The 227,405-nt window shown below is 73.9% G+C and carries 187 protein-coding genes and 4 pseudogenes (1 of these 191 running past the window's edge); 78 read left to right on the top strand and 113 right to left on the bottom strand.

The window, feature by feature from the left end; all coding sequences use genetic code 11:
* The 4 genes from C4U44_RS25250 to rhaI all read right to left on the bottom strand — a co-directional run.
* On the bottom strand, positions 1-390 hold a 390-nt coding region (locus tag C4U44_RS25250), incomplete at its 3' end, for a (Fe-S)-binding protein (RefSeq protein ID WP_146088335.1).
* 50 nt (positions 391-440) lie between these two features.
* Positions 441-1,850 carry a rhamnulokinase gene (locus C4U44_RS25255; RefSeq protein ID WP_103888495.1) on the bottom strand — a complete coding sequence of 470 codons (1,410 nt, stop codon included), beginning with the start codon at positions 1,848-1,850 and terminating at the stop codon, positions 441-443.
* A gap of 260 nt (positions 1,851-2,110) precedes the next feature.
* Positions 2,111-4,150, bottom strand: coding sequence for a bifunctional aldolase/short-chain dehydrogenase (locus tag C4U44_RS25260; RefSeq protein WP_103888310.1), 2,040 nt, complete (start codon positions 4,148-4,150; stop codon positions 2,111-2,113).
* 115 nt (positions 4,151-4,265) lie between these two features.
* Positions 4,266-5,432 (bottom strand): L-rhamnose isomerase, encoded by a 1,167-nt coding sequence (gene rhaI, locus C4U44_RS25265; protein ID WP_103888311.1) that lies wholly within the window; start codon positions 5,430-5,432, stop codon positions 4,266-4,268.
* A 354-nt stretch (positions 5,433-5,786) separates the two neighbouring features.
* Between rhaI and C4U44_RS25270 the strand changes: the two genes are divergently transcribed.
* The gene (locus tag C4U44_RS25270; RefSeq protein WP_146088336.1) at positions 5,787-8,720 is read left to right on the top strand and encodes a hypothetical protein; all 2,934 of its coding nucleotides are present in this window, start codon (positions 5,787-5,789) and stop codon (positions 8,718-8,720) included.
* Positions 8,717-9,253 (top strand): hypothetical protein, encoded by a 537-nt coding sequence (locus C4U44_RS25275; protein WP_103888313.1) that lies wholly within the window; start codon positions 8,717-8,719, stop codon positions 9,251-9,253. The genes C4U44_RS25270 and C4U44_RS25275 overlap by 4 nt, the downstream gene beginning before the upstream one ends.
* Before the next feature lie 42 nt (positions 9,254-9,295).
* Here C4U44_RS25275 and C4U44_RS25280 read toward each other — a convergent pair whose 3' ends face one another.
* The gene (locus C4U44_RS25280; protein WP_103888314.1) at positions 9,296-9,694 is read right to left on the bottom strand and encodes a VOC family protein; all 399 of its coding nucleotides are present in this window, start codon (positions 9,692-9,694) and stop codon (positions 9,296-9,298) included.
* Between the two features lie 115 nt (positions 9,695-9,809).
* On the opposite strand from C4U44_RS25280, the gene C4U44_RS25285 reads away from it, so the two are divergent.
* A complete protein-coding gene (locus tag C4U44_RS25285) occupies positions 9,810-10,874 on the top strand; it encodes a helix-turn-helix transcriptional regulator (RefSeq protein WP_103888315.1) in 1,065 nt (354 codons plus the stop codon).
* On the opposite strand, the gene C4U44_RS25290 is transcribed toward C4U44_RS25285, so the two are convergent.
* The 12 genes from C4U44_RS25290 to C4U44_RS25345 all read right to left on the bottom strand — a co-directional run bounded on the left by C4U44_RS25290 (position 10,871) and on the right by C4U44_RS25345 (position 25,652).
* A complete protein-coding gene (locus C4U44_RS25290; RefSeq protein ID WP_235032337.1) occupies positions 10,871-11,761 on the bottom strand; it encodes an HpcH/HpaI aldolase/citrate lyase family protein in 891 nt (296 codons plus the stop codon). The genes C4U44_RS25285 and C4U44_RS25290 overlap by 4 nt on opposite strands.
* Entirely contained in the window at positions 11,758-13,107 is a 1,350-nt protein-coding gene (locus C4U44_RS25295; protein ID WP_200823396.1) for a CaiB/BaiF CoA transferase family protein, read from the bottom strand. Before C4U44_RS25295 ends, C4U44_RS25290 begins: the two co-directional genes overlap by 4 nt.
* A gap of 108 nt (positions 13,108-13,215) precedes the next feature.
* Complete coding sequence (locus tag C4U44_RS25300) at positions 13,216-14,121, bottom strand: ribokinase (RefSeq protein ID WP_235032357.1); 906 nt, start codon at positions 14,119-14,121, stop codon at positions 13,216-13,218.
* Between the two features lie 152 nt (positions 14,122-14,273).
* Positions 14,274-15,926 carry an ADP-ribosylglycohydrolase family protein gene (locus C4U44_RS25305; RefSeq protein ID WP_103888317.1) on the bottom strand — a complete coding sequence of 551 codons (1,653 nt, stop codon included), beginning with the start codon at positions 15,924-15,926 and terminating at the stop codon, positions 14,274-14,276.
* A 206-nt stretch (positions 15,927-16,132) separates the two neighbouring features.
* Positions 16,133-17,278: an ADP-ribosylglycohydrolase family protein gene (locus tag C4U44_RS25310; protein WP_103888318.1), complete on the bottom strand. Its 1,146-nt coding sequence runs from the start codon at positions 17,276-17,278 to the stop codon at positions 16,133-16,135.
* Positions 17,275-18,645 (bottom strand): ADP-ribosylglycohydrolase family protein, encoded by a 1,371-nt coding sequence (locus C4U44_RS25315; RefSeq protein ID WP_103888319.1) that lies wholly within the window; start codon positions 18,643-18,645, stop codon positions 17,275-17,277. The genes C4U44_RS25310 and C4U44_RS25315 overlap by 4 nt, the downstream gene beginning before the upstream one ends.
* A complete protein-coding gene (locus C4U44_RS25320) occupies positions 18,642-19,790 on the bottom strand; it encodes an ADP-ribosylglycohydrolase family protein (protein WP_103888320.1) in 1,149 nt (382 codons plus the stop codon). Before C4U44_RS25320 ends, C4U44_RS25315 begins: the two co-directional genes overlap by 4 nt.
* Positions 19,791-20,005: 215 nt before the next feature.
* A complete protein-coding gene (locus tag C4U44_RS25325; RefSeq protein WP_103888321.1) occupies positions 20,006-21,331 on the bottom strand; it encodes an ABC transporter substrate-binding protein in 1,326 nt (441 codons plus the stop codon).
* Entirely contained in the window at positions 21,331-22,236 is a 906-nt protein-coding gene (locus C4U44_RS25330) for a carbohydrate ABC transporter permease (protein ID WP_103888322.1), read from the bottom strand. The genes C4U44_RS25325 and C4U44_RS25330 overlap by 1 nt, the downstream gene beginning before the upstream one ends.
* The gene (locus tag C4U44_RS25335; protein WP_235032338.1) at positions 22,233-23,198 is read right to left on the bottom strand and encodes a carbohydrate ABC transporter permease; all 966 of its coding nucleotides are present in this window, start codon (positions 23,196-23,198) and stop codon (positions 22,233-22,235) included. Before C4U44_RS25335 ends, C4U44_RS25330 begins: the two co-directional genes overlap by 4 nt.
* Entirely contained in the window at positions 23,195-24,343 is a 1,149-nt protein-coding gene (locus C4U44_RS25340) for a LacI family DNA-binding transcriptional regulator (protein WP_103888323.1), read from the bottom strand. The genes C4U44_RS25335 and C4U44_RS25340 overlap by 4 nt, the downstream gene beginning before the upstream one ends.
* Before the next feature lie 175 nt (positions 24,344-24,518).
* Entirely contained in the window at positions 24,519-25,652 is a 1,134-nt protein-coding gene (locus C4U44_RS25345) for an ArsR/SmtB family transcription factor (protein ID WP_103888324.1), read from the bottom strand.
* Between the two features lie 59 nt (positions 25,653-25,711).
* Between C4U44_RS25345 and C4U44_RS25350 the strand changes: the two genes are divergently transcribed.
* Positions 25,712-26,917 (top strand): MFS transporter, encoded by a 1,206-nt coding sequence (locus C4U44_RS25350; RefSeq protein ID WP_103888325.1) that lies wholly within the window; start codon positions 25,712-25,714, stop codon positions 26,915-26,917.
* Positions 26,918-26,988: 71 nt separating this feature from the next.
* Positions 26,989-27,309 (top strand): hypothetical protein, encoded by a 321-nt coding sequence (locus tag C4U44_RS25355; protein ID WP_103888326.1) that lies wholly within the window; start codon positions 26,989-26,991, stop codon positions 27,307-27,309.
* 47 nt (positions 27,310-27,356) lie between these two features.
* On the opposite strand, the gene C4U44_RS25360 is transcribed toward C4U44_RS25355, so the two are convergent.
* The gene (locus tag C4U44_RS25360) at positions 27,357-28,559 is read right to left on the bottom strand and encodes a PP2C family protein-serine/threonine phosphatase (protein WP_235032339.1); all 1,203 of its coding nucleotides are present in this window, start codon (positions 28,557-28,559) and stop codon (positions 27,357-27,359) included.
* 106 nt (positions 28,560-28,665) lie between these two features.
* Between C4U44_RS25360 and C4U44_RS25365 the strand changes: the two genes are divergently transcribed.
* A complete protein-coding gene (locus tag C4U44_RS25365; RefSeq protein ID WP_103888328.1) occupies positions 28,666-29,169 on the top strand; it encodes a MarR family winged helix-turn-helix transcriptional regulator in 504 nt (167 codons plus the stop codon).
* A 155-nt stretch (positions 29,170-29,324) separates the two neighbouring features.
* Here C4U44_RS25365 and C4U44_RS25370 read toward each other — a convergent pair whose 3' ends face one another.
* The 17 genes and pseudogenes from C4U44_RS25370 to C4U44_RS25445 form a co-directional block, all read right to left on the bottom strand.
* The gene (locus C4U44_RS25370) at positions 29,325-29,807 is read right to left on the bottom strand and encodes an STAS domain-containing protein (protein WP_103888329.1); all 483 of its coding nucleotides are present in this window, start codon (positions 29,805-29,807) and stop codon (positions 29,325-29,327) included.
* Positions 29,808-29,909: 102 nt separating this feature from the next.
* On the bottom strand, positions 29,910-30,947 hold the full coding sequence (gene hypE / locus C4U44_RS25375; RefSeq protein ID WP_103888330.1) for a hydrogenase expression/formation protein HypE: 1,038 nt from the start codon (positions 30,945-30,947) through the stop codon (positions 29,910-29,912).
* A 262-nt stretch (positions 30,948-31,209) separates the two neighbouring features.
* Complete coding sequence (gene hypD, locus C4U44_RS25380; protein WP_103888331.1) at positions 31,210-32,334, bottom strand: hydrogenase formation protein HypD; 1,125 nt, start codon at positions 32,332-32,334, stop codon at positions 31,210-31,212.
* A 161-nt stretch (positions 32,335-32,495) separates the two neighbouring features.
* A pseudogene (locus C4U44_RS43650) lies at positions 32,496-32,768 on the bottom strand (HypC/HybG/HupF family hydrogenase formation chaperone); the annotation flags it as partial.
* A gap of 106 nt (positions 32,769-32,874) precedes the next feature.
* Complete coding sequence (hypF, locus tag C4U44_RS25390) at positions 32,875-35,295, bottom strand: carbamoyltransferase HypF (protein WP_103888332.1); 2,421 nt, start codon at positions 35,293-35,295, stop codon at positions 32,875-32,877.
* The gene (gene hypB, locus C4U44_RS25395; protein WP_103888333.1) at positions 35,292-36,143 is read right to left on the bottom strand and encodes a hydrogenase nickel incorporation protein HypB; all 852 of its coding nucleotides are present in this window, start codon (positions 36,141-36,143) and stop codon (positions 35,292-35,294) included. Before hypB ends, hypF begins: the two co-directional genes overlap by 4 nt.
* A gap of 3 nt (positions 36,144-36,146) precedes the next feature.
* The gene (hypA, locus tag C4U44_RS25400) at positions 36,147-36,608 is read right to left on the bottom strand and encodes a hydrogenase maturation nickel metallochaperone HypA (RefSeq protein WP_103888334.1); all 462 of its coding nucleotides are present in this window, start codon (positions 36,606-36,608) and stop codon (positions 36,147-36,149) included.
* Between the two features lie 184 nt (positions 36,609-36,792).
* A complete protein-coding gene (locus tag C4U44_RS43655; protein ID WP_407642888.1) occupies positions 36,793-36,897 on the bottom strand; it encodes a DUF6893 family small protein in 105 nt (34 codons plus the stop codon).
* On the bottom strand, positions 36,891-37,544 hold the full coding sequence (locus C4U44_RS25405; RefSeq protein ID WP_103888335.1) for a hydrogenase maturation protease: 654 nt from the start codon (positions 37,542-37,544) through the stop codon (positions 36,891-36,893). Before C4U44_RS25405 ends, C4U44_RS43655 begins: the two co-directional genes overlap by 7 nt.
* A complete protein-coding gene (locus C4U44_RS25410) occupies positions 37,541-39,022 on the bottom strand; it encodes a hypothetical protein (protein ID WP_103888336.1) in 1,482 nt (493 codons plus the stop codon). The genes C4U44_RS25405 and C4U44_RS25410 overlap by 4 nt, the downstream gene beginning before the upstream one ends.
* Complete coding sequence (locus C4U44_RS25415; protein ID WP_103888337.1) at positions 39,019-39,735, bottom strand: DUF6084 family protein; 717 nt, start codon at positions 39,733-39,735, stop codon at positions 39,019-39,021. The genes C4U44_RS25410 and C4U44_RS25415 overlap by 4 nt, the downstream gene beginning before the upstream one ends.
* Complete coding sequence (locus C4U44_RS25420) at positions 39,732-40,496, bottom strand: DUF5947 family protein (protein ID WP_407642889.1); 765 nt, start codon at positions 40,494-40,496, stop codon at positions 39,732-39,734. The genes C4U44_RS25415 and C4U44_RS25420 overlap by 4 nt, the downstream gene beginning before the upstream one ends.
* Entirely contained in the window at positions 40,493-41,038 is a 546-nt protein-coding gene (locus C4U44_RS25425) for a hypothetical protein (protein WP_103888338.1), read from the bottom strand. The genes C4U44_RS25420 and C4U44_RS25425 overlap by 4 nt, the downstream gene beginning before the upstream one ends.
* Positions 41,035-42,822 carry a nickel-dependent hydrogenase large subunit gene (locus tag C4U44_RS25430; RefSeq protein WP_103888339.1) on the bottom strand — a complete coding sequence of 596 codons (1,788 nt, stop codon included), beginning with the start codon at positions 42,820-42,822 and terminating at the stop codon, positions 41,035-41,037. The genes C4U44_RS25425 and C4U44_RS25430 overlap by 4 nt, the downstream gene beginning before the upstream one ends.
* A 98-nt stretch (positions 42,823-42,920) precedes the next feature.
* Entirely contained in the window at positions 42,921-44,006 is a 1,086-nt protein-coding gene (locus C4U44_RS25435; RefSeq protein ID WP_103888340.1) for an NADH-quinone oxidoreductase subunit B family protein, read from the bottom strand.
* A 388-nt stretch (positions 44,007-44,394) separates the two neighbouring features.
* Positions 44,395-45,009 (bottom strand): MerR family transcriptional regulator, encoded by a 615-nt coding sequence (locus C4U44_RS43485; RefSeq protein ID WP_103888341.1) that lies wholly within the window; start codon positions 45,007-45,009, stop codon positions 44,395-44,397.
* 76 nt (positions 45,010-45,085) lie between these two features.
* On the bottom strand, positions 45,086-46,117 hold the full coding sequence (locus tag C4U44_RS25445; RefSeq protein ID WP_103888499.1) for an MDR family NADP-dependent oxidoreductase: 1,032 nt from the start codon (positions 46,115-46,117) through the stop codon (positions 45,086-45,088).
* 312 nt (positions 46,118-46,429) lie between these two features.
* On the opposite strand from C4U44_RS25445, the gene C4U44_RS25450 reads away from it, so the two are divergent.
* The 3 genes from C4U44_RS25450 (at position 46,430) to C4U44_RS25460 (ending at position 48,663) form a co-directional block, all read left to right on the top strand.
* On the top strand, positions 46,430-47,116 hold the full coding sequence (locus C4U44_RS25450) for a helix-turn-helix domain-containing protein (protein WP_160145093.1): 687 nt from the start codon (positions 46,430-46,432) through the stop codon (positions 47,114-47,116).
* A 148-nt stretch (positions 47,117-47,264) separates the two neighbouring features.
* The gene (locus C4U44_RS25455) at positions 47,265-48,140 is read left to right on the top strand and encodes a universal stress protein (RefSeq protein WP_103888343.1); all 876 of its coding nucleotides are present in this window, start codon (positions 47,265-47,267) and stop codon (positions 48,138-48,140) included.
* 76 nt (positions 48,141-48,216) lie between these two features.
* On the top strand, positions 48,217-48,663 hold the full coding sequence (locus C4U44_RS25460; protein ID WP_103888500.1) for a GNAT family N-acetyltransferase: 447 nt from the start codon (positions 48,217-48,219) through the stop codon (positions 48,661-48,663).
* Between the two features lie 144 nt (positions 48,664-48,807).
* On the opposite strand, the gene C4U44_RS25465 is transcribed toward C4U44_RS25460, so the two are convergent.
* Positions 48,808-49,656 (bottom strand): transglycosylase SLT domain-containing protein, encoded by an 849-nt coding sequence (locus tag C4U44_RS25465; RefSeq protein WP_103888344.1) that lies wholly within the window; start codon positions 49,654-49,656, stop codon positions 48,808-48,810.
* Positions 49,657-50,206: 550 nt separating this feature from the next.
* On the opposite strand from C4U44_RS25465, the gene C4U44_RS25470 reads away from it, so the two are divergent.
* Positions 50,207-51,160, top strand: a complete 954-nt coding sequence (locus C4U44_RS25470; protein WP_103888345.1) for a TIGR03620 family F420-dependent LLM class oxidoreductase — start codon at positions 50,207-50,209, stop codon at positions 51,158-51,160.
* 36 nt (positions 51,161-51,196) lie between these two features.
* Here C4U44_RS25470 and bla read toward each other — a convergent pair whose 3' ends face one another.
* From bla to C4U44_RS42005, 6 genes are all read right to left on the bottom strand, one after another.
* Positions 51,197-52,183, bottom strand: a complete 987-nt coding sequence (bla, locus tag C4U44_RS25475) for a class A beta-lactamase (RefSeq protein WP_103888501.1) — start codon at positions 52,181-52,183, stop codon at positions 51,197-51,199.
* Positions 52,184-52,321: 138 nt separating this feature from the next.
* Positions 52,322-53,845 (bottom strand): diaminopimelate decarboxylase, encoded by a 1,524-nt coding sequence (lysA, locus tag C4U44_RS25480; protein WP_103888346.1) that lies wholly within the window; start codon positions 53,843-53,845, stop codon positions 52,322-52,324.
* An 11-nt stretch (positions 53,846-53,856) separates the two neighbouring features.
* Positions 53,857-54,225: an SAV_915 family protein gene (locus tag C4U44_RS25485; RefSeq protein ID WP_235032341.1), complete on the bottom strand. Its 369-nt coding sequence runs from the start codon at positions 54,223-54,225 to the stop codon at positions 53,857-53,859.
* A 211-nt stretch (positions 54,226-54,436) separates the two neighbouring features.
* Positions 54,437-54,790 carry a hypothetical protein gene (locus tag C4U44_RS25490; protein WP_103888347.1) on the bottom strand — a complete coding sequence of 118 codons (354 nt, stop codon included), beginning with the start codon at positions 54,788-54,790 and terminating at the stop codon, positions 54,437-54,439.
* 68 nt (positions 54,791-54,858) lie between these two features.
* A complete protein-coding gene (locus tag C4U44_RS25495) occupies positions 54,859-56,034 on the bottom strand; it encodes a baeRF3 domain-containing protein (RefSeq protein ID WP_103888348.1) in 1,176 nt (391 codons plus the stop codon).
* A 34-nt stretch (positions 56,035-56,068) separates the two neighbouring features.
* Positions 56,069-56,245 carry a hypothetical protein gene (locus C4U44_RS42005; protein WP_200823397.1) on the bottom strand — a complete coding sequence of 59 codons (177 nt, stop codon included), beginning with the start codon at positions 56,243-56,245 and terminating at the stop codon, positions 56,069-56,071.
* A gap of 229 nt (positions 56,246-56,474) precedes the next feature.
* Between C4U44_RS42005 and C4U44_RS25500 the strand changes: the two genes are divergently transcribed.
* From C4U44_RS25500 to C4U44_RS25510, 4 genes are all read left to right on the top strand, one after another.
* Entirely contained in the window at positions 56,475-56,714 is a 240-nt protein-coding gene (locus C4U44_RS25500; protein WP_235032342.1) for a hypothetical protein, read from the top strand.
* 69 nt (positions 56,715-56,783) lie between these two features.
* Positions 56,784-56,951 (top strand): hypothetical protein, encoded by a 168-nt coding sequence (locus tag C4U44_RS42010; protein ID WP_200823398.1) that lies wholly within the window; start codon positions 56,784-56,786, stop codon positions 56,949-56,951.
* 407 nt (positions 56,952-57,358) lie between these two features.
* The gene (locus C4U44_RS25505) at positions 57,359-59,179 is read left to right on the top strand and encodes an RICIN domain-containing protein (protein ID WP_103888349.1); all 1,821 of its coding nucleotides are present in this window, start codon (positions 57,359-57,361) and stop codon (positions 59,177-59,179) included.
* 58 nt (positions 59,180-59,237) lie between these two features.
* Entirely contained in the window at positions 59,238-60,008 is a 771-nt protein-coding gene (locus C4U44_RS25510; RefSeq protein WP_103888350.1) for a DUF3472 domain-containing protein, read from the top strand.
* 87 nt (positions 60,009-60,095) lie between these two features.
* Here C4U44_RS25510 and C4U44_RS25515 read toward each other — a convergent pair whose 3' ends face one another.
* The 7 genes from C4U44_RS25515 to C4U44_RS25545 form a co-directional block, all read right to left on the bottom strand.
* Positions 60,096-62,186 (bottom strand): iron ABC transporter permease, encoded by a 2,091-nt coding sequence (locus tag C4U44_RS25515; RefSeq protein ID WP_103888351.1) that lies wholly within the window; start codon positions 62,184-62,186, stop codon positions 60,096-60,098.
* Positions 62,187-62,190: 4 nt separating this feature from the next.
* Positions 62,191-63,186 carry an ABC transporter substrate-binding protein gene (locus tag C4U44_RS25520; protein ID WP_103888352.1) on the bottom strand — a complete coding sequence of 332 codons (996 nt, stop codon included), beginning with the start codon at positions 63,184-63,186 and terminating at the stop codon, positions 62,191-62,193.
* Positions 63,183-63,989, bottom strand: a complete 807-nt coding sequence (locus C4U44_RS25525) for an ABC transporter ATP-binding protein (RefSeq protein ID WP_103888353.1) — start codon at positions 63,987-63,989, stop codon at positions 63,183-63,185. The genes C4U44_RS25520 and C4U44_RS25525 overlap by 4 nt, the downstream gene beginning before the upstream one ends.
* Before the next feature lie 124 nt (positions 63,990-64,113).
* The gene (locus C4U44_RS25530) at positions 64,114-65,211 is read right to left on the bottom strand and encodes a DNA polymerase Y family protein (protein ID WP_235032343.1); all 1,098 of its coding nucleotides are present in this window, start codon (positions 65,209-65,211) and stop codon (positions 64,114-64,116) included.
* The gene (locus C4U44_RS25535; RefSeq protein ID WP_103888355.1) at positions 65,208-68,771 is read right to left on the bottom strand and encodes a DNA polymerase III subunit alpha; all 3,564 of its coding nucleotides are present in this window, start codon (positions 68,769-68,771) and stop codon (positions 65,208-65,210) included. Before C4U44_RS25535 ends, C4U44_RS25530 begins: the two co-directional genes overlap by 4 nt.
* 268 nt (positions 68,772-69,039) lie before the next feature.
* Positions 69,040-72,882, bottom strand: coding sequence for a S8 family serine peptidase (locus C4U44_RS25540; RefSeq protein ID WP_235032344.1), 3,843 nt, complete (start codon positions 72,880-72,882; stop codon positions 69,040-69,042).
* A 227-nt stretch (positions 72,883-73,109) separates the two neighbouring features.
* Positions 73,110-74,303 carry a helix-turn-helix domain-containing protein gene (locus C4U44_RS25545; RefSeq protein WP_103888356.1) on the bottom strand — a complete coding sequence of 398 codons (1,194 nt, stop codon included), beginning with the start codon at positions 74,301-74,303 and terminating at the stop codon, positions 73,110-73,112.
* Here C4U44_RS25545 and C4U44_RS25550 point away from each other — a divergent pair.
* The 3 genes from C4U44_RS25550 (at position 74,302) to C4U44_RS25560 (ending at position 77,090) form a co-directional block, all read left to right on the top strand.
* A complete protein-coding gene (locus C4U44_RS25550; protein ID WP_103888357.1) occupies positions 74,302-75,411 on the top strand; it encodes a carboxylate-amine ligase in 1,110 nt (369 codons plus the stop codon). The genes C4U44_RS25545 and C4U44_RS25550 overlap by 2 nt on opposite strands.
* Positions 75,412-75,645: 234 nt before the next feature.
* Complete coding sequence (locus tag C4U44_RS25555; protein ID WP_103888358.1) at positions 75,646-75,969, top strand: plasmid stabilization protein; 324 nt, start codon at positions 75,646-75,648, stop codon at positions 75,967-75,969.
* A gap of 140 nt (positions 75,970-76,109) precedes the next feature.
* A complete protein-coding gene (locus C4U44_RS25560; RefSeq protein WP_160145094.1) occupies positions 76,110-77,090 on the top strand; it encodes a serine hydrolase domain-containing protein in 981 nt (326 codons plus the stop codon).
* Between the two features lie 190 nt (positions 77,091-77,280).
* On the opposite strand, the gene C4U44_RS25565 is transcribed toward C4U44_RS25560, so the two are convergent.
* Both C4U44_RS25565 and C4U44_RS25570 read right to left on the bottom strand, forming a co-directional pair.
* Positions 77,281-77,748 carry an SAM-dependent methyltransferase gene (locus tag C4U44_RS25565; protein ID WP_103888360.1) on the bottom strand — a complete coding sequence of 156 codons (468 nt, stop codon included), beginning with the start codon at positions 77,746-77,748 and terminating at the stop codon, positions 77,281-77,283.
* A gap of 95 nt (positions 77,749-77,843) precedes the next feature.
* Entirely contained in the window at positions 77,844-79,217 is a 1,374-nt protein-coding gene (locus tag C4U44_RS25570) for an MFS transporter (protein ID WP_235032345.1), read from the bottom strand.
* 250 nt (positions 79,218-79,467) lie between these two features.
* Between C4U44_RS25570 and C4U44_RS25575 the strand changes: the two genes are divergently transcribed.
* Positions 79,468-80,166, top strand: a complete 699-nt coding sequence (locus tag C4U44_RS25575) for an alpha/beta fold hydrolase (protein ID WP_103888362.1) — start codon at positions 79,468-79,470, stop codon at positions 80,164-80,166.
* A 42-nt stretch (positions 80,167-80,208) separates the two neighbouring features.
* Here C4U44_RS25575 and C4U44_RS25580 read toward each other — a convergent pair whose 3' ends face one another.
* Together C4U44_RS25580 and C4U44_RS25585 are read right to left on the bottom strand one after the other, a co-directional pair.
* The gene (locus C4U44_RS25580; protein WP_103888363.1) at positions 80,209-80,769 is read right to left on the bottom strand and encodes an EF-hand domain-containing protein; all 561 of its coding nucleotides are present in this window, start codon (positions 80,767-80,769) and stop codon (positions 80,209-80,211) included.
* A 136-nt stretch (positions 80,770-80,905) separates the two neighbouring features.
* Complete coding sequence (locus C4U44_RS25585; RefSeq protein ID WP_103888364.1) at positions 80,906-81,262, bottom strand: hypothetical protein; 357 nt, start codon at positions 81,260-81,262, stop codon at positions 80,906-80,908.
* Between the two features lie 203 nt (positions 81,263-81,465).
* Between C4U44_RS25585 and C4U44_RS25590 the strand changes: the two genes are divergently transcribed.
* Positions 81,466-81,924, top strand: coding sequence for a hypothetical protein (locus C4U44_RS25590; RefSeq protein WP_103888365.1), 459 nt, complete (start codon positions 81,466-81,468; stop codon positions 81,922-81,924).
* Positions 81,925-82,031: 107 nt separating this feature from the next.
* Here C4U44_RS25590 and C4U44_RS25595 read toward each other — a convergent pair whose 3' ends face one another.
* Positions 82,032-83,318, bottom strand: coding sequence for a CynX/NimT family MFS transporter (locus C4U44_RS25595; protein WP_103888366.1), 1,287 nt, complete (start codon positions 83,316-83,318; stop codon positions 82,032-82,034).
* Positions 83,319-83,373: 55 nt separating this feature from the next.
* Between C4U44_RS25595 and C4U44_RS25600 the strand changes: the two genes are divergently transcribed.
* The 4 genes and pseudogenes from C4U44_RS25600 to C4U44_RS43660 all read left to right on the top strand — a co-directional run.
* Positions 83,374-84,150 (top strand): AraC family transcriptional regulator, encoded by a 777-nt coding sequence (locus C4U44_RS25600; RefSeq protein ID WP_103888367.1) that lies wholly within the window; start codon positions 83,374-83,376, stop codon positions 84,148-84,150.
* Positions 84,151-84,323: 173 nt separating this feature from the next.
* On the top strand, positions 84,324-84,518 hold the full coding sequence (locus tag C4U44_RS41185; protein WP_146088337.1) for a hypothetical protein: 195 nt from the start codon (positions 84,324-84,326) through the stop codon (positions 84,516-84,518).
* A 76-nt stretch (positions 84,519-84,594) separates the two neighbouring features.
* Positions 84,595-85,179 (top strand): DinB family protein, encoded by a 585-nt coding sequence (locus tag C4U44_RS25605; RefSeq protein ID WP_103888368.1) that lies wholly within the window; start codon positions 84,595-84,597, stop codon positions 85,177-85,179.
* Positions 85,180-85,287: 108 nt separating this feature from the next.
* A pseudogene (locus tag C4U44_RS43660) lies at positions 85,288-85,407 on the top strand (IS5/IS1182 family transposase); the annotation flags it as partial.
* 96 nt (positions 85,408-85,503) lie between these two features.
* Here C4U44_RS43660 and C4U44_RS41195 read toward each other — a convergent pair.
* On the bottom strand, positions 85,504-85,695 hold the full coding sequence (locus C4U44_RS41195) for a hypothetical protein (protein WP_146088338.1): 192 nt from the start codon (positions 85,693-85,695) through the stop codon (positions 85,504-85,506).
* Between the two features lie 568 nt (positions 85,696-86,263).
* Here C4U44_RS41195 and C4U44_RS25615 point away from each other — a divergent pair.
* The gene (locus tag C4U44_RS25615) at positions 86,264-86,818 is read left to right on the top strand and encodes a hypothetical protein (protein ID WP_146088339.1); all 555 of its coding nucleotides are present in this window, start codon (positions 86,264-86,266) and stop codon (positions 86,816-86,818) included.
* A gap of 89 nt (positions 86,819-86,907) precedes the next feature.
* On the opposite strand, the gene C4U44_RS25620 is transcribed toward C4U44_RS25615, so the two are convergent.
* From C4U44_RS25620 to C4U44_RS25630, 3 genes are all read right to left on the bottom strand, one after another.
* Entirely contained in the window at positions 86,908-87,369 is a 462-nt protein-coding gene (locus tag C4U44_RS25620; protein ID WP_103888371.1) for a hypothetical protein, read from the bottom strand.
* Positions 87,370-87,660: 291 nt separating this feature from the next.
* The gene (locus C4U44_RS25625) at positions 87,661-88,056 is read right to left on the bottom strand and encodes a hypothetical protein (RefSeq protein ID WP_103888372.1); all 396 of its coding nucleotides are present in this window, start codon (positions 88,054-88,056) and stop codon (positions 87,661-87,663) included.
* 56 nt (positions 88,057-88,112) lie between these two features.
* A complete protein-coding gene (locus tag C4U44_RS25630; RefSeq protein ID WP_103888373.1) occupies positions 88,113-88,631 on the bottom strand; it encodes a GNAT family N-acetyltransferase in 519 nt (172 codons plus the stop codon).
* A gap of 828 nt (positions 88,632-89,459) precedes the next feature.
* Here C4U44_RS25630 and C4U44_RS25635 point away from each other — a divergent pair.
* Positions 89,460-91,247, top strand: a complete 1,788-nt coding sequence (locus tag C4U44_RS25635) for an adenylyl cyclase (RefSeq protein WP_103888374.1) — start codon at positions 89,460-89,462, stop codon at positions 91,245-91,247.
* An 89-nt stretch (positions 91,248-91,336) separates the two neighbouring features.
* Here the strand turns inward: C4U44_RS25635 and meaB are convergent, their stop codons facing one another.
* From meaB to C4U44_RS25660, 5 genes are all read right to left on the bottom strand, one after another.
* The gene (gene meaB / locus C4U44_RS25640) at positions 91,337-92,323 is read right to left on the bottom strand and encodes a methylmalonyl Co-A mutase-associated GTPase MeaB (RefSeq protein WP_103888375.1); all 987 of its coding nucleotides are present in this window, start codon (positions 92,321-92,323) and stop codon (positions 91,337-91,339) included.
* Positions 92,324-92,330: 7 nt separating this feature from the next.
* A complete protein-coding gene (scpA, locus tag C4U44_RS25645; RefSeq protein WP_103888376.1) occupies positions 92,331-94,538 on the bottom strand; it encodes a methylmalonyl-CoA mutase in 2,208 nt (735 codons plus the stop codon).
* A complete protein-coding gene (locus C4U44_RS25650; RefSeq protein ID WP_103888377.1) occupies positions 94,535-96,376 on the bottom strand; it encodes a methylmalonyl-CoA mutase subunit beta in 1,842 nt (613 codons plus the stop codon). The genes scpA and C4U44_RS25650 overlap by 4 nt, the downstream gene beginning before the upstream one ends.
* Positions 96,377-96,474: 98 nt before the next feature.
* Entirely contained in the window at positions 96,475-98,325 is a 1,851-nt protein-coding gene (locus C4U44_RS25655; protein ID WP_235032347.1) for a glycoside hydrolase family 76 protein, read from the bottom strand.
* 324 nt (positions 98,326-98,649) lie between these two features.
* The gene (locus tag C4U44_RS25660) at positions 98,650-99,585 is read right to left on the bottom strand and encodes a DUF3048 domain-containing protein (protein WP_103888379.1); all 936 of its coding nucleotides are present in this window, start codon (positions 99,583-99,585) and stop codon (positions 98,650-98,652) included.
* A 384-nt stretch (positions 99,586-99,969) separates the two neighbouring features.
* Between C4U44_RS25660 and C4U44_RS25665 the strand changes: the two genes are divergently transcribed.
* The 3 genes from C4U44_RS25665 to C4U44_RS25675 all read left to right on the top strand — a co-directional run bounded on the left by C4U44_RS25665 (position 99,970) and on the right by C4U44_RS25675 (position 103,011).
* A complete protein-coding gene (locus C4U44_RS25665; RefSeq protein WP_103888380.1) occupies positions 99,970-100,614 on the top strand; it encodes a dihydrofolate reductase family protein in 645 nt (214 codons plus the stop codon).
* A 75-nt stretch (positions 100,615-100,689) separates the two neighbouring features.
* On the top strand, positions 100,690-101,412 hold the full coding sequence (locus tag C4U44_RS25670; protein WP_103888381.1) for an SOS response-associated peptidase: 723 nt from the start codon (positions 100,690-100,692) through the stop codon (positions 101,410-101,412).
* 150 nt (positions 101,413-101,562) lie between these two features.
* The gene (locus tag C4U44_RS25675) at positions 101,563-103,011 is read left to right on the top strand and encodes a glycoside hydrolase family 43 protein (protein ID WP_103888382.1); all 1,449 of its coding nucleotides are present in this window, start codon (positions 101,563-101,565) and stop codon (positions 103,009-103,011) included.
* Positions 103,012-103,145: 134 nt separating this feature from the next.
* Here the strand turns inward: C4U44_RS25675 and C4U44_RS25680 are convergent, their stop codons facing one another.
* Both C4U44_RS25680 and C4U44_RS25685 read right to left on the bottom strand, forming a co-directional pair.
* Entirely contained in the window at positions 103,146-106,139 is a 2,994-nt protein-coding gene (locus C4U44_RS25680) for a poly(A) polymerase (protein ID WP_103888383.1), read from the bottom strand.
* On the bottom strand, positions 106,139-107,974 hold the full coding sequence (locus C4U44_RS25685; protein ID WP_103888384.1) for an RNA ligase family protein: 1,836 nt from the start codon (positions 107,972-107,974) through the stop codon (positions 106,139-106,141). The genes C4U44_RS25680 and C4U44_RS25685 overlap by 1 nt, the downstream gene beginning before the upstream one ends.
* A 276-nt stretch (positions 107,975-108,250) precedes the next feature.
* Here C4U44_RS25685 and C4U44_RS41620 point away from each other — a divergent pair, with 276 nt between their 5' ends.
* The 8 genes and pseudogenes from C4U44_RS41620 to C4U44_RS25725 all read left to right on the top strand — a co-directional run bounded on the left by C4U44_RS41620 (position 108,251) and on the right by C4U44_RS25725 (position 117,145).
* Entirely contained in the window at positions 108,251-108,340 is a 90-nt protein-coding gene (locus tag C4U44_RS41620; protein ID WP_160145095.1) for a potassium-transporting ATPase subunit F, read from the top strand.
* Complete coding sequence (gene kdpA / locus C4U44_RS25695; protein WP_103888386.1) at positions 108,340-110,028, top strand: potassium-transporting ATPase subunit KdpA; 1,689 nt, start codon at positions 108,340-108,342, stop codon at positions 110,026-110,028. The genes C4U44_RS41620 and kdpA overlap by 1 nt, the downstream gene beginning before the upstream one ends.
* Positions 110,029-110,107: 79 nt before the next feature.
* A complete protein-coding gene (kdpB, locus tag C4U44_RS25700; RefSeq protein ID WP_103888387.1) occupies positions 110,108-112,186 on the top strand; it encodes a potassium-transporting ATPase subunit KdpB in 2,079 nt (692 codons plus the stop codon).
* Positions 112,187-112,291: 105 nt separating this feature from the next.
* Complete coding sequence (locus C4U44_RS25705; protein ID WP_103888388.1) at positions 112,292-112,825, top strand: potassium-transporting ATPase subunit C; 534 nt, start codon at positions 112,292-112,294, stop codon at positions 112,823-112,825.
* A gap of 22 nt (positions 112,826-112,847) precedes the next feature.
* Positions 112,848-113,990 (top strand): universal stress protein, encoded by a 1,143-nt coding sequence (locus C4U44_RS25710; protein ID WP_146088340.1) that lies wholly within the window; start codon positions 112,848-112,850, stop codon positions 113,988-113,990.
* An 86-nt stretch (positions 113,991-114,076) separates the two neighbouring features.
* Positions 114,077-115,609, top strand: a pseudogene (locus C4U44_RS42695) (ATP-binding protein); the annotation flags it as partial.
* 38 nt (positions 115,610-115,647) lie between these two features.
* Positions 115,648-116,343, top strand: coding sequence for a response regulator transcription factor (locus tag C4U44_RS41625; RefSeq protein WP_160145097.1), 696 nt, complete (start codon positions 115,648-115,650; stop codon positions 116,341-116,343).
* A 97-nt stretch (positions 116,344-116,440) separates the two neighbouring features.
* Entirely contained in the window at positions 116,441-117,145 is a 705-nt protein-coding gene (locus tag C4U44_RS25725) for a response regulator (protein ID WP_103888391.1), read from the top strand.
* Positions 117,146-117,249: 104 nt separating this feature from the next.
* Here C4U44_RS25725 and C4U44_RS25730 read toward each other — a convergent pair whose 3' ends face one another.
* The gene (locus C4U44_RS25730) at positions 117,250-117,906 is read right to left on the bottom strand and encodes an endonuclease (RefSeq protein WP_103888392.1); all 657 of its coding nucleotides are present in this window, start codon (positions 117,904-117,906) and stop codon (positions 117,250-117,252) included.
* Positions 117,907-118,091: 185 nt separating this feature from the next.
* Between C4U44_RS25730 and C4U44_RS25735 the strand changes: the two genes are divergently transcribed.
* Together C4U44_RS25735 and C4U44_RS25740 are read left to right on the top strand one after the other, a co-directional pair.
* Positions 118,092-119,288: an epoxide hydrolase family protein gene (locus C4U44_RS25735; protein WP_103888393.1), complete on the top strand. Its 1,197-nt coding sequence runs from the start codon at positions 118,092-118,094 to the stop codon at positions 119,286-119,288.
* Between the two features lie 148 nt (positions 119,289-119,436).
* Positions 119,437-120,273 carry an alpha/beta fold hydrolase gene (locus tag C4U44_RS25740; protein ID WP_160145098.1) on the top strand — a complete coding sequence of 279 codons (837 nt, stop codon included), beginning with the start codon at positions 119,437-119,439 and terminating at the stop codon, positions 120,271-120,273.
* A 72-nt stretch (positions 120,274-120,345) separates the two neighbouring features.
* On the opposite strand, the gene C4U44_RS25745 is transcribed toward C4U44_RS25740, so the two are convergent.
* The gene (locus C4U44_RS25745) at positions 120,346-120,942 is read right to left on the bottom strand and encodes a dihydrofolate reductase family protein (RefSeq protein WP_103888395.1); all 597 of its coding nucleotides are present in this window, start codon (positions 120,940-120,942) and stop codon (positions 120,346-120,348) included.
* Between the two features lie 191 nt (positions 120,943-121,133).
* On the opposite strand from C4U44_RS25745, the gene C4U44_RS25750 reads away from it, so the two are divergent.
* A complete protein-coding gene (locus tag C4U44_RS25750; RefSeq protein ID WP_235032348.1) occupies positions 121,134-122,165 on the top strand; it encodes a sigma-70 family RNA polymerase sigma factor in 1,032 nt (343 codons plus the stop codon).
* A gap of 58 nt (positions 122,166-122,223) precedes the next feature.
* Here the strand turns inward: C4U44_RS25750 and C4U44_RS25755 are convergent, their stop codons facing one another.
* Positions 122,224-122,886, bottom strand: a complete 663-nt coding sequence (locus C4U44_RS25755; protein ID WP_103888396.1) for a peptidoglycan recognition protein family protein — start codon at positions 122,884-122,886, stop codon at positions 122,224-122,226.
* 145 nt (positions 122,887-123,031) lie between these two features.
* The gene (locus tag C4U44_RS25760; RefSeq protein ID WP_103888507.1) at positions 123,032-123,892 is read right to left on the bottom strand and encodes a DUF427 domain-containing protein; all 861 of its coding nucleotides are present in this window, start codon (positions 123,890-123,892) and stop codon (positions 123,032-123,034) included.
* A gap of 173 nt (positions 123,893-124,065) precedes the next feature.
* On the opposite strand from C4U44_RS25760, the gene C4U44_RS25765 reads away from it, so the two are divergent.
* Entirely contained in the window at positions 124,066-125,826 is a 1,761-nt protein-coding gene (locus C4U44_RS25765; protein WP_103888397.1) for an MOSC and FAD-binding oxidoreductase domain-containing protein, read from the top strand.
* Between the two features lie 20 nt (positions 125,827-125,846).
* Here the strand turns inward: C4U44_RS25765 and C4U44_RS25770 are convergent, their stop codons facing one another.
* Both C4U44_RS25770 and C4U44_RS25775 read right to left on the bottom strand, forming a co-directional pair.
* Positions 125,847-126,305 (bottom strand): nuclear transport factor 2 family protein, encoded by a 459-nt coding sequence (locus C4U44_RS25770; RefSeq protein WP_103888398.1) that lies wholly within the window; start codon positions 126,303-126,305, stop codon positions 125,847-125,849.
* Positions 126,306-126,414: 109 nt separating this feature from the next.
* A complete protein-coding gene (locus tag C4U44_RS25775; protein ID WP_103888399.1) occupies positions 126,415-127,026 on the bottom strand; it encodes a GNAT family N-acetyltransferase in 612 nt (203 codons plus the stop codon).
* Between the two features lie 193 nt (positions 127,027-127,219).
* Here C4U44_RS25775 and C4U44_RS25780 point away from each other — a divergent pair, with 193 nt between their 5' ends.
* Positions 127,220-127,666, top strand: a complete 447-nt coding sequence (locus C4U44_RS25780; protein WP_103888400.1) for a nitroreductase/quinone reductase family protein — start codon at positions 127,220-127,222, stop codon at positions 127,664-127,666.
* A gap of 78 nt (positions 127,667-127,744) precedes the next feature.
* On the opposite strand, the gene C4U44_RS25785 is transcribed toward C4U44_RS25780, so the two are convergent.
* A complete protein-coding gene (locus C4U44_RS25785; RefSeq protein WP_103888401.1) occupies positions 127,745-128,569 on the bottom strand; it encodes an enoyl-CoA hydratase/isomerase family protein in 825 nt (274 codons plus the stop codon).
* A 121-nt stretch (positions 128,570-128,690) separates the two neighbouring features.
* The gene (locus C4U44_RS25790; protein ID WP_103888402.1) at positions 128,691-129,572 is read right to left on the bottom strand and encodes a GNAT family N-acetyltransferase; all 882 of its coding nucleotides are present in this window, start codon (positions 129,570-129,572) and stop codon (positions 128,691-128,693) included.
* Positions 129,573-130,045: 473 nt separating this feature from the next.
* Between C4U44_RS25790 and C4U44_RS25795 the strand changes: the two genes are divergently transcribed.
* Positions 130,046-130,636, top strand: a complete 591-nt coding sequence (locus tag C4U44_RS25795) for a peroxiredoxin family protein (RefSeq protein WP_103888403.1) — start codon at positions 130,046-130,048, stop codon at positions 130,634-130,636.
* A 53-nt stretch (positions 130,637-130,689) separates the two neighbouring features.
* A complete protein-coding gene (locus C4U44_RS25800; RefSeq protein WP_103888404.1) occupies positions 130,690-131,076 on the top strand; it encodes a nuclear transport factor 2 family protein in 387 nt (128 codons plus the stop codon).
* A 60-nt stretch (positions 131,077-131,136) separates the two neighbouring features.
* Here the strand turns inward: C4U44_RS25800 and C4U44_RS25805 are convergent, their stop codons facing one another.
* Together C4U44_RS25805 and C4U44_RS25810 are read right to left on the bottom strand one after the other, a co-directional pair.
* Positions 131,137-132,297, bottom strand: a complete 1,161-nt coding sequence (locus tag C4U44_RS25805; protein ID WP_235032349.1) for a TDT family transporter — start codon at positions 132,295-132,297, stop codon at positions 131,137-131,139.
* A 198-nt stretch (positions 132,298-132,495) separates the two neighbouring features.
* Positions 132,496-132,990 (bottom strand): Lrp/AsnC family transcriptional regulator, encoded by a 495-nt coding sequence (locus C4U44_RS25810; RefSeq protein WP_103888405.1) that lies wholly within the window; start codon positions 132,988-132,990, stop codon positions 132,496-132,498.
* Positions 132,991-133,063: 73 nt separating this feature from the next.
* Between C4U44_RS25810 and C4U44_RS25815 the strand changes: the two genes are divergently transcribed.
* Complete coding sequence (locus tag C4U44_RS25815; protein ID WP_103888406.1) at positions 133,064-134,074, top strand: DMT family transporter; 1,011 nt, start codon at positions 133,064-133,066, stop codon at positions 134,072-134,074.
* Here the strand turns inward: C4U44_RS25815 and C4U44_RS25820 are convergent.
* On the bottom strand, positions 134,026-135,024 hold the full coding sequence (locus C4U44_RS25820) for a GlxA family transcriptional regulator (RefSeq protein ID WP_103888407.1): 999 nt from the start codon (positions 135,022-135,024) through the stop codon (positions 134,026-134,028). The two genes, C4U44_RS25815 and C4U44_RS25820, sit on opposite strands and share 49 nt — an antisense overlap.
* Before the next feature lie 82 nt (positions 135,025-135,106).
* Here C4U44_RS25820 and C4U44_RS25825 point away from each other — a divergent pair, with 82 nt between their 5' ends.
* A complete protein-coding gene (locus C4U44_RS25825; protein ID WP_103888408.1) occupies positions 135,107-135,550 on the top strand; it encodes a winged helix-turn-helix transcriptional regulator in 444 nt (147 codons plus the stop codon).
* Between the two features lie 131 nt (positions 135,551-135,681).
* Here the strand turns inward: C4U44_RS25825 and C4U44_RS25835 are convergent, their stop codons facing one another.
* On the bottom strand, positions 135,682-136,089 hold the full coding sequence (locus tag C4U44_RS25835) for an ester cyclase (RefSeq protein ID WP_103888409.1): 408 nt from the start codon (positions 136,087-136,089) through the stop codon (positions 135,682-135,684).
* Positions 136,090-136,442: 353 nt separating this feature from the next.
* Between C4U44_RS25835 and C4U44_RS25840 the strand changes: the two genes are divergently transcribed.
* The 4 genes from C4U44_RS25840 to C4U44_RS25870 all read left to right on the top strand — a co-directional run bounded on the left by C4U44_RS25840 (position 136,443) and on the right by C4U44_RS25870 (position 141,261).
* Positions 136,443-137,234, top strand: a complete 792-nt coding sequence (locus C4U44_RS25840) for an NAD-dependent epimerase/dehydratase family protein (RefSeq protein WP_103888410.1) — start codon at positions 136,443-136,445, stop codon at positions 137,232-137,234.
* Positions 137,231-138,271 (top strand): glycosyltransferase family 2 protein, encoded by a 1,041-nt coding sequence (locus C4U44_RS25845; RefSeq protein WP_103888411.1) that lies wholly within the window; start codon positions 137,231-137,233, stop codon positions 138,269-138,271. The genes C4U44_RS25840 and C4U44_RS25845 overlap by 4 nt, the downstream gene beginning before the upstream one ends.
* Before the next feature lie 79 nt (positions 138,272-138,350).
* Positions 138,351-139,667: a condensation domain-containing protein gene (locus tag C4U44_RS25850; protein ID WP_103888412.1), complete on the top strand. Its 1,317-nt coding sequence runs from the start codon at positions 138,351-138,353 to the stop codon at positions 139,665-139,667.
* 1,204 nt (positions 139,668-140,871) lie between these two features.
* On the top strand, positions 140,872-141,261 hold the full coding sequence (locus C4U44_RS25870) for a hypothetical protein (protein WP_103888414.1): 390 nt from the start codon (positions 140,872-140,874) through the stop codon (positions 141,259-141,261).
* 114 nt (positions 141,262-141,375) lie between these two features.
* On the opposite strand, the gene C4U44_RS25875 is transcribed toward C4U44_RS25870, so the two are convergent.
* The 12 genes from C4U44_RS25875 to C4U44_RS25930 all read right to left on the bottom strand — a co-directional run bounded on the left by C4U44_RS25875 (position 141,376) and on the right by C4U44_RS25930 (position 169,262).
* On the bottom strand, positions 141,376-142,080 hold the full coding sequence (locus C4U44_RS25875; RefSeq protein ID WP_103888415.1) for a hypothetical protein: 705 nt from the start codon (positions 142,078-142,080) through the stop codon (positions 141,376-141,378).
* Between the two features lie 34 nt (positions 142,081-142,114).
* A complete protein-coding gene (locus tag C4U44_RS25880) occupies positions 142,115-142,546 on the bottom strand; it encodes a hypothetical protein (RefSeq protein ID WP_235032350.1) in 432 nt (143 codons plus the stop codon).
* 309 nt (positions 142,547-142,855) lie between these two features.
* Positions 142,856-151,093, bottom strand: a complete 8,238-nt coding sequence (locus C4U44_RS25885; protein ID WP_103888416.1) for a non-ribosomal peptide synthetase/MFS transporter — start codon at positions 151,091-151,093, stop codon at positions 142,856-142,858.
* Complete coding sequence (locus C4U44_RS25890; protein WP_235032351.1) at positions 151,087-154,173, bottom strand: non-ribosomal peptide synthetase; 3,087 nt, start codon at positions 154,171-154,173, stop codon at positions 151,087-151,089. Before C4U44_RS25890 ends, C4U44_RS25885 begins: the two co-directional genes overlap by 7 nt.
* Positions 154,170-155,894 (bottom strand): non-ribosomal peptide synthetase, encoded by a 1,725-nt coding sequence (locus C4U44_RS25895; RefSeq protein ID WP_103888418.1) that lies wholly within the window; start codon positions 155,892-155,894, stop codon positions 154,170-154,172. The genes C4U44_RS25890 and C4U44_RS25895 overlap by 4 nt, the downstream gene beginning before the upstream one ends.
* Positions 155,895-156,124: 230 nt before the next feature.
* Positions 156,125-157,708, bottom strand: a complete 1,584-nt coding sequence (locus tag C4U44_RS25900; protein WP_235032352.1) for a phospholipase C — start codon at positions 157,706-157,708, stop codon at positions 156,125-156,127.
* Between the two features lie 29 nt (positions 157,709-157,737).
* Positions 157,738-160,932 carry an NHL domain-containing protein gene (locus C4U44_RS25905; RefSeq protein WP_103888420.1) on the bottom strand — a complete coding sequence of 1,065 codons (3,195 nt, stop codon included), beginning with the start codon at positions 160,930-160,932 and terminating at the stop codon, positions 157,738-157,740.
* 247 nt (positions 160,933-161,179) lie between these two features.
* Positions 161,180-161,995 (bottom strand): LysM peptidoglycan-binding domain-containing protein, encoded by an 816-nt coding sequence (locus C4U44_RS25910; RefSeq protein WP_103888421.1) that lies wholly within the window; start codon positions 161,993-161,995, stop codon positions 161,180-161,182.
* 519 nt (positions 161,996-162,514) lie between these two features.
* Positions 162,515-164,278, bottom strand: a complete 1,764-nt coding sequence (locus C4U44_RS25915; protein WP_103888422.1) for an MDR family MFS transporter — start codon at positions 164,276-164,278, stop codon at positions 162,515-162,517.
* Positions 164,275-164,853, bottom strand: coding sequence for a MarR family winged helix-turn-helix transcriptional regulator (locus C4U44_RS25920; RefSeq protein ID WP_103888423.1), 579 nt, complete (start codon positions 164,851-164,853; stop codon positions 164,275-164,277). Before C4U44_RS25920 ends, C4U44_RS25915 begins: the two co-directional genes overlap by 4 nt.
* Before the next feature lie 173 nt (positions 164,854-165,026).
* Entirely contained in the window at positions 165,027-168,194 is a 3,168-nt protein-coding gene (locus C4U44_RS25925; protein WP_235032353.1) for an N-acetylmuramoyl-L-alanine amidase, read from the bottom strand.
* Positions 168,195-168,392: 198 nt separating this feature from the next.
* Positions 168,393-169,262, bottom strand: coding sequence for an oxidoreductase (locus C4U44_RS25930; protein ID WP_103888425.1), 870 nt, complete (start codon positions 169,260-169,262; stop codon positions 168,393-168,395).
* A gap of 110 nt (positions 169,263-169,372) precedes the next feature.
* Here C4U44_RS25930 and C4U44_RS25935 point away from each other — a divergent pair, with 110 nt between their 5' ends.
* Together C4U44_RS25935 and C4U44_RS25940 are read left to right on the top strand one after the other, a co-directional pair.
* Positions 169,373-170,020 carry a TetR/AcrR family transcriptional regulator gene (locus tag C4U44_RS25935; protein ID WP_103888426.1) on the top strand — a complete coding sequence of 216 codons (648 nt, stop codon included), beginning with the start codon at positions 169,373-169,375 and terminating at the stop codon, positions 170,018-170,020.
* 176 nt (positions 170,021-170,196) lie between these two features.
* On the top strand, positions 170,197-170,493 hold the full coding sequence (locus C4U44_RS25940) for a DUF3303 family protein (protein WP_103888427.1): 297 nt from the start codon (positions 170,197-170,199) through the stop codon (positions 170,491-170,493).
* A 49-nt stretch (positions 170,494-170,542) separates the two neighbouring features.
* On the opposite strand, the gene C4U44_RS25945 is transcribed toward C4U44_RS25940, so the two are convergent.
* Positions 170,543-171,634, bottom strand: a complete 1,092-nt coding sequence (locus tag C4U44_RS25945; RefSeq protein ID WP_103888428.1) for a BUD32 family EKC/KEOPS complex subunit — start codon at positions 171,632-171,634, stop codon at positions 170,543-170,545.
* A gap of 116 nt (positions 171,635-171,750) precedes the next feature.
* Between C4U44_RS25945 and C4U44_RS25950 the strand changes: the two genes are divergently transcribed.
* From C4U44_RS25950 to C4U44_RS25960, 3 genes are all read left to right on the top strand, one after another.
* Entirely contained in the window at positions 171,751-172,491 is a 741-nt protein-coding gene (locus tag C4U44_RS25950; protein WP_103888429.1) for a hypothetical protein, read from the top strand.
* Positions 172,488-172,700 (top strand): hypothetical protein, encoded by a 213-nt coding sequence (locus tag C4U44_RS25955; RefSeq protein WP_103888509.1) that lies wholly within the window; start codon positions 172,488-172,490, stop codon positions 172,698-172,700. The genes C4U44_RS25950 and C4U44_RS25955 overlap by 4 nt, the downstream gene beginning before the upstream one ends.
* A 67-nt stretch (positions 172,701-172,767) precedes the next feature.
* Positions 172,768-173,172: an SgcJ/EcaC family oxidoreductase gene (locus tag C4U44_RS25960; RefSeq protein ID WP_103888510.1), complete on the top strand. Its 405-nt coding sequence runs from the start codon at positions 172,768-172,770 to the stop codon at positions 173,170-173,172.
* Positions 173,173-173,224: 52 nt separating this feature from the next.
* Here C4U44_RS25960 and C4U44_RS25965 read toward each other — a convergent pair whose 3' ends face one another.
* The 5 genes and pseudogenes from C4U44_RS25965 to C4U44_RS25985 all read right to left on the bottom strand — a co-directional run.
* Complete coding sequence (locus tag C4U44_RS25965) at positions 173,225-173,731, bottom strand: DUF3291 domain-containing protein (protein ID WP_103888511.1); 507 nt, start codon at positions 173,729-173,731, stop codon at positions 173,225-173,227.
* Between the two features lie 44 nt (positions 173,732-173,775).
* A complete protein-coding gene (locus tag C4U44_RS25970; RefSeq protein WP_103888430.1) occupies positions 173,776-174,414 on the bottom strand; it encodes a helix-turn-helix transcriptional regulator in 639 nt (212 codons plus the stop codon).
* A gap of 113 nt (positions 174,415-174,527) precedes the next feature.
* Positions 174,528-175,205 carry an HAD family hydrolase gene (locus C4U44_RS25975; RefSeq protein WP_103888431.1) on the bottom strand — a complete coding sequence of 226 codons (678 nt, stop codon included), beginning with the start codon at positions 175,203-175,205 and terminating at the stop codon, positions 174,528-174,530.
* A gap of 125 nt (positions 175,206-175,330) precedes the next feature.
* Positions 175,331-175,945 (bottom strand): dihydrofolate reductase family protein, encoded by a 615-nt coding sequence (locus tag C4U44_RS25980; RefSeq protein WP_103888432.1) that lies wholly within the window; start codon positions 175,943-175,945, stop codon positions 175,331-175,333.
* A gap of 132 nt (positions 175,946-176,077) precedes the next feature.
* Positions 176,078-177,185: pseudogene (locus C4U44_RS25985) on the bottom strand (arabinofuranosidase catalytic domain-containing protein); the annotation flags it as partial.
* Positions 177,186-177,811: 626 nt separating this feature from the next.
* Here C4U44_RS25985 and C4U44_RS25990 point away from each other — a divergent pair.
* Positions 177,812-178,618, top strand: coding sequence for an SMI1/KNR4 family protein (locus C4U44_RS25990; RefSeq protein ID WP_103888434.1), 807 nt, complete (start codon positions 177,812-177,814; stop codon positions 178,616-178,618).
* 73 nt (positions 178,619-178,691) lie between these two features.
* Here the strand turns inward: C4U44_RS25990 and C4U44_RS41005 are convergent, their stop codons facing one another.
* Both C4U44_RS41005 and C4U44_RS25995 read right to left on the bottom strand, forming a co-directional pair.
* A complete protein-coding gene (locus tag C4U44_RS41005) occupies positions 178,692-178,985 on the bottom strand; it encodes a DUF4240 domain-containing protein (RefSeq protein ID WP_107503995.1) in 294 nt (97 codons plus the stop codon).
* A 257-nt stretch (positions 178,986-179,242) separates the two neighbouring features.
* A complete protein-coding gene (locus C4U44_RS25995) occupies positions 179,243-180,109 on the bottom strand; it encodes an aldo/keto reductase family oxidoreductase (protein ID WP_407642890.1) in 867 nt (288 codons plus the stop codon).
* 101 nt (positions 180,110-180,210) lie between these two features.
* On the opposite strand from C4U44_RS25995, the gene C4U44_RS26000 reads away from it, so the two are divergent.
* The 5 genes from C4U44_RS26000 to C4U44_RS26020 all read left to right on the top strand — a co-directional run bounded on the left by C4U44_RS26000 (position 180,211) and on the right by C4U44_RS26020 (position 184,866).
* The gene (locus C4U44_RS26000) at positions 180,211-181,074 is read left to right on the top strand and encodes a LysR family transcriptional regulator (protein WP_103888436.1); all 864 of its coding nucleotides are present in this window, start codon (positions 180,211-180,213) and stop codon (positions 181,072-181,074) included.
* Positions 181,075-181,427: 353 nt separating this feature from the next.
* On the top strand, positions 181,428-181,868 hold the full coding sequence (locus tag C4U44_RS26005) for a MarR family winged helix-turn-helix transcriptional regulator (protein ID WP_103888437.1): 441 nt from the start codon (positions 181,428-181,430) through the stop codon (positions 181,866-181,868).
* Positions 181,869-181,898: 30 nt separating this feature from the next.
* Positions 181,899-183,635 carry an MFS transporter gene (locus C4U44_RS26010; RefSeq protein ID WP_103888438.1) on the top strand — a complete coding sequence of 579 codons (1,737 nt, stop codon included), beginning with the start codon at positions 181,899-181,901 and terminating at the stop codon, positions 183,633-183,635.
* A 92-nt stretch (positions 183,636-183,727) separates the two neighbouring features.
* Positions 183,728-184,297 carry an isochorismatase family cysteine hydrolase gene (locus C4U44_RS26015; RefSeq protein ID WP_103888439.1) on the top strand — a complete coding sequence of 190 codons (570 nt, stop codon included), beginning with the start codon at positions 183,728-183,730 and terminating at the stop codon, positions 184,295-184,297.
* Positions 184,294-184,866: a YbhB/YbcL family Raf kinase inhibitor-like protein gene (locus C4U44_RS26020; protein ID WP_103888440.1), complete on the top strand. Its 573-nt coding sequence runs from the start codon at positions 184,294-184,296 to the stop codon at positions 184,864-184,866. Before C4U44_RS26015 ends, C4U44_RS26020 begins: the two co-directional genes overlap by 4 nt.
* Before the next feature lie 99 nt (positions 184,867-184,965).
* Here the strand turns inward: C4U44_RS26020 and C4U44_RS26025 are convergent, their stop codons facing one another.
* On the bottom strand, positions 184,966-185,547 hold the full coding sequence (locus C4U44_RS26025; RefSeq protein ID WP_103888441.1) for a cysteine hydrolase family protein: 582 nt from the start codon (positions 185,545-185,547) through the stop codon (positions 184,966-184,968).
* A gap of 607 nt (positions 185,548-186,154) precedes the next feature.
* On the opposite strand from C4U44_RS26025, the gene C4U44_RS26030 reads away from it, so the two are divergent.
* Complete coding sequence (locus C4U44_RS26030; protein ID WP_103888442.1) at positions 186,155-189,163, top strand: beta-galactosidase; 3,009 nt, start codon at positions 186,155-186,157, stop codon at positions 189,161-189,163.
* A 102-nt stretch (positions 189,164-189,265) separates the two neighbouring features.
* Here C4U44_RS26030 and C4U44_RS26035 read toward each other — a convergent pair whose 3' ends face one another.
* Genes C4U44_RS26035 through C4U44_RS26055 form a run of 5 tightly spaced genes read right to left on the bottom strand, consistent with a single transcriptional unit; the run spans position 189,266 to position 195,782 of the window.
* Positions 189,266-191,230: a DUF2264 domain-containing protein gene (locus C4U44_RS26035; RefSeq protein WP_103888443.1), complete on the bottom strand. Its 1,965-nt coding sequence runs from the start codon at positions 191,228-191,230 to the stop codon at positions 189,266-189,268.
* Positions 191,231-191,246: 16 nt separating this feature from the next.
* Complete coding sequence (locus tag C4U44_RS26040; protein WP_103888512.1) at positions 191,247-192,302, bottom strand: LacI family DNA-binding transcriptional regulator; 1,056 nt, start codon at positions 192,300-192,302, stop codon at positions 191,247-191,249.
* Positions 192,303-192,348: 46 nt separating this feature from the next.
* Positions 192,349-194,001, bottom strand: coding sequence for an extracellular solute-binding protein (locus C4U44_RS26045; protein ID WP_103888444.1), 1,653 nt, complete (start codon positions 193,999-194,001; stop codon positions 192,349-192,351).
* 42 nt (positions 194,002-194,043) lie between these two features.
* Positions 194,044-194,931 carry a carbohydrate ABC transporter permease gene (locus C4U44_RS26050; protein ID WP_103888445.1) on the bottom strand — a complete coding sequence of 296 codons (888 nt, stop codon included), beginning with the start codon at positions 194,929-194,931 and terminating at the stop codon, positions 194,044-194,046.
* Entirely contained in the window at positions 194,928-195,782 is an 855-nt protein-coding gene (locus C4U44_RS26055) for an ABC transporter permease (protein ID WP_103888446.1), read from the bottom strand. Before C4U44_RS26055 ends, C4U44_RS26050 begins: the two co-directional genes overlap by 4 nt.
* Positions 195,783-196,460: 678 nt before the next feature.
* Between C4U44_RS26055 and C4U44_RS26060 the strand changes: the two genes are divergently transcribed.
* From C4U44_RS26060 to C4U44_RS26085, 6 genes are all read left to right on the top strand, one after another.
* The gene (locus C4U44_RS26060) at positions 196,461-199,196 is read left to right on the top strand and encodes an exo-rhamnogalacturonan lyase family protein (RefSeq protein WP_103888447.1); all 2,736 of its coding nucleotides are present in this window, start codon (positions 196,461-196,463) and stop codon (positions 199,194-199,196) included.
* A gap of 45 nt (positions 199,197-199,241) precedes the next feature.
* Positions 199,242-200,360, top strand: coding sequence for a GDSL-type esterase/lipase family protein (locus C4U44_RS26065; protein WP_235032354.1), 1,119 nt, complete (start codon positions 199,242-199,244; stop codon positions 200,358-200,360).
* Positions 200,361-200,420: 60 nt separating this feature from the next.
* Entirely contained in the window at positions 200,421-201,578 is a 1,158-nt protein-coding gene (locus tag C4U44_RS26070) for a Gfo/Idh/MocA family protein (protein WP_103888448.1), read from the top strand.
* A gap of 14 nt (positions 201,579-201,592) precedes the next feature.
* Complete coding sequence (locus tag C4U44_RS26075; RefSeq protein WP_103888449.1) at positions 201,593-202,954, top strand: right-handed parallel beta-helix repeat-containing protein; 1,362 nt, start codon at positions 201,593-201,595, stop codon at positions 202,952-202,954.
* A gap of 51 nt (positions 202,955-203,005) precedes the next feature.
* Positions 203,006-203,929, top strand: coding sequence for a DUF6807 domain-containing protein (locus C4U44_RS26080; RefSeq protein WP_103888450.1), 924 nt, complete (start codon positions 203,006-203,008; stop codon positions 203,927-203,929).
* A gap of 130 nt (positions 203,930-204,059) precedes the next feature.
* The gene (locus C4U44_RS26085) at positions 204,060-204,965 is read left to right on the top strand and encodes an acyl-CoA thioester hydrolase/BAAT C-terminal domain-containing protein (protein WP_235032355.1); all 906 of its coding nucleotides are present in this window, start codon (positions 204,060-204,062) and stop codon (positions 204,963-204,965) included.
* Here the strand turns inward: C4U44_RS26085 and C4U44_RS26090 are convergent.
* Positions 204,949-205,647: an alpha/beta fold hydrolase gene (locus C4U44_RS26090; RefSeq protein ID WP_103888515.1), complete on the bottom strand. Its 699-nt coding sequence runs from the start codon at positions 205,645-205,647 to the stop codon at positions 204,949-204,951. The genes C4U44_RS26085 and C4U44_RS26090 overlap by 17 nt on opposite strands.
* A gap of 79 nt (positions 205,648-205,726) precedes the next feature.
* On the opposite strand from C4U44_RS26090, the gene C4U44_RS26095 reads away from it, so the two are divergent.
* The 6 genes from C4U44_RS26095 (at position 205,727) to C4U44_RS26120 (ending at position 211,017) form a co-directional block, all read left to right on the top strand.
* Positions 205,727-206,323 carry a TetR/AcrR family transcriptional regulator gene (locus C4U44_RS26095; RefSeq protein WP_103888451.1) on the top strand — a complete coding sequence of 199 codons (597 nt, stop codon included), beginning with the start codon at positions 205,727-205,729 and terminating at the stop codon, positions 206,321-206,323.
* An 81-nt stretch (positions 206,324-206,404) separates the two neighbouring features.
* A complete protein-coding gene (locus tag C4U44_RS26100) occupies positions 206,405-207,583 on the top strand; it encodes a 4-hydroxybenzoate 3-monooxygenase (RefSeq protein WP_103888452.1) in 1,179 nt (392 codons plus the stop codon).
* A 162-nt stretch (positions 207,584-207,745) separates the two neighbouring features.
* Positions 207,746-208,831, top strand: coding sequence for an aromatic ring-hydroxylating dioxygenase subunit alpha (locus C4U44_RS26105; RefSeq protein WP_103888453.1), 1,086 nt, complete (start codon positions 207,746-207,748; stop codon positions 208,829-208,831).
* Positions 208,828-209,079, top strand: coding sequence for a hypothetical protein (locus C4U44_RS26110; RefSeq protein WP_103888454.1), 252 nt, complete (start codon positions 208,828-208,830; stop codon positions 209,077-209,079). The genes C4U44_RS26105 and C4U44_RS26110 overlap by 4 nt, the downstream gene beginning before the upstream one ends.
* Positions 209,080-209,104: 25 nt before the next feature.
* Positions 209,105-210,088: a PDR/VanB family oxidoreductase gene (locus tag C4U44_RS26115; protein ID WP_103888455.1), complete on the top strand. Its 984-nt coding sequence runs from the start codon at positions 209,105-209,107 to the stop codon at positions 210,086-210,088.
* 146 nt (positions 210,089-210,234) lie between these two features.
* Complete coding sequence (locus C4U44_RS26120) at positions 210,235-211,017, top strand: IclR family transcriptional regulator (protein ID WP_103888456.1); 783 nt, start codon at positions 210,235-210,237, stop codon at positions 211,015-211,017.
* A 102-nt stretch (positions 211,018-211,119) separates the two neighbouring features.
* Here the strand turns inward: C4U44_RS26120 and C4U44_RS26125 are convergent, their stop codons facing one another.
* Entirely contained in the window at positions 211,120-212,580 is a 1,461-nt protein-coding gene (locus tag C4U44_RS26125; protein ID WP_103888457.1) for an aldehyde dehydrogenase family protein, read from the bottom strand.
* 405 nt (positions 212,581-212,985) lie between these two features.
* Here C4U44_RS26125 and C4U44_RS26130 point away from each other — a divergent pair, with 405 nt between their 5' ends.
* Positions 212,986-214,569, top strand: coding sequence for an MFS transporter (locus C4U44_RS26130; RefSeq protein WP_103888458.1), 1,584 nt, complete (start codon positions 212,986-212,988; stop codon positions 214,567-214,569).
* A gap of 192 nt (positions 214,570-214,761) precedes the next feature.
* Here C4U44_RS26130 and C4U44_RS26135 read toward each other — a convergent pair whose 3' ends face one another.
* Positions 214,762-215,898: an epoxide hydrolase family protein gene (locus C4U44_RS26135; RefSeq protein ID WP_103888516.1), complete on the bottom strand. Its 1,137-nt coding sequence runs from the start codon at positions 215,896-215,898 to the stop codon at positions 214,762-214,764.
* Positions 215,899-216,177: 279 nt separating this feature from the next.
* Here C4U44_RS26135 and C4U44_RS26140 point away from each other — a divergent pair, with 279 nt between their 5' ends.
* Positions 216,178-216,930 carry a metallophosphoesterase gene (locus tag C4U44_RS26140; protein WP_103888459.1) on the top strand — a complete coding sequence of 251 codons (753 nt, stop codon included), beginning with the start codon at positions 216,178-216,180 and terminating at the stop codon, positions 216,928-216,930.
* A 63-nt stretch (positions 216,931-216,993) separates the two neighbouring features.
* Here the strand turns inward: C4U44_RS26140 and C4U44_RS26145 are convergent, their stop codons facing one another.
* The 6 genes from C4U44_RS26145 to dnaK form a co-directional block, all read right to left on the bottom strand.
* Positions 216,994-217,941, bottom strand: coding sequence for an NADP-dependent oxidoreductase (locus C4U44_RS26145; protein WP_103888460.1), 948 nt, complete (start codon positions 217,939-217,941; stop codon positions 216,994-216,996).
* Positions 217,942-218,097: 156 nt separating this feature from the next.
* Entirely contained in the window at positions 218,098-218,859 is a 762-nt protein-coding gene (locus C4U44_RS26150) for an SDR family NAD(P)-dependent oxidoreductase (RefSeq protein WP_103888461.1), read from the bottom strand.
* Positions 218,856-219,287, bottom strand: coding sequence for a VOC family protein (locus tag C4U44_RS26155; RefSeq protein WP_103888462.1), 432 nt, complete (start codon positions 219,285-219,287; stop codon positions 218,856-218,858). The genes C4U44_RS26150 and C4U44_RS26155 overlap by 4 nt, the downstream gene beginning before the upstream one ends.
* A 158-nt stretch (positions 219,288-219,445) precedes the next feature.
* Positions 219,446-220,540, bottom strand: a complete 1,095-nt coding sequence (locus C4U44_RS26160) for a CapA family protein (RefSeq protein ID WP_265737340.1) — start codon at positions 220,538-220,540, stop codon at positions 219,446-219,448.
* Positions 220,541-220,624: 84 nt separating this feature from the next.
* Positions 220,625-221,230 carry a nucleotide exchange factor GrpE gene (gene grpE, locus C4U44_RS26165; protein WP_103888463.1) on the bottom strand — a complete coding sequence of 202 codons (606 nt, stop codon included), beginning with the start codon at positions 221,228-221,230 and terminating at the stop codon, positions 220,625-220,627.
* A complete protein-coding gene (gene dnaK / locus C4U44_RS26170) occupies positions 221,227-223,149 on the bottom strand; it encodes a molecular chaperone DnaK (protein ID WP_103888464.1) in 1,923 nt (640 codons plus the stop codon). Before dnaK ends, grpE begins: the two co-directional genes overlap by 4 nt.
* Positions 223,150-223,462: 313 nt before the next feature.
* Here dnaK and C4U44_RS26175 point away from each other — a divergent pair, with 313 nt between their 5' ends.
* Both C4U44_RS26175 and C4U44_RS26180 read left to right on the top strand, forming a co-directional pair.
* A complete protein-coding gene (locus tag C4U44_RS26175; protein WP_103888465.1) occupies positions 223,463-223,666 on the top strand; it encodes a DUF1918 domain-containing protein in 204 nt (67 codons plus the stop codon).
* Between the two features lie 501 nt (positions 223,667-224,167).
* Positions 224,168-225,475 (top strand): MFS transporter, encoded by a 1,308-nt coding sequence (locus C4U44_RS26180; protein WP_235032364.1) that lies wholly within the window; start codon positions 224,168-224,170, stop codon positions 225,473-225,475.
* A gap of 130 nt (positions 225,476-225,605) precedes the next feature.
* On the opposite strand, the gene C4U44_RS26185 is transcribed toward C4U44_RS26180, so the two are convergent.
* Positions 225,606-226,508 carry an alpha/beta fold hydrolase gene (locus C4U44_RS26185; RefSeq protein ID WP_200823401.1) on the bottom strand — a complete coding sequence of 301 codons (903 nt, stop codon included), beginning with the start codon at positions 226,506-226,508 and terminating at the stop codon, positions 225,606-225,608.
* A 393-nt stretch (positions 226,509-226,901) separates the two neighbouring features.
* Between C4U44_RS26185 and C4U44_RS26190 the strand changes: the two genes are divergently transcribed.
* Positions 226,902-227,405, top strand: the 5' portion of a protein-coding gene (locus C4U44_RS26190; protein ID WP_200823402.1) for an alpha/beta fold hydrolase. It continues 480 nt past the right edge of the window; the window shows 504 of its 984 coding nt (coding positions 1-504); its start codon is at positions 226,902-226,904; its stop codon lies off the right edge, out of view.

Genomic DNA, 227,405 nt, shown 5'->3' on the forward strand with positions numbered 1-227,405 from the left:
GACGTCGGTGACGCCGAGGATGTCGATGAGGAATTCGGTGAGTTCGTAGGTGCGGGGGGTCAGGGAGGCGGCGGCGTCGGCGAGTTGGGTGCCGCGGCCTTCTGCGTGGGCTTTGGCGCCGATGCGGGGGTAGTTGTCGCGGATCATCGCGGCGCAGGAGCCGGAGGGGGTGACGATGTAGTCGTAGCCGTGGAAGGCGTGGGCCATCCGGCGGACGAGGGGTTCGGTCTCGTGGCGGTAGCCGGTGTTGAACTGGGGCTGTCCGCAACAGGTCTGGGCGGGCGGGAAATCCACCTCCACCCCCAACCGCTCCAGGAGCCGGACGGTGGCCCATCCGGTGCTCGGGTACAGCGCGTCGTTGACGCAGGTGAGGAAGAGGGCGACGCGCATGCGGCTCCTTCGGGGTACGGGACGGCTGCGGTCGGGGGCGCGCGGCGGTCTCAGGCGAGGCCGACGCGGGCGCCGGCGGCGGCCCAGGCGCGCTGGTCGCCGCCGGGCCGGTAGTGCCGCAGGTGCTGGGTGCCGGCCACCAGCCGGCGCATGGCGGCGCGGTCGTCGACGAGGCCGTGGGCGCGGGCCTGCACGAGGATGTTGCCGAGGGCGGTGGCCTCGGTCGGTCCGGCCACCACCGGCAGCCCGAGGGCGTCGGCGGTGAACTGGCACAGCAGGTCGTTGCGGCTGCCCCCGCCGACCAGGTGCACGACGTCGAGGTCGCGGCCGGAGAGCTCCGCTGCCGCGCGCAGCGTCGCGCGGTGCGCCAGCGCCAGGCTCTCCAGGATGCAGCGCACCATGGCGGCCTGGTCGGCGGGCGCACGCTGTCCGGTGCGCTCGCAGTAGGCCGCGATCCGGGCCGGCATGTCGCCGGGCGCCATGAACTCCGGCGCGTCCGGGTCGATCAGCGCGGCGAACCGCGGCGCTTCGGCGGCGCGGGCCAGCAGCGGTGCGAGGTCGGTCGGCAGTCCTTCGGCCTGCCAGGTGCGCAGCGTCTCCGACAGCAGCCACAGTCCCATGATGTTGCGCAGGAACCGGAAGGTGCCGTCGATGCCGCGCTCGTTGGTGAAGTTCGCCGCCCTGGACGCCTCCGTCACCACCGGGTCGTCCAGTTCGAGGCCGGCCAGCGACCAGGTGCCGCAGGAGATGTAGCCGAAACCGGGCCGGTCGGCCGGTACCGCGGCGACCGCGGAGGCGGTGTCGTGGGAGGCCACGGTCACCACGGGGGTGCCCTCGGCCAGGCCGGTCGCCCGCGCCACCTCCGGCAGCAACGGGCCGGCGAGCTCGCCGGGGTGCCGGATCGGCGGGAACAGCCGCGGGTCGAGGCCGAGCCGTCCGATCAGGTCGCCCGACCAGGTCCCGGTCCCGGCGTCGAGCAGGGCGGTGGTCGACGCGTTGGTCAGCTCCGCGCCGACGGTGCCGGTCAGCCAGTGCACCAGCAGGTCGGGGATGAGCAGCAGGGTGCGGGCGGCGCCGAGTTGGGCGCTGCCGCGGGCGGCGGCGAGCTGGAAGACGGTGTTGAACGGCAGGTGCTGCAGCCCCGTCACGCGGTACAGCTCCTCGGCCGGCACCGTGTCCCACACCCGCGGCGCCGTGTCCTGGGTCCGGGTGTCGCGGTAGTGGTGGGGGTTGCCGAGCAGCCTGCCGTCGGTGTCGAGCAGCCCGTAGTCCACCGCCCAGGAGTCGACCCCCACCGACGCGACGCCGCCGGAGCGGGCCGCTTCCCGCAGCCCGTCCAGCACCCCCTGGTACAGGCCCAGGACGTCCCAGTGCAGGCTGCCGCCGACCTGGACCGGGCGGTTGGCGAAGCGGTGCGCCTCGCTGAGGTCGAGGTTCGCCGGGCCGACCCGGCCGACCATGACGCGGCCGCTGGTGGCGCCGAGATCGGCGGCGGCGAACGCGGACGGGAAGGCGGAGGAGGGGCTGGGGGGCACGGTGGTTACCTCGGGTGCGGTTCGGAGCGGTTCGGGGTGGCTCGGTACGGCGCCGAGCGGGGCGGCGGGGAGCGGTGTCGCGGGCGGTACGGCGGTGGACGGAACAGCGGTGAACGATGCGGCGGTCGGCGGTACGACCGCGCGGCGCGCGTACGGACGGTGCCGTACGCGCGCCGTGCGAACGGTCAGCGCAGGAACGCCGCCGCGACGCCCGCGTCCACGGGGATGTGCAGGCCCGTGGTGTGGGTGAGGTCGCCGCCGGTCAGCGCGAACACCGCGTTCGCCACGTGCTCGGGCAGCACCTCCCGCTTGAGCAGGGTGCGCTGGGCGTAGAACTCGCCGAGCTCGGACTCCTCGACACCGTAGACCGCCGCGCGCTGGGCGCCCCAGCCGCCGGCGAAGATGCCGGAGCCGCGGACCACGCCGTCGGGGTTGACACCGTTGACGCGGATGCCGTGCCCGCCCAACTCCGCCGCGAGCAGCCGGACCTGGTGCGCCTGGTCGGCCTTGGTCGCGGAGTACGCGATGTTGTTGGGGCCGGCGAAGACCGCGTTCTTCGACGCGATGTAGACGATGTCGCCGCCCATCTCCTGCTCCGTCATCACCTGGGCCGCCTCGCGGGAGACCAGGAACGAGCCGCGGGCCATGATGCCGTGCTGGAGGTCCCAGTCCCTGGCGGTGGTCTCCAGCAGCGGCTTGGAGATGGAGATGCCGGCGTTGTTGACCACCAGGTCCACCCCGCCGAAGGCGAGCAGCGCCTCCTCGAAGGAGGCCGCGATCTGCTCCTCCGAGGTGACGTCCACGGTCACCGCGACGGCCTTGTCCGGACCGCCCAACTCCTCCGCGACCGTGCGGGCGTTCGCCGCGTCGAGGTCGGCGACGACCACGCAGGCCCCCTCGGCCACCAGCCGGTGCGCGATGGCCTTGCCGATGCCGGAGCCGGCCCCGGTGACCAGCGCGATCCGGGTGGCCAGCGGCTTGGGAGCCGGCATGCGGCGCAGCTTGGCCTCCTCCAGCTCCCAGTACTCGATCCGGAACTTCTCCGACTCCTCGATCGGCCGGTACGTCGAGACCGCCTCGGCGCCGCGCATCACGTTGATCGCGTTGACGTAGAACTCGCCGGCCACCCGGGCGGTCTGCTTGTCCTTGCCGTAGCTGAACATGCCGACGCCCGGGATGAGCACGATCGCCGGGTCGGCGCCGCGCATCGCGGGGGAGTCGGGTGCGGCGTGCCGCTGGTAGTAGGCGGCGTACTCCGTGCGGTACTCCGCGTGCAGCTCCCGCAGCCGGGCCTTGGCCTCCTCCAGCGGTGTGGTGGGCGGCAGGTCCAGCACCAGCGGGCGGACCTTGGTGCGCAGGAAGTGGTCCGGGCAGGAGGTGCCGAGCGCGGCCAGCCGGGGGTGCTCGGCGCGGGAGAGGAAGTCCAGCACCTCGTCGCTGTCGGTGAAGTGGCCGACCTGCGGGCGGTCGGCGGAGGCCAGACCGCGCAGCAGCGGGGCCAGCGCGGCGGCCCGCGCCCGCCGCTCGCCGGCCGGCAGCGGCGCGAAGCCGTCGCGCGTCGGGCCGAACGGCTCGGCCTTGCCGCGCTGCTGGAGGAAGGTCTCGGCGGTGCGGATGATGTGCAGCGAGTTGCGCTCGCACTCCTCGCTGGTCGCGCCCCACGCCGTGATGCCGTGGCCGCCCAGCACGCAGCCGATCGCCTTCGGGTGGTCCTTCTTGACCGCGGCGATGTCCAGGCCGAGTTGGAAGCCCGGCCGCCGCCACGGCACCCACACCACGCTGTCGCCGAAGCACTCCTTGGTGAGCGCCTCGCCGTCGGCCGCGCAGGCCAGCGCGATCCCCGAGTCGGGGTGCAGGTGGTCGACGTAGGCGGCGTCGACCAGGCCGTGCATCGCGGTGTCGATCGAGGGCGCGGCGCCGCCCTTGCCGTGCAGGCAGTAGTCGAACGCGGCGACCATCTCGTCCTCGCGCTCCACGCCCGGGTAGACCTCGGTGAGCGCACGCAGCCGGTCCAGCCGCAGGACCGCCAGGCCCGCCTCGCGCAGCGTGCCGAGGTCGCCGCCGGAGCCCTTGACCCACATCAGCTCGGTGTCGGCGCCGGTGACCGGGTCGGGCGCGGTGCCCTTCGCGGAGGTGTTGCCTCCCGCGTAGTTGGTGTTGCGCGGGTCGGCGCCCAGCCGGTTGGAGCGCGCGAGCAGGTCGGCTGCCTCGGGGGAGAGGGTCATGACGGTCGTCTTCCTTCGGGTCCGTGTGGGGTTCCGGGTCGGGTTCCGTGTGGAGTTCCGGGTCGTGGGGCGAGCGGGTCCGGGCCGGGGCCGGCCGGTGCGGCGCCGGCCGGGGTCACGCGCCCCAGCCGGCCTGGGTGCCGCCGACCCGGTCGGCGACGATCCGCTGCTGGTGGCCGGAAGCACGGTAGGCCGCCAACGGGTCCGGGTCGAGGCCCTGTTCGGCGCGGACCTCGGCGAGCAGCGGCCGGACGTCGGTGTTGTACGCGTCCATCAGTACCGCGTTGCCGCCCAGCACGTCGCCGGCCGCCTGCGCGGCGCGCAGCGCGTCGAGATCGACCAGCAGCGCCTTGGCGGTGGCCTCCTGGACGTTCATCACCGAGCGGATCACCGCGGGGATCTTGCCCTCGATGTTGTGGCACTGGTCGAGCAGGAACGCCACCCCGGTCTCGGGCGCGAAGCCGCCGTTCTTGGCGACCTCGTGCAGGATCCGGAACAGCTGGAACGGGTCGGCCGCGCCCGCCATCAGGTCGTCGTCGGCGTAGAAGCGGGAGTTGAAGTCGAAGCCGCCGAGCTTCTTCTGACGCAGCAGGAACGCCACGATGAACTCGATGTTGGTGCCCGGCGCGTGGTGCCCGGTGTCCACCACGACCTGCGCCCGCTCGCCCAGGGCAAGGCAGTGCGCGTAGGAGGTGCCCCAGTCCGGTACGTCCGTGGTGTAGAACGACGGCTCGAACAGCTTGTACTCCAGCAGCATCCGCTGCTCCGCGCCGAGCCGTGCGTACACCTCGGCGAGTGCCTCGGCCAGGCGGTCCTGGCGGGCGGTGATGTCGTCCTGGCCGGGGTAGTTGGTGCCGTCGGCGAACCACAGCTTGAGGTCCCGCGAGCCGGTGGTGTCCATGATGTCGACGCACTCCAGCAGGTGGTCGACGGCCTTGCGGCGCACCTTCGGGTCGGGATGGGCCACCGATCCGAGCCGGTACACGTCGTCCTGGAAGGTGTTCGCGTTGATCGCGCCCAGCCGCACGCCGCGTTCCTTCGCGTGCCGCGCGAGGGCCGTGTAGTCCTCGACGCGGTCCCACGGGATGTGCAGCGAGACCACCGGGGCGACCCCGGTCACTGCGTGCACCTGCGCGGCGTCGTCCACCTTCTCGAACGGGTCCCGGGGCACGCCCGGCTCCGCGAAGACCTTGAACCGGGTGCCCGAGTTGCCGTACCCCCACGACGGGGTCTCGATCACCTGGGACTTCAGCGCCGTCTTGACCGCCCGCAGCTCAGGCATGCGGGGCCTTCCGGGGAGACCTTGAAATGAATCGATTCACGGCTTGAACATAAGTGTCTGCCGCAGCGCTGTCAAGACATCCGCCGACCGATCCACGGCTGGTGGAATCGGCCTCTACGGCAGGGTGTTCGGTGCCGTCGGGCGACCGCTCCCGGGCGGATCCAGGGGGAGCGCGATGAATCATTTCACGCCGGGGGCGCGCGGGCGGCGCGCCGCGCGGGTTGTGGGGGGCGTTGCGCGAGTGGGACGCTGGGCGCGGCGAGCCGGCGACGACGCGGGCGACCGGCGCCGTCGCGCACGGGCCTGGTGGCGGTGGGGCGAACGGTGCGGGCCATCGACACGGGGGACGGGGTCGTGGTGAACGCGAATCGGTTACGGGCGGACCGGTGGCGGCGGGAGCGGACGGTAGGGCGCCCGGGCGCCCGGGCCTGGCTGCACGCGTGCGGAGTTCTGCTGCTGACCCTGTTCTTGACCGTCGGCATGGCACCGCAGGGCGTGGCCGGGGGGAAGGCGTCCCCGAAGGCCACGGCGACGGCGAAGAAGCCGGCCACGAAGAAGCCGCGCTCTCCCAGCGCAGAGGGCACCGATCTGTCCAAGACCTCCACCAACCCCCTGCTGAGTCCCGCGCTCCTGCCCGTCGAGAACCTGAGAATGGCCCTGTACGAGAACCTCACGGACGACAGGGAATCGGCCTTCAACCACGCGCGCAACGGTGCCGTCGTCTTCCTCAATCCCTTGCTGCTCACGCCCGGGCAACGCGACAAACTGAACTCCTACGTGCCGAACTACGGCCACACCGCCGCCTGGGCCGTTTCCGTCGCGCTGCTCGATCCGCTGAAGGAATACCTGTCACCTGACGTCGTCGACCAGTTGGAGAAGGCGGGCTACCCGCACCTGTACACCCTCTCCGCGCTGAACACCCCGACGAAATCCAAAGGGGAGGACGCTGCCAAGGGGGTGCACTCCGAGCCGACGCTCCAAGGACTGCTCGACGAGCTCGACATCCCCTGGCAGGCGATAGCCCTGGCCGGTTCCGAGCGCCAGCAGTGCGGCCAGTGCGCCCCGCTCTACCACCCGGAGACGCCGCTGGTCTTCGGACGCGCGTACGGCCTCAGCGCGGCGGATATCGCGCAGGAGAAGCAGCTGATCGCTGTCGCACGCCAGCAGGCCGCGGCCAAGGGGGCGTCCGAGAAGGTCGCGCAGGAGCGCGTCGAGAAAGTGTTCGACCAGAAGCGTGACACCCGCAACGGCAAGGCTCTGGAAAAGTTGTCGACCGACGTCAGCGAGGCGCGGAAGAAGCTGGAGAGCCAGCCCGGCAAGGTGAAGCGGCTCTTCGCCACTCCGTCGCAGTCCCCCTGCCAGAAGGCCGGTGCCCTGCCGCAGTCCGGGGGCGGGGGCGGCGGGGGCTCGCCGGACCTCGTCCTCGCGGCGGCCACGATCCGGGCCGCCGGGCCCTGCGACGGGGAGGACGACGAGTCCGCGGGCGCCGCGAACTCCACCGGCCTCGGCCCGGCCCTCACCCAGCAGGACCTGGCCAACGGCGGCATCGACTTCTCCACGCTGGAACTGCGCTACCTCGCCGACCCCGGGGACGGCAGCGGCCTGCAGTACTCCTTCAGCGCCGGCCTCGATCCGATGCACGGCGACAACCGCCGGACCACCGGCGCCTCGGCGGCGAGCCTGAGCTCCGACGCGTTCTTCACGTGGCTGGAGCTGAACCCCTCCGCGTTCTGGGTCAACCTCAACCCCACCGAGCCGGACCGGATCGTCGACAGCAAGCTGGGCCGTACCGACGCCGGGCGGATCATGCTCCAGGCCGACCTGGGGATGAAGAAGAGCATCGGCAAGCTGATCCACCCCGACTCCGCGCTGGGCCGGCAGTTCTGGGGCCGGATGGCGGGCACCTGCATGTCCTACCGCACGTGGATCGTGCCCGAACCGGCGAAGGTGCACCAGGACGGCGACAAGCTCTACATCCTCGACGCCCCCCTCAACGTCGAGATGGAGACGCAGTACCTCAAGGTGAAGGGCACGGCCGCCGCCGCGTCGTGCCCGAAGCAGGACAAGGCCACCGAGACGCACAACGAGCAGCTCTTCCGCAGCCTGGTGCTGCCCGAGCTGAAGAACGAGATCAACACCGCGCCCGAGTACGCCGATCTGCGCCGCGTCTACCTCGCCCGGGTCGCCGCCGAGTGGTATCGCGACCTGAGCGCGAGCAAGCACACGGCGTACGGCGACCTCGTCGACAAGGGGGACATCGACGACTGGACCACCGCGACGAGCTGGAAGCCCACCGACACCTTCCACGCCTACGTCGACTCCTACACCAAGGGCGAGTTCAACGTCACCCGCAAGACCACCGAGGGCGACACGGTCTCCACCCGTACCTACGTGTACGGCGGGGTCGACCTGACCAAGGTCCCCTTCCAGAAGGTGAGCGACAGCAGCTTCAAGAAGCAGTACGCCCACCTGCCCAAGAGCGTGGGCCAGTCGCTCGACCAGCCCGCCACGGACACCGCTTCAAGCACGGTGTGGCTCGGCGCGCCCACCCCCAAGCAGGTCGCGGCGGCCACCGCGCACCACGGCATCTCCGCCCGCTCCTTCGTCCCGGTGATCCGGCTGCTCCCCGAACTGGCCCTGCTCGTCCTGGTGGTGGTCTTCTGGCGGCGCCGCCGGCTCGCCGCCGCCGGGCCGTCTGGCCGCGGCGGGCGGTTCCGCCGGGCCGGCCGCACCTCCCATCGACCCCGCGACCGCACCCGCACGCGGCCGTGGGCGAGGCCGCGCGAGAAGGCCCGCAGCTCCGGGCCGGGACCGGCGCCGGGGCGCGGCGCGGAGCCGTCGCGGGTCGTGTCGCGGCCGGTGAGCGCCGTGCACGCCGCCCGCCCGGACGGCGCCGTGAAGGTGCCGCCGGGCACGGCGAAACCGGCGGCACCCGGCCCGGAGCCGCTGCCCGCCGCCGGGCACTTCACCCTCGACCACCTCGCGCGGGTCGTCCGCCACCTGGCCCGCCCCGAACTCGACCGCTTCGGGCCCAACGACGCGATGGTCACCGGTATCCGCCAGGCCCTGACCGCCGGGCGCCCGCTGGGCGAGGGCGAGGTCAACTTCCTGCGCCACCAGCTCACCGAGAGCGCGCTGATGGACGGCGGCGCGAGCGCCGAGGACGCGTACGAGGCCGCGCTGCGCAGCCACCCGGCGGCCCGCAACTACAGCCCCGAGGTGATCGACCGGTTCCCCGAGCTGTTCAACAACGCCTGGCGCCGCGCCTGGGGGATGGACCCGCGATGATCGTCAGCAGGCTGGGCGGGCGGCGTGCCGCGATCCGCCCCGAGGAGAACTCGGCCGTCTTCGCCGGCCCGCACACCGCGCGCCGCGAGCGGCCCGGCTCCGGCCGGCGCGGCCGGCCGGCCCGTACCGTCCTGGAGGTGCGCCGGTCGTACGGCGGGATGACGATGCGGGCCCTGCTCGGCGGCGCCTTCGTGCCCGGCGCGCCCGGCACCGGCACCGTGTTCGAGGTCCGGCACGGCACCCCCTGGGAACCCGGCGAGTCCGGAACCTGTCGCAGCGAGCTCGGCACGCCGCTGGTCGCCGGGCTGCCCTCGGACTTCGCCACCGCGGTGCTCGACGCCCTGGCGGGCACGCCCGCGGACCCGCCACTGCCGCCGGGAATCCTGCGGGTGGACCGCGCGGCCTTCGACCCCCTCGCCTCCAGCGAGGCGGCGTTCACCCTCACCGCGGCGCTGCTGCGCCAGGCCACGGACGCCCTCGCGCGCGGCGGCGACGCCATCGCGGTGACCCGGGCCGCGCTGAACCGCTGGTGAGCCCGCGGCGCGCGTCCGGCCCGCGGGTGGCCGGCGCCGGCGTCACCGACCGAACTTCGCGAGAGCCGCAGGGGTGACCGGGCTGAAGAAGTTGACCAGGTTGCCGTCGGGGTCGCGGAACAGCAGCGACCGGTTGCCCCAGGGCATCGTGGTGGGCTCGTTGACGAAGTCGGCGACGACGCCGGTGAGGTTCCGGTGGACGCGGTCCACGTCGTCGACGAGGAACTCGATGATCACGCTGTGGTTGTCGGCCGGGCGGGCGGAACCGGGTGCGAACAGCGGCACCGTGCGGGTGCTGCCGATGGCCAGGGTGGCGCCGGGGGTGGTGAGCTCGGCGAAGTCCTCGGTGGACCAGACCGCTTGCACCCCCGTGGCCTTCTCGTAGAACGCGACGAGGCGTGCGATGTCGCCGGTGATGATGCGGAGCGAGACGAGGTCCATGGTGTTCTCCGTAAGTGTCGGGCGGCCCGGGAGCCGGACGGGTCGAGCTGTTGCCTGCGCACGCTAGCCGCAATACCGGACAGAATCGGTCCGGTATTGCGGCTAGGCTCGGAGCATGTCCCGACCCACCGGCCGCGTGCTCACCCTCCTGGAGTTGCTGCAGTCCGGCGGCGTCCGGACGGTTGCCGAACTGGCCGACCGGCTCGGCGTCGACGGCCGCACCGTGCGGCGCTACGTGGACCACCTGATCGACCTCGACGTGCCCGTCGAGGCGGTACGCGGCCGATACGGCGGCTACCGGCTCGGCGCCGGCTACCGCCTGCCCCCGCTCATGCTCGGCGACGACGAGGCGCTGGCGGTGCTGCTCGGCCTGGTCGCCGGGCGCCGGGCGGGCCTGATGACGGCAGCGGACACGGCGGGCGAGACGGCGGCGGCCAAGATCCGCAGGGTGCTGCCCGAGCGCGTCGCCCGCCGGCTCGACGCCCTCCTGGAATCCCTCGCCTTCACGGATGCCCCCGGCGCGTTCGCCACCCCCGACGTCGAGGTGCTGCTCACCCTCGCCGACGCGGTCCGCCATCGCCGGCCGGTCGCCCTCACGTACACCGACCGCGACGGCCGGCGCGGCGCACGCACGCTGCACCCGTACGGGATCGTCGCCCACGCGGGCCGGTGGTACGTCCCGGGCACGGACCCCGGGATCGGCGCGGACCGGACCTTCCGGCTCGACCGCATCGAGGGCGCGCGGACCCTGCCCGGCTCGTTCGAGGTGCCCGCGGGCCCCGATCCGGCCGAGCGCGTGCTGTCCGGGTTCGCGACGGCCGCGTACCGGCATCAGGTGACCCTGCGGATCCACGGGACGGTCGCGCAGATCCGCGCCCGGCTCCCCGCCGGTGTCGCGAGCGTGGACGGCGTCGACAGCATGGACAGCATGGACGGCATGGACGGCATGGACGGGGCCGCGCCGTCGGCAGCCGCGGACCCGGCGGCCCAGCGCTGGCGGCGCGTCGAGCTGCGGGCGGAGCACCTCGACTGGCTGCCGCCGGTGCTCGCCTCCCTCGACCGGCCGTTCGTCGTCGAACGCCCGGCGGAACTGCGCGACCTCGTGCGCGCGTTCGCCGACCGCCTCGCGTCCTGCGCCGCGCCGCCGGACAGCGGGGAACCGCCGCCGGACCCCGCTTAGCGGTACGCCTCCGCGCGGGAGGCCAGCGCCAGGATGCGCCGGGCGCCCGCCACCACCGCGGGGTCCACGAAGCGGCCGTCGGGGAGGGCGAGCGCGCCGGGGGTGGCGGCGGCCGCCTCGACGGTCTCGCGGGCGGCGTCCACCTCGCGGGGGGAGGGGAGGTACGCGCGGGCGATGACCGGCAGCTGGCGCGGGTGGATCGCCGCGCGGCCCAGGAAGCCGAGCGCGCGGCCGCGCCGGCAGGAGGCGCCCAGGCCGTCGAGGTCGCGCACGTCCGGGTAGACGGACTGGGCGGGCGGGGCCAGCCCAGCCGCCCGGGCCGCCACCACCGCGCGCACCCGGGGCCAGGCCAGGCCCTCCTCGTCGGTGATGCCGAGGTCGGCCCGCAGGTCGGCCTCGCCCAGCGCCAGCCCGCGGACCGCCGGATCCGCCGTGGCGATGGCGAAGGCGTTCTCCACGCCCAGTGCCGACTCCAGCAGCGCGTACAGCCCGGGCGCGGCCGCGTCCGGCCCGGCCGCCCGGCGGTAGGCCGCGAGCACCGCCGCCACGTCGCCCGGCCCCGCGACCTTGGGCAGCCGCAGCCCGCCCAGGCCCGGCAGCCCGGCCAGCGCCGCCAGGTCCGCCGCGAACAGCGGTCCGTCCAGCGCGTTGATCCGTACGTGCACCGCCACCGGGCCGGGCACCGGTGCCGCCAGCAACTCGGCCGTGGCGGCCCGCGCGTACTCCTTGCGGGCCGGGGGGACCGCGTCCTCCAGGTCGACCAGCACCACGTCGGCGCCCGAGACCAGCGCCTTCGCGACCACGTCGGGGCGGTCACCGGGGGCGTACAACCAGGTCAGGGGAGTGCCGATCCGGTCGGTCCCGGCGCGTTCGAGGTCGGTGCTCACAGGGCGCCCTCCTGCCGCAGCGCGTCGATCCGCGCACCGTCCAGGCCGAGTTCGGTGAGGACGGCGTCGGTGTCCGCGCCGTGCGGGCGCCCGGTCCAGCGGATCGCACCGGGCGTACCCGACAGCCGGAACAGCACGTTCTGCATCCGCATCGGCCCCAACTCGGCGTCCTCCACGGACGCCACCGTGCCCAGCGCGCCGTACTGCGGGTCGGTCATGACGTCCCGCACGTCGTAGATCGGCGCGACCGCGGCCTGCGCCTTCTCGAAGGCGGCGATCACCTCGGCCCGGTCGTGCCCGGCGATCCAGGCGCCGACGGCCGTGTCGATCTCCTCGGCGTGCGCGGCCCGCCCGGTGCCGGTGGCGAACCACGGCTCGTCGACGAAGTCCGGTCGGCCGACCAGCCGCATCACCCGCTCGGCGACGGACTGCGCGGAGGAGGACACCGCCAGCCAGGCCCCGTCGGCCGTGCGATAGGTGTTGCGCGGCGCGTTGTTGGTGGAGCGGTTGCCCATCCGGGGCTGGACGTAGCCGAGTTGGTCGTACCAGATGAGCTGCGGGCCGAGCACGGCGAGCATCGGCTCGATGATCGCCATGTCCACCACCTGCCCGGCGCCGGTACGGTCGCGGCCGGCGAGCGCGGCCATCACGGCGTACGCGGTGGCGAGCGCGGCCACGGAGTCGGCGAGGCCGAACGGCGGCAGCGTCGGCGGCCCGTCGGGCTCGCCGGTCGCCGACGCGAACCCGCTCATCGCCTCGGCGAGCGTGCCGAAGCCGGGGCGCGCGGAGTACGGACCGAACTGCCCGAACGCCGTCACCCGCGCCAGCACCAGCCGGGGGTTGGCCGCCGAGAGCTCCTCCCAGCCCAACCCCCAGCGCTCCAGCGTGCCCGGCCGGAAGTTCTCGATGATGACGTCGGCGGACGCGGCGAGCTTCAGCAGGACCTCCCGCCCGCCGGGCGTCGAGAGGTCGAGCGTGATCGTGCGCTTGTTGCGGCCCAGGTGCTTCCACCACAGGCCCACGCCGTCCTTGCTCGGGCCGTGGCCGCGGGAGGGGTCGGGCTTGTGCGGGTGCTCGACCTTGACGACGTCGGCGCCGAAGTCGCCGAGGAGCGTCGCCGCGCTCGGGCCGGCGAACAGCGTGGCCAGGTCCAGGACCCGCATCCCTTCCAGCGGCCCGCCGGCGGGCGCCGGACCCGGCACCGCCGCGGCGGGCTCGGTCCGCGGCACCGGCACGGCCGGGCCGGGCACGGCCGGGGCCGCGGGGGCGTGGGTGGGGGCGTCGGACGGCGGGGTGGGAACGCGGGACCCGTCCTCCGGGCCCGGACGCGTACGGGGGTGGTGCATGGAAGCTACCTCTGGTTCTTCGGCTTCGGCTGGTGCTGTGGCTTCGGCTGTGGCTTCGGCTTCTGGCGGATGTGCCGGGCCGCCGGCGGGGCGGGCGCGGCGGCCTGGTCAGGTGGCAGCGGGCGGGCCGGCCTCGTTGGCGCGGCCGCGGGCACCCGCGGCAGCCCGCGCGTCGATCTCCGCGCGGACCGGCATCGAGGACGACGCGCCCTCGCGTTCCACCGACAGGGCGGAGGCGGCCGTCGCCCACTCCAGCGCACGTGCCGTCGGCCGGCCCTCGCCGAGCGCGACCGCGAGGGCGCCCACGAACGTGTCGCCGGCCGCGGTGGTGTCCACCGCCTTCGCCGGGAGCGCCGGCACGGCCAGCGGTTCGCGGCCCCGGGCGGCGTACAGGCAGCCGGCCGCACCGAGCGTCACCACCACCTCGGGCACCGCCTCCAGCAGGACGCGGGCCGCGGCGCGCGGATCCGACCGCCCGCTGAGCGCGGCGGCCTCGTGCTCGTTGGGCACCAGCAGGTCGGTCACCGCGAGGAGTCCGTCCGGCAGCGGGCGGGCCGGAGCCGGGGTCAGCACGGTCCGCACGCCGTGCCGGTGCGCGGCCCGCGCGCCCGCCAGCACGCCGTCCAGCGGCAGTTCGAGCTGGAGCAGCAGCGCGCCGGCCGCCGCGATGACGTCCTCGTCGCCGTCGGCGAGCCCGGTCACGGTGCCGTTGGCGCCCGGCACCACCACGATCGCGTTGTGGCCCTCGCCGTCGACCACGATGTGCGCGATGCCGCTCGGGCCCGGCACCGTACGCAGCGGGCCGGTGCCGACACCGGCGCCGTCGAGTGCGGCACGCAGCCGCGGGCCGAAGTCGTCCTCGCCGACGGCGCCGACGAAGCACACCGACCCGCCCGCCCGTGCCGCGGCGATCGCCTGGTTGGCGCCCTTCCCTCCGGCGACGGTGCGGAAGGACTCGCCGGTGACGGTCTCGCCGCGTGCGGGCGCCACCCGGGTGTAGGCGGCCAGGTCCATGTTGGCGCTGCCCAGGACCACGATCCGGGCGCGGGGCGGGGCTTCGGAGGTGTGGCTCCGGCCCGCGTGGCCGGGTCGTCCGGCGGCCCGTGGGGTGCCGGTCGCGCCCGTGGCGCCCGCGCCCTGGCCGGTGGCGGCGGTCGGATCGGTGCTCATCGGATGCCTTCCTCGGGGGTTCCCAGGGGGGAGGTGCGGCCGGTGGGGGTGTCGTGCCCGGGACGGTCCTGCCGGTGCGGGTCCTGCGTGGGCCGGTCCTGCCCGGGCGGCAGGACGGCCAGCGCTGCCGTGCGGCGGGCGAGGGCGTCGAAGCCGATGCCGTCGAACCCGCCGACCGTGCTGGCCAGCCGGTTCTTCAGCGGCCCGGTCCACTCCCCGGGCAGCGCGGCGGGCGAACCCGCCAGCAGCCCGGTGAGGGAGCCGGCCGTCGCGCCGTTCGAGTCGGTGTCCCAACCCCCGGACACCACACGGCAGATGGAGCCGGCGAAGTCGCCCTCGGCGTGAGTGAGGGCCGCCGCGAGCAGCGCCGCGTTGGGCAGCACGTGCACCCAGTGGTGGTCGCGGTAGCGGCGGTGCAGCTCGTCCACGACGGAGGCGAAGCCCTCCGGGGTGCCGGTCGGCTCGGCCCGGGCCAGCTCGATGCCGGACCGGACCGCCGCGGACAGCCTTGACCGGCGCGGCACCACCTGGAGGCCCGCCGCCAGGCACGCGTGCACGTCCGCGCCGCCGCCGGCCGCGCGCGCGACCGCCGCGGCGGCGAACATCGCCCCGTACACGCCGTTCGCGGTGTGGCTGAGCACGGCGTCGCGCCATGCCTCGTCCGCCGCCGCGGCCGGGTCAGCCGGCCGGGTCCAGCCGAAGACGTCCGCGCGGATCAGGGCCCCGATCCACTCCCGGAACGGGTTGCGCCAGGTGGCCGTGCGCGGCGGTTCGAGACCCGCCAGCAGGTTCCGGTACGCGATCCGCTCGGCGGTGAACGTGCGGCCCGCGGGCAGTTCGTCCAGCCACAGGGCCGCCACGTCCCGCGTGGTGAAGCCGTGGCCGTGCGCTTCCAGCAGCATCAGGCCCAGCAGTGGGTAGTTGAGGTCGTCGTCCTCGGGCATCCCGTCGATGTTCTCGGCGAGCGAGGTGGGGCGGCTGCGGCGGTTCCACGGGTAGCGGGCGGCGATCTCCGGGTCGAGGCCGATCTCGGTGAAGTAGCCGTGCACCGGCCAGTTCCCGGTCGACGCGGCGATCGCCCGGATGCCCTCCAGTGGCAGCTTCTCCACCGGCTTGCCCAGCACGCATCCGACCGCGCGGCCCAGCCAGCCCGCCTCCAGCCGCTCGGCCAGCTCCCGCGGCCGGTCCACCGGGCGCACGGTGGCCGGCGGGCCCGCGGCGGCGTGGACGCCGGCCAGGCCGGTCGGCTCCTGCTCCGCCAACGGCGAGTCCTGCGCGGCCAGTTCGTCCAGCAGCGTGTCCGCCAGCGCCCGCAGCCGGGAGTCCCCGGGCCCCGGCGAGGCCCCGGCCCGCTCCGGTGCCAGGTGCCCGCCGGCGGCCAGCCACCGTGCCTGCACCGCGCTCGCGTCCCGCCCGTCCTCCCCGGCCTGCCGCAACTCGTGGCCCACGAGGTCCTCCGGCTGCACCCAGGTCAGCCGCAGCTCTTCGCCGAAGCGGTTCTGCGGGGAAGCCGCGGCGCCGCCGTCCTCCCGGCCGGTCCCGGATTTCGGGTTGCCGGGGGTGGAACGGGCCGCTGTCGGGCGTTCGTTGCCGTTCGCGGCGGTGCGAGCCGACCCGGGGCGCGCCTCATCCCCCTCGGAACCGGTCATCGCCGGGCGCTCGTTGCCGTTGGCCGCCGTGCTCGCCGACCCGGGGCGCGGCCCGCCCGCTGCGGAACCTCCCTCCGCAGGGCGGGTGTTGCTGTCCCGGTGGGCGGGGCCGGTACCCGGTGCCGGTCGGGCGGAGGGCCCGGATGCACCGGCGGGCGCGGCGCCCGGGTGCGGGACGGGCGGCGGACCCTCCGCGGAGCGGCCACTCATCGGACGTCCGCCAGCGCGGTGAACGCGGCTTCGTGGGCGCGGCGGCGGGCGGTGTCGCGGCCGAACACCTCACGGGTGACGGCGGCGAGTTCGGCGGCCGGCGTGTGCAGGTCGAGGCGGCTGGCACGCGCCACCTCGTCGCTCCAGCCGGCGGGCACCGCGCCGGTGCCGCCGAGCGCGCCGGCGATGGCGCCGCTCATCGTGGCGATCGAGTCGCAGTCCCGCCCGTAGTTCACCGATCCGAGGACGGCCGGCTCGAACGAGCCGCCCGCCACCAGCAACATGCCCAGTGAGACCGGCAGTTCCTCGATGGAGTGCAGCCGGGACGGACGCCGCGCGCCGAGCGACGGCTCGCGGTAGCGGGGCCCGACCGTGTCGAACGGGGCGACTGCCTCGCGCAGCGGCACCAGCGCCTCCTCCCAGTCGTCGAAGCCGGTGGCGCGCTCGCACACCGCCTCGATCGCGGCGCGGGTGCCGTCCTTGGCGAGCGCCAGCGCCGCCTCGACCACGGAGGTGGCCGTCGCGCCCGGCGTGAACGCCGCGGCGACCGCGGCGGCGAACACCCCGGCGGCCTCCCGCCCGTAGGAGGACTGGTGCGGCGCGGCCACCTCCAGCGCCTCGGCGTAGGCGGCCGCGGGGTTCCCGGCGTTGACCACGCCGACCGGCGCCATGTACATCGCGGCACCGCAGTTGACGATGTTGCCGACGCCCGCCTCGCGCGGGTCGACGTGGCCGTAGTGCAGCCGCGCCACGATCCACTTCTCGGCCAGGAAGATCCGCTGGAGTGGAAGTGCCTCGGCCTCCAGTTCCGGAATCCACCGGGGTGTGCCGATCAGGTCGGGCACGAGGTGGTCGGCCACGCTGTACGCGTCGAGGTGGTCGCGGACCGTGGTGTAGACCCGCACCAGCGCGTGCGTCATGAGGGTGTCGTCGGTGACGTGCCCGTCACCCTTGTGGTAGGGCGCGATCGGGCGCGCGGTGCGCCACTCCTCGTGGAACGGGCCGACGATGCCGCGCACCCGGCCGCCGTGCCGCTCGGTGATCTGCTCGGGCGTCCAGCCCTCGACCGGGCCGCCGAGGGCGTCGCCGACAGCGGCACCGACGAGGCAGCCGGTGATGCGGTCCTCCAGCGTGAGTTTCATTTGCTTCCGGGTCCTTCCGTGACGGGCGTGGCGGGGGCGGTCGGTGCCAGAGGCGCCGGGGTGGGCGGGGTGGGCGGGACGGCGGGGGAGGCGCCCCGCGCGGCGGCGGGCGGGGCGTACGGATCGGCGTCGGGTTCGACCCCGGCCAGGCGCCCGGCGAGGTCCACGAGGTCGGTTCCGGCCAGCCGCGGCAGCGCGCAACCGGCCAGCGTCCGGCAGGTCTCCCGCCACGAGGCGGGCAGCTTCGCGGCGCCGGCCAGGGCGCCGGCGAGCGCGCCGGCCAGGGCGGGCGCGGAGTCCGCCACCCGGGACAGGCAGGCCGCGGACGGCACCGCCTCCTCGACCGCGCCGTCGGCGGCCAGTACCAGGGCGAGCGCCACCGGCACCGTCTCCGCGGCGGCGATGCCGTAGCTGTAGACGTGGTCCACGATCTGGTGCTCCAGCAGCGGGACCAGGCCGAACGCCTGGGCGTGGCCGCCGGGTTCGGCGGCGCGCGCGGCCCTGGCAAGCGCGACCGCGTGCTCGGCGTTGCGGGAGATCTCCGAGCCGGCCGGCAACTCGCGCAGCGCGGCCCGGACGCAGTCGGCCGCGGGAGCACCGGCCAGCGCGAGCGAGACCGCCGCGGCCATCGCCCGGGCGCCGTGCACCCCGTCCTCGTCCTGCGTGTAGCGGGCGTCGTACTCCGCGAGGTCGGCGGCGGCGGCCGGGTCGCCCGGGTGCACCACGGCCAGCACGCAGGCGCGCCCGCAGGCGGCGTCGTCGAAGAAGTGCGGGTTGTCGTGACCGGTGGCGGGCGGGCGCAGCCCCGTCGCCAGGTTGCCGAGCCCGGCGCGCACGGAGATGCGGGCGCGCAGCGGGATCACCGCGGACTCCACCTCCGACGCCCGGGCCGCCGCGGTGGAGATCTCCGCGGCCAGCGACATCCAGGCCAGGTCCACCGCGGCCCGCACCCGGCGGTCACGGCTCAGGTCGCTCAGCTGCGCACCGCGCGCGGACAGCACCGACTCGGCGGTGAACGCCGCCCATTCGGCGTCGTCCGACGGCCCCAGCCGCAGCGGCTCGGGCGGCTGGTTCAGCGCGATCGGCACCGGCAGGGTGGTGGTCGCGTTCTGCTCGGCGAAGGTGTCCAGCTCGCGGGTCAGTCGCCGGGTCCACTCCGGCATTCGCGCGGCCCGGTGCCGCGCCGCCGGCCAGCCGGCGGCGTCGCCCGCGGCGAGGCCGAGCAGCAGCCCTTCGACGCGGTCGCGCGCCACGCAGTCCGAGGGCGTCCGCGCCTGCGTCCGGGTCTGCGCCTGTGCCTGTGTCAGGGCCTGCGCGCCGTGCGGGGCCTGCGCGGGGACCGCCTCCTGCCCGGTACGGGGGGTCATGACGCCACCTGGTGGGCCGCGCCGGCGACCGGCTCCTCGGGGGCGAGCAGGTCGGCGATGTCGCGGACGTGGTAGCCCGCCATCGACGGCAGGCAGCTTCCGGTGACCGGCTTGATCGCGTCCGACCAGCGCGCGGGGATCGCGCCCAGGCCGCCGAGGGTGCCGGCGAGCGCGCCCGCGACGGCGGCGGTGGTGTCGGCGTCGCGGCCCATGTTGACCGCGGTGAGCACTGAGCCGGTGAAGTCGCCGCCGGCCAGGGCGAACGCGCCGAAGGCGAGGCCGACCGCCTCGGGTGCGAGGTCGGTCCAGGGGTAGCCGCCGATGACGACGGCCGAGCGCAGCGCGCGCTCGCGGTCCAGCACGCTCAGCGTCGGGTCGAGCCGCACCCGGCGGGCCACGGTCACCGCGCGCCGCAGCGAGCGGGCGGTCCAGGAGTCCTCGGGCACCACGGACAGCGCGGCGGTGATCACGGCGGTGCAGTCCCCGCCGGTCATCGCCGCGGCCACTCCGGCCGCGACCGCCTGGCCGCCGTAGATCCCCTCGCCCTCATGGCTGACGGTCCCGTCGATCGCCACCAGCCGGGCGGCCTCGGCGGGGCGGCCCGCGGCGAACACGCCGTAGGGCGCCGCGCGCATCGCCAGACCGTCGCTCCACGCGTGCCGGTGCTGGGCGGTGATGGGTGAGGCCAGGCCTCGGCGCAGGTTCTCCAGGGTGCCGCGCTCGCTGAACCCGGCGCCGCGGAACGCCCCTTCGTCGCGGTCGGCGATCCACACGTGCCAGGCCGCCTCGACGTCGCCGGTGGTGAGCGCGGCGCCGTAGCGGGCGAGCAGCAGCCCGGAGAGGATGGCGTACTCGGTGTCGTCGGTGCCCGCCGGGTCCTCGCTGACGAAGTCCTCGATACGGCCCCAGCGCCGGCGGATCTGCGACGGCTTCATGTTCTCGGCCGGCGCCCCGAGGGCGTCGCCGACGGCCAGCCCGGTGAGCGCGCCGCGCGCGTGGTCACGGGAGCTGCCGGGGACGGGACGCGGGCGGCCGGTGCCGCCCGGTGGAGGGGCGAGGGCGGTGCCGGTGGCGCCCGGTGCGGTGGGTGCACCGGAGGGACCGCTTGCGTCAGAGGCGCTGGGTGAGGCGGGAGTTGTGCTCATGCCGTGCCATTTCCTGGTGAGTACTGCTGCGTGGAGCGTGGGTTGGGTGCCCTGCGGATGCGGGCCCCGGGCGGCGGGCGCGGCGGCCGGAGCGCTCTGCGGAACACGGTGTGCGGACTCCTCGGGTGTGGATACGGATCCGGAGAGGGAGCGGATACGGGTCGTGGGGCGGGGGCCGGAGGGGCGCGCCCGGCGTACGGGCGCGCCCCGCGGCGTCATTCCCGGTAGCGCTCGAAGACCCGGTTGCCGTCGCGGACCAGCTTTCCGCGCAGCGAGTCGAGCCCTATCGCGCCGCTGTAGTACTGCTGGAGCGCCGGCGTGGCGATCTTGTCCGACCACTCGGGGTACCCGCGCGAGCCGAGCGCGGGTGACGCGGTCAGATGGCTGGCCAGCGCCATGCCGGTGCTCCACCCGAGCTTGGTGGTGGTCAGCGACGGGTCGCGGAGCGCGGCGGTGCCGGTCGGCGGCATCCAGTCGCCCTGCGCGAGCTGCACCAGGTGCGGGGTCTGCGTCATGAAGTCGATGAACTCCACCGCTGCCTGCTGGTGCTTGCAGGACTTCGCCACCGACAGGGTCTGCGGGCTGACCCCCTGGGCCCGCCCGCCGTCGGGCGCGTGCGTGCCGACCGGCAGCGGCAGGGTGACCCAGTCGAAGTTCTTGGGAGCCTGCTGCTGGATCTGCTGCCGGTAGGAGAAGTCCAGCGGCAGCATGGCGTACCGCCCGGCGAAGAAGCCGGGCAGGACGTCGCCGCCGCCGAGCGCCAGCGCGCTGGACGGCGCGGACCGGTCGGTCCTCACCTGCCGGCGGACCATCTCGGCGAAGGCCGAGTCGGCGGTGCCGAACCGCACCTCGGTGTGGCCGCTGCCCTCGTCCTTGTAGAGGATGCGGCCGCCGGTGGTCAGCGACAGGTTCAGCGTCACGGACACCGGCGAACTCATCGGCCAGGCCGTGCCGTACCGCTCGGCGGAGCCGCCGCCGTGGTGGGACAGCTCCCGGCAGATGTCCTCGAACTCCTGCCAGGTCCACGGGTGCGTGTCGTCCGGCAGCCGTACGCCCGCCTTGACCAGCAGCGTCCGGTTGGCGATCAGCACCCGCGGCTCCTGGAGGAACGGCACGCCGTACACCCCGCCGTTGAACCGCGCGGTGTCCCAGGTGGCCTGCGGGATGCGGCTCTTCAGGCCGGCGGGCAGCAGGTCCGTCAGGTCGGCGAGGTAGCCGCCGAACCCGAAGTCGGTGAGGTCGATCCCCTCGTCGTGGATGATGTCCGGCGCGGCCCCGCCCTCGAAGGAGGTCAGCAACTGGTCGTGGACGTCGTCCCAGCTGCCCTGGACGTAGCGGACCTGCACCTCGGGGTGTCGCTGGTTCCACTGCGCGACCAGGGCCTTGTTCGCCTTCACCGACTCCGTCTGCCAGGCCAGCGACAGGAAGTCCAGCCGCGGCACGCCCGAGCCGGCGGAGGAGCCGCAGGCCGACAGCAGCGACCCGGAGCCGGCCACCGCGGCGGTGGCCGCGGCGCCGGTCAGAAAGGTACGGCGGCGCATCAGCCCTTCACCGCCCCGGTCATCATGCCGCCGACCAGGCGGCGCTGCAGCAGCGCGAAGAACAGCAGGCTGGGCAGGGTGGCCAGCACCGACGCGGCGGCGAGCGGGCCGAGGTCCGCGGCGCCCTCGGCGCCCAGGAAGTGGGTCAGGATCACGGACATCGTCTGCTTCTCCGGGGACTTGAGCAGGACCAGGCCGAAGAAGAACTCGTTCCACGCGGTGACGAAGGAGAACATCAGCGTGGCCACCAGGCCCGGGGTCAGCAGCGGCAGCACCACGCTGCGCAGCGTGCGGGCGCGGCTGCACCCGTCGATCGCGGCGGCCTCCTCCAGCGAGACCGGCACCGCCTTGACGTAGCCCTGGAGCATCCACAGAGCGAACGGCAGCGTCCACACCACGTAGACCAGGCCGAGGCCGAGCCGGGAGTCGACCAGGTGCAGGTTCTTCAGCACCATGAACAGCGGGATGATGATCAGCACCAGCGGGAACATCTGGCTGACCAGGATCCAGCCGGTGCCGGCCCGGCTGACCAGCGACCGGAAGCGCACCATCACGTACGCCGCGGGCACCGCGATCGCCACCGACACGACCGCGGAGATCCCGGCCACCATCAGGCTGTTGAGGGCCGCGTGCAGCAGCGGCTGCTCGTCGAACGCGGTGCGGAAGTTGTCCAGCGTCGGGTGCTTGGGCAGCCAGGTCGGGTGCACCGAGCCGAGTTCCTGCGGGGACTTGAAGGCGGTCGACACCAGCCACAGCAGCGGGAAGGCGAGGAAGACCACGTAGCAGAGCAGCGCGAGGTACTGCCCCGCGCGCCCGGCCCGGCGGCGGGCCTTGCGACGTCCGGCGCCCGCGGACGCCGGGGGAGCGGGTGCGGCGGTCACGCCGGCCGCGTCGGTCGCGCTCATGACTCGTCCTCCTTCAGGCGGTTGCGCAGGAACACGGCCAGCAGCACGGCGATCACCGCGACCATCACCAGGCCCATGGCCGCCGCGTAGCCGAACTGGCCGTAGCGGAAGGCCTCGTCATAGGCGAAGAGCATCGGCAGCTCGGTCTTGCCGCCGGGTCCGCCACTGGTCAGCACGTAGACCAGGCCGAAGGAGTTGAAGTTCCAGATGAAGTTCAGCGCGGTGATGGACAGCACCACCGGCTTGAGGGTCGGCCAGGTCACGGTGGTGAACCGGCGCCACAGCCCGGCGCCGTCCAGGCTCGCGGCCTCGTGCAGTTCCAGCGGGACGTTCTGCAGGCCGGCCAGCAGCACCACGGTGGTCTGCGGCATGCCCGCCCACACGCCCACCACGATCACCGCGGGCAGCGCGAGCGACAGGCTCGACAGCCAGTCGGTGGTGCCGTCGGTCAGATGCAGGTGGTGCAGCGTGTTGTTGAGGATGCCGGCGTCCGGGTTGTAGACCAGCCGCCACATGATGCCGACCACCACCTCGGGCATCGCCCAGGGCACCAGGGCCAGCGTCCGGGCCAGCCAGCGCAGCCGCAGGTTCTGGTTGAGCAGCAGCGCCAGGCCCAGCGACATCAGGAACTGGAGCACGGTGACGCACACCGCCCACAGCAGGCCGATCCGGAACGACTGCCAGAACAGCGAGTCGAGCCTGAGGTCCTTGAAGTTGGCGATGCCGTTGAAGGACGTGGCGTGGGTGACGCCGGACTGGGCGTCGGTGAAGGCGAGCGCGATCCCGTACAGCAGCGGGCCCACGCTCAGCACCAGCACCGGGATCAGCGCCGGCAGCAGCAGGAACCAGCCGTCCTTGTCCAGACCGAGCACCTTGCGCCGCGCGGCGGTCGAACGCGGCGGGGGAGTGCCCGCGCCCCGCCCGGTGCCGCGCCGCAGCCGCAGCGTCGCCCCGGCGCTCACGACGCACTCACCGATGCGGATGCGGACGTGGCGGTAGTTCCTGAGCCGGCGCCGCGACGGCGCCCCGGATCGGGATCGGGATGGGCCCGGGGATCGGAAGCGCGGTCGCGGTCGTGGTCGTAGTCCGGCTGGTCGTACGCAGTGGAGCCGCGTACGACCAGCCGGGCCGCGACGGTCTCGCACCGCACGTCGTGGTCCTCGCCGTCCAGCCGGGACAGCAGCATCTCGGCGGCGATCCGGCCGCGTTCGGCCGAGCCGAGGTCCACGCTGGTCAGCGCGGGGTGGCTGGCCCGGGCCAGCTCGCTGTTGTCCATGCCCGCCACCGCCAGATCCTCGGGTATCCGCAGGCCCCGGTCGTGGGCGGCGTGCACCGCGCCCAGCGCGAGCTGGTCGTTGGCGCAGAAGACGCTGTCGATGCCGGGGGCGGCGTCCAGCAGCCGGTGCATCGCCGCGGCGCCCGCGCTGATGTCGAACTCGGTGGTGACGGTGAGCGCCGGGTCGTGCTCCAGGCCGGCCTCGGCCAGCGCGGTGCGGTAGCCGAGGCTGCGGTTGCGTCCCGGCACGGTGTCCGCCGGGCCGTTGATGAAGGCGGTCCGGCGCCGCCCGCTCGCCAGCAGGTGCCGCATCGCGAGCAGCGTGCCGGACACCGAGTCGGCGCGCACGCTGTCCACCGGTGCCTCGTCGGGCAGCGACCCGATCACCACCACCGGCCGCGCCGCGGCGGCCATGACGTCCAGGTGCTCGCCGGTCACCCGGATCGGCACCAGGATCAGCCCGTCGCTGGTGCGGTCGGCCAGGCTGCGCACGACGTCCAGCTCGTCCTCGGCGACGGCGTCGGTGGAGTGCAGCAGCAGACGGTAGCCCAGCGGCTTCGCGGTCGCCTGTATCTGGCGGACCATCGAGACGTAGACGGGGTTCCCCACGTCGGGCATCGCGAAGGTGAGCTGCCGGGTGCGGCCGCCCTTGAGTGACCTGGCCACGCCGTTGGGCACGTAGCCGAGTTCCGCGGCGGCCTGTTCGACCCGCCGGACCGTGTTGGGGCGGGCGCCGTGCCCGTTCAGCACCCTCGACACCGACGCGATCGAGACCCCGGCCCTGGCGGCGATGGTCTCGACGGTCGGCGGTCCGGCGGCCGAAGTCGTCATGATCGTCCTTTCTGCTGAACCGGCAACCGAACTGTAAACGTTTACAGTTCGCTCCTGACAAGCCCCTCTCGGGGAGTGGTTTCCGACATGTTGCGCGGATGTTTCGTTGATCGTCAATGAGATGTGGTCTGAATCACACGCATGAGGGAGGCGCTGTCACGCGGCCGACTGACCGTCACCTACGCTGCGCGCGGATCAGCGTCTCGCCCGCGGGGGTGCGGTAGTAGAGCACCGACCGCCCCGCGCGGCGGCGTTCGACCAGCCGCGCGGCGAGCAGGATCTTCAGGTGGCGGCCCACCGAGCCGAGCCCCTGGCCGGTGAGGGCGACGAGCTGGGTGGTGCTCTTCGGGCTGTCCAGCAGCGTCAGCACCGCCGCCCGGACCGGCCCGAGCAGCGCGCCCAGCGCTTCGGGCGCGGACCGCACACCTGTGTCGAGCAGGGCGCCGGAGCACGGGTACACCACGGCGTAGCAGGCACGGCCGCCGGGCGCGGGGTGGTGGCCCCGCTCGCTGAGCGCGTCCTGATCAGGCTGATCCGACTGGTCGGGCTGGTCCGGCTGATCCGTGTCCTCGTTCGCCTCCGGGCCCGGCACCTGGCCGCCGGGCAGGTTCCAGCTGACCCAGCCGCGTGCCTGGGTGACCGGCACGAACACCATCCGCGCGCCGGACAGTTCGCGCGGCGGCCGGTCGTACGCGTTGATCTGCAGCCGGTTCCCGCCGAGCCAGCGCATGCCGGGCCGCATGTCGGCGACGGCCGCGGCCCAGCCGCCCCGGCCCAACTGCCCGGTGCGCGCCACCATGTCGGCCTCGATGACGCGCCGCCTGCGCGCCCAGTCCGGGCGTACCGCCTCCCGCCAGAGCCACTCCAGCAGGTCGGCGCTCCGGCCGGCCAGGTCGGTGCGGTCGGCCAGCGCGCCGGGCAGCGGCCCGTCCAGCGTCACCGCGAGGTCCGTACGGACGCGCGCGGCCGGGACCTCGCGCACCTGCGCCAGCTCGCGCCGGAAGAGGGCGTCCCCGGCCGCCCCGCCCCCGTCGCGGTCCGCCCCGGCGTCGTCGTCCCCCGGTGCCGGAATGAGGTAGTCGGCGATCCAGCGCGGGCCCAGGGCGGCGCGCACCAGCAGCGCGGTGATCGGGTCGGCGGCCAACCGCGCGCGGTAGGCGGGCAGATGGGTGTGCAGCCAGGCGCGCTCGACCGGGTGTGCGGCGCTCTCGGCGGCCAGCGAGATCAGGCAGGCGGTGGTCTCGGCGAGCGGCGACACCACGAAGCGGCTGCCCGCCAGGGTGTCCGCGCTGACCTCCCACCAGCCCATGGTTTCTCCTCCCCGCGAAAGATTAACCCCGGGCCCGGGTCCGCCCCGACGCTTCGGTCATGCGCTCCTACCGACAGCTCTTCGCGACCCCGGAGTTCGCCCCGCTCTTCGCGACCTCCTCGGTACAGGTGGCCGCCCAGACGGTCAGCGGGCTGGCCCTCAGCATCCTGGTCTACGGCAGCACCGGCAGCCCGCTGCTGGCCGCGCTCGCCATGTTCGGCCCCTGCCTGGCCCAGGTGGCCGGCGCGGCCACGCTGCTGTCGGCGGCGGACCGGTTGCCGCCGCGCGCGGCGACGGCCGGGCTTGCCCTGGTCTTCGCGGTCGCCACCGCCGCCCAGGCGGTGCCGGGCCTGCCGGTCGGGGCGGCCTTCGCGATCCTGCTCGCCGAGGGGCTGGTCGGCTCGCTCGGCGGCGGTGTCCGCTACGGGCTGCTCAACGAGATCCTGCCCCGCGACGGTTACCTGCTGGGCCGCTCGGTGCTCAACATGTCCGTCGGCGCCCTGCAGATCGTCGGGTTCGCCGCGGGCGGCGCGCTGGTCGCCGTGCTCTCCGCGCGCGGCACCCTCCTGGTGTCCGCCGCCCTCTACCTCGCCGCCGCGGCCGTCGCCCGGTACGGCCTCGGCCCGCGCCCGCCGCGCGCCGCCGACCGGGCCTCCCTCGGCCGTACCCTGCGGACGAACGCGCTGCTCTGGTCCTCCCGGCCCCGCCGGGCGGTCTACCTCGCGCTGTGGGTCCCCAACGGCCTGATCGTCGGCTGCGAGTCGCTCTACGTCCCCTACGCACCCGACCACGCCGGACTGCTCTTCGCCTGCGCCGCCCTCGGGATGCTCGCGGGCGACACCCTCACCGGCCGCTTCGTGCCGCGCCGGGTGCGGGAACGGCTCGGCGCGCCACTGCGGTTGCTGCTGGCCGCGCCCTACCTCGTGTTCGCCGTCCACCCCGTGCTCCCGCTCGCGCTGGCCGCGGTCGTCCTCGCCTCGGTCGGCTACTCCGCCGGACTGCTCCTCCAGGAGCGCCTGATGGACCTCACCCCCGAGGAACTGGGCGGGCACGCGCTGGGGCTGCACTCCTCGGGGATGCTCACCATGCAGGGGGTGGGCGCCGCCCTCGCCGGGGGCGTCGCCCAGTGGCTGTCCCCGGCCGCCGCGATGTCCGTGATGGCCGCCGCGTCCGTCGCCGTCACCCTCTGCCTCGCCCCGTCCCTGCGGTTCCGCGGCGCCCGGTCCGCCGCGGCGGCCCCGGCCCCGGCGGATGCCGCGGCCTGAGTACCCGTACTCAGGCCCCGCTGCCGCGCGAGGAGGACGATCGCAGAAGCCACGACACGGGGGTGGGTGGGATGTGGATCCTGTGGGGCCTCTTCGGGGTCGCGCTCCTCTGCGACCTCGCCGTCCGGGTCTTTTTCGTCCACCTGGTCCGGCTCTCCCGCCGCGGCGTGTCGGGCACGGAGATCATCGCGGAGGCGCTGGCCCCGGTCCTGCGTGCGGTGCTCGCGCTGCGGCTCGCGGGGATCGCCGCCGCCTTCCTGCTGGCGGCGGGCAGCGGCGGGGCCGGTTCGGTGGTGGTCCTGGGCGTCGGCTGCCTGTGGAGTGCCGTGACCGTGGCGGAGATCGTGCCGCTGGTGCGCGGCGGGTGGCGGAGCCGGCATCCGCGGGGGTAGCCCGAGCGGGGCGGGGGCGGCCGGCGCGCCCCCGGGTCGGCAGGCCGTCAGGGGCGGTCTGCTACCTCCTCGGGTGACTGGTGCGGCTCGCGTCCGTGCCAGTCGAGGCAGACCACCATCGCGTCGTCCTCGGGTTCGGGGGAGCCGCGGTGCGTGGTGAGCTCGCGCAGGACGGCGCGGGGCACCTGGGCGGGAGGCAGCAGCCGGGTGCTGGTGATCGCGCGGGCGAGCGCGCGGTCGCTGTAGCGCTCGCCGGCCGGCGACAGCACGTCGTACACGCCGTCGCTGACGAAGAGCAGCCGGTCGCCGCTCTCCAGCCGCAGGTGCTGCGTGGTGTAGACGGTGTCCTCGAACATGCCGAGCGGGAGCTGGGCCTCCAGCGGGATCGGCTCGACCTTCCGGGCGCGCAGCCGCCACACCTTGGGCGAGCCGGCGTCGATGACCTCGACCTCCCCGGTGGCCAGTTCGAACCGCAGCAGCAGCGCGGCGAGGTGCGCCCGGCCGGAGTAGTGCCCGTACACGGCCTGGTCGCCGAGGAACGCCTGGTCGGCAAGGGACAGGTCGGCGCGCCGGGCGTTGCGCAGCGCGTGCACCGCGAGGCTGGTGAGCAGCGCCGCCTCGACGCCCTCGCCCATGCCGTTGGTGACGGTGAGCGTCAGGTGGTTCCCGGACGCCGTCCAGTCGAAGTTGTCGCCGTGGATGGCGTACGCCGGCTCCAGGCCGCCGCCGATGTCGTACTCCGGCCGGGAGCAGGAGCGGGCGGGGAGCAGCTCCCACTGCATCTCGGCGGCGAGGGTGAGCCGCTCCGCCCGGCGTGCCTGGCGGTACAGGTCGGTGTCCCGCTCGGCGACGAAGATCTCGTGCCCCAGCACCTCGGCCAGCTCGGCCAGTTCCGGCTCGGCGGCCAGGTCGTACGCCTCCTCGGGGAACCGCACCGACAGCACGCCGACCCGGTCGCCGCGCACGCTGATCGGCAGGTACGCGGTGAGCACTCCGGTGCGCCGGTCGGTCTCGGTGTGCACGCGCTGGGCGCCGAAGGCGCGGCCGGCCGGGCTGGAGTGGATCGGCAGCGGGTCGGTGGAGGTCGGAGCCGCTCGCACAGGTTGCAGTATGGTCAGGGCGTAGTCGGCCATGAGCAGGTCGACGTCGACGGCCGCGTAGTACGTGACGAGCGCGCCCCGGGCCGCCGCGAGAAGTGCGTGGGGTGCGGCGCCGCGCAGTTCGCGCTCCGCAGCCGTGAATCTGTCCACCGGTCGGTTACCGCCTGTTCGAGAGTAGGGAAGCCGAAAAGAAGGAGGAGGGACATCTGTGCCCCGGCGACTGACAAGGCAGTTGGGAAGTGCCACAGTTGAGGGCATGCGTTCCGGGATCTCCTCCAGCGGAGACCGCGACGCCGCCGCCCACGCGGCCCGCGAGGTGATCGAGCTACTCGAAGTGCTGTGGACCCAGGACCGGGACCTGACCTCGACGGCCCCGGTGTCCGCGTCGCAGTTGAAGGTGCTCTACGTGCTGGACCGCGACCGGGGGATCAATCTGCGCACGCTCGGCGAGTTGCTGGGTTCGGCGCCGTCGTCGGTCAGCCGGATGTGCGACCGGCTGCACGCGGTGGGCTTCATCGAGCGCTCGCTCAGCTCCGCCAGCCGCCGCGAGCTGGAACTGCGCCTGTCGGTGCGCGGGGAGAGCTACCTCGCGGAGCTGCGCGCCCGCCGCGAGGCGTCCTTGCTGCAGATCATCTCCGCCATGCCGCCCGCCGAGCGGGTCGCCCTGGTGGCGGGCCTGAACGGTTTCCGTTCCGCGATGGCCGACCTGGCCCCCCGCGAGGACGGCCCGCCGCAGAGCGGAGCGGTGGAGACCGCGTAGCCGGGTCGGTGACGGTCCGGTCCGCGGCCGCGTGGCGAGCGCGGGACGAAGGATCACCATCCGGCTGCCTCCTGGCCTCGATAGCGTCGGCGCCTTCCGGCCGAACGGACCTGACGTACGGGCGGGTGCTGTCGCAGCGGACCGCTCCCGGGAGATCACCTCCGGAAACGGCGGAGACGCTCTCGGCCACCGTGTGCCCCGTCGCCGGCCCGCCATGCCTGCGAGCCGCCGTCGCGGTGCAGGGAGGCGCACCCGGTCCGGCGGGGAAGGAGCGCCGTCGCGGCCTCCTCGACGGTGTCGAAGACCGGCAACAGGTCGCGGATGCCCGCGACGTGCAGCAGGCGCTCCACCCACGCGGTGGGCCGCACCACTGCCACGGCGGTCTCCCGCCGGGTCCGCATCAGCAGGTTCAGCGTGCTGGAGTCGCAGAACGACACCTGGCTCATGTCGAAGAGCACCGGCGTCCCGCCGTGCCGGAGCGCCTCGGCCACCTGGTGCCGCACCGGCGTGATGCCGTCGAGGTCGATCTCGCCGCGCAGCACCAGCACCCAGACGCCGCCCAGGGGGTAGGAGGCGGCCACACCGTTCTCCGACGGCATGCGGTCGGGGTTGTCGCACGCTTCCGGAATTGTTGCCATGCGGCAACTATGCCGTACGGCGTCACCCCGCGTCACGGCGAGGCGGTCGTCCGCGCGCCGCGCACCGCCGCGCGACCTGCGTCGGACCGCCTCGCGCACGGCTCAGCAGATGCGGGGCAGTTGCTCGCCGATGGGCAGGTCGACGACCCGGGTGCCGCCCAGGCCGGTCCGCGCGACGACCATCCCCGGGTGGTCGGGCACCGCCTCGCCGATCACGCAGGCCTGCGTGCCCAGCGGGTGCGCCCGCATCGCCGCGAGTACCGCGTCGGCGTGCTCGCGCGGCACAAAAGCGACCAGTTTGCCCTCGTTTGCGACATACCAGGGGTCCAGGCCGAGGATCGCGCACGCGTTGGCGACCTCCGGCGGCACGGGGACCGCGCGCTCCCGGACCACCACCCCCGCGCCGCTCGCTGCCGCGATCTCGTTGAGGGACGCCGCCAGCCCGCCGCGGGTGGGGTCGCGCAGGACGTGCAGATCGGGCGTGACCGCGAGCATGGCGTCGACCAGGCCGCCGAGCGGCGCGCAGTCGCTCTCGATCTCGACGCCGAACTCCAGGCCCTCGCGCACGCTCATGATCGCCACGCCGTGCACGCCGAGCGGACCGCTGACGATCACCACGTCGCCGGGCACCACCCGGTCCGGGCGCAGGTCCACCCCGGGCGGGATGAGGCCGATTCCCGCGGTGTTGATGTAGACGCCGTCGCCGTGGCCGGCCTCGACCACCTTCGTGTCCCCGGTGGCGATCTCGACGCCCGCGGCGCGTGCGGCCGCGCCCATCGCCCGCGCGACCCGCGCGACGACGGGCATCTCGACCCCCTCCTCCAGGATGAACCCGCAGGACAGGTAGGCGGCCCGCGCGCCGCTCATCGCGAGGTCGTTGACGGTGCCGTTCACCGCGAGGTCGCCGATGCTGCCGCCGGGGAAGAACAGCGGCCGCACCACGAAGGAGTCGGTGGAGAACGCCAGCCGCGCGCCGCCGAGGGTCACCGCCGCCGCGTCGCCGAGCTGCCGCAGCACCTCGCCGCCGAAGGCGGGCGCGAAGACGTGCTCGACCAGTTCCGCCGACATCGCGCCGCCCCCGCCGTGCCCCATCACCACCCGCGGCTGGTCGCGCAGCGGCGCCGGACAGCTCCACGCCATCAGGTCCGGGACGGGCCCGGCGGGAGTTCCCGGGACGATGGGGGTCACCGGGCCGCCGGGAGCGCCGGGCGCGGGAGCGGACGGCTCCGGCACGGAGGGCGCCGGTGCGCCCGGTCCGGGGACGCCCGGTCCGGGGACGCCCGGTCCTGGGACGGCGGGTTCGGGTACGGAGGGTGCCGGTGCGTGCGGCTCGGGTACGGACGGTGCCGCCGGGTCCGGGGAGTTCGGCCGGTCCTCCCGGGTCTCGCGTGCGCGGGTCGTCTCAGCCAACGGGGCTCGCCTCCTTGCGGGCGGGGGCGGTGTCGAGCCGCCGGTAGAGGTAGTACGCGGCGCACGCGCCCTCGCTGGAGACCATCGTGGCGCCCAGCGGGTTGCGCGGCGTGCAGGTGGTGCCGAAGGCCGCGCACTCGTGCGGCTTGATCAGCCCCTGGAGCACCTCGCCGGCCCGGCAGGCCGCCGGCTCCAGGGTGTGGATGCCGGTCACCGCGAAACGGTGCTCCGCGTCGAACTCCCGGTAGCGCGACGACAGTCGCCACCCGCTGTCCGGGATCACGCCGATCCCGCGCCACGCCCGGTCGCCGACCTCGAAGACGTCGGCGAGCATCGCCTGCGCGGCGGGGTTGCCCTCGTCCCGCACCGCGCGCGGGTAGGCGTTCTCGACCCGGTGCTCCCCGCGTTCGAGCTGCGCGACGGTGCGGCGGACGCCCTCCAGGATGTCCAGGGGCTCGAATCCGGTGACCACGATGGGCACCCGGTGCCGCTCGGCGAGGGACGGGTACTCGCCGGTGCCCATCACGCTGCACACGTGCCCCGCGGCGAGGAAGCCCTGCACCCGGCAGTCCGGCGAGCGCATGATCGCCTCGATCGCCGGGGGGACCCGGACGTGCGAGACCAGCATGCTGAAGTTGCGGATGCCGAGCCTGCGGGCCTGGTACACCGTCATCGCGTTGGGCGGTGCGGTGGTCTCGAAGCCGATGCCGAAGAAGACCACTTCCTGGCGCGGGTTCTGCTGGGCGATCCGCAGCGCGTCCAGCGGCGAGTACACCACCCGCACGTCGCCGCCCTCGCCGCGCACCCGGAACAGGTCCCGGTCGGTGCCGGGCACCCGCAGCATGTCGCCGAAGGAGCAGAAGATCACCCCGGGCCGCGACGCGATCTCCAGTGCCTTGTCGATCACCTCCAGCGGGGTGACGCACACCGGGCAGCCCGGGCCGTGGATCAACTCGACCTTGTCGGGCAGCAGTTGGTCGATGCCGTGCCGGATGATGGTGTGCGTCTGGCCGCCGCACACCTCCATCAGCGACCAGGGCCGGGTCACGGTGGCCGCGATGTCGTCGAGCAGCCGGCGGGCCAGCTCGGGGTCCTGGAACTCGTCGATGTACTTCACTGCCGAACCTCCTGCGGTACCGGCCGGCCCTCCGCGGGACCGGCCGCGCTGTCCTCGTCCCGGGTCCGGTCCCCGCCCCGCGACCCGTCCGCGCCGTCCGCGCGGTGCGCTCCGTCCGGCCCGTCTGCGTTCCGCGCCTCGTCCTCGCCGGCCCACGGGTGGTCCGCACCCGCGGCTGCCGCCTCCCAGGGGTCGCCGAACTCCTCCTGGAGCAGCCCGAGCGTGGCGAACAGCTCCAGGGTCTGCCGCGCGGACTCCTCGTCCAGGCGCTGCAGCGCGAAGCCCACATGCACGATCGCGTACTCGCCGACCTGGAGGTCCGGCAGGTACTCCAGGCACACCTCCTTGATCACGCCGCCGAAGTCGACGCTGGCCATCCGGGTGCCGTCCCGGTCCTCGATCTCCAGCACTCTGCCGGGCACCGCCAGGCACATGGGGCTCTCCTCGCTCGAAAGGGGTGTGATCCGCGGGGTGTTCGGTGGTCTCGGGGGTCGTCGCGCCCGGGGGCGCGGGAGTGCGCAGTGCGCGGGGCCGGCGCGCTCAGCCGGCGGGTCGCGTCGTGGCGGTCGCCGCCCGCGCGGCGACCATCAGCTGGCCGAGGGCCAACCCCCCGTCGTTGGGCGGTACATGGCGGTGCCGCAGCACCGTGAAGCCGTCCGCGCGCAGCGAGGCGGCGCACGCCGAGGACAGCAGCGCGTTCGCGAACACCCCGCCGGTCAGGGCGACGGTGGTCAGGCCATGCCGCTCGCGTGCGGCCGTGCACCAGGCGCCCACCAGCGCGGCCACCGCCCGGTGGAAGCGGGCCGCGACGAGTGCGGGGGCGGTGCCTGCGCGCACGTCGGCGGCCACCGCGGCCAGCACCGGCCCGGGGTCCGCGACGAGTTCGGCGCCGGCCCGGGAGTCGTGCTCGGCCCGCAGCGCGAACGCGTACCCCGGCCCGTCGTCACCCTCGGGTGCGCACATGGCTGCGGCCTCCCACTCCATGGCCGCCTGTGCCTCGTACTCCGCCAGGTGGCACACCCCGGCCAGGGACGCGACGGCGTCGAACAGCCGCCCCATGCTGGAGGTCGGCACGCAGTTCAACCCGAGGTCCAACTGCCGGTCGAGAAGGTGGAGTTCGTCCGGCGGGCAGGCAGCGGTGCAGGGCAGGTCGGCGTCCCAGGGCAGGCCGGCGGCCCGCAGATGGGCCAGTGCCATCCGGTACGGGCGGCGTACGGCCGCGTCGCCGCCCGGCAGCGGGACGTAGCCGAGCCGCCCGAACCGGCGGTGGCCGTCGTAGTCGGCGAGCAGCACCTCCCCGCCCCACACGGCGCCGTCGTCGCCGTACCCGGTGCCGTCGAAGGCGACCCCGATCACCTGCCGCGTGCCGTCCAGCCCGTGCTCGGCCATGGCGGCGGCGACGTGCGCGTGATGGTGCTGCACCCGCGCCAACGGACGGGCGCCGGCGCTGCGTTCGGCCCAGTGGGAGGAGCGGTAGCGCGGGTGCCGGTCGGCGGCCAGGTGCTCGGGCCGGACCGAGGTGATCGACTCCAGCTGCCGCTCGGCCCGTTCGAAGGCGCGCTGCGTGGCCAGGTCGTCCATGTCCCCGATGTGGGCGGACATCCATGCCTTGCGGTCCTCGCCGAGGCAGAAGGCGTTCTTGAGATCCCCGCCGACCGCCAGCGCCGGCCGCACCGGCAGCGGCAGCGCGACCGGCAGCGGCGCGTAGCCGCGCGAGCGCCTCAGCATCGTCGGCTCCCCGTCGCAGACCCGCACCACCGAGTCGTCGCAGGGCACGTGGATCGGCCGGTCGTGCGCCAGCCACGCGTCGGCGATGCCCGCCAGCCGCTCGCGGGCCTCGGCGTCGCCGGTGACGATCGGCTCGCCGGACAGGTTGCCGCTGGTCATCACCAGCAGCCGCGGCCCCGGCGGGTCGCCGGGCAGCCCCAGCAGCAGATGGTGCAGCGGCGTGTAGGGGAGCATGACGCCCAGGTCGGGGCTGCCGGGCGCCACGTCGTCGCAGATCCGCGCACCCGGCCGGCGCCGCAGCAGCACCACCGGCCTTTGCGGCCCGCTGAGCAGTTCGGCCTCCAACGGCCCCACGCGGGCGAGCGGTTCGACGTCCGCCAGGTCGCGGGCCATCACCGCGAACGGCTTGCGGCCACGCGCTTTGCGCTCCCGCAGCCGCGCGACCGCGCCGGCGTTCGACGCGTCGCAGGCGAGGTGGTAGCCGCCCAGGCCCTTCACGGCCAGGACGGCGCCGTCGGCGAGCAGTTCACGGGCCGCGGCCACCGGGTCCTCCCCGGGCCGCCGTCCCGTCGGCCGGATCAGCCGGAGCCGGGGGCCGCAGTCCGGGCAGGCCACCGGCTGGGCGTGGAACCGCCGGTCGGCCGGGTCGGCGTACTGCGCCCGGCACGCCGCGCACATCGGAAAGCCCGCCATGGTGGTGTGCGCGCGGTCGTAGGGCAGGCCGGTGACCACCGTGAAGCGGGGGCCGCAGTTGGTGCAGACGATGAACGGGTGGCGGTACCTGCGGTCGGCGGGGTCGGCCAGTTCGGCCAGGCAGTCCGCGCACGTCGCGATGTCCGGCGAGACCAGGGTGCGGGCCGCGCCGCCGTCGCGGGAGGCGGTGATGGCGAAGCCGGGCCGGCCGGTCGGGGGCACCGCGCGACTCTCGACGGTCTCCACCGCGGCCAGCGGCGGCGCCTCGTCCGCGATCCGGGCGCAGAAGGACGCGACGGCCGCGGGCGGGCCCTCCACCTCGGCGACGACGCCTTCACCGGTGTTCGTGACGTGCCCGGCCAACTCCAGTTCCCCCGCGAGGGCGTACACGAAGGGGCGGAAGCCGACCCCCTGGACGACCCCGCGCACCAGGACCCGGCGGCGCACCACGGGTTCGGCCGCCTCGGGCCCGGCGGCCGGAGCGGGTACGTCGCCGGTTCCGCCCGGTGCGACGATCCCGCCCGCCGTGGGGAGGGTCATGACCGGGGCCCGCCCGCGTGCTGCGCGGAGGCGAGGCCGCCGTGCGCGTGTTCGTGCCCGTGTGCGTGGCCGTGGCCGTCGTGCGGGTCCTCGGGCGCGTGGGTGTGCTCGTGCGGCTCCGGCGCCGCCTCCTCGTCGTGGTGGTGATGGCCCGTCAGCGGCTGGGACGCCATGACCGGTGCGTGCACCGGCCCGCCGTCGGCCGCCGCCAGCGCGCGGTCGAGCAGGAGCCCGACCCCGGCGCCGGTGCGTGCGGCGGTGAGCGCCACCTCGACACCGGGGTTGACCTGGGCGACGTTCGCCCGGAACGCGGCCTCGTCGAAGCCGACCGCGCCGGCGATGTCGGTCTTGGTCACCACCACCAGGTGCGCGAGACCGAACGCCGTCGGGTACTTCAGCGGCTTGTCCTCGCCCTCGGTGACGGAGGCGAGCACCACCCGCAGCGTCTCGCCGAGGTCGTAGGACGCGGGGCAGACCAGGTTGCCGACGTTCTCCACGAACAGCAGCCGGGTGCCGTCGGGCAGCCAGCCGTCGAGGTGGCCGCCGAGCATCCGCGCCTCCAGGTGGCACAGCCCGTCGGTGAGCACCTGCTTGACCGGCATCCCCGAACGCGCCAGCCGCACCGCGTCGTTCTCCGTGGCGAGGTCCGCGGTGAGGGCGGCGACCGGCACGGCCCGCTGCGCGGCCAGCGCCAACTCGGCCTCCAGCAGGGCGGTCTTGCCGCTGCCGGGGCTGGAGAGCAGGTTGACCACGGTGGTGCCGCGGGCCGCGAGGTCGGCGCGCAACCTCTGCGCGCAACCGTCGTTCTTGGCGAGCACCGCCTGCTGGAGGTCGATCACACGGCACATGGTTCAGCGCTCCTCGGGATCGGTCCGGCGCGAACGGCCGGTGGTGGCGACGGTGACGGCTTCGGTGGCGGTCTCCGCGGTGGGGTCGGTCGAGCCGGCGCCCGCCGCGGGTGCGGTCGGCTCGTCCCAGCGGACCGCGGTGACCCGCAACTCGCGGCCGGCCGTCATCTCCGCGGCCGCGCTGCCGCAGGCCGGGCAGCACAGGTCGGGCGGCATGCCGACCGGCCACTCGGAGGCGCACGGCGCGCAGCGGGCCCGGGCGGCCACCGGTTCGGTCTCCAGCCGCGCGCCGTCAAGGACGGTGCCGGCACAGGCCAGTTCGAAGCAGAAGGCGAGCGAGTCCGGCACGACTCCGGCGAGTTCGCCCACCTGCAGCCGCACGGTCCGCACCGCCGTGGCGCCCGCGGCGTGCGCGGCCTCCTCGACCTGGCCGACGACCGCCAGCGCGATGGACATCTCGTGCATCGTCCTCTTCCCGTCCGGCCTTGCGCGGCCGACGACTTACGGCGTACGACCGGCCGCGTGCGGCGTGCGGCCCGCGGTGCGACGCCGCGTTCATTACACGGCGGCGGCCCGGCGGCGCGGTATCGGCGCGCCGCCGGGCCGCCCGGCCGTGACTCGTTCGGTGGAAGGTGCCGTCAACGCCGGTTCACATGGCGCGGATCCGCAGGTAGCGGCGGAGGTCGGGCAGGTTCACCGCGAGCAGCGCCCCGAAGGCGACCGCGGAGGTGGTGAGGGTGATCTTCTTCAGCATGGCGAGGTGTTCCTCTCCTGGTTGGCCCCCTGGTCGTGCACCCGGTCACGCACCGGCGGACCGGCCGCCGGCCGGTCGTGCGAGGCGTGCCCGGACGGCGTGTGCCCGGGCAGCGGTCGGTCCCCGCTCCCGTCGAGCAGGTCGCGCACCAGCCGTACCGCTTCGGGAACGGCGGCCTCGACGGGACGGCTGAGCCCGATGCCCTCCTCGACGTTCGCGGGCTCGCAGCCGACCACGAGGACGCGGCGCGGCGGGATGCCGCCGGTACCCGCGCACAGCGTCCCGAGCAGCGCGAGCACCGAGTCCGGGGACATCCGGTGCCCGTCGAGGAGCGCCTGCCCGGTCTCCACCGGGGCGCCGCCTCCCCGATCGCCGTCCATGCCGGGGACGTCCGCCTCGATCAGGTAGAGCGTGCCGGGTCGACCGCCCCTGGCCGTCGCGTCGACCAGCACGAACGTGTCGTACCCGTCGAGGAGTTGGTAGGCCAGGTGCACCCCGCGCACCCCGATGTCGACGGCCTCGACGTGCGGGGGCAGCGGTGCCTCGGCGGCAAGCCGGCGTACCGTCTCCACGCCGAAGCCGTCGTCGCCGAGGAAGACGTTCCCGACCCCGGCGACCAGGGTGCGCGGTGCGGCGGCGGCGTTCACGCGTCCTCCAGCGGGGTGACCTCGTCGGGCTGGAAGTACAGGAACCGGCCCTGCTCGCGCCGGATGTCGGCCCCCGGGTCGCCCTCGACGGTGACCGCCAGGTGCACGCCGCCGTCGACGTCGTGCAGCACCGCCTCGACCAGGGCGTCGCAGTCCTTCAGGAAGAGGTCCTGGGCGTCGGACCGGCGCAGGCCCGGGCGCAGCCGGACCCGGCTGCCCGCGCCCACGTCCCTGCCGTCGATGACGACCCGGTCGGTGGCCGGATCGACACCGCGGTCGCTCTCCGGGTCCCACCACGGCCGGCCCGGGTCCATCAGCGCGTCCAGCGAGTCGGGCGAGATGTCCAGGTCGGACGGCATGGAGGCGGGCGGCACCCCGGTCCGGTCCGCCACCCCGGTCCGGTCCGGCGCCGCCACCGGCCCGGTGACCTCCCGCAGCGACCGCACCGCGCCGTGCAGCCGGTCCAGCACCTCCGGCGGCATCGTGTCGGCGAGGTCGATCACCTCGGCGGCGCGGGCGTCGGTACCGCGCGCCTCCCGCTTCTCCTGCTCGGTCAGCGCCGAGGTGCGCAGCGCGAGGATCTCGTCGATCTCCAGCGCGTCGTAGAGCGCGCCGGGGCTCTCCGGGGCGATGGCCGGGTGGTCCTCCAGGATGATCGGGGACGACAGCACCACGTCACGGCCGCCGTCGGCGCCGGCCAGTACCGGCCAGGTGTGCAGGTTCGCGCACTGCGCGCCGGCCTCCTTCGCCCACTGCGGCGGGTCCGTCATCGACAGGAACGTCCCCGCGTTCAGGCCGAGCATCAGGTGCGCGGAGACCAGCGAGTGCGGCAGCGCCGCCTCCCGGTCGGCGCCGTCCTGCCCGGGCGCCCAGCCGCCGGTGTTCTCCACCACCGCCGTCAGCCGCCGCACCGCGTAGGGCCCGGGCAGGTCCGAGGCGGACAGCCGCACCACGCCGTGCACCTCCTCGGTGCGCCGCAGCAGCCGTCCGACCAGCCGCCCGGCGTCGTCGCGTACCTCCTCGGTCTCCTCGCCCGCGGCGCAGGAGAACGGGAACTCCTTGGCTCCGTGGTGGAGTTCGCTGACCGGCATGCTGAACCGGAGCCGCTCCTCGACGCCTTCGTCCCAGGGCGTGAGCACCCGGTCGGGCAGTTCGAGCCGGGGGACCGCCATGTACCCGCCGTCGGGACGGAGTTCCTGCACCACCCGGCGCCGGGCGTGCAGGAACCGCAGCTCCACCAGCAGCAGAGCCCCGCTCCTGGGTTCCATCAGGCACTGGGTGCGCTGGAACGAGTGCTCGCCGCTGTCCGCGCCCCAGGCGGGCGGCACCAGCACCCCGAACTGCCAGCGCAGCCGGTTCTTCGCCGCCGAGGCGCGGTACGGGTACAGGACGTAGCCCTCGAAGAGGACGGCGTCGGCGACCTTGCGGGCCGCGGCGAACCGGCTGTCGAAGTCGGCCGGGGGAACGGGCGTGGTCACGGGGCGGTCCTGTCGGGGGTGAGCGGTGCGGCCGGGGCCGAGGTGAACGGGGACGGGCGGGGGACCTCCGGCCGGGCCGCGGCACCGGGGCGGGCGGCGTCGAGCAGGGCCCGCACCGTCGCGTCCCAGGAGGGAAGTGCCTGCTCGGAGCGGTAGGCGAGCAGCGCGTCCATGGTGTCGCGGGGCAGCCGCAGCCAGCCGCAGCCGGGGAAGTGCTGCTCGACCATCTCCCGCCACACGTGCACCGGCATCCGGAAGGACGCCTCGCGGTCCCACGGCACCGGCTCCACCCGGAACCCGCCCGGCCCGGTGAAGGCGGTGCCCGAGAACAGCATGAGCAGCGGCACCTCGCCCTCCGCCAGGGCGTGCAGGTAGCGGGTCGAGGCGATGTCCAGGTCGTAGGTGCACGGTACGGGCAGGTCCACCTCGACCTCGCCGGTGAAGCCGGGCACCATCAGCGAGACCTGCGCGAACTGCACCGGCAGCAGGGTGCTGCCCCACCGGGCGCGCTCCCCGAACAGGTCGGACAGGCCCTCCGCCTCCGCGTCCTGGTAGCCGCGGCGGGCGGGCTCGATCCGGAGCTGGCAGCGCAGCGCCACCGCGTGCACCCGCACGCCCGGCGTCGCCACGATCCGCAGCCGGAAGACCAGGGTCGGCCCGGCCGCGTACGGGTCCGCGCGCACCCCTTCGCACGAGAACGAGAACTCGGTCACGGCCGCACGCCCCCGGGTCCGGCCACCGCGTCCTCGGCCGCGGCCGCCACGTCCTCGGGTTCGGGCCGCGCGTCCTCCGGAACCGGGCGGGCCCGCCGGGCGACCTCCGCGAAGAACCGGTCCAGGTCCTCGCGTGCCTGCGCGCCCCCGTCGAAGCCCTGCCAGTGCAGCCGCATCCGCCCGACCAGCTCGTAGCAGACGTCGATCGGCACCAGGAAGCACACGCACCGGCCGTCCACCCGGCGCACCAGCAGCGCCTCGACGTCGGGTTCGAGGACCTGCGCCAGCCGGCTGCCGCCCAGCACGCCCTGCCACGTCTCCGGGTCCAGCTCGCTCTCGGTCGCGCCGGCCGGGCTCGGGTACTGCGCGACCAGCCGGTCCAGCGCCGCGTTCCGGAAGAAGAACGCCACGCCGACCGGGATCTGGAGCCGCTCCCACACGCCGTCGTCCCACACGTGCTCGGGGTCGGTGAGGTACCGGTCGGGGACGGTCCGGAACCGGCCGCCGGCCGCGCCCCTGCTCTCGAAGAGCAGCGCGCACGGCACGCACGCGCAGGCCAGCGCCCGCTTCTCGGTGTCGACCAGGTGCCGGTGGGCGCCGGGCGCCACCTCCACGCCGCACAGCTCGCAGCGCTCGGGTGCCTCGCGCGCGGCCCGGGCGGCGGCCGCGAACCGCCGCAGCCCGGTGGGCGCGGGCGCCGGACCGGCGGCCGCGCCCGTGGACGTACCGCCGTGCGGTGCCGGGTGGGCCGGCGCGGTCATGAGGCGCCCGCCGTTTGCGGCCGCCGGGTGATCTGCAGCAGCACCGGCTCGGCGTCGCCGGCCGGCTCCAGCTCCACCGCCCGCACCTCGGTCGCGAAGCACGCCAGCGCGTCCTCGACCGACGCGCGCAGCTCGTCGTCGGCGCCGCCGCCACCGCAGCCGCAACCGCCCGCGGCCTTGGCCCGGACCCGCAGCACACCGCGCTCCTGGTCGAGCGCGACCAGCTCCACCGGCGTGCCGGGCAGGCCCGCCAGCGCGCGGCCGATCCGCTGCTCCAGCGGCTCCGGGTGCAGGTCGTGCAGGACGAGCATCGCCGACACCGGCTCGTCCCGCAGCAGCCGCTCCAGCGCCTTCGGCTCGGTCTGCCCGAGCAGCGCCACCACCCGGGCGAGGCCGGCGCCGTAGAAGTCCATCAGCACCCGCACCAGTTCCTCGGCCGCGGCGCACGCCGCCCGGTCGCCGGAGGAGGCCAGCCGGTCCAGCACCTCCTCCACCCGCCGCCCGGCCCGTTCGGCGTCGGGCGGCGCCACCGCCGCGCTCATCCGCCCATCCCGCTGAGGCCGGTCGGCACGTGCATCTTCTCGACGGTCTTCCCACCGCCGACGTACATGTGCACCCCGCACGGCAGGCACGGGTCGAAGCTGCGCACCGCCCGCATGATGTCGATGCCCTTGAAGTTCTCCGGCGGGTTCTCCTCGAAGATCGGCGTGTTCTGCACCGCGTCCTCGTACGGGCCCGGCGTGCCGAACGAGTCGCGGGTGCTGGCGTTCCACGGGGTCGGCGGGTAGGGGTGGTAGTTGGCGATCTTGCCGTCGCGGATCACCATGTGGTGGGACAGCACCCCGCGCACCGCCTCGGTGAAGCCGCAGCCCAGGCCCTCGTCGGGCACCTCGAACTTCTCCCAGGTCTGGCTGCGCCCGGCGCGTACCTCGGCCAGCCCCTTCTCGGCGAAGTGCAGCGCCACCGCGGCGGCGTAGGCCTGGAAGTAGGTGCGGGCCCGGTTGCGCTCCAGGGCGTTGGACCACTTCGGGATCTTCCACTCGAAGCTGGTCTCCGGCTTCGTCATGGTCCGCGGCAGGTTGATCTGCACGCTGCTGCCGGTCGCCTTGACGTAGCCGATGTCGACCAGGCCGGACAGCGCCGTGGACCACAGCCGCGCGATCGGACCGCCGCCGGTGTCCAGCGCCAGGTGGTCCTTGCCGTCGAACCAGCGCGGCGACATCACCCAGCTGTACTTGTCGTCGAAGTTCCGCTTCTGCGGGGCCGGGATGGTGTGCTGGTTCCACGGGTGCCGCGGGTCGACCGGGTTGCCGAGCGGGTCGTGGGTGACGAACTGCTCCTTGCCGGCCCAGTCCTCGTAGTACGAACTGCCCAGCAGGATGCGGATGCCGAGGTTGATCTCGGTGAGGTCGTTGGTGACCAGCTTGCCGTCCACGATCACGCCCGGGGTGACGAACATCCGCCGGCCCCAGTCGGTCATGTTGCGGTAGGTGAAGTCGCAGTGCTCCGGGTCGTTGAGCGCGCCCCAGCAGCCGAGCAGCACCCGCCGCCGGCCGACCTCCTCGTAGCCGGGCAGCGCCTCGTAGAAGAAGTCGAACAGGTCGTCGTGCAGCGGCACCACGCGCTTCATGAACTCGACGTAGCGCATCAGGCGGCTGAGGTAGTCCGTGAACAGCTGCACCGACGCGACGGTGCCCACGCCGCCCGGGTAGAGCGTGGAGGGGTGCACGTGGCGCCCCTCCATCAGGCAGAACATCTCCCGCGTGTAGCGGCTGACCTGGAGCGCCTCGCGGTAGAACTCGCCCTCGATCGGGTTGAGCGAGCGCATGATGTCCGCGATGGTCCGGTAGCCGTGCTCGCCGGCGTGCGGCGCCTCGGTGCGCTCGGCCAGCTCCAGCACGCCGGGGTTGGTCTCGCGGACCATCCGCTCGCAGTAGTCGACCCCCACCAGGTTCTCCTGGAAGATGTTGTGGTCGAACATGTACTCGGCTGACTCGCCGAGGTTGATGATCCACTCGGCCAGGTGCGGCGGCTTCACGCCGTACGCCATGTTCTGCGCGTACACCGAGCAGGTCGCGTGGTTGTCGCCGCAGATCCCGCAGATCCGGCTGGTGATGAAGTGGGCGTCGCGCGGGTCCTTGCCGCGCATGAACACGCTGTAGCCACGGAAGACCGACGAGGTGCTGTAGCACTCGGCGACCTTCTTCTGCTTGAAGTCGATCTTCGTGTGGATGCCGAGGCTGCCCACGATCCGGGTGATCGGGTCCCAGGCCATCTCCACCAGACCGCTGCCGTCGCCGGCCGCCTTCGTCGTCGGTGAACTCATCGTGTCTGCCGTGCCCTTCGTCGTACGTGTCGTGGGGGGGAGGGAGTGCGCCGCGGTCGGTGGGCGCCGTCAGCGGGGGCGTGCGGGTGCGGCGCCCGTCACCAGGGCGGCCGGTAGCCGGTGGTCAGCTCGGGCTCGCGGTTGCGCCACTTCGGCTCCTGGTCGACGGTGTTCAGGGTCACCGAGCGCAGCCTGCGGATCACCGACCCGTACACGCCGCTGAGGGTGCTGGAGACCTTGCCGCCGGGCGGCTCGTCCATGAAGGGCATGAACTTGTCCGGGAAGCCCGGCATGGTGCAGGCGATGCAGATGCCGCCGACGTTCGGGCAGCCGCCGATGCCGTTCATCCAGCCGCGCTTGGGCACGTTGCACTTGACCACCGGACCCCAGCAGCCCAGCTTCACCAGGCACTGGGGGGAGTCGTAGGTCGACGCGAACTGGCCCTGCTCGTAGTAGCCGGCCCGGTCGCAGCCCTCGTGCACGGTCGCGCCGAACAGCCAGGCGGGGCGCAGCTGGTCGTCGAGCGGGATCATCGGGGCGGCGCCGGTCGCCTGGTGCAGCAGGTACACCAGGGTCTCGGAGAAGTTGTCCGGCTGGATCGGGCAGCCCGGCACGCACACGATCGGGATCCCCGCGTGCGATTTCCAGTCCCAGCCGAGGTAGTCCGGCACGCCCATGGCGCCGGTCGGGTTGCCGGCCATCGCGTGGATGCCGCCGTACGTCGCGCAGGTGCCGATCGCCACCACCGCGAGTGCCTTCGGGGCGAGCCGGTCGATCCACTCGCTGGTGGTGATCGGCTGGCCCGTCGCCGGGTCGTCGCCGAATCCGCACCAGTAACCCTCGGCCTTGATCGACTCGTTGGGGATGGAGCCCTCGACGACCAGGACGAACGGGTCGATCTCGCCGCGCTCGCCCTTGAAGAACCACTCGATGAAGGTGTCGGCGCCGCCCACCGGGCCGCACTCGTAGTCGATCAGGGGCCAGTGCACCTGGATCTTGGGCAGGCCGGGCAGCACGCTGAGGGCGATCTCCTCGATGCTCGGCTGGGTGGCGGCGGTCAGCGAGACCGAGTCGCCGTCGCAGCTCAGGCCGGCGTTGATCCACAGGACGTGGATCGGCGACTCGTCGCCGGCCGCGTCGCTGTCCTGCGAGGTGCCGGCGGAGGCCGGCGACGGTGCGCTCATGGGGCTCCCTCCAGAGGGAGGTACGGGACGGAACATCGCATGTCAGACACCACCTTGCGGCGTGCCGGCGAGCCGCGGGAGGTCGAGCGCGGCCATTCCGGTGGCCGCGCCGGAGCCCTCGGCGACCGGTGGCGAGGTGCGCACAGGTCCTCCTCGGACCACGACCCGACACGGGCGCCGGACGCGTCACCGGTGATCCTGCGCGGCTCCCGCCGCGTCGCCCGCACGCCCCCGCCGGGCTGTCACACGAAAGCGGGCCCGCGAACAGGACCACTTGGCGGGCGCGGCCGCGCGGGCGGGCGCGCGGGCCCGTACGGGTGCGCGGGCGCGGGGAGTTGGAGTGCGGGAGGCCGTCCCGGCCGGGCCCGGGGGAGGCGGGCCCGGCGTGTCAGGCGTCAGCGTCCGCGGCGCCGGCGTCCCCGGCCAACCGCCGGGTCAGGCGCTCGCGGAGCAGGACGAGGCGGTCGATCTCCGCGTCCAGGGCGGCGAGCCTGCGGGCGACCACGCCGCCGGGCTCGGGCACGCAGCGCGGCGCGGGCGCGTCCACGAGCCGCTGCAGCCGGGGCGCGAGACCTCGCAGGTCCGCCACGGTGAAGCCGGCCGCCAGCAGGTCGCGGATCAGCCGCACGCGCGCGATGTCGGCCGGGCTGTACCGGCGCTGCCCCGACGCCGTGCGCTCCGGCGCCGCCAGCAGCCCGCGCTGCTCATAGAAGCGCAGCGCGCGCGGGGTGGTGCCGGCCGCGGCGGCGGCGTCGCCGATCCGGAGGGCCGCGGTGTCATCGCGCCGGGCGGCGGCTGCGCCGGGTGCCTCGGCCGGCCGCGGGGAGACCGCCGATCCGGTGCCGGTGCCCTCCGGGACGGTGGGCGCGGCCGGGTCCGGGGCGGTGGGCGCCGCCGCCCGGTGCCTGGGGCGGCGGGCAGCGGCGGCGGCGCGTGCCTCCGCGGTTCGGCCCGGCTCGGCGGTACCCGGGTGCGACGGGACGGCGATCTGCCCGGCGTGCATGCCTGACCTCCTGTGGTCGCGGTGGTGCGCTGCGTGCGAAGCCCGCCCGGGTCCGGGCGGGCGTACCACCGGACGTCTACACGTCGACGATCACCGTGCCGAAGTGCCGGCCGCGCACCATGTCGGTGAACGCCCGAGGAGCCTCGTCGATGCCCGCGATCCGGGTGTGGGGGAAGCGGATCGCGCCGGAGCGCAGCCACTCACCGAACCGGGCGGTCCACTCCTGGCCCATCTCCGGGTGGTCCGTGCCGGCGTAGCCGCGCAGCGACACGCCCTTGAGGATCAGCCGGTAGCTGTCGACGGCGACCGGCGCACCGCCCCCGCCCCCCGCCGCCAGCTGGCCCGACAGCGCTCCGACCAGCGCGAAGCGCGCCCCCTGCCGGGCGGCGCCGACGGCCGCGGCGAGCTGCTCGCCGCCCACGTTGTCCAGCAGGACGTCCACCCCGTCCGGCGCCGCCCCGGCCAGCCGCTCGGCGAAGGACCCGGGCCCGTCGCCGCCGCGCAGCACCGCCGCGTCGTAGCCCACCTCGGCCACCAGCCGCTCGCCCTTCCGCGCCGAGCCGGTCGTGCCGATCACCCGTCCCGCGCCCAGCAGCCGCGCGATCTGGCCGGCGAGGCTTCCCACCGCGCCGGCCGCCCCGGTGACCAGCACGGTGTCGCCCGGCCGGATCGCGGCCAGCCGGGTCAGCGCCCCGTAGGCCGCCGTGCCCTGGTTGAGGTGCGCCACCGGGTCGGGCAGGGTGCCGTCCAGCCGCACGCACGCCTCCCGCGCCACCACGGCGTACTCCCGCCAGCCGAGCATGTGCAGCACCTGCTCGCCCGGCTGCGGGCCCTCGGCGTCGGAGGCCGCCACCACCTCGCCGATCGCCGGGCCGAAGAGCGTGTCGCCGGCCAGCAGCGGCGGCAGCGGGGCGTCCCGCACGGTTCCGCCCATCAGCGTGCGCAGCGCGGCGAAGACCATGAAGTGGCGGTTGCGCACCAGCACCTCGCCCGGGCCGGGCACCGGCACCGGCACCTCCGCCACCGTGAGGTGCCGTTCCTCCGGCAGCCCCTCGGGCACCTCGACCAGCCGTACCTCGCGCCCACTGCCGCCCACTGCCACACCCATCGCCCGGCTCCCGTCGTCCATGCCTGCGTTCCGTGTCCCGCCAACCGAGGCGGGCCCTCGTCCGTGCCGCGCCGGGCGCGGCACGGGGGCCCGGAATCACCGGGCGACCCGCCCTCCGCCCGGGCGCGCGCCGGAACGCTAACCCCTGACCCGCACGTCAAGGTCAAGCCGCTCAGATTCCCCCGTATGGCGCAACTCGAACACTTGGCGCACGCTGGAAATACGCTCCGGAGCAGCAGTGAAGGTCCGGGGGATGCGTCGCGGGTGCGGCCGCCCCGGGCCCCGCGCCGTCCGGCAGGAGGGAGGACCGGCATGTACAGCAACGCCGAACCCATCACGCGGCCACCCGATCCGCGGGTCCTCGCCCGCCGGGTCGCCGAGCGCCGGCTCCAGCTCGGCCTGAGCGAGGGCGCTCTCGCGACCCAGGCGGGCATGGCGCCGCGCTACCTCCAGCACCTGCTCGGCGCGGGTGTCGACTTCGATCCAGGCGGCTTCGTCCGGATCGCGGCCGCCCTCCATCTGTCCTACGAGGACCTGATCGAGGGCCGCATCACCCTGCCCCCCGGCCAGGGCGACCCGGTCGAGCACCCCGCCCTGCACCACCTCACGGTGCCCGAGTGCTGGGACCGGCTCGGCTCGCGGGGCGTCGGCCGGGTCGCGCTGCCGGTCGAGCCCAGCCCGGCCGTCATCCCGGTCAACTACGCGGTCGACGTGGAACCGTCCGACACGCAGTCGATCGTGTACCGCACGGCCCGCGACAGCGAGGCCGCCCCCGAGGCCGGCGCGGCGGTCTCCTTCGAGGTGGACCGGGTGGACGACCACGTCAGCCAGGGCTGGAGCGTCCTGGTCACCGGAGTCGCCGAGCACATCGACGACCCCGCGGTGGCGCACCGCCTCACCGAGCACCACGACACGGGGCCGTGGACCGGCGACGACGTGCCCCTGTGGGTGCGGATCTGCCCGGACCACGTCAGCGGGCGGCGGATCGGCCTGTTGTGACCGCCCTACGACGGCACCGCCCCGCAACCGTCGCCAAGCCGGCTGCCCCCGTGGTGGGGCCGCTCGCCGCCTCGCCCCCCGGCGCCCATGCCCGGCGCCGGGCCGGGTAGGCGACAGGCGAAGGGCCGCGCGGAAGGAGGCGGGCACCATGCGCCGTACGGTCGCCGTCGGAGTCGACGGTTCCCCGGCAAGTCTGGCCGCTGCGGACTGGGCGGCGCGCGAGGCGGTACGGCGGCAGGCGCCGCTGCGCCTGGTGAACGCCGCCGCCCCGCCGCCGGGGCTGACCTCCACCGACCCGCGGCGCCCCCCGGACGACGACGCGTGGTCCCCGCACGCCCTCGCCGAGGACCTGCGCCGGGCCCACCCCGGCGCGCGGATCGACGTCGACCAGGTGGTCGGGCAGCCGCTGCCGGTGCTGTTCGCGGCGGCCGACGAGGCCGAACTGCTGGTGCTGGGCTCCCGGGGCGCCGGTGCCGCCGCCGGGTTCCTGCTCGGCTCGGTCCCGCTCACCGTCGTCGGGCAGGCGCCGGTGCCCGTGGTGCTGGTCAGGGCCGGAGGGCCGGCCGGGGCCGGGGCGCCCAGCGGCTCGGGCGCCGGCACGGAGGTGGTGCTCGGCCTGGACCTGGACCGGCCCAGCGACAGCGTCGTCGGGTTCGCCTTCGACGCCGCCGCCCGCCGCCTGGCCACCCTCCGCGTCGTGCACGGATGGAACGCGCCGCTGCCGTACGGTCTCGGCCCGGCGAGCGCCGACCCCGAGGCGCGGGAGGAACTCCAGGCCCACGAGACCGGCGCGCTCGCCGAAGCGCTGGCGCCCTGGCGGGAGAAGTACCCGCACACCCACGTCGTCGGCGAGACCATCGTCGGGGACGCCGACCGGCACCTGCTGGGCGCCTCCGCGGAAGCGGCCCTGCTCGTCATCGGCCGCCGCCCGCGCGGCACCCGGATCTCGGCCCACCTCGGCTCGACGTCGCACTCGGTGCTGCACCACGCCGTGGTCCCGGTCGCGGTGGTCCCGCACGACTGACGCGCCCCGCGCACGGCCCGCGGCACCCGGGAAACCCGCTGTTCGCAGGGAAGCCCGTGCTGGCATGCTCGGCCCCATGACCTACCGCACCGCGACCCGGCGTGACCTGCCCGACGTCCTGGCACTCCTGGAGGGCGACGAGGACGTCGTGGACCCCGGGAGCGTCGAGATCGATGACGCCCACGAGCGCGCGTTCGCCGCGATCGCGGCGGACGACCGCAACGAGATCATCGTCCTGGAAGGGCCCGGCGGCGCGCTCCTCGGCTGCCTCCAGCTCACCTACATCCCCGGGCTGCCCCGGCTCGGCCAGGAGCGCGCGCTGATCGAGGCGGTGCGGATACGGGCCGACCGGCGCGGCGGCGGCCTCGGCCGCGAGATGGTGGCCTGGGCGGTCGAGCGGGCCCGCGACCGCGGCTGCGGCCTGGTCCAGCTGACCAGCCACACCCGCCGCGCCGACGCGCACCGCTTCTACGAGTCGCTCGGCTTCGTGCGCAGCCACCACGGGTTCAAGCTGGCGCTGTGACGGTGGTCCGGCCCCCGGTCGGCGCGGGCGGACCGGAGCGGCCCGCCCGCGGGTGAGCGCGCCCCGGACAGCCCGAAGGGCGGCGACCCGGTGGGGTCGCCGCCCTTCGGCGCGTTCATGCGTGACTGCCGGACCGTGGTCGGATCAGTACGCGGAGTTCACGTTGTCCATGGAGCCGTACCGGTCCGCCGCGTAGTTGCAGGCGGCCGTGATGTTGGCGACCGGGTTGTAGATGTTCCAGGACGTGCCGGACACGTGGTAGGTGGAGAACGTCGGGTTGATCACCTGGAGCAGACCCTTCGAGGGGATGCCGTTGCGGGCGTTGATGTCCCACAGGTTGATCGCCTTCGGGTTACCGCTGGACTCGCGCATGATGTTGCGGTGGATCCCCTCGTAGCTGCCGGGGATGTGCTTCGCGTGCATGATGGCCAGCGACTGGCGGATCCAGCCGTCCAGGTTGTTGGCGTAGTGCTTCGCGGCGGGCTTCGCCTTCACGGCTGCGGCCTTCTTCGCCGCGGCGTGCTTCTTGGCGGCGGCCTTGGTCGCGGCCGCCTTCTTCGCCGCCGCGGCCTTCTTGGCGGCAGCGGCCTTCTTCACCGCTGCCTCGTGCACGGCCGCGTTGTGGGCGGCCGCCTTGTGCTCGGCCGCGGCCTTCTTCACCGCTGCCTTGTGGGCGGCCTCGGCCACGCGCTGCTTGGCGGCGGCGGCCAGGTCGGCCTTGTGCTGAGCGGCGTCCTTGACGGCCTTGGTGGGGGCCAGGCTGGACTGCGCGCTGATCTGCTGTACCGGCTTGCCGGCGGAGACGCTGAACCCGGTGGTGGCGTCGCTCGCCGCGGTCGCCGATCCAGCCCCGGCGGTCGCTTCCACGCCCACGACTGCCAGCAGGACCGCGGCTGCGGCGGTGGAGCCGGCAGCGGTGACCTTGTGCTTCTTGGACAGCCGGTTGAACGAGGAGACGCCGGGGAGCTTCTTGGTGACCGTGGAGAACTGCATTGCGGGTTTACCTCTTCCGTTGGGGACCTGTGAATTGTTAGAGGTTCCGGATTCAACGGTCAAAAGCCCCATCTACGGACATTCCCGTAGGTGGGGCCGGAAGAGGAAAAGGGGTCCTGTGCATCCGCATGGCAAGGCGGCGGGCGGGGTGGAAGGGCTACTAAGGCGATTAGTTTGTGACGTGGGTTATATCGAGGGGATCACAGAGCACCCTCTCGGCTGTCACCCGGTGTAGGCGCGGAATTGCGGAGGGTCCCGGTTTTCGGGCCCTTTTCCGGGCCCGCCGGGACCCGGAAAAGGGCCTTGCCCGCGGGCCCGGAATGGGGTGGCCGCCACGCCCGGAAGTTCGCGTCGTGCCGCCGCGCCCACTGGTCGAAGGTGCGCGGCGCGCGGGCGGCAGGTGGCGGCTCCTCGGCGTCGCCACCTGCGGTGTTGCGCGGACCGGGTCGCGTGGTGCGAAACATTCATTGGACGCCCGGGGCGGGGTGTCCGCAGGGTGGAGGTCGCCGGCCGGTACGCCGCCCGCCGGCCCGCTCCGAGGAGGCCCGCCATGGGAACCGTGCAGACCGTCCAGCCCCTCGACCCCGTCCGGGCCGGCGTGGTCGCCGCCGCGCGCCGCGCGCTCGGACCGGTCGGCGCGGTGCTGCCGGTGTCGTTCACCGCGCTGCCGCCCGTCACCGCGCAGGTGGCCGCCGCGGTCCGGCTGGAACGCGCCGGCTACCGCGCCGCCTGGACCAACGAGGTGGTCGGCGGCAAGGACGCCCTCGTCCAGTCCGCGCTGCTGCTCGCGGCCACCCGGCGCATGGTGTGGGGCACAGCCATCGCCAACCTCTGGGCGCGGCCACCGCAGACGCTGCACGCCGCGGCCGCGCAGCTGGCCGAGGCATACCCGGGGCGGTTCGTGCTCGGGATCGGCGGCGGTTACCCGGAGCAGGCGGCCGCCGTCGGCCGGGAGTTCGGCAGCCCCCTGGCCACGATGCGCGGCTACCTGGAGCGGATGGACGCCCCCACCCGGCCGGCCGCGCCCGACGCGGACCACCTCCGGATCGTCGCCGCGAACGGGCCGAGGATGCTGGAGTTGGCGGGGGAGATCGCCGACGGGGCGCTTCCCGCCGGGCTGCCCCCGCAGTTCACTGCCCGGGCCAGGCAGGTGCTCGGCCCGGACCGGCTGCTGGTGGTGGGGATGCAGGTGATCCCGGACGCCGACCACGGCCGGGCGCGGGAGGCCGCGCGCGAGCGGGTGGCGGCCGCACTCGCCCGGCCCGCGTACGCGGCGGGCGTCGCCCGGCTCGGCTTCCCGGCGTCCGGCACCGGCGGGGTGAGCGACCGGCTGGTGGACGCGGTCGTCGCCCACGGCGGCCCCGACGCCATCGCCGCCGGCGCCCGCGCCCACCTGGCCGCGGGCGCCGATCACGTGGTGCTGCTGCTGCAACCCGGTGTGGACTTCGCGGCGGGCGTGGACCGGCTGGAGGAGCTCGCCCCGGCGCTGACCGGCACCGGCTGAACCGGGCGGGCCGCCGGATCGCGGTGCCGGGTGCGGTCAGCTCCCCAGTTCCGTGAGCGCCGCCTTCGTGGCGTCCGCGACGAGCGCGTCGGCGGACGCCGCGTCGGTCGCGCCGCGGTCGGTCAGCACGCTGATGACCACGGGCGAGCCGTGCGGCGGCCACGCCACCGCGATGTCGTTGCGGGTGCCGTACCCGCCGCTGCCGGTCTTGTCGGCGACCTTCCATCCCGCGGGGACGCCGGCCCGCACGTACGGGCCTCCCGTGGTGTTGCGCACCATCAAGTCGACCAGCAGCGACCGGCGTTCGGCGGGAAGGACGTCGCCGAGCAGCAGACGGCGCAGGTCGGCGCCGAGCGCGCCGGCGGTGCTCGTGTCACGGACGTCCCCGGGCGTGGCGTCGTTGAGCGCAGGTTCCGGCCGGTCCACGCGGGTTGTGGTGTCCCCGAGGGCGTGCACGGCCTTCTGCAGCCCGGGCGGGCCGCCGAGCTGATCAAGCATCAGGTTCTCGGCGGTGTTGTCGCTGTACCGCAGCGCGGCGTCGATGACGTCCCGCAGCGGCATGCCCTTGCCCGTGACCGTTCCGGCGTGCTTCGACGTGACGGGGGAGTACGTCACCAGGTCCGACGACGGGTAGGTGATGACGCGGTCGAGCCCCGCGTCGCTCTCCCGCTTCAGCAGCACGGCGGCGGCGAGCACCTTGACCGTCGAGCAGTGCGCGAAGCGCCGGTCGGCCTGGTAGGCGACGGTGCGGCCCGACCCGGTGTCGAGCGCGAACAAGCCGACGTGGGCGTGGAAACGCGATTCGAGCGCCGCGAGGGAACGGCTCGCGCCGTCCGGGGCGGAGGAGGCCGGTGCCGAGGTGGCCGGGTCGGAGGTGGCCGCGCCGGCCGACGGCGCGGCATGGGCCGCCCCGGAAGAGCTGCCGCCGCCGCTCCCGCCGCCACCTCCGCACGCGGCCAGGAGCGCGGCGAGTGCCAGCAGGGTGCTCGCGGACGCGCGTGTCCGGTGTTTCGCATGATGCATGAGCACCACTGTGGGCCGGTGCGCCGGCCCGGTCAAAGACCTGGCGTGCTCCGGGCGTTGTGGCGCCCGGAGCACGCACATCTTCGACCGCGGCCGGCCCGCGGGCGGTGCCGACCGGGTCGTCCCGCGGGCGACCCGCTACAGGCCGACGTCCCGGCGGCTCATGTCGTCCAGCGACTCGCGGCGCACCAGGACCCGGGCGGACCCGTCCTTGACCGCGACCACCGGCGGGCGGCCGACGAGGTTGTAGTCCGAGGCCATGGACAGCTGGTAGGCGCCGGCGGCGGGCACCGCGATCAGGTCGCCGGGGTGCACGTCGCCGGGCAGCGGCACCCCGTCGGCCAGGATGTCGCCCGCCTCGCAATGCCGGCCCACCACCGTGGCGGGGGCCGGGGCGGCCGTGGAGCGGCGCCCGATGAGCCGCGGCTCGTACCGCACCCCGTACAGCGCCGGCCTGGGGTTGTCGCCCATGCCGCCGTCGACGGCGACGAACGTGTGCCCCGAGGTCCGCTTGACCGAGAGCACCCGGTACAGGGCCACCCCGGCCGGCCCGATGACGGCGCGCCCCGGTTCCAGGGTCAGGCGGGGCACGGGCAGCTTCGCCCGCGCGCAGCCGTCGGCGAGTTCGGCCCGCACGCGTTCGGAGAGGGCCGCGAGGTCGAGCGGCTTCTCCTCGGGGCGGTAGGCGATGCCGTGGCCGCCGCCGATGTCCAGCTGCCGGAACTCCACGCCGTGCTGGCTGCGCATCCGCGCCATCAGCCCGACCATCCGGCGGACCGCGGCGACGTACGGCGCGACCGAGTCGATCTGCGAGCCGATGTGGCAGTGCAGGCCGACGAGTTCCAGGTGGTGCTGGCCGAGGATCCGCTCCACCGCGTGCTGCGCGGAGCCGTCGGTGATGGACAGGCCGAACTTCTGGTCCTCCGTGCCGGTGCGGATACCGGTGTGGCCGCCCGCGGAGACGCCCGGCACGACCCGCACCATGACCTGCTGGCGGTCGGAGTGCGGGACGATCGCGGCCAGCCGGGCGATCTCCGACATGCTGTCGAGGACGATCCGCCCCACGCCGAGCCGGACCGCGGTGTGCAGGTCCTCCGGGCTCTTGGCGTTGCCGTGCAGCACGATCCGCTCGGGCGGTACGCCTGCCGCGAAGGCCAGGCCCAGCTCGCCGGCCGAGCACACGTCGAGCCCCAGGCCCTCCTCCGTCACCCACCGGGCGACGGCGCGGCACAGGTACGCCTTCGCGGCGTAGAGGATCTCCGCGTCGGGGAAGGCGGCGCGGTAGGCGCGGCAGCGGGCGCGGACCTCGGCCTCGTCCAGCACGTACAGCGGGGTGCCGAACCGGTCCGCGGCCTCGACGAGGGAGACGCCGCCGACGGTGACGTCACCGTCGCCCTTGCTCCCGCCGCCCTCGGAGAGTCGCGTGGAGGCCGGCCACACGGGCAGCCGGCCGGAGTCGTCGAGGCCCGGCGCCGGCTCGCCCGCCGGGGCTTGGGCGGGTGCCGGGACCGGCAGGACCGGGGCGGTCGGGTGGGCCGCGGAGGTCCGCGGGACCCGTGAGGTCCGGGACGTCCCGGTTGCCGGGGCCGGCCGGGAGGCGGGTGAGGACGGCGCACCCGGAGAGGTCGGGGAGGTGGGAGAAGCAGGAGAGGAAACGTACATGTCAGCGCCTTTCAGCCGATCGCCCGCGCGACACCCAGGTGCCGCGGATCCCAGTCGTGCCAGCCGGCCGCGGGGTCCGCGGGCACGGCGACGGCGGCGGGCGCGGAGAGTTGCGGGTCGACGGTGAGGAGCCCGACCCCCAGCGGCTCGGCGAGCGCGCGCAGCGCCGGCTCGGAGAGCCGGATCCACGCCTGCTCGGCGCCCAGGGCGGCCGACAGCCGCTCCCGGGAGGTGAAACCGACCGCCGTACGGGCTCCCAGCGGAGTGCGGAAGAACCGCGCGGAACAGCCCCCGGGTCCCGGCCGGACGGGGACGAACAAGGGTCCGGCCGGGAAGCGTTCGGCAGGCTCGGGATCCTCCGCGTGACAGGTGACAGTCACAGTGTTCCTCCAGGTACAGAACATCGACCGCATCCCGGCTGGACGCCGTGGATGCCTCATCGACGCTATTCCCGCAGGCGCGGAGGGCCGTCCCGCACTGACGCATGCTTGACGCCGGAGGCCGCCGCCCTGACACGACGCTGACGGTCCCGGCCGGTCCGGGCCCGGGGCTCGGCCCTGTCCCCGGCTCCGGCTCCCGCCCCGGCCCTGGTCAGACCAGGCGGCAGGGGACGTCCAGGTCCTCCGAGAGGTAGTGGATGGCGCAGACGCGGTGGTAGCCGTCCGCGATCACCAGTGGCTGCCCGCGCAGCAGCAGGATCGGGGACAGCTTCTGGCCCGTGACGGCCTTCTTGATGTCGTGCGCGACGTGCGGGTTCTCCGCCGGCAGCAGCTCCAGGCCCGAGGCGCGCAGGATGTCCTTGGCCTTCTTGGCGGTGGTCGGCGCCCCCTTGAGGCGCTGCACCGCCTCCTGCGCCTGCTCGGCGGGCATCAGCAGTTCGAGGTAGTCCACGGCCGCCGGGAAGTCGTGCTCCTCGGGGTCCTTCTTCCATACCGGGTCGGTCATCGCGCAGCCCCTTCCGTGGCGCGGTACGGCGTCGGTGCGTCCCCCGTGCGTCCCCGTGCGTACCGCTGTCAGTACCGCAGCACCGCCCCCGCGCCGCAGTCCGGCAGCGTTCCCTCCGGCACGAACTGCACCCGGGAGTCCGCCAGGATCGCGTTCTCCACCAGCTGCTCGACGATGTCGGTGGCCACCCCGGCCGCCCGGGGCGACGGCCCCTGGTCCCACCCCGGCGCGGGCAGCGTCACGGGCTGCGGGAACGGCACGACGTCCAGGTCCCGGCCGTCCGCGCCGACCCGGCCCGCGACGACGAGATCGTCCTCCACCACCAGCCGCCGTACCCGCTGGTCGGCGACCGCGGTCCACACCTCGGGCGCCCCGCCCGCGTACGTGCCGCGGGCGCGGGCGGCGTCCAGGTCGGCGACGGCCCCGCCGACCTGGCGCGCGCGGAAGCCGACGAGCAGCGGCTCCAGCCGGTCCGCCAGATCCGCCGGTGGACGGGTGTCCATGCCGGTCAGCGGCAACGTCCCGGCGATCACGTCGCCGTGACGGGTCAGGTCGGTGAACGCCGACAGCATCTTCCCGCTGCCGATCACGAACACCGGCCGGCCCGCGTGGTCCCTGAGCACCTCGTCCAGGCGCGCGTCCACCGTCTTCAGGTACTGCCGGATCCGCTCCCCGTGGTCCTCGTAGGGCGCCGCGTGGGGGATGGGCCCGGGCAACGAGTCCTCGGGCGACGGGATCTGCGGCGCGTCCGGGAAACCGTGCCCCCGGATCTCCGTCAGTGCCCCGGCCGATCCGAGGTGGAGGCGGCACATCTCCTGGTCGAGGACGAGCACCAGGTACGGCTGGGCGCGCTGCTCGGCGGCGACCTGATACCGGGTCAGGAACGACGTGCCGAACTCCACCCGCGGCGCGACCGGCGGCGACGTCAACTGCCAGACCTGGACCGGCTCTCCCGCGGCCGCGTACACCACCAGCGCGTCGCCCGGGTGGAAGGGGCCGCCCGCGTCCTCGATCACCTCGGGCACCAGCTTGCGGTCCCGCAACTCCAGCCGCGTGTCCCGTGCCACGTCCGGATCGTCCGCCAACCGCCGCCTGGCCTGCGTGAGGAGGTCGCCCAGCAGGATCCGGTCGCTTTCCCCGAAGGGAGCGTGCGGATCGGTCGGCATCGCCAGCGTGATCGCGGGATACGTCCGGGGGGCGCGCAGATCGGCCAGCACCTCGCGGGTCAGGTCAGACGTGTACACCTTCGACCTCGCAGTCGTCACCGGACGCGACCGGTCAGGGAGCCCAGTGGCCGTCGGGCCGGCGGTGGTCGTGCGGACGGTGGTCCCCGCGGGGCAGCTGCTCCTTGGAGTGCCGCACCGCATGGGCGATCTGGGTGTGGAAGTAGAGCAACTTCCCCTGCCCGCGCGCCGCCAGGCCGTGCTGTCCACCGGCCGGGGTCCTCTTGCCCATGCCCTCAGCTCCTCACGTCCGGGAAGCCTCTCCGCGGCTTTCCGTCCGTTCCTCCTCTCCACGCTACGCCGCGCCCGCTGCCGCTGCGACCTGGCCGGATTCCGTGCTGCGGGCGACCGGAGCCGGGCCCTGACGGCCCTGTCCGGACGCCGCCCGTGCCCGGCTTGCGACCCGCGCGGTATCGCGTTTGAGTGAATGGGTGCCCCTCCTGCGAAGGAGCCGACGACGCATGGTGAAGGTGGGCGGAGGAACGATGGCGCATCACCACAAGTCGAACAAGGCCGTCGAGGGAAACCCGGACTCCGGACACGGGCGCGGGATGCCGCAACGCCCGGACGAGGACGAGCTCGTGGAGCTCACCGAGGAGGACCGGAGCGACGCGGGCCTGCCCGCGGACCGGCCGGCGTCCGGCCGGCGGTCCGGGCGGCGCGGGCGGTCCGGACCGGGCGGGAGCCGCGACCGCGGGTGAAGGACGGCAGTTGAGGGCGGCGGCCGAGGGGCGGCGGCCCACACCGGCCACCGAGGAGGAAATGGCGACATGAACAACGACGACAAGAACATCTCCGAGTGGTCCGAGCGGCTCCGCGAGGAGGCGCCCGCCCTGTCGCCCGAGAAGGCCAGGACCTACGTCCACGACCTGTACTTCGCGGCCCAGCGGGCACTCCACAAGGAGACGTGGGAAGCGGACTTCGAGCGGGACGAGTAGCCCCGCGCGGGCGGCCGCCGGCCGCCCGCCGCTTGAGGCCGCGGACGGATAGGGGCGGGCGGGCGCGGGCCCGCCGAGCAGGCGCATCGCCGGAAGGCGGTGCGCTTCGTGCTGTCCCCGCCGGTGCGGCGACGGGCAGTTGACGCCATCGGTGTTATCGATGCCACACCCGCCCCCTGTTCGGGGCCCCGAGTGGAGTCCGACACCCGGTCGACGGCCTCGCGCGATACCTTTGACGACACCGGGACTTGTACCGTTTCGGCCAGTCATGCCCCGCTGGCGTCATGCCGAAGTGCGGCGTCCGCCGGGGTTCCACGTCGCGGCAGCTCTAGTGTTATCGATGCCAACGGGCTAAGGTTCCCGGCAACTTCACCCGACCGCGCCTGGCACCGAGACGAAGGACTGGCATGTCACATCCCCGAAAAAGACTGGCCGCGGCTCTGCTGGCCGTCGCCCTGGTGGGCGCCGGCGCGTCGGCCGCGTCGTCGGCGTCCGCGGCTCCGGCCGAAGCCACCGGGTACACGGTCTCGGTGGGGACGACGGGCACCTATGCCCATCCCACCGACACCCCGGCCAGCTCCTTCGTCGACAAGGACGGCACGTACTACTTCCAGCAGTCCGACGGGGAGTACGGCCCGGAGGGCCCCCGGTACTGGGACTTCTTCAGCGGCACGAACCTGGAGACCGCGACCCGCTCCACCGCGATCAGCGACGCGGTCAACCCCGCCAACCCGCAGGACCGGAACGACGACACCACGTGGCGGTGCGACAACAGCCCGACCGGGCTCACCGCGACCCCCGCGCCCGCCGGCTCCGGCTACACCCAGAAGAACTTCTGCGACCTGCTCGGCACCTGGGTCGACCCGGACACCGGCAACTGGTACGGCCTGGTGCACAACGAGTTCACCCCGCAGCCCTTCGGCGACGGCATCCACTACGACGCGATCGACTACGCCGAGTCCACCGACCAGGGCCGGACATGGACCATCAAGGGCCACGCGCTCACCTCGCCGTACAGCACGAAGCGGGGCGACAACGCGGCCTTCCCCCAGCAGACCTACTACTACGGCGACGGTGACCAGCGGCTCTTCGTCGACACCGCCTCCGGGTACTTCTACGTCTACTACGGCTCGCGCGCGGTGGACAAGAACGGCAGCTGGAAGGCGTTCTACGAGCACGTGGCCCGCGCCCCCCTCTCGGGCAAGATGGCGCCGGGCTCCTGGCAGAAGTGGTACGACGGCTCCTGGTCGCAGCCCGGCACGGGCGGCAAGGAGAGCAACATCGTGCCGGTGACCTCCACCAGCACCACCGGCTACACGCCCCCGTCGGCCGAGTACGACCCGGCCGGCACCGGCACCGTCAGCCAGCAGGTCGCGGCCGGCACCGCCCCCGCCACCTCGCCGCTGTTCGCGATGGACATCTCCTACGACGCCTACCTCGGGCTGTACATCGGCGAGCCGCAGGCGGTCGACCAGAGCGGCAACGCACCGCAGCAGTTCTACGCCACCTCCGACCTGGCCACGCAGAAGTGGACCCTGATCGGCGACACCGGCGGTTACACCACCGCGTCCTGGTACCGCTGGCTCCTCGACAGCGCCAACAAGACCAGCTCCACCATCGTCGGCAAGAGCTTCCGCGCCTACTGCTCGATCGCCTGCGCGGGCAACGCCGACGGCCAGTACGCCAACGTCACCATCGACGCGTCCGCGCCCGCCGCGTCCCCGGTCGACCCGCACCGCACCTACACGATCGCGAGCGGCGCCGGCCGGGTGCTCGCCGAGGCCGGCCGCGGCGCGGGGACCACCTCGCTGCCCGCCGCGGCCCGATCGGCCGCGCAGGGCTGGGTGTTCACGTCCGACGGCGACGGCTCCTACCGGATCACCAGCGTTGCCACCGGCCGGGCCCTGGGCGTCGACTCCGGCTCGACCCGCACCCGGGCCTGGGGGACCAAGCCGACCGTGACGCCGCTGGGTTCCGCCGGGCCGACCGTCGGCCAGCAGTGGTTCCTGATCCCCGCCACCACCCCCGGCGGCGCCAGGACCGGCGGGTACCGGCTGGTCAACCGCTACAGCGGGCTGGTCCTCGGCATCTCCACCGACGCCAAGCGGCGGGCGGAGACCACACCCGTGCGGGCCTGGACCGACCGCACCGGAAACGCCGTCGGCGGCGCCAGGACCGCCGCCGAGCAGACCCTGACGCTGATCCCCGGCGGTCGGGTCCGGCCCTGACGCTCCACGCCTCACGTCCGCGCGCCCCCCACCCACCCCCCACGAAACGAGATCCGACATGGCATCCGTACGGAAAGCGATCCGCCTGTCCGCCCTCGCCGGCGCGGCGTCGGCGATGGTGCTGGCGGCCTCCCCGACCGCGTCCGCCTCGGTCGGCGGCGGGAACGTCGCGGTGAGCTGGTCGATCCCCGGCACCCCGTCGGCCGGACTGACCAACATCACCTTCCCCTTCACGGTCAACCCGGCGACGGCCCATCAGTCCGGTACGTACTTCGCCCAGCAGTTCGGCTTCACCGGCGCCTCCGACGTCGGCTACACCGGCCTCCAGCCGCGGCCGGACAGCGGTGGCCACGAGCGGTTGCACGGCGTGTTCTCCAGCTTCGTCGCGGGTTCGACCACGTCCGACCCGAACTGCAGCGACGGAGCCGACGGCGGGGCCGGCGTCAGCTGCGCGGCCGAGTTCGACGGCGTCTACGGCCACACGTACGCCCTCACCGTGGTCAAGTCCGGTTCCGACACCTGGACCGGGACGGCGAAGGACACGGTCACCGGCGTGTCGACCCACATCGGCACGTACACCCTCCCGGCGGGAAGCGGGAACCTCCAGGGCTCGCAGGGCGGCTTCGTCGAGTACTACGCCGGCATCCCCAGCTGCGCGCAGATGCCGAGGACCGACGCCGTCTTCGGCGGTCCCACCACCACCGACGCGGGCGGCCTGGGAGGCACCGCCCGCGCCGACTACGAGTACAGCGATTGCGTGGGCCAGTCCGGCTACCAGGCCGTCGACGACGGTTCCGGCACCCACATCACCCGCGGTTTCGTGTCCTGACCGCTCCCGATCCGGGAACGCCCGTGCCCTCCCCGCTCGACGAGCGGGGAGGGCACGGGCGCGGTCAGGCGGTGTCGGGTCGGCCCCCTACCGCCGCGTCCGCATCAGCAGGCGGACGAAGTACGGGGTGCCGATGACCGCCGTCATGAGGCCGGCGCCCAGCTGGGCCGGGGCGATCACGGTGCGGCCCAGCAGGTCCGCCGCGCAGACGAGGATCGCGCCCAGCAGCATGGCGACCGGCAGCACCCGCACGTGGCGGCGGCCGACGAGCGCCCGGGCCGCGTGCGGAGCGACCAGCCCGACGAAGCCGATCGTGCCCGCGGCCGCGGTCGCCGTGGCGCTCAGCAGCACCGCGACCGCGAGGAAGGCCGGCCGCGAGCGGGCGAGTTGCAGGCCGAGCAGCCGGGGCGTGTCCTCGTCGAGCGCCACCAGGTCGAGTTCGCGGCGCCGGCAGACCGCCAGCACCGTGCCCGCGGCGAGCACGCACGCGACCGGCGCCAGATCGGGCGCGGTCCGCCCGTAGGTCGAACCGGACAGCCACGTCAGCGCCTTGGTGGCGTCGAACGGGTCGCTGAGCACGATGGTCAGGCTGATCAGGGCCGTTGCGGCCGCCGACACCCCGACGCCGACCAGGACCAGCCGGTTCTGCCGGAACCCGCCGCGCGCGGCGAGCCCGAAGACGATCGCCGCGGCGGCCGCGGCGCCCGCGAAGGCGGCACCCGCGATGCTCCACGTGCCCGCGGCCGGCACCGTGGTGACCAGCAGCACCGCGCCGAAGCCGGCCCCGCCCGAGACGCCCAGCACGCCGGGCTCGGCGAGCGGGTTGCGGGTCACGGCCTGCACGAGCGTGCCCGACAGGGCGAGCGCCGCCCCCGCGAGGAGCGCGGCGAGCACCCGGGGCACCCGCGTGTCCAGGACGAACGTCACCCCCCGACCGGCCCGGCCCAGCGCCCAGTTGGAGAGATCGCCGAGCAGCAGCTTGGTGTCGCCGAGGAGTGCCCCCGCGATCGCCACGGCCACCAGCAGGGCCACCAGCACGACGAGGGTGACCAGGAACGCCGCCCGGCTACGGATCCGGATCCGGTCGTCCTCTGCGGCGGCGCCGGACTCCCGGGCGCGGAAGGCCATCGCGACCAGGAACACCGCGCCGACCAGGCTCGTGACGACCCCGGTGGGCACGGCCACCGCGGACTGCGCGCCCACCAGCGCGCGCAGCAGCACGTCCGACCCGAGCACGAGCGCCGCCCCGACCAGTCCGGCCACCGGTACCGCCGCCCTCGCCCGCAGCAGCGGCCGGCAGCGGCGGGCGAGCGGCCGGACCAGCGCCGGCGCGCACAGCCCGACGAACCCGATCGGCCCGGTGAGGGTCACCGCCGCGGCGGACAGCAGCGCGGTGAGCACGACGACGGTGATCCGGGTGCCGCGCACCGGCACGCCGAGGCCGCGGGCCGCGTCGTCGCCCAGGGCGAGGGCGTCGACGCGACGGGCGACCAGCAGCAGGCCGATCAGGCCGGCCGCGACGACCGGTGCCATCCGGTCGACGCCGCCGAACCCGTTCTGGGTGATGCTGCCCTGGCTCCACTGGTAGAGCCCGCCGGTGCGTTCGGGGAAGAGCAGGAGCAGCGCGTCGGTGACCGAGCCGAGTCCGAGCGCGAGGGCGCTGCCGGCCAGGACCAGCCGGACCGTGCCGGCGCCGAGGCCGGACAGCCCCAGCACGACGGCCGCGGCCGCCAGCCCGCCGGCGAACGCGACGCCGGACGAGGCCAGCAGCGGGATCGACGCGCCGGTGACGGTGAGCACCCCGAGGGCGAGGTACGCGCCGGCGTTCACCGCCAGGGTGTCCGGGGCGGCGAGCACGTTGCGGCTCACCGCCTGCAGCGCGGCCCCCGCGCCGCCGAGCGCGGCGCCGACCAGGAGGCCGGCGACCATCCTCGGCAGCCGCGAGGCGACGAGGACCGAGGCGTCGCCGGGGTCGGCGTGCCCGATGAGCGCCTTGCCGACCTCGCTCGCGCCCACCGCGGCCGTGCCCTGGGTGATGTCGACGACGGCGAGGGCGGCGACGAGGAGCACGGCCGCGGCCACCGCCGCGACCGCCCCGATGGACGGCGCGGGCCCGGAGGTGAACGCGGGCGCGGTCGCGGGCCCGCGGCGCGGCGCGGTCGTCCCGGTGCCGGCCACGGCGCTACTTCGCCAGGGCGGCGACGAGGGCGTCGACGTACGCCTCCATCGACGCGGGGCCGCCGAACATCCAGATGCCGTCCGGCAGCCGGTGCACCTGGCCGGACTTCACGAACGGCAGCGACTTCCAGACGGCGTTGCCGCCGAGGTGGGCGGTGAACGGGTCGCCGCCGTCGTTGCCGTTCTCTATGTAGGCGAACTGCACGTTCCCCAGGCCGGTGAGCCCTTCGACATCGGTGGTGGCCAGGCCGTAGTCCTTGTCGCCCTTGACCGTCCAGGCGTTCTTCAGCCCCAGCTTCTCGTTGACTGCGCCGACGAGGGAGCCGCTGGTGTAGGGGCGGATCGACACCTGGTCGGAGACCACGTAGCTGTCGGCGAAGGCGACCTTGTCGCCCGTCAGGCCGGCGTCGGCCAGGGCCTTCCGGCCCGCGGTGAGCTTCGCGTCGAACGCCTGCCGCACGGTGCCCGCCTTCGCCGTCGTCCCGGTGGCCTGGGCGATCAGGTCGAGGTCGCGGGTCATCAGGCCGAGCTGGTCGGAGGCGTCGGCGGACCGCACCACGAGGACCGGGGCGACCTTGCGCAACTGCTTGACCACCGCCGCGGACAGGTCGGTCGTCGCCACGACGAGGTCCGGCTGGAGGGCCGCGATGGTATCGGTGCTCGGCTCGCCGCGGGTGCCGATGTCCTTCGGCGTGTTCGTCAACGGGGCGGCGGTGTCCCAGTTCCGGTAGCCCTTGACGTCCGCGACGCCGACCGGGGCGACGCCGAGCGTGACCAGGTCCTCCACGACGTTCCACTCGGTGCCGACGACCCGGGTGGCGGGATGGTCCAGGTGCACGGAGGTGCCGTCGGCGTCGGTGAGCGTGACGGGCCCGGCGGCCGTGGCCGAACCGGTGGCGGAGCCGGACGGCGCGGAGTCGGCGGAGGAGTGCTCGGTGGTGCCGCAACCGGCCAGGACGAGTGCCGCGGCAGCGGCCGCGGCGACGGGGAGGAGTCTCATCGGGAAGTGCGGTGCCTTTCGTTTCGTGCTTGATGGCGGCCGATCGCGCGGGTGCGCGGCCGGCCGGTGACGGGGTCGGTGTCCACGTCGATCCGGATGCCGTAGACCTCCGTCAGCCGATGCGGCGTCAGGACGTCCTCGGGCGTGCCGTCGGCGACGATCCGCCCCTGGTGGAGCAGGGCGACCCGGTCGGCGACGGCCGCCGCCTGGTCGAGGTCGTGCAGGACCACGCCGACCGCGATCCCGTGGTCGTCGGCGAGGTCCCGGATCAGGTCGAGGAGTTCGACCTGGTAGCGCAGGTCGAGGTAGGTCGTGGGCTCGTCGAGCAGCAGCACGCCGGTCTCCTGGGCGAGGCAGCCGGCCAGCCACACCCGCTGGAGCTGCCCGCCGGACAGGTGGTCGACACCGCGTCCGGCCAGTTCCTCCAGCCCGGTCAGGCCGAGCGCCCGGTCCACGGCGGCGGTGCCCCCGGGGTCCGGCCGGCCCCAGCGGCCCCGGTACGGGTAGCGGCCGAACTCGACCACGTCGCGGACGCTGAGCCCGCTCGGTGTGGGCCGGCCCTGCGTCAGGAGGGCGACCCGCCGGGCGAACGCGCGGGTGGACAGCGCGGTGCCGTCCACGGCCGCCTCGGTGCCGCGGTCGAGCGTGAGGGTGCCGGTCCGCGGCTGCTGCAGGCGGGCGAGGGTACGCAGCAGCGTCGACTTCCCGCTGCCGTTCGGGCCGACCAGCGCTGTCACCTCGGCGGGCCGCAGGGTGAGCGCGGCCCCGTGGACGACGTCGACGCCGTCGTACGCCACGGTCATCTGATCGGCCGACAGTTCGTGGCCGTGGTGCGGTGGCGGTTGCGGTGGCGGCGGTTGGGGCCGCGGCGGGCCGCCGTTCGGTTCTTCCTCGACTCTCACGCGGCTTAGGTTAGCCTTACCTAAATCAGTTGGGGAAGGCAGGTGGCACCGGACCGGCGAGGGTGGCGGGCCGGACGGCGTGCGGGCCGAAGCGACGGCGGGCCCGGTCGGCGGCCTGCTCGGCGGCGCGGGCCTGGTGGTCGACGGGGTCGAGGGAGAGCTGGTGGTGGGCGTCGGCGGCGGGACGGAGCCGGTCGGCGCGCAGGGTGTAGCCGCGGACGCGGGCGCGCTGGAGGGCGAGGGAGTGGAGCAGGCCGAGGGCGGCGCCGGCGAGGTCCGGGGTGTGGGCGGTGGATTCGGGCAGGGTGCGGGTCCGGGTGGTGGTGGAGCGGTCGGCGTAGCGGAGGGTGAGGGTGAGGCGGCCGGTGGCCTGGTCGGTGTCGCGCAGGCTGGTGCCCAGCTGTTCGGCGAGGCGGAGGACGGCGCGGTGGTGGTCGACGGGGTCGAGGGTGTCGTGGTCGGCGGTGTGATGGGCGGTCAGGTGCAGGGCGGTGGGCTGGGGCGTGACCGGGCGGGGGTCGTGGCCGTGGGCGCGCTCGGCGAGCAGGCGGGCGGGGGCGGCGCCGAGGATGCGCTGGAGGGTGGCGGTGGGCAGGCCGGCGACATCGCCGACGGTGGTGAGGCCGTAGTGGTGGAGAGTGTCGGCGGTGCTGCGGCCGATGCCGGGCAGGGCGGTGACGGGGCGGGGGTGCAGCCAGTTGCTGATGGCCCGGGGGTCGTGGGGGATGTGGGTGGTGTGCCCGGGCGGGGTGGCGGCGGCGGCCATGGCGGCGAGCATGCGGTTGGGGGCGAGACCGGCGCTGGTGCGGATGCCGAACCGGGCGGCCAGGCGCATGTTGGCCATCCGGACGATGTGGTCGGGGGCGAGGTCGAAGTAGCGCAGCGCTCCGCTGATGTCGAGCTGGACGGCGTCGGGCGGGAACGGCTGGAGGCGGGGGGTGATGTCGGCCAGGGCCTCCAGGATCTCGGCGTACTGGTCGTCGCTGAGGGTGGCGTGCAGGTGCAGGTGGGCGATGAAGGTGGGCCGCGGTGCCGGTGTCGCCGCGACTGCCGGGGCCGTTGGAGCCGTCGGGAGTGGCGGTGCCGCCGGGGGCGTCCGTGTCATCGGTGTCGTCGGGGTCATCCGGCGCTCCCGGGGCTGCGGTGGCCGAGCCGGCGCAGGTCGGCGGAGCGGGTGCCGGCCGGCTGCAGGTCGGCGTAGGGGTGCAGGCGCGCTCCGGCGGTCCCGTTCGTCAGGGTCCGGCCGCCGGCCGGCTCGCCCGTCCCCGCGGGTTCGCCGGGCGGGGTCGGCGCGGAGTGCGGGCCGGCGCCGAGGAGGTCGAGGGCGGCCTGCGGACCGTGGTCGCGGCGGGTGGCGGCGAGCCGGTCCAGGTCCCAGGCCATGGTGCCCACGATGGTGCGGCGCCCGCCGCGGACCTGGACTGTGCCGCGGACCAGCAGCAGCCCGGAGTGGAAGACGGTGTGTGCGCAGGCCTCGTGGGAGTCCTCGAAGAACGCCAGGTCCACCAGGCCGGAGCCGTCCTCGAGGGTGACGAAGATGACGCGCTTGCCCGAGGCAATGGGCGGCGTCTGCGTGGATGCCTTCACCCCGGCGACCAGCACCTGACGGCCGGGCTGCACCCGGGCCAGGTGCGCGGCGTCGACGGCGCCGATCTCGCGCAGCAGCCGGTGGTGGTGCTCCATCAGGTGCTGGGAGACGTCGATGCCCAGGACGTGGAGTTCCGCGCCGAGCGCCTCACGCCCGGTCATCTCCCGCAGCCCGCTGGGCTCGGCGCCGCCGATCGGGTCCGCGGTGAGCGGGACCTGGCCGGCGCCGGCGGTGCGGTTGCGGGTCTGCCGGTGCAGTTCGGCGATCTGCAGCAGCAGGTCCCGGCGGGTCGACCGTTCATCGTGCAGCTCGTCCAACGCGCCGATACCGGCGAGGTGTTCGGCCAGCGGCCGGGACGGCCGGGCGCGCTGCCAGAAGTCGGACAGCGAGGAGTACGGCTGCCCCGCGGCGATCCGCTCGGACTCCGCCTCGGTGATGCCGCGCACCGCGGCCAGCGCGAGCCGCACCCCGAACCGGCCGGGCCTGCCGGACCCGCCCGGCGCACCGGGTGCACCCGGCGCACCGGGTTCGACGGGGTCGACGGGTTCGACGGGTTCGACGGGTTCGACGGTGTGCCGCACCCGGGAGCGGTTGACGTCGACGGGCAGGACGGGCACGTCGTGCCGGCGGGCGTCGGCGACGATGACGCGCTTGGGCCACATGCCCGGGTCGTGTTCGAGCAGGCCCGCGTAGAGCGCGGCCGGGTGGTGGGCCTTCAGCCACGCCGACTGCAGGGCGGGCACCGCGAAGGCGACCGCGTGCGCGCGGCAGAACCCGTAGGCGCCGAACGCCTCCACGGTCTCCCAGACCTTGTCGCGGACGCCCTGGTCGTAACCGCGGGCGGCGGCCTGCTGGTGGAACCACGCCTTGATGCCGGGCAGCCGCTCCCGGTCGCCCAGGGCGCGGCGGGCCGTCTCGGCCAGGGCGTAGTCGCAACCGGTCAGCACCGAGAGCGTCATGATGATCTGCTCGTGCCAGATCGTCACCCCGTAGGTGTCGGCCAGGACCGGACCGAGGTCGCGGTGGGCGTACGCGGGGTCGGCGCCGTGCCGGGCGGCGATGTACCGCTCGGGCATGCCGCCGGCCACCGGGCCGGGACGGAAGAGCGAGATGTCGGCGATGACGTCCTGCGGGTCGCGGGGCTGCAGGCGGGACAGCAGGTCCTGCTGCCCGGGTGACTCCAGCTGGAACATGCCGACGGTGTCGGACGCCTGGATCATCCGGAACGCGAAGAAGTCGTCCAGCGGGACCTGCGTGCCGTCGTCGAGGTCGATCCGCTCGCCGGTGGCGCGGGCCACCTCCTCGACGGCGTGCGCCATCGCGGACTGCATCCGCACGCCCAGCACGTCCAGCTTGATCAGCCCCAGCGCCTCCACCTCCTCCTTGGCGGCCTGCACCATCGGGTACCGGTCGGCCGGGGTGGGCTGCACCGGCAGCCGGTCCAGCAGGGTGGCGTCGCTGATGATGACCCCGCACGGGTGCATCGCCATCCCCCGCACCAGCGCGTCCAGCCCTCCGGCCAGCTCGAACAGCGGCCCGAACCGGCCGGTCGCCGCCTCGGCCGCCAGCGGCCGCAGCTCCGGCAGTTCGGCCAGCGCGCCGCCGATGTCGCCGGCCCGCAGGTGCGGGAACGACTTGGCGATCCGGTCCACCTCGGCGGGCTCGATGCCCAGCGCGAGCCCGGTGTCCCGCAGGGCGTGCCGGGCCCGGTAGGTCTCGGGCATCGCGGTCACCGCGACCCGCTCGGTCCCGAACCGCTCGATGATCGCGTCGTATGCCTCCAGCCGCCGCGCGCTCTCCACGTCGATGTCGATGTCCGGCAGCCCGGCCCGCCGCACCGACAGGAACCGCTCGAACAGCAGCCGGTGCTCGAGCGGGTTCGCGGTGGCGATCCGCAGCGCGTGGCAGACCATCGAACCGGCGCCCGAACCGCGGGCCGCGACCCGGATGCCCAGCGCGCGGATGTCGGCGACGGCCTGGCCGACCGCGAGGAAGTACGCGTCGTAGCCCAGCTTGCCGATCACCCCGAGTTCCTGCTCCAACCGGTCCCGCGCCGGCCGGTCACGGCCCAGGCCGCGGTCGGCGAGCCCGGCCTCGCACCGCTCCCGCAGCGTCCGCGCGGCGCCCCGTGGCCCCGCCGCGGCGCCCACGACCCGCGCCTCGGGGAAGTGCGGCACGCCCAGGCCGAGGTCCGCCGCCGGGTCGATCCGGCAGGACCGCGCGGTCGCGTCCGTGTCGGCCAGCAGCCGCCGCGCCCGCCGCTCGTCGGCGCCCGCGCCCTCCGCGATCCGCTGCGCGGCGTCGGACATCGCGGCCGGGTCCTTCAGCCACCGCCGGCCCGGATCCAGCCGGCGCCGGTCGATCGGGCGCAACAGCCGTGCGGCGTCCAGGACATCGGCGAGCCGGTGCTGCCCGGGATCGGCGTAGCGGACGGCGTTGGTCAGGACGGCGGGGGTCCCGGTGCGGTCGGCGAGCGCCAGGGTACGGGCGGCCAGCCGCAGCGACCCCGGCCCGGTGCCGTCCTGGCCGTGCCAGACCGTCTCCATGCGCACCCCTCCGGTCCCGAACACCTCCCGCCACGGCTCCAGCAGCCGGACCGCGGCGTCCTCCCGGCCCGCCGACAGGGCGCGCACCGGCTCCGAGAGCGGGCCCAGCAGCACGACCAGGCCCGGCCCGCCGTACGCGCGCAGCGCCTCCCACGGCACCACCGGGCTCGCGCCCCGCGCCACGCCGGCGTGCCCGGCCGACACCAGCCGGCACAGCCGCGCCCACCCGATCCGGTCCTGCGCGAGCAGCACCACCCGCAGCGGCGGCTCCACCACGTGCGCGCCGCCGCGCACCGGTGTCCGCGGGCGCCGGCCCGGGGCCGGCGGCACGAGTGGCTCGACGGCCACGTCGACCCCGAACACCGGGCGCACCCCGGCCGCCGCGCAGGCCTGGGCGAACCGCACGGCACCGGTCACGGTGTCCCGGTCGGTGAGCGCGAGGGTGTCCATGCCGCGCTCGGCCGCCCGTGCCACCAGATCCTCCGGATGCGAGGCGCCGTACCGGGGCGAGTAACCGGACGCGACGTGCAGATGGGCGAAGCCCACCACCGCGCACCTCCCTCACTCCACCCCTCCACGTCCCCACGACCGCGCTCGTCTCGTACATTCGTTCGATAACCATAACGCGGTTTTCCCAGGTCAGCGACTCGACAGGCCGGCGGGCCACGACTCGGCCCGGACACAGGGGAGTTGGGGTCCGGACCCGTTCCGTGCGGGAAAGACGCCCGGGGCCCGGACGCCGTACGGCGTCCGGGCCCCGGGTCGGAGGGGTGCCGGCGGGGGAGCGGTGCGCCGCCCCCGCCGGTGGGTCACGGCCTCATGCGAGCCCGTAGGCGCGCAGCACCGTCTGGGTGACGGTGTTGCCCGCGTCGTCCTCGGCGGTGGCGCGCAGCGAGACGTACCGGGCCTGCTTCGGCGCCTTCACCGTGGACGTCCAGCTGCCGCCCGCCCGCCGCCGCAGGGTCAGCGGCGCCCAGTGCGAGCCGTCGTCGAAGGACACCTGGAGGGTGGCCGCGGTGAGCGTGCCGGCCCCGGTGACGCCCGGCAGGTGGGAGGCGGTCAGGGACAGCGGCGCGGTGCGGTGCGCCCTGCCGGACAGGTCGGTGGCGACGCCGTAGTCGAGCTGGATCAGCGGCAGGAGCGCGTAGCCGTTGCCGGAGGTGAAGTCCCACTCGGTCCGGGTGGACGGCGAGAAGGGCAGCACGCCGCTCTGGTCGGTCTCGGCGACCAGCCGGTAGGGCAGCGGGTCGCTGCTGGGCGCGTCCACGGCGAGCTGCTGGTAGATCGTGGAGCCGAGTTCGGTGTCGCCCTGGTAGAGGGTAACCGTCTCGTGCAGGTTGTCGCCCTCGCCCCACAGGTTGGAGTCGAAGCCGTCGTGGCCGCTGCCGGAGTCGCCCCAGCCGGGGACGTTCAGGACGAGGAAGTCGCCCTGCCGGTCGGGCAGCGACTGGCTGTCGTTCATCCGCGGGTGGTAGACGGGCAGGAACCAGTCGCTCGGCGTGGTGGAGCCCTTCACCGGGTGGGTGATCAGGGAGCGCTCCTGGACCACCGGGTCGTCGGACTCCTCGTACCAGCCGAACTTCGTGCCGCCGGGAGTGACCCAGTCGGTACGGGTGGCGCCGAGGGTCTGGACGGTCTGGTAGCCGACGCCGTACCGGTCGAAGTCCTGCATGTCATAGCGCCCGTTGTCCCCCGCGTCGGCGGCCTTGCCGGCGAAGCGGGAGTCGATCCGGGCCAGGTCGGCGGCCTTCGGGGCGTAGGTCAGGTCGCGGTCGGGGATGGCGCCGTCGTGCCGCTCGACGAGGTCGTAGACGTACGGCGAGGTGGGCGTCGAGGTCAGGTCGAGCACCAGGCCGCCGCGGGTGGCCGCCGAGATCAGCGCGGCGCCCGCGCCGGCCTGCAGGCCGGCCACCTCGATGGGGCTCGGCGTCGTGTAGTCGTCGTCGCCGTACCAGCCGGACAGGCGGCCGGCGGTGTCGTTGACGACCAGCAGCAGGCGGGCCCCGGCGGCGACCGCGGCCGCGGCCTGCGCGGTGTCCGCCGCAGGCTGGTCTGCCGGGTCGGCCTGCCGGTCGTAGCCGACCACCACCGCCTTGCCCTCGACGTTCAGCCCGGCGTACTCGGCGGCGGTGCCGTGGCCGGCGTACACGACCGGGAGCTTGCTGCGGCCGGCCGGCAGGGGGGTGGAGCCGGCCTGGACGGCCAGGTCCGGTTCCGGGAGGCCGGGACGGGAGGCAGTGGCGGTCAGCGGCGGGGCGCTCTTGCGCCAGCGGGTGTCGAACGCGAAGCTGCCGCTGGTCACCTCGGCGGTGGACTGCGCCCACACGCTGGTGTAGGCGGACGGCAGCAGGTAGTTCTCGTTGAAGGAGCTGCCGCCGGCCACCCGGTTCCACTCGACGCGGGTCATCCGGTCGTCGGTCCTGCGCGGGGTGACGGAGGAGACCCGGTGCGCCCGGCGGGCGTCGAGGGCGGCCGTGCGGTCGCGGTCCAGTTGCACCTGGGGCGCCGACAGCACGCCGAGCCCGAGGTCGTCGGGGCCGGCCGCGCCCGGCAGGTCGGCGTACATGAGTACCGAGTACTCGCCCTTGGGCAGGCGCAGGGTCAGCTTGCCGTCGGCGGGCACCTCCACCTGGGAGGGGTCGGCGTCGCCGGTGCGGTAGATCACCGCGGTGCCCGCGATCGGGGCGCCGCCGCGGTCGGCGGTGGTCAGGGTGAGGTTGTAGCGCTCGTCCTCCCGGTCCACCCCGATCAGGGTGTGCGCGACGACGGTGCCGTCCGCGGTGGCCGCCTCCACCTGCCCGTCGGTGGCGCCGTACGGGGCCCTGGCCGGATCGGCGGTGACGGTCACCGACGCGCTGCCGCCGGCCGGCACGGTGACGGTCGGCGCGGACAGCGTGAACGCCCCCGACGTGTCGCTGCCGTCGGCGCCGCTCGCGGTGGCCCTCAGGTGCAGCGTGACGTCGGAGCCGCCGGTGTTGGTGTAGGTGACGGCCCTCGCTGTCGGCTGGTCGGCGGTGTGCGGCCACGGGTAGAAGCCGGCCCAGGCGGTCGCCGAGGCGTGCACGGTGCCCAGCACCGCGGCCTTGGCGTCCAGGCGGCCGCTGCCGCCCTCGGTGACGGGTATGCCGGGGGTCGCGTGCGCGGTGCTGACCAGCGTGTCCTTGATCTGCTGCCCGGTCCAGTCCGGGTGCTTCTCGGCGACGAGCGCGGCGGCGCCGGCGACGTGCGGGGTGGCCATGGAGGTGCCGCTCATCGTGACGTACGGCCCCGAGCCCTCGGTGGAGTACTGCGAGCGGGCGGCGAGGATGTCCACGCCGGGCGCGGTGATCTCGGGCTTGAGGCCGCCGTCGAGGTAGCGCGGGCCCTGACTGGAGAAGTCGGCGAGCTGGTCGGCGGAGTCGACGGCGCCGACGGTCAGCGCCGCGGTGGCCGCGCCGGGGGAGCCGATGCCGCCGGCACCGGAGTTGCCGGCGGCGATGACGAACAGGGCGCCGGTGGAGGCGCTGAGATCGTCGACGGCCTGGCTCATCGGGTCGGTGCCGTCGCTCGGTTCGGTCGAGCCGAGGCTCATGCTGACCACCCGGGCGTGCTGGGTCTGCGCCGCCCACTGCATGCCGGCGATGATCCAGGACTCGTCGCCGTAGCCGTCGTCGCCGAGCACCTTGCCGACCAGCAGGTGCGAGCCGGGGGCGACACCCTTCTCCTTGCCGTCGGAGGCGGCGCCGGTGCCGGCGATGGTGGAGGCGGTGTGGGTGCCGTGGCCGTTGCGGTCGGTGGTGTCCTCGCCGGGCACGAAGCTCTGCGCGGAGTCCACCTGCCCGACCAGGTCGGGGTGCGCGGCGTCGATGCCGCTGTCGAGGATCGCGACGTCCACGCCTTTGCCGTCGGTGCCGGACTGCCACACGTCGGGCGCGCCGATCTGCGCGGTGCTGTCGGCGAGGGTCGACCTGACCTTGCCGTCGAGCCAGATGTGGCTGATCCCGGCGCCGAAGACGGCCGTCCCGTCGTTCACGCTCCTCGCCCGCGCCGGGTCGTCGCCCGCGGCCTGCTGCCGCGCGGCGCGCGCCGTGGCCCGCCCCAGCGCGGCGGGCGGCGTCACGTCCTGCCAGAAGGCGGCCGCCTTGGCGCGTTCCTCGGTGACCGCTTGGCCCTGGAGGGACGGCAGGTCGCGCCGGTCGGTCAGGCCGTCGGGGGTGGCGGTTGCGGTGCGCGCCTTCGTGCCGGCGTACTGCACGATCAGCGGCAGCGCGCCGGTGCGGGCGTCGTCGTAGCCGTCGGCGATCAGGTCCGTGACGTCGAACAGCCGCCGGTCGAGCACGCCCGCGGCGACGTAGGGCAGCACCTCGGCCGGGTAGACGTACAGGTCCTTGCCGACGGTCCGGGTCTGCACGCCGCCGGTGAGGTTCGCCGGGCGGGCGACGGTGGCGGTCGCGTGCCCGCCGGCCAGGGTGGTGACGGTGACGCGGTCGCCGGTGACGAGGGTGACGGTGCTCGTGGTGGCCCCGGAGGACCCTGCGGCGGAGGCGGTGGTGGACGCCGGTGCGGGAGCGGCCGCCGGCGTCGCGGTGGCGGCCTGCGCGAGGGACGGGGTGGCCGCTGTCGCCGCGAGTACGGTGCCGACGGCGGTCAGGGCCCGCCGTCGCCGGGTGGGGGATCTCAAGTCGTGCCCTCCGTATGGTGCGTGGGATACGGAACGCAGCACATTCTTTGGGGGCGGGCGGCGCCGTTGAATGCTTTCGGATGACGGTTCGCCGCCATGACGGAAACCTGCCGAAGCTGACGGAACGTCATATCCGGGGCCGAGGGGGCTGGATGGGGGCGCGCGAGGTCCGACGAGGTGCGGGGGAGGGCGAGTTGGTCAGGCGGCGCGGCGCGTGGGTGTCCCGCTCAGCGGGTGGGCCGATCGGCGGGAAGCCATCCCCTGGCCACGGCCTCGGCGCCGAGCTGGAAGCGCGAACCGACCGACGCGAGGCCCATCAGGGCGCGGATCTTCCGCTCGACGGTGCGCAGCGACAGGTCCAGCTGGGCGGCGATGGTCCGGTCGGCGACGTCGAGGGCGAGCAGCGCGAGGATCTGCCGGTCCTGCTCGCTGGGCTCGGGGCCGTCCTGACCCCCGGACGAGCGCGCCGGCAGGCCCTGCCCGCCGGGCTGCGCTTCCTTGGTGCCGGCCAGCGGCAACGGCCGGGCCCGCTCCCAGTACTGCTCGAAGAGCAGCACCAAGGCGTGCACGAGGCCGGTGCCGTGCACGACGAGGGTGTCGGCGTGCCCGGGCTCCTCGGCGACCGACAGCGGGACCATCGCGTTGGCGCGGTCGGAGACGATCAGGCGCATCGGGATCTCCTCGGCCACCCGCATCTTCATGCCGAGCCCGGTGACCTCCCGCACGTCGTCCCACATGCCGGGCACCTCCAGGTGCCCGCGGGTCAGCACGGCACGGAAGTCCACGCCGCGCAGCAGCGCCTCGTACTCCATCGCGTGCACGCTGTCACGCTCCACCGCGATCACCGACTCGGCGAGGAAGGTCAGCACCTCCCATCGGGCCCCGCCCAGCAGTTGCCCGAGCCGGTGGCGGATCGCGACCGGTCCGGAGACCACCTCCACCACCCCGCCCGCCGCGCGCGAGGCGGCGCTGCGGAACTGTTCGGCGAGCGCGGTGACCGCGGCTCCTGCCTGGTCGAGCGAGGTGCGCCGCTGCACCAGCAGCGGGGTGAGCGCCACCGACGGGGAGCTGGCCCGGTAGGTGCGCGCGGCCGCGCCCCGCGGATCGCCGTCGCCGAACGGCGGCGGCTGCTCGCCGACCACGAGGCCGTGGGCGGCCATCTCCTCCAGCCGGGCCACCGCCTGGTCGACGGTGATCCCGGCCTGCGCGGCCATGTCCGCGGCGGAACTGCCCGGCCGCGCGATCAGCAGGACGTACAGCCGCTCCTGTTCGGGCGGGATGCCGAGCGGCGCCAGAATCAGAAGCTCCCGAGCGTGGTCGAACCGGTGTGTGCGGGAATCCTCACGGCGCCCACCACCGCTGTCAAGGCGCGATGGGGGCGGGGGCAGTAGGTCGCCGGATCGGGGGTAGGTCCCCCGCATGGGGCCCTCCGGCATCACCCTGGGCGTCGAGGAGGAGTACCTGCTGCTCGACGCGGGGACCGGTCTGCCCTCGTCGCGGGCCTCCCGGGTGCAGGCCGCCGCCGATCTGGAGCCGGTCCTGGACACGGACGAGGTCGACAACGAGCTGCTCCAGGCGCAGGTCGAGGTGGCCACCCCGATCTGCTCGGAACTGGCGGACGTGGGCGGGCAGTTGGCGCGCTTCCGGCAGGCGGTCGGCGGCGCCGCGCTGCGCGTGGGGTGCCGGCTGGCCGCGACCGGGGGCGCGCCGCTGTCGTCCGGCGACGCGATGCCGGTGACGGAGAAGCAGCGGTACCGCGACATGCGCACGAACGCGGCCCGCCTCGTCGACGAGCAGCTCATCAACGGCATGCACATCCATGTCGCGGTCCCCGACCAGGAGGCGGGCGCCGCCGCCCTCGGCCGGCTCCGTCCCTGGCTGCCGGTGCTGGTCGCCCTCGGCGCCAACTCCCCGTACTGGGATGGCCGCGACACCGGGTTCGCGAGCTGGCGGACGGTCGTCTTCGGGCGCTGGCCGGTCAGCGGTTCGCCGCCGTACACCGCGGACGCGGCGACATACGAGGAACGGGTCGGCGCGCTGGTGGAGAGCGGCGTGATCCGCGACCGGCGGCAGATCTACTGGCATGCCCGGCTGTCCGACCGCTACCCGACGCTGGAGGTGCGCGCGACCGACGTGCAGCTCGACGTCGACAGCGCGGTGACCCTGGCGGGCCTGGTGCGCGGGCTGGTCGCGACGGGACTGCGGGAGGCCGCGCGCGGGGCGCCGGTGCTGGACCCGCCGGGCAGCGTCCTGCAGGCGGCGGGCTGGCACGCGGCGCGGTACGGCCTGTCCGGCGACCTGGTCGACCCCACGCGCGGCAGGCCCGCGCCCGCGCGGGACGTGGTCGGCGCGCTGCTGGAGTACGCGACGCCCGCGCTCGACGAGCACGACGACGCGGAGCGGGTCGGCGAGGGACTGGAGCGGCTGCTGGACGGCGGCACCGGCGCGGTCCGGCAGCGCCTGGCGATGTCGGGTGGGGGCTTCCCCACGCTGCTGGACCTGATCGCGCCGGCCCCCGGCGCGTCCTGATCCGCGGGGGCGCCGGCCCCCGATCCGCCGGGGCGCCCGGAACCTGATCCGCGGGAGTGGCCCGGACCCGGCGCGGCACCCACCCGGACGGCCGTAGCAGAACGGCTGCGGCGGGCACCTGATCCGCACACTGGAACGGAAACCGAGCCTCCCCGCGTCGCCGGGAGAGCGCACATCGCCGCCGATCGGCACGCGCGGGAGACCCATCACGCAAGGCAACGGAAGGTGAGTGTCATGCCCCGAGGTTCGGACGCGAAGCGGGAGCGGCAGTACGAGCACATCAAGGACAGCGCGCGCCGGCGCGGCATGTCGCCCGGGCGCGCGGAGGAGATCGCCGCCCGCACCGTGAACAAGGAGCGGGCGCGGTCCGGTGAGAGCCGGACCGCCAGCCGCACCTCCACCCGGGACATGGCCTCGTCGAGGCGCGGCGGGCAGCGGTCGCACACCGGTGCCCAGGGCCCGACGAGGGACCAGCTCTACAACGAGGCACGGCAGCGGAACATCAAGGGCCGCTCGGACATGACCAAGGCCGAGCTCAGCAAGGCGCTCGGCCGCTGACGCCGGACGCCTCCCCGCCCGTTCCACCCCCGGCCCGCCCGCTCCGGCCCCGCCGCCGGGGCGGGTGCGACCGCGGGCGGACCGGGCTCCTCCCCCCGACCTGCGATGAGGCGTCGCCGGGACGTGCGGGACAATCAGGTGTGGATCTTCAGAACCTGCTCGACGGGCACGCCGCGCGCGGCCTCCTCGACGTCCCCGCGGCAGTCGCGGGCATATCCGTGGCGGGCACGCGCAGCACCGCCGTGCGCGGCGCGGACGCGCTCGCCCCGGACACCCCCTTCCGCATCGCCTCGCTGACGAAGGTGTTCACCTGCACCGCGCTGCTCCTGAGGCTGCGGGCGGACGGCATCCCGACGGACACCCCCGCCGTCGAGTTGCTGGCCGACCTCGCTCCCGAGTGGCGGGCGGACCGGACCCTGACCGTCGAGCAACTCCTCGGCCAGGTATCGGGGTTGCGCCCGAGCGTGAACGCGGCCACGGCGGCGGGGCTGGGAGAGGGGCCCGAGGCGCTCCACGAGGCGGCCCGGCTCGTGGTGCGCGGCGGGAACGAACGGGAACCCGGGGATCGCTGGGCCTACGACAACGGCAACTACTTCCTGGCCGGCGCGCTGCTCGCAGCGCTCGCCGGCGTCCCGTACGAGACGGCCCTGCAGCGCGAACTGCTCGCACCCTGGGGGCTGTCGGGCACCGGTTTCGACCTGCCGGACGGCGCGGTCGCCGGGCACATCGGTGCCGCTCCGCTGGCCCCGGCGAGCTACCCGCGCCCGCGCCGGCCCAGCGGTGGGCTGTGGTCGCGGGTGCCGGACCTGCTGGCCCTGGGCGAGGGCCTGCTCGCCGACCGGGCGCTGCTCGCGGAGATGCGCCGGTCGCGCACCCGGCCGGACGACCCGATGCGCTACGGCCTCGGCTGGGCGCTCGGCCCGTCGGGGCAGATGTACCTCAACGGCCGCCTGCCGGGCTACCGTTCGGCGCTGCTGCTGGTTCCCGACGCGGAGCTGGTGTGCGTCGCGCTCGCCGCCGAGCAGGACGCGCTCCCGGGCCTGGCCGCACTGCTCAGCGACGTGCAGCGGCCGTTCACCGGCGACGACCTCGCCGCCGCCGTCGACGCCTTCGCCGCGTGAGCCGTGCCGGTACGCGTCCCGGCGTGCCCGGACAGGGCGTTCACGGGCGAGGCGCCCCCTGCGCGGGACGGGACTCCTCGACGGACCCACCCCCTCTCTGATCGGCGTCCCCGAGGGCGAACGCGGCCGGACAGGTCGGGGTCCTCCCCGGTGCGCGCCGACCGGTGGGTGCCGGGATCTCCGGGGTCGTTCATGGCCGGAAGTACTCCGACATCAGGTCGCCGACCCATTCCGGCTGCTTGACGCCCGTGACCTGGAACTCGACCATCACCGGCTTGAGGTCGACGACCGGGGTGCCCGCCACCGCGTCGAGGCCCACCACGGTGAGTTCGCGCCCGCGGACCGACTCGATGGCGCAGCACGTCACCCCGATGCGGTTCGGCCGCCGCGGGCCGCGGTCGGCGAAGACACCGACGGGCGGCAGGTCGGAGCGGCCGCGGTAGGGGCGGGGTTCGCGGTAGTCGTCGCGTTCCGGGAGCCGGTCGAAGACGAAGAGCACCTCCACGTGGGAGAAGCCCTCCAGCCCCTGCAGGCAGGCGTCGCCGAAGCGTTCGTCGACGGTGATGGTGCTGCGGACGGCGCCCCAGTGGTCCGTGTGCTGGACGTCCGTACGGTCGTTGTGGACCGTGCCTATCGGTGTGACCTCGAAGGGTGACATGGCCGGGTGTGCTCCCGTCGGTCGGCGTGATGGCGTCGTGCCCGGAGGAGGATCATGGCAGGCCCGTCCGCCGGTACGGGACCTGTGGGCATGGCTCAGCGGACGGCCGGAGCGGCGGCGGGAGACGCCGGCGCCGAGGCCGTGTACGTACCGAACCGCGCCAACCGCCTGAGGCACCAACGGCGTTGGACGAGCGCGAGCCCGGTCACGGACGCGCCCAGCGCCAGCCAGCCGGCCGGCCCCGCGACCATCACGGCCCCGGTGAGCAGGAGCGGCCCGGTGGACTTCTGGATGGACTGCGCCATCCCGGCCACGCCGAGGTACGCCGCCCGCGCCGGGCGCGGCGCCATCGAGACGGCCAGCTCCCAGGAGCTGATGGAGCGGATCAGCTCGGCGAAGGTGACCGCCAGGGCCGCCGCGATCATCGCGGCCGACGCCGGCCAGGCACCGGCGCCGCCGGCCGCGGCCAGGATCGCGCAGGTGGCGAGCATGGTCAGCCCGTACAGGGCCACCGCGCCCGCGGCCCGCAGCGCACCCTCCGCCCTGGCGGACACCCGCACCTGGAGGAGCACCACCGTCACGGTGTTGATGCCGAGGAACGCCGGGATGAGGGCGTGCGGGGCGGCCGTGCGGTGCACCAGCCACAGCGGCAGGCCGACGTTGAGCACCGAGTCGTCGAGGTTCATGGCGATGTCCAGGAGGACGAACAGGAGGTAGCCCGGGTCGCGCCAGGGACCGCGCGGAGCGGGCGGGCGCGGACCGTGCGGCCCGCCCGCCGGCGCAGGGACGGTCGCCTCCGCGGGAACGGTCACCGCGGCGGCCGGCTGCGATCGGTGCTCGGCCCGCGGTTCGCGGGTGCGCCGGACGAGGACGGCCGCGGCGGCGAAGGACAGGGCGTCGCAGAGGATCAGCAGGTCGTAGCCGCCGTGCGGTCCCACCGCCAGGCCGACCGCCGCGATGCCGGCGCCGACGGCGTATCCCGCGTTCGTCGCGCTGCGCGACAGCGCCTGGTAGGCGGAGCGGCGTTCCCCCGCGACGCGCGTGGCGAACAGCATCTCCAGCATCTTCGCGCCGCGGTCGCCCACGGAGATCGCCGCCACCACGGGCAGCAGCGCCGCGAACCCGTGGCAGACCAGCAGCAGGCAGAGCATCACCAGGCGCAGCAGGTGGCAGCCGACCAGCAGCGGTCGCACCGGGTAACGGCCCGCGAGCCGCCCGGCGAGCGGAGAGGCCAGGATGCCCGCGACCCCCGCGGTGCCCAGCAGCAGCCCCAGCCGGCGGGCGTCGAGACCGGCGGAGAAGGTGAAGAACAGCACCGAGGACGCGCCCCACACCCCCGACCCGGTGCGGTCCACGAACAGCGAGGCCAGCATGGTGCGCGCGTCCCGCCCGCCCGGCGGATGCCGCAACTGCGCCCACAGGCCCTCCGGGCCCGGCCGCCCCTCCCCGTCCCGCCTGCCACGCCGCACCGGCGGCCCCCGTTCGCATCGACGTCACCACGGCGCGGCTGCCCGCGCCGGGAGGCAGCCTGCCCCGAGTATTATGTTGATGTCAAGATACTTGATATCGACATACCCGGGGTCGGAGGTCCGCCACCTGCGGTGCGCCGCCCGCCGTCCGCCCTCTGTCGCCCGCCGGTTGCTGGCTGCGACCGCCGCGCGGTTTCGCCCTCAGCCGAGAAGAACGCCACCGCTGCCGGACCGGCGGCATGATGCCCGTATGGAGCCGATCTTCGTTCTCGTGCACAGCCCGTCGGTGGGGCCCTCCACCTGGCAGCCGGTGGCCGATCTGCTGACCGCGTGGGGCCACCGGGTGCGGATGCCGTCCTTGCTGCAAGTGACCGCCGGCGCACCGCCGTTCTGGCCGCGGATCGCGGACGCGGTCCGCGACGACCTCACGGAGGTCCCGGCGGACCGCCCGCTGGTCCTGGTGGCGCACAGCAACGCGGGGCTGTTCGTGCCGACGATCCGCGCGGCCCTGGACCGTCCGGTGGCCGCGTCGGTCTTCGTCGACGCCGCGCTCCCGGCGCGCACCGGTGCGACCGCGCTGGCGCCGCCCGAACTCCTGGACTTCCTCCGCCCCAAGGCGGTGGACGGTGTGCTGCCCCGATGGACGGACTGGTGGGACGAGGACGACGTCGCGCCGATGTTCCCCGATCCGGCGGTGCGCGAGAAGGTGGTCGCCGAGCAGCCCGAACTGCCGCTGTCGTACTACGAGCAGGAGGTCCCGGTCCCCGCGGGATGGGACGATCACCCCTGCTCCTACCTGCTGTTCGGGCCGCCCTACGACGACTGCGCGGCGCTCGCCGGCGCGCGCGGCTGGCGGGTGGAGCACCTGCCCGGCGCGCACCTGCACCAGATCGTCGATCCGGCGGGGACCGCGCGGCGGGTCCTCGCGCTCGCCGGGTACGACGCCTGACGCTCCGTCAGCGGTCAGCGGTCAGCGGTCAGTCGTCAGTCGTCAGCCGTCGACCGCTGCCGGTTCTGCGGGGAAGCGGCCGCAGAGCCAGTTGCCGGGGTCAGCCGGGTCGTCGCTGATCCAGAACTGGCGCCACAGCAGGGCGAATTCCTCGCGGCTGAGGTGGCCGTCGCCGTTGAGGTCGAGCCGTTCGAAGACGCCCGCCATGTCGGCCGGCTGCCCGTTCCAGGTCTCCACCAGCCGGCCGTGCTCCTCCGGGGAGATCCGGCCGTCGCCGTTGGTGTCCACGGCGTCGAAGACGGTGTCGGCGGTCGCCACGACATCCGCGGTCATGGCGGGCAACCTGTCGACGAGCGCGAGCAGTTCGCCCATGTCGACCGCGCCGTCCCCGTTCGCGTCCCCCGTCTCCAGCAGCACCGCCCACCAGCCCATGAGCAGCGTCTCCACCCGGGCGCGCAGCTCCGTACCGGGTCCCACTCCGGGCAGCCGGCTCCAGCGCTCCACGAGCGCCCGGAAGTCGTCCTCGCGCAGGTAGCCGTCGCCGTCCGCGTCGAATGCCGCGAACATCCCCTTGAGCTTGCGCTCCTGAAACGCGCTGGCCATGAGCGGCCTCCCTCGACCCGAATCCGACCACACACCGCGGCGGCCGCCCCGCGGGGCGGCCGACTCCTTCTCACTGTAGGTCGCGCCGCGCCGCCGCCCCCACCAGCACATGTGCGCGAGGATTCACCCTTCGGGGTCAGAAGGTGACGACGGTGGCCTGTTCGAGGGTGAAGCGCAGGAACTCGTCGCGGGCGACGCTCAGTTCGAGCCCGCGCGCGGTGAGCTTGTCCTCGGTTCCCTCCGCCCGGGCGGCGTTGACGCAGGCGCCCACCCGGACGCCGCCCGCGATCAGCTCGTCGATCTGCCGGTTGAAGGTCGCGACCGCCGCCGAGCCGCCCGCGCCGCCGAGGCGGCGCTGGGCCGGCCCGAAGCAGAACACCTCGACGGAGACCCCTTGCTCCGGGGCGATCTCCTGGATGCGCTGTGCCACCCGCGTCCCGATGGCCAGCGAGTCATCGTCGTCGTGGAACACGTGAACGACCGTCTTGGGCATGGCGTACTTCCGCTCGCGTGCAGGGTCCGGGCGGGTCCGACCCTAGCCGCTCTTCTCACGGAACAAGACGCTGGTCTCATCATGCGGACGATGTTCGAGCGGGGAGGCCGTACCGTTCAGCGCGCGCGGCGGGGCACGTCCTCCACCCCGAGCCGGTACCGGTCGCCGCCGGCCACGACGTGCAGGTCCGGCCCGGGAGCGGGGTGACTCCCGGGCCGGGTGCGGGTGGGCGGGAGGCGTCCGCTCGCGGAGAGTGTCGCGTTCCCGTATCACTCCGGGTCGCGCCGGTCATCGGCGTTGCCGGCCCGGAGCAGCTGTCCCGAACGGCCGCCGACACCGTCCATGTCGTCGCGGAGTCCCTGGCGTGGCTGCACCCCGACACGCACGACTCGTCCGTCGTCTGCCTGCGGCTCGGTCCGACGGGTTTCCCGCTGACCGGGCCGGTGCACGCCCTGCTGTGGCTGTCCGACGACGACGCCGGCCGGCTCGTCGTCGCGGCGCCGGCCGCCGAGGTCGGTTTCGGCGTGTACGTCGGGGTGTCCGCCCCCACTCCTCGGCACTGGGACGCCGCCCGCACGATGGACGAGTCGGGGTACGTGCCGAAGGACGACCCGGCCGACCTGCCGGACGAGCGGGGGGAGGTGTCGCGGCTGCACTGGTGACGCCTCCCCGCATGCGGACCCGGCACCCAACGGGCCTGGCCGGACCGCTCGTTGGGTGCCGGGGCGTGCCGTACGGGATCCTGCCGAGCTCGCGGGCCCGCGGCCCTTCAGGGGGACGCCAGGACATGGCGGTCGCGGCTCGCGCCGAAGGCGGCGACGGTCTGCGCGACGAGTACGGCGAGCAGTACGACGACCGGCAGGGACCATCCCCCGCTCGCGGAGTGCAGCAGGCCGAGACCGAGCGGGCCGAGGCAGGCGATGAGGTAGCCGATCCCCTGGGCCATCGTCGAGAGCCGGCCGGTGTGGTGCGCGTCGGGCGAGCGGGCGACGATGTAGCCGAGGGCGAGACCGATGGCGAGGCCCTGGCCCAGTCCGAGGGCGGTCATCCAGAGGTAGGTGCCCGAGACGGGGGACGTGAGCAGGCCGGCGAAGCCGGTCGCGCACAGCAGGGCGGCCGCAAGGGGCGCGACGCATGCCGGGCGCAGACGCTGCTGCAGCCAGGGTGCCGCGAAGGACGCGGCCATGCCCGGGAAGCTGGAGAAGGAGAGCATCCATCCGGCCCGGCTGTCGCTCATGCCGTGGTCCTGCAGAAGCGTCGGCAGCCAGGAGAGGATCGCGTAGTAGCCGAGGGACTGCAGACCCATGTAGAGGGTCACCGCCCAGGCGGTCCGGTCGCGCCACATCGCCCCGAGTGCGGGGGCGGCGGTATCGGCTGCTCCTTGCTTCACCGGCGCCTGTCGCCGGCGGTTCGGGGAACGCCGGTCCGGCACGAGCAGTTCGGGAAGCCAGGCGAGGGCGGCGGCGAGGGACGGGATCGCACACAGCACGAGCACCTGTCGCCAGCCCCAGCCGGTGGCCGACTCCAGCGGGACGACCACGCCCGCGGCGAGCGCGGCTCCGCCGGACAGGGCCAGGGAGTAGCAGCCGAGCATCAGCCCGGCGCGGCCGGCGAAGTCGTGCTTGATGAGCTGCGGCATGAGGACGTTGCCGACCGCGATTGCCGCACCGGCGATCAGGGTGCCGCCGAACAGGGCGAGCACTCCCGGGACCGAGCGCAGCACGATGCCGCCGGTCAGCGCCAGCAGCGCGTACCACAGCAGGTGGTGGGGCCCGAAGCGGCGAGTGAGCCGGGGCGCGAGGAACGCGAACGCCCCGAAGCAGAGGACCGGCACCGTCGAGAGGGCTCCGCCGCCGAACGAGGAGAGGTGCTCGTCGTGCTCGACCTCCGTGAGGACGGGCGACAGGGACGCGACGGCGATCCGCAGGTTCAGCGCGGCCAGGCTGAACGCGAAAGCGGCTTGTACCGTGCGCGCCCCGGCCGGTCCGGGAAGGGGCGGCTGCCGGGACGCCGACGGGCGGGCCGCTGGGGTCTGATGGGTCACTGGGCTGTTCATGCCGTCCACTCTCCGGCGGAGCCGGGACGGCGGGCCACCGATAGGATGCCAATCCATGAGGGAAACCCGCCATCTTGATCTCGTGGAACGCGGCCGCATCGTCCTGGCGCACGGGCAGCGGCTGCCCACCCATGCCCACGACCGCGGTCACCTGGTCTATCCGGCCACCGGCGTGCTGTCCGTGACCACCGCCGCGGGCACCTGGATCGCTCCGCCGACCCGGGTGGCGTGGACTCCCGCGGCCTTCGAGCACCACCACACCGCGCACGGCAACGCGGACATGCGGGTTCTGTTCCTGGTCGACGCACTCGCGGCCCGGCTGCCCGCGCATCCCGCCGTGCTCACCGTCTCCGGGCTCGCCCGTGAAGCCCTGCTCGCCCTCACGGCCGAGGAGGCGGACACCGGCGGGCGGGCGCCGGAGGCGGTCGACCGGCTGCACGCGGTCGTCGTCGACGAGCTCACCGCGGCGCCCGAGCAGCCGCTGCATCTGCCCGAGCCGACCGACGACCGGCTCCGGGCGCTGACCGGCATCCTCTACGCGGACCCGGCCAACCAGCAGACCCTCGCCGAACTCGGCGCGCGCGTCGGGGCGAGCGAGCGTACGCTCAGCCGGCTCTTCGCGGCGGAACTCCGGATGAGCTTTCACCAGTGGCGCACCCAACTCCGCGTCCACCACGCGCTCACCCGGCTCGCCGCGGGAAAGTCCGTCACCGACACCGCGCTCGCCTGCGGCTGGGCCAATCCGACCAGCTTCATCGAGGCGTTCGCCGCACTCGTCGGCGAGACCCCCGGCCGCTACCGCCACCGTCAACGACCTTCCGAGGGCGGCTGAGCCGTGTGTGGGAAGTCGCGCGCGTGGCCCAGGGGCGGATGACGCCACTTCTCCCACATGTCCGCAGGGCGGAGGCTCGGCCCCGCACGCGAAACGGCCCCGGTGCATTCGACCAGGAACTGACAGGGTAGGTGCGTGTTCGCCGATCGAAGTTGCGGGCCTCGGCGCCGAGCGTGAACAACACAACCGCGGTCACGTCGGCGACTGTCATCGAAAAGTCGGTGTTCGCCTTCACGCGGCAGATTTTGGCAGCGCTGCTGCTGGCGCACTTGATGGGAGGAGTGACGCTGACGAAAGCCTTGGAGGTTGTCTCATGTGGGCACGTTCCCGAGCTCCTTGCGGCAGGTCGGGGCGGCGACCATGGCTGACCACGGCTCTGCCGGTCGTTGCGGTCCACGTACTGGTTCTTGAGGCCACGAGCAGCCCATGGCAGGCTCGTGCCGCATGATCGATGAATTCGCGAAGAACAGCCTGCATGGGAGACTGCGGCGGGATCGCAAGGCGCTGCTCTGGAAACTCGACGGCCTGTCCGAGTACGACGCCCGCCGACCTTTGACGGTGACCGGGACCAACCTCCTCGGCCTGGTCAAACACGTGGCCGGCGTCGAGGCCAGGTACTTTGGCGAGGTCTTCGGACGGCCGTCCCCGGAACCGCTGCCTCGCTGGCAGGACCACGACGGCAGCGATCTGTGGGCGGCTGAGGACGAGGCGCGCGATCAGATCATCGAGTCCTACCGGCGCACGTGGGAGCACTCGGACGCGACGATCGACGAGCTTGCCCTCGATGCCACCGGCCATGTGCCGTGGTGGCCGGAGTCCTATCCCAACACGAACCTGTTCGCCATCCTGGTCCACGTCCTCGGCGAGACCAACCGGCATGCCGGGCACGCCGACATCCTGCGCGAAGGCGTCGACGGCCGAACCGGGATGCGCCCCGAACACGAGATGCAGATCGATGAGGACGCCCGCACCGCATACTGCGCGAAGATCGAGCAGGCCGCCAGATCGGCCGCATCAGTCAAGGCATAGAAGGCTGTCCCACGTGACGTGATGTTCGAGCGGCATGATGCCGGACGTGAATGCTGATCTGTCGAAGCGTCTGGTTCCGGATGAACTCTGAGAGCGGGTCGCCCGTTTCTGCCGTCGTTCGCGGCTCGACCACAAGGTGGTGGGACCGCTCCGCGTGACGAGCGGGCCCTGTTCACCGCAGTGGCGTACGTGCTGACCAGCGGCTGTGCCTGGCGGCATCTGCCGCCGACGACCTGCGCTGGCGGTATCGCCTGGTTGAACGCGAAGAGGCGCACCGGTCCGGGACCAAGGGGCCGCGGCCCGGGGCCTGGTGAGTGTCGTGGATCAGATGCCGTAGAGCTTCTGCAGGGCGTTGGCGACCGCGCGCGGTTTGCGGGCGATATCGCTGACGTTGATCGCGTCCGCGCGGGTGGTGGGGACGGCCTGCTGCGGGAGAACTGCTGCTTGGGTGGGGGAGGGCGCGGGAGGTTCGGCGGTGGTGGTGGTGTGGTCGGCGGCGCGCCGGATGAGGTGCATGGGGGTACTCGCCTTGGTGGGTGTGGGGTTGCGTGCTGGCTGTCGAGGCGGGGCGCGCACCCGGTTCGTTGTTCAGGGCGTCAGGTTCGTGCGACGGCACGCTTGGCTGGTGCCGGAGCGGACGTCGCGCAGGTACTCCAACTCCACCCGGGTGGGGCGGGTTTCGGTCCAGTCGACTTGCGGAGGGGCAGCATTCGCACCCTGCACGATTCGCAGAAGGCCTGAGGCTGGACGTATGCGCAGATGACCCTTCCTCGCAGCGTGGCTGCCGTCGCAGACGAGACGGACCCGCTGCCGAAAATCGTTGTTCGCGGCCGGGTTCGACCTGCAAGGATGTCCAGGGGCGAGCGCGGGTTGGGCGCTCCCTCAGGTTTCGGGGTCAGGGCGGGGTGCGGTGTTCAGGGTTCGGTGGATGAGGGTGCTCATTGCAGCGTCCGCGGTGGTGAGCTCCGCGGCTTGCTCCAGCTCCGGAGATGACGTCGGGCACGGTATGCGGCACGCGTCGGCGCCGACATCGGCTCACGGACCGGTCACCGGCGGCTCCTCCAAGGTGCCCACCCGTACGCAGTTGACCGACATGCTCATCTCGGAGTCGGATCTGCCGGCAGGATCTCTTGTGTCCTCTCAGAACACCTCTCCACGCGGGAAAGTGACCGCGGACGACGCCGCCTGCCAGCCACTGGCGAATGCACTGCTGTTCACTTCCACGTCCGCTGGCTCGCCCGCGGCCACCGTGAACCAGGTGGTGATCGCGACGGGTGCGGGTGACGGAGCCATTTCGGTCCGGACTGCCCTCGTCGCCTACCGGGACCCTGACGCTGTGTTGGCGATCGACGGCGTCCAGACCGCCGTCAAGGCATGTGCTGCGGGCTTCACGGCAGCCCTCAACGGCACCCGGACCCGGTTTACCGTCGCACCCGACACACGGGCCGGCGGTGGGCAGCAATCCACCGGTGTGGTCCTGACGGACACCGTGGACGGTTCGCGCGACTCGAACGACGTCTGGCTGGTCCGCCGCGGGGATGTCGTCGCGTACTTCGTGGCCGAGGGCATAAACGGTGGCAGCGTGCCCCTGGCAGCGATCACGGTCGTGACGGCTCCGCAGGTGCGCAAAATGTCCTGACGTAGCCCGCGCACTTCACGGGCTTCGCGAACCGATCCCCCGCGGTCCCGCGCCGCCCCCTGGGCGCGAGGACCGCGGGGCGGCCGTGGTCAGCGTGCAGCCGGTTCCGCCGCCACCGTGGACAGGGCGTGGCGCACCAGGGCGACATCCTCGACCGGGAGGATCAGGTCATGGGTCGTTCCCGCCGCGACCAGTTCGTACCGTCGCCACCTGCGCAGCGGTGGCACAGGCTCGCCCTCTCCCCTCAACTCCAGCGGGCCCGCCAGCTCCACGCGGCGCTTCGGGGCGGTCCGCTCCTCCCATGCCGGTGGGCGGCCGGCAGTCAGGTACAAGGTCCCGCTCCTGGAAGTGACGACCTTCCCCGTGCGGCCCCCCGGGGTGAGCCGCCCGCCGGTGATGGACTTCGAGAGCGACATCACCTTGAACGTCTGCCCCGCGTCGAGATCCGCGATGTCCTTCTCCGGCGTGCGCCCGCGCAACCCCAACCGCCGCAGCATCGCCTTCAGCGGTGACCGCGTGCCGGTCGACAAGCGCGCTCGGTCCCTCGTCATATCCGTCCCCTCCCTGGATGTTCACGAACAATCGGCGGAACATATCACCTGCACACTCCGCCCTCGCGCGCCGCTGACCTCCGCCTTCCCGACTCCGGACGGTCCGGTCGGACGGCCCTCTCCTGCCCGGCCGCTTCGGGTGGCGGTCGCCCGCCGTAGGTCGGGGCCGGCTCGGCCGGAAGAAGGGTCGGCGGCGTCTCGAAGTGTCGAGAGCCCTCGGGCACCGTGACGCGTGGTGGGGTGGGAACGGCCTTCGGCGGGGCCGACCCACATCGTGCATCCGAACACCCGCTAAGCCGGGAAGCGCCACCCGTGATCTGCCTCGGCGCGGGCCACCTCGGCGTCGTACTCTTCGGCGCCGAAGTCGAACTCGACCGGTCGATCCTCAGGGCGGGGACCCTCCCAGCCCGACCACTGGACGACATTCCCCACGCGTTGCACGACGACCGAGAGGAAGCCGCAGCATCCCCCGGTGCACTCCGGCTCGCCCAATCGGACACGTCGCGGTTCGGACGTCGCCCGAAGCGGACCGGGGAGCCCGACCGGCAACGCCTCCGCTGCCAGGGGCCCACGACCGCCCGGGCCGACCGCGTGCTCGACCACGTCCTCGCCATTGACCCACACGCGCAGCTGGGCTGGGAAGCGTGGCCCCGGCGGCAACACCGTGATCTCCAAGCGATCGAACATCACGCTTCCCTATGGCGATTGGCGCACGACCTGACAAGTGAGCCAGGAGTAACGGCTCAGCCGGCGGCACCCGTGCCCGGGGCGGGGGCGGCGTCGGTCAGGCTGCGGGTGTAGGTCAGGCCGGGGCGGCCGGAGAGGCGGGTCTCGCCGACGACGGCGAAGCCCGAGCGGGCCAGCACCGCCTGCGAGGCGAGGTTGTCCAGCGTGGTGGCGGCCCGCAGGACGGTCAGCCGGTAGCGGGCGGCGGCGATCCCGCACAACTCGTGCACCGCCCAGGTGGCGAGGCCCCGGCCCGCGGCAAGTTCCGCGACGCGGTACCCGAGGTCGGCGCCGCCGTCCGCCACGTCCACGAGGTTGAACCGCCCCAGCACGTCCCCGCCGTCGCCGACCACCACGTGGAAGTAGCAGGCGCCGGTGCCCTGTTCGGCCAGCCGATCGCGCAGCACCTCGTCGAAGCGGGCGAAGAACGCGTCGCCCCGGTCGGGGATGGTCGCGGCGAAGTAGGCCCGGTTCTCCTGTTCGAAGGCGAGCAGCGCGGCGGCATGGTCCAAGCGGAGCAACTCGATCTCGGGCATGGGCCCGACTATAGGCAAGGACACCCGATCCGACCCCTCCTTATCCGCCGACCCCCATCCGCCCGGAGGGTGGCTAGGCCCAACCGGCAGGGATGCCGGGCTCGTTGGCAAACCGCCGCGATGGGTCAAGACGGCCGATCCGACCTCGCCCGAGCCGCCGGATGCCGTCGGGCCGCGCGCTATGGCATGGCCTAACCGGCAGGGATGCCGGGCTCGTTGGCCCACCGCCGCTGTGGGGGCAGGACAGCCGAACGGAACCTGTCCGAGCTGCGGGAGACGACATAGGGCCGCGCGCTACGGCATGGCCTAACCGGCAGACCCGCCGGGCTCGTTGACCCCACCGCCGCCGCAGGGCGAGACCCCCGACCCGACCCCGCCCGAGCCGCCGGCCGCCGTCGGGCCGCGCAGACCGCAAGGGTCTACCCGTCCGGAGGGCAGGGCTCCCCGGCCCACCCCGCGCCGCGGACCACCGCGCCGGGTCCCCGGCGAACGCCCCACCCCCGCGCAACCCAACTCCCCGGCTCCGAGCACGCTTACGGAACCCGTCCACCCTTCCCCCACCCACCTGCCGTACCCCGCGCGGAGCGCACCGCACCCGCCCCGAACTGCCCTGACCTGCCCGGACCCGGTTCCGGGCCGTCGCCCAACTCAGCAGGTGGGGATGCCCTCTTATTGCCGCTGCACGCTTATTGACGCTGCAAAGCCGCGGTGATTCACTTCGTGCCTGAGAGCGCTCTCTCGCGGTTGGGGCCCAGCCGCGGCCCGTCGTTCACCCCGTCGTCCACTCGTTCAGGGAGAGCCGTGTCCGTGATTCCCACTCGCCGTGCCATGCTCCGCGGAGCGGCCGTCGCCGCCGCGGTACCGCTGGTCGGCGGCATCTCCGCAGGATCAGCTTTCGCCTCCGGGCCCGCGTCCGCCGCGTCCACGCACGGTCACGGCGGCGCCGACCTCGGTCCGAACGTCCTGGTGTTCGACCCGTCCATGGGGGACGCGGCGATCCAGGAGCAGGTCGACGCGGTGTTCGCCGTCCAGCAGTCCAACCAGTTCGGCACCGAGCGGTACGCCCTGGCCTTCAAGCCGGGCACCTACAACGTCGACGTCAACGTGGGCTTCTACACCCACGTGCTGGGGCTCGGCGACAGCCCCGAGGACGTCGTCATCAACGGCCATGTCACGGTCGACGCCCAGTGGTTCGACGGGAACGGCACCCAGGACTTCTGGCGGTCCGCGGAGAACCTGACCATCGTGCCGCCCGACGGGCTGGAGCGGTGGGCGGTCGCCCAGGCCGGCCCGATGCGCCGGGTCCACGTCAAGGGCAACATGATCCTCATGCCGAGCCCGCCCGGCAACGGCTGGTCCAGCGGCGGCTTCCTGGCCGACAGCGTGGTGGACGGCCAGATCGACTCCGGCTCGCAGCAGCAGTGGCTGTCACGCAACGACACCATCGGCAGCTGGACCGGCTCCAACTGGAACATGGTCTTCGTCGGTGTCGAGGGCGCTCCGGCGACGTCCTTCCCGACACCTCCCTACACCACCGTCGACCGGACCCCGGTGGTGCGGGAGAAGCCGTTCCTGACCGTCGACCGGCACGGCGCCTACCAGGTGTTCGTGCCCGCGCTGCGCCGCGACAGCACCGGCACCTCCTGGTCCAAGGGGCCGGCGAAGGGCCGCGGCATCCCGCTGTCGGACTTCCACGTGGCCCGGCCCGGCGAGTCCGCGGCCGCCATCAACCTCGCGCTCGCCCTCGGCAAGCACCTGCTGTTCACGCCCGGCATCTACCCGCTGTCCGCGCCGCTGCTGGTCCTCAGGCCGGGAACCGTCGTCCTCGGCCTGGGCCTGGCCACGCTCCAGGCCGTGCACAACAACGCGCTGATCGAGGTCGCCGACGTGGACGACGTCACCGTCGCGGGCGTCATCCTGGAGGCCGGCTCCGCCAGTTCGCCGGTCCTGCTGCGGGTCGGCGACAGCCTGTTCCGGCGCAGCCACGCCGAGCGGCCCACCGCGCTGTTCGACATCTTCCCGCGGATCGGCGGCGCCGTGCCCGGCGGCACCGACGTCAGCATCCGCATCGACAGCCACGACGTGATCGTCGACCATGTCTGGGCCTGGCGGGCCGACCACGGTCTGGACGGCACGGTCGGCTGGTCGGTGAACCCCGCCGGCACTGGCTTCCTCGTCAACGGCGACCGGGTCACCGCCTACGGCCTGTTCGTCGAGCACCACCAGAACTACGAGGTGCTCTGGAACGGCAACCAGGGCCGTACCTACTTCTTCCAGAACGAGCACCCGTACGACGTCCCGACGCAGTCCGCGTGGAAGCACGGCAGCACCAACGGGTACGCCGCGTACAAGGTCGGCGACCACGTCACCCAGCACCACGCCTGGGGGCTGGGCAGTTACTGCTTCTTCGACCTCAACGCGGACATCTACACCGACCGCGCGTACGAGGTCCCCGACACCCCCGGCGTCGTCTTCACCTCCCTGATGACGGTCTGCCTCAACGGGGCGGGCGGCGGCGGCATCCTGCACTGCATCAACGACACCGGTGACCCCGTCCAGAACGGCTTCGGCGTGTACAACATGAAGTCCTACGCCGACGGCACCGGCACCGTCTGATCCGGTCCTGCGGCACCAAGGCCGGGCGGGTCCCTCGCGATCCGCCCGGCCTTGCGTAGTGTTCCGGCGCCCCGGGTGGCCGGCCGGGATCAGCTCCGCGCGGCGTCGAACGCTCCGAGGATCCGCCGGGCGGCCAGCGCGGCGGTCAACTCCCCGTCGCGCAGCTGCCGTTCCCACTCCGGTGCCTGGGCGCGCACGGCCGGGTGGCCGTCGAGGCGGCCGAGCAGTTCCTCGCGCACCATGGTCCAGGCCCAGTCGACCTGCTGGTCGCGGCGTTTGGCGCCGAGCCCGCCGCCGGAGTCGAGCACGGCGCGGTGCTGCTCCAGCCGTTCCCACACGGTGTCCAGGCCCGCCGGCTCACGCGCGCTGCAACTGAGCACCGGCGGTGTCCATGCGGCGTCGGCGGGATGCATCAGCCGCAGCGCGCCGGCCAGTTCGCGGGCCGCGGACCGCGCGTCGCGCTCGTGCGGGCCGTCCGCCTTGTTCACGGCGATCACGTCCGCCAGTTCCAGTACGCCCTTCTTGATGCCCTGGAGCTGGTCCCCGGTGCGCGCGAGCGTGAGCAGCAGGAAGGAGTCGACCATCCGCGCGACCTCGGTCTCGGACTGGCCGACGCCCACCGTCTCCACCAGCACCACGTCGTAGCCGGCCGCCTCCATGACGATCATGGACTCCCTCGTCGCCTTCGCCACGCCGCCCAGCGTGCCCGCGGAGGGGGAGGGCCGTACGAACGCCGCCGGGTCCACCGCGAGCCGCTCCATCCGCGTCTTGTCCCCGAGGACGGAGCCGCCGGTCCGGGTGGAGGACGGGTCGACCGCGAGGACGGCGACGCGGTGCCCGCGCGCGGTGAGCATGGTGCCGAAGGCGTCGATGAAGGTCGACTTGCCCACTCCGGGCACCCCGCTGATCCCGATCCGCCGGGCGCCGCCGCTGTGCGGCAGCAGCGCGGTCAGCAGCCGCTGGGCCGGCTCCCGGTGGTCCGGGCGGGTGGACTCGACCAGCGTGATGGTCCGGGCGACGAGGGCCCGCCTGCCGTCGAGGACGCCCTGGACGTGGGCGTCGACGTCGATGGGCATCCCCGGGTCACCCCTCGCCGTGGCCCAGCGCCGCGGCGAGGCGTTCGACCAGGTCGTGCGCCGCGTCGGGGATCACCGTGCCGGGCGGGAAGACCGCAGTGGCGCCCGCCTCGTGCAGGGCGGGGACGTCCTGCGGGGGAATGACGCCGCCCACCACGATCATGATGTCCGCCCGTCCCTCGGCGGCCAGCTCCTCGCGCAGCGCGGGCACCAGCGTGAGGTGCCCGGCCGCCAGCGACGACACCCCGACCACGTGTACGTCGGCCTCGACCGCCTGCCGGGCCACCTCGGCCGGCGTCTGGAACAGGGGGCCGACGTCCACGTCGAAGCCGAGGTCGGCGAACGCCGTCGCGATCACCTTCTGCCCCCGGTCGTGCCCGTCCTGGCCCATCTTCGCGACGAGGATCCGCGGCCGGCGGCCCTCGGCCCGTTCGAACCGCTCCACCAGCGCGCGGGTGCGGGCGACGGCCGAGGACCGGCCCGCCTCCTGGCGGTACACCCCGGAGATCGTCCGGATCTGCCCCGTGTGCCTTCCGTACACCTTCTCCAGCGCCTCCGAGATCTCGCCGACCGTCGCCATGGCCCGGGCGGCCGCGACGGCCAGCCCGAGCAGGTTGCCCTCCAGGTCCGGTCCCGGCTCCCGCCCGGCGGCCTCGGTCAGTGCCCGCAGCGCGCCCTGGCAGGCGGCCTCGTCCCGCTCCTCACGCAGCCGGCGCAGCTTGGCGATCTGCTGGGCCCGCACCGCCGAGTTGTCGACCTTGAGCACCTCGATCTGCTCGTCGGACGCGACCCGGTAGGTGTTGACCCCGATCACCGGCTGCCGGCCCGAGTCGATCCGGGCCTGGGTGCGCGCCGCCGCCTCCTCGATCCGGAGCTTGGGGATGCCGGCGTCGATGGCCCGCGCCATGCCGCCCGCCGCCTCGACCTCCTCGATGTGCCGGCGGGCCCGCCCGGCCAGGTCGGCGGTGAGGCGCTCGACGTACGCGCTGCCGCCCCACGGGTCGATCACCCGGCAGGTGCCCGACTCCTGCTGGATCAGCAACTGCGTGTTGCGGGCGATCCGGGCGGAGAAGTCGGTGGGCAGCGCCAGCGCCTCGTCGAGCGCGTTGGTGTGCAGCGACTGGGTGTGGCCCTGGGTCGCGGCCATCGCCTCCACGCAGGTGCGGGTGACGTTGTTGAAGACGTCCTGCGCGGTCAGCGACCAGCCGGAGGTCTGCGAATGGGCCCGCAGCGACAGCGACTTGGGGTTCTTCGGCGCGAACTGCCGTACCAGCTCCGTCCACAGCAGCCGGGCCGCGCGCAACTTGGCTATCTCCATGAAGAAGTTCATGCCGATGCCCCAGAAGAACGACAGCCGGGGGGCGAAGGCGTCGACGTCCAGCCCGGCGGCCCGCCCGGCCCGCAGGTACTCCACACCGTCGGCGAGCGTGTAGGCCAGCTCCAGGTCGGCCGTGGCCCCCGCCTCCTGGATGTGGTAGCCGGAGATGGAGATCGAGTTGTACCGCGGCATCCTCCGCGAGGTGTAGGCGAAGATGTCGGAGATGATCCGCATGGAGGGGCCCGGCGGGTAGATGTAGGTGTTGCGGACCATGAACTCCTTGAGGATGTCGTTCTGGATGGTCCCGGCCAGCTTCTCCGGCGGCACCCCCTGCTCCTCCGCGGCCACGATGTAGAGCGCCAGCACCGGCAGCACCGCGCCGTTCATCGTCATCGACACCGTCATCCGGTCCAGCGGGATGCCGTCGAAGAGCCGGCGCATGTCGTGGATCGAGTCGATGGCCACACCTGCCATGCCGACGTCGCCGGTCACTCGCGGGTGGTCGCTGTCGTAGCCGCGGTGCGTGGGCAGGTCGAAGGCGACCGACAGGCCCTTCTGGCCGGCCGCGAGGTTGCGGCGGTAGAAGGCGTTGGACTCCTCGGCGGTGGAGAAGCCCGCGTACTGGCGGATCGTCCACGGCTGGTTGACGTACATCGTCGGGTAGGGGCCGCGCAGATACGGCGCCATCCCCGGGTACGTGCCGAGGAAGTCCAGCCCTTCCAGGTCGCGCGCGGTGTAGAGCGGCTTGACCGCGATGCCCTCGGGGGTCTCCCAGGCGAGGTCGCCCTCGCTGCTGCCGGTGGTCTCCTTGACCGCCTGGCGCCACTGCTCCTCCGTGGCGCCGACGGTCGGGCCCGCGTCCAGCGGGACCTGCGAGAAGTCCGGGATCTGCGTCATGCCGTCACTCCCGAGCGGTCGAGAACGGAGGTCAGGACGGCGACCGCGTCACAGCCCATGAAGACGTGGCCGTCGATGTCGGGACGCGCCCCCGGCCGCCCCGCGAGCAGGATCCAGCGTGCCCCGGCCGCCCGCAGCGCCCGCGCCACCGGCTCGGCCTGCTCCTCGTAGAGCTCGTCCGTGGAGCACAGGCAGGCGACGGCGGCCCCGCTCGCGGCGAACGCCGCCGCGACCGAGTCCGCGTCCACCGTCCGCGGCTCCTGCACCGGCCGCACGCCACCGGCCTGGAACAGGTGGGAGGCGAACGAGACCCGCGCGGCGTGCGCCGACTCCGGGCCGAGCGCTGCCAGGAAGACCGCCGGGCGCGCCCCGGTGGCGGCCAGGTGCGCGTCGGAACGGGAGCGCAGTGCTTCGTACGCCTCGTCCCGGCGCACCCGGGGCAGGCCGCCGCCGGGGTGGGCAGGAGCCGCGGGGCGCTCCACCGGTTGCTCGGCGAGATGCGGGAACTCGCTGACCCCGGTGATCGGTTCGCGTCGGGTGGCCAGCGCCCGGCTGCGATCCTGCCAGGCGGCGGCGAGGCACTCCTCGACCAGGCCCGAGCGCAGCGCCCGCTCCTGCCCGCCGGCCTGCTCCAGCTGCTGGAAGAACTCCCATGCGGTATGGGCGAGTTCGTCCGTCAGCCGCTCCACGTACCAGGACCCGCCGGCGGGATCGGCGACCTGGCCGAGATGCGACTCCGCCAGCAGGATCGACGAGGTGTTGCGGGCGATCCGCCGGGCGAACGCGTCGGGCAGCCCCAGCGCGTGGTCGAAGGGGAGCACGGTCACGCTGTCGGCGCCGCCGACCCCCGCGCCCAGGCCGGCGAGGGTGGTGCGCAGCATGTTCACGTACGGGTCGCGACGGGTCATCATCACCGTCGAGGTCACCGCGTGCTGCACCTGGGGTACGGGGACCGCCGCCCCGCCCACCTGGGCGATCCGCGCCCAAAGGCGGCGCGCCGCCCGCAGCTTGGCGATGGTGAGGAACTGGTCCGCGGTCGCCGCGTAGCGGAACTCCAGCTGGCGGCAGGCGTGTTCGACGTCAAGCCCGGCCCCGGCCAGCAGTCGCAGGTAGGCGACCCCGGTGGCCATCGAGCACCCCAGCTCCTGGGCGGCGGTGGCACCTGCGTCGTGGTAGGGCAGCGCGTCCACGGTCAGGGCCCGCACGCCCGGGTACCGCGCGTACACCCGCCGGGCCAGCGCCACGGCGTCGTCGAAGGCCACCGCCCGGCCGGTGCGGGCGAAGTGGCCCAGCGGGTCGGCGCCGAGGTTGCCGCGGGCCGCGTCGGCGGGCACACCCTGCCGGTCGTACAGCCGCAGCAGTTCGTCGGCCGCCGCGGCCGCCTGCGCGCCCGCGTCGAGCACGATCGGCGCCAGGTCGAGACGGACGCCCCGCAGCGCACGCGCCAGGCCCGCCACCGGCAGCGCGCCGGCCCCCACGGACAGCCACAGGGAGTCGACGCCGCACTCCAGGTCGGCGAGCACCTCCTCGTTGCCGCGCTCGGGGTCGGGGGAGCGGTGCCACTGGCGGATGCCCCAGCCGCCGACCGGGCGGCCGCCGCGCACGTACGGCGGGAAGCCGGGCAGGCCGGCGTCGGGGACCGGTGTGTCGGGACCGTAGAGCGGACGTACGGTGAGGCCGTCGTCCAGCGCGGTGGACAGCGCCTGCTCCGCCTCCGGGCCGGAGAGTTCCCGGCCGCTCCTGCGCAGCACACCCGCCACCAATTGCTGCCACTGCTCGTGGGTGGCGTCCGGGAACCCGGCACCCATCGAGACCCCGTCGTCGGGCAGAACCGTCATGCGTTCGATGCTAGGAGGACCGCACTCCGGCGTCTTTGGGCTGCGGGCACCACTTCCCCGTCCCCGCTTGGTGGTTGGGAGGCACTGCGCCCCCGGCGTCAGCCCGCCGCGAGCAGGGCGCTCAGTGCGGACGCCTCGGTGCGCCAGTCGGCGGTGCCGCCGCCGGACCAGTCCTCGGTGATGCGGTCCAGCCCGTCGCGGGCGGTGGACCACAGGGAGTTGGCCTGCGTGGTGGCGAAGGAGCGGTAGGCGCCGCCGGTGACGGAGTCGAGGTCCTGGAGGTAGCGCATGAAGACCCCCTTGAACTGCTTGGCGTTGTCGTCGCAGGACGGCGTGGAGGCGTCGCAGGACTCGGTGAGGACACCGTTGGCCACCAGCGAGGGCGAGGCGACGGCGGCGTCGGCCAGCCGGCGGGCGGTGGCGAGGTCGGACGCGTCACCCGTGGCGCGGTACATCTCCACCGCCGCCCCGACCGCCAGGCCCTGGTTGTACGACCACACGGTCTGGCCGTTGTTCGCGCAGGATCCGGTGAGGCCGTCGTTGACCAGCCCGGAGGAGTTGATCAGCCCGCTGGACCGGAACCACTGCCACGAGGTGGTGGCGCGGGACAGCCACGCGGTGTCCCCGGGGATGCGGTCGTGCAGTTCGGCGGTGAGCCGGACGTAGAGGCCGTTGGTCACCGCGTTCTTGTAGGTGCGCTCGCGGTCCCACCACACGCCGCCGCCGCAACTGCTCGTGTCCCAGTAGCCGTTGACGTAGTCGGCGATGGTGACCGCCTCGTCGAGGTACTTCTGGTCGCCGGTGAGGTCGTAGGCGTCGATCCAGGCCAGCGCCCACCACTCGGTGTCGTCGGTGGCGCGGCTGATGAAGTCGCCGTCGATCGGGTCGGAGCTGCGCGCCCCGGCCGGGAAGGACGCCTTGTCGACCTCGAAGGTGCGGTCCACGATCCACTCGTACGTGGTGTCACCGGTCTGCCGCATGTAGTCGATCACTGTGGCGAGCGCGACCGCGGAGTTCCACCAACTGGACGGCCAGTACGCGGTATTCGGGTCGTAGGCGTACATCAGCGTGTTCGCGGCGGCGGCGCTGCGGGACTGCGCGGGCCGGGCCCAGGCGGTGCAGCTGCCGTTCTGGCCCTCCACGGCGCGGCCGCACGCGCGCACCGCCCCGCCGTACAACCGGCCCAGCGGGTCACTGGTGTTGTAGCGGGCGGTCTTCGTGCCGGTGGCGCCCGATGGCGTGCTGGTGCGGCCCTTGGAGGAGCCGTCCGGCCAGCTCGCACCCTCGTTCCACGAGCGGTCGAGCCAGATCTCGTCGCCCGCGGTGCCGCCGGCGATGGTGCCCCACGCCATGCCGGTGCTGTCCATGTGCAGCGCGATGGTGCGGCCGTTCAGCGTCGTGGCCGGGACCGGCTGGGTGTCGCCGGCCGCGCTGCCCGTCCCGTCGCAGGCGGTCGCGCAGACGTCCAGGTGCGCCCAGGAGGTACAGGTCACGCCCTGGGCGTCGCCGCAGGCGCGCAGCACCGCGCGGCGGTGGCCGGTCGGGTCGTCGAGGTTGTACATCAGCGTCCGGGTGCCGGTCCACGTCGAGGGGATCGACGCCTTGCCGAGCAGGCCGTCCCAGGTGGAGCCGCCGTCCCAGGAACGGTCCAGCCATACCGAGTCGTTGAGCTGCCCGTCGTCGATGCTCGCCCACGCCATGCCGTCGGTGTCGTCCACGTGCAGCCGCACCACCCGCCCGTTGAACGTGGCGTCGGGCACCGGGAAGGTCTCCTGCGCGGCCTGCGAGGGGTCGCGGGTGTCGCAGTACAGCGCGCACACCTGAGTGGAGTCCGCCGCGGTGGCCGCGCCGGCCCGGGAGGAGGCTCCCGGCAGCAGGGCCGCGCCCGACAACAACAGGGCCAGCAGCAGCGGCCACAGGGTCGCCCGCATCCTCAACGCCGCCCGCATGACGCCTCCTTGCTGTCCGGCCCCGATCGGCCGTTCCGGTCCGACCCGTCGTCGGGCGGTCGCCTTCCAACGATGGAAAGAGAGCGCTCTCGAACGGCATGACAGCACGGGGTGATTGACATGTCCATAGCATTGGCAGGGATTGGCCGGATCGGGCGTGTGCCCGTGACCACGGGGACGGTGCGCGCGAGGGGCCCGGAGTGGCGGGCGCCCTGCGGCGGCGGCGCGCGTGCCTGGGCTCTTCCCACGTTGGAAAGCGTGCCCCACCGCGCCGGTGCGTGCTGCCCGGTCCGGCCCGGTGCCGCCACGCCCCCGGGAGGGGCGCTACGGCTCCAGGATGATCCAGGTACGGCCCGGATGCAGCGTCGCCGCCGCCCCGCCGTCCAGGGTGTAGGAGGTGCCGGCGGACTCCGACGGGCGGTTCCAGTGCGCGCGGTAGGCCTTCCCGTCGCGCAGCACCGTGGCCGCGCCCGAACCGACCGTCTGGGAGAAGGGCACGAAGCCGGTGCGGCTGTGGAAGCGGGACTCCTTGACCTGGACGTGCTGGATGATCACGTTGTCCGTCGTCCAGGGCGAGGCGGACCCGTCCATGGCGACCCGGTACCGCGTGCCGTTCCAGGTGAAGGAGAAGCGGGCGGACGGCATGGCGGCCGTGGCGGAGGTGCCGGCGGCGCCGCCGGCGGGCGCTTTCGCGGAGAAGCGCAGCCCGATGTCCTTGGCGATGCCCGCCCCGTCCGCCGCGCCCTTGGTGTGCAGGAACTCGTTGTGCGGGGCCCTGCGGTCCGGGTTGCGGAAGAACGCGCCCGTGCCGGTCACCGGCACGATGCTCTTGTCCGCCTTGATCACGGGCAGCAACTGGCTCTGCGCGCCGGAGAACGCCAGGGCCGGCCTGTTGTACTGGGCGAGCAGTTGCAGGTCCGTCTCGCGGGCGCTGCGCACCGGCCCGACGGCGGCCGGCAGGTGGTTGGTGTCGAAGACCGCCATGAGCCGGGACAGGCCGCCCTCGACCTCGATGCCGTAGACGAGGTCCGCGTCGTTCAGGCCGGTCGCGGGGCGGGCCGGGCCGACGTTGTCGATCTTCACCGCGAGGACCTTGCCCGCCGCTCCCGGCTTGCCGGTGAGGACGGAGGGTGATCCCGGCGGAGGGGTGGTGGCCGTCGAGGGGGAGGGGCCGGCCCCGCCGCCCGATCCCGTACACGCGGCGGCCAGTGCGAGCGCCCCGGCCACCCCCGCTGCCGCAACCCCGTGCCGTGCCCTCATGGTGACCACTCCCTCCGCTGACGGTTGTGCCCCGTCCCCCGGGCCTGAAGCGCCCGCGATCGGTCGGAACCGGTCATTCCCGGTGCCGCCGCCGGGCCACCCGTAGGGAGCGCCTGTCGCGGGCCACCCGCGACGCCAGGGCGAGTGCCCAGAAGGCGGCACTTCACGCGCGGGGAGCACGTCCGGGGGCGGGCCGGCGGGTACTGTCGGCGTGCCGGCGGTCCGGGTGGGAGCCGTGGACCGTGCGGCCGCGCCCGTCGGACCGGGCCGGAGAGGCACCTGCCGCGCCCGGCCCGGCAGCCGCGGGGCGCGAGGACCGGTCGCCGGCCACCCCCGGCGGGCGGGAGTGGACCGCAGATCCTTCCGGAAGGCCAGGAGGCCAGGATGTCCCGCGTCAGGGTGCACAACTTCTCGATCTCGCTCGACGGCTTCGGCACGGGGGAGGGCCAGAGCGCGGAGGAGCCGTTCGGCCACGCGGGCCAGCGACTCCACGAGTGGTTCTTCGAGACCCGGACCTTCCGCGCGATGACCGGTCAGCCGGGTGGCGGCACGGGGGTCGACGACGCCGTGGCCGGGGAGTGGAACACCGGCATCGGGGCGGAGATCATGGGCCGCAACAAGTTCGGCCCGCAGCGCGGGCCGTGGGAGGACCACGAGTGGAAGGGCTGGTGGGGGCCCAACCCCCCGTTCCACACGCCGGTGTTCGTCATGACCCGCCACCCGCGTCCGTCGGTGGAGATGGAAGGGGGCACCATCTTCCACTTCGTCGACGCCACGCCGCAGGAGGTGCTGCGCCGGGCCCGCGAGGCCGCGGGCGACCTCGACGTGCGGATCGGCGGCGGGCCGGCCATCGTCCGCGCGTTCCTGGAAGCGGACCTGGTCGACCACCTGCACCTCGTCGTCGTGCCGATCGTCCTGGGCCGCGGTGTCCGCCTGTGGGACGGCCTCGAAGGCATCGAGCAGCGCTTCCGGGTCGAGTCCGTCACGACGCCCGGCGGCGTCACGCACGTGACCTTCACCCGCCCGTAGCGCCGGGGGCGGGGGCGGGTCCGGGGCCGCCGCTCGCCGGGATGCGGGAGCGGCGGTCCGTGGCACGGTGGAGCCATGTGCGGAAGGTATGTCGCGGCCCGTAGCGCGGAGGACCTCGCGGCCGCGTTCGACGCCCCGCTCCGGGCGGGCGAGCAGGAGCTGCCCCCGAGCTGGAACGTGGCCCCCACCGACCAGGTGTGGGGCGTGGTGGAACGCGCGCCCGAGGAGGGCGCGCCGCCGGTCCGGCAGCTTCGCCCGCTGCGCTGGGGGCTGGTGCCCTCGTGGGCGAAGTCGCTCCGTGAGGGGGCGCGGATGATCAACGCGCGGGCCGAGACGGTGCACGAGAAGCCGGCCTTCCGGAAGGCCTTCACCAGCCGGCGCTGCCTGCTCCCGGCCGACGGCTACTACGAGTGGGAGTCCGTGCCGGCGGGCGAGCACGGCAAGGCGGCTAAGAAGCCGTACTACCTCCACCCGGCGGACGGCTCGGTCCTCGCGATGGCGGGCCTGTACGAGTTCTGGCGCGATCCGGAGCTGCCGCCGGACGAGCGGGAGTGGGTCGTCTCCTGCACGATCATCACCACCGACGCGACCGACTCCTCCGGTCGCGTGCACCCGCGGATGCCGCTGACGATCGCCCCCGAGCACTACGAGGAGTGGCTGGACCCCGGCAACCGGAACGTGCACGACCTGCGGGAGCTGCTGGCGCTCCCGGCCGACGGCGACCTCGACCTGCGGGCGGTCCCGCCGACCGTCAACAGCGTCAGGAACGACGGACCCGGCCTGATCGCCGAGGTCTGAAGCGGCCCCACGCGATCGAGGTCCGAAGCGGGCCCCTGCGATCCAGGCGTGTCCGGCCGCTGTCGCGGGCGGTGTGCAACGTTGTAATCTCGGCTCGGCTCGAACGTGATCAGACGTGTTCACCCCCCACCGTCTATCAAGGAGGCGGTCATGCACCGCAACGCGTCCAGCCCTCCGCTGAGGTCCCTGGGGAACGTCGCCCTCGTCCTCCTGCTCACCGTGCTGTGCTGCATGGGCCTCAAGCCCGCCACCGCGCACGCGGCGGCCGGTACCTTCCGCAACCCGTTGGGCACCAGCCCCGATCCGTCCATGACGTACTACCAGGGCAACTACTACCTGGCCGCCACCGAGGGCGACGCCGTGCGCATCGCCGTAGCCCCCACCCTCGGCGACATGCTCACCGCGCCGCGCGTCACCGTCTGGCAGGACACCGACGCCTCGCGCAACCAGCAGGTGTGGGCACCGTCGTTCTACCTGATCGACGGTCACTGGTACATCTACTACACCGCCGACAACGGAGTGGACGACAACCACCGCCTGTACGTGGTCGAGTCCGAGGGCACCGACCCGCTCGGGCCGTACCACTTCAAGGCGGAGCTGCAGGCGCCGAACGCCCCCGACGAGTGGGCCATCGACCCGGTCCTGCTCCGGCAGAGCGACAACAGCCTCTACCTGTTGTGGTCCGGCGCCGGCACCGAGGGCCACAACCTGATCTACATCGCCCCGATGTCCAACCCCTGGACCGTCTCCGGCAACCGCGTCTATCTGCCCACCGACGGCGGCTGCTCCACCATCCGCGAGGCACCCTCGATCCTCCAGCACAACGGCACCACGTATCTGGTGTACTCCACCTGCGACACCGGACTGCCCGACTACCAGTTGTGGATGAAGTCCCTTCCCTCGGGGGCCGATCCGCTGCAGCCGGGCAACTGGACCCAGCACGCGGGCGCCGTCTTCTCCCGCAACGACGCGACCGGCGTGTGGGGCCCCGGGTCGAACGGCTTCTTCAAGAGCCCGGACGGCACCCAGGACTGGATCGTCTACCACGGCAAGAACACCTCGTCGTACACCTACGACGGCCGGACCACCCGCGCGCAGAAGATCAGCTGGAAGGCGGACGGCACGCCGGACTTCGGCTCGCCGCTCGCCGCGGGAGCCACCCAGGACCTGCCCTCCGGTGACCCGGGCGGCGGTTCGTACTGGATCAACGACACGAACACCAGCAGCGGTTCGGGTTCGGTGGCCTACACCGGCGACTGGAACTCCGGCAGCGGCTGCGGCGTGCAGTGCTTCTGGAGCGACGACCACTGGAGCGCGGAGTCCGGCGCCACCGCCACCTGGACCTTCACCGGCACCAAGATCGCCCTGCTGTCCGTGCGGGACACCGGCAACGGCATCGCCGCGTTCTCCGTCGACGGCGGCGCGGAGACGACCCGCGACTACTACGGCGCGATCCGCATGGGCGAGCAGCTGAACTACGTGAGCCCCGAACTCCCCTACGGCACGCACACGTTGCGGGTGCGGGTCACCGGGACCAAGGACGCCTCGTCGGGTGCGGCCTTCGTCTCGATCGACCGCGCCGAGGTCTACTCGAACTGACCGGGACCGGCCGGACAGGGGTGCGGCGCGCGCGTCGAACGCGCCGGACTCCTGCCCGGGCCGGACGACCAGGCCGGCGGCGCTGGGCGCCCACGCCACGACATCGGCCGGGGCCGGCAGGTTCCGGCCCCGCCTCATTCCGCCGGTGGCGCGTCCGGGGTGGGCACCGCCCCGCACTCCGCCCACGTCACCTCGACCCCGGGCACGCTCCTGCTCCAGGGGCGGGTGACGCGGTCGAGGTGCTCCGGCCCGGGCGGGTGATGGCCGAGGCCGATCGCGTACCGACCCGTGCCCGGGCCCGCGGCGAAGGGACGGGGCCAGGCGTGCGCGTCGGTCGTGCCGTCCTCCTCGAGGGCGGCGACCAACGACCGTACGCGGCCGCGGAATCGGCCGAGTGCCGCCTCGAAGTCGCCGTCCCCGGACGGGCCCACGTTCATCACCGCCCATGCCGCGTGGCGGTGGTGCAGCGGCGGAGGGGACAGCAGCTCGGGCCAGGGGTCGGTGCCGGCCCGCGCCGCGGCGTCGACGGTCTCCCACGCCTGGTAGAGCTCCTGGGTCAGCAGGTCCCGCATGCCGCCGGTGACCTGTTCGGTGCACGAGCGGACCGGGGCGCTCGGAGTCAGCACCGTCACCGCGGCGTGCGGCGCCCCGTCGGCGGCGGCATCGGCCGCGAGCCCCACGGGTTCCCGCCAGTCCCAGGCCGCCCAGGTACCGAAGAAGCGGCCCAGCAGCGCGTCGGCCGGCAGGTGGACCGCCTCGCGTGCCGTGCGCGCCGCCAACACCGTCCAGGCCAGGCCCGGAAGCCCGCCGAAGGGCGCCGCGTCCAGACCGCGGGCCCTGGCCCATGCCTTCACCTGCCGGGCCAGCCGGGCGAACGCCGCATGCTGGTCGCCGACTGCGTCGAGGACCGCGTCGGCGTCGCCGACCGCGCTCAGGGCGACCGCGGCGGCCTCGCCCAACTCCGCCCGCCGCGCCACCGCCTGGGCGGGCGGCAGTTCCCCCGCGCCGACCAGCACCACGTCGACGTCCAGACCGCCCACGGTGAGCCGCAGCCCCGGGACCCTGGCGCCGCGCACCTGCCGCAGCCGGGTGGCCTCCGGCAGTGCGGCCGCCATCCGCGCGGCCACCTCCCCGCTGTCCGCGGAGCCCGGCAAGGCGGCCACCAGGTCCAGGTCCGCGCCGGGCAGTTGGCAGCCCATCCGCCGCGACCCGACGACGTGCACGGCGCCCTCGCCCAGCACCGCGGCAATGCGCTCCGCGACCCGCCGTGCCCGCTCCGCCGCCGACTCCTCCTCGGCGAACAGCCCTGCCGCGAAGGGCAGATGGTCCCGTCCGGGTCCGCCCGCCGCCCCGGCCGGTCCGGAACCCGCCGCCCCGGCCGGTCCTGACTCCGCCGGCGGCAGCCAGCGCACCTCGCCCGTGCCGAGGGCGACCGTCGCCCGAACCCGCATCGGCTCGTCACCGCGGCGGGACAGCAGCGCCAACTCGCCGACGGGCGCGGTCATCCCGTCCAGCCGGGCCGCAAGGCCGGCCGCCGCGCGCTGCGGGTCGCGGCTGCGGCCGAGCGACAGATGCGGGGTGAAGCCCTCCGCGCGGGCGCCGCACCGGGGGAATCGCTCCCGAAGCGCGCGGTACAGCGCCTCCCAGGGTGCCGCGCCGCCCGCCGCCGGGTCCAGCCAGAGCGTGGCGTCCTCCCGGTGCCCGAAAGTGTGGACGCCCTCCAGCCGTGCGGTGAAGGCGGGCACCCGCGCCGCGGCGGCGGCCAGCAGCGGCGCGGCCCGCTCGAAGTCGGACTCGGGCACGAAGCCGAAGAGCAGGTTGACGTGCGGGGGCCAGCGGCGGATCTGCGGGTCGTGCGTGCGGCGCACCTCCTGGATCGGCGGCCACAGCGCGTCCGGCGGTATCCACGCCACCGCCGTACGCGGGGTCGGCCCCACGTCGAGGAGCGCGTCGCGGGCCTGGGCGGCGGGTCCACTGCCCGGGATGTCGCCCGGTAGGTCACCCGGGACGTCGCCGAGGCGCAGGTCGGCCTCCACCCCGTAGTGGTCGGAGGGGAACAGGCCGTCGGCGGTGGGGGAGTTCCCCCGCAGTGCCGCCCGCCGTACGAGGGCGCCCTCGGCACGCAGCAGCACCCGGTCGAGGCGGGAGGCCCGGCCGGTCAGCGAGGAGACCGCGGCAAGGGGGTTGGCGGCCGGGTCGAAGGTGGGGGTGTGGTCGGCGACGCCGTGCGCCTCGGTCCAGGCGTCCCGCACGCGCAGCGCCCCCGCCGGTCCCTGCGCCCCGTCGGCGCCGTCGTTGAAGTCGCCGAGCAGCACCACATCGCCGTCCAGACCCGCCAACCCATCGGCCAGCGCGGCCAGTTCGGCTCGGCGCCGGGCGGGTCCATCGGTGGAGTGGTCGCTGCTGAGATGGGTGGCGGCCACGGTCAGCGGGCCGTGGGCGGTGTCCACGCTGAGGGCGGTGACCGCCTTGTGCGGTCCGAGCGCGTGCCGCGCCGCCTCCCGCACGGGCACCCGGGTGAGCAGCAGCAGCCCGCAGTCGTCGACGTCCCTGCCCGCGGGGTCGGTGTCCAGGGTGTAGCGGGCGCGCACCCATGGCGCGGCCAGCAGCATGGTCAGCAGCCCGGCCTCGACCTCCTGGAGCGCGATGACGTCGGCGTCGGCGTCCCGCAGGGCGGCGAGCAGCAGGGGGCGGCGGCGCGCGGTGTCGATCCGGTCGTGGTCGTAGCGGTCCCACAGCGTGTTCCAGGTGAGCACCCGGACATCGGCGGGGCCGGCCGTACCCGTGGCGGGCTGGGCGGGCGCCGCCCGCCAGGCCGCCGCGACCGGGTCCCAGGCGTGCGGGGTGCGCGCCGTGAAGAACGGCGCCCGCAGCCGCCGGGGTTCGCGCACCCGCCCGGCCTCGCAGGAGTCGAGGCGGTCCGTGCCGGTGGCGCGGTCCCAGACGACCTCGCCGTCCGCCTCGATGAACAGCACGCGGTGCCAGGGGACTTCGCCACCGGGGGTGAACGCGGGCAGCGGCACGCGCTTGGCGGCAGCGCCGCGCTGGTGGACCCCCAGCACGAACCGGGCCGGGTCGAACCGGGCGTCCCAGCGGACGCGGTGGTAGATCTCCTCGCTGGTGCGCATCACCGGTCCTCCTCGTCCGGCGTGGCGGCCAGGGTGCCCGCGGCGTCCTCGACCGCGCCGCTCGCGCCGACGTACCAGGTGCGGTGGGCCTGGCCCGGGTAGGGCGGGTCGAACCGGCGGACCTGAGCGGCGAGTACGTCCGGCGGTACCGGGTGCGGGCGCCCGCTGTTGCGCCGGGCCAGCTCCTCCTCGCCGGTGAGCACGACCGCGTGGGTGACCAGGGCGTCGCGGCGTCGCGCCGCGGCCTGCACCAGGGAGCGCTGCTGCCGGGTGAGGGAGGTGGCGTCCCACACCACGCTACCGCCGCGGGCCAGTGCCGCGTCCAGCCGGTCCAGCCCCTCCCGCAGGATCTCCGCGTTGGCGCTCTGGTCCGCCCGGGAACCGCGCGCCAGGCGCAGGTCGTCGAGGCTGACGCGCGCGTCGACGCCGGGCAGGCCCGCGGCGAAGGTGCTCTTGCCGCTGCCGGACACACCGACGAGCTGGACCAGCCGGGGGAAGTCGCCGGAGCGCCACCGCCAGGTCGCCGCCAGCGCCTCCTCGACGGTCACGATCCTGCCCCTCGCACACATCTCCCGTGCCTGCGCCCAGCACCGGTCGGCGGCCTCGGCCGAATCCGCGGACCCGGCACCGGGGCCGGCCAGCGCCTCGCGCAGTCCCGCGCGCAGCGGCTCCATCGGCGCGGCGCCGAGCAGCCCGGCGCCCTCCGCGTGCAGCGCCGACCACTCGACCTCCCGGCGCGCGTCGGCGGCCTCGTCGCCGGTGCGTCCGGCCAGCACCGCACCGGCCACCGCGTGCAGCACCCCGAGGTCGGCGGCCGCGGTCATCCGGATCAGCCCGCCCCGGCGCTCCTCGTCGGGGAAGGGCCGGTGCAGGCCGGCGTGCAGCCCGACCAGGTCCCCGATCCGGCGGGCCTGCGGCATGCCGAGCCGCGCCGCGAGCCGGGGGAGGAGCGGCCCGCGGCGGCCGCGGTGCAGCAGCGCGGCCAGCACGCCGGCCAGCCGCGCGTCCCCGGTCCGCCCCAGCACGTCGAGCCGCGCGGCGGCGTCGGCGACGGCGGCGTCAGCGACGGCCAATGCGGCTTCGGCGGAGGGCGGGTCCGCGGCACCGCCGTCCCCACCCCCGGTCCCGTCCGGGCCGGGCCCCTCCAAGCCGAGGGCGGCGAGCAACGCGGGCACCTCCGGGTCGGCGCCGGAACGCACCGCCCACAGCGCCGCGCCCGGGCCCAGCCCGTTCGGCACCACCGGAGCGTGCATCCAGTGCGTGCCGGTCTGCACGTGGCCCGGGCGCACCCACTTGGCGACCCGCGCCCCGAACTCCGCCGGCCCGAAACCCTCGGCGGTCCGTACGACGTAGCCCTCCTGCCGCGAGGTGTCCAACCGCAGCGCCCGCACCGCGCGTTCGTCGAAAGTGCCGCGCCACAGCACCGGGGGGACGGGCACCCCCAGCCGCCGGAGGAAGCGCACCGTGCGGTCCCAGTCCAGGCAGCGCCCGGCGCCGTCCCAGACCGAGAAGCCGTAGAACCAGCTCTCCAGGTCCTCGTACGGGAGCGAGTGGCGGGCGAGGACGTTCTCCCCGCACACCCGCCATCCCGCCGGGATCCCCGGGCCGATCCGCCCCTGGAGCGCCTTGACCCAGGTCCGGGACGGGTGGTGCGCCGAGTCCAGCGATCGCGCGTGCAGCCCGTCGGCGTAGAGCGTGGTGTTCTCGCCGTCCAGCTTCTCGGTGACCACGACCTCCCGGCCCCGCAGCCCGGCCAGGTCGGCGGCCCGTACGTCATCGGACGCCACTCCCGGTGACCAGGGCAGGTGGGGCGTGCGTGGGTAGTGCGTGCGCATGGTCGGCCGGCTTCCCCCGAGACGGTTGGGCACCGGCCACTCTAGGAACCGCGACGGACGGCGGACCAGTCAATTACCCGGTGCCCGCCCCGGGGCGCCGCCACCTCCGTGCCCGGCGGGCCCGTTCACCGTTTCTCCACCCCGCTGGCCACCGCGTTCACCACGGCGCCACCGGCCGCGGCGCGAAGCTGCGGGCGTGGCTGATGCATGGGTTGTCCTCGGGATTGTCGGGTTCGTGGCCGCGATGTTGGGCCTGATCTGGTGCTTGGAGCGGGTGTGAGCGTGACTGACGTGTTGCTGCTGATTCTGTCGATCGTCATGTTCGTCTATCTGGGCGTGGCGCTGTTCAAGGCGGAGCGTTTCTGATGGCGTTCACATGGACCATCGTCGTGATGGTCGTGGTGCTGGGACTGTGCTGGAGATACCTCGGCTCGTACATGGTCGCGGTGTACGAGGGCCGGTCCCGCTGGTTGAGGTGGATGGAACGGCCGATCTACCGCTCGCTGCGGGTGTCGCCGGAGTCGGAGCAGACCTGGCAGCGGTACGCCGCCTCGGTGGTCGGCTTCACCGCGGTGGCGCTGCTGCTGAGTTACGGGATCTTCCGGCTGCAGAAGTCCCTGCCGTTCAACCCGCAGCACTTCGGTGCGGTGCGGCCGGACACGGCGTGGAACACCTCGGTGTCGTTCGTGACCAACACGAACTGGCAGTCGTACTCCGGCGAGACGACCATGTCCTATCTGTCGCAGATGGGCGCGCTGGCGGTGCAGAACTTCCTGTCCGCCTCGGTCGGCATGGCGGTGGCGATCGCGCTGGTGCGCGGGTTCGCCCGCAAGGGGTCGCCGACGATCGGCAACTTCTGGGTGGACTTCGTACGCGGCACGATCTACGTGCTGCTGCCCATCGCGTTCGTGGCCGCGATCGTGTTCATGGCGCAGGGCACCGTCCAGACGATGGCCGGCGCCGCGTCGATCCACGACTCGCTCAACGGGGTCGACCAGGTGCTGGGCCGCGGCCCGATGGCCTCGCAGGAAGTCATCAAGCAACTCGGCACGAACGGCGGCGGGTTCTTCAACGCCAACGGCGCCAACCCGCTCGAGAACCCGACCGGCCTGACGAACCTGCTGTCGGTGCTGCTGATCCTGTGCATCCCGGTCGCCTTCACCTACGTGTTCGGCAAGATGGTCTTCAGCGTCCGGCAGGGCGTGGCGATCCTCGCGGTGATGACCGCGCTGTTCGCCGGCTGGGTGACGATGGCGACGGTCGCCGAGCACCAGGGCAGCCCGGCGATGGCGACGGCCGGCGTCAGCGACTCCGGCACCGGGAACCTGGAGGGCAAGGAGACCCGCTTCGGGGTGCCGTCCTCGGCGCTGTACAACGTGACCTCGACGCAGACCTCGACCGGATCGGTGGACTCCGCGGCCGACTCGTACACGCCGCTCGGCGGGTTCGCGATGCTGACCGGGATGATGCTCGGCGAGGTGAGCCCGGGCGGCGTCGGCACCGGCCTGTACGGCATCCTGCTGTTCGCGGTGATCACGGTGTTCATCGGCGGGTTGATGGTCGGGCGAACACCGGAGTACCTGGGCAAGAAGATCCAGGGCAGAGAGGTGAAACTCGCCGCGCTCGGGGTGCTGGTCATGCCGGTCACGGTGCTGGTGCTGACCGCGGTGGCCGCCGCCATCGGCGCCGGCCGGGCGGGACCCCTCAACTCCGGCCCGCACGGGTTCTCCGAGATCCTCTACGCCTACACCTCCCAGACCAACAACAACGGCTCCGGGTTCGGCGGGCTCAGCGCCAACACCCCCTTCTACAACATCACCGGCACGATCGGCCTGCTGCTGGGCAGGTTCGGCATGATCATCCCGGTGCTGGCGCTGGCCGGCAGCCTGGCCGCGAAGAAGCCGGTCGCCGCGGGTCTCGGCACCTTCCGCACCGACAAGCCGATGTTCGTCGGCCTGCTGATCGCCGTGGTCCTCATCGTGGGCGCGCTGACGTTCTTCCCGGCCCTGGCCCTCGGGCCGCTGGTCGAGCAGGTCAGCCACGGGCTCTTCTGAGCATGCGCATCCGGTGCGTGCCGAATGCGTCAACCCCCCTGTCACCGCGGTCAATGCGCGTGTGGAAAGGAATGCAGTGATGTCGGACGTTCATGTCCTGGACTCGCCGGCCGCGGGGCCAGGTGCACCCGACGGGCCACGCGGTGTGGTGAACCGCCGCAAACTGTTCGACCCGCAGATCCTGCGGCAGGCGGCCGTGGACTCGGTCCGCAAGCTGGACCCGCGGGTGCAGATCAGGAACCCGGTCATGTTCGTGGTGCTGATCGGCACCGCCGTCACCCTGATCGAGTCGATCGCGCACCCCAGCGTGTTCGCCTGGCTGGTGACCGTGTGGCTGGCACTGACGGTGATGTTCGCCAACTTCGCCGAGGCGATGGCCGAGGGACGCGGCAAGGCGCAGGCCGACACCCTGCGCCGCACCCGCACCGAGACCGGCGCCCGCCTGCTGGCGGACGACGGCACCGAGCGGCCGGTCGCGGCCGGTGACCTGAACACCGGCGACGTGGTGGTGTGCGAGGCCGGCGACGTGATCCCCTCCGACGGCGAGATCGTCGAGGGCGCCGCGTCGGTCGACGAGTCCGCGATCACGGGTGAATCCGCGCCCGTGGTCCGCGAGTCCGGCGGCGACCGCTCGGCGGTCACCGGCGGCACCCGGGTGCTGTCGGACCGGATCGTGGTGCGCATCACCGCCGAGCCGGGGCAGACGTTCCTGGACCGGATGATCCGCCTGGTCGAGGGCGCCAAGCGGCAGAAGACGCCGAACGAGATCGCACTGGCGATCCTGCTCGCCGCGCTCACGATCATCTTCGTCCCGGTCGTGGTCACCCTCCAGCCGATGGCGAGCTTCTTCGGCACCCAGCTGTCGGTGGTCATCCTCGTCGCCCTGCTGGTCTGCCTGATCCCGACCACGATCGGCGCGCTGCTGTCCGCGATCGGCATCGCGGGCATGGACCGGCTGGTGCAGCGCAACGTGCTCGCGATGAGCGGCCGCGCGGTCGAGGCCGCCGGCGACGTGCAGACGCTGCTGCTGGACAAGACCGGCACCATCACCCTCGGCAACCGGATGGCGGCCGCGTTCCACCCGGTCGGCGAGCACGCTGAGACCGACCTGGCCGCGGCGGCCCAACTCGCCTCGCTGGCCGACGAGACACCGGAGGGACGCTCCGTCGTCGTGCTGGCCAAGGAGCGCTGCGGGCTGCGCGAGCGGGACCTGGGCACGTCCCACACCTTCGTCCCGTTCACCGCGATCACCCGGATGTCCGGTCTGGACACCGCCGACCGGCGCATCCGCAAGGGCGCCGCGGAGGCGGTCAAGCGCTGGGTCGTCGAGCAGGGCGGCACGCTGCCGCCCGACCTGGACCCGATCGTCGAGCGGGTCGCCATGGCCGGCGCCACCCCGCTGGTGGTCGCCGACGGGCCGACCGTGCTGGGCGTCATCGAGCTCAAGGACGTGGTCAAGCAGGGCATCGCCGAGCGGTTCGCGGAGCTGCGGGCCATCGGCATCCGGACGGTGATGATCACCGGTGACAACCCGCTCACCGCCGCGGCCATCGCGCAGGAGGCGGGAGTCGACGACTACCTGGCCGAGGCGACCCCGGACCGGAAGATGGAGCTGATCAAGGCCGAGCAGGACGGCGGGAAGCTGGTCGCGATGACCGGCGACGGCACCAACGACGCGCCCGCCCTCGCGCAGGCCGACGTCGGCGTGGCGATGAACACCGGCACCACGGCCGCGAAAGAGGCCGGCAACATGGTCGACCTCGACTCCAACCCGACCAAGCTGATCGAGATCGTGGAGATCGGCAAGCAGTTGCTGATCACCCGTGGCGCCCTGACGACCTTCTCGATAGCCAACGACGTCGCGAAGTACTTCGCGATCATCCCGGCGCTGTTCCTGACGACGTTCCCGCAGCTGCGCTCCTACAACGTCATGCACCTGCACAGCCCGACCTCGGCGGTGCTGTCCGCGGTCATCTTCAACGCGCTGGTGATCGTGGCACTGATCCCGCTGGCGCTGCGCGGGGTGCGGTTCCGGCCCTCCAGCGCGACGGCGATCCTGCGCCGCAACGTCCTCGTCTACGGCGTCGGAGGGCTGGTCGTCCCGTTCGCCGGCATCAAGGTCATCGACCTGATCCTCACCGCCCTGCACGCCTACTAGGAGCGGCATGCCGACGCACGACCGGCACGGCCACCACGGCCGGCCCGGAAGCTACGAACTCGACCACCACCACGAACACCGGCGGAGAGCCGCCATGGAGTTGTCATGCTGTGGGTGAACTTGCGGCGGGGCCTGATCGTCTCGGTCATCTTCTTCGTCCTGCTCGGACTGGCCTACCCGCTGGCTGAGACGGGGATCGGCCAGGCCCTCTTCGGCCACCGGGCCAGCGGCTCGCTGGGCACCAACGGATCGAAGCTGGTCGGGCAGCAGTGGAAGGGACCGCAGTGGTTCCAGGGCCGCCCCGACGGTGACGACCCGACCGCGACCGGGGGGTCCAACCTCGGTCCCCGCTCGAAGGAACTCGTGGACACCTACAAGAAGCGGATCGCCGCGCTGAAGAAGCAGGGCATCACGCCGTCCCCCGACCTGGTCGCCGCCTCCGGCAGCGGGATCGACCCCGACATCAGCCCGGCCGCCGCCTACACGCAGGTCGCCTCGGTCGCCGCGGCCCGCCACCTGCCGGCCGGCACGGTACGGACCCTGGTCGCCGCGCACGTCCAGGGCCCCCAGCTCGGGTTCCTCGGCGCCTCCCACGTCAACGTCCTCGAGCTCAACGAGGCGCTGGCGGGGCTGCGGTAGAGCGCCCGCGAAGGGCCGCGAGGTGACGTCTTCGGAAAGCTCCGCCGGACGCTTCCGCGTCTATCTGGGGATGGCGTTCGGGGTCGGCAAGACCTACGCGATGCTCCAGGAGGCGACCCGCCGGGCCGCCCGTGGCACCGACGTCGTGGTCGGGTTCGTGGAGACCCACGGCCGCCCGGCCACGGCGGCGCGGCTGCACGGCCTGGCCGTCGTCCCGCCGAAACCGGTGGTCCACCGCGGCGCGCTCTTCGCCGAGTTGGACCTGGACGCGATCCTGGCCCGCCGGCCCGAACTGGTGCTGGTCGACGAGATCGCCCACACCAACGTGCCTGGCTCCGGCCGGCACGAGAAGCGCTGGCAGGACGTCCTGGAACTGCTGGACGCCGGCATCAGCGTGATGAGCACCCTCAACAGCCAGCACATCGAGAGCCTGGCCGGCACCGTCGAGGAGATCACCGGCACCCGGGTCCGCGAGCGCGTCCCCGACGCGGTGCTGGCCCGGGCCGACCACATCGAACTGGTCGACTCCTCACCGGAGGAACTGCGCCGGCGGATGCTGCGCGGCGACATCTACCCCGCCGACCGCATCCACCTGGCGCTCACCGGGTTCTTCCGGACCGAGAACCTCACGGTGCTGCGCGAGCTGACCGAGCGGTTCCTGGCCGGCGAGGCCGACGAGGACCTGCTCGCCCGGCTGCGCCGCAGCCCGCCGGGCCGGGCGGGCGGCAGGGCCGAACGCGTGCTGGTCGCGGTGAGCGACGCGCCCGGCACCGAGACGCTGCTGCGCCGCGCCGGCCGCCTCGCCGCCCGCCTGGCCGCCGACCTGTACGTCGTGCACGTCCACCCGGGCGAGGCGCACCGGAACCGGCGGTCGGCGCGGCGGGCGGAGCGGCTGCGGGAGATCCGGCAACTCGCCGACGACCTCGGCGGCGACTGGATCGAGATCGAGGACGGCGACCCGGCGCGGGCGATCATGCAGGCGGCCGCCGAGCACCACGCCACCCGGATCGTGCTCGGCTCCAGCCGGCGCAGCCGCTGGCAGCACCTGCTCGCCGGCGGCTCCACCGTCCACCGCCTCACCCGGCTGGCCGGGCGGGCCGGCGTGGACGTGCACATCACCGCCCGCCCCCACGACCTCGGCGGCACCCCGTGCCACCTACGCTGAACAGGCCCGGCCCGCGGCCGGGTCCCTCGCGGACCCGCCCGTCCCGGCCGGGCGAGCCGGTGCGGACGACCTGGAGGGACATGAGGATGAACGGCATTCCTTTCCGGAAGCCGAGGGTCAGGCCGGCCGTCGACACGGTGCACCGCAACCTGGTCGGGTCGCTGGTGGCCCTGGCGTGCATCGCCGTGCTCACCGCCGCGATGCTGCCGATCCGGACCCACCTGAGCGTCGCCACCACCGCACTGGTGCTGGTGGTGCCGGTCGTCGCCGGCGTCACCCACGGCGGCTTCCTCGCCGGGGTGCTCAGCATCGCCGGGGGATTCCTCGTCTACGACTTCTTCTTCATCCCGCCCTACCTGACCCTGGACGTCGGGGCGAGCGAGAACTGGACCGCGCTGGGCATCTACGCGGTGATCATGCTGCCGGTCGCCCGGGTGGTGGCCGGGATGAACCTCGCCCAGGCCGAGGCGGGACAGCGCGGCCTGCAGCTGCGGCGGCTGTTCGACCTGTCCACCCAGCTCGTCCAGGACCGGCCGCTGCCCGAACTGCTCGGCATCATCGTGACGACCCTGGCCGACGTCCTGGACGCCGGCCACGTCGCGCTGCTGCTGCCCGACGCCGACGGCCGGCTCCGCGTCGCGGCCACCGCCGGCGACGACCTCGACCCGGCGGAGCTGCGGCGCCTGCAGCCGGAGCCGGGGCAGGTCACCAACCTCGACCTGGTCGCCGCGCCCGCCGGCCCCGGGCAGCGCGGCGAGCCGGTGCGGCTGGCGCTGGTGGCCGCCGGGCGGCCGGTCGGCATGCTGGCGATCAGCGACGCGACCATCACCGAGCAGCAGCGCGAGCCGCTGCTGCTGTTCGCGCACCAGATCGCCCTGGCCGTCGAGCGGGCCCAGCTGCGCGACGAGGCGCTGCACGCCCGCCTCACGCAGGAGGTCGAGCACCTGGCGCGCACCCTGGTCGCCGCCGTCTCGCACGACCTGCGCAGCCCGTTGGCCTCGATCAAGGCGTCCTCCTCGGTGCTCGCCGACGCCCAGCTCGCGCCGGCCCTGAGCGAGGCGGACCGCACCGAACTCGCCCGGCTCGTCGACACCCAGACCGACCGGCTCGCGGCCCTGGTCACCAACCTGCTCGACATGAGCCGGGTCCAGGCCGGCGTGCTGCGGCCGCGGACCGGCGTGACCAGCGCGGGCGACCTGGTCGGTGGCGTCCTGCGGGACCTGCCCCGCCCGGCGCCACGGCAGATCTGCACCGAGATCGCCCCGGACCTGCCGCTGCTCGACGTCGACCCGGTGCTCATCGGCCGGGTGCTGACCAACCTGCTCGACAACGCGGCCCGCTACGCCCCGCCTGGCACCGCCATCACCGTCACCGTCACCGCGGACCGGGACACCGGGGCCGCCGGGACCGGCCCGGACACGGTGCGCATCTCGGTCGCCGACCAGGGGCCCGGCATACCGGCGGGCCGGCGCGACGAGGTCTTCGGCTTCTTCTTCCGCCGCGAGGCGGACAGTGGAACCGGCCTCGGGCTGGCCATCGCCAAGATCTTCGTCGAAGCGCACGGCCAGCGGATCTGGGCCGACACCAACCCCGGCGGCGGCGCCCGCTTCACCTTCACCCTGCCGGTCGCGGCCGGCCTGTCCGAGGAGAACACACCGTGGCCACGGTCCTCATCGTCGACGACGACATCGCGCTGCTCGCCGCCTGCCGGGTCGGCCTCGAAACCCTGGGACACCGGGTCCGCACCGTCGAAACCGGCCAGGCGGGCCTCGCCGAAGCCGCCGTCCACGGCCCCGACGTCATCGTGCTCGACCTCGGACTGCCCGACCTCGACGGACTCGACGTCTGCACCCGCATCCGCACCTGGACCGATCTGCCCATCATCATCCTGTCCGCGGACAGCTCCGAGGACCGCAAGGTCGAGGCCCTCGACAACGGCGCCGACGACTACATGACCAAGCCGTTCGGCATGCGCGAACTCGACGCGCGCCTGCGGGTCGCGCTGCGCCACCACGCCGCCGACGACATCGGCCACGTCACCGAGCTCACCGCCGGCCCGCTCCACCTCGACCTGGTCCACTACCAGGCCACCTACCAGGGCCGGCCGCTCGACCTCACCCTGAAGGAGTTCGACGTCCTGGCCTACCTCGCCCGGCACGCCGGCAAGGTCTGCACCCGGCGCATGATCCTGGAGAGCGTCTGGGGAGCGGCGTACGCCAACGAGACGCACTACCTGAAGGTCTACGCCTACCGCATCCGCAAGAAGCTGCACGACGAGGCCGGCCAGTTCCTCCAGAACGACCCCTCCGTCGGCTACCGGCTCGCCGTCCCGCCCGCGCCGGCGGCCGGCTGACCCCGCGTCACCGCCCGGCAGGGCTGCTGCCGGGCGGTCAGGGTCCCCCACTCTCCGCGGGCCCGCCCCGGAGCCCGCAGTCAAAGGACACCGCACCATGACCCGCATCCTGGTCGTCGACGACGAACCGCTCCTGCTCAAGGCCCTCCAGGTCGACCTGCGGGCCCGCCACTACACGGTGGAGACCGCGTCGGACGGCCGGGGAGCGCTCCTGGAAGCCATGCAGAACCCGCCCGACGCGGTGATCCTCGACCTCGGGCTGCCGCAGATCGACGGCCACCACGTGCTGCAGGCCCTGCGCGCGTGGAGCCAGGTCCCCGTCATCATCCTGTCCGGGCGGTACGACGTGGACGAGAAGGTCGCCGCCTTCGACGCGGGCGCCGACGACTACGTCACCAAGCCCTTCGCGATGAAGGAACTCCTGGCCCGGCTGCGGGCGGTGCTGCGCCGGCCCGAGGGCACGGAGGAGGTGCCGCACCCCGAGGCGCACATCGGCCCGTGGACGATCGACCTGGCGGGCGCGACGGTGAACCGCTCCGGCGCCGCCGCGGACCGCGCCGACACCGACCCGCCGCGGCTCACCCCGACCGAGTGGCGCATCCTCGACGTGCTGCTGCGCCGCCCGGGCATCCTGGTCACCAGCCAGGAGATCCTGCGCCAGGTCTGGGGGCGGGAGCACGAGAGCAAGACGAACTACCTGCGCGTCTACTTCGCGGGCCTGCGCCGCAAGTTGGAGGCCGACCCGGCCAGCCCGCGCCACCTGCTCAACGAGCCGGGGCTGGGCTACCGCTTCGAGCCGTAGGCGGACCCTGACCCCCCGGGCCGGCCCGTCCTGCCGGTTGAGGGACCACCTGCCGCGGAGGGAGGGGCAACCGCGGGCGGCCTCTCCCGGAGCGGAGGGGACGCTCAGGCGTGCGCCGCCAGCTGGACGGCCTCCGGGGCTGCCTTGTCCAGGGAGACCCGGACCAGCGCGGCGGCGAGCACCTCCGGGGGAGTGTCGCCCGCCAGCCGCAGGAGGGACCCCGGCGCGGTGGGCAGGCCCACGGCGTGTGCGCCGTCCAGCGCCTTGGCGCCGAAGAAGGGCGCCGCCTCCGGCCAGACGGCCTGCACCTCGCGGACGAAGATCTCCGCGCCCGCGGGCCCCAGCCCCGGGAAGTCCTGCAGCAGGCGCTCGATGCGTGCCACGTCGCCGTCCGCCTGCCGCCGCAGCCGCCGCAGGTCCCCGCCGTAGCGCCGGATCGCCAGATGGGCCCCGTCGCCGAGCTGGGTGGCGGTCCGCTCGTCGTACCGGCGGTACCCGCCGCGGCCCAGCGCGTCGACCCGCTGCTGCCACGTCGCCTCGGCGGTGCGGGCGGCGCTGCGCATCCCGGCGGCGCTCAGCTCCTTCGAGGTGGCGACGGCGACCCCCGCCCGGATGCGCGCGCTGAGCAGGCAGGCCAGCACGAGCAGGCGGTAGAGGGGCTCCGGCGCGTCCCTGAGGCGGATACCCGCCTCGTCGGCGTAGGTGCGGCCGTACCCGTCGAGGACCGCGGCCATCACGTCGCGTCGGGTGGTGGCGGCCATATGCGTTCACCTCCGTGGGTTCGCGTCCGATCGGCTACCCGTCCGGCCGCCGATCAACCCCGCCGAAGGTCCCGGTCGGGGTCGCCGGCCGGTCGGCCCACCAGCGGTGACCGCGACGGGCATCACGCAGAGTGACCGCGATAAGGGGAGGCGTGCGGCGCGCCCGCGGACGTAGCATCCGCGTGATGACGACCTCGGCCGACGAGCCCCTCCACCCGTTCCGCATCGCCGTACCCCAAAGCGACCTGGACGACCTCCACGCGCGGCTCGACCGCACCCGCTGGCCCGACGAACTGCCGGGCGTGGGCTGGTCCTACGGCGTTCCGCGCGGCTACCTCACCGACCTCGCGCACTACTGGCGGCACGGCTACGACTGGCGGGCCGCGGAGGCCGAGCTGAACCGGTGGCCGCAGTTCACCACCACGATCGACGGCGCGAACGTCCACTTCGCGCACATCCGCTCGCCCGAGCCGGACGCGACCCCGCTGCTCATGATGCACGGCTGGCCCGGCTCGATCGTCGAGTTCGCCGACGTGGCCGGCCCGCTCACCGACCCCCGCGCGCACGGCGCCGACCCGCGCGACGCCTTCCACCTCGTGCTCCCCGGCATCCCCGGGTTCGGCTTCTCCGGACCGACCACGCAGCCGGGCTGGGAGTTCCGGCGGGTGGCCGCCGCCTTCGGCACGCTGATGGGGCGCCTCGGCTACCGGCGCTACGGGGTGCAGGGCGGCGACTGGGGGGCGGCCATCTCCCGCGAGCTGGGTCGCAGCCGGCCCGAGCAGGTCGTCGGGGTCCACCTGAACCTGCTGCCGGACTCCTACCAGGCCGAGGAACCCGGCCCGGAGGAGCTGGCCGCGCTCGCCCCGGCCGAGCGGGAACGCGCCCTCGCCTCCTGGGAGCGCATCCAGGCGTGGAGCCGCGACCGCCAGGGCTACGCCGACATCCAGGCCACCCGGCCGCAGACGCTGGCCTACGGTCTGACCGACTCGCCGGTGGGCCAACTCGCCTGGATCGCCGAGAAGTTCACGGAGTGGTCCGACTCCGAGGGCGTGACGGGCGAGGTCATCGACCGGGATCGGCTGCTCACCAACGTGATGCTGTACTGGCTGACCGGCACCGCCGGTTCGTCCGCCCGGATCTACTACGAGCGCGCGCACGCGGAGTACTGGGGCAGCCCTCCCGAGCCCTCGACGACGCCGACCGCGCTGGCGGTCTTCCCGCGCGACAACTTCGTCCCGCTGCGGCACATCGCGGAGCGCACCAACACCATCGTGCAGTGGACGCAGTACGACCGGGGCGGGCACTTCGCCGCGATGGAGCAGCCGGACGCCCTCGTCGGCGACGTCCGGAGGTTCTTCCGCGCGCTGCGCGCACGCGGCTGACCGATGGCGGATCGTGGCGGCCGGCGGGGGCCGGGCCGATCGGGTGACGTGCGGTGTTCGGCGGCCGCTCGCTCGTTGAGTGTCACAGCGCCCCGTCCGGCATCCGGGCCGGCGGGCCGGGCGCGGACGCGAGAGAGAGGGGCAGCCCGTGGCGAGCACGCTGGACGTCGGCGACGCGCGGATCGTCTACTCGGACGAAGGCGGAGGGCGGCAGGGAAGCGGGGGACGGGATCCCGTGCTGCTGCTGCACGGGTCGTTCACCGCGCACTGGCTCACCCCGGTGGGCCGGCGCCTCGTCGCGGACGGCCGCCGGGTGCTGAACGTGCAGCGCGCCGGATACGGCCGCAGCCAGGACCTGGCGGGCAGCGCGTCGGTGGCGGCGCACGCCGGCCACGCCGTGGCGGTGCTGGAGGCGGCGGGCGTGCGGCGCGCCGCCCTGGTCGGGCACTCCTCCGGCGCCGCCGTCGCGCTCGAACTCGCCGCCACCCGCCCCGACATGGCGCGCTCGCTCGTCCTGCTGGACGCCGCGTTCCCCTACGCGCCGGACGAGCCGGCGCACCCGGCGATGCCACATGCCCTCCAGGCGGCGGCCGATGGGGACTACGCGCGGGCCTTCGACCTCTTCCTCGGCGGCGTGGGCGGGCCGGGCTTCCGTGAGGTGTTCGTGCGCGAGCTCGGCGAGGACGGGCTGCGGGAGGCCGTCGAGGGCAGCCGGTACTTCTTCACCACCGAGGGCCCCGCCCTGCGTGCCTGGCCCTTCGGCGCCCCGCAGGCGGCGGCGGTCACCGCCCCGGTGCTGCTGGCCGTCGGCGGGGAGGGGGAGCGCCTGGGCACGGCCTACCGGGCGCGCGCCGCCCAACTCGCCGCATGGCTGCCCGACTCCGAGATCCGTCCGCTCCCGGGCCTCAGCCACGCCGCTCCGCTGGAGGACCCCGCGGCGGTCGCCCGGGTCGTCGAGGAGTTCGCTGCCCGCCACGGGGACTGAGCCCGCGCCGGCGGGGGCGGGACAGGAGGCCGGCCGGGACCCGCCGGCGCGGGTCCCGGCCGGTCGCGCCGGTCACTCCTCCCCGGTGTCCCGGACGGACCGGTAGGTCAGCAGGGCGAGGCCGTCGCCGACCGTGCGGGTGCCGGTCAGGCGCAGGGACTTCACCGCGCCCGTCGCGCCGAACAGCCGGTCCCCGGCGCCGATCACGAGCGGGTAGGCCATCAGGCGCAGCTCGTCGACGAGGTCGTGCTCGATCAGGGTGTGCACGAGGCGCCCGCTGCCGTAGACGACGATGTCGCCCTCCACCCGCCCCCGCAGAGCGGCGACTTCCTTCGGCACGTCGCCGCCGAGGACCGTGCAGCCCGCCCACGCGGGTTCGGCGAGCGCGGCGGAGGAGACGACGTACTTGGGCAGGTCCCGCAGGCGGTCCGCCCAGGCGCCGGTGCGGGTGGCCCAGCCGCGCTCGACGAACCACGCGTAGGTGCGCCGCCCCATCAGCAGCGCGCCGGCCCCGACGGCCTCCTCGTACTCGTGCCGGGCCCACTCCTCGCGGTCCCTGCCCGCGAGCCGGGTGGACCAGTCGCCGCGGCCCAGGGCGTCGCCCGCGGCGGTCGGGAGCTGGACGACCCCGTCGAGCGAGAGGTTCGAGCTGATGACGATCTTTCCCATGCCGGTTCTCCTTCGTCGGTTCGGCTGTCACTGGTGCCGACGCCGTGGATCCGCCGAAGGGGGCGCCGGACGACCGCCCCCTTTCCGGCTCGGAAGGCGTCCGTACGGGAAGGAAGCAGTACACGGCGCGGGAGCGCGGGAGAAAGGCGGCGGGAGTGGACGGTGGGGGAGTGCGAGCGGGAGGTGCACGGGTGGGGACGCGGCAGGCGGGAGCCGACCTGATCGGCAGGGCCCGGGCCGGGGACGACGAGGCGTTCCGGGCGCTGACCGAGCCGTACCGCCGCGAACTGCACGTCCACTGCTACCGGATGCTCGGGTCGTTCCAGGACGCCGAGGACGCCCTCCAGGACACGCTGCTGGCCGCGTGGCGCGGTCTGGCCGGGTTCGAGGGCCGCGCCTCGGTCCGCACCTGGCTCTACCGGATCGCGACCAACCGGTGCCTGAGCACGCTGCGTTCGGCCGCCCGGCGGCCGGCCAGGGAGTGGAACATCCCCGGAGTGGAACCGCCCGAGCCGACCGGGCTCGGCGAGGTCGTCTGGCTGGAGCCCTGTCCCGACGCCCTGCTCGAGGACGCCGCCCGGGTGCCGCTCGGCCCGGAGGCCCGCTACGAGCGGTCCGAGTCCGTCTCCCTGGCCTTCGTGACGGCGCTCCAGCTCCTGCCGCCCCGTCAGATCGCGGTGCTGATCCTGCGCGATGCCCTCGGATTCCCTGCCAGCGAGGTGGCCGCGATGCTGGACACGAGCGTGGAGTCGGTCAAGAGCGCCCTGAAGCGGGCGCGCGCCGGCCTCCGGCACCTCCGGACGGCGGACGAGGACCGCGAACCGCCGCCCGCCGCCGGGTCCCCCGCGGAGGAGGCGGTCGTCGCGCGGTTCGTCCGCGCCTACGAGTCCGCGGACATCGAGGCGCTGGTGGCCCTGCTGACCGACGACGTCTTCATGTCCATGCCCCCGCTGCCCCTGGAGTACGAGGGGCCCGACGCCGTGGCGGCCTTCTGCGCGACCCTGTTCGGTGCGGGCCGCAGGTTCAGTCTGGTGCCGACCCGCGCCAACGGCCAACCGGCCTTCGGCGCCTACCTGTGGGCGCCCACCGGCGTCCGGCACGGGACCGGCCTGTTCGCCCTCGCCCTCGCCGGGGACCGGATCCGCTCCCTGAGCCGTTTCGAGAGCGGCATGCTCGCCGCCTTCGGCCTGCCGCGCTCGCTGCCGGCCCTCGGTGAGCCGTAGACGGGCGCGGAGCGCGGGCGGTGGCCCCCCGTCGCGTGGCCGGGGGGCCACCGGTCGCTCACATGCGGGAGGCGGTGTCGCTGCGCAGTTGCGGCAGCATCGCGTAGAGCTTGTCGCCCGGGCACTCGGTGTCGTTGAAGTCCCGGTGGCCGTAGATCTCGGTGGGGCTCAGGCCGTACTTGTAGCAGATGTACGAGCACAGGCTGACCAGGCTGGCGTAGAGGATCGATGGCGGGGTGACGCTGGTGTAGGTGCCGTTGTTCTCGATGCCGATGCCCTGGGTGTTCTGGCCGACCGTGTGGGCGCCGACCACCATGTCGGAGCCGGCCAGCAGGCGTTCCATGCTCCGGTGGCGGCCCTCCATGATGATGCCGGAGCGGCTGATGGTGAAGTGCTGGCCGGAGTCGATCCAGCCGTTGGTGTCCATGTGCAGGTCCTGGATCTCGTGCGCGATGGCGAACGAGCCGGAGGTGCCCGCGTCCGCGGTGTTGGCGAACGCGGTGTGGTGCACGATGATCTTGTTCGGGTTGTTCCCGGCCAGGCTGACCGGGGAGGAGGGCGGCCTGGCGTCCCATGCCGTGCAGTCGAAGATGTTGGGCTCGGGTACCGCTGCCTGCGCGGGCGTGGAGCCGATGATCACGGCTCCGGCCCCGATACCGACACCGGCGGCCGAGGCGAGGAAGCGGCGGCGCGGCATCGGGGAGTGCTCTCGGTTCGGCATGTGGCTCTCCGTGTGGGGTGGGGGAGTGTCAACATCCGTCGCGGCGACTGGAGTTGAAACTTACTGCCACTCAACCCCCGGAGAACAGGGCCGTGATGAAAGTTTTTGCCGCGGGTCGGGGTGGTGCGGTGCCGCGGGGCGGCGGTCACCGCCTCCCGGCCTCGTCGACGTCCAGCCCGCGGTCGACGCCGTGCGGGATCACCTGCTGGCCGGACTCCGGACGCAGCCGCTCCCCGTCGAGACGCACCTCGACCAGGTCGGCCTCGAAGGACACCATGCCGCCGATCCGGTCCACCTCCCGGTAGGCGTCCTGGTACGACCAGGCGGCGCGGCGCGCCTCGCCGACGTCGTAGTAGTCGCACAGGCCCTTGTAGGGGCAGAACGTCCGGCCCTCGACCGGAAGCAGCCGGGATTCGTCGACGTCGGCGCGCGGGACGTACCAGCGCGGCGCGAACCCGGACTCGAAGAGCACCAGGGGGTGCTCGGAGCGGGCGATCACGCTGTCGCCCCGGCGGACCTCCAGGACGCGGGAGGTGGAGCGGATGTCGATCCGGTGGTACTGGTCCGCGGCGTGCCCGAGGATGCGCTCGTCCTCCTCGAAGAAGGCGTCCATCGCGCGCCAGGCGAAGGCGATCCGCCCGCCCAGCTCGGCGGCGTGCCCGGGCAGCGCGGTGAACTCCCAGGCGGCGCGTTCGGCAGTGCGGTCGCCGGCGCGCACCGCGTACCAGGCGGTGTCGCCGAGGTCCTTGTGGTGAGTGACCTTGCCGCTCGGCACCAGCGTCCCTTCGACGATGTCCTCGCGGGGGAAGTAGGCGACCGGGTAGCGGCCCGGCTCGTGCAGCAGGAGCGCGTCCTCGCTGTCGGCGATCCAGTCGCCCGCGCACCGCACGCGCAGGCGGCGGCGCAGCCGCTCGGCGAACAGGAGCCGCTCGGGCAGCGGCTCCGGGGTGAGGAAGTGCCCGATCGCGCCGGGCGCGAGCGGGCCTTGCTGCCAGGACAGTCCCATGGCGGGCTCCTTCCGGTGGGAGGTGCGGGCTTCCTCCTCCAGGCTCCGTCCGCCGGCGGCCGCCGGCCACCGCACCGGAATCGCGGAGGCGCCGCGCCCGGCCTACCCTCGTCGTAGTGCGCCGATTGCCGCGCCACGACAGTTGCCCGCTCGGCCACCGCAGGAGGTCAGCAATGGCGACCCTGCTGTCCGTCAACGTAGGAATGCCGAAGGACGTCTCCTGGCAGGGGAGGACCGTCCGCACCGGAGCCTGGAAGGCGCCCGTCGAGGGGCCCCGCATGGTCCGGAGGCTGAACGTCGAGGGAGACGGCCAGGGCGACCTGGCCGGCCACGGCGGCGAGATCCGCGCGGTCCTCGTCTACCAGGCGCAGTCCCACCGCTACTGGGAGAAGCAGCTCGGCCGCGACGACCTGTCCTTCGGGATCTTCGGGGAGAACTTCACCGTCGACGGCCTGCCCGACGACGAGGTGTGCATCGGCGACCGGTACCGCATCGGGGATGCCGAGTTCGAGGTCACCCAGCCCCGCGTCACCTGCTACCGGGTCGGCATGCGGCTGGGCGAGCCCACCATGGCCTCCCTCCTGGTCGCCCACCACCGCCCCGGCTTCTACCTGCGCGTCCTCACCGAGGGGCAGGTCCAGGCGGGAGACGAGATCACCCTCACCCGCCGGGGCCCGCAGGAACTCAGCGTCGCCGAGACCGACGCGCTGCTCTACCTGCCCGACCGCGACCCGGACAAGCTGCGCAGGGCACTGGACATCCCCGCGCTCAGCCCCGGCTGGCAGCAGTCCTTCCGCGAGCTGGTCGACGCCCAGCAGCCCCAGCAGGAGCCGGGATGGCCGGGCGAACGCGCCGGCTGCCGGCAGACCGGGGAGGCCGCGGGCTGGCCCGGCTTCAAGAGCATGCGGGTGGCGCGCATCGTGCCCGAGACGCCCACCATCTCCTCGGTCTACCTCGACACGGCCGACGGCTCACCGCTGTCCGAGGCCCGCGCCGGCCAGTACCTCTCGCTCCGCCTCCCGGTCGGTGACGCCGCGCCCTCGGTGCGCAGCTACTCCCTGTCGTCCGCGCCCGGGGCAGGCACCTACCGCATCAGCGTCAAGCACGAGCCGCACGGCAAGGTCAGCGGCTACATCCACGCCACCCTCCGGACCGGGGACCTGGTGGACGTCGCCAGCCCCCGCGGGACGTTCGTCCTCCAGGAGGGCACCCGGCCGGTCGTGCTGCTGTCCGCGGGGATCGGCGCCACCCCGGTGCTCGCCATGCTCCACCGGCTCGCCGACCGCCGGGACCCGCGCCCGGTCTGGTGGATCCACACGACCCACGACCGCGCCCACCATGTGTTCGCGGGGGAGAGCCGTGCCCTGCTGGAGCGGCTCCCGCATGCCCGCGCGCACGTCTACTACACCTCCGAGGACCCGCGTGGCGGAGAGGAGCACGCCACCCGTGGCCGCCCGACCGCCCGATCACTGGCGGCCCTGGGCATCGACACTGACGCGGACGCCTACCTCTGCGGGCCGACCGCCTTCATGGACGCACTCGGCGGGCTGCTGCGCGACCACGGCCTGGCCGCTGAGCGCATCCACACCGAGCAGTTCAGCGCCCTGTCCGCGATCAACCCGGGCGTCACCTCGGGCACGGCGGCCCGCCCGCACCAACCGCCCGGTCCCGAGGGCACCGGCCCCCGCATCACCTTCGCCCGCAGCGGCATCTCCACGCCGTGGTCGCCCGCGCACGCGTCCCTCCTCGAACTCGCCGAGGCCTGCGACGTCCCCACCCGCTGGTCCTGCCGTACCGGGGTCTGCCACACTTGCGTCACCCCTCTCGTGGAGGGCGACCTCACCTACACCACCCCACCGCTCGAACCGCCCGAGGCCGGCAGCGCGCTCATCTGCTGCAGCACTCCGGTCACCGAGGTCGTCCTGGACCTGTGAGCGGCGGGGACCCGCGCGCGTCAGGCGAGGGGGAACTCGGTGCCGTGCTCCTCCTGCGGGCGCGGCCCGAAGATGCGGCGCTCGGACACGGCGATGGCCACGTCGTTGATGCTCGCCTCGCGCCGCCGCATCAGGCCGTGCGCGTCGAACTCCCACAGCTCGTTGCCGTAGGAGCGGTACCACTGGCCGGCCGCGTCGTGGCTCTCGTACTGGAATCGCACCGCGATGCGGTCGCCGTCGAAAGCCCACAGGTTCTTCCGCAGCGCGTAGTCCAGCTCCCGCTGCCACTTGGCGGTCAGGAAGGCGACGATCGCGGCGCGACCGGTGACGAAGGTGTCCCGGTTGCGCCAGACGGAATCGGGCGTGTACGCGCCCGCGACCCGCTCGGGGTCCCGCGTGTTCCAGGCGTCCTCGGCCGCCTGGACCTTCCGCAGCGCGGACTCGCGGTCGAACGGCGGCAGCGGCGGACGGTCGGTCATCGTCGCGGTCTCCTCACGGCTCGGTGGCGCCCCCCTGCGCGGTGCCGGCCGGGCGGACGCGGACGATCATCATCGGTCCCCGGCACGCTAGAACCGGCAGGTGGCCGAGTCAAGAACGGTCCGTGACCGCGGCGCCGCCCGCTCCGGCGGGCGCGCTCCCGGCCCGGGCGTTCCGCCACTCGCGGGCGAGCACCGCGTAGACGTACTCGCTGCCCCAGCGGTCACCGTCGCGGTCGTTCTCGACGAGGTGGGCCTCGCGGCGCATCCCGAGCCGCTCGCACACGCCCACCGAGCTCCTGTTGAGCACGTCCAGCCGGGCGAAGAGCCGGTGCACGCCGAGGTGCGCGAACGCCAGCGCGGCCGCCGCCGACGCCGCCTCGGTCGCGTAACCCCGCCCGCCGTGGGCGGGGTGGAAGACCCAGCCGATCTCGGCCTGGCCGGCCTCGGCGCTCGCCAGCTTCAGGACCACCTCGCCGAGCACCCGCTCCTCGCCCGGCGGGCAGACGGCGAGGACCAGGTCGTCGCCGTCCGCGGCCCAACTCCCCTCGTCCGCACGCCGCGTGAGGGCCTGCGCGCACTGCTCGCGGGTGAGCGGCGGCCGGTAGAGGTAGCGGGCCACCTCGGGGAGGGCCTGGTAGGCGTGCAGGTCGTCGAGGTCGTCCACGGTGAACCGGCGCAGCGTGAGCCGTTCGGTGGCGACGGGCAGCGGGGGTCGGGTCATCGGTGCGCGTCTCCCCTTCGTCCGATGTCCGGCCAGCCTAGTGCGGCGTGCCGCCGCTGTTCCGGTCGACGGCCATCCGACCGGATGGCGCGCCCCGGGGGCCGGACGTACGTTATGAGGACGAGAGGGGTGCGCCGACGGTCGGGCGCCTCCGGGGGCGGGCTCGGTGACCCCCGGAAGGGAGCAGCGCCGGATGGACGGAACGGCTGCCAAGGAGCGCGCGTTGCGCCTGGTGCAGAAGCACGCGGTCAACCCCGTGGTGATGTTCGCCCACGACCTGGGCTTCCCGCCACCCGGTGACGCCCTGCTGGAGACGATCGGCCGGCGCACCGGACTGCCGCGTCGCACACCGGTCTGCGACGGGCTGGCCGGCGAGGTCTTCTGGCTGGTCGCGCAGCGCGGCCACCGCTCCGACTGGGTCCGCAACATCCGGGCGAACCCGCGGGTGCGGGTCAAGGTGCGGACGGCGTCCGGGATCCGCTGGCGGACCGGAACGGCACGCGTCCTTGAGGACGACGATCCGCGCGAGCGGCAGCGGCTGATCGGCGAGGGCGGCGTCGCGCGGCGCCTGTGCGCGGGCGCGTCCGCGGCGGCGGCCACGGACCCGCTGACGGTACGGGTCGACCTCGACGCCGTCTGACCGCGGGCCGGCCGCTCCTCCGCCCGCGCGGCTCTCCCGGGCGGAGCCGGTCCGCCCGAGCCTCGCGGGACCGGACGCTCAGCGCAACCGGCCGACCTGACGCCCCAGTTCGAGCTCCACTCCGTCCGGCTGCTGGAGCCCGAGCTCGAAGAGGCGGCGCACCCGGTCGGCGTTCTCCGGGCGGCCCGAGGTGCGGAAGAACGTGTTCAGGCTGGCCGCGGACTCCTCGTCGGGGACATGGGCGGCGGCGTCGACGAGCGCCTTCGCGTCGGACACCGCCACCTTGTCGAAGCCGGCGATCCGCCGGGCGAAGGTGTCGACGAAGCCCTCCAGTTCGCCCTCCGGCAGCACCCGGTTGACGTAGCCGTACGCGGCCGCGAGGTCCGCCGGGAAGTCGTCGGCGCCCAGGACGACCTCCATCGCGCGGCCCCGGCCGATCAGCCGGACCAGCCGGCCCATCGGGTTGCCGCCGGGCACGGAGCCCATGCCGACCTCGAACTGCCCGAGGACGGCGCGGGGCCCGGCGAAGCGGATGTCGGTGGCGAGCGCGAACTCGCTGCCCGCGCCGCGGGCCCGCCCGTTGATCTCGGTGATGGTCACCGCCGGCACCCGGCTGAGCCGGATGAAGTTGTCGGCGTAGGGGTGCAGTCCGGTCGGGCCGGGCCGCATGGCAGCCACCCGGGCCTGGTCGGAGCGCACGTCCCAGTGCGCGATGAAGAAGTCGGGGTTGTCGCTGCGGAACACCACGACGGTGAGCTCCGGGGCCTGCTCGATGCGGGTCACCAGATCTGCGAGCTGCTCGACGCTGTCGACGTCGAGCAGGTTGACCTCCCCGTTGGTGAAGGTCACTCTCCAGTAGGAGGGGGTCACCTCGTCCACCCGGAACTGCTGAGGGCTGCTCATGCCCCGACGGTAAGGGCCGGGCGCGCAGAATCCCGTGAGGCGCGAAAGCCCGACATGCCCGCCCGGGGCGGCCTGGTTGGGCCGCACGGCCGGGCGGGCTGCCCCGGGCGGGTGACCCGGACTACAGGTCGAGCTGGTACAGCAGCGAGGTGCTTGTCGGGAGGTAGCCGAGCGCGTCGTTGACGGCGCGCATGGCCCGGTTGCTCTCGGCGGTGTCCGTCGCCAGGCCGTCGAGCTCCGGGTGGCGCGCGGCGGCCTGCCTGATCGCCTCGGCCTTCATCCACCGGCCGAGGCCGTGGCCGCGGTGCTCGGGGAGGACCGCGGTGCCGTAGTGCTGGCCCTCGCCGCGGCCGTCACCGGGGACGACCAGCTCGGTGAACCCGACGATCGTGCCGTCCTGTTCGCTGACGGCGGCGACCGTGTACAGCAGGTCGCCGCGCTTCTCGACGGCCAGGGCCGCCGCCCGGACGCGGTCCACGTCCCAGACCTGGGTGCCGCAGTCGGCGTCGTCCATCGGCATGTCGTCCATGGCCCGGCGCGAGGCCGCGAAGGTCGCGGCGAGCGGGTCCGGGACGGTGCCGGCCCAGGAGGTCAGGCGGTAGCCGGGATGCGGCTGCCGGGCGGCCTCGGTGAGTGCGGGCAGGTCCGCCCGGGCCAGTGGGAGCCGGGTGTACCTCAGCCTGAGGACCGTGCGGAAGCCGCGGGCGGCGAGGAACCGGTCGCCCGGCGAGTCCGCCTCCGCCTGGGCGGTGACGCAGCGCCGGCCGGCGTCGCCTGCGGCGGCCACGGCCGCCGCCAGAAGCTGCGAGCCGGCGCCGTTTCGCCGCTCGGCCGGGTGGACGGCGAGTTCGAGTTCGGCCAGGTGGTCCTGGCCGGCCGCCGTGCGGACGCGCAGGAAGGCCGAGCCGGCGGGCGAGCCGTCGGGCAGGGAGGCCAGCCACGCCAGGCGGTGGCCGGAGGAACCGCCGTCGGGGTCGGTCAGTGCGGTGATGCGGAAGGACAAGGTGTCTCCGTCATGAGGAAGCGGGTTGGGGCAGGCCACGGGGTCCGGCACGAACGGCTCCTGCGCATGTGCTGCACACCTCCTCCTCGACGGCGCCCTCCTCGCGGGGCGGCCGGGCGACGCTATCCGCCGCGCGCGTCCGCCGGCAACGGGTTTACGGCCGTCCCCTGTTCGGGGCGGCCGTGCGCGCCCTCGACGCGCCCCGCAGCGAGCGTCCGCCACCGTCCTCACGGCGGTGCCGCCTGCTGCGGCTGAACCCGGGCGGTCCGGCGGCGGTCCGGCGCGCGCCCGGCCCACGGCGTCCTTACGCTGGGGAGAGCGAGTACCTCACACCAGCCGGGTGCAGCGCGCCGCCGCCCCCGCCACGGTGGGCAGGCACCCCCGCGCAGGGGAGCGGCTCGCCGGAACGCACGGCGTGGCGGAGAACATCGACATGTCGCCTCTGCGACCGGCCGGAGGAAGTGGCGTGGCCCATGCACCCCGACATCGTTCCCGGCGGCGTCCTGCCGGACTTCGCACTGCCCGACCAGACGGGCACGGTCCGCACGCTCAGCGAGCTGCAGGGCCGTGATCCGCTGGTCCTCACCCTGATGCGCGGGCACTACTGCCCCAAGGAGCACCACCAGCACCGGGAGATGGCGACCGTACTCCAGCCGAAGGCCGCGGTGGCCTACACCCAGATCGCGACGATCTCCACCGACGACCACCACACGCTGCAGGAGTTCCGGCTGTCGGTGGGCGCCCAGTGGACCTTCCTGTCCGACCCGGAGCGGATCGTCCAGCGGCAACTCGACATCCAGGAGTACACCGACCCCGATCACGACCCGATGATCCCGTACACCCTCGTGCTCAAACCCGGCCTGGTCGTGCACACCGTCTACAACGGCTACTGGTTCTGGGGGCGCCCGTCGGCGTACGACCTGTGGCACGATCTGCGCGACGTCACCCGGGAGATCCGCCCGGACTGGGACCTGAGCACGCCCGGCCTGCGCGAGGCGTGGGACGGCGGGGACCACTCGCTCTTCCACGGCTGGGACACGCGCTCCGCCGACCCGGGAAAGTAGGCGGGCCAGGGGGGCACTCCCGGCACTCCCGGCGGACGGATGGAGGGATCGCGATGGGCGACCAGGAGACGCGGGCGGCGCTGGAGCGGCACTGGGCGGCCTCCGCCGCGGGGGACCAGGACGCCGAGCACGCCATCTACCACGACGACGTCGTCACCGACTACCCGCAGTCGGGCGAGCGCATCGTCGGCCGGCGGGATCTGCAGGCGCTGCGCTCGCACCACCCGGCGCGACTCGGCTTCACCGTCCGCCGCATCCTCGGCGGCGGGGACCTCTGGATCACCGAGTACGTGCTCGCCTACGACGGGAAGCCGACGTCGACCATCAGCATCATGGAGTTCCGGGACGGCAAGGTGGCCCACGAGACGCAGTACTTCGCGGACCCCTTCGATCCGCCCGCCTGGCGCGCCGGATGGGTGCGGTCGATGCCCGGGCGCTGACGGGTCGCGATTCCGGCGCGCGCCGACCCGGCGGTGGACGGGTCGGGGCGCGCCCCGGCGTCAGGCGCGCGCCGCACGTGCCGCGCCCCGGCGGGCGTGCCCGGCGGCATGGACGAGCGAGTACCCGGCGACCGCCGCCCACGCGGCGACGAGCACGGCGTACAGCCCCACCCCGCCCCAGACGAACAGCGGCGACCCGCTCCTGGCGGCCAGCGCGCTGGTGCCGGTCACGCAGGCGCCGAGCGGGAAGATGAACGACCACCAGGTCGGCGCGAACGGCAGCCCCGCGCGGAACTCCCGCAGGGTCAGCGCGACCGCGAGGGCCAGCCACAGCACGGCGAAGCCCCACAGCCCCACCCCGGCCAGCAGCGCGAGGTCGGCCGCGCCCTGCGCGGAAGGGGCCGGCAGCACCCCGCGGGCGGCCACCGCCAGCGCTCCCAGCGCCGTGACCGCCTGGCCCAGCGCCCCCAGGCCGATCCACACCGTCGGCACGACCGCGCCCGCGGGGGCGTCGTGGTGGATGAGGCGGCTGTAGAGCATGGCGAGCACGAGGAACACGGCGACCAGGCCCAGCCCGAGCAGCGCGTAGCAGCCGAGCAGCAGGGTCTGCCGCGGCTGGCCGGCGGCCGCGTGCGGGACCAGCAGCGCCCCTGTCGCGGCGGAGACCAGCGGCGGCACCACCGGCAGCAGCCAGCCGCCGAACGCCGCGTCGGGCGCGAAGCGGTGCCGGGTGACCATCAGGTACGGCACGGCGCAGACGGCGACCAGCCCGCCGACGGTGCCGAGCGACCACAGCGACCAGCCGATGTCCAGCGCGGCCCGCGTCCCGACGACTCTCCCGCCGAGCAGGACCGTCCCGGCGCCCACCGTGAGCAGCGCCATCGGCGGTGCGCCGAGGAACTGCGCCGCCGCCGGGTCGGCGGCGTGCGCCCGCAGCGCCCGCTGCCGGAGGTAACCGGCGGCGAGCACCAGCAGCAGCACCGCGGCCGCACCCCACACCACCGTCGCGGCCGTCCGCAGCCCGGTGAAGCCGCGCGGCAGGGTGACCGCGGCGTTGGCGACGATGCCGGTGCCCATGACGGCCGCGAACCAGCCGGGACCGAGCGACCGGCGTCCGGTGTCCGTCGTCGTGGGCGGGCGCGGGCGGCCGGACGCGGAGCCGCCGGGCGCCACGTCGTCCGCGATCGGGCCGGCGGGATCGCTGCTGAGCTGGGGTGTCACGGGAGGGGACGCTTCTTTCGTGTTCCGGGGAGCGGTCGGCGCCCGGCCGGCGCAGGGCCGCCCGGCCCGGCGGCGTTCCGACCGTAGAGCGGCGCCCGGCCCCGGCCGCAGGGGCGAACGCGCCACGACCCCCTCACTTCGGGACGGCCACCTCCCAGGAGGCGCGCGCCGCCCGCGAGGACCCGGCGGGGAGCCCGGTCAGCGGGACCTGCGCGCGGTGCGGGGGCGATCCGGGGCGGCGGGCTCGATGCGGGGGGACCGGACGTGCTCGTAGACCATCGTCGTCTGCACGTCGGCGATCTCCCGGCGTTCGGTGAGGCGGTCGATGACGAAGGCGTAGACGCCGTCCACGTCGGGGACGGCCACGTGGATCAGGAAGTCGTGGGGGCCGGAGGTGACGAACAGGCCGATCACCTCGGGCAGTCGCGCCGCCCATTCGCGGAACCCCTCGATGACCGGGCGGGCCGGCGGCCGCACCCGTACCGAGATCAGGGCCTGGACCGGGCGGCCGGCCACATCCAGGTCCAGGGCCGCGTGGTAGCCGGTGATCACGCCCCGCTCGCGGAGCAGCCGCACCCGCTCCAGCGAGGTCGACGGCGCGACCCCGGTCCTGGCCGCGAGCTCACGGTTGGTCTGCCGTGCATCGTTCTGCAACTCGCGCAGCAGGGCACGGTCGAGCGCATCAAGTTCCATGACATCGACCGTACGCCGAACGACGTGCGGCAGACGCTGAGAGGTCGTGGACTTCTGCCTATGGTCTCCGCCCATGGACGTACGAAAGAACGGTCCGGCCCACGGCGCCGGTTCGGTGCTGGCCGCGGCGGTGCTGTGGGGCACCGTCGGCCCCGCCCAGGTGCTGGCCTCCAGCCCCATGACACCGGCTGCCCTCGGGGGCTGGCGGCTGCTCGTCGGCGGCCTGGTCCTCGGGGCGTTCACGGTGCGCCCGGCCCGGGTGCGGGCCCTCGCCGGGCGCACGGTTCTGCTCCCCTTGGTGGTCTGCGCGCTGTCGACCGGCATCTATCAGGCGGCCTTCCTGTCCTCGGTGGAGCGGACCGGCGCCGCCCTGGCCACGGTGATCGCCCTCGGTACGGCCCCGGCGGCCACCGGCCTGTGCGCCCGGTGGGCGACCGGTGAACGCGTCGGCTCCGCCTGGCTGGTCAGCACCGCCGCCGCCGTCGCCGGCTGCGCCCTCCTGATGGCGCCGGGCAATTCCCGCGTGGACCCGCTCGGCCTGCTGCTGGCCGTGACCGCGGGCACCTGCTACGGCCTCTACACCGTCTTCGCGAAGAAGCTCGCCGCTGCCGCACCCGCCGACCGGTTGCCGGCGCTCTCCGCGCTCTCCCTGCTGGCGGGCTCCCTCCCCCTCCTGCCCTCGGTGGTCACGGACGCCGCCGCGGTGCGCCACGGCACGACCCTGGCCCTGATCGCCTGGCTGGGCGTGGCCACGACCGCCGTCGCGTACCGGCTGTTCACCGCGGGCCTCCGCCACGTACGGGCGACCACGGCCGGGACGCTCAGCCTCGCCGAACCCCTCGCGGCGGCCGTGATCGGGTCGCTCCTCCTGCACGAGCACCTCACCCCCGCGGCGTGGGCCGGCTGCGCGCTGATCCTCGCCGGAACCGTCCACGCCTGCCTGCCTGCGGGGCGTCGCACTCGTCAGGACGCGGGTCGCCGCGGGGACGGCACGGTGGTGACGGCGCGGACGGTGCCGGGCGGGCCGGGCGGCGGTCAGCCGGCCGGGTGCGCCGCTCCGGTGGTGCGGAAACCGGCCCGGTAGGCGCCGGGGGTGACCCCCAAGTGCCGGACGAAGGCCCGGCGGAGGGACTCGGGGGAGCCGAAGCCGGTGCGCCGGGCGATCGCGGCCTGCGGGTCGTCGCCGCTCTCCAGCAGGGCCTGCGCCGCCTCCAGCCGGACCTGCTCGACGTAGCGGGCCGGACTGACGCCCACCTCGTCGCAGAAGAGCCGGGTCACGTGCCGCGCGCTGAGGCTGGCCCGGCGGGCCATCGCCGACAGGGTGTGATCGGCGCCGGGGTCCTGCGCGACCGCGTCCAGCACCCGGCGCAGCGCGTCCTGGCGCGTGTGCGGGGTGCGGGCACGCGCGCTGAACTGCGACTGCCCGCCGGGGCGTTGCATGAAGACGACCATGTCCTTGGCCACGGACCGGGCCACCTCGCCCCCGAAGTGCTCCTCCACCAGGGCCAGCGACAGGTCGATGCCGGCGCTGACCCCGGCCGAGGTCACCACCGTGCCGTCCCGGACGAAGATCGCGTCGGGGTCGACCGTGACGGCGGGGAAGCGCAGGGCGAGTTCGCGGGCGTTGCGCCAGTGGGTGGTCGCGCGCCGGCCGTCCAGGAGGCCGGCGGCGGCCAGCAGGAAGGCGCCGGTGCAGATGGACGCGGTGCGCCGGGAGCGCGCGTGCAGGGCGCGCACCTGGTCCAGCAGCGCGTCGTCCTTGATCAGCCGGTCCCACTCGGGGCCGCCGGGTACCACCAGCACGTCGCTCGTCCCGGTTGCCCGGTCGACCGACATGTCGACGCCGAGACGGGTGCCCGAGGCGGTCGTCACCTCAAGGCCGTCGGACGAGACCACCCGCACCCGGTACCGGCCGCCGAAGTCGTTCGCCGAGCTGAACACCTCGATCGGGCCGGTCACGTCCAGAAGGCGCACGCCGGGGAAGACGAGGACGGTCACCTGGAGGGGGCCGGTTGCGGCCTGGCTGCGGTTCATCGGATCCTCCGGACCGGGTGGCGGTGCGGTCATCCATGCTATCCGAGGTGAGTTTGCAAACCAAACCGACTACCCTGGTCGCATGCCCGATGTCCAGCCGCGTGCGTGCCCCATCGCCGGAACCCTCGACCTCGTCGGAGAGCGCTGGGCGCTCTTGGCCCTGCGCGAGGTGTTCATGGGGGTGCGGCGCTTCGCCGACATCCAGGCCAACACGGGGGCGCCGCGTGACGTGCTCACCAAGCGGCTGAGGTCCCTGGAGGCCGGCGGCGTGCTGGAGCGCCGCCGCTACCTGGAGCGCCCGCCCCGCTTCGAGTACCACCTGACGCCCGCGGGGCAGGCCCTGGAGCCGGTCCTGATCGGCCTGCGGGAGTGGGGCCTGCGCCACCTCGCGGACCCGCCGCCCGCGCCGCGGTTCGTCCACACCTGCGGCGCCGACGTCGTGACGCGGGTGGTCTGCGCGGCGTGCGGGCAACCGCTCGAAGGGGGCGGGCTGGTGAGCGTGGTGGAGCGGGAAGTTCTGGAGTGAGAGGGGTGGGGCCGGACTGGGGAGGGCCGGGCCGGGCCGGGCTCGGCGAAGCGGGGTGAGGGCGTGGGCCCCCGGACGTCGGCCGGGCGGGGTGGGGGCGAGGCGGCGAGTGCCGGACCGGTCAGGCCGCTTCAAACGAGGCCGAGTTGCCGCATCATGCCGAGCTCGTCGCTGCTGCCCCAGCGCTCCACGAGCTTGCCGCCCTCGAAACGGCTGATCTGCATGCCGCGGAAGCGCACGGACCTGCCGGTCGGCGCGTGCCCCAGGAGCTCGCCGCGGTGGGTGCCGGTGATGGTGTAGGCGAAGGCCAGCTCGTCCTCGGTCGCCAGCAGGTGCTCGACCTCGACGTGCAGGTCGGGGAAGGCGTTCCTGAGCACCTGGAACATGGCCTGGTACCCCTCCGGCCCGGGGCCCTGCCCGGGGGCGGCGTCGTGGTCGACCGAGCCGGGGGCGACCACGTCCGCGAGGGCGGCGAGGTTCCCGCTGTTGACCGCCTCGCCGAAGGCGGTCTGGGCGGCGATGTTGTCCTGCTGGGACATGGCACTCCTCGGTCGGTGAAGGCGTCGCCGGGCGGGCCGGGTCCGCTCGGCGGACCCGCTGTGGCCACCGATCCTCCGGGGCGGGGCCGCGCGCGCCACCCGACACGCCAGCGACGCCCCCCTTACGGCCCGCCCTGTCCGCCCGTCCGCCCCAACGGCGGGTGCTGCGGGGGTGGGCGCGGCTTCCGGGTCCGCGTGCCGCGGGGGGAGTGGGGGCGTTTCACCTGGGGTGCCCGGCGGCTGGCCCACCCGGCGCCGGGCCGGGCGGGGGCGGTGCGCCAACTCGCCGCGCCCCGTGGTGCGATGGGGACCGGACCCTTGTTCGTACATTATCGGATGGATATCTTTCCCCGATGAGGATCATCGGTTCGGGCTTCCTGGCCCGGAACTTGGCCGCTCGGGCGGACCGGCACCCCGGCGTCGTGGTCTACGCCGCCGGCCCGTCCGGCGGGTCCGCCGACGACGCCGGCGCCTTCGCCCGCGACGCGGAACGCCTCTGCGCGGCGCTGGCGGAATGCCGCACCGACGGCAGCCGGCTGGTCTACGTGTCGACCTCGTCCGTCGGGTTGTACGGCCGGCCGGGCCCGCGCCTGGTCGAGTCGGGGCCGGTGTACCCGTGTTCCGCGTACGGGCGGCACAAACTCGCCATGGAGGGCGTCGTCCGGGCGAGCGGGCCGGACCACCTGATCCTGCGACTCGCCTACCCCGTCGGCCCGTTCCAGCCGGCCCACCAGGTCGTGCCCGCGCTGACCGCCCAGGTGCGCGCCGGGCAGGTCACGATCCTGCGCGGCGCGCGGCGCGACCTCCTCGACGTCGCCCACTTCACCGCGATCGTCGACGCCCTGCTCATCGCGGGCGTCGCCGGCGAGGTGGTCAACGTGGCCTCCGGGACCGCGGTTCCCGCCGAGCGGATCGTCGACCACATCGCCGAACGCCTGGGCGTGCGGCCGCGGAAGCGGATCGTCGAGACACCGCCGGAGTCCGGGATCAGCGTCGACCGGCTGCGGGAGCTGGTGCCCGAGACGGCCGGATTCGGCTTCGGGCCGGGGTACTTCCGGGACGTGCTCGACCGCTACGTGCCGGTCACGCCGGTCGTACCGGAGGCGCCGGTCGGCGGCGCGTCCGGCGGGGCGGTCGGCCGGTGACCGCCAGTATCGGGGTGGTGGTCCCGGCGATGAACTCCCTCGAGTTCCTCGACCAGGCGCTCGGGTCCGTCGCCGCCCAGACCGTGCCGGTCGACGAGATCGTGGTGGTCGACGACTGCTCCGACGACGACACCGAGGCGCACGCGCGCCGCTGGACGTCCGTCCTGCCGCTGAAGGTGCTCAGCACCGGGCAGCGGACGGGCATCTGGGGCGGCCGGCGCGCCGGGCTCGCCGCCCTCGGCACGGACCTGGTGATGCAACTCGACGCCGACGACATGTTCGCGCCCCACCATGTCGAGGTGATGCGCGACGCCTACGCCGCACGCCCCGGGCTGATCAGCCCGCGCCCCCTCACCTGGACCGGGCGGGGGCCCTGGCGGCCCGCCGATTACACCAAGGCGCGCTTCCCGCTGCCCGGCGACCAGCTCGCCCAGCTCCTGGTCACCAACTACGTCCTGGTCGGCGCGATGTACCCCCGGCGGCTGTACGAGCGGATCGGCGGCTACCGGCCGACCCGTTTCGGCGAGGACTGGGACCTGTGGGTGCGGCTGGTGGCGGCCGGCGCGGAGGTGTCCAAGCCGGACGACCCGAGCTACGTCTACCGGGTCCGCGTGTCCAGCTACTCCAGCCTGTTCGACAAGGACGTCGCGCAGACCGAGGTGCTCCGCCGCTTCCTCGACGAGTGCGACAGCCCGGTCCACCGCCGCGCGGCGAAGCTGGCGATCCTGCAGCGGATCGGTCCGGCGTTCACCGAGGGACTGCCGCCGGCCCAGGTGAGCGCGGACCGGCGGCGGCTGCTCGCCGAGGCCGGGTGGGACCCGGACCGGGTGGCGGACGCGCACACCGATGCCGAACTCGGTCTCGTCGTACGGATGGTGGCGGACGACGGCGAGGAGCGCGTCGCGGTGATCGGCGGCGTCCCCGAACGGATCGTGCTCGCCGGCCCGGTGCGCGGCGGCGGGTGGATCGAGGCCGACGTCGTCGAGGACGGGACGCTGCGCCGGGACCGTTCCTCGCTGCGGGACATCCTCCGGTGACCGTCCTCCCGGCGGTCGGGACCCGTGTTCCGGAGCCCTCGGCGCGGCCGGCGTACGCGCCGGTCCCGGTGGTGCTGCCATGACCGTGCTGGCCTTCGACGGCATGCGCTCCGTACGGGGCCCGCTGACCCTCGGGCAGCGGATCGTGCGCGAGAGCCTCGCCCAGCGCAGCGCCGACGCCGACTACACCTACAACATCGACCGGGTGGTGCAGGTCCCGCCCGGCACGGAGCCGGCCGCCGTGTACGCCGCGGTGCACGCGCTGGTGCGCCGGCACGAGTCGCTGCGGACGCGGTTCCCCGCGGGGGCGGGGGAGCAGGTCGTCGACGGCGACGGGTCCCTCGCGGTGCGGTCGGCGGACGGTGTCGCGCGGGCGCGCGCCGAACTGGCAGCGCAGCCCTTCGACATCGCGGCCGAGTGGGGGATACGGGTCGCGATCGTCTCCCGGCGGGACCGGCCGCGTGCGGTGGTGCTGTGCCTGTCCCACCTGGCGGTGGACGCCTGGGCGGCCAACCTGGTGGCCGACGAACTGGCGGCGCTGCTGCGCGGATCGGCGCGGGGCGGTGCGACCCCTGGGGCGGGAGCGGGGCCGGCCGCGGGGCCTGAGCCGAAGCCCGTCCTGCAGCCGGTGGACCAGGCCGCGATCGAGGCGGAACCGGAGAACGTCGCGCGGCGCGCGGACGCGCTGGCCCATCTGCGGCAGGTGCTGCTGGCCGCACCCGCCGAGCCCGATGACGCGGGCGCCGACCCCGACGCCTGGCACCTGGGCGAGTTGCGCTCGACGGCGGTCGACCCCGCCGCCCGGGAGGTGGCGGCGCGCTGCCGTACCACCGCCGCGGTCGTGTACCTGGCCGCCGCGGGAACGGCGCTGGGCGACGGGCCGCACGTGCTGAAGTCGATCACCCACAACCGGGTGAGCCCGGCCGAGACGACGTGCGTGGCGCCGTTCGCCCTCGACCTGTTCGTGCCGGTCGACGCGACGGGCGGGACGCTGGAGGCGGTGGTGGCCCGTACCTGGGCGGCCTACGTCGAGGCGGCCCGCCACAGCCGCTACGACCCGGCCGCCGTACGGCCGCTCGTCGCGGAGGCGGCCGCCGAACGCGGCACACGCCCCGACCTGTCCGTCCTGGTCAACGACCTGCGGGCGGGGCCGCGTCCACCGGCCCCGGCGCACCCCGCCGCGAGCACCTTCCGCTGGGGCGAGCCCTTCCGGCTGCCCGGCCTGACCCGCTACCTCGCGCTCGCCGACGACGGGGACGCCGTGGTCCTCTCCCTCCTGGCCAACGGCACCGCCCTCTCCCGCGAGCGCATCCCGGCGTTCCTGCGCCGCATGGAGCAGGCGATCCTGACGGCGGCGGAGACCGCCGTCACGCCGGCCGGCCCCGGCGGGCCGTGAACGTACCGTCCCGGGCGCAACGGATACGGCCGTGACGAACAGCCCTGCCGGGGCGGGGAGTCGGGCCGGAGAGCGCGTGTTTCGGGAGCCACCGCGAGATGGTCGGGCGGCGGGGTGCCGGCCCTGGTGGTCGAGGTGGCAGCGGGCGGTCAGGCGTCAGGGTCGACCTCGGGGTGCGTGAACCGCACCGGCCTGCCCAGTGACCGGGCGTAGGCGATTTCGGCCCGGGTGCTGTCTCCGATGTAGCCGCCGACCAAAGCGCCTGAGTTCGCGAATACTGAGCACTCGGCGCCCCGAACCTGGGCGTTCGTCGCGTGTCGGTTGGCGATCATCGACGTTCTTTCATCCAGCAGGCGGGGCACATGTCGCGGCCATCGCGGGTCCAGTGCCATTGGCTTGTCATTTATCCCGTCGGCGGGGCTTGGTGCCCTTCTTGTGATGGGCGGGTCCGGTGTACGCCTCGCCGGGCGAGGACCCGTCCCACGTCGTGACGGTTCCCGAACGGCTGTTTCTTGAACCGAGTGGGCGGCCGGGGCCAGGTCGGGAGGGTTTGGGCGCACGCGCTGGCGTCGGGATCCGAGGTGGAGGTTTCTGAACCCGGTTCAGGCGGGGGTCGTGGTCACCCGCGCAGTGTGCCGCCCGGCCTCGGCGGTCCGGCCGGTTCACCGGCGGTAGCAGTGGCTTGACCGCTCTGTTCTGGTGAGCTGAAACAACCAGCCTGGCCCTGCTGGCCGGGGCCAGAGCACTATCACCGCTGATAGCGGCCTGGCCCTACCCGCAGGGCCGGACCTGGGAGACCAGGGATCATGACCGACCGTCGACCGCTCTCGCCTCTCGCCGCCCGCCTTCTCCGAGCCCGCTTCCGACGCTCCCGTACCCGCCCAGGCGGGTGGGCGCCGGCTGATGCCGGTCGAGCAGGGCGCCGACTTCCGCCAGCCGCCCGGCGAGACCGAGCCCGCACCCGCCCCGGCCCGACGTCCGCTCGCCCCCGGCGGCCTCACCTTCTCAGACCCGGACCGCCATATCTGAGCGCTATTACCACGCGCCACGTCCAGGACCAGCTCACACCTAGCCCTACCGCCCGGTGTGCCAGCGCCTCCACCTGGACAGTGGTCGGAGCCGGCCCGGCTCCCGCCTCGGATACCGTGTTCCTCTACGGGGTGCCATAACGGATGTGACGCCCCCCACCGGAGGTAGTCAGCGTATGAGTTCAAAGCGCAGCAAGAATCCAGCCCTGCCCGTACTCGACGACGCATTCCGACTCGCGTCGGTCAAGGACGCCGAAGAGTCCACCCGTGACTTGGCCGCGCGGCTGGCCACCACCGAGCTGCGCCGCGTTTCCCACCCGGGCCGGGTCACCTGGGAGCCCACCGATCAGGCCGAGCCCGTACCGGTCCCGCCGACCGTGGTCGACGGTGACGGGGACCTGTGGCTGCGGGACCGGGGCGCTGGCACCTGGACCATGCCCGAGTTCAACCCGAAGGAGTTCCCGGCCCGCTGTGGCGAGGTTCTGACGTGGAACGAGCTTGCCCGCGAGTTCGGCCCGCTTACCGCACTGGCCGACGACCGCCGCATCGGCGGCGGCCGGCGCTGACCGCGCAGCCTTCTGGGATGACCGCGCCCCTGAAGCGCCCGTTACGGGTAGCTGGGAGCTCCAGCTCACCGCCGAGCTCGACGATGGCGGCGCGTAGGTGAGCGTGGTGGTCGGTCACGATGTCTCCATGGTGCAGCCGGATACTTCGTCGCTGTCCGTGGGGTCGGGGTGGAAGAAGCGGGTGTAGTGGAGCCCGGTCTCCGGAGTGATGTTGAACACCGCGCACAGGTGCTGCGGGTCGCCGCCGGTGACGGCGGCCTCTTCGAGGATTCGGTCCTCGCGAAGTTGCTGGGCGGTGACCGGGAGGCCGCGCAGCAGAGGCTGCATCCAGCCGGTTGTGACCGGGGCCCGGGTGTGCGCGGTCTGCGAGCCGATGAACACCTGAGGGTTGCGGGTATGTGGCCAGCGCTGGCGCCGCGGGCCGATGAGGCCGGCCAGGCGACATGCGGTGTAGTTGCGGACGGTCGGCGCGTACTTCCGAGCCGTGTGCAGGTCGTCGCGCCGGTCAGCGAAGAGTCGGTCGACGTCCGCGGCCGGCGGCTGCGCCTTGCGCACCTTCGTCAGCGTGGCCAGTCGGCGCTGGTGCTCGCCGACGAACCGGTCGAGGTCGGTGGGAACCAGCTCCCAAAGCGGTCCGCCGAACCAACCTCGGACCTCCATCAGGGCATCCACGTCGCCGGAGATCGTCTCGTCGGCGAGTCCGGCCGCCGCCCGTGCGAGCACGAACTCCGACAGCAGGTCCTGCTCGAAGTCCGTGACGTCCTGCGGTGACTGCAGCAGCGGTCGAGGCCGGATCGGTGCAACGACTGCGAGCGACATCCGCCCCCTCAACTCCCTGAAACCATAAGGAATCTCAGGCTGCTAGAAGAAGGCTCACAAATTCCGAGGTTCCCTCACTCTTCACCCGTAGAGGTGACAGGGACCCATCGATGCACAACGCAGGGCCACTGGGGAGGTGCCCACGGGCACCGTGTGCGGGGGAACTCGGGCGCACATTCACCACGAGCACGTCATCAGCGAGCCGGATCTTCGCCCGGTGCAGAGCGTCGAGTCGCACCTTCAGTGCCTCGGCCTCGCCAGGATCGGACCACAGCTCGTGTGGCGACTTCAGGTCACAGCCCGGTTTGACGACGATCCTTCCGGCTGTGGTCTCGCGCAGATCGGCCTCGTTCATCTCGGTCATGAAGCGGGTGGGGCCGCAGATCACGACGATGCGCGGGAGGCTCAGCAGCTTCTTGGCGTCGGCGAGTTTTTCCTCGGGGGTGAGCAGGTGCGGGGATGACACCGGTTCCTCCTGGTGGCGAGGTCCAAGGGGCGCCTGCCGAGACAGGAACAGGGTGTCCAGGATCGTATTGCGGCGAATGACGTGGACACCCTCGCGACGGCACTCTGTGCGACGACCGACGACATGCCGAAGGAGTACGCGACCCGGCTCCAATGACGCCCGCCAGTCGGCATGACGCCCTTCCTGAGCGACGTCGAACCGGTCACCCTCGCCACGACGCAGGCCGTACTCGGCTGCACACCTCCGAGGCCACATGGCTCCGCCCCCCGCCCTCCCGCCGCCGGGCCACTCCGTCGCCGACCGCGCGGCTCAGTGAGGCGGGTCGGAGGACCTCGCGAGGGCTTCCAGGCCGACCAGGTCGTCCGGTGCCGCGTCCGGCACCTCCTCGTCGAAGCCCGCCAGCCGGCTGCGGAGGGCGACGGCCGCCACCGCCACGATGGCGGCGCCGAGGAGCAGGTAGAGGAAGCCGATGCCGCGGCCCGGGCCGGTGCCGATCAGCCGGCCGACCGTGGGTGCCAGGGCGCCGCCGTGCCGCAGCAGCGGTTCCAGCAGCCGGCCGCCGTACGGCGCGACGAGCCCGAAGCCGATCGGCAGCGTGGACCACGCGACCAGCGTGTTGAGCGCCAGGACCCGGCCATGGAACCGCTGCGGCACCTTGACCTGCACGATGGTGTTGTAGATGCCGTTGAGCAGGGTGAGACACAGCCCCATCCCGAAGACGCCCGCGCCGATCACCGGCAGGCTCGGCCGCACCCCGGTCGCCTCGGCGCACACCGCCAGCGCGAGCGCGCACAGGAGCACCGCCCGCATGCGGCGGCGCCGGGGCCCGCCCCAGGCGACCATTACGGTGGCACCCAGCACCACCCCGAGCCCGCCGACGAACGACATCACGCCCAGGTCGCCGATCGTGCCGAAGGCCAGCACCAGCGGCTGCGTCATCAGGAACAGCGGCGACAGGAACACGTTGAGGCAGGCGAAGAACACCAGCATCCGGCGGAAGCCCGGATGCCGCCAGGAGTACGCGAACCCGGCCCGGATCTCGGTGAGGACCGGCTCTCGGCGCCGCCAGGCCATCGTCCGGGGGAACCGCACCGCCAGCGTCACCAGGACGGCGCACGCGTACGTGGCGACGTCGATCGCGAGGACACCCCGGAGCCCGATCGCCGCCATCAGGCCGGCGGCGGCCAGCGGGCCGGCCAATTGCGCGCTGCCACCGGCGAGTTGGACGATCCCGTTGGCGTGGCCCAGGAAGCGCTTCGGCACGAGTTGCGGCACGGCGGAGGTGTACGCGACCCGCTGGAAGGTGAGCGCGGCGGACAGCAGCGCCAGCGCGGGATAGAGGTGCCAGACCGCCAGGTGGCCGGTCCACAGCAGCACCCCGAGCAGCAACTGCACGCATCCAGCGGCGCCGTCGCCCCACAGCATCACCGCCCGCCGCGACGAGCGGTCCACGACGGCGCCGGCCAGCGGCGCGACGAGCAGGCCCGGCACCAGGCCGACCACCGCGAAGAGGGCGAACTGGGCGAGGGACCCGGTGGTCCGGTAGATCCACAGCGGCAGCGCGAACTGGGTCAGCACCGACCCGGTGAGCGAGACCAACTGCCCCCCGGCGACCGCGAGGAAGCGCCGCATGCTCGGCCGGGGACCTGGGGGCGCGACGGGCGTCGCCGACCGGGAGGTGGCATGCAGCCGCCAGTGCTCGCCGGACGGAGCTGGTCCGTCCGCGGCGGCGGCCGGCCGCGTGCGCGCGAGGACCGCCGGGTGCACGCGGGTGAGGACGGCGGCCAGCTCCTCGGCGCGGTGCCGCGGGAAGAAGTGGCCCGCCTCGTCCAGCACGACGACGCCGGCGCTGTCGGACAGCAGATGCCACTCGCGGAAGCGCTCCTGGTAGTACTCGGTCGCCGGGTCGCGGTCGCCGGCCACCGCGACGACCGGGGCGCGCAACCGCGGGCCGGGATCGTCGAACAGGGCGGTGAAGTACTCCTCGGCCGCCTCGGTGTCCAGCCGCATGGTGCGGACGATCCGCCGGGCCTGCTCGGGCCCGATGTCGTGCAGGTCGACGCCCATCGAGGTCAGCCAGTTGGCGTAGGTGCGGTCGCCGCGCAGCGCGTCCAGCCGCGGCAGGCGGGCGAACCGGCGGCCACCGGGCCGCCCGAAGGGGAAGGCCGCACCGAGGTGGACGGCGTCGACGGTCCTTCCGGCCGCCTCCAGCAGGCGGGCGATCTCCACCGCCAGCGCCGTCCCGATACCGGAGTGGCCGTACAGCACCAGCGGGCCCCGTACCGTCGCCAGGATCTCGGCGGTGCACCGGGCGGCGACCTCCGCGAACGGCTGCCGCTCCTCGGCGAGTCCGGCGTCGTGGCCCGGGATCGCCACCGACCACAGCGCACAGTCCGCGGGCAGGGCGTCCGCCAGCGGCTGGTACACGATGGCGCCGGCGCCGCCGTAGGGCACGCAGACGAAGCTGGTGGCGACCGCGCGCGGCGGGGTGAGGCGGTGCAGCAGCCCGCGCTCGGCGACCGCCGGGCCGGCGGTGAACGCGGCCAGCCAGCGCACCGTCGGGTGCTGGAAGAGGTCCATGACCGCGACCGGCCGGCCCAGCGCCCGGCCGGTACGGGTCGCCGCCCGCACCGCGAGCAGGGAGTGCCCGCCCAGGTCGAAGAAGTCGTCGTCCACGCCCAGCTGTTCGGCGTCGAGCAGCTCGGCCCACACGGCGGCGATGGCCCGTTCGGTGTCGGTGCGCGGCGGCGTGCCGGGCCCGGACCGGACCGGCTGCGGGGCCGGCAGGCGGGAGCGGTCCACCTTGCCGCTGACGGTGAGCGGCAGCTCGGCCAGGTGCACCACTGCGGTGGGGACCAGGTGGGCGGGCAGCAACTCCGCGACGTGAGACCGCAGTTCGGCCGGGCCGGGCGGGTCGCCGGCTGCCACCACGTAGGCGGCGAGGGACTCCCCGTCGGTGGTGACCGTCGCCGCGGTCACGGCCGGGTGGGTGAGCAGCGCCGCCTCGACCTCGCCGGGCTCGACCCGGAACCCGCGCACCTTGAACTGGTCGTCGACCCGGCCGAGGAACTCCAGCCGCCCGTCGGGGCGCCACCGCACCCGGTCGCCCGTGCGGTACAGGCGGGCGCCCGGCGGACCCCACGGGTCCGCGGTGAACCGACCGGCGGTCAGCTCAGGGCGCCCGAGGTAGCCGCGCGCCACTCCCGCGCCGCCGACCGCGAGTTCACCGGGCGCGCCGGGCGGCGCGAGCCCGCCGTCCTCGTCCAGCACCCACGCCGTCGTCGCGGCGATCGGCCGGCCGATGTGCACGTCGTCGTGCAACTCGCCCGCGGTGGCCACGATCGTGGTCTCCGTCGGGCCGTAGGTGTTCAGCAGCCGGACCGCGCCGCCGAAGTGCGCGCGCCAACCGGCCACCGCGGCGGCCCGCACCTGCTCGCCGCCGATCACCACCAGCCGCAGCCCGTCCGGCCACGGCACCTCGTCGGCCATGTCGGCGAGCCGGTGGAAGTACGCCGTCGGCAGGTCGAGGACGGTGATGTCCCGCCGTGCCGCGAGCAGTTCGGGCAGCCGCGTTCCGCCGCCGGGCAGCAGCACCACGGCGGCGCCGGCCGCGAGGGCCGGGTAGATCTCCTCGGCGTGCGTGTCGAAGCTCACCGACGCGAACTGCACCACCCGGTCGGCGCCGGTGAGTTCGTAGGCGTCCCGCATCCACACCACCCGCGCGGCGAGGCTGCCGTGCTCGACCACCACGCCCTTCGGGGTGCCCGTCGAGCCGGAGGTGTAGATGACGTAGGCGGCGTCGCCCGGCGTGACCTCGACCGCCGGAGCGGGGCCGTCGGCCGGCCGGTAGCGCTCGTCCACCACGAGCGCGGCCGCACTGTCCGCGACGAGGTGCGCCCTGCGGGCCGGCGGGAGTTCCGGGTCGAGGGGCAGGTAGGCGGCCCCGGCCCGCCACACCGCGAGCAGCGCCACGACCGCGTCGACGGACCTGGGCAGGCAGACGCCGACGACGCTGCCGCGGCGCACCCCGCCGCGGCGCAGCGCGGCGGCCAACATTCCTGCGCGGCGGTCGAGTTCGGCGTAGCTGATCTCCGTGCCGCCGCAGATCAGCGCGGTCGCGTCCGGGTGGGCGTGCACCGACGCGGCGATCAGGGCGGGGACCGTGGTGGCCGGCGCGGGCCCGCCGGTGCCGGCGAGCGCGGCCAGGTGGGTGTGGTCGCCCGCGGTGAGCACCGGCAGTGCCGCCAGTGCGGCCGAGGGCGTCGCGGCGATCCCGGCCAGCAGCGTCACGAACCGGTCGGCGAGCGCCGCCGCGCTGCGGTCGGAGATCCGGCCGGTGTCGTGGGCGAACGCGAGCAGCAGCCCCTCCGGACGGCGCCAGGCCTCGAGGAGCAGGTCGAACTTCGCCTGCCGGTAGCCGGAGTCGAACGGTTCCAGGCGCAGGTCACCGAAGGTGGCCTGGTCGGTGTCGTCCTGGCTGTGCAGGATGGCCATCGTCCGGAAGAGCGGGGTCCGCCCGACGTCCCGCCGCACGCCCAGCTCCGTCAGCAACTCCTCGAACGGCAACTGCTGATGGGCCATGGCCTCCAGCACGGTGTCGCGGGTGCGGTGCAGGAGATCGGTGAAGGTGTCCCCGGCGCGCAGGGTCGCGCGCAGCACCACGGTGTTGCTGAGGTAGCCGATGACCGGCTCGGCCTCGACCCGGTCGCGGCCCGCCGTCGCCGAGCCGACCAGGAGGTCGCGTTGGCCGGTGTGCCGGGCCAGGAGCAGCTGGTAGGCCGCCAGCAGCGTCATGAACGGGGTGACGCCCGCGTCCCGGGACACCCGGTCGAGCGCGTCGGCGAGGTCGGCGGGGACCTGCCGGGTCTGGAACGCGCCGGGCAGGTCCGGGCCGGAGTTCCCGCCGCGGGGGCCGGAGCCGGATTCCTCGCCGCGGGGGCCCGGGCCGGAGCCCGAGCCCGTGCCGCCGTCGCGGGGCAGGTCGAGCTCGGGCGGGTCGGCGAGCTGCTCCCTCCAGTACGCCAGCGCCGCGCCGTTGTCGCGCTCGCGCTGCCACAGCGCGATGTCGCCGTGCTGCACGGGCAGCGGCGGCAGCAGGTCACCGCGGTAGAGGGCGGACAGCTCGGCCAGCAGGGTGGTCAGCGACCAGCCGTCGGCGACGATGTGGTCGAGCACCACGCACAGCACGTGCTCCTGCGCGCCGGTGCGGATCAGGGTGAACCGCACCGGCGGCGCGCCGGCCAGGTCGAGCGCGGCGTTCACCCGCTCCGCGACCAGTTGCCGCGCCTCTTCCGTACCGGCCGCCACCAGGTGTTCCACCCGCACCGGCGACGGGGGCTCCACGACGGCGACCGGGCGCCCGTCGTCGTCGGGGAAGCGGGTGCGCAGCGCCTCGTGCCGGGACACCAGCCCAGTGCAGGCGTTCGTCAAGGCGGTGGTGTCCAGCGGGCCGAGCAACCGCCGGACCAGGTACATCGTGTACGACGCGTCGTCCGGGTCGAGGCGGTGCAGGAACCACAGCCGCTCCTGGGCGGGGGAGAGCGGCGGCGGACGGTCCCCCCGCGGCCGCGGCCCCCCGGCGTCGTCGGTGTGCCCGCCGAGCGCGGAGGCGAGCGCGGACACCGTCGGATGCGTGAACAGGGTGCGCACCGGGATCGCGCCGAGCCGGGCGGCGACCCGGGTGGCGAGCAGCGAGTGGCCGCCGAGCGCGAAGAAGTCGTCGTCCGCGCCCACCGCCTCCAGGTCCAGGACCTCCGCGAACACCGCCGCGACCCGCCGTTCGGCATCGGTGCGCGGCGGTCCGCCGCGCGAGCGCACCCGCCCGGGGGCCGGCAGGGCCCTGCGGTCCACCTTGCCGTTGGGGGTGAGCGGCAACGCGTCCAGCTCGCGCACGGTGTCCGGCACGAGGTAGCCGGGCAGCACCGTCGACAGGCGGGCGAGCACGCCGTCCGCGGATCCCACGACGTAGGCGACCAGCCGCTCCTCGCGCACCGCCACCACGGCGCGGCGGACGGAGGGCAGCGCCTCCAGCGCGGCCTCGATCTCCCCGGGCTCCACCCGGTGGCCGCGCACCTTGACCTGATCGTCGAGGCGGCCGAGGTACTCCAGCTCGCCGTCGGGACGCCGCCGGACGCGGTCGCCGGTGCGGTACCAGCGGGTGCCGTCGGCGTCGCGGACGAACCGCTCCGCGGTCAGCTCGGGCCGGGCGTGGTAGCCGTTCGCCAGGCCGGCGCCGCCGATCAGCAACTCGCCGTCCACGACGGTCAGCCGCGTGTCGAGCAGCGGCCGGCCGAGGGAGACGTGCACGGGGTCGTGCGGCACCTCCCACGCGGTGGACCAGATCGTGGTCTCCGTCGGCCCGTACACGTTGAGCAGGCGGGCGACCCGGGCGCGCAACTCCGTGGCCAGCGCCAGCGGGAGGGCCTCGCCGCCGGCGAGCGCGGTGAGCGCGGCCGCCTCGACGCCGCCGTCCAGCAGATTGCGCCATCCGGACGGGGTCGCCTGCACGTGGGTGACCCCGCGCGCGGCCACCAGCCGGGCGAGTGCGCCGCCGTCGCGGACGGTCGCGCCGTCGGCCACCACCACCCGGCCGCCGTTGACCAGCGGCAGGAACAGCTCCAGCGCCGAGATGTCGAACGACAGCGACGTCGCGGCGAGCCACACGTCCCGCGGACCGGTGTCCAGCAACCCGCCCAGCGCGGCCAGCAGATGGGACAGCGCGCGGTGCGGGACCACCACCCCCTTGGGCCGGCCGGAGGAGCCGGAGGTGTAGATGAGGTAGGCGGCGTCCCCGGCGTCCCCGGCGTCCCCGGCGTCCGCGGAACCCCGGCTCCCGCCCAGCCGCCGCAGCCAGTCGTCGGTGAGCTCGGCGCGGGCGCCGGAGTCCTCCCGCACGTAGGTGATCCGCGCGTCCGGGTAGTCGGGGTCGATCGGCAGGTACGCCGCGCCGGCCAGCATCACCCCCAGCAGGGCGCCCACCGCCTGCGCGGACCGGCTCAGCCGGACCGCGACCACGTCGCCGGTGCCGACGCCCTCGGCCAGCAGCCCCGCCGCCACCCGCTCGGCGAGCGCGACCAGCCCGGCGTAGCTGATCCGGGTGTCCCCGCACTCCACCGCGATCGCGTCCGGCCGCCGCCGCGCCTGCCGCCGTACGAGGTCGGCGACGGTGGCGTCCGGCACGGTCACCGACGCCGCCCCCGGCTCCGCCGCCACCTCGGGGGTGCTCGCCGGGGACGGCCACAGCGCCGACAGCCGGGCCTGCGGGTCGGCGACCACCGCGGCGAGCAGACGGGTGAACCACCGGGCCAGGTGCTCGGCCGTGCCGGCGTCGAACAGGTCGGTGCGATAGGTCAGTTCGCAGTGGTACCCGTCCGGCTGCGGCCACATCTCCAGCGACAGGTCCACCTTGGCGCGGTGGCATCCGTGCGGGAAGGGCGTCGCCACCGTACCGGCCAGGCCGACGTCGTCGCCGTAGCCGCCCGCGGTGGTGTGCAGCGCGAACACCGCCTGGTAGAGCGGGTTCCGGCTCAGGTCGCGCGGCAGGTCCAGGGCGTCGACGAGGTGTTCCAGCGGCGCCGGGCCGTGGGTGAAGGCGCCCAGCGCCACCTTCCGTACCCGGCGGACCAGTTCGGAGAAGGCGGGGTCCCCGCCCGGCTCCGGCCGCAGCACCAGGATGCCGGCCAGCGGCCCGATCATCGGCTCGAGTTCCACCCGGTCACGGGCGGCGACCGGCGATCCGAGGCAGAAGTCCGGCTGCCCGCCGAGGTGGTTGAGCAGCGTGTGGCACACCGCGAACAGCACCATGAACGGCGTCGCCCGGCACTGCCGCGCCAGCGCCTTGATCCCGGCCGCCGCCTGCTGATCGAGGCGGAAGGCGTGCACGCCGGCCGCGCTGTCCGCCGCGGCCGGGCGGGGCCGGTCGGTGGGCAGGTCCAGCGCGGGCACCCCGTCGAGCTGCTCCGTCCAGTACGCCAGGTGCTCGGTGGCGGCGGTCGCGTGCGCCACCTCGGCGTACTGCAACGGGAGTTCGGGCAGCTCCGGCGGCTCGCCGCGAAGCCGGGCCGCATAGTGTGCGGCGAGTTCACGCCGCCACACGTACAGCGACCAGCCGTCGGCGACCATGTGGTGCAGCACCAGGCACAGGACGTGGTCCTCGTCGCCCAGCCGGATCAGCGCCACCCGCAGCGGCGGCGCGGCGGCCAGGTCGAACGGCGCGTTCGTCCGCACGGCGACCGCCTCGCGGGCGTGTTCCTCGCGGGTTTCGGGCGGCGCACCGGTCAGGTCGACGCGGTCGATCGGCACCGGCGCGGGCGGCAGTACCTCCTGGCACGGCTGCCCGTCGGGCGCGGGGAAGCGGGTGCGCAGGATCTCGTGCCGGGCCACCACCGCGTCGACGGCCGCGCCCAGGGCAGCGGCGTCCAGCGGCCCGCGCAACCGGTCGACCAGGAACATGTGGTAGGCGGGGTCGCCCGGGGTCAGCTGGTCGAGGAACCACATGCGGCGCTGTGCAGGCGAGGCCGCCACGCGCGCGTCGGCGGGGGTCAGCACGCCGCGGACCCGCCCAGCTTCTCCACCACCGCGGCGATCTCGGCGAGGGTCGGCGCGTCGTAGAAGTGGTCCAGCGGCACGTCGACGCCGAGCCGGTCCCGGATGCGGGCGGCGATCTGCGCGATCACCAGGGAGTGGCCGCCGAGGTCGAACAGGTCGTCGTCGGGCCCGACGGCCTCCACCCGCAGGACCTCGCACCAGATGTCGCCGATGCGGGTGAGCGTCGTGCCGGCGCCGTCCTCCGGGTCCCCGGGTGTGTCGGTCGAAGTTCCGGCCGAGGTTCCTGCCGAGGGGGCGGGTGTGTCCGCCGCCGGGTGCAGCGGCGGCGGCTCCGGCAGCGCATCCCGGTCGAGCTTGCCGTTGGGCGTGGTCGGCCATTCCGACACGGCCACGAACCGGGCCGGGAGCATGGGTGCGGGCAGCGTCCGCGCCAACTGCCCGCGCAGGTCGGCGGGGTCAGCCGTGCCCTCGACGTAGCCGACGAGCACGTCGCCGCGCAACACCACCGCGGCGGCCCGCACGTCCGGGAGTTCGGCCAGCCGTGCTTCGACCTCGCCCAGCTCGACGCGGTGCCCGCGCACCTTCACCTGGGTGTCGGTCCGCCCGACGAACTCCAACTCCCCGTCCCGCAGGCGCACCAGGTCACCGGTCCGGTAGCGTCGCCCGCCCTGGCCGGTGGGGAACCGGCGCGCGGTGAGGTCGTCGTCGCCGAGGTAGCCGGTGGCCAGACCGAGGCCGCCGATCCACAACTCGCCGACCACGCCCTCGGGTACGGGCGAGCCGTCCTCGGCGTGCACCGAGACGGTGGTGTTGGCGAGCGGCCGGCCGATGGGGACGGTGAACGGTGCGGTGGCGGCGGGTTCTGCCGCGGACCGTTCTTCCGTGGACGGTTCGGCGGGGGAACCTTCGTCCGTGGACGGTTCATCCGCGGGCGGGCCCGCGGGTACCTCCCAGCAGGTGGACCAGATCGTGGTCTCGGTCGGCCCGTACATGTTGACCAACCGGCCCAGCCGCGGGCGCAGTTCCCGCGCGAGCGCCGGCGTCAGCGTCTCTCCGCCGGTCAGCGCCGTCACCCCCGGCCACCGCACGTCCGCGGCCAGCAGCAGCCGCCACCCGGTGGGGGTCGCCTGCACGTGGGTCACGCCCTCGCGGGCGACCTGAGCGGCCACCGCCGCGCCGTCCCGCCCCGCGCCGTCGCCGGCCAGCACCACCCGGCCCCCGTTCACCAGCGGGAGGAACAGCTCCAGCCCGGCGATGTCGAACGACAGCGGGGTCAGCGCCAGCCAGCGGTCCTCGGCGGACGAGCCGACCACGTCTCCGACGGCGCCCACGACGTTGACGAGCGCGCGGTGGGGCACCGCGACGCCCTTGGGCCGACCGGTGGAGCCGGACGTGTGGATGACGTAGGCGAGCCCGTCGGGGGTGGCACGCGAGGCGGGCTCGGGTGCCTGCGACCACGCGTCCTCGACGTGCCACACCGGCACCCGGTCGCCGGCCCCCGGCCCGTCCCCGTCCTCGCCGCCGTCCTCGCCCTCGGTCACCACGAGCACCGCCCCGCTGTCCCGCACCACGAACGACCGCCGCTCCAGCGGGTGTTCGGGGTCGAGCGGCACGTACGCGGCTCCGGCCCGCCATGCGCCCAGCACCGCGGCCACCAGCGCGGGACCGCGCCGCAGGCTCAGTGCGACCAGGGCGCCCGGGGCCACACCGGCGCCGCGCAGCCCGGCGGCGATCCGCCCGGCCCACGCGTCGAGTTCCGCGTAGCTCAGCCGCGTGCCGTCCGGCCCCACCACCGCGACCGCGTCGGGCGCCTTCGCCGCGCGGGCCGCGACCAGGTCCGGCACGGTGACGTCCGGCACCGGCCGGACCGGCCCCCGGAGCGCCCCGGCGGTGCCGGTCCCGCCCAGCGGCGCGTCGGGGCGGCCGTGGACCTCCGCCAGCAGCGCCGCGAGGTCCGCCGCGATCCGCGTGGCCTCGGCGGCGCCGAACCTCGCGGTCCGGTAGTGGAGTCGGGCGACCGGCCCGCCGGGGCCGTCGACCACCTGGAGGTGCACGAGGGCGCGCACCGCGTGCGGGGGCAGCGCCCAGTCGACGGTCGAGGCCAGCCCGTCGAAGACCGGATCGCCCGCGCGCTTGCGGTAGCTCACCGACGTGGGTGCCACGGACGGCCGCGGCGCGAGTCCCGGCACGGCCCGGCCGAGCGGCACCGCGCGGAACGGGTAGGTCGCCCGGAGCCGGGCCCGCGTCGCCGCGGCGGTCTCCCGGAACGTGGCATGCCGCCCGACACCGACCGGGAGTTCGTTCACGAACGGCCCGACCGCGGACCGGGTCGCGCCGGTGCGCGTGCCGAGGTCGACGCCGACCACCGGCGCGCCGTCGCCGTAGCGGTGCAGCAGCGCGAACCAGCCGGCCAGCAGCAGTTCGAACGTCGTGACGCCGAGGGCCGCCGCGGCGTCCGGGAGCCCGCCGGGGAGGCCGACGGCCACGGTGCCGGCCGCCGGGTCGTCGACGCCGGGGCGCAGACCGGGCAGGACCGGCTCGGTGCGGCCGTGCCGGTGCCCGGCCCAGAACTCCCGTGCCGCGCTCAGCTCCGACGCGGCGCGGTCGTCCGGCCCGGCCGCGAGCGGCAGCGACTCGGTGTCGAGGGCGCCCCGGTACGCGGCGGCCAGGTCGTGCACCAGCACATCCTTCGACGTGCCGTCGAACACGACGTGGTGCGCGACGACGATCAGCGAGACCCCGCCCGGCCGCCGGACGAGCGTGAACCGGGCGAGCGGGCCCGCCGCGAGGTCGAACGGCCGCAGCGACTCCGCGCGCAGGACGTCGTCGGGGTCCCCGTCCGCCTCGGCCAGGGACGGCGGGACCGGGGCGGGGACCAGGTACGGTTCCCCGTCGCGCTCCACCACCGCCCGGCCCAGCACCGGATGCCGGACCAGCACCGCGGCGACGGCGGCGCGCAGCGCCGGGACGTCCACGGCGCCGTCGAGGTGCACCGCCAGCGGCATGTGGTAGGCCGCGCCGAGCCCCCACGTCCGCTGCGCGAACCACATACCCTGCTGTGCCCAAGTCGCCGGTGTCACCTGGCTGATCCCCCGCCGCGTATCTCGTCGAGCCGGGCCGCCTGTCCGGCCAGCTCGGGAACATCGAAGGCGAACGTGGTGGGCACCTCGACGCCGAACTCCTCGGCGACCGCCGCGGCCAGCTGCGCGGCACGGAAGGAGTCGCCGCCGAGCGCGAAGAAGTTCGCGTCCGCCGCTATCTCCCGTACCGCCAGCACCTGTTCCCAGACCGCGGCCAGCGTCCGGGCGTTCGTGACGCGTGGTGCCACGGGCGTGTCGAACAGGCCCACCAGGTCCCGCTTGACGACCTTTCCGCCGTCGTTGCGCGGCAGCGCCTCCACCACCACGACGCGCGCGGGCACCTCGGCCTCGGTCAGCCGGGCCCGGACGAAGGCACGTAGTTCCCCGGTGTCCAGGCGGGCACCGGGGAGCGCCACCACCGCCGCGGCCACCACCGTGCCCAGCACCGGGTCGGGGACGCCCACCACCGCCGCGTCGGTGACGTCCGGGTGGGCGAACAGCGCCGCCTCCACCCCGATCGTGGCCACCTTGAAGCCGCCGACCTGCACCATGTCGGTCTCCCGGTCCAGCAGGTGCAGGTACCCGTCCGCGTCGAGCCGGCCGACGTCGCCCATCCGCGTCCAGCCGTCCCGGAACACGGGCGCGCCCTCACCGGCCGCGCCGAGGTACGTGCGGGTCGCGGTGGGGGACGCGAGCCACACGTCGCCCGCCTCCCCGGGCGGCAGCGCCCGCCCCGCGGCGTCCCGGACCTCGATCCGCCCGGCGCTGGGCCGCCCCACGGAGGAGGGCCGGGCCGGGTCGTAGACCATCGTGGTCTGGGCGGGCGCGGCCTCGGTCGAGGTGTAGTAGTTGACCACCGCGGCGCGGGGGAACAGCGTGGTGAGCGCGTCGGCCACCGGCGGCGGCAGGGCCGCCCCGGTGCAGCCGACCAGCAGCACACCGGGAGCTGCCGGCATGCACGCCTCGGGCGCCTCGGTTGCCCGGGCCGCCAGTGCGGCGGCCATCGCCGGGACGAGGAAGACGGTGCCCGCCGCGTAGCGCGCGACCGCGCCGAGGAACGCGTCGGGCCGGAACCGCGGCACCATCACGGCGGTCGGTGCCGCCCCCAGCGCGTTGAACAGCATCGTCTGCGCGGCGTTGGTGCCGAGCGGGAAGCTGTGCAGGAAGTGCCGGGAATGGGCCAGCGGCCGGTGCCGCGGGCGCGCCGCCCATCCGTGGCCGAGGTTCGCGTGGCAGGCGAGCACCGCCTTGGGCGTGCCGGTGGTGCCCGAGGTGAAGAGGATCTGCGCCGGGTCGCCCGGCGCCACCGGCACCGGATCGGCCACCGGCCCGCCCTCGACCAGGTCGTCCAGTGCCGCGGTCCAGGGGGCCGGCGGCGGCTGGCCGCCGTGCACGGCACCGACCGCCCCGCAATGCTCCAGCGCCCGCGCGGTGGTCCCGGCCGACATCCCGCCGGGCAGCGGCACCGCGACGCCGCCGGCGGCCAGCACCCCGACGTACGCGACGGCGAAGCCGTCCCAGCGGTCCTCGCCGAACGCCAGCGCCACCCGGTCGCCGGGGCGGACCCCGCGGGCCAGGAGCGCCCCGGCCACCCGCCGCGCGCCGTCACGCCACCGGGCGAAGGTCAGCGACCCGCCGCCTTCGACCTCCAGCGCGCACCGGTCCGGCTCGCTCGCGGCGCGGGCGTCCAGCAGGCCGTACGCGGGCGTGAACGCGTCCATCCGCTCCGCGCCTCCTTCGGTCGCTCCGGGGCCCCAATGATCAGATAGGAGGCGCTCAGGAGGCAATGCTTCCGGATACTTTTGCCGTCGCGGCAGCTCAACCGCTGTGTCGGCGCGCGTCGTTGCCGGGGGGCGAGCGCGGCGCAGGCCGCCCGCTCGTGGCGGACGGCCTGCGCCGGTGCGAGGTCCCGGGTGGGGCCCCCGCGCTCAGAATCCGGTGGCTCCCGGGGTCAGTTCCCACCCCCGTGGCCGTGCGTCTGCTTCGGGATGCTCTGGGTGGCACCCGGGCGGGACGGCATGGGCTGCGTCGAGGCCGTGGTCTGCGCGGCGAGGTTGGCCGCGGTGGTGCCGGGCTCGAACTGCGGGTTGCTCGGGGCCGGTTTGCGGTCGTGCAGGCGCAGGGCGCCGGAGAAGTCACCGAACGTCCGGCGCCGCCACTTGCTGATCGGGGAGAAGGTCACCGGCCCGTTGCCGGACAGCCCGCCCGCGGCGGTGACGGTCTCGATGAACTGCAGGCCGGAGGTGTGGTCGGAGACCTCGGAGAACACCCGGCCGCCCACCGTCCACGGGGAGACGATGATGCACGGCACCCGGAAGCCCGCGCCCACCGGCAGCCCGCCGCCGGGGGTGCCCTTCGGCGAGGGCATGTCGACGTACTCCTCGGGGTACTGGCCGCGGTTCGGGATCGGCGGCGGGACGTGGTCGAAGAACCCGTCGTTCTCGTCGTAGTTGAGCACGAACACCGTCGAGTTCCACAGGTCCTCGTTGGCGGCGAGCGCCTCCAGCTTCGACGCGAGGTACTGCGCGCCGGCCGCCGGGAGGTTCGGCGGGTGCTCGTCGGCCTCGCTCGGCATGTACAGCCAGGACACGTCCGCGAGCACCCCGTTGGCGCAGTCCTCCTCGAAGCCGAGCGTCGGGTCCGTCGCCGGGGTGGGGATGGCGGGGTTGCCGGACCGGCCGGGCGTGCCGTCGCCGTACAGCGTGCCGCCGGTCATGACCGAGTTGTAGAGCTCGGGCGGCAGGCTGGTCCGGTTCTGGAAGTTGGCGAACCAGGCGAAGACGTTGAATCCGCTGGTCGCCCCGGAGAAGTACGTCTTGACGCTGTACCCCGCGTCGTACAGGACCTCCGCCGCCGACGGGTAGGTCAGCGGGTTCGGCGTCACGGTCTCCAGCACCGGGCCGCCGTACTTGCCCTGCGGGTCGTTGGTGCCGGACATCCACACCAGCCGGTTCGGGTCCGTCGGGCCCAGGATCGAGCAGTGGTAGTTGTCCAGCAGGGTGAACGACTCGGCCAGCGCCCAGTGGAACGGTATGTCCTCACGGGTGAAGTACCCCATCGTGAAGGAGCCGTTGACATCGCCGTCCGAGGCGAGGTGGGTGGTCATCCAGCCGTCCATCGCGCCCTGGTTCCACGAGGCGTGCTGGTCGCGCCAGTCGTGGGACAGCGACGGGACCGCGGCGGCGCCCGTGCTGAGGGTCGACATGTGGAACGGCTCCAGGTACCCGTCCGGGTTGGCCGGATCGGGCTGCTGGAAGACCGAGTTGCCGTTCGGCAGCCGCATCGCCTTCGGGTCGCTGAACCCGCGGACGCCGGGGAAGGTGCCGAAGTAGTGGTCGAACGACCGGTTCTCCATCATCACGTACACGACGTGCTTGACCTGGGACAGGCTGCCCTTGGCCGGGCTGGCGGCCGCGGCTCTGGCGAGGTTCTCGGGCAGGAAGCCGGCCGCGCCGGCGGCGCCGGCCAGGGTCGCCGCGCTGGTGATGAACCGGCGGCGGGACATCCCCGCACGGGGGGAGGGAGTGCTGCTCATCATCTCTCTTCTTCGTGTCAGGGGCCGGGTCAGGACGTCGCGGAGGCCACCGGGCCCGGCGCGTCGCCGGACCGGGCGACGCCGAGCACCTGGGCGATGGCGTTGTTGTGCGTGTCGGCGATGTACAGCAGGTGCGTCGACGGGTCGACCGTGATCGCCGACGGCGTGTGCAGCTTCGACGCGGAAGGCGCCGCGCCGCTGCTCTCGCCGCCCGCCACTGCCGAGGAGTTGACCACGGTGCTGATGGTCCCGTCCGGGGTGATCATGCGGATCGCGTTGTTGAAGGTGTCGGCGACGAACAGGTCGCCGGCGCTGTCGACGGTCACGCCCTGCGGGTCGTTGAGCCGGGCCGAGGTCGCCGCGCCGCCGTCGCCGGCGAACCCGCCGAGGCCGTCGGATGCCTGGTCCGCCGTGTAGTTGCCGGCCACCGTGGTGATGGTCCCGCTCTTCGCGTCCACCCGGCGGATCAGGTTGTTCGCGGAGTCCGCGATGTACAGGTTGCCGTCGGAGTCCAGCGCCAGCCCGGTGGGCTGGTTCAGCCGGGCGTGCGAGGCGGACTTCCCGTCGCCGGCGTATCCGGCCCGGCCGTCGCCGACCACGCGGACGACGGTGCCCTTCGAGGACACCTCGATCACCTGGTTGTTGCGGGTGTCGGAGATCCAGACGTTCTTCGACGCGTCGACGGCCACCGCCGCCGGCCCGTTGAGCCGGTGGTCCAATGCCTTGGAGGACCCGTTGCTGCCGGCGGTGCCGGTTCCCGCGAACCGGTGGATCGTGCCGTCCGACGTGACCTCGCGCACCACGTTGTTGCCGCTGTCGGCGATGAAGAGGTCGCCGTCGGCGTCCGCCGCGGTGCCGGCGGGCTGGTACAGCGTGGCCTTGTCGGCCTTGCCGTGGTCGCCCTTGTCGCCGTAGTCCTCCAGGGAGCCGGCAAGGATCGAGGTGTCGCCGTTCCGCAGCTGGGCCACCACGTTGTCACCGGTGTTCGACACGTAGAGGGAGCCGCCGTCGACCTCCTGGAGCTCCGTGCGCACGGTGGCCTTGGTGTTCGCCGCGTGCGCCGAGCCGATGCCGACGGACAGGCCCACCGGGCGGTACAGGGAACCGGGGGTGACGTTGGGGACGACCGCGCCGGTGCCCGGGTCCACGTGCGTGCCGGGAGCGTCGCCCACCGAGGAGTACGGCATCGTCTGCAGGATCGGACCCGACGGGACCGCGTCCGACCCGACGGTCAGGCTCAGGTTGTCGGCCGTGCCGTCGCTGTTGGCGCCGCTGCTGACGCCGACCGTGGCCACCGTGATGACGATCTTCGCGGTGCCGTCGGGAACCGTGCCGTACCAGGCCTGGTGGATCAGGCTGGAGATGTTGTTGCGCTGGATCGCCGTCACCGGGCCGATCACGCCCGAGCCGAGCGAGGTGCCCTTGGCGTCCTGGAACGCGGCCGTGACGGTCGCATAGTCGCCCTGCGTCGCGTAGCCGCCGAGGTCACCGGACAGCTTGAACGGCTGGTTGCCGGTGCCGAGCGCACTCACGTCGATCGACTGGGTGTCGGTGGTGGTGACGCCCGGGATCGAGACGGTGCTGGGGTTCGTCCCGCCGTAGAAGACCCGGCTTCCGGTCACGCCCGGGTACGTCGACGTGCGCGACTCCTGGGTGCCGTCCGGAGGGTTCAGCGGGGAGTTGCTGGTCCAGCAGTCCGCGATGGTCTGGTCGTCGCCCAGGGGCGCGCCGAGCGCGGTCGCCGCGGTGTAGTCCTCGGCGCCGGGGTTGGCGATCAGGTTGGCGTTCAGCGCCGGGGTGACCTGGTCGGCGGCCGGGCAGCTCGCGGTGTAGGTCTGGCCGGTCGACTTCTGACCGATCGTCAGGTTCAGGTCGTCCGCCGTGCCGTCGCTGCTGTGGTCGTTGTCGACGGCCACCGTGAGGATCGTGACGAGGATCTTCTGGGTGCCCGCCGGGATGGTGCCGTACGTGCCGTCGGAGAGCAGCTTGGTGGCGTTGCCGCGCTGGGCCGCGCCGGCCGGGCCGATGCCGGCCGTGCCGAGGCTCGCGCCCGACGCGTTCTGGAACGTGGCGACGACCTGCGCGAAGTCGCCCTGCGCCGCGGTGCCGCCCACGTCGCCGGTGAACTTGAACGGCTGCCCGTCCGCCTTCAGTTGGCTGATGTCGATGACCTGGCTGCCGCTGGTGACCACGCCGGCGACCTGGGTGGTGGCGGGACTCGTGCCGCCGGAGAACACCCGGCTGCCGGTCGACCCGGGATCGCTCGACGCCACCGACTCCTGGGTGCCGTCAGGGGCGTTGAGCGGGGAGGTGCTGGTCCAGCAGTCCGCGATCGTCTGGTCGTCGCCCGCGGGCGCGCCCAGCGTGGTGGCCGCGGTGGAGTCCTCGGCGCCGGGGTTGGCGATCAGGTTGGCGTTCAGCGCCGGGGTGACCTGGTCGGCGGCGGGGCAGGGCGCGGTGTAGTTCTGGCCCGTTCCGCTCGCGGTGATCGTCAGGTTCAGGTTGTCGGCGCGGCCGTCGATGCCGTAGCCGGCGCTGACTCCGGTCGAGGCCACGGTGACGACGACCTGCGCGGTGCCGGCCGGGACGGTGCCCGCCGCGGCCTCCGGCACGAGGCTGGTGACGTTGCCGCGCTGGGCGGCGTCGACCGGACCGATGACCGCCGAGCCGAGGGTGGTGCCCTTGGCGTCCTCGAACGCGGCGGTGACGGTGGCGTAGTCGGCCTGCGTCGTGTAGCCGCCGATCGCTCCGGTCAGCGTGAACGCCTTGCCGCCCGCGTCCAGCGAGCTGACGTCGATCGTCTGGGCGGCGGTGGTGCTGATGCCCACGATGGACAGTTGCGGCGAGTCGTAGTCGTAGCCGCCGTAGAAGGTGCGGCTCCCGGTCTGGCCGGGAACCGACGACGACAGCGACTCCAGGACGGCGCCCGGCGCGTCCATGGGGGAGGACGCCACCCAGCAGTCGGGCACGTCCTGGGTGTCGCCGTCCGGCGCGCCGAGCGAGGTGACCGCGGTGTGGTCCTCGGCGCCGGGGTTGGCGATCAGGTTGGCGTTCAGGGCGGGGGCGACCTGGTCCGCGGCCGGGCAGGCGACGGAGTACTTCTGGCCGGTGGTGGCCGCGGTGGCGCTCCCGCCGATGGCGTAGGCCGCCGCGAGACCGAGCACGGTCAGGGCGACGGCGATCGCCGCCACGGGTCTCCAGCGGACCTTCAGATTGGGGATCATGGGCCCAATCATGTGCAGGGCAACGGACGCCGCGCGGACCACTTCTGTCGAAATGGCGGCTTCCAGGTGAACAGTCGTCAGACATGCCGCGAATGCGGCTCGTTCTGTCCGGTTGCCGCCGGTGTGGGCTCCCCGGTGCGGCGCCCGTAACGAACCCGAAACGTCGCCGGAACGGGGCCCGCCCCGCGGCCCCGGTGAGGAGGGGCGGCGGGGCGGGTGTTGGGGATGCGGTGCCCTACGGGTCGGTCTAGTAGGGGCCGTTGACGTTGTCGATCGAGCCGTACACGTGGTACGCGTAGTTGCACGCGGCGGTGATGTTCGCGACCGGGTCGTAGATGTTGGTCGAGGTGCCGGCCACGTGGTAGGCGTCGAACGTCGGCTGGATGACCTGCAGCAGGCCGATCGACGGGGTGCCGGCGGCCGCGTTGGAGTCCCACAGGTTGATGGCGTTCGGGTTGCCCGACGACTCGCGGATGATGTTGCGGTAGATGCCGTCGTAGCTGCCGGGGATGCCGTCGGCCTTCATGATCGCCAGCGAGTGGTTGATCCAGCCGTCCAGGTTGTCCGCGTACGTCGCGGTCGCGGCGGTCGTGGTGGACGTCGCCGTGGTCGACGCGGCGGCCGGGGCCGCCTTCTCGGTGGACGCGGTCGACGTGGTGGACGTGGTGGATGCCGTCGAAGAGGTCGACGCGGTCTTCTCGGCCTCGGCGGGCTTCGTCACGTGGGCCCACTTGGTGGGGACCTTGAGGACCTGGCCCGGGTGGATGATGTACGGGCTGTGGATCTTGTTGGCCCATGCGAGGGCGTGCCAGCCGCCCGGGTTCTTGTGGGCGCGGGCGATGGCGATCAGGTAGTCGCCCTTCTTGACCGTGTACTTCGTGAACGCGGCATGGTGCCGGCTGTCGGCGGTGTGCGGCGCGCTCTTGGCGGCGGAGGGCTCGGCAGCCTGAGCGGTACCGGTCAGGGCGCCACAGGCCAGTGCGGCGACGGTCCCGACGACAACGGCTCCGCCGACGGAGACCAGGCGCTTCTTTGCCAGGCGGTTGTGGGACTGCTTGGGCATGGTGCGGACCTCTTCCAGGATTGCTTGTCCGCAGTGACAGGGCCCCCCCTCGTCATTCAGACCCGCATTTCGTTTAGCGAGCGCTGCGGCGAGCACATTGTTAGCAGCCGATAAATGGCTGCACAATTCCCTCACGTGCTAAGCCGCTTAGTAGCCGCTTTTGCGGTCCGCGTTCCCGAACGCCGGATTTCGGCGAGAAATGCGCGGGAAGGGCAATCCTGGAAATCTACTAACCTGCTTCGTAGGTGACCTACGTCCTATGCTGTGCATCACCCCGAGGGGCCGGGAGGGCGAACACGGTGTAAGGGTGCGGTCCCGGAAAGTGCGGAGGAAATTCAGCCGTAAAGTATTTCTTTTCCTTGCAAAGAGAACAAACTATTGCACAAGGTGTGGAAACGGGCATAAGGCAGTAATATTCCGGCCCTGCGGGCCGGTGCCGCCGGGTGACATGCCACCGCCCCGCTGCCCGGATCGGGCAGCGGGGCGGTGGCGCGGGGCGAGCGGCCCCTGGCGGGTGCGTCAGCCGCGCGCCTGGTCACTCCCGGAGCCGGCGCGCGGAGCGGTGTCGTCCGTGGCCGGGCCGGCCGCTGCGTCCTGGCCCGCACCGGCGGCGTCTGCCGCCGGCCGGGGGGCGTTCGAGGCCGCCGCGGCGGCGGTCTCCGCCTCGGAGCGGGCCTGGTTGCCCGAGACCATCCGCAGCGGCACCTCCTTCAGGCGGGTCGAGAGCACGATCGCGCCCAGCAGCAGGATGGCCACGATCGCGAACACCACGTCCCCGGCCGCGGAGAACCCGGCGAAGAAGGGGTGGCTGAGCGGCTTGGCCAGCCCGTTCAGGAACGAGGTGTCGTCCAGGCCGGCGCCCAGGTGCTGGTGCAGCGCCGTCAGCTGGTCCGGGTGCGCCTTGGCCGCGGCGAGGAAGGACGGGTCGCTGGCCGCCTTCGTGTACTCGTGGCTGATCTTGGTGCCGGCCAGCGAGAACAGCACGGACAGGAAGATCGCGGTGCCCAGCGTGCCGCCGATGGAGCGGAAGAACGTCGACGAGGCCGAGGCGACGCCCATGTCCTTGGCGGGCACGGCGTTCTGCATCGCCAGCACCAGGCTCTGCATGTTGAGCCCGAGGCCGATGCCGAAGACCGCCATGTAGATGTCGGTCTGCCACAGCGGCGTGTCCGCGCCGATCAGGATCAGCAGCCCCATGCCGATGACCATGAGCACCGAACCGACGACCGGGAAGATCTTGTACCGGCCGGTGCGGGCGACGAGCTGGCCCGAGGCGAGGGAGGCGAGCATCAGCCCGGCGACCAGGGGGAGCAGCAGCAGGCCGGACTTCGTGGGCGAGGCGCCCTTGACGATCTGCAGGTAGAGCGGGATCACCGACAGCCCGCCGAACATCGCCATACCGATGATCGTGACCTGGGCCGAGGCGACCGAGAAGGTGCTGCTGCGGAAGAGCCGCAGCGGGAGCAGCGCGTCGTCGCCCATCCGGTGCTGGACCCAGATGAACAGGGCGATCCCGGCCGCGCCGGTGAAGTAGCAGGCGAACGAGCCGGCCGAGGCCCAGCCCCAGCTCTGCCCCTGCTCGGCGACGACCAGCAGCGGCACCAGGCCGACCGCGAGCAGGACCGAACCCCACCAGTCGATCCGCCGTTCGCGGCGGACGTGGTCGAGGTGCAGGACCTTGGCGATGACCACCAGCGCGAAGGCCGCGATGGGGACGTTGATGTAGAAGATCCAGCGCCAGCCGGCGGCGCCCAGGAAGCTGTCGGTGCCGGAGAGCAGACCGCCCAGCACCGGGCCCAGCACGGAGGCGCTGGCGAAGACCGCCATCATGTAGCCCTGGTAGCGGGCACGCTCGCGCGGCGGGATGATGTCGCCGATCACCGCCAGCGCGAGCGGCATTATGCCGCCGGCGCCGATGCCCTGGAAGGCGCGGAAGGCGGCCAGCTCGTACATCGACTGGGCCAGACCGCACAGGGCCGAGCCGATCACGAAGATCACGATCGCGAGCATGAACAGCCGCTTGCGCCCGTAGATGTCCGACAGCTTGCCGAACAGCGGCGCGGCGATCGTCGACGTGATCAGGAACGCGGTGGTGACCCATGCCTGCGCGGACAGGTCGTTGAGGTCGTTGCCGATCGTCTTGATCGCGGTCGAGACGATCGTCTGGTCCAGCGCCGCGAGGAACATGCCCAGGACGAGGCCGGACAGGATCGTCAGGATCTGGCGGTGGGAGAGCGCGCCGTCCGGCGGCGTGTCCGTCGGCCGGGTTGCGGTGGCGGTCATGCAGGGTCGCTTTCTTCCGGGTTGCCGGAGCGGGTGGCGGTCTGCCGCGCCGCGTCGGTCATCCAATGGATGTGTGTCGTGTCGTAGGCAGCGGTGAACCGCTCCAGCAGGTGGGCGAACTGGTCCCGCTCCTGCGGCGACCAGTCGCTCACCACCTGCTCGAAGAAGGCCATGCGGGCCTGCTCGTGCTCGGCGACCACGGCCCGGCCGGCGGCGGTGACCACCAGCAGGCTGGCCCGGCCGTCCTCGGGGTCGGCCTGCCGCTCCAGCAGCCCGCGGGTCACCAGCACGGTGACCTGGCGGCTGACCGTCGACAGGTCGGACTGGACGCAGGCGGCCAGCGTGCTCGCCCGGGTGGGGCCCTCCAGCGCGGCGGTGCGCAGCAGGATCTGCGTGGCGGAGTCGACGTCGTCGCTCGCCGCGGCGAGCAGCCGGGCCTTGGAGCGCCGCACCGTCCGCAGCAGCTCGACCACGGCGTTCGCGACCGAGGCCACTCCGGCCGCGGGTTCGTCCCCGTCGGCGCGGCAGCCCTGGGCGGCTCGCCCGGTAACCGGCACGGTGCCTGTCTTGTTCATCGTCGATCACCTCGGTTCGCTTATTACTTGTGTAACACAAGTGCTTGGGGTGCGCAAGTAAATCCCGGGCGGCCCCCGCCTGGGCGGGGACGGGTCGGGGCGGCCCCCGTACCGCCCGGAACGCGCGCAGCGCCCGGACGGCCGGCGGGCCGCCCGGGCGCTGCGCGGCTCGGTCAGGCCGTGTAGAAGCCCGTGATGTCGGCGAGCAGGTTGACGCTGCCCGAGTTGTTGTAGAAGTCGACCTTGCCGTTCACCACCGGGACGACCACCAGGTTCGGCATGGTCTGTCCGGCGGGGAAGTTGAGGTTCGACGTGGCCGGCCGGGTCGCGCCGTCCGGGAAGACGCTCACGTAGCTGTTCGCGGTCGGCCCGACGGCGGTGACGTTGAGCACCACCGCGGTCACCCCGCTCGCGGGCAGGCCGCCGTGGCCGGTCAGCCCCAGCGTGATCGTCTTGCCGCCGGCCACCGCGCCCTTGACGCCGCCGGTGCCGTTGCGGGTGTCCAGCAGCCGGGTCGGCCCGGTGGAGTGGAAGACCGAACCGGTCGACGAGAACCAGCCGGTCACGTCGGCGACGATGTCCAGGTCACCGACGTTGTGGAAGAAGTCGACCTTGCCGTCCACGACCGGGACGACCACCAGGTTGGGGATGGTCTGTCCGGCGGGGAAGTTGAGGTTCGACGTGGCCGGCCGGGTCGCGCCGTCCGGGAAGACGGTCAGGTAGCCGCCCGCGGTCGGGCGGACCGCGGTGACGTTCACGACCACCGCGGTGACCCCGGAGTCCGGGACGCCGCCGACCCCTTCGACCTGGAGCGGAACGGTCGCACCGGCCGGGATCGGCCCGGTGGTGCCGCCGGTGCCGTTGCGGGTGTCCATCAGCCGGGTCGGGGTCAGCGGGGTGAAGCGCGAACCGCTGTCCGAGGAGGTGTAGTAGCCGGTGACGTCGGCGGCGATCTGCACGCTGCCGGCGTTGTTGTAGAAGTCGACCTTGCCGTTCACCACCGGGACCACCACCAGGTTGGCGATGGTGCGGCCGGCGGGGAAGTTGAGGTTCGACGTGGCCGGCCGGGCCGAGCCGTCCGGGTAGACCATCACGTAGCCGGACGTGGTCGGCTGGACCGCGGTGACGTTCATGACCACCCCGGTCACGCCGCTCGCCGGCACCCCGCCGACCCCGTCGACCTGGAGCGCGACGGACTTGCCCGCGCCCAGCGCGCCCTTGGCCACGCCGGTGCCGTTGCGGGTGTCCATGATCCGGGTCGGCCCGACCGGCGTGAAGGTCCCGGACGGCGGCGTCACCGCCGCGCCCGCGGTGACGTCGCTCGCCTTGACGAAGCCCAGCCGGTGATTGAAGCGGATCGGGTAGTACTCCGTGCTGCCGACCACCCGCGTCTGGTCGCCGGGCGCGGACTGGTCGATGTTCTTCGCGTAGTAGTAGTCGGAGGCCACCGGGTCGTCGGCGACGTAGGACTGCCCGGCGGGGATGGTGTAGCCGAGCGGCGCCACGATCTGGGTGGACTCCGTCGCCACGTCGGCGATCACCGACGGGTACGCGGACGCCTCCGGGTACGCACGGCCGTACACCGGGATCGCGCTGGTGCCGGCCGGGGTCACCACGTGCCGGGCGGTGTTCCCGTTGGCCACCGCGAAGGTGCCGCCCGGGTTGGAGAACCACGCTTTCTGGCCGCCGAACCAGATCGCGGTCCAGTCGCCCTGCACGCCGGCCACCACGAAGGTCTGGCCGGCCACCGCCTTGTCGGTGACGTCCGCCGCGTTGGTGCTGCCGTTGGCCACCCCCTGGCCGGCCATCACGGAGTCCTTGATCAGCGCGGCCGACGACGAGGGCGAACTGCGCAGGTAGACGAAGCTGGTCGGCTGCGCCTTGCACGGGTCGGTGCTGCACCCGGTGACGGTGGGCTCGTTGGCGGAGGTGAAGGGCGGGCGGATGGTGATCTCGCCGCCGACCACCGGGGTGCCGCCCCCGCCGAGCGAGGCGCCGAGCAGGTCCATGTAGTGCGACCAGTTCCAGTACGGTCCCGGGTCCCAGTGCATGTCGGCCAGTTGGGCGACCTGCGGGGACGACACGTCGTCATGGCCGAGGATGTGCTCGCGGTCCAGCGGGACGCCGAAGCGGTTCGCGAGGTAGCGGACCAGGGCGGCGGAGGACTCGTAGAGCGACTCGCTGTACCAGGACGCGCCGGAGATCGCGAAGCCCTCGTGCTCGATGCCGACCGAGTGCATGTTGACGTAGTAGTTGCCTGCGTGCCAGGCGACGTTCTTGGTCTGCACGACCTGCGTCACCAGACCGTCCGAGGACCGCACGATGTAGTGCGGGGTGGCGAGCTTCGTGGAGTTCTGGAAGACCCCCAGCGCGCTGCTGTAGCTGCCCTCGGTGTCGTGGATGACGATGTACTGGATCTTGTCGCCGTCGGCCGGCCGGTTCGCCAGGTCGTAGTTGCCGTACTTCGACTTGTCGGTGCTGCTGTTCTGCTTGTACGCCGCCGGGACGTAGTTGCAGGTCAGGCCGGACGGGCACTCGGGCGTCGGGTTCGCGGCCGGCGTGGCGGCGCCGCTCGCGCCGGTCGTCTCGCTGCGGGCCTCGGCCGTGGCGGAGACCAGCCCCAGGCGCTTGACCGCCGAGGTCTGCGGCACCACGTCCGGTTCCGCGGCCAGCGACACCGCCTGGCCGGCGTCGGTGGTACGGGAGACGCCGGCCTTCAAGGTGGCGTAGACGCGGTCGGCGTACTGGCTCGCGCCCTGGGTGTCGGAGGACTGGCTGAAGCGGGCGACCGCGCCGTACCACGCGCCCGGGTCCGCGGGCAGCGTGTGCGCCAACTGCCCCTCGTAGTGCGCGAGCAGGGCGGCTCCGCCGCGCACGCTCTGCGCCGGGTCGGTGCGCAGCCCCGCCGCGGAGATGCCGGTCAGCGCCGACGCCGCGTCGAGGGTGCGGTAGGGCGCGACGGAGGTGGTGCCGGCCGGGGCGGCCTTACCGCTGCCGCCCGTCGCCGCCGGGCCGCCCTCGCCGCGCTGCGACGTCTCCTGGGCGCCCTGCGCGGCCCGCAGCGTCGCGGTGTCCACGTGGGTCAGGCCCATCACGTTGTAGTTGCCGGTGGTGCTCGGCAGGCCGTCGTGGGAGTCCCACAACGACTGGTGGTACGCGACGGCCATCAACACGCCCGCCGGCACGTGGTACTCCGCGGCCGCGGCGGCGAAGTCCCGCTGCAGCGCGCCCGACGTGCTCGCCTTCGTGGTGGTCTGCCCGCCGTCGGCGACGCGCCCCCCGGGCGCCGCCTGTGCCGCCGTGGCCCAGCACAGCGCGGCGGCGGTCAGCGCCGCCGCCACCGCCGTTCCGCGCTTTGCGCGCCGCCGTGGCCGGCCCCGTTCGTGCTGTTTTCCTTGCATGTGATCCTGCAAAGCCCCTCCCCTGCTCGTACGTTGCCTCCGGCCCGGGCAGCGCCCGGGCCGAAACAGGAAAGGTAACAGCCCGGACGGACAGCGGCCTCATGCCGTTCGGAACGCGTTCACCGGGAGGGCGGCGGCTCAGCCGGCGATGCCGTCCAGCACGGCGATCGCCTCGGCGGGCAGGGCCAGTTGGGCAGCGGCCACGTTGGCCCGCAGGTGCTCCACGGACGAGGTGCCGGGGATGAGGACCATGGCCGGCGAGCGCTGCAGCAGCCAGGCGAGGGCGACCTGCTGGCGGGAGGTGCCGAGGCCGTCGGCGACCTCGCTCAGCTCCTGTGACTGCAGCGGGGTGAAGCCGCCCAGCGGGAAGAAGGCCGCATAGGCGATGTTCTCCGCGGCGCAGCGGTCGACCAGGTCGTCGTCGGATCGCTGGGCGAGGTTGTACATGTTCTGCACGGTGACCACGGGGGCGATCGCCTGCGCCTCGGTGAGCTGGGCGCCCGTGACCCCGCTCAGGCCGAGGTGGCGGATCAGGCCCTGCTCGCGCAGCTCGGCCAGGGCGCCGAACTGCTCGGCGACGGAGTCGTCGCTGCCGCCCTCGTGCGCGGCCGTGCGCAGGTTGACCACGTCCAGGGCCTCCAGGCCGAGGTGCCGCAGGTTCTCGTGCACCTGCGCCTTGAGGTCGGCGGGCTCCTGAGAGGGGATCCAGCCGCCCTTGTCGTCGCGGCGGGCGCCGACCTTGGTGACGATGTGCAGGTCGGCGGGGTAGGGGTGCAGCGCCTCCTTGATCAGCTCGTTGACGACGGCGGGGCCGTAGAAGTCGCTGGTGTCGATGTGGGTGAGGCCGAGCGCGACCGCCTCGCGGAGCACGGCGATCGCCTGGTCGCGGTCCGTGGGAGGTCCGAAGACGCCCGGTCCGGCCAGTTGCATCGCGCCGTATCCCATGCGGGTGATCGTGAGGTCGTCGGCGAGGGCGAGGGTCTGGAGCGGGGAGCCGGTGGGGGTCACGGGGAGGTCCTTTCCGGGGGATATCGGATGTTCTATCTAACTGGATAGATATATAGTGGGCTCGATCCCCGGGTAAGTCAAAAGTTAGTTACCTGCGCTACGGTGGGGGCATGACGACGGGACCGAACGACGCGGACCGCAAGGCCGCGCGCCCGCGGAACTCCCGCGCCACCAAGGAACTCCTGCTCGCCGCCGCCACCGCGGAGTTCGCGCAGTACGGCCTGGCCGGCGCCCGGATCGACCGCATCGCGGAGCGGGCGGGCGCCAACAAGCGGCTGCTCTACGTGTACTTCGGGGACAAGGACCAGCTCTTCGAGGCGGTGCTCCAGCACGAGATCGGCCGGCTGTTCGAGGAGGCGTCGCTGGCCGGAGGCGATCTCGTCGCCTTCGCGGGCAACCGCTTCGACTACATGCTCGCCCACCCCGACACGGCCCGGCTGGCCGCCTGGCGGCGCTTCGAGCGCGACCGGCACACCGACGCCGAGATCGACAGCTACCGCGTCAAGGTCGACGCGGTGGCCGCAGCCCAGCGCGAGGGCCGTACGGACGCCTCGCTCCCGGCGATCGACCTGTTCGCGATGGTGCTGCGGATCACCGAGAGCTGGCTGGACGCGCCGCCCGCCCTGCAGGCACTGACCGGCACCGACCCGCGGTCGGCGGAGCGGCTGGCCGAGCACCGCGCCGCACTGATCGAGGCTGTACGCCGCATCACCGCGCCCCGCACCGGCCCGGAGGGCGACGACGCACCACGCCGGTAGGCGTCGCTCCGCCGGCGACCCGGCCGGTTCTCCTCGCGGCGCCCCCTTGGGCGTCCCTTCGCGGTGCCGTCCCTCCACCTCACTCCGATGCCCGGGTCCGGCTGCAGGCTCACCGGGCCGCGCCCACGCTGGTGGCACGGACAGACCGACGCGCGCCGAGAAAGGGCGGAACGACCATGAGAGTGCTGCTGATGGCCCAGATGGACACGGAGAAGGCGAACAAGGCGATCACGGAGGACTCGCTGGCCCGGACCCTGAAGTCGGTGTTCGACCGGATCCGGCCGGAGGCCGCGTACTTCGGCGCCAAGGAGGGCATGCGCACCGGGTTCATCGTGTTCGACCTCAAGGACGCGTCGGACATCCCGACCGTGGCCGAGCCGTTCTTCCAGGAACTCGGGGCGAAGGTGACCCTCCTGCCGGTGATGAATCTCGACGACGTCCAGGCCGGGCTGAAGAAGTTCGCCTCCAACTGATCCGCGGCGGCGGCAATGCGGGTGCCCGCTCGGCACTGACGGGATCGGTTCAGCCGTGCCGGGACCGGTCCTCGCGCAGCGCCCGGAGCAGCTCCTCCGACGGGTAGGGGATCTCCCGGCTCTCGTCCAGGACCCTGCCGTAGAAGTCCGTCATCATCGCGGCGATCGGTGCGTGGCGGATGAGGATCGCCCTGGCCCCGGGCGGACCGTCCGGCGGTTCCTCGCCTTGCGCGCAGGCGCGGATGAGTGCCTCGCGTTCCTTCCGCTCGTAGCCGTAGAGCTCCGTGATCATCCGGTTCACCAGCCAACTGCGGGTGTAGCAGGGATCGTAGGTGCGGTGGTGCAGGGCGAAGAATCCGGCCTCGGACGGGGACAGATCGAATTGCGACGACAGGGCGAGGCCGTAATCGGTGAAGTAGAGGCGCCGGCCGTCGGCCAGGATGTTCTGGAAATGGGCGTCGAAATGCAGGAGCCCGCGGGCATTCATGAAGGACGTGCCGGCCGCCAACTCCCTTTCCACCAGGGAGCAGGCCCGGTCGGCGGACTCCGCACCCTCCCGTATCCGGTCGGCGAGCCACACGTGGACCGTCTGGGGGATGTACTCCAGGAAGAGCACCATTCTCGCGGTGGCCCCCCGGATCTCCTCGATACGACGGCCCACCTCCTGGCTGCCGCCCCAGTAGGCGACCATCCCCGCCACGTCCGCGAGTTCCGCCGGAAGCTCGGCCGGTGTGCCGGGCAGCACACGCCAGTGGTACATCAGCGGGAATCCCTCGTACTGCCCGGCGAGCACCCAGTTCGTCGTCATGGTCTGGACGGCGAGCTCGCGCCACGCCCCAAAGCCGGGGCCGCCGACGCCGTAGTGGCAGAGGTCGGGAATCCCGGACAGGTTGGCCGTGGACCGGACATGCCGCGGCAGCCGCTCGGTGTCCGTGAGCGGCAGCTGCTTCACGAAGACCTGGGTGCCGTCGACCTCCAGCAGCGCGGACCTTCCGCCGATCCCGGTGCCGAGCGGTGCGGCGGCGTCCACGAGCGCGCCCAGCCGGTCGTCGCTGCACAGCGCGAGGGAGGTGGCGGCGCTGCTGTAGGCGGTGAGGCGCGCCTCGCGGGACCTGCCGGGGGGATCGGACGCTACCCGCATCGGACTGCCGACCTCGATTCCGCGGTGCCCTCGCGTGTCCGCAAGCCGCCATCGCACTCTACGGGACGATCAGCGGGGCGGCGAGAAGATCGGCGAGCGCGGTGGGGAGGCGCCCGGTGAGCCCGACTGCCCTGTTCCTCACGGTGTTCCTCGCCTGCGCGGTGGAGGCCGTCGAGGCGCTGACGGTGGTGCTGGCCGCCGGGACGGGCCGGCACTGGCCGTCCGCCCTGCAGGGCGCGGGGGCGGCGCTGGTCGCGCTGGCCGTGGTGGTCGGGGCGCTCGGCTCGGCGGTGACACACCTCCCGATCGGCGTGCTGCGGGCCGTGGTCGGCACCCTCCTGCTGCTGTTCGGCCTGCAGTGGCTGCGCAAGTCCGTGCTGCGGGCGTCGGGTTGGAAGGCGCGGCGTGACGAGGCCGCGGCCTTCGCCCGGGGCGTCGCGGCGGCGGAGCAGGTACCGGCCGAGCGGCGCGGCAAGGTCGCGGACTGGTACGCCTTCACCGTGGCCTTCAAGGGGGTCGCGCTCGAAGGGCTCGAAGTCGCTTTCATCGTCGCGACCTTCGGCGGGAACCAGCACGACGTGCCCGTGGCGGTGCTGGGCGCCGTGGCGGCCGCGGTGGTGGTCGGCGCCGCGGGTTTCGCGATCCGGGCACCGCTGTCCCGGGTGCCGGAGAACGCGGTGAAGTTCGTGGTCGGCACGCTGCTGACGGCGTTCGGCCTGTTCTGGTCGGCCGAGGGCGTCCAGGTGGACTGGCCGGGTTCGGACGCGGCGCTGCTGGTGCTGGTCCCAGGGGTCGCGCTGCTCGCCCTGGCGTACGCGTGGGTCCTGCGCCGCGGCGCGTGGGTGGGCCCGCGGTGAGGCGGCTCCGGGCGTTCGGGCGGTTCTGGTACGACTTCGTGATCGGCGACGACTGGCGGATCGCCTGCTGGGTGGTGCCGGCCCTCGGCGCGACCGCGGGACTGGCCGCCGCCGGTGTGAACGCGTGGTGGCTGCCGCCGCTCGCCGTGGCCGGGGCGCTCGCCCATTCGTTGCACCGCGCGGTGAAGTCGACGCGCGGACCAGGGTGACCGACGTCGAGGGGCCGGCAGCCGCTCCCTTGACCTCAACCGCGCTTGAAGGAGCACCGTGGTGGGCATGAACACGCATTCCCCTGCGCACGCCGCGGACATCGAGGCGATCCACCGGGTGGTGGCCACCGTCGAGCACTCTCAGCAGCACAAGGACCCCGACGAGTTCCTCGCCCTCTTCCACCAGGACGCGGTCTGGACGACGAGTGGGGGCAAGGTCCTGGTCGGGCTCGGTGCGATCTCCGACTTCACCCGCGAGGTCCTTCCCGCGGACGACTGGGACGTCAAGGTCAGCTACGAGGTGGTCCACGTGCTCCTCATCCGTCCCGATGTCGCGGCGGTCAAGGTCCGTCAGCTCTACCTGGCCCCGGGCGACACGAGCGAGGGGAGCCCGCTGTACGTGATGTCCAAGCAGGACGACGGCCGCTGGTTGCTGACCGCCTGCCAGAACACCGCGGTCGCCTCCGGCTGATCGCTTCCACGGGGCCCAACGGCGCCGCCCGGAAAGGCCGTCCCGCGCGCACTCACTGCCCGGGTTCGCCGGCCCCTTGGAGCCGGTCGTCCGGGCGCGCGGCGCCGGACGGGGCGGGGAAGGGGGAGCGGAAGGTGAACGCGAGGGGGCCGGGGCCCTGTTCGCGGATCATCGCGACCCGCTCCATCGCCTCGGCGACGCTCGGCAGGTGGCCGGCGGGGATCCACCACAGGGCCTGGTACGCCTCGGCCACGCGGTGGAACCACTCGCGGCGGCGGCTCAGGACCCGCAGGTGGTCGGAGTGGTAGGTGAAGTCCCGCAGGGCCTCGACCGACTCCCAGACCGAGCAGTTGATCAGGAGCATGTCGTCGGCCCCGTCGGGCCGGAAACCGGTCGCGTCCTCACCCGCGTCGTCGACCATCCGCCAGACGAATCCGGGGCTCGCCTCGGCGAGCGCGTTGATCTCGGGGAGTTGGGCCATGAAGTCGGCCAACTCGGGGCTGTCCAGCGGGGCGACGATGCGGCCGACGTTGACCTGCGCGAGGTGATGGCCCGTCATGAAGTCCGTCATGGGGTCAGCATGGCCCGGCCGCGTTTCTATAGTCAATCACTTTTGCCTTTAGAAAGTGCCACGCAGCACCAGCCGGGCCGTGCGTCCATCGCCGCGGACCACGGCCCGGCCGCCAGGCCCTCCAGCAGCGCGAGGTTCATCCCGCAGACCAGGGCGGAGAACTCCCCGGCCAGCGCGTGGAACGGGCAGTTGCGCAGCCGCAGCGTCTCCCCGTCCCAGAAGGGCTCGTAGCCGCGGGTCCGCAGCACCTCGACCAGGTCGCCGGCGGCGGCGTCCGGATCCGCCGCCCCCGCGGCCCGCGCCGCCGCCTGCAACTCCCGGTCCAGGCCCGCGTTCTCCACCACCTCGGCGAGCAGCCGCCCCGCCGTGTCGTAGCTGCGCGGCGGGACGGACACCGCGTGCTCGCCCTCCGCGCGCCGGTACAGCTTCGCCGGGCGTCCCGCGCCCGGGCCGGTGCGCCCGGACAGCCGCCGGAAGGACACCGCCAGCAGCCCCGCCTCGACCAGCTTGTCCAGGTGGAAGGCCGCCAGCGACCGGGAGACGCCGGCCGCCTCCGCGGCCGCGTCGCGCCCCACCTCGTCCGGGGCGGCGGCGACATGCCGGTACAGCCGGCGGCGTACGGGGTCGGCCAGCACACCCAGCGTCTCGAAGGCGGAGTCCTCAGCAGTCACCCGGCGATCCTATGACCGGCGGGTCACGCCCAGGTGGTGCGCCTCGTGCGTCGGACCGCCACCCGAAGCAACTGTGACCTGGGATTTCGTGGCAGGCCGCGGCGGCGAAGGCGTCAGACCGTGCCCACCGCGGTGGCACCGACCGCGGCGAGGGCGGCCCGCAGGGTGAGGTCGGCGGCGCTGCCGAGGACGAGGTCCGCCGAGGCGAAGCGCGCGGGGTCGGCGAAGGGGTTCGGGACGGCGATGCACGCGAGCCCCGCGGCCTGCGCGGCGGCCACGCCGTGCGGTGTGTCCTCGACCGCGACCGCCCGTGCCGGTTCGAGCCCGAGCCGTTCGAGTGCGAGCCGGTAGACATCGGGAGCGGGCTTGGGGGAGCGCACCTCGTTCCCGAAGGCGAGGACCGCGAACGCGTCGAGGCGGTCGACGCGCGCCAGCATGCCGGTCACCCACTCCTCGGCGGAACTGCTGGCCACCGCGCAGCGCAGGCCGGCGCTCGCCGCCTGCGCCAGCCACGCGTCGATGCCGTCGCGAAGTCCCAGGCCGGTGTGGAGCGTTTCGCGGTAGGCCAGTCGGCGGGCGTGGCTGGCGTCCCGGTCGAACCCGGGGCCGACGGCCGCCGCGAGCCGCCGGTAGTGCTCGGCGGTCACGTCGCCGCCGTGATCCGCGAAGAACGTGGCCGGATCGAGTTCGAGCCCGTGCTGCCGCCACTCGTACCGCCAGCACTCCAGGAGCGTGGTCTCGGTGTCCATGAGCAGGCCGTCGAAGTCGAACACGATCGCGTCTGTTTGCACCTGCCCAGTCAACCAGCCCGAAGGCGCGTCGCCCGAACGGTCCGTCGTCGCCGCTCGGCGTGCGGAAACGGTGCCGCCGGCCGGCGCTGCCCGGCGGGAACGGGGCCGGGGGAGGGCACTGCCGATCAGCGGACGTCGTAGGTCAGGTGGGTCGCGGTCGAGGTCGGGACGACCGTCCGCTGCACCAGGGTGCGCCGGACGCCGCCGGTGAACAGCGGTGTGCCGGAGCCGAGGACGACGGGTGCGAGGTGCAGCGACAACTCGTCCACCAGGCCGGCGTCGAGTGCGGTGCCGATCGTGGCCCCGCCGCCCATGAGCACCACGTCGAGATCCTTGCCGCCGGCGGAGGACGCCGCCTCGGCGCGTGCGCGCGCGGCGGCGACGGCGTCGGGCAGCCCGGTGGTGACGAAGGTCCAGTCCAGGCCGGTGAGCCGCATCGACTCCGGCGGCGCACTCGTGACGACGACGAACGCGGGCCTGCCCACCTCCCGGGCGCCGTAGCCGGTCGCGTCGTCCCAGCCGTGCGGCCCGTCGACGACGTCGAACAGATGCCGGCCGAGGACGACGGCGCCCGAGCGGGCGGTCGCCTCGCGCAGGATCCGGCGGTCGTCGGGGTCGTCGGAGAACGCCCAGGTGTGCAGCGCCTCGCCGCCGGCGCCCAGCCCGCTGTCGGGGCCCGCGCCGGGCCCGGTGACGAAGCCGTCCAGGGAGACGGAGATGTCCGCGATGATTCGAGTCATGCCGGGGCAGACCGGAATCGCCGCCCGAAGTCATCGCTCCCGCGCGCACCGGTGAACCCCCGGTGACCGCACGGCCGGGTTGCGGCGGGACGCTCCCCGGTCGGTGCGCGCCGGACGAGCGCGGCGCACCGACCGGGTGCCCGGGAGTGGGGCTCCCGACCGCGTGGGGCTACTTGCCGTAGCCGGTGGCGGTGATGTTGCTCTGGACGGCGTTCTCCGTGGCGTCCGAGGGGTAGCCGGAGGTCATCACGCCCTCGTAGAAGGTGCCTTGGGCCCCCTTGCTGTTGTCGCCGCCGATGCCGAGGATGATCGCGCCCTCCTTGTGCATCGGGTTGTAGCCGGAGACGTTGGGCCGCACGCCGTTGTAGAAGGTGGACAGGCCGCCGGACTGGGCGTTGCCGCCGCGGATCGCCCAGTGGTTGGGCTGGCCCTTCACGACGGCGGTGGTGTACCGGTAACTGATGCTCGGGTCACCGGAGTTCAGGTGCTGGTTGACCCCGGAGAACAGGCCGTTCTCCAGATCCGCCATGATCCAGGGGCCGCTGCCCGAACCGTAGCCCCACACCTTGATGTTGCCGAAGTAGATGGCTTCCATGTGGCCGTTGCCGGTGTCGTTGTTGCTGGTCTCGGCGTTGCCGTAGTCGAAGCAGCAACCGCCGTTGTAGTGGGTGCCGTCCAGGACGGCGTACATACCCTCGGCGTTGTCGCCGGTCGCGATGCCGGAGGTGCTGTCGTCGCGGTATCCGGTGCCGGGTGCCACGTAGACGCCGTAGACCTTGTGGCCGGCCAGGGTGGTGGGGGCCGCGGTGGCGTTCGCGAGGTTGTCCGGACCGCCGGCGGCGCCCCCAGCCGGGGCCTGGACCAGGTCGTTGCCCCGCCCGGACTGGTCGTAGATCCGGGTGATGACGCACGTGGTGCCGGCGCAGAACGAGTCCTGCGCCGCGGCGTTGGCGTAGCCGCCGGCGGCGACCGGGTGGATGCTCAGGTACGTGTTGTCCGACGAGCGGCGGACCTGGTAGAGCGACCCGGTGTAGGAGGAGTACAGCGCGCGGGTGGTGCTGTGCGCGGCCACGCACGGGGTCCCGCCGGAGGCGTACAGGTCGCAGGGCAGGGAGCCGGCCGCCTGCGAACTCTGCGCGCCGCCGATCGTCGCCCCGGCGACGAGGACGGCCGCACCGGCGGTGGAGAGCGCCCACCTCCTGAGCCGGCGGCGGAGCGGGGGTGCTGCGGATGGGGACATGGGTCCTCCTTGGGTGGGGGGTGGTGCCGAGCGGCGCCCGGCCGGTCGGGGAGGGGCCGTTGGCGTCGAAGCCGCGGCCGTGGGGGGGAGGGCGTGCGGAAGCCACCAGACGCGTGAGGACGCCTCGGCTTCTTGATAGCGCTCACATCGGGGCGCGCGGCAGGTGGGTGCGCAACTCGCAGCGTGGGCCCGGCCCGGCGGCGCGAGCGGGCAGAGCGGTCAGGGCGGGCGCCACCAGCGGACCGGGCGAGGACCGCCGGTTATACGGAGCGGGGGGCGTGGTGGGGAGGGGCCCGCCGCACGCACGATTCGACGACTGGCACGAGGTGCTCCTGGCAGATGTGGGGGGTGATGCCGAGGCTGTTTTGTTAGCGCTCACAATCTGCGCCGTAAGATGACGCGCGCGATTCCGGGGACAGGCAACGCCCGAACGCGGGACCGTTGCCGCATTCGAGGCTGGCACACCCCACAGCCCGCTCACAAGAGGCGTGACGCCACCGATCGGAAATCCGCTCGCCATCTTCGGACGCCAACGTCCTTGCCCCGCAAGGAAAGTGGGCCGGCCGCCGCTCTCACCGGGCGCGACGCCAAGGCGGTTGTCGGTGCGGTGCGCTTCACTGGCGGCCATGGAACTCACCCAGGCGGCCCTCGACGACCTGCTCGCGCACCTCGGTCCGGGGGACGCACCGGTGTATCTGCCCGGCGAGGTGGGCCGGCATGAGCTGACCGAACTGCTCGCCGGGAGGTACGGAGCGCCCCGGACCCTCGTCCTGAACGGCGCCACCGATCCGACGGTGGACGACTCCAAGGGTGCCGCGCTTCTCGCCCCCTTCGCCGGACGGGCCGTGACGATACGGGCCTGGGCGGACGGCGCCCGGTGGATCGGTGCGGGCTCGGCGCTGGACGGTGAGGGGGTGGAGCGGGCGGTACTGACGGCCACCCCCAGGGCACTCCCGGAGGTCCTGGCGGTCGCTCCGGGGCAGGCCCCGGAGGACGTCGACTGGATGGCCCGGCTCGTGCGGGTCACCGGGTGGGAGCGCCCCGAGCGGCGGCCGGACCCGGACTGGGCGGAGATCGAGACGCGCCTGGGCACCCCGCTGCCGGACGACTACAAGCGGATGGTCGGAACGTTCGGCCGGGGTGCCTTCGACGGCTGGCTGGACCTGAACGCGGAGCCGTGGACCTCTCTGCGGGAGGACGGCCTGCTGATCTGGGCGAGCACGGAGCACGAGGACCTGTACGGCTGGCGCTTGGACGGCGACGATCCGGACCGCTGGCCCGTCGTGGTCCGCTCCTTCGACAACGTCGACACCTCTTTCCCCTACGGCGCCGCCGCGTTCGTCTGCCGCGTCCTGGTCGACCCGCACCACCGGTACTCGATGGCCCGCTTCTCCGAGACCCACTGGTTCGCGGGTGAGGAGGTCGAGGACTGATCCGGCGGGAGCGGCCGCGGTCCGTCCCCGTAGCAGCGTGATGCCGGGTCGGGCACCGCTGTGCCTTCGCGCGTCAGATATTGAGACGTCTTTTCCCATGGTGAGGCAGTGGTGCTGTCGGCGGCTGTACATCTGACCAGCCGGCTTTGTTCGAGAACGACTCGTAGCTGTATTGGGTGCTGCGCTCCCACTCGTCGCCGGTGAGGTACTCGTAGGCTCTGTCGGGTACACAGAGCAGTGCCTCGGCCCAGACGAGGTCGCTGACGAACGGCATGAAACGTACGGGGTCCTGACGTACGTTCTCGTACTCCTCACGGCCAGCCGCGACGACCGCGGCTCGGGTGTACAGGAACGCATCGCCCGACAGTCCCTCTCCGTTACGTCGACCTGTTCGAGCGGGTCACCGGTCTCGCGTTCGAGGCACCGGATGCCGAGACCCCGGTGCGGCAGCGGATCCGGCGCGCGCTGGCGACCGAGCTGCCCGAGTACTTCTGATCACGGCGCGACCGCTCCGCTCGTGACCGGTGAAGGCCCCCCGCCGCCCCGCCGTACGCGCAGGGCGGCGGGCTGATGGACGGCGGGCGCAGGCTTCACCCGGTCGGCACGTCGAGCCGCACGCGACGCTCAGCGGCCGATCCGGTCCAGCTCGGCGAGTTCCTCGTCGCCGAGGCGGAGTCCCGCGCCCGTGACGTTGTCGCGCAGGTGCGCCACCGAGGAAGTGCCGGGGATGAGCAGGATGTTCGGCGAGCGCCGCAGCAGCCAGGCCAGGGCGACCGCCATCGGTGTCGCGTCCAGCCGGACGGCCACGGCGGACAGCTCCGCGGACTGCAGCGGGGTGAACCCGCCGAGCGGGAAGAAGGGCACGTAGGCGATGCCCTGGCCGGCGAGGTCGTCGATCAGCTCGTCGTCGCGGCGGTGCGCGAGGTTGTACATGTTCTGCACGCACACGATCGGTGCGATCGCCTGCGCCTCGGCGACCTGCTCCTCCGTCGCGTTGCTCACGCCGAGGTGCCGGATCAGGCCCTGCCGCTGGAGTTCGGCGAGGGTCTCGAAGGGTTCGGCGAGCGAGCCGGGCCTGGGGCCCAGGGCGTCGCCCAGCCGGAGGTTGACCAGGTCGAGCGTGTCGAGGCCGAGGTCCGCCAGGTTCTCCTGGACGGCGCGGCGCAGGTCCTCGGGTCGCCGGGCGGGGGGCCAGCCGCCCTGCGCGTCGCGGACCGCGCCGACCTTGGTCACGAGGTGCAGCGAGGCGGGATAGGGGTGCAGCGCCTCGCGGATCAGCCGGTTGGTGACGCGGGGACCGTACGCGCCGGCGGTGTCGATGTGGGTGATACCGAGGGCGGCCGCCTCGCGCAGGACGGCGAGCGCGCCGTCGTGGTCGGCGGGCGGGCCCATGACGCCGGGGCCGGCGAGTTGCATGGCGCCGTAACCGAAGCGGGTGACGGTCAGGTCGCCCAGGTTCCAGGTGCCGCCGGGCAGTGCGGGTGCGTTCATGTCGTTCATGCCGTCGATGCTCGCTCGCGGACGTGCGGCGCTCCAACACCGACTCGGTGCCCTGTCATACCCGGTGGGTATCACCGAGGTACGCTCGGGTCATGGACACGTTGGAGTCCCGCGAGCTGAGGTACTTCGTCGCCGTGGCCGAGGAACTGCACTTCGGCCGGGCCGCCGAACGCCTCGGCATGGCGCAGCCGCCGCTGTCCCGGGCGATCCAGCAGCTCGAACGGCGGCTCGGCGTTCGCCTGCTGGAGCGCAACCGCCGCGGTGTCGCGCTGACCGGCGCCGGGGAGACGCTGCTGCACGAGGGCCGCGCCGCCCTCGACGCGACGACCGCCGCCGCCCGCCGCACCCGCCGGGCCGGCGGCGCCGACGGTTCGGGTCGCCCCCGCAACCGGCTGGTGCTCGCGGTGAAGGCCGCCTCCTCCCACGAGCTGCTGCAGAAACTCCTCGACGCCTACGCGGCCGAGCCCGGCGCCGCCGAGGTCGAGGTGCTGCCGAGCGGCACGTGCGAGCAGGGGGAGATGCTGCGCGACGGCCGCGCCGACGTGGCGCTGATGCACGCGCCGTTCAACTCCCTGGCCGGGTTCGACGGCGAGGAGCTGATGACGGAGGGGCAGATCGCCGTCCTGCCCGCCGGGCATCCCCTGGCGGCGCGCGCGACCCTGACCCTGGCCGAGGTCGGCGCCGTCCCCGGTCTTCCGCTCGCCCGCTGGTCCCGCGACGGCGCCTACCCGCCCGGTCCGGGTCCCGAGATCCACGACCAGAGGCAGCTGGCCCAGTTGATCGCCCTCGGCCGTACCGCGGCCGTCTTCCCCGAGTCCGCCCGCGCCTGGCTGTGGGCCGAGCACGCCGCCGTGCCCCTGAGCGACGCGCCGCCCGTCGTCACCCACATCGCCTGGCCCGCGCACAGCCGTTCCCTCGCCCTCGCGGAACTGGTCCGCACGGCCACCCGGCTGTGATCCTGCGGCGCGATCGGGTCCGCGGCCGCCCCGGGTCATCCGGTGCCGAGCGCGCTCCCGGGTGATCCCGTGCCGTGTGCGCTCCCGGGTGATCCCGTGCCGTGCGCGCCCGGGTGGATCCGTATCGAGCGAGTCCCCGGCTTCACCTGCGCCCGGCTTCACCTGCGCCCGGCCCCTTCCGCGCCCGGTCTCCACCGCGGCTCGCGCACCCCGACCCCGCGGCTCCGTACCCACACCCACGCCGCCGCACCCCACTCCCGCCTGCCCCGGTCGCCCCTCGATGGCGCCGCCCCGACCGCGGACCACCGACCCCGGAATGTACTAAGGCTGCTTGATAAAGTAGCCTTATCATTATGAGCGATGACCTCGACCCCGGTGCCGTCTCCGCCGCCCTGCTGGCAAGCCTCAGCGTGCTGCTGCGACGGGTGCGCCACGTACCGGTCGACGGCGGGCTGACGATGCCCGAGCGGACCGCGCTGTCGCAGCTGGAACGTTCGGGTCCCACCACCTCCTCGGCGCTGGCCCGGGAGGTGCAGATCACCGCGCAGGCCATGGGGGCGACCCTCGGCGCGCTGCGCTCCCGCGGCCTGGTCGACCGCCGCCCCGACCCGGACGACCGCAGGCGCGTGGTGCTCACGGTGACCGACGCCGGGCGGCAGGCGCTGAAGGACAAGCGCAACGCGCGGGTCGAACTCGTCGCCCAGGCCCTGACCAGCGGCGCGTTCAGTCCGGAGGAGCTGGAGCAACTCGCGGCGGCCGCCGCGCTGCTGGAGCGACTGGCACAGCACATCTGACACCGACCGAACGCTGGGGGAAGCAAGCCGATGACCGACCCTCCGAAGGTGCGCGCCGAGCGGCGCTCGCCCGCCGACCGCTACAAGTGGACGGCACTGACGAACACGACCGCCGCGGTCTTCATGTCCGCGCTGGACGGCTCCATCGTGCTGATCGCCCTGCCGGCGGTCTTCCGCGGCGTGCACCTGGACCCGCTGGCCCCGGGCAACATCGCCTACCTGCTGTGGATGATCATGGGCTACCGGCTGGTCCAGGCCGTCCTGGTGGTCACCGTGGGCCGGCTGGGCGACATGTACGGCCGGGTCCGGATCTACAACTCCGGGTTCGCGGTCTTCACCTTCGCCTCGATCCTGCTGTCCTTCGACCCCTTCGACGGCGGCCACGGAGCGATGTGGCTGATCGCCTGGCGCGTGGTGCAGGCCGTCGGCGGCTCGATGCTCACCGCCAACTCGGCCGCCATCCTGACCGACGCCTTCCCCGAGGAGCAGCGCGGCTTCGCTCTGGGCATCAACCAGGTCGCCGGGCTGGCCGGGATGTTCATCGGCCTGGTCGCCGGCGGACTGCTGTCCGCCTGGGACTGGCGCGCGGTGTTCTGGGTGAACGTCCCCGTCGGCGTGTTCTTCACGCTGTGGGCCTACCGCACCCTGCGCGAGACCGGGAAGCGCGGCGGCGGCCGGATCGACTGGTGGGGCAACATCACCTTCGCGGTGGGCCTCAGCGCGGTCCTGATCGCGGTGACCTTCGGCCTGCAGCCGTACCACGGGCACACCATGGGCTGGACCGATCCGCTGGTCGACGGGCTGATATCCGGCGGGCTCGTCCTGCTGGCGGCGTTCGTCGCCATCGAGCGACGGGTCTCCGCGCCGATGATCCAGCTGGGTCTCTTCCGCCTGCGGGCCTTCACTTTCGGCAACCTGGCGGGCCTGGCCATCTCGATCGGCCGGGGCGGGATGCAGTTCGTGCTCATCATCTGGCTGCAGGGCATCTGGCTCCCGCTGCACGGCTACGACTACAGCGACACCCCGTTGTGGGCCAGCATCTTCATGCTGCCGCTGACCGCCGGCTTCCTCGCCGCCGGCCCGGTCTCCGGCTACCTGTCCGACCGGCTCGGCTCCCGGGGCCTGGCCACCGGCGGCGCGCTGCTGTTCGGCGCCAGCTTCGTGGGGCTGATGCTGCTGCCGATCGACTTCAGCTACTGGATCTTCGCGGTGCTGATCGCGCTCAACGGCATCGCCAGCGGCATGTTCGCGTCGCCCAACTCCTCGTCGATCATGGGCAGCGTGCCCGCGCCCCTGCGCGGTGTGGCCTCCGGCATGCGCGCCACCTTCCAGAACTCCGGCACCGCGGTCTCCATCGGGGTGTTCTTCTCCCTCATGATCGCCGGGCTGGCCGGCAGCCTCCCGCACACGCTCACGGCAGGGCTGCGGCAGCAGGGCGTACCCGCCCACGTCGCCACCCAGGTCGGCGGCCTGCCCCCGGTCTCGTCGCTGTTCGCCGCCCAGTTGGGGGTGAACCCGGTCCGGCACCTGCTCCAGCCCAGCGGCGCGCTGGCCCACCTGACCGCCGCCCAGCAACGGACCCTGACCGGGCGGGAGTTCTTCCCGTCCCTGATCGCCGGCCCCTTCCACTCCGGCCTGGTCATCGTGTTCGGCTTCGGCGCGAGCCTCGCGGTCCTCGCCGCGATCGCGTCCCTGCTGCGCGGGGCCCGGCCCGCCGCCAAGGCCGCGGCGCCGCGGGAGGCCGCCACCGCCGCTGACCGTCGCTGACCCCCACGCGCGGCCGGACGGGTGCACCGCCGGCCGGGCCACCCCACCGTACGGCCGGCACCCGGCCGGCAACCTCAGGAGAGACCACCACCATGGCACTGACCGCGATCGACCCCACCCCCGCGCTGGTCGTCATCGACCTGCAGAAGGGCATCGTCCAACCCGGGGACGGCGGCGGCCCGTTCGCCGGCGCCGTCACGCGGGCGAGCCGGCTGGCCGCCGAATTCCGGCGGCACGAACTGCCGGTGATCCTGGTCAACGTGACCGGGCGCGCGCCCGGGCGCACCGAGACCGTACGGTCCCGTGGCGCAGCGATCCCGCCGGACGGCTGGGCCGACCTCGTCGACGAACTCGACGTCCGGCCGGGCGACCACCTGATCACCAAGCGGCGGCGCAGCGCGTTCCACGACACCGGTCTCGACACCCTGCTGCGGGATCTGGGCGCCACCCAGGTCGTGCTCGCCGGCATCTCCACCAGCTCGGGCGTCGAGTCGACCGCGCGCTCGGCCTCCGACCACGGCTACCACGTGGTGCTGGCCACCGACGCCATGGACGATCCCGACGCCGCCGCCCACCGGCACAGCGTCGAGCACGTCTTCCCCAAGCTCGGCGAGACCGCCACCTCCGCCGACGTCGCCGCGATGGTGGAGGCGACCCGATGACGCTGCTCGGCCGCCTCCTCCGCAACCGCAGGTCGGGCGCGACCCACCTGGCCTGGAACCTGCCCAACCTCCAGGGCCCCGAACAACTCGCCGTCACCAGCGCGCACTTCGGCGATGGCGAGACGATGCCGCGGGAGACCGGTGCGAAGAACATCGGCGGCGACAACCTCTCGCCCCAGCTGTCCTGGACCGCGCCGCCCTCCGGCACCGTCCAACTCCTGCTGGTCGTCGAGGACATCGACGTCCCCATGGCCAAGCCCGCCGTGCACTGCGTCGCCCTCATCGACCCGGCCGCCGGCGAGCTCGGCGCAGGCGCCCTCGCCGCGCGGCGGCCCGCCGCCGGGGTGCGGGTGCTGCGCGCCACCATCGGCCGCGGCTACCACGGTCCCGGGCCGATCAAGGGTCACGGGCCGCACCGCTACGTCTTCCAACTGTTCGCGCTCGGGGCGCCGTTGGATGAAGCAGCCGGCACGGTACCGGTGGACCGGGCGCGGCCGCGCACCCTCCTGCCCGCCGTCACCGCACCCGTTCTCGCCCGCGGCCGGCTGACCGGCGTCTACGAACGCTGACCCGCACGGCACCCCGGGTCCCGTCCCGGCCCCGGCGCTCGAAGCGAGGCCGGGGCAGGGCGGGGCAGGGCCGGCGGGCGCAGCTGCCGAAGCGGGGCGCTACCGGGAGCCGATCGCGGCGAGCCACGCGTCGACGGAGAGCACGTCCCCCCACAGCGGGAAGAGGTTCTCGGTGACCACCCGGTGGAGTTCCGGGTCGGTGTCGAGGCACGCGTCCGCGAGGACGGTGAGCCCGAGGTCGAGGTCGATCGCGCGGCACGCGGTGGACAGCACCACCGCGCTGGTGGCGATGCCGGCGAGCACGAGGTGGTCGATGTCGCGCGCCCTGAGCACCAGGTCGAGGTCACTGCCCGAGAACGCGCTCGCCCTGCGCTTAGCCACCACCACCTCGCCGGGCTCCGGCGCGACGTCGGGGTGGATCTCGGTGCCGGGCGCCCCCTCGGCGAACAGGCCGGCCCGCACCACGGTGGCCATGACCTTGCTGCGGGCACTGGCCCGCGGGTCGCCCGCCGGCAACCGCATCACCACGTAGATCACCGGAACCCCCGCCGCGCGGGCGCCGTCGATCGCTCGCCGCAGCCGCGGGAGGTAGCCCGCCCCGCTGCCGGCGCTGTCGGCGACGCCGACGATGTCCACGACGTCCCGCTGGACGTCCATCACGAGCAGCGCGCTGCCGGCCATGTCCGACCTCCTCCGTACCACTGGAAACCTGCGAACCCTGCGAACCCCTGTTGAACACGGTCGAGTATGGAGTCCCCGCGCCCCCGTCCGCGCGCCGTTTCCGTCTCGGGTCCCCTGATCGACGCCCGGTTGGCCAAAACGATTCAACCAAGGACGGGATCGTGAACTCCCTGGTGGCGGCCCTTCGGCGCAGGGCCCACCTTCGGAGACCTCCACCCGATGAACCGTTCAACCCGGTTCCGATCCTGTGGAGTTGGCTGCGGGCCTGCGAGGAGTATTGACGAGGCAATCGGTGTGTGATTTCTTTCGGGATTGCGGCGCCCTGGCGTTCGTTCACGTTCTTGTTTGCTGATTTCTGTTCAGTTGCCACTCCGTTGAACCGTGTTGCCACGGCCCTCCCTCGCCCACGGACCGGAAGTCCGTCCGTCGGAGGTCCGTGCATCCCTGAAGCAGTCCGATACGTGACGATCCCGGGAGGGGAGACGCATGCGTGAAAACCTTTCCAATGGTTCGGCGGCGCGAACTCCCGAGCGCCCGCGGCATCGCCGCGCACCGGTCCGCCCGGGTCACGCATCAGCCACTCCCAGCTATCCACCAAGGAGAGCCTGTGTCCCTGTCCCGCCGTACGTTCGCGGCGCTCACCGGGGCGGCGACCGCCTCGCTGGCCCTGCCGCACAGTGCCGGAGCCGCCACCCCCGGCTCCGCCGTGTCCCCGGCCGTCCGCCCGCAGGCCGGGCCGTCCGGCGCGACCCACACCGTCACCTTCGACCGGTACTCCCTGATCGTCGACGGTGAGCGGGTGCCCCTGTGGTCCGGTGAGGTCCACCCGTTCCGGCTGCCGAGCCCGTCGCTGTGGCGGGACATCCTGCAGAAGCTGGCCGCGAGCGGCTACAACGCGGTGTCGATCTACGCCAGTTGGAACTACCACTCGCCCGCGCCGGGCACCTACGACTTCACCGGCGTGCGCGACATCGGGCGCTTCCTGGACATGGCCGCCGAGGAGGGGCTGTACGTGATCGTACGGCCGGGGCCGTACATCAACGGCGAGACGGACGCGGGCGGTTACCCGGGCTGGCTGACGGCGACCACCGGCCGCGCCCGCACCAACGACCCCACCTACCTGGGGTACGCCGACGAGTGGCTCACCGCGCTGAACGCGGAGGTCGCCCCGCGCCAGTACAGCGGGGGCGGCGGCACCGTCGTGCTCTACCAGCTGGAGAACGAGTACGCCTCGTTCGTCACCAGCGCGACGGGCAAGGACTACATGGCGCACCTGTACGCGAAGGTGCGGTCGGACGGCATCGAGGTGCCGCTGTTCCACAACGACAAGGGCCGCAACGGCTACTGGGTCCCGGGCAGTTTCGACACCGGCGGGGAGACCGGCCGGTACCTGTACGCGTTCGACGGCTACCCCTCGGCCAGCGGGAACCCGCCGGACTGGGGCGTCTTCGGCACCGGCGGCGCCACGGGCGGCTCCACCGCCAGCCCCGACACCCCCGGTTTCATGGCGGAGTTCGGCGGCGGCTGGTTCGACTGCTGGGGCGGCGCGGAGTTCGCCGGCCAGGGGTACGCCGGCTCCCGGGCCGCCCGCAACGCGGCCTACGAGCGGCGGTTCTACCTGACGAACCTCGCCAACGGCATCAGGATCCACAACGTCTACATGACGTTCGGCGGCACCTCGTGGGGCTGGCTGCCCGCCCCCGTCGTCTACACCTCCTACGACTACGGGGCGGCGATCGACGAGGCCCGCAACCTGACCGACAAGGTCACCCCGATGAAGCAGATCGGGTCGCTGCTCTCGGCGTTCCCCGACCTCGCCGAACTCGACCGGGCGGCGGACACGGCCGCGAGCAGCACGTCGGTGCACGTCTACCACCTGTCCAACTCCGACCGCGGCTCGCACCTGTACCTGCTGCGCAACGACACCACGAAGGACGCCTTCTGCACGCTGCCGGTCGACACGGCGGCCGGCCCGCTCACCGTCCCGGCCGCGGCCGGCGGGCTCAAGGTGAGCGCCAAGGACGGCACCATGCTCGCCACCAACCTCTCGCTGGGGAGACGGGCGCTGCTCTACGCGACCGCGCAGCCGATGTGGCGGGCCTCCGGCGACGCCCAGGACATCGCGGTGTTCACCGGCCGGCCCGGTGACCCGGTGGAGATCGTGCTGCTCAGCCAGTCCGCGCCCCGCGTCAGCGTCACGTCCGGCGCCGCCGACACGGCGTACGACACGGCCGCCGGCACCCTGCGGATCAACGCCGTGCTCGACGGGCTCACGGTGGTCCGGCTCGACGGCGGCGGCTACGCGACCCCCCTCGTGGTCGTCCTCGCCGACGACGCCGCCGCGGCCACGCTGTGGCCGCGCGACACCGACGCCGGCTCCGTGCTCGTCAGCGGCCCCGCCCTGGTGCGCGGCGTCCGCGTCACCGGCCGCAGCGTGCACCTCACCGGCGACACCACCGCGCCGAGCGACCTGCGGGTGTGGTCGGACGGGCCCATCGCCGCGGTGGAGTGGAACGGCAAGGGCGTCGCGGTGTCCGCGACGCGCGACGGCAGCCTCCTGGCCCGCAAGCCGCTGCCCGGGCCCGGCGCCGTGCCGCTCCCGGTCCTGAAGGGCTGGCGGTACGCCGCGGAGAACCCGGAATCGGACCCGCGGTTCGACGACAGCGCCTGGCGCACCTGCGACCTGACGACCAGTCACAGCACCACCGCGCTCCCGGCCGGGCAGCCGGCCGTCCTGTTCGCGGACGACTACGGCTTCCACTACGGCGACGTGTGGTACCGGGCCGAGGTGGCCGACGCCGCGACGGCCGAGGACATCGTCCTGTCCTACCAGACCGGTACCCTCGGGCTGCTGATGGCCTGGTGGGACGGCCGCCCCCTGGGCACCCACCGCATGCCGGTCCCCACCCTTGCGCAGGCGACGACCGGAACCTGGTCCGCCACCGCGCAGTTCGGCGTGCCGGAGGATCTGCGCGGCGACGGGCCGCACACCCTGGCCCTGCTCGTCCGCCGCATGGCGCACGACGAGGACGGCGGCGCCAACGACGGCTTCAAGTCCGCCCGGGGCCTGACCGCCGCGACGCTGGACGGCGCGCCGCTGACCTGGCGCATCCAGGGCGCCACCGGGGACGACACCGCGCGCGGTCCGCTCAACACCGGCGGCCTGTACGGGGAGCGCGCGGGCTGGCACCTGCCGGGCTTCCCCGACCGCGACTGGGCCGCGGTCACGCTGCCGTACACCGACACCCGGCAGGGCGTGGCCTGGTACCGCAGCGGGTTCACCCTCGCCGTCGACCCGGGGACCGACGCCTCGATCGGCCTGACGTTCACCGACGACCCCGCCCGGGCGTACCGCGTGCAGATCTTCCTCAACGGCTGGAACATCGGCCAGTACGCCAACGACGTCGGCCCGCAGCACACCTTCGTCCTGCCCAACGGCATCCTGCGCACCCGGGGCGCGAACACCCTGGCGCTGGCGGTGCTCAGCGACGGCAGCGGACCGGCCGGCCCGGCGCTGCCGGCGCTCACCCTCCTCGGCGCCGCCGCCGGCGGCACCCCGGTGGAGGACGTCGCGTCCCCGGGCTACCGGCCGGCCGGCAAGGACCACCGGTCCTGACCGCACGGCAGAACTCCCGGTGGAGCGCCCGACCCCAGTGAAGGGGTCGGGCGCTCCACCGGGAGCGGGGTGGCGGACCGGCCGGCGCGACGGGGCCGGCCGTCACATGGGCGACCCCCCGGTCACCCGGATCTCCTCGGCGGTGCCGTCGGGGAAGACGACCCGGACGGCGCCGTCGGCGGTGAGGGTGGCGCGCGTGCCCGTACGCAGGGCCGCGCGGTCCCGTGCCACCGACGGGTCGGCGGTCAGGACGACGAGGCTCGCCAGGATCCGGATCCCGCCGGGGTGGCGGGCGGTGAGCAGCGGGGTCGCCGAGTGCTGGCCGTAGGCGTTGTGGCCGCGGGCCGAGGCCACCGCGCTGCGGCAGGAGGCGTCGGCCTCCTCCCAGCCGAGCAGCGCCACCAGGGCGCTGGTCAGGCCGTCCTGGCGGTGCGCGACGGCCCATCCGGTGCCGCTCTCCGCGACGGGGACGGCGCGGTCGTCGGCCACCGCCCACCCGCCTTCGCGGACCCGGGCGCCCGCGGGTGCCTCGACCCGGTGGATGCGCACCTCCCAGGGGCCGTGGGCGACGCTGGCGGTCGTGATCCGCGCGTACCCGCCCCCTCCCGTGGCCGGGCGGGTGTGCCAGGACGCGGCGCGCCGGCCCTCCGCGAAGAGGCGGTGGATGCGGCCGCGGACCGAGGGGCCGGGCACGTCGAGCAGCGCGATCTGGTTGTCCGGGCCCGGGAGTTCGCCGCCGGGCGGTGTCTCCGGCGCGGTGGCGGTGGAGTAGGCGAAGCGGGTGTAGTGCGGGTCGTCCAGGGCGGGGGAGGTGGGCGACTGGTGGTCGCTGCCGTGGTTGACCAGGCGGACGATGCCGTCCGACGCCGTGGAGTGCAGCAGCCAACCCGGCCCGGGCAGCGCCAGGTGGCGGTCCGCGGTGTCGACCGGGCTGGGCTCCTCCCGCGCGGTCCACACCGGGTGGTCGGGGGGCAGCAGCAGGCCGAGGAACGCCTTGTTGGCCCAGTAGGGCGACGCGGGCCCGGAGTACGCCTGGGTGACCGGCAGGTAGGGCCGATACCAGCCCAGCCGTAGCAGTCCCTCGTCGTCGGGCACGCCGCGCTCGGCGAAGTGCCGGAGGGTGCCCGACGCCAGCCGGCGGGTCCGGCCCGGCGGCAGCGGGGTGGCGTCCGCGAGGACACCCGCCCACAGCGGGGCGGCCGCCGCGAAACGGTAGGTGAGGGAGCGGCCCTGGTGGATGGGCGCGCCGTCGGCGCCGAAGAAGTACTGGTGCGTGGACAGGAAGCGCCGCAGCCGCTCGCGATGGGTGGCCACCAGCATGCCGTCCGCGCGGGGCCCGGCGATGCGGGCCCACAGCACCGGATAGAGGTGCAGGGTCCAGGCGTTGTAGTAGTCGAACTTCTGCCCGTCGCCGTCGGTGTACCAGCCGTCCCCGCGATACCAGTCGTCCAGCCGGGACAGGCCCGCGTCGATCTCCTCGCGGCGGTGCGGTGCGCCGATCGAGGCCAGGAACTCCTCGGTGACGACCTGGAACAGGCGCCAGTTGGAGTCGTTGGGCCGGGCGCCCACGAAACCGCCGAGCCAGCCGGCGACGCGCTGGCGCACCGGGTCGGGGAGGGTGTCCCAGAGCCACGGCCGCGTCTCGTGCAGGGCGATGGCGATGGCCGCGGCCTCGACCATGGACTGCGCGCGGTCGGTGATGGGGGGCCAGTGCTCGGGGTCGGCGGGGTCGGTTCCCGCGGCGAGCCCGGCGGCGTAGCGGTCGACGAGGTCGCGGATGCGGGTGCTGCCGGGTTCGTCCCGGCCGCGGGCCCCGGCGATGCGGCAGGCGGCCAGCGTGAAGGACCGGGCGTAGCCCTCGAGTCCGTCCGACCGGTGGCCGGAGTGGCTGGTCCGCCCCGGCAGCCGGTACTGGGCCCTGCCGGGTGAGGCGTAGGGCAGCAGCGCGTCCAGCATGCGGTCGGCGGCGGCCTCCCAGTGGGCCCGGGTGTAGCCGGTGTACGGCGACAACTCGGGGTCGTCGGGGGGTTGCTGCGGGGAATCGGCCAGGAGGTTCGGCGCGGTCATGCCGGTTCGGGCCCTTTCATGGGGTGCGCTCCGGTGGGGGCGCGGCGACGCTTTCGCGTACGACGATGTGAGTGCCGAGCACGTGACGGCTGCTCGGGGAGTCCTGCGGCGTGCGCAGGGCGATGCGCACGGCCTCACGGCCCAGCTCCTCCGCGGGGGTGCGGACCGTGGTCAGCGGCGGGTTGAAGTCCGCCGCCAGGGGGATGTCGTTGTAGCCGACGACGGAGATGTCGTCCGGGACGCGCAGGCCCGCGTCGGCGATGGCGCGCAGGGCGCCGGCGGCGACCATGTCGTCCCCGGCGAACACGGCGGTGAAGTCCCGTCGGCGCTTGAGGAGTTCGGCCATCGCGCGCTCGCCGCCCTCCCGGCCCAGGCCGGAGTCGATGACGTGCGCGGCCTCGGGGGGCAGCCGGTGCTCGGCCAGCGCGGCCCGGTAGCCGGCGACCCGGGCGTCCAGGGCGGTGTTGCCCGGGAGGCCGCCGAGGAAGACGATCCTCCGGTGGCCGGCGGACAGCAGGTGGCCGGTGATGGCGCGGGCGCCCGCCTCGTTGTCGAACTCGACCACCAGGGCGGGGATGTCGGGGCCGGGCGCCGGACGCCCGCACAGCACGAGCCGGGCGCCGGAGGCGTTCAGGGCCTGCGCGTACTGCGCGACGCGCCCGCGGTAGGTGTCGTCCTCGACGACACCGCCGACCAGGATCACCAGGCGGGCGCCCTCCTCCCGCATGAGCTGGACGAACTCCAGCTCGCGCTGCGGCTCGCCGCCGGTCGTGCCGACCAGGCACAGCCAGCCGTGGGCGGCGGCCTCCGCCTCCACCCCCTCGGCGACGTGCGCGTAGAAGGGGCTGGTGACCTGGCGCACCAGGACGGCGACCATCTTGCGGCCGCCGCCGACCAGCGCGCGGGCGTGGGCGTTCGCCACGTAGTCGAGGGCCTGCGCGGCACGCAGCACTCGCGTCCGGGTCGCCTGCGGCACCGCGTAGTTGCCGCTGAGCACCCGGGACGCGGTGGCCACGGACACACCCGCCCGCTCCGCCACGTCCCGGATGGTGACCCGCCGATTCGCCGCCATGTCGCTCCTGTTCTCCAGCCCCGTTGCCGTGTACGCCATCACCGCCTCACGTGTTCGCGGCGTGTTCCTTGGCGTACTCCTCGGCCATTCTGTCGCCGCCGCCGGAGCGCCACTTGCTGATGGCGCCGTCCAGCGCGGACAGCGACGCGCGCCCGGCGATGACGGAGGTGATGGTGTCGTCCATGTCGGCCTTGAGGGTGGTGCCCTGGGCGTTGAAGGTGGCGGACTGCAGCCCGAACGAGGCGTCGCGGATGGCGACCGGCACCACCTTCTGCTGCCAGGCGTGCAGGGTCCGCGTCGCCTCGGGGAAGCCCGGGACGAAGAGCACCTGGGGGCCCTCGGCCAGGTAGCGGAAGGGCAGGTTGGTGATGTTCTCGACCTGCCCGAGCTCGGTGGTCTGCGGCGAGCCGTCCGTCCCGCGGGTGAAGTGCACGCCCTCCACGCCGAAGTGGGTCAGCTCGTACTCCTTGGTGCCGAACGGCGCGGCCAGGTAGTCCAGGACGCGCAGCAGCAACTGGATGCGCTCCTTGGGGGCCTTCTTGAGGATCGTGTACCCGAAGGACCTGCGGGCCGCGACGACGCCGCCGGGCGTCCCGTCGACCGCGTACGGCAGCGCGGGCGCCGGCGTCAGCAGGCCCTTGGAATCGGGGTACAGGGCCGTGTAGTTGCCGAAGCCGTTCTGCAGCGAGCCGATCGTCCCGTTCAGCAGCAGCGTGTAGGCGTCCGCGGTGGACAGCGACGTGGAGTCGGGGTGGTAGTAACCGGCCTTGCGCAGCTGCGCCTGGTAGGCGACCGCCGCCTTGAAGCGCTCGTCGGTGTAGCCGGGGTGGAAGGCGCCCTTGCCGTCCACGGCCCAGCCCTGCGGCGCGTTGTGCGCCGCGGAGTGCACGTTGTTGTTGAAGTCGGAGCCCTTCGCGGACCCGAGTGCGTACTTCTTGCCGTGGGTCGCCTTCCTCGCGACGGCGGTGAAGTCCTGCGCGGTCCAGCCGTCGTGCATGCCGGCGGCGGTGAAGTCGCCCTGGTTGAGCCACAGCGTCGAACCCGGGATCGGCCGCTCCAGCGGGATGCCGTGGATCCGGCCGCCGATGCGGCCCATGTCCTGCCACGCCTGGGTGGGGATGCCGGCCAGGTTCGGATAGTCCGCGACGGCGGCGCCGGACAGGTACGGGGTCAGGTCCTGCGCCCTGACCTGGACGAACTGCGCCTCGCGCGGCAGGACGAAGCCGGAGAACATGTTGATGACGTCCGGGAGCGAACCGGGGTCGCCGGCCATGACCGTGGCCATCTTCGTCTGGTAGTCGTCGGTCGGGATGACGGTGTACTCGATCTTGACGCCGAGGGCCTTCTCGACGGCCTTCCAGTACTGGTTGCCCGCCTCGGGCTTCGGCGGCGTGCCGAAGGTGACGGACATGACCTTGATCGTGCTGCCGTCGCCCGGGGTGTGGGAGACCGAGCCGACGAGGTGCGAGGGGTAGGAGGTGAAGCCGGCCTGCACGCCCGCGCCGGTCGGCGCCAGATCCGGAGCCGGTCCGGAGGCAGCGTGGTAGGTGGGCCAGGGAGCGAGCTTCTTCCCCGCGTTGGACACGTTGCCGCCGGCCGCCGAGGAGGAGGTGCAGGCAGAGAGCAGCCCGGGAACGGAGGCCGCGGCACCGGTCGCGGCGAGGGAGCGCAGCAGTGTGCGCCGGGACATTCTGGACATGAGCGGATGGCCTTTCGAGGGAGTGCGGCCGGGACAGGGGCGTCAGCTCTTGATGGCGCCGGTGAGTACGCCCTTGGTGAAGTACTTCTGGAGGAAGGGGTAAGCGAGCAGGATCGGCACCGTGGCGAGGACCACGACGGCCATCTGGATCGTCTGCGGCGCGTTCACAGCGCCGTCGCCCAGCGTGGTGTCGGTCAGGCCGGTGCCGGCCACGACGTAGGTGCGCAGCACCTGTTGCAGCGGCCAGTGGTCGCTGTTGAGGTAGAGCGAGGCGTAGAACCAGGAGTTCCAGTACGACACCGCGTAGAACAGGCCGACCACGGCCAGGGCTGCCTTGGACAGCGGCAGCACGATCGACCACAGCACCCGCAGGTCGCCGGCGCCGTCGAGCCGCGCCGCCTCGTACAGTTCCTCCGGAATCCCCTGGAAGAAGCCGCGCAGCACGATCAGGTTGAAGACGTTGACCAGCAGCGGGAGGATCAGCGAGGAGTAACTGTTGAGCAGGCCCAGGTTCTTGACCAGCAGGAAGCTGGGGATCATGCCGGGCGGGAAGAGGAAGGTGAACAGGATCAGCAGCAGCACCGGCCTGCCACCGGCCACCCGCGGGCGGGCCAGCGCGTAGGCGAGCGTCACCGTGCAGAGCAGGCTCAGCAGGGTCCCCACCAGGGTGACGCCGAGACTGACGCCGAGGGCGTGGGTGACGATGCCGCCCTGGAGGATGTCGTGGTAGGCCCGCAGCGTGGGGTGCTGCGGCCACAGCACCCAGCCGCCGTTCGCCACCACCTCCCGCTGCGAGGCCAGCGAGGTGGACACGACGACGAGGAAGGGCACGCACACCAGCGCGACGACGGTGACCAGGGCCACGGCCTTGGCGGACTGGGTGACGGGCTTCGGCTTCTCCATCCAGCCGGGCCGTACGGAGGCGCTCACCGGTACACCCCCTGCTCGCCGAGCCGGTGCGCGATCTTGTTGGCGGTGTAGACGAGCACCGCGCCGACCACGCCCTTGAACAGGCCCGCGGCGACGGCCAGTCCGTAGTCGCCCCCGACGATGCCCTTGTAGTAGACGAACGTGTCGATGACCTCCGCGGCCTGCGGGCCGACCGCGTCGCGCTGAAGCAGCATCTGCTCGAAGCCCACGGAGAGGATGTCGCCCAGGCGCATGATGAGCAGCAGGACGACCACCGGGCGGATGGCCGGCAGCGTGACGTGCCAGAAGCGCCGCCAGGGCCCGGCCCCGTCGATCGCGGCGGCCTCGTACTGCTGCTCGTCGACCTGGGACAGCGCGGCGAGGAAGATGATGGTGCCCCAGCCGGTGTCCTTCCAGATCACCTGGGCGATGAGGAGCGGCTTGAACGCGTCGGGGTTCCCGATGATGTCGACCGTGTGCAGGCCGGCGTCGCCGAGGTACCCGTTGAGCATGCCGGTGCCGCCCAGTACCTGCTGGAACATCGCCACCACGATGACCCACGAGATGAAGTGCGGCAGGTAGACCACCGACTGCACGAACCGCCGCACCGTGCTCCACGTCAGGCTGTGCAGCAGCAGCGCGAGGGCCAGCGGGACCGGGAAGTAGAAGACCAGCTGGAGCAGTGCGATCCAGGCGGTGTTGAACGCCGCGTGCCAGAACGCGCTGTCCTGGAAGAGCTGCTGGAAGTTGCCGAGTCCGGTCCACGGGCTGCCCCACAGGCCGGCGAACGGCACGTAGTCCTTGAACGCGACGACGTTGACGATCAGCGCGCCGTACTGGAAGACCAGGAAGTAGGCCAGGCCCGGCACCATCAGCAGGAACAGCGTCCAACTGCGCCGTCGATGAAAACCTTTTCTTCTGCTCGGAGGCCCTGGACGTCGGCCGCGACGGTCCGCTACCGGCGTCTCTCCAGGGATCTCCCGCATCAGCGCCGCCACGGCGCCTCCTCACCATCGGGTGCTGGGTGAGCGGTAGTTAAAACGTTTCCACGCCGTGAGTCAACGGATCCGACGCAACTCGGCATCGCGAAGCGTGAGTTGGGGTGCGATGCGCCGGGATTCTGCTGGTTTGACGATGAATCGGTTCACCTCGATGCGGTCACGCGGCCGAGAATCACCGCCCGCAGCGGGTCGGAGGCGAGGAGCGGCCGGCGCCGCCTGTGTGTCCGGATCCGGATCCATCGTCCCTCCGCGCCAACTGGACGCGGAATAAGCGCAGTTCAGGGACTCCGTGAGAGCAGTGCGTCCGTGCGGGCCATATGTCGTGGCGGATTCGCGGACTCTGCGCGATCCCTTGACACGGTTCCGCGCGGGCTTTAGAACGATTCATCGACCGGGCTCTGTCGGACGCAGGCCCGCTCCGCTCTCCGCCGTGGAGGGCCCGCTGCCGTCCACCGCGGCACGTCGCCGGCTCTCCGGCCCGTCGCGCATCGCTCCCGCGCCCTTTCACCCGCTTCACCCGCGCAGTTCTGACCTGACTGGAGGCTGCCCATGCCTGAGGGGTCCCCGCTCAACCGACGTACGTTTCTCGGCGGCGCATCCGTCGCCGCGGCGGCTCTCGCCCTCGGCTCCAACGGCAGGGCGGCGGCCGCGGCCGGCCCGCCGCCGGACGGCGCGCCCGCCGGTGCGCCGGGTCCCGCGCAGGGGGTGGACATGCACTGGGTGGACGGCCGGCCCGCCGCCACGACCGGCACCGCGTGGGGCGTCCCCTGGCCGAAGGGCCAGGTCGCCGCCGGTTCCGGGTTCGCGCTGCGCGACAGCGGCGGCGACCAGGTGCCCGTGCAGTCCTGGCCGCTGGCCTACTGGCCCGACGGCACGCTGAAGTGGACGGGGCACGCGGTGACCGCCGCCACGCTCGCCGACGGCTACCACCTCGCCCCGGGCGCGCCGGCCGCCCCGGAGCAGGCGGTGACCGCGACGCGCAAGGGCGACGAGATCCGGCTGGCCAACGGCGTGCTGGACATCCGCATCGCGGGCAGCGGCCCGGTCGCCATCCGCTCGATCCGCCGGGCCGGCCACACCACCGCCACCGGCGGCCGCCTGGTGCTCCTGCTGCAGGACCGGCCCGACGACGGGGACGGCCCGCGGCGCACCGCGTGGAGCGGGGTCGTGGAGAGCGCCGAGATCGAGCAGTCGGGTCCGGTCCGCGCCGTGGTCAGGCTCACCGGCCGCTACCGGCAGGACACGTCGAAGAAGTACGGCGCCGGCCGCCGCGCGATCCTGCCCTGGACGATGCGCGTGTACGTCGGCGCCGGCGAGGAGTCGCTGCGCGTCATGCACCAGTTTGTCTGGGACGGCGACCCGTCCAAGGACTTCGTCAGGGGCCTGGGACTGCGGCTGGACGTGCCGATGAGCGACCGGCCCTACGACCGGCACATCCGCTTCGCCGGCCCGGACAAGGGGGTCTGGGGCGAGTCCGTCGTCGGGCTGACCGGCCTGCGTCGCGACACCGGGGCGGCGGTGCGCGCCGCCCAGGTCGCCGGCACCGCGACACCCCCGGTCTCCACCTGGGACACCACTGTGCAGGCCGAATGGCAGGACCTCCCTCAGTGGGGCGACTTCTCCCTGGTGCAGCACTCGGCGGCGCAGTGCGCGGTGTGGAAGCGCACCTCGGACAAGGCCGCCTGGCTGAAGCACGCCGGCTTCGCCGACCGCGCGCCCGGTTTCGGGTACGCCGGAGGCATCAGCGGCGGGCTCGGGTTCGGGGTGCGGGACTTCTGGCAGCAGTTCCCCCGCGCCCTGGACGTCACCGGCGCGGCCGGCGACACCGCGGCGGTCACCCTGTGGTCCTGGTCGCCGCACGGCGAGGTGATGGACCTGCGGGCCTACGACGCGGCCGGCCACGGCCTCGACCTGGCCTACGAGGACGACCGCTACGGCTACGGGCTCTCCACCGGCATGGCCCGGTCCACCGACATGCAGCTGTGGGCGCTGGAGAGCACCCCGGCCCGGGACGACGTGGCCGTCATGGCCGGCGCGCTCGCCTCCCGCGCGCAACTGGTCACCGACCCGACGACGTACCACGGCGCGGGCGTGTTCGGCCGGTGGAGCCTGCCCGACCGCAGCACCCCGGCCCGCGCCCACCTGGAGGACCGCGTCGCCGGCAGCGTCGCGTTCTACGCCGGCGAGGTGGAGCAGCGCCGGTGGTACGGCTTCTGGGACTACGGCGACATCATGCACACCTACGACAGCGACCGGCACACCTGGCGCTACGACATCGGCGGTTACGCCTGGGACAACGCGGAACTCGGCTCGGACGCAGGGTTCTGGTACCAGTTCCTCAGGACGGGGGACCCGCAGACCTTCCACCTCGCCCGGGCGATGACCCGGCACGTCACCGAGACGGACATGATCCGCACCGGACCGTTCGCCGGACTCGGTTCGCGCCACGACGTGCAGCACTTCGCCGACGGCGGCAAGGAGCCGCGCGTCTCGGAGGCCTACACCAAGCGGTTCATGTACTACCTGACCGCGGACGAGTTCGTCGGGGACGCCCTGCGGGTGCCGTTGCAGCTGGACACCACCCTCCTGACGTACCCGCCGCTGCGCGACTACCTCGACCCTCCCGCCGGCGTGCCCACGGTGATCCGGATCGGCCCCGACTGGTATGCGCTGGTCAGCAACTGGCTCACCGAGTGGGAACGCACCGGAGACACCAAGTGGCGCGACCGCATCGCCACCGGCATGAAAGACATCGCGAAGCTGCCGGCCGGGCTGTTCACCGGCGAGCAGGGCGGCGCCGTCGGCTACGACCCCGCCACCGGTCAGATCAGCGACCTCGGGCTCGGCGGCGACTGGGGCAAGGTGAATCTGTCGATGGTCTTCTGCGGCGAGCAGATCATGTGGGAGACCACCGACCTGGTCGACGTCCCCGAATTCCGCGCCAAGCTGGTCGAGTTCTGCCGCTACGTGCAGGCACCCGCGGCGGAGATCACCGAGCACTTCGGCTTCAAGTTCACCACCAGTGCCCCCGGGGTCTTCTACTCGCGGATGACCGCCTGGGCCGGCGAGCAGACCGGCGAGCCGGCCGTCCAGCAGCGCGGCTGGGACGCGTTCCTGAACGAGAGCGGTGACGCGCCCTGGCCCGCCCCGGTGCACGTGGACGGATCCGCGGCCTTCACGAAGGTCGACGAGATGCCGCAGGCGGACTTCAGCACCAACGGGGTCGCGCAGGACAACCTCGCGATCATCGCGCTGCTCGCCGTCGCCCCGAACCAGGCCCCGTAACGACGCCTTCCGCTCGTCCGGACCGTTTCGCCCCGAGGAGGAAGCATGCACCGATCCACCCGATCCACCCGACGCACCCGGCTCGCGGCCGCCGCCGTGGTCGCCGCGGCGACCGCCGCCGTCCTGCCCGGCACCGCCGTCGCCGCCGCCGGACCTGCACCGGCCGGCAGCGTCGCCGAGCACTGCGCCCCCGGACCCGACGGCACCGGGCCGACCTGCTCGTTCGACGTGCCGCCCGGCGCCTACGACGTGCGGGTCACGCTCGGCAGCCGCACCGCCGCGGCCGACACCGGAATCGACGCCGAGGCCAACCGGACCGTCCTGGCGCCCGTCGCCACCCGCGCCGGACACCTCGACCACCGCACCCTGACGATCGACGTGCGCACCCCGGAGAGCATGCCCGACGGCCAGGAGGGCGACGGCACCCCGGGACTCCAGCTCCGGCTCACCGGCACGGCACCCGCGCTCGCCGCGGTCACGGTCGTGCCGCGCCCCGACGGCCCGAGGCTCTTCGTGATCAGCGACTCCACCGCCAGCGACTGGCTCAACACCGTCCAGCGCGGCTGGGCCCAGGAACTGCCGCAGTACTTCCGGGGCGGCATCGACGTGGCCAACTGGGCCGTCTCCGGTTCGAGCAGCGGGTCCTGGCTGGGCAACCCGAGGCTCTTCGCCACCCTCGCACCGCAACTCCGCCCGGGTGACGAGGTCTTCATCCAGCTCGCCCACAACGACAAGGACACGACCGAGGCCGACTACCGCGCCAACTACGCCGCCCTCATCGACGGTGTCCGCGCGCAGGGCGCCAAGCCGGTCCTGGTCACCCCGCCGGTGCGGCACCTCTTCGGCACCGACGGGAAGATCACCGCGACCGGGCGCATCGTCAACGGCCTCGGCGTGGACCTGCCCGCGGTCATGCGGGACATCGCCCGGCAGGACCGCCTGCCGCTGCTGGACCTCACGGCCGACAGCGAGGCGCTGATGGAGCGACTCGGCCCCGACGCCTCCTTCCCGCTCTACGCCGACCTGCCCGCCGGCCGCAGCCAGACGCACTTCAACGAGGGCGGCGCCACCACCATCGCCGGCCTGGTGGCCCGGGAGATCGCCGGTGCGCACCTGCCCGCCGCCGGATTCCTCCGCGACCGCCCGGCCGCATCCGGTGAGTGACGGCACGTCAGGTCGCGCCGGCGGCCCCGGAGCCCGCCCGGCCGGCAGAGAGGAGAAGCGATGACCCGGACCGTGGTGCTCGTCGGCGCCTCGGGCTACGGACGCACGTACCTGCGGGAGATCGCCACGCTGGAGGCCGCGGGAGCGGTCCGGCTGGCGGGCGTCTGCGACGTGTGCCCCCTGGACCCCGAGGGGCGGGCACTGGCGGGGGACCGGCCGTTCGACACCGACCTCGGCAGTCTCCTCGACCGGACCCGGCCGGACATCGGGATCGTGGCCACGCCCATCCACACCCACCTGCCGCTGGCCCGCCAGGTGCTCGCCGTGGGAGCCCACCTCCTCCTGGAGAAGCCGCCGCTGCCCACCGCGGACGACTGGCGTGCACTCGTCCGGCTCGCGCGGGAGTCCGGCCGCGTCTGCCAGACCGGGTTCCAGAGCCTCGGCTCGCACGCCGTCGCCCGGCTCGCGCAGCTGATGGCCGAGGGCCGGTTCGGACGCATCCGCGGCATCGGCGGCCACGGCGCCTGGTCCCGGACGAACGGCTACTACCGCAGGGCCCCGTGGGCGGGGCGGCGCGAGATCGACGGCACGCCCGTGGTCGACGGCGCTCTCACCAACCCCTTCGCCCACATGATCGCCACCGCCCTGCGCCTGGACGGGAGCACCGGCTGGGACGACGTCGACGCCATCGAGCTCGAACTGCTGCGCGCCCGCGACATCCAGGCCGACGACACCTCGTGCCTGCGGCTGCGCACGGCGCGCGGAACCGTCGTCACGGCGGCCGTGACGCTGTGCGCCGCGACCACCTCCGACCCGGTGCTCGTGGTGCAGGGCAGCTACGGCCACGCCACGCTCTCCTACACGCGGGACGTGCTGTCCGTCGGCAACCGGCGCGAGCACCACGGGCGGACCTCACCGCTGGCCAACCTGCTGGCCCACCTCGACGATCCGGGTGTCGCCCTGCAGTCGGACCTCGACTCCTGCGGGGCGTTCACGCGGGTGCTCGACGCCGTCCGCACGGCTCCGGACCCGCGCCCGATCCCCGCCGCGTGGCTCCGGCACGTCGGCGACGGCGACGCCGGCACGGTCTGCGTCCCCGGCGTCGAGGCCGCGGTGAAGGACGCGGCGGAGCGACTGTCCACCTTCGGTGCGCTCGGCATTCCCTGGGCCTGCGCACCCGCCTCCCCCCAGCAGGACCCGATCGGCGGGACTCGATGATGCGGAGTGACCGAATGAGACCATCACGAACTGCGACCCGCACGCTGCTGGGTTCGACGGTGCTGGTGAGCGTCCTCGCGCTCGTCGCCGATCCGGCGGCGGCCGGCGTCGCGGCGAGCGGCGCGCGGTACCCGGCGGCGGGCACCGTCCACTACGTCGCGCCGGCCGGCGACGACACCGCGGCCGGCACGCGCGACGCCCCGTGGGCGTCCATCGCCCACGCCGAGGCGGTGGCCCGGCCCGGCGACACCGTCTACTTCCGCGGCGGCACCTACACCTACACGCACGCGAACAGCACCTGCGCCGGCGAGACCGCGCGGGTCGACGCCGTCACCCTGGACAAGAGCGGAACCTCCGGCAGCCCGATCCGCTACTGGGCCTATCCGGGGGAGAAACCGGTCTTCGACTTCTCCGGTATGACCGACGACTGCCGGATCAAGGGCTTCGACGTCACCGGCAGCTGGATCCACCTCAAGGGCCTGGAGATCACCGGGGTGCCGCAGAACAACACCCTCAACCACGAGTCCTGGGGCGTCTGGAACTCCGGCAGCGACAACACCTTCGAACAGCTCGACGTCCACGACATCATGGGCCCGGGAGTGTTCCTCAACACCGGCGGCGGCAACCTCGTCGTCGACTCCGACTCGCACGACAACTACGACGCGAACAGCTCCAGTGGCCCGGGCACCAACGCGGACGGCTTCGGCGCCCACATCCCCGCGGGCAACGACGGCGACGTGTTCCGCGGGGACCGCTCCTGGAACAACTCCGACGACGGGTTCGACCTCATCAACGCCCTCTCCCCGGTGACCATCGAGTCGTCGTGGGCCTGGTCCAACGGCTACGTCCCCGGCACCACGACCGGGGCGGGCGACGGCAACGGGTTCAAGGCGGGCGGCTACGGCGGGAAGTACGTCACCGGCGGCGTCACGCACACGGTGCGCCAGTCCGTCGCCTTCGACAACAAGGCAGCGGGCTTCTACGCCAACCACCACACCGTGGCCGACGACTTCTTCAACGACACCGGCTACGGCAACCACCCCGACTTCAACATGCTGGGCGTCGCGCCCGACGGCACCGCGACGGGTCTGGGCACCCTGCGCAACGACGTCGCGTACACCGGCACCCTGACCTCCAACATGACCGGCACCGATGCCGCCTTCAACTCGTGGGACCTCGGCGTGCCGCTCTCGGACGCCCAGTTCCGGAGCGTGTCGACCACCGGCTGGGACGCGCCGAGGCGTCCGGACGGCAGCCTGCCCGACCTGCCGTACCTGCGCCCCGCCGCGCACAGCGACCTGATCGACCGGGGCACCGACGTCGGTCTCCCGTACGGGGGGAAGGCCCCGGACCTCGGCGCCTTCGAGGCCCACTGACCGACCCGGCTCCGGACGCCCCTCAACCCGCACCCCGAGGAGGAACGCCCCATGGCCGACCTGCCGTTCGCGATCCGCGACGACCCCGCGCACACGCGGCTCACCGTCACGGCCGCCGGCACCGATGTCGCCTGCTACGTGTACCGGCCCGACACACGCGTCGAGGAAGCCCCCAAGCCGTACGTCTTCCCGCTCGCCACGCTGTCCGGAGCCCCGCTCGGCGGCTACCGGCCCTGGGACCACCGCTGGCACAAGGGCCTGCAGATGACCTGGTCGTACGTGTCCGGGGAGAACTTCTGGGGCGGCCCGACCTTCGAGCGGGGCGCCGCCGGCGACGGCTACGTGTGGCGGCGGAACCACGGCCGGCAGGAGCACGTCGCCTTCGAGGCGTGGGGGAGCGCGGCGCCCGACGTGACGGTGCACCAGCGGCTGCGCTGGATCGCGTCCACGGGTGCGGCCTGGCTCGACGAGGCCCGCACGCTCCGCTTCCACGGTGCGGACGCCGCACGCGGCCTGTGGGCGATGGACTTCCGCACCACGCTGTCCAACACCCGTGGGGCCCCGCTGGTCCTCGGCAGCCCCACCACCCAGGGGCGCCCGAACGCCGGCTACACAGGCCTGTTCTGGAGGGGCCCGAGAGCCTGGACGGGAGCGGCGGTCGTCGCGGCGGGCGGCCGGCACGGCGAGGCGGTCATGGGGGAGCGGGCCGCGTGGGTGGCCGTCGCCGGTCCGCACGACGAGCGTGACGGGGGTGCCACCGTCCTCGCGTTCGCCGGGCACTCCTCCGCGCCCGGTCCGATCAGCTGGTTCGTGCGCAGCACGGCCTACGCGTGCCTCAACCCCTCACCGGCCTTCGACGCTCCCGTCGATCTGGAACCGGGGGCGTCCCTCGACCTGTCGCACCGCTTCGTGTTCGCCGACCGGATCCTGGACCGAAACGAACTGGAGCCGCTGGCGGCGGAGTTCGCACTCTGAGCCGAACGGGACCGGCGCGGCGGCGGATCGGGACCGGCGCCGCCGTCCACCGGGCCCGGCGTGACGTCCGTCCGCTGCCGCAGTGTTGGGGGCACGAGGGCGCGCCGTAGGGTGGACGGAGGTTCCCGGCGTGGTGGAGGGGTGGGCGATGGAGATCGTCGAGCACGCGGTGACGGCGCCCTGGGAAGGGGTACTGCTGGAGCCGGCCGAGAGTCCCGGCGCGGGCGTGGTCGTGCTGTCCGGGTCGAGCGGCCGGGTGGAGCGGCAGCGCGCGCGTCTCTTCGCCGAGCAGGGCTTCCTGGCGCTGGCCATCCGCTGGTTCGGGGGGCCGGGGCAGCCGCCGGGGATCTGCGAGGTGCCGCTGGAGACCTTCGTCGCGGCCGTGGACCTGCTGCGCGCGCACGGAGCCGCGCGCATCGGCATGCTCGGCGTGTCCAAGGGCGCCGAGGCGGCGCTGCTGACCGCCGTGCACGAGCCACGGGTGGACCTGGTGGCCGCCCTGTCCCCGACGTCGCGGGTCTGGAGCAACGTCGGGCCGGGTGCGGACGGGCGGGACCGTCCGCACCGGTCGTCGTGGACCTGGCGCGGGCGCCCGCTGCCCTTCGTCCCCGGCGACGACACCTGGCAGCCCGCCGAGCAGGACGGCGGGCCGGTGGCGATCCGCGGCTGGTACGAGCGCAGCGAGCGGACCTTCGCCGCGCGCCTGGACGCCGCCGCGATCGCGGTGGAGAAGGCCCGCGCCGACATCCTGCTGGTCGCCGGCGCCGGCGCCGACGACGCGATGTGGCCGTCCCTGCGCTACGCACGGGAGTTGGCCGCGCGACGGCACGCGGCGGGTGTCCCGGTGGAGGTGGTGACCCGGGAGGACGCGGGGCACCGGCCGCGGTTCCCCGGTGAGGGCCGCGCCGCGCCCTCGGCGGAGTTCCGCTACGGCGGCACGGCCGACGGCGACGCCCGGCTGGGCCGGGCCGCCTGGGACCTCCTCCTCGACCGGCTGCGTCCGGCGGCGGGGGTTCCGCTCACCCCAGCCCGGTGATGATGCCGGCCACGTCCCGTGGCCGCGACAGGAACGGGTGGTGGCCCGTCGCGAGCTCGACGACGCGGTCCGCGCGGCGGGCGAACCCGCGTTGCGCCGCCGCCGGCGTGCCCCGGTCCTCGGCGCAGACCACGTAGGTGGTCGGCAGGTCGTGCCACGCCGCCGCGCGCACGGGCTGCACGGTCACGGCCAGCGTCTGCCGGACCAGATGGGCCGCCGCGTCGCGGACGACGTCCGGCGGGCAGTCCTGGGCGAAGGTCTCGGCGAACAGCTCGGGCCGGGCGCCGAACGTGCCGCCGTCCGGGTCGAAGTCCAGGAACGGCGGCGGCTCCGGGGCGCCGAACGTCGACAGCGACTCGCCGGGCTCGGGCAGGTAGCTCGACACCAGCACCAGGTGGCGCACCGCCCCGACGCCCAGCGCCGCCTCGGCGGTGACGATCCCGCCGTAGCTGTGCGCCACCACCACGGTCGGCTCGTCCGTCCCGGCCAGGACGGCGCGCACCGAGGCGACGTCCTCGGCCAGCCCGGGCCCCCGCGGTCCGGCCGGCCGGTCGCCCTCGCCGCAGCTCGGCAGCGCGGGGGCGGCGCTGCCGATGCCCTGCTCCCGCAGGACCGCCGCAGTCGGGTGCCACCACCACGATCCGTCCCGCACGCACGCCCCGTGCACGAAGACGACACGCATCTCTTCCTCCTTGATCCGGCTGCCCTGCTCCTTCCGATCCACGGTAGACGTACCGTCCATTACGTGAAAAAGTGCCGTGATGGGACGGCACCGGCAACCCGAGATCCGCGACCGCATCCTCGATGCCTGCGTGGACCACGCGCTCGCGCACGGGCTGCCCGCCCGGCTCGAGCCGCTCGCGGTGGCGTCGGGCACCTCGACCCGCATGCTGATCTACCACTTCGGGACCCGGGACGCGCTGCTGCGGGAGATCCTGGGGCGGGCGCGGCGGCGCCAGCGCGAGGTCTTCGGCGCGCTCGTCGCCCCCCGGCCGGACGAGCCCTACCCGGACACCCTGCGACGCGCCTGGCGGGTCATGACCGGCCCGGTCGGCCGGCCCTACCTCAGCATGTTCGGCAGGCTGCGCGAGGACGCCGAGCAGCAACTGTGGCCGGGCTTCCGGCGCGAGGCCACCACGGACTGGCTGCACCCCTTCGAGGAGGGCATGCGCAGCCTCGGCCGTCCCGAACTCGGCACGCTCGTCCTCGCGGTGGTCCGCGGTCTCATCATGGACATCGAGGCCACCGGGGAAGTGGCGCGCGCCGACCGGGCGTTCGACGACTTCCTGGCCGCGCTCGACGGTGTCACCGCCGGGAGCGGCCCCGGGGGCGCTCAGGAGGCCGCCCCGGGGCGTTGACAGTGCGGGTCGCCGGGGATGAGAATCGCCGCGTTGGTGAACGTAAATTCACTGTGCGAACGCCGAAGAGAATAGACCGCCATGGACCACACCACCGTCGGCGTCATCGGCGGCGGCCCCGCGGGGCTGCTGCTCGCCCGGCTGCTGCACGCCTCGGGCATCGACTGCGTCGTGCTGGAGAGCCGCGACCGCGCCTACGTCGAGCAGCGCCAGCGCGCCGGCGTCCTGGAGCAGAGCACCGTCGACGTGCTGCGCGAGAGCGGCGCCGCCGCGCGGCTGGAGCGCGAGGGCCTGGTCCACGACGGGATCGAGCTGCGCTGGAACCGCCGCGCCCAGCGGATCGACTTCCCGGCGCTCACCGGCGGCCGCCGGGTGTGGGTGTACGCGCAGACCGAGATGGTCAAGGACCTGATCGCCCTCCAGACCGCCGGCGGCGCGCCCCTGCTGTTCGAGGCCGAGGTCACCGCGGTCACCGGCGCCGACACCGACCGGCCGGTCGTCCACTACACCCACCAGGGCAGCGACCGGAAGCTGAGCTGCGACTACGTCGTGGGCTGCGACGGATTCCACGGCGTCGCCCGCACGGCGATACCGAGCGGCGCCCGCCGCACCGTCGAACGCGTCTACCCCTACTCCTGGTTCGGGATCCTCGCCGACGTCCCGCCCTCCTGCGACGAGCTGATCTACGCCCACTCGCCGCGCGGTTTCGCCCTGCACAGCATGCGGTCGACCACCGTCAGCCGGCTGTACCTCCAGGTGCCCAACGGCACCGACCCGGCCGGCTGGACGGACGAGCGGATCTGGGACGAGCTGGACGCCCGCTTCGCCGTCGACGGCGACTGGCGGCTGGAGCGCGGCCCGATCACCTCCAAGGCCGTGCTGCCGATGCGCAGTTCGGTCACCGAGCCGATGCGCTGGGGCCGGGTCCTGCTGGCCGGGGACGCCGCGCACATCGTCCCTCCGACCGGGGCCAAGGGGCTCAACCTGGCGGTCTCCGACGTGGTGGTGCTCGCGCGGGCCTTCGCGCACCTGGCGTCCACGGGCTCCTCCGCGCTGCTCGACGCCTACTCGGACACCTGCCTGCGGCGCGTGTGGCGGGCCGAGCACTTCTCGTACTTCATGACCACGACCCTGCACGTCGACCCGGAGCAGGGCGACTTCGCGACCCGCCTGCAGATCAGCCAGCTGGACCGGATCGCCTCCTCCCCGCACGCGGCCGCCGAACTGGCCGCGAACTACACCGGGTCGGTCATCGAGTAGCCCGCGTCCCCGCCCGGCCCCTTCCGCCCGGCGCCTTCCGCCTTCCGCCTTCCGCTGAGCGGAAACGCCCCTGGCAGCGGCCGCGTGGCCGCAGCACCCTGGGAGGCGTTCCCACCCCGCTCGCACCGCAGCCCATGTGCGGGAGACGCAAGGGAGTCGACGATGACGTCATTCGTGCGCAACCAGTGGTACGTCGCCGCCTACGGCAGTGAGATCGGGCACGAGCTGTTCGGCCGGACCGTCTGCGGCGAGCCGATCCTGTTCTGGCGTACCGAGGCCGGGGAGGTCACCGCCATGGCCGAGCACTGCGTGCACCGGCGCTTCCCGCTGTCCCGGAGCCCGAGCCGGCTCGACGGCGACCGCGTGGTCTGCGGCTACCACGGCTTCACCTACGGCCCGGACGGCGTCTGCGTCAGCGTCCCCGGCCAGCGGCGCGTCCCGCGCACCGCCCGGCTGGCGTCCTACCCGGTCAGGGAACAGGACGCGTTCGTCTGGGTGTGGATCGGGGAGCGCGACCGGGCGGAGGGGACGCCGATCCCCCGTGCGCCCTGGCTGGACTCGCCGGAATACACCACCGTCCGCGGCATGGAACCCCTCGCCGCGCGCTACGGGTTGCTGGTCGACAACCTGCTCGACCTCTCCCACGAGACCTACCTGCACGGCGGTTACATCGGTACCCCGGAGGTCGCGGAGACCCCGATCACGACCGAGGCCGACGAGACGTCCGGCATCGTCCGGGTCAGCCGGCACATGGACGACGCGGCCTGCCCGCCCTTCTACGCGCGGTCCACCGGAATCGAGGGCCGGATCACCCGCTGGCAGGACATCGAGTACCACGCGCCGTGCCTGTACCTGCTGCACTCCCGGATCGCACCCGTCGGAGCCCCGGAACCGCGCGCCGACGGCACCGACCCCGGCGCCTTCCACGTCGAGGTCGTCTACGCCATCACCCCCGAGACCGAGCACTCCACCCACGACTTCTGGGCCGTGGCACGCGACTTCGCCCTCGACGACCAGCAGGTCAGTACCTTCCTGGCGGACAACAACCGCACCGTCGTCCTCCAGGACGTCGTCGCGCTCGACCAGTTGGAGCAGGTGGTCGCGTCCGAGCCGCCGGGCACCCAGGAGTTGAGCATCAACATCGACACCGGTGGGCTCGCCGCCCGCCGCATCCTGGCCCGCCTCGCCACCGAGGGGGCCGGGAGCGCCGAGGGTGCCGGCGCCGCGGGCACGGCGGTGACCCGGTGACGTCCGGGCCCGCGCCGGGCACGGTGTTCCGCGTCGTCTGGGTCCCGGGTACCGACCGGCTGCGCGGCTGGTGCTGGTGCGGCGCCGAGCGGGAGTCGGACGACCCCGTCGAGCTGTGGGAATCGCTGCTCGCGCACCCCGGCACCCACCCCGGCCCGCACTCCGGCGGCCCGCTCGGCAGGCACCCCGGTGGCCTCTCCGACCTGCCCGCCACCAGCCCCGCCGCGCCCCGGACCGCAGGCGTCTGATCCGCACACCGCCCGAGGACTTCCGATGACCAGCAGCAGCACCGGGCCCGGCGCCGAGGCCGACCTCGACCTCGTGGTGGCCCGCCGGACCACCGAGGCCGTCGGGGTCGTCGGGCTCGAACTCCGCCGCCCCGACGGCGCGGACCTGCCCGCCTGGCAGCCCGGCGCCCACATCGACCTCCGGCTCCCGCTGCCGGGTGGGGACCGGGTCCGGCAGTACTCCCTGTGCTCGGACCCCGGGGACCGCTCGGCGTGGCGGCTCGCCGTACTGCGGGAGGCGAACGGCCGCGGCGGCTCGCGCCACATCCACGACGTGCTGGCCGAGGGGGACACCGTCCGGACCCGCGGGCCGCGCAACCACTTCCCGCTCCGGCCGGCCGGCTCCTACCTCTTCGTTGCCGGCGGTATCGGCATCACCCCGGTCCTGCCGATGCTGGCGGAGGCGGAGCGGCACGGCGCCGACTGGCGACTGGTCTACGGCGGGCGGACCGCCGCGTCGATGGCCTTCGCGGCGCGCCTGGTGGACCGGTACGGGCCGCGGGTGCTGCTGCGCCCGGAGGAGTCGTACGGACTGCTGGACCTCGACGGGCTCCTCGGCACGCCGCGCCCTGACCGGCTCGTCTACTGCTGCGGCCCGGATCCCCTGATGGACGCCGTACGGGAGCGCTGCGCCCGCCGGCCGCAAGAAGCCCTGCACACCGAGCGGTTCGCGCCCGCGCCGACCGGCGCCCCCCTGCTGCGTGGGGACTTCGAGGTGGAGTTGGCCCGCAGCGGGACCACGGTGATGGTGGCGCCGGACACGTCGATCCTCCGGGCGGTGGAGGAGGCCGGGGTGCAGGTCCTGTCCTCCTGCCGGGAGGGCACCTGCGGCACCTGCGAGACCGCGGTGCTGGAGGGGACCGTGGACCACCGGGACGCGCTGCTCACCCCGGCCGAGCGCGCGGCCCACGACACCATGATGATCTGCGTCTCGCGCGCCGCGGGTCCCCGGCTGGTGCTGGACCTCTGACCCGGCGGGGCCCGCCGCGGGGGAGCCGCCGGACCGCCCTCCGGCGATGTCCGGCGGACCGTTGACGGTGTTGCGCCGCGTGCCTACCGTTCGAGGGGCGCGCCGCTCGACGGGGAGCGGTCCCGCACACCGGTCGGGAGGTCCGCATGCGGCGAGGCGAGGTCCCGCACGCCGGAGCTTCGGTGACGGCCCGGGCGCTGCGCGTCCTGGAGGCGTTCACCCCGGAGCGCCCGGTGCTGCGGCTCGCCGAGATCTCCCGCCACTCCGGCCTGCCGCTCACCACCACGCACCGCCTGGTCGGGGAACTGGCCGCGTGGGGCGCCCTGGAACGCGAACCGGGCGGCGACTACCGCATCGGGCTGCGGCTGTGGGAGATCGCGTCGCTCGCCCCGCGCGGACTCGGCCTGCGGGAGGCGGCCCTGCCCTACCTCTCCGACCTCGGCCGGATCACCCGGGAGAACGTCCAGCTCGCCGTGCGCGAGGACCTGTCCGTCGTCTACGTGGAGCGGCTCGCGGGACGCGGCGCCGTACCCGTGCTCACCCGGGTCGGCGGCCGGTTCGCCCTCACCCCGACCGGGGTCGGCCTGGTCCTGCTCGCCTGCGCGCCCGCGGACGTCCAGGAGCGGGCCCTCGCCCAGCCGCTGGTCCGGCACACCGAGAAGACCCTGTGCAGCCCCGAGGAGGTGCGCCGGGTCCTGGCCGAGGTGCGCCGCACCGGGGTGGCCGTCAGCGACCGGCAGGTGACGATGGACGCCGTGTCGATCGCCGCGCCCATCCACGGTCCCGAGGGCACCGTGGTGGCGGCGGTGTCCGTCGTCGCGCACGCCGCCACCGCCGACCCGCGCGCCCTCGCCCCGCTCGTGCAGGTCGCCGCCCGCGGCATCTCCCGCTCGCTGGGCGCCCCCGGGCTCCCGTCCTCGGTGGCCTGACCGCGGAGGCGCGCGGCGGCACATCGCGCGCGGACCGGCACATCGGGCGCGGACCGGCGCAACGGGGCGGGGGTCGCGCGGACCGGAGAGGCCGGGAAACGCTCAGAACGGGAAGTGCGGCTGCTCGGTGGCGAGGGTCACCCACCGGGTGTTGCTGAACGCCTCGATGCCCCAGCGGCCGCCGAACCGCCCGTAGCCGGAGGCGCCGAACCCGCCGAAGGGCGCCTGCGGTTCGTCCGCGACGGACTGGTCGTTGACGTGCACGATGCCGGTGCGGATGCGCCGGGCGAGCTTCAGCCCGTGGCTGCCGTTCTCGGTGATGATGCCGCAACTGAGGCCGTGCTCGGTGTCGTTGGCCAGCGCGACGGCCTCGTCGTCGTCCGCGAAGGTGCTGACGGCGACGACCGGGCCGAAGGCTTCGGCGCGGTGCAGCGCGGCGTCCCGCGGCAGGCCGGTGAGCACCGTCCCGGGGTGCAGCCCGCCCTGTGGGCGGCCGCCGCCGGTGAGCACCCGGGCGCCGGCGGCCACCGCGTCCTCGACCAGGCCGGCCAGCCGCTGGGCCGAGCCGGGGCTGATCAGGGGGCCGATCACCGTGGTGGGCTCGCCGGGGTCCCCGCACGGCAGGGCCGCGACCTTGGCAGCGAACCTGCGGGTGAACTCCTCGGCGAGCGTGTCGTGCACCAGGATGCGGTCGGCACACATGCAGATCTGGCCGGAGTTCAGGAACGCGGCGAAGGCGGCCGCGTCGACGGCGTGGTCGACGTCCGCGTCCTCCAGGACCAGCAGCGCGTTCTTGCCGCCGAGTTCCAGCACGGCGGGCTTGAGGTGCTGGGCGGCCAGGGTGCCGATCTCGCGTCCCACGCCGGTCGAGCCGGTGAAGTTGACCGCGCGCACCCGCGGGTCGGCGATCAGGGACTCGGCGACCGCGGCCGCGTCGGACCGGTCGTTGGTGATCACGTTCAGCACGCCGCTGGGGAGCCCGGCGTCGCGCAGCAGGTCGGCGACGAACAGCCCGCAGGACAGCGGCGCGTCCTCGCTGGCCTTCAGCACCACGGTGTTGCCCGCCGCCAGCGCGGCGGCCACCGCGCGGACCCCGAGGATGATCGGCGCGTTCCAGGGCGAGAACGCGGCGACCACGCCGAGCGGTTCGCGCACGGCCAGCCCCAGCGCGCCCGGCTGCTCGGCGGCCAGCACCTCGCCGCGCGGGGCGCTGACCGCGGCCGCCGCCTCCCGCAGGATCCCGGCCGCCAGGCCCACGTTGAACAGCGCCCAGGGCCGGGTCGCACCGACCTCGCCCGCCATCAGCTCCACCACCTGCTCGGCGCGCGCTTCCAGCAGGTCGGCGGCGGCCAGGAAGATCTTCCGCCGGGCGGACGGACTTTGCGCCGCCCAGCCCTCGAAAGCGGCCTCGGCGGCGTCGACGGCGGCGATGACGTCCTCGGGACCGGCCGCGGCCACGGTGGCGAAGGGCTCACCGCGGGAGGGGTCGAGGTCCTCCGTCCGGCGGCCCGAGGTGGCCGGGACGTCCTTGCCGCCGATGAGAAGCTCGCGATGCAGAGGCATGGGTGGGCTCCTTGCGGTGCGCGCAGAGGTTGTTCACACAGTGAACTTTTGTCCGGGTCGGCGGAAGTCTCCTCCGCGCCGAACGGGGCGTCAAGGAGTCGCGGCACCCGCCGTGCGCATCGCCGCGCGGCAGGGGAGCGGGAGCGGCCGGCCCCCCGCCGACGTGCCACGATCCCCGCTGCCCCGGCCGTTTCCCGCGTCGCGGACGGCGGTTGCGAGGACTCTGCTGTGGCTTCGGTGCAAACCCTTGCCGGAGGGTGCGGCCCCGAGTACATTCCCACGCCTGAAAGTTATCGAAGATTTATTCGCCAGGCGAACATCCGGTGTGCGGGCCGCCCTCGATCCGTGCGGACCTCGCGGCGCCACCTCCTCACCCGCACGACAGAGCACTGGGAAGGAAGCCCCATGCCCGACTCCGGAGCGGTCGCGCCGCCCGCCGCCCCCGCACGCGTCACCAGCCTCGACACGGCGACCATCGTCGCCGTGGGGTTCGCGGTCTGCCTGGCCCAGATCGGCCTGGCCGTCCCCGCGACGCTGAACGGGACCTTCCAGACGGTCCTGCACCCCACGGGGGCCTCGCAGTTGGACTGGATATCCGACTGCACCCTGCTGCCGATCGCGGCGCTGGAGCTCACCTTCGGCGTCCTCGGCGACCTCTTCGGCCGCAAGAAGCTGCTCGTCGGCGGCGCCCGCCTGCTCCTCGTCGGCGAGATCATCTCCGGCACCACCACCGGCATCGCCCAGATGTACGTCGGCCAGATCATCGCCGGGCTCGGCTCCGCCACCCTGTTCCCGACGACGCTGGCGATCATCGCCTCCGGCAGCCGTACCCACGCCTCCCGCGCGCGCATGATCGCCCTGTGGGCGGCGCTGCTGTCCACCGGCAACTTCATCGCCCCGATGCTCGGCGGCCTCACCGCCACCTACGGGAGCTGGCGCACGGCCTTCTGGATCATCGCGGGACTCGCTGCCGCGGACGCCGTGTTCAGCTACTCCTTCGCCACCGACTCCCGCTCCCCCGAGGGGCGTTCGCTGGACATCGCCGGGCAGAGCGCGATCGGCCTCGCGCTGTTCGCCCTGCTCTACGGGGTCATCGAGGGCCCCACGGCCGGGTGGGGCAGCGGCATCATCGTCGGGTCCTTCGTCGTCGCCGCGGCGCTGCTCGTCGCCTTCGTGGTCATCGAACTGCGGGTGGAGAACCCGCTGTTGCGCATGGACCTGTTCCGCAACCGGGCCTTCGCGCTGGCCTCGGCGGTCACGGTGCTCGGCATGTTCTCCTTCCTCGGCACCGCGTACTCCATCAGCATCCGCATGGAGGTCATCCAGCACCAGAGCGCGATGCGCACCGCCTTCGCGTTCATCCTGCTCAGCGGCCTGACGATCTTCCTGCTGCCGCTGACGTCCTTCATGATGGCCCGCTACCAGCCGCGCTGGATCCTGGGCGGCGGCTTCCTGCTGATGGCGCTCGGCCAGTTCCTCGCCTCCCATGTGGCCATCACCGACAGGACGTTGCCGTCGCTGATCGTGCCCATGGGCCTGGTCGGCGTCGGCTTCTCCTTCGCCGTCTCCTCCGTGACCGCCACGGTGGTGAACACGGTGCCACCGCAGTTCTCCGGCATGGCCGCGGCGACCACCAGCATGGTGCGCGACTTCGGCTTCGCCATGGGCCCCGCGCTCATCGGGGCGGTGGCCCTGAGCAAGGCCGCCACCCACTTCCACCACGCCCTGGCGGGGGCGCAGTTGCCCGCGGACGTCAAGGGAGCGGCCACCGGGGCCGGCCCGGTCGTGACCAACTCGGTGCCGCCGGACGTCCCGTTCAGCAAGGCCGCCCCGCTGGCCGTGCGGGCGCTGGACCACGGCTACTCGATCGGCTTCACGGTCTGCGGGATCGCCGCCCTCGCCTGCGCGGCGGTCACCGTCGCGCTGCTCGGCGGCCGCCACGAGCGGGAGGAGGAGATCGCCACGGTGGAGGCCGCGGTCGCGGTGTGAGGCCCAGCGTCCCAGGACCCGTGCGGCGCTCATGGAGCGGGGTGGGCAGGGGAATCGCCCACCCCGCTTCTCGGCGGTCGGTCCTTCCGGGCGCGACGCCTGCGCGATCCACCACCTGGCGCTCCGGCATCGCGGAGTACTGAACCTCCTTGCCGGCCTTCACCCACTCATAGGTGCGGCGCACCGCCGGCGTTACGCGCCCCGGGTCGCAGCAGGTGCCGTGGTGGCCGGCCCGTCGCCGTCGGCCTCCTTGACGCGGGCGAGGAAGAAGTCCCGCACGTCGCCGGCGAGGAGGTCGGGCACCTCCATCGCGGCGAAGTGGCCGCCGCGCGTGAACTCCGACCAGTGCCTGATGTCGTAGAGCCGCTCGGCCAGCGGCCGCACCGGCAGGGTGATGTCGTGCGGGAAGACCGCCACGCCGACCGGCACCGGGCACGGCTCGATCCGCCGCGGGGTGTCGTGGTGCAGCCGCGCCGAAGATGCCGCCGTGGCGGTCAGCCAGTACAGCGAGACGCCGGTGAGTATCCGCTCGTCGCTGACGGGCGCGCGGGGGTCGGTCCACTGGGCGAAGCGCTCGGCGATCCAGACCAGTTGGGCGACCGGCGAGTCGGTGAGCGCGTAGCCGATGGTCTGCGGGGTGGTGGCCTGCAGGGTCTGGTACGGCGGGCGGTGCGCCATCACCTGCCGGATCCGGTCCAGCCGGGCCTCGTCGGCGGCGGACAGTTCGAGGGTGCCGTCCGGGAGCGGCCGGGTCGGCAGGTAGTTGACGTGCACTCCGACGACCCGCTCGGGGGCCACCGCGCCCAGCGCCGTCGAGATGCCCGAGCCGAAGTCGCCTCCCTGGGCGCCGTAACGCGTGTACCCGAGCCGCCGCATGAGTTCGGCCCAGGCCCGCGCGACGCGGGTGATGTCCCAGCCGCGCTCGTGGGTCGGACCGGAGAAGCCGTACCCGGGGATGGACGGGATCACCAGGTGGAAGTCGCGTGACAGCGGCCCGATCACGTCGAGGAACTCCAGGAACGAACCGGGCCAGCCGTGGGTGAGGATCAGCGCGAGCGCGTCCGGCCGCGCGGAGCGGACATGGACGAAGTGGATGTTCTGGCCGTCGATCTCGGTGGTGAAGTGCGGGAGTTCGTTGAGTTCGGCCTCGTGCGCGCGCCAGTCGTAGCCGGTGCGCCAGTGCTCGGCCAGTTCCCTCAGCCGGGCCAGCGGGAACCCGTAGTCCCACCCGGCGTCGGCGACCTCGTCGGGCCAACGGGTGCGGGCGAGCCGGTCGTTCAGGTCGTCGAGGTCCGCCTGGGGGATGTCGATGCGGAAGGGCTTGATCACGGTCTCCACTCCACGTGCGTCAATGGTGGCATGAATGTTGGCCAAGCAAATGTTTGCTCGGCCAATGTTCGGTGCATGAACGATAACACGAGTGTGGGTGTGGCCAACAATGGGGGAACGGGCCACGGGGCGAACGGACTTGGTGCCGCCCGTGACGAACTCCGTTCGCCCGCCTGCCACGGGATGCGGGGGCTCGGGCACACTCGTGGGGGAGCGCGCTCGCGCGCGGGAACAGCCGTCACGGGGCCGCCGCCCCGCCACGAGCCGGGAGGAACATCGGTGCTCACCATCGCGCACATCAGCGACCCGCATCTGGACGGAGGGCCGCGGGCCGCCGAACGGGCGGCGCGGGTCGTGGCGGCCCTGCGGGCCATGCCGGGACCGGTCGACGCGGTGCTGCTCACCGGCGACGTCGCGGACCACGGCGCGGCCGCGGAGTACGACGAGGCGGCCAAACTGCTGGACCTGCCGTACCCCGTGCTCTCACTGCCCGGCAACCACGACCGCCGCCCTGCGTTCCGCGCGCACCTGCTCGGCGAGCCGGCAGCGGCGGACGGCGCCGGCGACGAGATCAACCGGGTCGTGCGCACCGAGGGCGCCGTCTACGTCCTGTGCGACTCCACCCTCCCCGGCCGGGACGACGGGGTGCTCACCGACCGGACCCTGGCGTGGCTGGACACCACGGTCGCCGAGGCGGGCCGCGACCTGCCGGTCTTCGTGTGCTTCCACCATCCGCCGGTGCGCCTGCACCTGCCGTACGTCGACCGGATCCGGCAGTCGGGCGGCGAGCGGCTCGCGGCGGTCCTGGAGCGCCACCCGCAGGTGGTCGCGGTGCTGTGCGGCCACGCGCACACCGGCGCCGCGACGATCTTCGCGGGCCGCCCGCTGCTGGTCGGCCCCGGCATCGTCTCGACCGTTCCGCTGCCGCTGGAGGGGCGGCCCGAGATCGACCTCGACCTGCCGCCGATGATCGCCTTCCACGTGCTGGACGACGAGCGCCGGCTGGTCACGCACTTCCGCGTGATCGCCTGACACCGGTGCGGTCTTCCGGCCCGGCCGCGGGGTGCGGCCGGGCCGGGACGGGCCGGACGGTGCTCAGGGGACGAGGACGATCTTGCCGTGGGTGTGGCGGCGGGCCAGCTCCTCGTAGGCGTCCTTGACCCGCTCCAGCGGGTACGTGGCCGCGATCGGGATCGTCAGGCGGCCGGAGGCGGCCAGGTCGGCCAGCTCCGCCAGCACCTCGGTGGAGGTGGCGGCCATGCTGCCCTCGGTCCTGGCGCCGTACTTCCGGGCGGCGTCGGGGGCGATGACGGTGTCGATCCGCTCCGGCGCGACCCCGAGCTCGACCGCGAGCTCGACGTACTCCGGCCCGAACAGGTCGATGAACGCGTCGATCCCGTCGGGCGCGGCGGCGCGCAGCCTCTCCGCCAGCCCGTCGCCGTACGCGACCGGGGTGGCGCCCAGGGACGTGAGGTCGTCGGCGCTGCCGGCCGAGCCGATACCGAGCACGGTCGCGCCCTTGAGCCGCAGCAGTTGGACCGCCACGGTGCCGACGCCGCCCGCCGCCGCGGACACCGCGACGATGTCGCCGTCGCCCGCGCCCACCGCCCGGACGGCTGCGTAGGCGGTGCAGCCGGCGACGTAGAGCGAGCCCGCCACCTCCCAGCTCATCGCCTCCGGCTTGCGGATCAGCTGGTCGGCGCCGACCACGACGTGGTCGGCGTGGCTGGAGCGACTGTGGGACCAGCCCAGCACCTCGTCGCCGGCGGCGAACTCCGTCACCCCGGGGCCGACCGCGTCGACCACGCCGGCCAGGTCGCTGCCCTCCCCGGAGGGGAAGGTGGTGGGGAAGACGTCCGCCAGCGCGCCGACCCGGATCGCGGTCTCGCCGGGGTTGACGGACGCCGCCCGCATCCGGACCACGACCTCGCCCTCGGCCGGTACCGGCACCTCGACCTCCGCGAGGTAGAGGACGTCCAGGTCGCCGTACCGGTCGAAGCGGACGGCCCGGGAACGGGGCGTGCCCGCCTGCGCGCCGCTCACGACGCCGCCGCCGTCGGGATCCGGGTCATCATGGCCTCCTCGTGGGCGCTCCGCCGGGGAGCGCGGTCGGTGTCGAGCCCCCCGCTCCCCTCCACCGTCCCTCCCGCACCGCGGGCGCGCCGACTGCGCTCCGCCGATCGGCGGAGCGCAGTCGGCTCAGGTCCGCAGGTAGGACGCGCCGTTGAGGTCGAGCACCGTGCCGGAGGACCACGCGGCGTCCGGCGAGGCCAGGTAGAGGACGGCGGCCGCCACCTCCTCGGGCGTCCCGACCCGTCCGAACGGGCTCTGGCCGCGCAGCGCCTCGCCGCTCTCACCGGTCATCGCGGCGGCCTGCCGCTCGGTCGCGACGAAACCCGGAGCCACGGACGCCACGGCGATCCCGTGCGGCGCCAGCGCGACGGCCATCGACTGCCCGAAGGCGTGCAGGGCGGCCTTGCTCGCGCCGTACGCGGGGAACTCGGGTTCACCGCGGAAGGCACCGCGCGAACCGATGTTGACGATGCTGCCTGGCGCGCCGCGCCCGATCAGGTGCCGCGCGACGCCGTACGTCAGGTTCGCCGCACCGAGCAGGTTGAGGTCGATCATGCGGTGCCAGATCCGCTGCCAGTCGGCGTAGGACACGTCGGCCACCGAGTGCCGGGTCCCGGCGGACGGGGCGACGGCCGCGTTGTTGACCAGGACGTCGATCCCGCCCAGCCCCGCCGCGGTGTCCTCGACGATGCGCTGCGCCTCCTGCGGCTCGCTCAGGTCGCCGGCGACCAGGACGTGGCCGGTCCCGGGCAGCCGCGCCAGGGTCTCCTCGGCGTCGTCGCGGCGGGTCGCGTAGTGCACCGCCACCCGATCGCCGTGTTCGGCGAAGGCCAGGGCCACCGCCCGCCCGATACCCCGGGACGCCCCGGTGACCAGGACCTGCCTCATCGCGCGAACACCTTCGACTCGTCGCGGAACGCCTTGAACTCCAGCGCGTTGCCGGCCGGGTCGCGCAGGAACATGGTCCACTGCTCGGCCGGTTCGCCGGGGAAACGGCAGTAGGGCTCGATGACGAAGTCGGTGCCCGCCGCGCGCAGCCGGGCAGCCAGTTCGTGGAACTCCTCGGTGGCCAGCAGCAGCCCGAAGTGCGGGACCGGTACCGCGTGCCCGTCGACGGAGCCGGTCCCGGGCGCCGCGGGGCCGCCGGTGACGAGGTGGGTGACGAACTGGTGGCCGCGCAGGTTCCAGTCGATCCAGTGGTCGGTGGAGCGGCCCTCCTCCAGGCCCAGGGTGCCGGCGTAGAACCGGCGCGCGGCGGCCAGGTCGTCCACGGGTACGGCCAGATGGACCGCGGGACGTGCGGGCGTGACGGGCATGGGAGGACTCCTCGGACTCGGCTGCGGGCGGCAGCGCGCTCGCGGGCCGGCGGAGCGCCGCGCCCGCGCCATCCTCGCTGCCCGCCGAGCCGCACGTCCAACCATGGGACCGCCGCCGGGGGCAGCCGCACCTCGCAAGCGCTACGCCGCGGGCACGGTCAGCGCACGGTGAGGGCGCCGTCGGGCCCGGCGCCGATCCGCGTGCCGAACTCCCGGCTGTACCGGTCGAGGGTGGCGCCCAGCCACCCGGCGTCCTCGGGCGGGGCGTGCTCCAGCCGCATCCTGCGCGCCCGCAGGGGCACCAGCCGCGCCTCGGCGAGCCGGCCGGTGTCCGGCTCCACCGTCACCAGGTACAGCACGCGCAGGTCGTCACGGTAGGCCTCGTAGCCGTCGATGCCCTCGTAGTCGTCGACGAGGTCCCCGCAGCCGTACAGCACGAGCCTGCCGCCGTACACCTCCAGCGGGCGCGGGTGGTGCGAGGAGTGGCCGTGCACGATGTCCACGCCCGCGTCGACGAGCGCGTGGGCGAAGCCGATCTCGTCGGGGGACACGTCGTAGCCCCAGTTGGGGCCCCAGTGGATCGAGGCGACCGTGACGTCCCCCGGCCGCCGCACCGCCTGCAGGCGCTCGGCGAACGCCGCGGCGGCGACCGACGTGGGCGCCTCGACCAGGTCGACGCCGGCCCGCTGCCCGGTGGCGGCCCAGCTCTCGGGGATGCCGCTCGACGGCATCCCGAAGGAGAACACGAGCACCCGCCCGCCGTCCTCCAGCGGCACCACGGCCGGCCGGCGCGCCCGCGCCGCGTCCGTGCCCGCGCCCGCGGTCTGCACCCCCGCGCGTTCCAGGGCGCCGAGCGTCTCCAGCAGGCCGCGCGGGCCGAAGTCCAGCACATGGTTGTTGGCCAGCGCGCAGACGTCCGGGCGGACCGCCGCCAGGCACGGCAGGTTGGCCGGGTGCATCCGGTAGTGCACGGCCTTGCCGGGGGCGAAGTCCCCGTCCGCGGTGACCGCGGTCTCCAGGTTGACCACCCGCGCGTCGGGGGCCGCGTCGTCCAGGACCGGCAGCGCCTCGCCCCATGGCATGCGGGGGCCGACCGGCCGGGGGACCGGGCCGTTGGCCGCCTCGGCCAGCTCGACGTAGGTGCGGGCGTCGCGCACCGACATCTCGCGCAGCTCGGGGTCACCGGGGTGCGGGAGAAGCTGGTCCACGCCCCTGCCGAGCATCACGTCCCCGCCGAGGAACACGGTGACCACGGCCTCTCCACCTCCCGGGCTGGGCGAACTTCGGCGCGGGGCGTACTGCGGCTCGGTTCCGCGCGGGACGGGCGCGGCGCCTGGTCAACGGCCGTCCCGGGGTCCTTCCGGCACCGGCGCGGTGACCTCCACCCGGGCCGGCCGCAGCAGCCGGTCGCCCACCCGGTACCCGGAGCACAGGATCCGCGTGCAGGTGGGGCGTTCGACCCCGCCGGAGCGGACGCAGGTGACGGCCTCGTGCACGGCCGGGTCGAAGGGATCGCCCGGCGCGCCGTACGACCGCAGTCCCAGGGCGGCGAGTTCGGCCTCCAGCACGCCGGCCACGTGCCGGAAGCCGCCGGTGACCTCGCCGTACCGGTGTGCCTGCTCGATGGCGTCGAGGACCGGGAGGAGGCCGGTGAGCACGTTGGCCACCGCGATCTCGCCCACCGCGCGGCGGTCGCGGTGCGTCCGCCGCCGGTAGCCGTCGAACTCGGACCGCAGCCGCCGCAGGTCCGCCGTGCGCTCGCCCAGCCGCGCCCGCAGCGCGTCGACCTCGCCGGCGGGGACACCCCCGCGCGGGAACGGTTCGACGTCGCCGCGACGGTGCGGCTCGATCCCCGTCCCGGTGCCGCTCCCCGGTCCCCGGTCGTCCCGGAGGACCGACAGCGGGCGCGGGGCGGGCCGTCCGGTGCCGTTCGGGCGGGTCATCCGGCGCCCTCCTGCGGCTTGTCGTCGTCGACGATCTCGGCGTCGACGATGTCCTCGTCCTTCCCGGCCGAACCGGGGCCGGCGCCGGCGGCCCCGTCGCCCTCCGCCGCGCCCGGACCGGCGGTCCCGTTGGCGTCCGCCGGGCGGCCCTGGGCCTGCGCGTAGATGGCGGCACCCACCTTCTGCGCCGCGGCGGTGACCTTGTCGGCGGCCTGCCGCAGGGCGGCGGTCCGCTCCGCGCCGTCCCCCTCGGCCGACAGCTCCTGCTTGAGCTCCGCGAGTGCCGACTCGACCTCGGCCCTGACGTCCTCGGGCACCTTGTCGGCGTTCTCGGCGAGGAGCTGGTCCGTCTGGTAGGCGACCTGCTCGGCGTGGTTGCGGGTCTCGGCGGCCTCGCGGCGCTTGTGGTCCTCGTCCGCGTACTGCTCGGCCTCGCGCATCATGCGGTCGATGTCGTCCTTGGGCAGCGAGGAGCCGCCGGTGACGGTCATCCGCTGCTCCTTGCCGGTGCCCAGATCCTTCGCGCCGACGTGCATGATGCCGTTGGCGTCGATGTCGAAGGTGACCTCGATCTGGGGCATCCCGCGCGGGGCCGGGGGCAGGCCGGTCAGCTCGAACATCCCGAGCTTCTTGTTGTACGCCGCGATCTCGCGCTCGCCCTGGAACGCCTGGATCTGCACCGAGGGCTGGTTGTCGTCCGCGGTGGTGAAGATCTCCGAACGCTTCGTGGGGATCGTCGTGTTCCGCTCGATCAGCTTGGTCATGATGCCGCCCTTGGTCTCGATACCGAGGGACAGCGGGGTGACGTCGAGCAGCAGGACGTCCTTGACCTCGCCCTTCAGGACACCGGCCTGGAGCGAGGCGCCGATGGCGACGACCTCGTCGGGGTTGACACCCTTGTGCGGGTCCTTGCCGGTCAGCTCCCGCACCAGATCGGTCACGGCGGGCATCCGCGTCGAACCGCCGACCAGGATGACGTGGTCGATCTGCGACAGCTCGATGCCGGCGTCCTTGATGGCGTTGTGGAAGGGCTCCTTGCAGCGCTCCAGCAGGTCGGCGGTGAGCTGCTGGAACTGCGCCCGGGTGAGCTTCTCGTCCAGGTGCAGCGGGCCCTCGGCGGACGCCGTGATGTAGGGCAGGTTGATCGTCGTCTCGGTGGACGAGGACAGCTCGATCTTCGCCCGCTCCGCCGCCTCGCGCAGCCGCTGCACGGCCATCCTGTCCTTGGACAGGTCGATGCCGTAGCCGTTCCGGAACTGCTGGACCAGGTGGTCCACGACCCGCTGGTCCCAGTCGTCGCCGCCCAGGTGGGTGTCGCCGTTGGTGGCCTTGACCTCCACCACGCCGTCGCCGATGTCGAGCAGCGACACGTCGAAGGTGCCGCCGCCGAGGTCGAAGACCAGGACCGTCTGCTCGCTCTCCTTCTCCTTGTCCAGGCCGTACGCCAGCGCGGCGGCGGTCGGCTCGTTGATGATCCGCAGCACGTTCAGGCCGGCGATCTCGCCGGCCTCCTTGGTCGCGGTGCGCTGGGAGTCGTTGAAGTACGCGGGGACGGTGACCACCGCGTCCGCGACGTCCTCGCCGAGGTACGCCTCCGCGTCCCGCTTGAGCTTCTGGAGCACCCGCGCGGAGATCTCCTGCGCGGTGTACCGCCTGCCGTCGATGTCCCCGGTCTCCGGGAACCGCCATTGCGCCTCGCCCATGTGCCGCTTCACGGACCGCACGGTGCGGTCCACGTTGGTGACCGCCTGGCGCTTGGCGATCTCGCCGACCAGCACCTCGCCGCTCTTGGCGAAGGCGACCACCGAGGGTGTGGTCCGCGTGCCCTCCGTGTTGGTGATCACCGTGGGCTCCCCGCCCTCCAGCACGCAGACCACCGAGTTCGTCGTGCCGAGGTCGATTCCCACTGCACGTGCCATGATTCCGCCTCCTCTGCCTCCCGGAGCCCGGCGCGGGTTCCGCCCGCCAGGAGTCCGCGAGGGGAGTGTGTACGTTTCCGGTATGCGCGGATACGCCCCTTTCCATCTTATGGAGTGCGCCCGCGGGATGCGGAGCGGAGACGTGTCCGTGCACGGGGGCGGGAGCACCGGCGGCGGGCGGGGGCGGCGTGCGGGGGCGCCCTCGGTACGGCGGATCTACGGTGGTCAGGAGGGGGCGTGGTGCGAGCCACGGGTCGGGTCGGACAGGGCGGGCGTGGCAGGCGCCGTCCGCACCGGAACAGGAGGAACCCAGATGCAGGCGAACAAGGGCGACCGGCTGCGCGTGCACGGCCGGACCGTGGGCCACGGCGACCGGCTCGCCGAGGTCGAGGAAGTCCTGGGTGAGGCCGGCGAGCCGCCGTACCGCGTCAGGTACGACGACGGGCACGAGGCGATCGTCGCGCCGGGTCCCGACTCCGTCGTCGAGCACGAGACGGAGCAGCGCCGGACCCGGTAGCCGCGGCCCTCGCGACCACGGTCGGCGCGCCGCGCCGGCCCGGACGCAGGGCACCACCTCCGCCCCGCGCGGGCGGAGGGGGAGGGGGCTGCGCGCGAAGTCCGCTCGCGAACTCCCGGCCGCGCCGGGGGACTTCACGGGCGCCGCGCCGCCGGCCCACCCCGAGGGCCCGCGCCGGTCCGATTACTGCGTCCTCCGGGGCATCCTGCCGACGCCGTACGCGTGCGGGCGGCAAACGGTCGTCCCGCGCGATATACGTCCCCCAGCGGGACTTTTCGTGTCGGCCGTCCACGGAGGGATGGAGTGGGGACCCTGGCGTTCGCGGCGTCGGCCGGCGACGAGGAGCCCGCGCGCCCGGACGGGCCGTCCTCCGACGATCGGCCTCCCGGCGATCCGCCTCCCACCGCGCCGCCACCCGGCGGGCCGCCTCCTGCGGGACCGGACCCGGGGCCCGGGCGGCGCTCCTGGGCGCCGCTCCTGGCGGTGTGCGCCGGGTACTTCATGGTCATCCTGGACGTGACGGTCATCAACGTGGCCGTACCGGTGATCGGCCGGAGGCTGTCCGCCTCGCTCACCGGCATCCAGTGGATCACCGACGGCTACACCCTGGTCTTCGCCGGGTTCCTGCTGACCGGGGGCGCGCTCGGCGACCGGCTCGGCAACCGGCGGGTCTTCTGCGCGGGCGTGGCGGTGTTCACCCTCGCCTCGGCGGCGTGCGCGTCCGCGCCGAGCGCGTCCTTCCTCGTCGCTGCACGGCTGGTGGAGGGGCTCGGCGCGGCGCTGATCGTGCCCGGCTCCCTCGCCCTCCTCCAGCAGGCCTACCCCGCGCCGGCCGCCCGCGCGCGGGCCTTCGGGCTGTGGGGCTCGATGGCCGGTATCGCGGCTTCGGCCGGCCCGCTGCTGGGCGGGCTGCTCGTGTCCACGGTGGGGTGGCGCTGGGTGTTCCTCATCAACCTGCCCGTCGGTGCGGCCTGCCTGGCGCTGACGACGCGCTGCGTCGCCCGCTCGCCGCGGCGCGCCGCCCGGGCACTGGACTGGCCGGCGCAGTGCGCGGTCGTCGCGGCGGTGGCGCTGCTGACCGCGGCGCTCAACGAGGCCGGGCGGCGCGGCTGGTCCGACCTCGCCGTGCTCGCCGGGCTGGCCCTGGCCGTACTGGCCGCCGCGGCCTTCGCGGTGCGCGAGCGGCTGGCCCGCGCCCCCGTCCTCCCGCCCAGCCTGCTGCGCTCGCGCGCGATGAGCGGGGGCGCCGTGATCGGCATGCTCTTCAACTTCGGCTTCTACGGCATGGTGTTCACCGCCAGCCTGGAGTTCCAGCACCAGCGCGGCTTCAGCGCGCTCCGCACCGGGCTGGCGCTGCTGCCCGCGGTGGTGGTGACCATGTTCGCGTCGGTCCTGTCCGGGCGGCTGACCGGCCGCACCGGCGATCGTCCGCTCGTCGTCTCCGGCATGCTCCTGGCCGCCCTGGGACTGGCCGGCTGGGCCGCGCTGGGAGCCGAGCCGGCCTATCCGCTGCTGGTGGCGCCGATGATGGCCGCGGGCTTCGGTACGTCCTTCGCCCTCACCGGCTCGACGGCCACCGTGATGGGTGCGGCGCCCTCGGCGTACTCGGGCGCCGCCTCCGCGCTGTTCAACACCACCCGCCAGATCGGCAGCGCCACCGGTGTCGCACTCGGCGGCAGCCTGCTCGCCACCGCCGGCGACTACGGCACCGGGCTGCGCACCAGCATGGCCATCGGTGCCCTCGCGTATCTGACGGCCGCGGGCATCGCCTTGCGGTGCGTGCCGGCGATGCCCGCGGCCGTCAGGTAGGCGACGACACCGTGAGCCGTCCGCCCCGGCCGGGCGGACCCGGGCGGGCAGCACCCGGGCCGCCGGCAGGTCCGGGTGCGTCCGGCAGCGGGCCGGGCCCGTGCCGGAACTCCCGTCGCCCCAGCGGGCGTCAGGCGCCGGCGGGGTCGTCCGGGAGGGTCCCGACCAGTTCCTCCAGCATGCGGTCGATCGCTCCCACGGCCACCGAGAGGTGCCCCTCACCCTGTTCGAGGTGGGCGACGGCCCTGGGGACATGCGCGGCGAGCCACCGGCCGTGCGCGAACGGCACCATCAGGTCGTCGCTGCCCTGCCAGACGAAGGCCGGCACCGTGATCTCGTCCAGGGAGAAGCCCCACGGCCGGGTGAAGGCGAGGTCGTCGTCCAGCCAGCCGTCCACGCTCAGCCGCAGCGCCTCCGCGAAGCTCGCGGCCATGTCCGCGCCGAACTCCGCGGTCAGGACCGCCCGGTCGACCGGGGGCAGCAGGGTCTCCATGCCCGTGATCAGTCCCGCCGCGTCGGTGTCGCGCAGCTGGACCGCCTCCTTCTCCAGGAACGGTCGCAGCGCGGCCTCTCCCCGAAGCGCCGCCCCGAACTCCTCGATGTTGCCCTCGCCCATTCCCGCCAGGAAGTCCACGTCCGGCAGGCCGTAGGGCGCGACTCCGGCGATGACCAGCACGCCGGCCACCCGGTCGGGCAGCCGCGCCGCCGTGGCCAGGGCGTGCGGGCCGCCGCCGGACCAGCCGGCGACCAGGCAGCGCGCGGCGCCGAGGTGGTCGAGCACGGTCCGTACGTCCGCCGCCACGTCCACGACGGCCCGCCCCGGTGCCCGGGTGGACGCGCCGTACCCCGCGCGGGAGAACGTCACGAGCCGCAGCCCGTGCCGGTGGGCGGCCCGCTCCACCGCGCGGAAGGGCGGCACCGACCCGGGCGTGCCGTGGTGGAAGACCAGCGGTGTCCCGCCCTCGGGCCCGGACACCGCCATGTCGAGCAGCCGGCCGTCAGGGGTCGTCAGCCTCGTCGTCATCGCTGTCATGCCGGAAATTGTGCACTCCTTCGGCAACGGCGGGCGACAGGGGTGCCCCTGCCCGAGGTCGTCCGGCCCGGAACCGAGGTCGCCCGGTCGGCGCGGACGCCGAGCGAGCTCGCCCGCTCACGGCGGACCTCTCGCCGGTCCCGGCGCCGGGCCGAGTCGCCGCGGAGGTCACGGCGTCCTCCGGATCGAGCAGGTGCGCGGCGGGGCGGTCGAGCGTGGCAGGCCCTGGGTGGCGCCGCGCCGGCTCGAACGCACCCCTGCGACGTGGCGCTCGCATCCCGGAATGTGCCCTGACCTCGCCCGTTGCCAAAGCGGCAAGGCTCGTCGCGTCCCCGGCCGCCGCCCCGCATGATCGAGGGGCACCGCGGCCACCGGGAACCCCGAGGAGAAGCCATGCAGCAGCCCGCACCGTCCGCCGACCCCCGCCACCGCACCGTCGAGGCACCCGCCGGACGCCTGCACCTGGTCGAGCAGGGCACCGGGCCGCTGGTCCTGCTCGTCCACGGCTTTCCCGAGTCCTGGTACTCCTGGCGTCACCAGCTCCCGGCCCTCGCGGCGGCGGGCTACCGGGCGGTCGCACCCGACGTGCGCGGCTACGGCCGTTCCTCCAAGCCGGAGGCCACGCGGGACTACCGGATGCGCGCCCTCGTCGAGGACAACCTCGCCCTGGTGCGCGCGCTGGGCGAGGAGACCGCGGTGATCGTCGGGCACGACTGGGGCGCCAACATCGCCGCCGCCTCCGGGCTGCTGCACCCCGGGGTGTTCCGTGCGGTGGGCCTGCTGAGCGTCCCCTACGCCCCGCCCGGCGGCCCCCGCCCCAGCGACGTCTTCGCGCGCATGGGCGGGGACCAGGAGTTCTACGTCTCCTACTTCCAGGAGCCGGGCCGGGCCGAGGCG

The organism is Actinacidiphila yanglinensis, from assembly GCF_900107965.1.
In the GTDB taxonomy this organism is placed as follows: Bacteria; Actinomycetota; Actinomycetes; order Streptomycetales; family Streptomycetaceae; genus Actinacidiphila; species Actinacidiphila yanglinensis.

Excerpts from the sequence above, each read along its gene's own strand:
- C4U44_RS25255 (WP_103888495.1), bottom strand. The coding sequence starts at position 1,850 with ATGGTCGGCCGGGTCGGCCCGGCGAACCTCGACCTCAGCGAGGCGCAC.
- C4U44_RS25260 (WP_103888310.1), bottom strand. The coding sequence starts at position 4,150 with ATGACCCTCTCCCCCGAGGCAGCCGACCTGCTCGCGCGCTCCAACCGG.
- rhaI (WP_103888311.1), bottom strand. The coding sequence starts at position 5,432 with ATGCCTGAGCTGCGGGCGGTCAAGACGGCGCTGAAGTCCCAGGTGATC.
- C4U44_RS25275 (WP_103888313.1), top strand. The coding sequence starts at position 8,717 with ATGATCGTCAGCAGGCTGGGCGGGCGGCGTGCCGCGATCCGCCCCGAG.
- C4U44_RS25280 (WP_103888314.1), bottom strand. The coding sequence starts at position 9,694 with ATGGACCTCGTCTCGCTCCGCATCATCACCGGCGACATCGCACGCCTC.
- C4U44_RS25285 (WP_103888315.1), top strand. The coding sequence starts at position 9,810 with ATGTCCCGACCCACCGGCCGCGTGCTCACCCTCCTGGAGTTGCTGCAG.
- C4U44_RS25295 (WP_200823396.1), bottom strand. The coding sequence starts at position 13,107 with ATGCACCACCCCCGTACGCGTCCGGGCCCGGAGGACGGGTCCCGCGTT.
- C4U44_RS25300 (WP_235032357.1), bottom strand. The coding sequence starts at position 14,121 with ATGGACCTGGCCGCCTACACCCGGGTGGCGCCCGCACGCGGCGAGACC.
- C4U44_RS25305 (WP_103888317.1), bottom strand. The coding sequence starts at position 15,926 with ATGACCGGTTCCGAGGGGGATGAGGCGCGCCCCGGGTCGGCTCGCACC.
- C4U44_RS25310 (WP_103888318.1), bottom strand. The coding sequence starts at position 17,278 with ATGAAACTCACGCTGGAGGACCGCATCACCGGCTGCCTCGTCGGTGCC.
- C4U44_RS25315 (WP_103888319.1), bottom strand. The coding sequence starts at position 18,645 with ATGACCCCCCGTACCGGGCAGGAGGCGGTCCCCGCGCAGGCCCCGCAC.
- C4U44_RS25320 (WP_103888320.1), bottom strand. The coding sequence starts at position 19,790 with ATGAGCACAACTCCCGCCTCACCCAGCGCCTCTGACGCAAGCGGTCCC.
- C4U44_RS25325 (WP_103888321.1), bottom strand. The coding sequence starts at position 21,331 with ATGCGCCGCCGTACCTTTCTGACCGGCGCCGCGGCCACCGCCGCGGTG.
- C4U44_RS25330 (WP_103888322.1), bottom strand. The coding sequence starts at position 22,236 with ATGAGCGCGACCGACGCGGCCGGCGTGACCGCCGCACCCGCTCCCCCG.
- C4U44_RS25340 (WP_103888323.1), bottom strand. The coding sequence starts at position 24,343 with ATGACGACTTCGGCCGCCGGACCGCCGACCGTCGAGACCATCGCCGCC.
- C4U44_RS25345 (WP_103888324.1), bottom strand. The coding sequence starts at position 25,652 with ATGGGCTGGTGGGAGGTCAGCGCGGACACCCTGGCGGGCAGCCGCTTC.
- C4U44_RS25350 (WP_103888325.1), top strand. The coding sequence starts at position 25,712 with ATGCGCTCCTACCGACAGCTCTTCGCGACCCCGGAGTTCGCCCCGCTC.
- C4U44_RS25355 (WP_103888326.1), top strand. The coding sequence starts at position 26,989 with ATGTGGATCCTGTGGGGCCTCTTCGGGGTCGCGCTCCTCTGCGACCTC.
- C4U44_RS25365 (WP_103888328.1), top strand. The coding sequence starts at position 28,666 with ATGCGTTCCGGGATCTCCTCCAGCGGAGACCGCGACGCCGCCGCCCAC.
- C4U44_RS25370 (WP_103888329.1), bottom strand. The coding sequence starts at position 29,807 with ATGGCAACAATTCCGGAAGCGTGCGACAACCCCGACCGCATGCCGTCG.
- hypE (WP_103888330.1), bottom strand. The coding sequence starts at position 30,947 with ATGGCGTGGAGCTGTCCGGCGCCGCTGCGCGACCAGCCGCGGGTGGTG.
- hypF (WP_103888332.1), bottom strand. The coding sequence starts at position 35,295 with ATGACCCTCCCCACGGCGGGCGGGATCGTCGCACCGGGCGGAACCGGC.
- hypB (WP_103888333.1), bottom strand. The coding sequence starts at position 36,143 with ATGTGCCGTGTGATCGACCTCCAGCAGGCGGTGCTCGCCAAGAACGAC.
- hypA (WP_103888334.1), bottom strand. The coding sequence starts at position 36,608 with ATGCACGAGATGTCCATCGCGCTGGCGGTCGTCGGCCAGGTCGAGGAG.
- C4U44_RS43655 (WP_407642888.1), bottom strand. The coding sequence starts at position 36,897 with ATGCTGAAGAAGATCACCCTCACCACCTCCGCGGTCGCCTTCGGGGCG.
- C4U44_RS25420 (WP_407642889.1), bottom strand. The coding sequence starts at position 40,496 with ATGACCGCGCCGGCCCACCCGGCACCGCACGGCGGTACGTCCACGGGC.
- C4U44_RS25425 (WP_103888338.1), bottom strand. The coding sequence starts at position 41,038 with ATGAGCGCGGCGGTGGCGCCGCCCGACGCCGAACGGGCCGGGCGGCGG.
- C4U44_RS25430 (WP_103888339.1), bottom strand. The coding sequence starts at position 42,822 with ATGAGTTCACCGACGACGAAGGCGGCCGGCGACGGCAGCGGTCTGGTG.
- C4U44_RS25435 (WP_103888340.1), bottom strand. The coding sequence starts at position 44,006 with ATGAGCGCACCGTCGCCGGCCTCCGCCGGCACCTCGCAGGACAGCGAC.
- C4U44_RS43485 (WP_103888341.1), bottom strand. The coding sequence starts at position 45,009 with ATGCACGCCGGGCAGATCGCCGTCCCGTCGCACCCGGGTACCGCCGAG.
- C4U44_RS25445 (WP_103888499.1), bottom strand. The coding sequence starts at position 46,117 with ATGGGTGTGGCAGTGGGCGGCAGTGGGCGCGAGGTACGGCTGGTCGAG.
- C4U44_RS25450 (WP_160145093.1), top strand. The coding sequence starts at position 46,430 with ATGTACAGCAACGCCGAACCCATCACGCGGCCACCCGATCCGCGGGTC.
- C4U44_RS25455 (WP_103888343.1), top strand. The coding sequence starts at position 47,265 with ATGCGCCGTACGGTCGCCGTCGGAGTCGACGGTTCCCCGGCAAGTCTG.
- C4U44_RS25460 (WP_103888500.1), top strand. The coding sequence starts at position 48,217 with ATGACCTACCGCACCGCGACCCGGCGTGACCTGCCCGACGTCCTGGCA.
- C4U44_RS25465 (WP_103888344.1), bottom strand. The coding sequence starts at position 49,656 with ATGCAGTTCTCCACGGTCACCAAGAAGCTCCCCGGCGTCTCCTCGTTC.
- C4U44_RS25470 (WP_103888345.1), top strand. The coding sequence starts at position 50,207 with ATGGGAACCGTGCAGACCGTCCAGCCCCTCGACCCCGTCCGGGCCGGC.
- bla (WP_103888501.1), bottom strand. The coding sequence starts at position 52,183 with ATGCATCATGCGAAACACCGGACACGCGCGTCCGCGAGCACCCTGCTG.
- lysA (WP_103888346.1), bottom strand. The coding sequence starts at position 53,845 with ATGTACGTTTCCTCTCCTGCTTCTCCCACCTCCCCGACCTCTCCGGGT.
- C4U44_RS25490 (WP_103888347.1), bottom strand. The coding sequence starts at position 54,790 with ATGACCGACCCGGTATGGAAGAAGGACCCCGAGGAGCACGACTTCCCG.
- C4U44_RS42005 (WP_200823397.1), bottom strand. The coding sequence starts at position 56,245 with ATGGGCAAGAGGACCCCGGCCGGTGGACAGCACGGCCTGGCGGCGCGC.
- C4U44_RS25500 (WP_235032342.1), top strand. The coding sequence starts at position 56,475 with ATGGTGAAGGTGGGCGGAGGAACGATGGCGCATCACCACAAGTCGAAC.
- C4U44_RS42010 (WP_200823398.1), top strand. The coding sequence starts at position 56,784 with ATGAACAACGACGACAAGAACATCTCCGAGTGGTCCGAGCGGCTCCGC.
- C4U44_RS25505 (WP_103888349.1), top strand. The coding sequence starts at position 57,359 with ATGTCACATCCCCGAAAAAGACTGGCCGCGGCTCTGCTGGCCGTCGCC.
- C4U44_RS25510 (WP_103888350.1), top strand. The coding sequence starts at position 59,238 with ATGGCATCCGTACGGAAAGCGATCCGCCTGTCCGCCCTCGCCGGCGCG.
- C4U44_RS25520 (WP_103888352.1), bottom strand. The coding sequence starts at position 63,186 with ATGAGACTCCTCCCCGTCGCCGCGGCCGCTGCCGCGGCACTCGTCCTG.
- C4U44_RS25525 (WP_103888353.1), bottom strand. The coding sequence starts at position 63,989 with ATGACCGTGGCGTACGACGGCGTCGACGTCGTCCACGGGGCCGCGCTC.
- C4U44_RS25530 (WP_235032343.1), bottom strand. The coding sequence starts at position 65,211 with ATGACCCCGACGACACCGATGACACGGACGCCCCCGGCGGCACCGCCA.
- C4U44_RS25550 (WP_103888357.1), top strand. The coding sequence starts at position 74,302 with ATGGGGCCCTCCGGCATCACCCTGGGCGTCGAGGAGGAGTACCTGCTG.
- C4U44_RS25545 (WP_103888356.1), bottom strand. The coding sequence starts at position 74,303 with ATGCGGGGGACCTACCCCCGATCCGGCGACCTACTGCCCCCGCCCCCA.
- C4U44_RS25555 (WP_103888358.1), top strand. The coding sequence starts at position 75,646 with ATGCCCCGAGGTTCGGACGCGAAGCGGGAGCGGCAGTACGAGCACATC.
- C4U44_RS25565 (WP_103888360.1), bottom strand. The coding sequence starts at position 77,748 with ATGTCACCCTTCGAGGTCACACCGATAGGCACGGTCCACAACGACCGT.
- C4U44_RS25575 (WP_103888362.1), top strand. The coding sequence starts at position 79,468 with ATGGAGCCGATCTTCGTTCTCGTGCACAGCCCGTCGGTGGGGCCCTCC.
- C4U44_RS25580 (WP_103888363.1), bottom strand. The coding sequence starts at position 80,769 with ATGGCCAGCGCGTTTCAGGAGCGCAAGCTCAAGGGGATGTTCGCGGCA.
- C4U44_RS25585 (WP_103888364.1), bottom strand. The coding sequence starts at position 81,262 with ATGCCCAAGACGGTCGTTCACGTGTTCCACGACGACGATGACTCGCTG.
- C4U44_RS25595 (WP_103888366.1), bottom strand. The coding sequence starts at position 83,318 with ATGAACAGCCCAGTGACCCATCAGACCCCAGCGGCCCGCCCGTCGGCG.
- C4U44_RS25600 (WP_103888367.1), top strand. The coding sequence starts at position 83,374 with ATGAGGGAAACCCGCCATCTTGATCTCGTGGAACGCGGCCGCATCGTC.
- C4U44_RS25605 (WP_103888368.1), top strand. The coding sequence starts at position 84,595 with ATGATCGATGAATTCGCGAAGAACAGCCTGCATGGGAGACTGCGGCGG.
- C4U44_RS41195 (WP_146088338.1), bottom strand. The coding sequence starts at position 85,695 with ATGCACCTCATCCGGCGCGCCGCCGACCACACCACCACCACCGCCGAA.
- C4U44_RS25620 (WP_103888371.1), bottom strand. The coding sequence starts at position 87,369 with ATGACGAGGGACCGAGCGCGCTTGTCGACCGGCACGCGGTCACCGCTG.
- C4U44_RS25625 (WP_103888372.1), bottom strand. The coding sequence starts at position 88,056 with ATGTTCGATCGCTTGGAGATCACGGTGTTGCCGCCGGGGCCACGCTTC.
- C4U44_RS25630 (WP_103888373.1), bottom strand. The coding sequence starts at position 88,631 with ATGCCCGAGATCGAGTTGCTCCGCTTGGACCATGCCGCCGCGCTGCTC.
- C4U44_RS25635 (WP_103888374.1), top strand. The coding sequence starts at position 89,460 with ATGCTCCGCGGAGCGGCCGTCGCCGCCGCGGTACCGCTGGTCGGCGGC.
- meaB (WP_103888375.1), bottom strand. The coding sequence starts at position 92,323 with ATGCCCATCGACGTCGACGCCCACGTCCAGGGCGTCCTCGACGGCAGG.
- scpA (WP_103888376.1), bottom strand. The coding sequence starts at position 94,538 with ATGACGCAGATCCCGGACTTCTCGCAGGTCCCGCTGGACGCGGGCCCG.
- C4U44_RS25650 (WP_103888377.1), bottom strand. The coding sequence starts at position 96,376 with ATGACGGTTCTGCCCGACGACGGGGTCTCGATGGGTGCCGGGTTCCCG.
- C4U44_RS25655 (WP_235032347.1), bottom strand. The coding sequence starts at position 98,325 with ATGCGGGCGGCGTTGAGGATGCGGGCGACCCTGTGGCCGCTGCTGCTG.
- C4U44_RS25660 (WP_103888379.1), bottom strand. The coding sequence starts at position 99,585 with ATGAGGGCACGGCACGGGGTTGCGGCAGCGGGGGTGGCCGGGGCGCTC.
- C4U44_RS25665 (WP_103888380.1), top strand. The coding sequence starts at position 99,970 with ATGTCCCGCGTCAGGGTGCACAACTTCTCGATCTCGCTCGACGGCTTC.
- C4U44_RS25670 (WP_103888381.1), top strand. The coding sequence starts at position 100,690 with ATGTGCGGAAGGTATGTCGCGGCCCGTAGCGCGGAGGACCTCGCGGCC.
- C4U44_RS25675 (WP_103888382.1), top strand. The coding sequence starts at position 101,563 with ATGCACCGCAACGCGTCCAGCCCTCCGCTGAGGTCCCTGGGGAACGTC.
- C4U44_RS25680 (WP_103888383.1), bottom strand. The coding sequence starts at position 106,139 with ATGCGCACCAGCGAGGAGATCTACCACCGCGTCCGCTGGGACGCCCGG.
- C4U44_RS25685 (WP_103888384.1), bottom strand. The coding sequence starts at position 107,974 with ATGCGCACGCACTACCCACGCACGCCCCACCTGCCCTGGTCACCGGGA.
- kdpA (WP_103888386.1), top strand. The coding sequence starts at position 108,340 with ATGGCGTTCACATGGACCATCGTCGTGATGGTCGTGGTGCTGGGACTG.
- kdpB (WP_103888387.1), top strand. The coding sequence starts at position 110,108 with ATGTCGGACGTTCATGTCCTGGACTCGCCGGCCGCGGGGCCAGGTGCA.
- C4U44_RS25705 (WP_103888388.1), top strand. The coding sequence starts at position 112,292 with ATGCTGTGGGTGAACTTGCGGCGGGGCCTGATCGTCTCGGTCATCTTC.
- C4U44_RS25725 (WP_103888391.1), top strand. The coding sequence starts at position 116,441 with ATGACCCGCATCCTGGTCGTCGACGACGAACCGCTCCTGCTCAAGGCC.
- C4U44_RS25730 (WP_103888392.1), bottom strand. The coding sequence starts at position 117,906 with ATGGCCGCCACCACCCGACGCGACGTGATGGCCGCGGTCCTCGACGGG.
- C4U44_RS25735 (WP_103888393.1), top strand. The coding sequence starts at position 118,092 with ATGACGACCTCGGCCGACGAGCCCCTCCACCCGTTCCGCATCGCCGTA.
- C4U44_RS25745 (WP_103888395.1), bottom strand. The coding sequence starts at position 120,942 with ATGGGAAAGATCGTCATCAGCTCGAACCTCTCGCTCGACGGGGTCGTC.
- C4U44_RS25755 (WP_103888396.1), bottom strand. The coding sequence starts at position 122,886 with ATGCCGAACCGAGAGCACTCCCCGATGCCGCGCCGCCGCTTCCTCGCC.
- C4U44_RS25760 (WP_103888507.1), bottom strand. The coding sequence starts at position 123,892 with ATGGGACTGTCCTGGCAGCAAGGCCCGCTCGCGCCCGGCGCGATCGGG.
- C4U44_RS25765 (WP_103888397.1), top strand. The coding sequence starts at position 124,066 with ATGGCGACCCTGCTGTCCGTCAACGTAGGAATGCCGAAGGACGTCTCC.
- C4U44_RS25770 (WP_103888398.1), bottom strand. The coding sequence starts at position 126,305 with ATGACCGACCGTCCGCCGCTGCCGCCGTTCGACCGCGAGTCCGCGCTG.
- C4U44_RS25775 (WP_103888399.1), bottom strand. The coding sequence starts at position 127,026 with ATGACCCGACCCCCGCTGCCCGTCGCCACCGAACGGCTCACGCTGCGC.
- C4U44_RS25780 (WP_103888400.1), top strand. The coding sequence starts at position 127,220 with ATGGACGGAACGGCTGCCAAGGAGCGCGCGTTGCGCCTGGTGCAGAAG.
- C4U44_RS25785 (WP_103888401.1), bottom strand. The coding sequence starts at position 128,569 with ATGAGCAGCCCTCAGCAGTTCCGGGTGGACGAGGTGACCCCCTCCTAC.
- C4U44_RS25795 (WP_103888403.1), top strand. The coding sequence starts at position 130,046 with ATGCACCCCGACATCGTTCCCGGCGGCGTCCTGCCGGACTTCGCACTG.
- C4U44_RS25800 (WP_103888404.1), top strand. The coding sequence starts at position 130,690 with ATGGGCGACCAGGAGACGCGGGCGGCGCTGGAGCGGCACTGGGCGGCC.
- C4U44_RS25810 (WP_103888405.1), bottom strand. The coding sequence starts at position 132,990 with ATGGAACTTGATGCGCTCGACCGTGCCCTGCTGCGCGAGTTGCAGAAC.
- C4U44_RS25815 (WP_103888406.1), top strand. The coding sequence starts at position 133,064 with ATGGACGTACGAAAGAACGGTCCGGCCCACGGCGCCGGTTCGGTGCTG.
- C4U44_RS25820 (WP_103888407.1), bottom strand. The coding sequence starts at position 135,024 with ATGAACCGCAGCCAGGCCGCAACCGGCCCCCTCCAGGTGACCGTCCTC.
- C4U44_RS25825 (WP_103888408.1), top strand. The coding sequence starts at position 135,107 with ATGCCCGATGTCCAGCCGCGTGCGTGCCCCATCGCCGGAACCCTCGAC.
- C4U44_RS25835 (WP_103888409.1), bottom strand. The coding sequence starts at position 136,089 with ATGTCCCAGCAGGACAACATCGCCGCCCAGACCGCCTTCGGCGAGGCG.
- C4U44_RS25840 (WP_103888410.1), top strand. The coding sequence starts at position 136,443 with ATGAGGATCATCGGTTCGGGCTTCCTGGCCCGGAACTTGGCCGCTCGG.
- C4U44_RS25850 (WP_103888412.1), top strand. The coding sequence starts at position 138,351 with ATGACCGTGCTGGCCTTCGACGGCATGCGCTCCGTACGGGGCCCGCTG.
- C4U44_RS25870 (WP_103888414.1), top strand. The coding sequence starts at position 140,872 with ATGAGTTCAAAGCGCAGCAAGAATCCAGCCCTGCCCGTACTCGACGAC.
- C4U44_RS25875 (WP_103888415.1), bottom strand. The coding sequence starts at position 142,080 with ATGTCGCTCGCAGTCGTTGCACCGATCCGGCCTCGACCGCTGCTGCAG.
- C4U44_RS25895 (WP_103888418.1), bottom strand. The coding sequence starts at position 155,894 with ATGGACGCGTTCACGCCCGCGTACGGCCTGCTGGACGCCCGCGCCGCG.
- C4U44_RS25900 (WP_235032352.1), bottom strand. The coding sequence starts at position 157,708 with ATGAGCAGCACTCCCTCCCCCCGTGCGGGGATGTCCCGCCGCCGGTTC.
- C4U44_RS25905 (WP_103888420.1), bottom strand. The coding sequence starts at position 160,932 with ATGATCCCCAATCTGAAGGTCCGCTGGAGACCCGTGGCGGCGATCGCC.
- C4U44_RS25910 (WP_103888421.1), bottom strand. The coding sequence starts at position 161,995 with ATGCCCAAGCAGTCCCACAACCGCCTGGCAAAGAAGCGCCTGGTCTCC.
- C4U44_RS25915 (WP_103888422.1), bottom strand. The coding sequence starts at position 164,278 with ATGACCGCCACCGCAACCCGGCCGACGGACACGCCGCCGGACGGCGCG.
- C4U44_RS25920 (WP_103888423.1), bottom strand. The coding sequence starts at position 164,853 with ATGAACAAGACAGGCACCGTGCCGGTTACCGGGCGAGCCGCCCAGGGC.
- C4U44_RS25935 (WP_103888426.1), top strand. The coding sequence starts at position 169,373 with ATGACGACGGGACCGAACGACGCGGACCGCAAGGCCGCGCGCCCGCGG.
- C4U44_RS25940 (WP_103888427.1), top strand. The coding sequence starts at position 170,197 with ATGAGAGTGCTGCTGATGGCCCAGATGGACACGGAGAAGGCGAACAAG.
- C4U44_RS25945 (WP_103888428.1), bottom strand. The coding sequence starts at position 171,634 with ATGCGGGTAGCGTCCGATCCCCCCGGCAGGTCCCGCGAGGCGCGCCTC.
- C4U44_RS25960 (WP_103888510.1), top strand. The coding sequence starts at position 172,768 with ATGAACACGCATTCCCCTGCGCACGCCGCGGACATCGAGGCGATCCAC.
- C4U44_RS25965 (WP_103888511.1), bottom strand. The coding sequence starts at position 173,731 with ATGACGGGCCATCACCTCGCGCAGGTCAACGTCGGCCGCATCGTCGCC.
- C4U44_RS25980 (WP_103888432.1), bottom strand. The coding sequence starts at position 175,945 with ATGACTCGAATCATCGCGGACATCTCCGTCTCCCTGGACGGCTTCGTC.
- C4U44_RS25990 (WP_103888434.1), top strand. The coding sequence starts at position 177,812 with ATGGAACTCACCCAGGCGGCCCTCGACGACCTGCTCGCGCACCTCGGT.
- C4U44_RS25995 (WP_407642890.1), bottom strand. The coding sequence starts at position 180,109 with ATGAACGCACCCGCACTGCCCGGCGGCACCTGGAACCTGGGCGACCTG.
- C4U44_RS26000 (WP_103888436.1), top strand. The coding sequence starts at position 180,211 with ATGGACACGTTGGAGTCCCGCGAGCTGAGGTACTTCGTCGCCGTGGCC.
- C4U44_RS26005 (WP_103888437.1), top strand. The coding sequence starts at position 181,428 with ATGAGCGATGACCTCGACCCCGGTGCCGTCTCCGCCGCCCTGCTGGCA.
- C4U44_RS26010 (WP_103888438.1), top strand. The coding sequence starts at position 181,899 with ATGACCGACCCTCCGAAGGTGCGCGCCGAGCGGCGCTCGCCCGCCGAC.
- C4U44_RS26015 (WP_103888439.1), top strand. The coding sequence starts at position 183,728 with ATGGCACTGACCGCGATCGACCCCACCCCCGCGCTGGTCGTCATCGAC.
- C4U44_RS26020 (WP_103888440.1), top strand. The coding sequence starts at position 184,294 with ATGACGCTGCTCGGCCGCCTCCTCCGCAACCGCAGGTCGGGCGCGACC.
- C4U44_RS26025 (WP_103888441.1), bottom strand. The coding sequence starts at position 185,547 with ATGGCCGGCAGCGCGCTGCTCGTGATGGACGTCCAGCGGGACGTCGTG.
- C4U44_RS26035 (WP_103888443.1), bottom strand. The coding sequence starts at position 191,230 with ATGACCGCGCCGAACCTCCTGGCCGATTCCCCGCAGCAACCCCCCGAC.
- C4U44_RS26040 (WP_103888512.1), bottom strand. The coding sequence starts at position 192,302 with ATGGCGGCGAATCGGCGGGTCACCATCCGGGACGTGGCGGAGCGGGCG.
- C4U44_RS26045 (WP_103888444.1), bottom strand. The coding sequence starts at position 194,001 with ATGTCCAGAATGTCCCGGCGCACACTGCTGCGCTCCCTCGCCGCGACC.
- C4U44_RS26055 (WP_103888446.1), bottom strand. The coding sequence starts at position 195,782 with ATGGTGCCGGGCCTGGCCTACTTCCTGGTCTTCCAGTACGGCGCGCTG.
- C4U44_RS26060 (WP_103888447.1), top strand. The coding sequence starts at position 196,461 with ATGCCTGAGGGGTCCCCGCTCAACCGACGTACGTTTCTCGGCGGCGCA.
- C4U44_RS26065 (WP_235032354.1), top strand. The coding sequence starts at position 199,242 with ATGCACCGATCCACCCGATCCACCCGACGCACCCGGCTCGCGGCCGCC.
- C4U44_RS26070 (WP_103888448.1), top strand. The coding sequence starts at position 200,421 with ATGACCCGGACCGTGGTGCTCGTCGGCGCCTCGGGCTACGGACGCACG.
- C4U44_RS26075 (WP_103888449.1), top strand. The coding sequence starts at position 201,593 with ATGAGACCATCACGAACTGCGACCCGCACGCTGCTGGGTTCGACGGTG.
- C4U44_RS26080 (WP_103888450.1), top strand. The coding sequence starts at position 203,006 with ATGGCCGACCTGCCGTTCGCGATCCGCGACGACCCCGCGCACACGCGG.
- C4U44_RS26090 (WP_103888515.1), bottom strand. The coding sequence starts at position 205,647 with ATGCGTGTCGTCTTCGTGCACGGGGCGTGCGTGCGGGACGGATCGTGG.
- C4U44_RS26095 (WP_103888451.1), top strand. The coding sequence starts at position 205,727 with ATGGGACGGCACCGGCAACCCGAGATCCGCGACCGCATCCTCGATGCC.
- C4U44_RS26100 (WP_103888452.1), top strand. The coding sequence starts at position 206,405 with ATGGACCACACCACCGTCGGCGTCATCGGCGGCGGCCCCGCGGGGCTG.
- C4U44_RS26105 (WP_103888453.1), top strand. The coding sequence starts at position 207,746 with ATGACGTCATTCGTGCGCAACCAGTGGTACGTCGCCGCCTACGGCAGT.
- C4U44_RS26115 (WP_103888455.1), top strand. The coding sequence starts at position 209,105 with ATGACCAGCAGCAGCACCGGGCCCGGCGCCGAGGCCGACCTCGACCTC.
- C4U44_RS26120 (WP_103888456.1), top strand. The coding sequence starts at position 210,235 with ATGCGGCGAGGCGAGGTCCCGCACGCCGGAGCTTCGGTGACGGCCCGG.
- C4U44_RS26125 (WP_103888457.1), bottom strand. The coding sequence starts at position 212,580 with ATGCCTCTGCATCGCGAGCTTCTCATCGGCGGCAAGGACGTCCCGGCC.
- C4U44_RS26130 (WP_103888458.1), top strand. The coding sequence starts at position 212,986 with ATGCCCGACTCCGGAGCGGTCGCGCCGCCCGCCGCCCCCGCACGCGTC.
- C4U44_RS26150 (WP_103888461.1), bottom strand. The coding sequence starts at position 218,859 with ATGAGGCAGGTCCTGGTCACCGGGGCGTCCCGGGGTATCGGGCGGGCG.
- C4U44_RS26155 (WP_103888462.1), bottom strand. The coding sequence starts at position 219,287 with ATGCCCGTCACGCCCGCACGTCCCGCGGTCCATCTGGCCGTACCCGTG.
- grpE (WP_103888463.1), bottom strand. The coding sequence starts at position 221,230 with ATGACCCGCCCGAACGGCACCGGACGGCCCGCCCCGCGCCCGCTGTCG.
- dnaK (WP_103888464.1), bottom strand. The coding sequence starts at position 223,149 with ATGGCACGTGCAGTGGGAATCGACCTCGGCACGACGAACTCGGTGGTC.
- C4U44_RS26175 (WP_103888465.1), top strand. The coding sequence starts at position 223,463 with ATGCAGGCGAACAAGGGCGACCGGCTGCGCGTGCACGGCCGGACCGTG.
- C4U44_RS26180 (WP_235032364.1), top strand. The coding sequence starts at position 224,168 with ATGGTCATCCTGGACGTGACGGTCATCAACGTGGCCGTACCGGTGATC.
- C4U44_RS26185 (WP_200823401.1), bottom strand. The coding sequence starts at position 226,508 with ATGACAGCGATGACGACGAGGCTGACGACCCCTGACGGCCGGCTGCTC.